The organism is Ancylomarina salipaludis (genome assembly GCF_004122035.1).
In the GTDB taxonomy this organism is placed as follows: Bacteria; Bacteroidota; Bacteroidia; order Bacteroidales; family Marinifilaceae; genus Ancylomarina; species Ancylomarina salipaludis.
On record NZ_SAXA01000005.1, the window covers coordinates 57672 to 248386 of the forward strand.

The following is a 190715-nucleotide window of genomic DNA, read 5'->3' on the forward strand; positions in this document are numbered from 1 at the left end:
TTCGGGTCAGCTGCCAGTTGATGTGGCTACAGGAAAATTTGTTGAAGGTGGTGTGAAAGAGCAAACCGAGCAGGTGATGAAAAACATTGGTTATATTCTTGAAGAAGCGGGTTACAGTTATAAGGATGTGGTAAAATCAACTTGTTTGTTGAGCGATATTGCAGGTTTTGCTGAGATGAATGCGGTTTATGGTGAGTATTACACCGAGGATTGCCCTGCACGTGCTGCCTTTGCCGTAAAGGATTTGCCTCTTGGTGCTTTGGTCGAAATCGAAACCATTGCCGTGAAGTAATTTCATTTTACGATATGATAAAGAAAGGCTGCCAATCCGCGATTGACAGCCTTTTTTATGTGTTTTAAAAGATGACTTGTTTTGAAGTGAAAGTCCTATTTTGAAAACATTTTTACCAACCACAAGATTAGGTATAGCCCTATTCCGGCTCCAAAAAATAGCACGGATACAACAAAGGCTATTCTGATCAGTTTCACATCCCAACCCAATTTTCCACTCAGCCATTCGGCAACTCCTAAAATCATAATTTTATCTTTTTAGATTTATACATTGATTCAAAAATACGAAATATTTCCTTGTTTATAAGCGAAACAAATGCCCTGAGCTCACGATCAGATGGATTAAGATTCCTAAAATTGCTCTGCCTGGATAGTGTCAGAGACTCTTAGCAAAAAATAAGATTCTATTTATTCTTGCTCTATATTACTTGTTAAGTTGTTAATAATCTATGTCTTGAATTTCTTGATTAGCCGTTTTTTTGTAACTTATAGGGAGTCTTCTTTTCCTTATTAAGTGTGATTTTATACACTGTGTTGCAGATTTGTGTTTAAACCTAATAATTTGATGGATATGTCTGATCTAAAAAAAGGAATTCAAAATCATATAATTGAATTGCAGTCAGAAATTGACACCATTTTTGCCAAAGGCCGTGATTCCGTTGTTTCGGAAGTTAACATTGGGCAAATTTATGGTGGAATGCGTGGATTGGTTGCATTGGTTTGTAACACATCCTATGTTGATCCTTATTCGGGGCTTTATATTGGCGAGTATACCACAGAAACTTTTTCGAATAAGTTACCCGAGGAAATATTTTTTCTTCTGTCTACCGGGAAATTTCCGGATACGAAATCCCTTGCTGAGTTTCAGAATGAATTGAATGAACGCGCACCAATTCCTGAATATGTTTGGGATGTTTTGCGTGATCTGCCTCAGGATACGCACCCAATGACCATGTTGAGCCTCGGTATTTTATCCATGGAAAATGAGTCTGTTTTTAAGAAGGCCTATCAAAAGGGGTTGAAAAAATCGGAATACTGGCAATACAGCCTGGAGGATGCAATCAATATACTGGCAAAGCTGCCAGGACTTGCAGGGGGAATTTATCGAATACGATTTGGTGATGGGCATTTAATTCCACACGATTCCGGTTTGGATTGGTCGGGAAATTTGGCACATATGCTGGGTGTGAGCGATGATGCGGGTTTTGCTGATTTAATACGCCTGTATTTGGTTTTGCATTGCGATCATGAAGGCGGGAATGTGAGTGCCTTTACATCGAGAGTGGTGAATTCAGCTCTTTCAGATTTGTATTATGCCGTATCTGCCGGATTGAATGGTTTGGCCGGTCCCTTGCATGGATTAGCCAATCAGGAATGTTTGCGATTTATTCTGGAAATTCACGAAAAATATGGCGCAGATCCCGATGAAGAGGCGTTGAGAACGCATATTTTGGACGTGCTGAATTCGGGCAATGTGATTCCGGGTTACGGGCATGCGGTCTTGCGTGTTACCGACCCTCGATTTATTGCTTTTATGAATTTTGGTGAAACGAATTGCGAAAGCAGTCCTTGTTTTAAGATTGCAAAGAAACTTTTCTCGGTTGTTCCGGATATTTTAATGCATTATAAGGAAGGTAAAGTTGCCAATCCTTGGCCCAATGTCGATGCCATGTCGGGTTCACTTCTGCATCATTACGGGGTGAATGAGTTCGATTTTTATACCGTTTTGTTTGGGGTATCCCGAGTGATGGGATTTTGTGCTCAGAATATCCTTGCACAGGGATTAGGGCAGCCAATTATCAGACCTAAAAGTGTGACCAATAAATGGGTGCTTGAAAGACTTAAAGCGAAAGACTAAGGGTATTTTACCAGATCAGGATTTAAGCATCAGATCTGTTTGATAGAATTTGGATGAAAAAGAGTCAGTATACTCATCGATTCTGATGATACAAATAAAGGCTGCCAAGCGGGGATTGGTAGCCTTTTTTGTTCCTTTAGAGTGACTTGTAGCTTGTGCAACGCTTACTTTTGTTATAGGTTCGGTTTTTCTCCACTTTCCAAAACAATTACTTTGGATTATTCCAACCAGTTAGAAATTCCCCTAAAGCAAAATCAAGAAAGATGACAATCACAAGTATCGATACAATAATTCCAATAATTTTTAATGCTTTTTTATTCATTTTTCGATGTTTATTTAATTGGTAATCTCTCTTTTTAAACTGACCTGTAACGGGAAACTGGATGAGTAGTGGCAGATTATTCGCTATCGCTTATGAACTCACTCCGTTCGGTTGCGTGGTAGTTTCCTGTCAAACCGCTACGCGGTTTGAGCGGGCTGCAAAATCCCAAAACTCATACTGAACCTGCCATTACTTATACAAAGTGATATGCGCTGGTATTCATTTTTTTAATCTATTTTATTATTATCGGAGTCAACCAAATTCTAAAATTCTGTTATTTAATCTAAATATCGTATGAAACCCCAATTGAAAAATTGTGAGGAATATCTTGAAATTGTAAAATATGATTTACTTCAAAATACAAATCGAAATTATTAGTTACATGATATTCATAACCAAGACTAGGACTTAGTCTAGGTACAATATATAAATCATTTTCAGTGTCATTCCATAATTTTGCAATATCAAAAAGTCTAAAACCTATGTAAATATTTGATTTTGGCATTTTATAAAAGTCATATAAATAATTAATATTTACGTTAAAGTATTTCTCCCAAGACTTGTATATTTCGTCTTCAAATTTTCCATATTCAATACCTAACTTGAATGAATGTCTTGAATTCTTTGAAATAAAAAATTCACCTCCTACTTGAATAAACGATATTGCTGAAGTATTGTCAGAGAAATGTGGATCACTTGTATAGTTCGAATATTGGGAGTAAAATTTCCAATCTATTTCTCTTTTTTGAACTTCGGTTTCTTTATTCTTGAAATAAGAAATCTTACCATTATTATAAGCAATAATTATATTAGAGATATCTTTTTCATTATATCTAATATCATCAACTTTATTAAAGAGGTAGTTGTTGTCACTTATCAAATATTTTAAAACGCCCTTATATTTATTGTTTTCTTTATTATAAGTTTTGGAGTCAACTTTAACTATCTCAGATCCAGAATCTAGTGATCTCATTTGATTGTCTTTAAGAACATATAACTGGATATGATCATTAAACATTGTTTTATAAAGACTTATCTTAATTCCTTCGACAACACTTTCAAATAATTTTGCCTCTCCGTTATACTGAATGTTTCTAATAATACTTGTTTGCCCTTCAATAAAATCGATGTCTGAAATCTGATAGGTTTGCTTTGCTCCTATGCTATCTACTACTTTAACAATATCAGGGATTGATGGGTAGAGGTAAAGATCACCATTAACAATGGTGTTATTTTTTAAATGTACTTTTGAATCTTTTATATACTCCTGAGAAAACAAAGAAGAAAAAGAAATTAACAATAAGAGGGTAGTGGTAAAGGTTTTCATTTTCATATTTATTAATAATTGATACACTGCAAAACTATTCTAAGATTTTATGTGAGATAATTCTAAAATCAAAGGCTGTCTTGTTCTTTTAATATTTATTTGGGATTAATATTTATGTTGTATTTTTAATAAGGTATTATCATCATTTTTATTTAATAGACAGAAAGATTTTATAGTTAGGCTATATTATCAATAAGTATTTATGTTTTTCGAAACTAAAATAAGAAATTTTTATTAATATTTTACTTTATATAGGTTAATTATGATTATTTCGATTGTTTATTTTTGAATACCTAAACTTTTGGGAATGTGGCTTATTGAAAGACTTATGTATCTTATTTTGTTGTGTAATTTACCTTTTTATTGTTTCCATGTTATGTGCTAAATAGAATTGTTGCTGATTAAGCTTGTTTAGGCATTTTTATACAATATCAAACGTGAATTTTGGTGAGGTTAATTGCGCAGCTAGTCCTTGTTTTAAGATTGCAAAGAAACTCTTCTCAGTTGTTCCGGATATTTTAATGCATTATAAGGAAGGTAAAGTGGCCAACCCATGGCCCAATGTTGACGCCATGTCGGGTTCACTTCTGCATCATTACGGGGTGAATGAATTCGATTTTTATACCGTTTTGTTTGGGGTGTCCCGAGTGATGGGATTTTGTGCTCAGAATATCCTTGCACAGGGACTAGGGCAGCCAATTATCAGACCTAAAAGTGTAACCAATAAATGGGTGCTTGAAAGACTTAAGGCGAAAGGCTAAGGGTATTTTACCCAATCAGGATTTAAGCATTCAGATGTGTTTTTATAATAATCTGATTTTGATGATATGAATAAAGGCTACCAAGCGGGGATTGGTAGCCTTTTTTGTTCCTCTAGAGCGAGCTTGTAGCTTGTGCAACGATTACTTTTGTTAGCAACTGGGCTTTATTCTAGCAATCCTATTTATATTTCTTATCTATTACTTAATTGTTTCAATTAGATCAATTTTTTCTGTCAAATGCTTTATGCTCAATTCAGATGAATTACTACTGAATTGACTTAAAGATTGAAACATATCAAGAAGTGTTTGGTTATTAATTGAAGTATCGATTTTCGATTTTATAATCAGTTTATTTTCAGCGACTATAGTTTCTTTGTTATTATAATCTCTTGAATTGTTATAGGAGTTAATAAGAATAGCTTCAGTATAGATGAAAGTCCTCAAATCACCATTTTCTAATCCTTTAGGAATTATATTTTCAATTTGATCTATTAATTCTTGAAGTGAATAGAAACCTCCTTTAATATTATCATAGACGGACTGATGAGAGATTTTTAAATAGATAAGAAATATAAAGAGGCTAGGAATAAGATAATCATTGCTATAAAAAGAACGTAAGGCTAAACGAGCGTGTGCAAATATTTTTTCTTGTAACCTTAATGGAAGTCTCTCATAATTAAATAAAGCTGTTGAAAATTCAATAAGTTTATTACTATCACCTTTAAGTTCAGAATACTTTATCCTTTCATCTGAACTTATAAAATCACTAAACTTAAAGTAGTCATATAAATGTTTACAAAAAAGTTTTGTACTGGGTTCAGGTATAGCATATTCAATATCAATAAATCTTCTCAAATATTCGTCTGCATTTATATTATCGCTTCCATATACACCTCGTACTGCATGACCTAATTGAACCTTATCAATTGAAAGAACAAAAATAATACCTGGTACCGAGAAAAGATGCTTGATTTGTTCTAGAACTTCAACAGCATAGTTAGGTCGGCAGCGGTCAAGTTCATCTATAATGAAAATTACTGGTAAATTATCGTCTGTTAATTTCACAAACTTTTCAAGGCTTTTCTTAAATTCATCAATACTATTTTTACGACTCGCGTATGATTGTATTCGTTCTTCCAAACCTTTAGCCAATGCTTCTGAAGTCAGGTTTAATGGACCATTGACGAAATTATCACCAACATATTTTTTTATTTGAGTTTTGAGTAAACCAAGAGCTAAACCTTTTACTAGGGGAGCTGCATTTTGGACTACATTTTTAAAAACCTTTTCAGTTGTTGTCCCTTTTAGTGCTTCTAACTCTGACATTAATGAAACAAGAACATCATCTTCAAAATCGTTCTCCCAAGCATTAAAATAAAGTGTCTTATACTTTTGATTCTTTAAATGCTGTTCCCACATTTTTATAAATGTAGACTTGCCTGTTCCCCATTCATTGTTTATGGCCAATACAAAACCATCTGCATAGCTGTTTACAATTTCTGTAAGCACTAATGCATAAGGTTCTCGTTCTAATTTACAATTGGTAAAAGGATTAATTTTATCAATAACTATTTCTTCATTCTTTAATTTCATTAGACTAGTATTTCATTCTATATGGCTAGTTTATTTGCCTTGTTGCTAACGGTCTTGCTAAGTTTTGTGGGCGATTAAAACAGTTGCCTTATCAAACCGCGCGGAAGCAAGCCGCTTAAATTTGCTTATATTTTCCAGCAATCCAATTTTAATGGCTTGCTGGTGTTTGTTAATTGTACTGAACTTTTAAACTGCTCATCACCGCCACACGAACGCTTAGTTGTTGTTGTTGGCTGTTGTTTATTTTTTCAATGCCCTATCAACCCAATCATTATTTGTGTCATATTCGACTTCAATTAGCTTGTTAGTATCAAATTTAAAATTTAGCCAATAATCTCCTATTTCATTTTCATAAACAACTAATACTTTCACTTTATCAAATGAGTCAGATGGTTTAAATATTTTAGATAAAAGATTAGTTTTAGACATACCTATTTTAACATTTTCACTTAGTTCTATATCTTCGGATAATATTTTCCCATAAATCCTATACTTAGGTGTTTCTTTCAGATAAGAATCTTTGTAAATAAAAACATCAACTTTTTCTATACTATCTTGAAAATTGTATTCTTCAATATGTTTTCTAAAAAGATTATAATCAACAATGTATACATTTGCCAATTTGTGACTGAATACTTCTAATTTACCATTCTCAAACGGAATTAATGAAAATATATCACTATTTAAATCGAACTTTCCATTCATAAGTGTATCTATATTAGCTCGTTTATCCAAATTTTGTTTTTGAATTTTATTCGGTTGATCATCTTTTGCTTTAGAAGATAAAGTTGTGATTTTCTGGCTTTCAACAGTTCCACTTTCAGCAGCATTGTTAGATTTCTTATCACTCGAACAATTTGTAAAAATTAAAAGAATCAATAAATATTTAAATTGTCTCATTCGTTTTTATTATAAATTCTGACTAACGGTAAAAATTAGTCTTTGATTTTCGGTGATTTATACTTTTATCGTTCGCTTCAAAAATCAATGAATTTTTCCTTTATAGAGCGAATTACAGCCAACGTTTTATATTGTGTGTTGGGCATAGTTTTTATCTTCTTCCATAGCTTGAAATAGGTGATAGCATCTTGCGATAAGCTTGACGTACTTCACCTAATTCAATTCCTAAATGCACTACTTGCTCATCAGAATAATTATCTGGATTTACCCAATATTCTGATTTATGGTCACAAATACTTGCAAGTTGATCGTCAAAATGTCGCATAGGAATAGCTGCGGCAGACCAATATTTTGCAAGCTGAGCTTCTCTGTCCATATTTCTTTGAGAACCCTTTCCTAAGTCTCTGTAATAAAGATACGTTTCATCCAATGCAGTGGATATGGCTCTCAATGCACTGTCTTTTAATTCTCTCCTGTCCTTCGATAAGGTAGCAACAGGCCCAAGTAGCTTAACTACTCCTTCAATTACTTGTGATAGCATATTTTCTATTTTTTATCTCTGTCTTCGATTCCTTTGACTTTGTCGGCAGGAAGACCATTATAAATTCCGCTTACTCTTTTTGGTAAAGCAATCATATACTCAACAATAATATTCACTAAATCGAATAATTGCCCTACAGTATTTGGGTCATCGGTGTCGATTTGCCCTGGATGAACAGCATCATTTCCTGTTACTCTAACAATATCCAATGATTGTTGTACTATTTCTGGAAGTCCTTTTTTTACAAGGTTTCCAATATCTTTATTAATATTCTTTCCTTCCTCTCCCAATTCTTTGGCTAATACTTGTATGGAAAGTCTTAGCAGTGCAGCTGCACCCCTTGGTGATTTTGTATGAATTGCCGAAGCCTCCATATAAAGTTTATTAACTGAATCCGGCATTTCTGGATTTGGAAAAGGCGCATTACCATTATCTGGATAATACATTTTATCCATTACCCATAATGTATTTTTATTGCAGTGTTGACATTGCCCAACTCTAAGAGGCATATGGTCAGAATTCGAATGGATGCCGCCACTCCACATTTTGCTCCACCAATCTTGTTTTGCAATAGCTCCACAATGTGGACAGGTAAAAGAGCTACTATAAACTTGAGGTTGTAAATATTTCATTCTTTGTTTTTTTAAATTATGCCCAACGTATGTGTAACATCCATATTGTTGTTATTTCTCTTATATTTTTATAGAGTTGATGTTTTTCACTATAAATTATAGGGCTAACAGCAGCTTTTCTATGAACCAAAACTCACTTACAGTTGTTGATTTATTTTTGTGAAATCTAAAAGTAAGAATAATATCTTGCCATTTGGTTTTATTATGATTCTTTTAATTAAGAACTTATTAACACCTACACTTTAGGGTAGGGGTGCTTTAGTAAAGGAGTTTTTAGTCTTATTTTGTTTTATGCCTTCATTCCAATTTTTTTTCCTTTTTGTCTCTTAATAAATCCTTTGCCTTGTTTGCGATTTACACCTATTGATTTGTCATGTTAGATAAAAGCCTTGTGGGTAGGCGGCACGGCTTTGTTTCATTTGGTCCTTGTTTTGTATTTCGGTTTTAGTGTATTGTTAATCCTTTGTGCAGTTTTATTCCTACTTGCTACCTGTTTGTTTAGGGGCAGCACTGCGTTGTCTTTTTGGGGTGGCGGAACGCTTCAAGGGAGCGGCGGAATTTAACAACGCGATGGCAAAACTCTTTAACCGAGCGGCGGAACATTGCAACGCGAGGGCGGAATACATCAACCAAGTGGCGGAATCTAGTAACGCGATGGCGAAAAATGTCAACAGACTGGTTGAATATTTCAACGCGATGGCGGAAAGCTTCAAGCGAGTTGGGAACTATTGCAAGGGATAGGAGGAGCAGTTAAACGATCTGCCGTGTACTTGTTTTTGCATGGCGGAATGTATCATAATGGTAGTGTTTGCTTGTCGGCTATTATTTTGCTTAATACCTTTTTGCGTATGGGTTTATTCTGTTTAGTTCCTGTCTTGTAGGCTGTTGTGTTTTCACTGGTATTCTGCTGTTTTTGTGTTAGTCCTTTTGTTTTTATTACATAAAAATAAATTTGAAATATTTGGTTGTGATCATAAGTCTTTGTAGTTTCATATGACATTAAGTGAAAATTTAAATTTATTGTATTATGAACCATACTAGATTGTATAGTTGCTCCGATGCAGTTTTTATGAGCTGGGTGAGCCAAAGTGTCAATTTAATTAAAGAGGAACAGTCTCGTTTTACAGACTTTTCAGTGTTTTTCACGCCTGAACGCATACAGGAAATAGAGGTGCTTTATGCCGAGGCCAATACGATTCCTTCGGATAAGGTGTTTATTGATATTCAGGCTCAGGCTACTGAGAATATCAATACCTGTGTGGAGGAATGTGCCCGGTTTTATCAGTCCTGTAAGTTCGATATCGAAATGGTGTTTCCCAACAAGAAACATATTTGGAATCAGTTTGGGTTTAACGACTACGAATCGGCACGAAAATCGGGTCGGGCCATGTTCATGTTCTATTCCGACTTTATACTCATTGCCAATCTTCATAAGCAGGCCATGATCGAATCGGCCTGGACCGAAGAAACCTTCACAAAAATAGCTGAGCTAAAGGATAAGTTAAAAATGAATATGGATCAGCAAACCAAATGTCGTGTTGACAGAGGCCGGGCGACGGATGATCGTGTTGTTTGCTTGAATAAAATTTACGAGAAATTGGCAAAATATATGAAAGCCGCCAAAATTATATACGCCGACAATCAGGAAATGTTGAGATGGTTTAAGTTTCCGGTTACCAGCAAAACATCTAAGGATGAGGCAACCGAGCCGGAAACCCAGGAAGATTTGGTTTAGTCTTAACAACAGGTTTTGGCATAGGTTTAGCCCTCTTATCATTGAACTGCACCCCAAATGTTGTATTCAACTTTTGGGGGTCACTTTACCAATTGTCAGACCTAAAAGTGTGACCAATAAATGGGTGCTTGAAAGACTTAAAGCGAAAGACTAAGGGCATTTTACCAGATCAGGATTTAAGCATCAGATCTGTTTGATTGAATTTGGATGAAAAAGAGTTAGTATACCCATCGATTCTGATGATATAAATAAAGGCTGCCAATCGGGAATTGGCAGCCTTTATTGTTTTTTCAGATACTTATCGGTTCTATTTCCTTAGGTTTAATAGCTGTTTTAGTAAATAATTTCTAAGGCTTGAGAGTTTTGTGTTTTTCTTTTGTGATTTTTTCAAATGCAATTATTACCTGGCCAGGTTTTAAGCGATTCCTAATGGACCTCAATTTCGACTCAGGATTATTTTAAAATATTGATTAACTTTATTATCCTGAGTTATTTATATAAAACTTTATCGTCTTTGAAAATTTTTATTAAAAATATGGTTTGTATCCGTTGTCAGATGGTTGTAAAATCTGAATTAGACAAACTTGGCTTGCAATATACTGATGTGAAAATTGGAGAAGCTAATTTAAGAGGAAATATAACTGCTGAACAAACCGAGCAATTGAATACTGCTTTAAAAAAATCAGGATTGCAACTGATGGATAATAAAAAGAGTATTTTAGTTGAGAAAATAAAAAGCGCGATCATCGAATTGGTACACTATTCTGAAGAACAAATCAAGGTCAATCTTTCAGATTACCTCAGTGAGAAACTTAATTACGACTACACTTATTTAGCTAATCTTTTTTCTGAAGTTAAAGGAGTTACGATTGAAAAATTTTATCTGGCCCATAAAATTGAGAAAGTAAAAGAAATGATCGTGTATGACGAGTTGAGTCTTACCGAAATATCATACAGGATGCAATATAGCAGTGTCGCCCATTTATCAAACCAATTTAAGAAAATTACCGGACTGACCCCTACGCACTTTAAAATGCTAAAAAATAAGAGGTTCAGAACACTTGAAGATGTGTGAATAATGTAAAAAATACCCTAAATTGTGTAACAGCCAAATGAATCTTCGGTCGTACTTTTATAGTAGGACTTAATAAAGGTAAAATCATGCCAACGACTGAAGTTGAAAAATCGAAAACACATATCCTGATCGAAATAATCGAATATCTTCCTAATTCCGTGGTCACCAAAACCATCATCCGAAAAACGACAGGAAATGTAAGTGTCATTGCTATTGATACAGGAGAAACTTTAGCCGAGAAAATCTCACCTTACGATACGTTTGTTCAAATCATTGAAGGTCAGGCAGAGCTTGTGATTGGTGAGGAGATGAATATACTTAAAACAGGTGAAGCGATCATTATTCCTGCCCATACACCTCATGCGGTTAAAGCCAATGAGCGGTTTAAAATGATTGCAACTGTCATAAAAAGCGGCTATGATGAAGCGACATTATCAATATAAGGATATTTTGATCTCACTAAATCATTTTATAAGGGGAGCGGTTCTTTACTAAAATTAGTAAAGAACCGCTCTCGTTTTGATGCCACTGAAGGCATTGTGTTGTTAGATTTTTTTACCCTTGATAAGCCTGAAAAGGATTGCAATAAGCGCAATAACAAGTAGTATATGAATTATACTTCCGGTACTGTACGCAAAAAATCCGATTGCCCATCCTATTAGCAATATTGCAGCTATTATATACAATAAATCTCCCATGATGGTAAATATTAAAAATGAATAAAAACGAATAATGGATTACAATACAAAGTTATTTTTCATCACACTTTAAATCATTCCATTATTCTTTAAATGAGTTACATCAGTCACAGATAGGTAGTCATCAGATTCTGAATTCGTTTCCCAGAATGAATGTTCAGCTGTAACACCTTAAACTTTCCTGTATCCTGCCTTTATATATTTTGTCTGAAAATCAGACAAGCTGATGAAAATATTACTTGACATTATCGACGGTTAGGTCTTTAAATGTTTTACCTAACTCATCCATATCATGCTTGAATTCCCTTTTAAATTTTGACCAGTTATCCTGTCCGTCTTCTTTGTAATCTTCCAACTTCTTTTTCAGTTCCTTGTTTTTTTGTTCGAGGATAGCCAGCTTCTTTTCGTATTCGTCCTTTACGTCCCCTTTTTCATTTGCTATTTTCACCTTGAATTCGGCAATGCTTTTTTCAATAGCGTTTATTTTTTCTTCAGATTCTTTTTTAAATTGTTGAATAGAATCATTTATAACGATGTTTAGATCTTCTTTAGCTCTAACCATTTCATCCTTTGCCTCCTTCACATTCTCTTTGGCCTTTTCAACTTTGCTCTTTGAGTACTGGCAACCGGTAATCATTGTTCCTGCCATAATCGTTGCCATGGCAAGGGTACAAATTGTCTTTTTCATGATGTTTGTTTAAATTTAATTACTTGTAAATAAAGGTACCCATCAACGAATGGTCAGTTAACTGATACCTTTTTAATAAACACTAGACTAGTGTGAATCAATAATCCGGTACGTTTCTTATTTTCTTTCTTTTTGCGTTTACATATTTGTTGCATTCGCAGTATCTAATACTCTTTTAACTTTAATGACAACATCTATACGCCTGTTTTTTAACCTGCCATATTTTGTTTCATTGTTTTCAATAGGTTTACTTTCACCATATCCAACAGATGCAATATTTGACTGGTTATAATTCGGCATATTTGCCATTAAATATGTTTTTACTGCATCGGCTCTTTTTTGAGATAAAGTCAAATTCATACTATCCCCACCCTGAGAATCTGTATGCCCTTGAATGACAATTTGGCTTTCGGAGAATATATTGATGGCTTTTTGAACCTTGGACAATAAAAGGTAGTTTTCAGGTTTCACTTCGGCACTTCCTACATCAAAATTGAAACCGGTCATTCGTAGAATTATGTCATTCCCCTGACGAAATACACTGGCTTCAGTCAGATCAAACATATTAAAAACCTCATCAAATTTCTGACTAACCTTTTCTTCATAAGCTATTTGATCCTTCAACATCTTTTGTTTAGTTGTGGCATCAGCAATTTGTTCTTGTTGCTCACTTCCCATTGCTTCAATTTGTTGAATATTTGCAGCAATTTGCTTTGTTTGATTTGCATTGGTTGTTTCGCAAACATTTAGCATATGGTTAAGCTTGAAAATACTGTCTTTCAGAATATTTACATTTACCGATATTTTCTCAGCTGCGACACGGCTACCTTCATCAAATTTAACCGAAATACCAGTCACATCCCCAATTTGTGTGAGATACGATTCACCCTTTAAGATTAGATCTTCAATTTCCTTATCCTGATCATCAATCTTCTTAATATAGTTTACAAGATAAATAGCATGACTTGCTTCGTATTCTGCATTTTTTGCAAGCATACGTGGCTTATCGGTATCATAACGTTCCGTTTCTAAAGCTGTTTGTCCCTCTTTCAAACTCATTTTGGCTTTCTTCAGGGTTTTGGGGGCATATTTTTCGGCCCTCATATCTTCCGCATTGGCAATTAATTGTCTGGCACCATTAAACAAATTTGATTTAATCGCGGCAAGTTCTGCCTGACGGTATAAATCATATGCTTCCTTCCCTTTTTCTTTGGCCCGACTTGAATTACCTTTTTCGTATTGATGTGTAGCATCTATAAATTTATCTTCAGCTTCATTCCACATTGCCTTTTCGTATGTGTTTGCAGCTGCATCCAAGGCATCATCCCTTGCATTAAGAGTTTCAGAAAAAAGCACTTCCATTACATCAATTTCGCTGGTTGACTTTTGAAAATATTTAACAGCTTCTCTCAAATATTCTTTAATATCAGCCAGGTTATTATTGTTTTCATAAGTTGAATTGGCTTTTACGTAGTACTTTTTCCCTTCATTAAAATTTGAAGGAGATAATATTTCTGCCCGTTTGTCAATTGCGTATTGATATGCTTTCTTTGCATCATTAAATATGATTGTTTTAGCATCCTGAGCAAATAGATTATACGTGTAAAACAGACTTACAAGTACACTTATAATCAATAGTTTGGTTTTTGCAAATTTTTTCATAGTTGTATTTTTTTTATTGAAAAAATGAGTTCTTACAGCATCAGCAACTTTAGTCTAATCGCGCCAATATTAACCCGACCGATAATCTTATTGAGATTTATCGGGTTATGATAAATATTTATGGTGTTTTAAATATTTACTCTACTGAGAATTCGATGTGAAACTATTTCACTGTACAAAGGTGAGACCTTAAGTGCTAAAAAACATTACACAATTAGAGGAATAAGTTGCATAATTCTCACATTTTCAATCGATGTCAATGTCCTGTAGGATCGCTTTTGGGCATAAATCCGGATCAGTATAGAGAAGAAAACGTATTAAAAAAGAAAATAGCTATCTGGAAAACCGAATAGCTATTTAAATGCATATTTTTATTAATCTGTAATGCTTATTTAGGACGACACATTGTCAGATGTTTGATTTGATTCTGCAGCTCATGTTGAAATTTGAAAGAGGAGATTTTGTGTAGCTGGAGATAACTGCAATTATTAAAGAGCATGAGAGCTTCAAGCTCTTTGGTCAGGGCATGAGCAAAGGCTTCGGTTTTTACCAAGTCATCTTCCAGCACGAGATGTTTTTAGTCTGCTTTCGTTTCTTTGCTATATCTCTTTAGCAAAGCATAGGCTGTCAGCTATTTCCGCAAGCTTACCATACTTCTCAATCTGCCTGTAAGCATTCCTTGTATACAGCCTGTTTGCCTCAGGCTGATTCTTACCTGTGAATAATATACATCTGGAACTCCCCAATTCTTTAGCCCACTTCTCTAATTCAGACAGCATATGGGTTCCAATTCGTTTTCCTCTGACTTCAGGCGAAACATACATTCTCTTTATTTCCATGGTGTTCAGGTCGTATGCTGCTATGGCACCACATCCGATTGGCTTATCATTTTCATAAGCCAAAACAACGTATTTTATATTCGCAATTGTATTGAATTGAGATAAAGGATGATTCGCACCATCTCTTTCAGCAAGGTCAGAATTCAGCAATTGAACCAGTTTTATGAACTCTTGATTTTCGGAATTTGTTCTTACAATCGTTATCATATGCTTTTTATATGAGGCGCAAGCTACCCGCTGGATGCCTTATGTCCACTATTGTGGTCAGTTATTATTGATTATCAAAATCCAAGGCATTGAAGCGCATTTTTAAAACCTGCAGGTGTCGTTTGGTGTACTTGAATTGAGCTGCAGCCGTTAAAGTTCATAAAGGCGGCCAGTTCTTTTGCCAGGGCATGGGCAAAGGCCTCAGTTTTTACCAAGCCATCTTCCAGTACCAGATGCTTTATATGCAGCACGGCTGTCTTTCTGTCGGCTTTGCAGTCTATGCGAGCGACCAGTTTCCCATCCCATAAAATCGGTAAGGAGAAATAGCCATATTGGCGTTTGTCTTCGGGAAGATAGCACTCAATTTGATAGTTAAAATTGAAGAGAGCCTGCATGCGTTTTCGCTGAATCAGCAGGTTGTCGAAAGGAGAGAGGATCTTTAGTTTGCTTCGGGAAAGCGGTTTGTTCAGGAGCTCCAATGCATTGGGCAAGGCATAATAGCTGTTGCCGGCAGTCTGTATTTGTGTCAGTTCGCCATTGGCAAGCAACTCCTTAAGAGCGGCAGCAAGTTCTTTTTTAGTATTTTTCAGCAAAAAAGCGATTTCGGGAGCAAGTCCCAGTCCATTAGCTTCCAGATATCGTGTAACCAGAAAACGGGCATATTCCTCAGTTGTGGGGATGCGGGTATCTACCTCTTTGGGCAGAACCCGTTCGGTCAGGTCGTACACCTTATGGAAATTGTTGCGCAAAGGAATCATCAGTTCGCCCTGCATAAACAGGTGTTCCAGTGCACGTTTGGCAGGTTTGCTCATCCAGTCAAGTCGCTTTTTGCCTGTATGCTCAAAGTCTTTGGCCATTAAGGGGCCTTCGCTTTCAATTCGCTTGAGCACCTCACGCATCAATTTTTTATCGGGTTCGTACCAATGATTCTGCTCTCCACTGGCTATGGCCTGTTTGCGAACCAAGCTGTATCGGTAGTCGCTCATGGGCAGGTAGGCAGCTGCATGCGACCAGTATTCAAACACCTGCTTGTTGGCAATCAGCTGATCGAGATGGGCATTTTGGTAACGTGGGTTTCGATTCCATAAGGTATGGTGATGGGCCCGCTGCACCACCGAGATGGTGTCAATCTGAACATAGCCCAGCCGTTCGATAGCCGACAGGGTGGCGTCTAAGGCTGATCCTGTTTGTTTGGCAGGTGGCAACCCTTGCGAGAGCAGGACCAGTTTTCTGGCTTGTTGGGGTGAAAGGCTTTCTTTTTTTGTCATTGCTAAACTAAATGTTGTGTGCTGTATTTTTATGGCTTTAAGAACTGTTCGCTTGTTAAAACCGAGGCATAAAAATAGTTCAAAGCACTTAAAAAGGATTTTTGGACTTCACTTGCCTTGACCGTTTCATTATTTATTTCAAGATCTTTGGTTGCACAAGCATCTCCAATAACAAGGCATTCGAAACCAAAATCTTTTGCTGCTCGGGTTGTTGCATCCACGCACATATGGGTCATCATTCCACAAATAACCAATTTTTCGATACCCATATTTTTTAAATAATCCAGAAGATCAGTCTCTCTGAAACTATTGGGATAGTGCTTAATGATTATCTTCTCGTTATTTAGTGGGCTAACACGCTCATTAATCTCTGCTCCTGGTGTTTGGGGGATAAAAAAAGCAGACTCTGGTCGTGTTGATAGATGTTGAATATGAATGACGGGCATCTTATTTTTTCGAAAGGCATTTAATAGAAGCTTTGCATTGTCTCCGGCTTTTTCCGGATTGTAAAGTTCCATTTTACCGTCTTTAAAATAATCATTTTGAATATCAATTAATACTAAAGCTGTTTTCATATCTTTTACTTGTGCTTTTAATGAACAGATTGAAATGAGAAAGAATGCAATTACGATTGTTTTTTTCATTTTAAATGAGGATTAAATTTTAAAACAAAACTAACCGAACGCGATTAAACTTTCTCTTGATGCAGGTCAAGACTTTTTAATCTTGATAGCGTTTCAGGTCTCATTTTAAGATAAGAAGCTATAATGTATTGGGGAAATAATTGTTCGATTGAATGGCGTTGCTCAATTAAAAGCTCATATCTTTTCTTAGTTGAGAAGTTCATTAATGCCGTTTCTTTCAGGCATTTTCTGACAAAAAGCGTATCACTAAAAGCCTTAAAAAAGGTTAGCCAGTCTATAGACTTTTGTAAGTTTAAATATTTCTCATAGGGAATCACATATATTTCAACATCCATATTAGCCTTAAAGTTTGCCGGCGAAGGTGTTTGTGATAAAAAGCTTCGGTAGGATGAAATTAAAGATGAAGCTTGGTATAATTCGTTCACCTGTATGTCTGTATTATCATCTTCAAAAAAAGAATATAAACTTCCCGATTTAACGATCCCAATGTATGAACACACTTCACCTTCCCTAATGAAGAAATCATTTTTTTTCAGTCTTAATATTTCAGCTTCGTTTTTAAAATCGTTTTCAAACGCAACCGGAAGTTTTAGTTTCTCAAAGACTTGTTTTAATACTTGATTAGGTATCATCATTTTCAAATTAATAGTCAATTGTTTAAATTACCCCTTAAAATTCAAGCTTTTCCTGTCTAAAGCGTTTGAATATTTTTCCATCAAAAATTGTTCTTCTTATCCGGATTAGGTATTTCTCAACAATCAAATCTAAGCAAAATCGAAAACTATCAGCTTTATCAGGCTTGAAATTATGATTCGATATGCTTATTTATTTTGGAAAACAAGGGCAGGGCTATGATGATTTTGAAGCTGCTGTGGCGGAAAATGAATTGGTGCTTTTTACCGGAATGAAAAATCCTCTTATCAATGCGATAAGAGGATTTGGTCTTCTTTTGATTTATAAAATGGCTGTACTCTAGACTTCTTTTTTATTTCGGATTATTTTTTTCACAAAGCGACAGACCAGATTACCGATGCTATTTTGAATCAGGTTTTCGGGGTTCCAATTGTTTTTGGCATTTCGAACAAAGTGGCTCAGTTTGTAGTAAGCCAATTCCCGTTCAAGCTGAAGGCGATATTTCTCTTTTTCGATATCCTTAAGTGATCTGTATCTGTTCATCCGAAACTTTTTTTATCGTTAAGGGGCTTATACGTTTGTTATGTGAATTTAGTTTGTTTAATCCTGCTGCTTTTGACCGTATAGTATTTTATAAAAAAGTCTGATTAAAGGGCGCTCAATTAAGGGGCTTTTTAGCAAGTAAATCAGGCCTATCAATATCAGAAACAGGACGCCTGTTGCCACATAGCCTAATATTTCACTTTTTAAGATATCAGTCAGCCAAACTGCTGTTCCAAATCCGAAGAAGAGTAAGGCGAACATGGCCAGTAAAAAGAAGAGGCTTGTTAAGCATAGAGCTACAGTAAAACGAATAAGTTTTTCAAAAGCGGAAAACTTATAATAGTCTAGGTTGGAGTCGAAATACTCAGTCAGTAACTCTTTTAGTTGAGCGAATTGTTCCGGGATATTTTCCAATGCAACAGTTTTTTTTGTGAACTAATTTTTAGTAGGGAGAACCAATATGCTTATCAGGATCAGGTTTCTTTTTCTTTTTCCTTTCTTTTGAAGGAATCAATTTTTTTCTCCAGATCATCGATTAACTCATCGATTTTGTCCCGTACTTTTTCCATATTTTTCTCAAATGCGGCTTCAAATTCTTCTACTTTTTCTTTTGCCTTTTTCTTCATTTTCTTACGGGTTACTTCCCCTTTGTCCGGAGCATAAAGAATTCCTAAACCAACACCTATTGCGCAGCCTGCTAATAAAGCTGCAAAAAGACCACCTGAATTAGACATAATTTAATGTTTTAAATGAAACAATATAAATAGTAGAATGTTTTGATTCGTAATGTGTTACATAAAATTAGTGAATTGTGGGTTAGGAGTCAATTATTTTTTACCGATGATATCGGGTTTTTGATTTGTTTGTATTTTCTGGTGTATTGCTTAGGCAAGATACAGTTTGTTTGATCGAATCATTTGGTGGTGTGAAAATTAAAAGGTTGTAAATCTATTGTTTGCAGCCTTTTGTTTTTCCAATTCATTCGTCTTACCAGGGTTTTTCAAAGCTCGACTTATTAAAATCCTTTTTGTAATCTTTAAAAATACTAATCCTGGCATTTTTTAAGTTGAGTTGATCTTTTTCGCCGAATATTCTTGATAAAAGGGCTATGGGAGTCAGGAACAGATAGAAGATAAGAGATAAAACAATATTGGGAACGATAAGGCTCATGACCCAGGCCAGTTTCATCCACAAAAAGTCAATCTGTTTCGCCAGAAAAGGAGATACGATACCCAATATACCAATAATGACAGCTGCATTAAATGCCCATCTCCAATGACTGATAGAAAATACAATGAGCATCCCCACCGTAATTACCAAAACGGTTTTGATAGGATCCGATTTTGCTTGCATTTGTTTCATAGCGTTTAAAATATGGTGTAAATAAAAGGCGCAACGGCACTACTGCCTCCAAATACAATTAATAAACCAATCAGTAAAAGGATAATGATAATGGGTGCCAACCAAAATTTTTTTCGCTCTTTCATAAAGAGCCATAAGTCAGTTAAAAAATCCATCTGTCCATTTTTTTAGTTGCAACTATTTTATTGATACGATCAATACTGATGTTTACTTCATGTGTTATAAACACCCTTTTCGATCTTATCGTAATTCTTCATCGCTTTAGTCCATTTTGAATTGAACGGTCCATTTTTCTTTGTTCTCCCAATCAGGCTGATCGGTTTTGCGATACACAAAATTACCGATAACCAGATAATCCATTTCGGTGCTCATAAAGCAACGGTAGGCATCGTATGGGGTGCAAACAATGGGTTCGCCTCTGACATTAAAACTGGTATTGACAACCAATCCATATCCGGTTTGTCTTTCGAATTCGGTGATCAAATCCCAATAGCGGGGATTGGTTTCCTTATGAACGGTTTGCACACGAGCCGAGAAATCCAGATGAGTAATGGATTGAATATCGCTGCGGGTAAAATAGAGCTTATCCCAAAGGGGTAGCTGTGAATAATTCTCCGGCAATTCTTTTCGTCTCTCTTCCTTAACGGGAGCAACCAACAGCATGTAGGGAGAACCCGTATTCAGATCAAAATAATCGCTGCATTTTTCAGCCAGCACAGAGGGGGCAAAGGGTCTGAAGCCCTCGCGATATTTAATCTTAAGATTGAGTTTTTTTTGCATTTCCGGGTTTCGGGCATCTCCTAAAATACTTCTGTTTCCAAGCGCTCTGGGACCAAATTCCATTTTCCCCTGATACCAGCCCACCACATTGCCCTGGGTGAGTTGCGTAGCGGCAAATTCAGTTAAGTCAGCAAAGTTCTCGTAATAGTGGTGCACACTTTTCACCTTTCGGTTCATCATTTGTATTTCCTTTTCAGAAAATTCAGGTCCCAAATAGGCTCCCCGCATTTGATCTCTTTCCGGATCGAACAATCTTTCTTCCCCAAAATACATCGAGCTCACAGCTAAAGCTGCACCAAGGGCGCCGCCAGCATCACCAGCAGCGGGTTGAATGTAAATGTCATCAAATACATTTTCACGAAGCAGTTTGCCGTTTGCCACACAGTTGAGGGCAACGCCACCAGCCATGCAGAGGAAATTAGCGTCAGTTAATCTCTTTGCTTCTTTGGCCATTTTTATAACAATTTCTTCGGTAACTATTTGTATAGCGAGGGCCAGGTTGCAATGTTTTTGTTCGAGTTTTGCTTCGGGTTCGCGATGTTTAAAACCAAACAATTTTTCCCATTTGTCTTCTTTAACCATTCGTAAACCTGTGGCGTAGTTGAAATAGGATTGATCCAGCCAAATGGAGCCATCTTCTTTGATATCGATTAGATTTTTCTTGATCAGTTTCACAAATTTGTGGGTCTCATCAGCTTGCGGGTCACCATAGGGCGCCAGTCCCATAAGTTTGTATTCTCCGGAATTTACCGTAAAGCCAATATAGTAGGTAAACGCACTATAGAGTAGTCCTACTGAGTGAGGAAATTCCATTTCCTTTAAGATCTTAATCTGACCTTTTTCCCCAATTCCTATCGAAGCGGTACACCATTCGCCTACGCCATCAATGGTTAAGATGGCCGATTTTTCATAGGCGGAGGGTAAAAAAGCACTCGCAGCATGAGCCAGGTGATGCTCCGAAAATAAGAGTCTTAGCTTCTTTTTGTTGTAGGGGCCAATTTCTTTTAAACCGTTGTAAATTTGTTTCTTAAGAAACATCTTTTCGTTGATCCAAACAGGAATAGCCTTTAGGAAAGACAGGAGACCTTTGGGTGCAAAAGCATAATAAGTCTGCAAAAGTCTTTCGAATTTGAGCAGGGGTTTATCGTAGAAAACGACAGCATCCAATTCATCAATTTCAAGGCCGGCCTCTTCCAGACAATATTTGATTGCATGAGTCGGGAAATCAGGCGTGTGTTTGATTCGTGTAAATCGTTCTTCCTGAGCGGCCGCAATTATTTGTCCACCTATGGTTATGGCAGCAGCAGAGTCGTGATAAAACGCAGAGATTCCAAGGATTTTTTTCATCAATAACTATGTTTAGCTTGTAAGATAAGTTTATTCTCTAGTGTGTATTCAGCATATAACAGACATACGAACAGGCCTTGTTATTATAGTTTTCAATCTCCATAAAAATGGATTTCAATTATCCACCTCATATTTGATATGATGTTAAGCTTTGATCTGTAGTTAATTTAAGTATATTTTTCAAAAAAGATGTAAGTTATTTGATTAAAAAGATGTTTTTGTCCTTTACTTCTTTTCTCTTGTTGAATTATGACTTGGTCTGATATTGGATTCTGATACCAATTTGATCAGAAGATTTTTGTCTTTATTGAAAATGAATTCTCTTTTTTGAATGCTATTCGTTTTGAGTTAGTGATGGCAATTCATTTTGCGGAAGCTTATTTAAATCTCATCTGAATAACTTATATGTGTTTTAGAATATCCCGAAACCGATCCAATAAAAAACATAAATTCAGAGCTTTGATTAAAATTTAAGTACAAGTAAGATCTGCATAAAATGGATGTTTTTAAGCCCGTTTATACCGAACAAAACGATTGTCAGGATTGTTATAAATGCATACGCGAGTGCCAGTTGAAAGCCATAAAGGTGATTAATAATTCGGCACAAATTTTACATGAAGATTGTATTTATTGTGGCAGTTGCACCCTGGTTTGTCCTGTTAAAGCGAAAAAAGTTCGTAACGATTTAACGCGAGTGAAGTCTTTATTGAAACGTCACGATAAGGTGGTGGTGTCTTTAGCTCCCTCGTATATGTCAGAATTCCCAAATTTAAAGGATGAGCAATTGCTGGCTGCTCTTAAGGAGTTGGGTTTTGCTCATGTTTCAGAAACAGCATTGGGGGCAGAAGTGGTTTCGCAAAGGGTGAATGAATTTTTAGAAGAAAAACAATCCGGAATTTATATCTCTTCGGCTTGTCCTTCGGTGGTTGAAATGATTTGTAAGCATTTCCCTCAGTATAAAAATCATATTACACCTTTTTTATCGCCCTTGTTAACGCATTGTAAGTTGTTAAAACAGGAATATGGAGAGGATTGTAAAATTGTTTTTATTGGTCCCTGCATTGCAAAAAAATCCGAGAGTGATGCTTTTGGTGATTTACTCGAAGCCTCATTATCGTTTAAAGATTTGGCAGAATGGTTTGATGAAGAGGGCTTGGAGCCGGACTTGTTTTATGAGTCGGATACGGAATCAATGTTTGTTCCCCGACGGGCTGGAAGAGGAGCTTTGTATCCTATTGACGGTGGAATGATTGCCGGAATTAAGGCCAATGCTTCAACAACCGATGCGGTGTTTATGACCTTCTCGGGCATTAGCAGCATTTACGATGTGCTGAAGGATTTGAATTACTATCGCAAACCGGGTTTGTTGTTTTTAGAGCTTTTGGCTTGTGAGGGAGGTTGTATTAATGGACCTGGAACCCGAAAATCTTATTCCCGGGCATTGAAACGCCTGGAAATTATTAATCGGACCGAAGCTGAAGTTGGAGAGCAGTCAGCTGATTTTTCAATCGATAGGAATTTTGATAATATCAATGTTGCAAGTAAGCCTGAACATCCTGAAAATAAGATCAAGGAGGCTTTAAATATGATAGGCAAATATTCCGATAAGGACGAGATTAATTGTGGCGGTTGTGGTTACAATTCCTGCAGGGAATTTGCAAAAGCTTATCTTGAAGACAAATCGGAACCCAATATGTGTGCCTCTTATATGCGCAAAATTGCTCACGATAAGTCAACGGCTCTTTTGGGCAAGATACCTTCCGGTGTTTTGATTGTAAACGAAGATCTGAAGGTGGTTGAAGCCAATCAGAGTTTTGCCCGTATAATGGGCGAGGAGATGGAGCAATTATTTGAAACAATTCCGGGTTTGAAAGATGCTGATCTGAAGAAGATCGCACCATTTTACAAGCTTTTTTCATCGGTTTTAGCTACCGGGGAAGATAATCTGGAACGGGATTTCCGATTGGGCAATAAAATGTTGCATTTGAGCCTGTTTACCATACAACGAAATAAAATTGTTGGAGCCATTCTTCGCGATATGTCTCAGCCTTTTATTCAACAAGAAGAGGTAATTAACCGGGCCAAGGCTGTCAACCAAAAGAATCTGGAAACGGTTCAGAAAATTGCTTATCTGTTGGGGGAGAATGCATCTGAAACCGAGGATATGCTCAATTCGATTGTAGAGTTCTATACCCTTTCGGAGGATAAGAGCTAACTATAAAAGTTTGACGATATTGATGATTTTAAATCCCGAATCTTAAAGTAATGAGAATATGCATTCCGATTATTATATAGAAGTTGAGTGTTTGCAAAAGAATCCCGGCAAACAGGTGATTTGCGGCGATGTGTTTATGTCGGAGAAAATTAAAGAGGAGGGGCGCACGCTGCTGGTTCTTTCCGATGGACTGGGAAGTGGTGTTAAAGCCAATGTTTTGGGAACCTTGACGGCTTCAATGGTTTTGAATTACATGCGGGTGAATAAAGATATTCGAAAGGCAGCCGAGGTAATTATGAAAACCCTGCCTATCTGCAGTAAACGAAAAGCCAGCTATTCGACCTTCACTATTGTTGATATTGAATGCGATGGTGAAACACGTATCATTCGATATGATAGTCCTGAATGTTTGGTTCTAAGAGGCTTGGACGTATTTCAGCCTCAGTGTGAAGAATTGAGTCTTGAGGGGGCGAATAACTCTGGTAAGAGTTTGTTCTCCTATCGTTTTAGAGCAGAGAAAGAAGACCGAATTGTTTTTTGTTCTGACGGGGTGACTAATTCGGGAATGGGAACCAAACGTTTTCCCTTTGGATGGGGCCAGGAGAATTTAAATGAATTTGTAAGAGGGATGATCAGGCGCCAACCCTATTTATCTGCAAAGCAGTTGGGGCGCGCTGTGGTTGACAGAGCTGTGGCTAATTATGGTGCTGTACCAAAGGATGATACTTCATGTGCGGTTGTGTATTTGCGTGAACCCCGCGATTTGTTGCTTTGCACAGGACCTCCTTACAGCAAATCAAAAGATACACAGCTAGCCAAACGAGTGAGTGAATTCAAGGGGAAAAAGATCGCCTGTGGGGGGACAACGGCCAGTATTTTATCCAGAGAGTTTGGTGAAGAGCTGAAAATCGATTTGAATATCACAGATTCTGAATTGCCTCCTGTTTCTTACCTGAAAGGCTTGGATTTACTAACCGAAGGCATTCTGACACTGGGAAAAGTTCAGCGATTATTAAAAACGTACAACCAGAACACGGTTCTTCATCAGGGGCCAGCTGATCAGATTGTAAAATTGTTGCTTGAGAGTGATCGAATCGAGATTATTATCGGGACAAAAATTAATGTGGCGCATCAGGATCCCAATTTGCCTGTAGAGTTGGAAATTCGTCGAACAGTTGTGAAAAACATTGCGATGCTTTTGGAGGAAAAGTTTTTGAAAGATGTAGATCTTAGCTATATTTAAATGGTTGGAAGCTTGCGGCGGTGAAATCCGTTAATTTTTCGATAATCAAAATTAAAACAAAACATAATCAAACAATACCATGAGTGATAAAAAGGATGTTACCATTTGTTTGGGGAGTTCCTGTTTCTCAAGAGGTAATGGCAAGACATTACAGTCTGTAAAAGAATTTTTCGACAAGAATAATTTAACCGATTTGGTCTTTTTTCATGGAGAACTTTGTACAGGAAACTGTTCTGTTGGTCCAATTTTAAAGATTGAAGACGAAGTTTATAAAGAAGTTGATGCTGAAGGAGCCATTGATATCCTAAAAAAGGTGTTTGAAGAAGTCTAAAATTTCAATTCTGACTTTTGATTAGCCTTTTCTCACTCTAAAATTCGCAGTCTCATGCAACTGATTAAGACAAATAAGGATAAATGCAACCTGAGTTATACTTGTATTCGGGTTTGTCCTGCCAAGGCGATTAAAATTGAAGATAATCACGCTCATATTATCGCGAATCGGTGTATTGGTTGTGGAAACTGTGTGAGTATTTGCGCTCAGGATGCAATTGAGTATCGGAATGAAGAAGATTATGTGAAGGAGCTTCTCACGCGTGATGAGAAAGTTGTGGCCATCTGTGATCCAAGTATTTCCGGTGAATTTGATGATATTAATGATTACCGCCATTTTGTGGGGATGATTAGGGAGTTGGGGTTCGATTATGTGGTTGAGGCAGCTTTTGGGGCAGATTTGGTAGCCTTTAAGTATAAAGAGCTGTTCAATAATTTTCAAGGTAAATATTATCTATCAACAAAGTGCCCGGTATTAGTGAATCATGTAGAGCGGTATTATCCGGATTTGGTTGAGAATTTGGCGCCCATTGTCAATCCAATTATTGCGATGGCTAAGGTGGTTCGTGAAAAATATGGAGAGGATGTTAAAGTTGTTTCGCTTTCACCCTGTGTAGCGAGTAAGGATGATGTGAAATATTTTAATAAAAGCGACGGTGAGATTCAAGCTGTATTGAGTTTTATTGAATTGAGAAAACTCTTTAAGGAAAGTGGCATTACAGAGAAGAAGGTTGAGTTCTCAGAATTTGATCCGCCATTCGCTCGTATCGGCGGTCTTTTTCCGGTGAGCCATGGTTTGTTTCAGGCAGCTGAAATTGATAACAGCATGCTTCGGGGAAATATTATCAGCACTGAGGGACGTAATAATTTTCTTCGCTCTTTGGAAGAATTTCAAAGCAGTAGCAATCTGAACCAACATCTCGATCTTTTTTATTGTGATGGTTGTATTATGGGACCCGGGACATCAAAAGGAGGACGTAAATTTTCTCGTCGTTCGCAGGTTGTGCAATATGTGCGTAAGCGCTTAAACACCTTTGATGAAAAGCAATGGCAAAAAGAAATCGATACTTACAGTCATATGGATTTATCGCGGACATTTAAGGTGAAGGATATGAGACTCCCTATTCCTACTGAGGAAGAAGTGCAGGCAGTTCTCAATGAAATGGGGAAAAGTAAAATTGAAGACCAGTTAGGTTGTGGTTCTTGTGGTTACGAAACCTGCAGAAAATTTGCAGAAGCTAAGGTGCAGGGGATTGCCAAATTTGAGCAATGCTCATCGGTCACAATTAAAAATATGAATGCCTATATCAAGAAATTAGGCGAAACCAACGAAAAGCTCACTCAAACCAAGATTGCACTTAAAGAATCGGAAAGTAAAGCAAAGGAGGAACACCGACTAGCTGTTGAAGCCAGTGAAACGGTTTCAGCTATGCTTCAGAAATTGCCAACAGGCGTTGTGATTGTTGATGAAAATCTTAAAATTATTGAGTCGAACAATAGCTTTGTAAATCTCCTTGGAGAAGAAACCAAACTGTTGAATGAAATTATTCCGGGCTTGGTTGATGCTGATCTATCCAAGGTAATTCCGTTTCATCGCCTGTTTTCAACCGTATTAATGAATGGCGAAGATATTTTGAAAAAGGATGTGCATTTTGGAAGCCGCCTTTTCAATGTCTCCGTTTTCACTATCAAGAAGAATAAGGTTGTTGGTGGTATCATTCGTGATTTATTTGCGCCGGAGGTTCGAAAAGAGGAAGTGATCGATCGAGCTCGCGATGTGATTAAGGAGAATTTACAAACGGTTCAGCAAATTGCTTTTTTGTTGGGTGAATCGGCATCAAAAACCGAGAAAATTTTGAATTCCATCATTAAATCTCACACAACAGATAAGTAGATTCATTTATAACTGATATTAGCCTAAATAAACACTATAAATCCCTATGGAGGAAAAATTTCACCTGGATATAGATTGCCCGCAGTTGTTTCATTATGGTGACATGATCTGTGGTGATGTCTTTTTATCGCGACGAATTAAGGAAGAAAATCGGACAATCGTTATTCTTAGTGATGGGATGGGAAGTGGTGTGAAAGCTAATGTTTTGGCTACGCTGACTGCTTCAATGGCAATGAATTTTACCATTGAGCATAAGGATTTTAAAACCATTGCAGAGATTATTATGAACACGCTCCCTGTGTGTAGTGTGAGGAAGGTGAGCTATTCCACCTTTACTATTGTTGATATTGAATACGATGGTACGACGCGTATTATGGAGTTCGATAATCCAGATTGTGTCATTATGCGCGGTGATAAATTCTTTGATCCGGGTTGGGAGAATATTGAACTTGAAAGTGAGGAGAACAAAGGGAAAATATTAAGAGCCTGTCAGTTTATTGCCAGAAAAGAGGATCGAATACTCTTTTGGTCAGATGGAATTATGCAGTCAGGTATGGGAAGTCAAGCCTTTCCTTTTGGATGGGGTCTCGATAATGTGGTTGATTTTGTTAAGCAAATTATTAAATCGTCACCCTATATTTCGTCCAATGCACTTGGAAAAAAAATTGTCAAGCGTGCCTCACGTAACGATCAGGATGAACCCAAGGATGATACTAGTGCTGGTGTGATTTATTTTAGAGAGCCTCGTAAATTGTTACTTTGTACAGGGCCTCCGTTTGAAATGGATAAGGACTCGGAATTGGCAATGCGGGTTTATCATTTTAAGGGGAAGAAAATTATCTGTGGCGGGTCAACTGCTGAAATTATTGCCAGGGAATTAGGGCTGAAATTTGCCCCGGGTATGACAATAAGTGATCCGGAATTGCCTCCTATTGCCTATATGGAAAGTATCAATCTGGTAACTGAAGGCATTTTAACCATTGGTAAAGTTGCTCGGATATTAGAGGAATATGATTCCAATTACCAATTGGGAGAAGGACCAGCTGATCAGATCGTGCACTATTTGCTGCAAAGCGATCAGATCTCTATCATTAATGGAACACGAATTAATCTGGCGCATCAGGATCCTAACTTGCCGGTTGAGTTGGAGATACGACGTACGGTTGTGAAACGTGTTGTTCGCCTACTCGAAGAAAAATTTCTAAAGGATGTGAAATTGAATTTTATTTAAACTTCTGTAAACTTGGAAAGACAGTCAGATTAAGTACGCTGTTTGCCTTTAAAGTTCTATTCTTGTTTCCTTAGTTGAGTTCGATTAACGTGATTTCCGGTGGCATACCAATTCGGCCCGGGAAGCCGATATAACCAAAGCCTCGGTTGACATATATAAATTGCTTCCCTTCATTATATAAGCCACCCCAACGTGGGTATTTGTATTGCACAGGACTCCATTTGATTCCGGCACGTTCGATTCCGAATTGCATACCATGGGTATGACCGGCAAAGGTAAGATCGATATCAGTATCTAATACTTTTTCATCCCAGTGTGATGGATCATGGCTCATAAGAAGTTTGAATGGTAAGTCGTTCGTGTTTTTCATTGCAAGATCCAGATTGCCATGTTGAGGGAAAGGGGGCTTGCCCCAATTTTCCACACCAATCAGTGCTATTTCATCATCATTAATTTTTAGTCTTTCGGTTTCGTTCAATAGTAGTTTAAAACCCATTTCCTTGTGAAAATCTTTAATTCGTTTAAGATTTTCAGCTTTCTCTTCAGGTGATGACCAGTGAGAATAATCTCCGTAATCGTGATTTCCCAAAATTGAATATTTACCCATTGGGGCTTCCATTTTGTCTAATATTGGAGCCCAACCATCAGTTTCTTCGGCAAAGTTGTTCACTAAATCACCGGTAAATAGAATAATATCAGGATTTTGTTCGTTAATAAGCTCTACAGCTTTTTCAATTTTTTCGAAGTTCTTGTTAAAACTTCCTAAATGCATATCTGAAATCTGCACAATTCTGAGCCCTTGAAATGCCTTGGGTAAATTCGGGAAGTTCAGGCTTTCACGTATAATACGAAATTCGAATTTCCCTTTTGTAACCCCATAAAGGATCGAGGCAAAGGGGATTGCAGCCATAATTAGGCCCATTTGATATAGGAATTCGGAACGTTCCATTTTTCTTTTCGTTTTTGATTCAAACTTTTTTTCTTTCTTCACGTTTGTAAGGGCCCCAATGAGCCAGCTTACAGCTTTCTGCACATCTTTAAGTAAAACGAAAAGAATCAGAACAAACTTGGGTATATAAAATAGGGCAAATGCACCTATCAAATAGCTAAAATAGACGTATGCCTCTGCTCTTTGAACATATTTTATTCTGAAGAAGAAAAGAACAAATGCAGCAAAGATACCTAGTGAAATAGACCAGTAGAGTTGTTTTAACAGCTTTCTGATGAATTCAGGTTTTATTTTATTGATAAGCGGTTTTAGACCTCGATAGGTGTATAAATCCACGATAAACATGAAGATTAGAAGTGGAATGATTAAAAATACACTTGCTTTCATATTTGGTTTTTATCTTTAAATAACATCGACAAAGATAAGTTTTTTTCTTACTTAGTCGATTGATATCCATTGTGTTCATTTCTATAGCCATTTATTTCTGTTTAAATAACCGACTCAATTCCGGGATTGTTCGATTAAGAACTATTTTTTTTTCTGAAAATAAATTGATTAAAAATGATGAGTGCGACTAATTGCGTGAACCTGAATATGTTAAATCTGAAGTATTCATTAATCTATATAAAGACAGTATTTGATGAGTCAAATTTAATGTTAGTCTAAGTTATTTGTATTTTAGTCAAAATTTGGAAGTGCCTATCTTTATTATTAAATTGTGCATCCATTACAACTAATCTATGATCAAATTATACCCGAATGCTATTAGATAATTCCTTAATTATGAATGTGAAGAATAGAGTTAGCTCTTTGCATTATTGTCTTTTATTTATTGTTTTATTTTTACCTTTTAATCTGTTTTCACAAAAAATTAGAGAAACAAAACGACAACGAATCTGCCTAATTGATTCTTATAATAGTAATTTTCCAACTTATATTCATTCTGCGAAAGCAATTCAAGAATTTATAGACACAACGCATTATCAAATTGATGTGGAGTTTATGAATAGTAAAGAATTTGTTGATGATGTTTATGTTAAGCATTTTCATGATTTTTTGTCATATAAGTTGTCAAAAAGAAAACCCTACGACTTATTTCTGGTAGCTGATGATTATGCATTGGAGTATGTCTTGAAGTATGAGGAGGAATTGTGTCAGAATAAACCTATTGTTTTTTGGGGGATTAATAATCTCGATTTGGCCAGAAAACAAAATACAAACCCTAATTGTACAGGGATTGTTGAAGATATATCTATAAAGGAAACGATAAATCTTGCAAAGACGCTCAATCCCAAGCTTAAAGAAATGTATATCATTAGTGACAATAGCGAATCGGGTAAAACCGATTTGAAAAGGGTTATGAATACAAAAGGTTTGAACACCGAAATTAATGTTCATGAGCTTAATTTAGCGGAACTAAGTTTTTCGGAGTTTGAAAAGAATTTGCAGCAGTTAAAGGGCGAGAAGGCGCTTTTATTACTGTCTCTTTACAGAGATAAGAATTTTAAATATAAGCCCTTTTACGAAGGCTTGGATTTTATAAAGAAGAATAGTGATTTACCAATTTATCATTTATGGAAACATGGTTTGAATGATGGAATTGTAGGGGGTTATCTGATTCATCACTATAGACAGACACAGGAAGCTTTAAAAATTGCAGATCAGGTTCTTAAAGGGAAAGCCATCAAAGATATTCCGGTTTTGGATGAAAGTCCTAACCAGTGTTATTTGGATTATAAAGAATTGAAGAGGTCAAAACTGGTTCCCTCAGTGTTCCCGGATGATTGGATTGTAATCAATAAACCCAATTCGTTTATTCATATGAGCAGGAAGCATGTGTATTTGATTTTATCTGTGGGTTTATTGGTTTTTGGATTATTGTTTTTCTTTATTTATTATGCAAAAAGAGAAAACTTACTAAAAAAAGAGTTAATTCAGGCTCAGTTGGATGCCAGTAAGGTTGATGAGCTTAAGAATGCTTTTTTGAATAATATATCACACGAGATTCGTACTCCCATGAATGGGATTCTAGGTTTTGCCGAGTTTCTGGCTTCTCCAGATATTAGTATGGAAGATAGAGCCAGTTATTTGGATATCATTTCAGAAAATTCCAATCAGTTGTTAAATGTAGTGAATGAGATTGTTGATATTGCTAAAGTGCAATCGGGGCATTCAGATATAAAAATGGAGCCAATAGAAATTGACAGTTTGCTATCAAATATTGAGAGGGAATATAAAATCTTTACAGAACGAAAAAATTTAGAATTAAGAATTGTTTTAAGCAGTTGTGTAAAAAGGGTTTTTGCCGATCGCCTGTATCTTTTGAAAATATTTAGAAATCTTATCGATAATGCGATTAAATTCACTCATAATGGTTGTATTGAAATAGGTTATAACAAGAAGGGCGATTTTATTGAATTCTATGTTAAAGATACCGGGATTGGCATTTCAAAAGATTTGTTTAAAATTATTTTTGAGAATTTCAGACAAGTTCAGGAATCTGATATGCGTCAATACGGTGGATTGGGGCTTGGTTTGTCTATAACAAGGGCTTTTGTGAAATCAATGGGAGGAAAAGTATGGGTGGAATCTGTAGAGAATGAAGGTTCTTGTTTCTACTTCACACTTCCTTACGTAGATTATGATCCGGCATTGTTGATAAAACCGGATGTGTTTTGCGAAGTTAATTAGATATTTTCTATAAGTTGGTTTGTGAAGCCACAACTTTGTTTAAGCAAAGTTGTGGCTTTTATTAATCACAGAGTTCTATCAGGTTTTTTTCAATTACCTCTCTGTTTAATGTTTTTCCAATAAACACAATTTTACTTTCTTTGTCTTCATCTGTAGTCCATGGTCGCCCCACAGTTGCTTGAATTTGGGTATGAACCGATTGCAGAAGAATTCGATTTTCTACTCCTGAGATGTTTAAAATCCCTTTTACACGATAGATAGTATCTGAATTGAATTGCAGAAAAGCATCCAGCCAGCCACCAAATTTTAATTGATTGAATGGACGTTTACTTTTAAAGCAGAAATTCTCAATACTGTGCTCGTGTTTTGTATCAGTTTGACCTTCCAACGAGAATAGAAATTGATAGATGTTCTGAGGATTATAGGCATAAACATCCAGTAATTGTTTGTCTTTAATATCGGATTGACTTGTTTTGTAAATGTTTGCAGTAGGGTTTATCTCTTTAAGGTTTGAATTGAGTTTGTCTATGGCTTCATCCGTGGCTAAATCAATTTTATTGACTATAAGAGTATCTGCAATGGCAATCTGTTTGTTGAGAACTTCTTCATTCTTTAAATCCTGATTCGCATTAGCTGCATCAACCAAACAGATGACTGAGTCGAGTTCAAACTTCGCTTTAATACCCGGGTCAGAAATAAATGATGCTAAAATATTGCCTGGGTCAGCAATCCCGGTTGTTTCAATTAAGAGATGATTGAACTTGTGATTGGTTTTGATCAGGTTTTCGAGTACCAGAAAGAGTTCGGTGTTTAGATTACAGCAGATACAGCCGTTGCTTAGTTCAAATAAGTTTTGATCCTTAATGTTTGTGACAAGTTCAGAATCGATGTTTTCTTCGCCAAATTCATTTTCTATGACAACGAATTTTTTGTTCTTATATTTTTTAATCAGGTTATTTAAAAGGCTGGTTTTTCCTGCACCTAAAAATCCAGTGATAACCGTTACAGGTATCTTACTCATATAGTGTTGCTAAAATCGTCTTGTTAATAGTGAAATGGAGGCTTATAAGTTTTGGGTGATCAATTAAAATTTTTCCCAATGCACAATTTCTTCCAGGCTTTTTCTCTTCTTTACAGGTTGTTTCTCTAAATCAGGATAACCTAATGACAGGATGGCAACAGGCTCAATATGCTCAGGAAGATTAAAGAAATCACGACATTTTTGGACATGAAAATTGCAAATCCAGCAGGTTCCAAGACCGAGTTCTGTTGCTTGCAGAGTCATATGATCGGTTGTGATAGCTGCGTCAATATCGGCATGATCTTTTTCATCTTCAGCGCGTTTCCACGATTTGCTGTGGTCGGAACAAATTACAATGTATACGGGTGCTTCGTTAAACCAGTCACGATGATAAATTTCAGAAAAATTGGCATGATTTTCTTTTTCTCGAATCACAATGAAATGCCAGGGTTGAAAGTTGACGGCAGAAGGGGCATATTGTCCGGCTTCAAGTATCTGCAGTAATTTTTCTTCTTCGACCTCTTTATCTAAGTAGGCACGAACCGAGTAGCGGTTTTTGATAATATCAATCAAACTCATAGTAGTCTTTTTTAATTCTTTGTAAAAATACGAATTTTTCAGGTCCATTAAAGTTTCTATTTATAACTTTGCAGGCCTAATTTATACATGCATTATGCTGAAGGAACTCAAACAAAATAAAATGTATGCCTATTTGATGCTATTGGTGGTTGCTGCAACAGCAGGCCATCAGGCTTGGCGTACACTCTTTAATAATTTGGCCGTTGACGAAGTTGGAATTAATGGCTTTCAACTTGGGGTGATTCAATCTGTTCGTGAAATTCCTGGTTTTTTAGCTCTTCTGGTGATTTACGTTTTGTTTTTTGTGCGCGAACATCGCTTGTCAGCTATTTCGGTATTGTTGGTTGGTATAGGTGTTGCCATGACAGGTTTTTTCCCTTCGTTTTATGGACTGATTTTTACGACCCTAATCATGTCGATTGGCTTTCATTATTTCGAAACGACGAATAAATCTTTAACGCTTCAATATTTTAATTTCGAACAGGCTCCTCATGTGTTTGCAAAACAGAAGAGTTGGGCAGCTGTTGCCAATGTTGCTATGGGGGCTTTTATTTGGTTGTTGGCAGGCCATTTATCGCTGCAAATGAATTTTATTGTTGCGGGTGTCTTAATTACACTGTTGGCAATTTGGGCTTTTTTCTGGAAACCGGAAAACAAGAATATCCCTGCTCAGAATAAAGGGATGGTGCTCCGAAAGCGCTATTGGTTGTTCTATGTTTTGAACTTTTTAAGTGGAGCACGCCGTCAGATTTTTGTAGTTTTTGCCGTGTTTATGTTGGTTCAGAAATATCAATTTAGTGTGCAAAATATTGCTTTGCTTTTTATCATTAATAACATCATCACTTATTTTATATCGCCTTACATTGCCAAGGGTATAAATCGGTTTGGAGAGCGTAAAATGCTCAGTTTGGAATACATTAGTTTGATTTTTGTGTTCCTGGGTTATGCTTTTATTGAGAATGGATTGGTGGTTGCAATTCTTTATATTGTCGATCATATCTTTTTTGGTTTCTCTATGGGAATCAATACCTATTTTCATAAAACTGGAGACAAGAAAGATATTGCGCCTTCGATGGCCGTTGGCTTTACCATAAATCATATATCGGCAGTTGTGATACCGGTTTGTGGTGGTTTACTGTGGATGTGGCATTGGCAAATTCCTTTTATTGCAGGAGCAATTTTATGTGTTGTATCTCTTGTGTTTGTTCAAAAAATTAAAATAGAAAATTAAGTTTCTAATAGAACTATTATTAAAATATGACTTCAGAAAATATTTACAAAAGCCTGGTTGCTTTATACAACAAGGGAATTACAGAAAAAGATCCAAAAATCATTCGAGAGTTTATAAATGACAATACCCATATGGCATTAAAGGGTGAGCCCAGATTCTTTTTGGATATTCTCCAGCATCGTGCTGCAGCTTTTGCACTATTTGGCGAATTGACTGAAGCGGGGCAGGAATATGAAAAGGGCTATTCGTCGTGTTCTACTTCAGGCAGATGGGTTTACGGATTGAATTGGGCTTTGCAATATACAGCTGAGTTTTCAATCAACAGAGGGAAAGCAAAATTGAATGAATCGCTTTCACAAGCCTTGCCTGTATTGGAGCAAGCAGAAAAAGATTTGGTGTTCGATCAGTACAGAGAATTCTATCAGCTTGGTCTTTGCAATGTGAAAGCATTTGTATTGATGAGTCTTGGTGAGAAAGATAAAGCTCTTGATACCTATAAGGATTGTTTGTTCACACCCATACCAATCCCTGCTTACAACGATAAGGAATCATTGCAGTTGTTATTTGCACATTATACTAAAGGATTGGCAGTAGCAATCGAATATAAAGATACTGAGCTTTTAAATAATTTACTTAAAGTCATCTCATTGGACGATGCTTTATTGCAGAATGAGAAGAATCTGTTCAAATTATTCTATGAAACCTTAGTAAGTACCTTTGATATGCGTGCCGAGTTTATCACAGAGTTTAATGCCATGTTCAAGATTAAGGATAGCCTTAAAACTGTAGCACCGGGTTTTGCGAGATTTTTGTCACTTATTGGGGAACAGGATTTCGATAAACTCGATGTTTTCTTCAAGGACTTCAATTAGGCTTTATTAATAATCAGCTAAATATGAAGAATTGTTTTTGTGGGAGATCTCAGTCATATGAGGCTTGTTGCGGGGCATTGCATTCAGGTCAGAGAGTTGCACAATCAGCCGAAGAGTTGATGCGAAGTCGGTATTCCGCTTTCGTAGTAGCCGATGTTGATTATATAATGAAAACATATGCTCCTGAAACGCGTCCCAATAGTGAGCGTGCAGAAATTAAACAGTGGGCTACTTCAGTTATGTGGCTTGGTTTGCAGGTTATTTCAACTCAAAAAGGTAAACCTGGTGATCAGGAGGGACGTGTCAAATTTAAAGCCCTTTATAGCGAAGCGGGAAAGATTCACGAAATGATTGAAGATTCCTTTTTTCGTTTCGAAAAAGGGCAATGGTTTTATGTTGATGGGAAATAAGAAGTTGAAGAGAAATTTATTTCTTGTACTAACTGGAAACACTGACATTTTTAATGAGAAAGGCAATTGTCTGATATTATAAACTCATAAAATAGATTACCTTTGCATCGGCAAACCGTTCTATCGCTGTTTCGCAAGAAAGAGAGGAAAGTCCGGGCAAGGCAGAGTACCATGCTTCTTAACGGGAAGATAGGCGAAAGCTTATAGTAGTGGAACAGAAAATAACCGCCTTATTTTTTCGGAAATAGGGTAAGGGTGAAAAGGTGAGGTAAGAGCTCACCAGTGCCTGTGGTGACATGGGCAGCTGTGTGCCTCATGGCTTGCAAGATCAAGTATACCGACAGCTGTAGACTTTACTCGGTCGATGTCGGGGGGTAGATTGCTCGAGACATAGGGTGACTTATGTTCTAGATAAATGATAGAAGTTCCCTTCGGGGAAAACAGGACCCGGCTTATAGGTTTGCCAACTTTTAAACATCTTGATTCTGAGAAAGAATCAAAATAGAATATTGCTTTTAAAAGCAAATTTAAAACGATCTCAAAAAAATGGGATCGTTTTTTTTGTAAAAAAAGTTAGTTTAGAACATATGTTCATTATATTTGTGTCGTAATATCAATTTAAAATTATGGCACGTCCCAGAAATAATTCTAAAATTCAAATTCCCCCACGGGTAAAAGGTTTTAATCCCCAAGGGTATTATGCCAATCCTTCAGAGGAAGTTAAATTAAATATTGAAGAGTTTGAGGTGATTCGATTACTCGATTATGAGAACTTGTCTCAGCTTGAGGCATCGAAAATCATGGAAATATCGCGTCCCAGCTTAACGCGAATATACGATAGAGCTCGCAAGAAGATTGCTCAAGCTCTTATCGAGGCTAGCCCAATTCGTATTGAAGGTGGAAAAATTGTTTATGACGAAACCTGGTATGAGTGTTTGAATTGCCGATCACATTTTAATAAGACAGGCGATAATGATGTAAAGAGATGTCCGTTGTGTTCAAGTGTTGAAATTTTAAAAGTGGAGGGTGAGTTATGATTGCAGCAATTCCGGTAATGAGTGATACAAATGAGGCACAGTTATCCTCGAAATTTGCAAGGAGCCCCTATTTTGTTTTGGTTGACAAATCGAAAAAGGTTTATCGTTTTGTTAAAAATCCATTTGCCAATGATGAGAAAGGTGTTGGCCCTAAAATTCTGACTTTACTCTGTCAGGACAATGGCGTTGATGCATTTATTGCTTTTGAATTAGGACTTAAATTACAACAGTTGGCAAAAGCTAAGGGCTTGCAATTCATTATCCTTAATGAAAACAAGAAACAATTGAGTGATATTCTGAAATTGATGGGTATCGATTAAAATAAATACAAAGAATAGGGTATTCTTGATATAAAACTAAAAATAACAAAGGGATGAAAATAGCTATTCCAACAAAAGACAATCAGGTTGATTCGCATTTTGGACATTGCGAGTATTTTTCGATTGTTGAATTGACTGCCGATAATAAAATTGGCCGTATCGAATTAATGGAGTCTCCACAGGGCTGTGGTTGTAAATCAAATGTTGCCAATCAGCTTGCCGAAATGGGGGTAAAGGTGATGCTTGCTGGAAATATGGGACAGGGAGCTGTTAACAAAATTTCTCAGGCTGGTATTCAGGTTTATCGCGGTTGTTCGGGTGATGTGCGTGAGTTGGCAGAGGCCTATTTGCAAGAGACAGTTGTGGACTCGGGAACGACTTGTGCCGGACATGGTGACTCAGGTCACGTTTGCCAGCACTAGGTTTGGAGTAAAGAGCAGAAAGGGGGAAATGTCTGATATGAACTTTTCCCCTTTCTTATTGCCTTATACTTTTTTGAAGATAAAAGTCCGTTAGTTTAAAAGAACTTGATCTTTTGAATTAAGACTTCCATCATCAAAAATAAGAAAGCCAGAAGAAGAAATAATTTCCAGTAGGTGTTTCCACTTTCTTGTTCCTCAATCATGCTTCTCATATCCAGACTCTCAATATCGAATAAGCTGTAATTTAGTTTATATTCCTTCAGAAGATCTTGAATTTCACCCGATGAATAAAAAGTCAGATATGACTCCTGACGGGGGTAGTTGAACGAAATTCCCGATAGAATTTGTTGGGACTGACTAATAAAATAGTTGCCTGCTTTTTTAATTTGGCTATGTGTATTTAAGAGCAATCCTTTATCAAAATGAGAAATTTGTTCGGGAATCAGGTCGATGCCGAGCTTTTTATTTTCGATATGGAACATGGCTTTCTCGTGATTTAATTTTAAGCCATTTGCAATAGCGTATTCGCTTTCGTTTAGTTTATAATAGATTGGCAAATGGACTTGATTGTTGAGTGCGATATTGATTAAACTGGGCACAAATACAGGATGTTTAATTGCATTGGTCCATTTAGGGTGGAAGTTAAAACTTGAAATATAGAGTTTGCCTTGCCCCAATTGTATTTGAGAGAACAGATTCTCTCCTGTATTGGTTTTCCAAAGCGGAATACTGATTCCGGTTTTTGCATCGCTCAATGTAAAATGGCGATAGACTTGAGGCAAGCGCGCGTCATCTTTCAGTTGAGTAAATACGTTTTTATAGATTTCTGCATCCAGTTCGATACTCGAAACCGTTTTATTTAAACTATCAAGTTGTGTGAATTGGCCAGCACCCAATTCATTCAATAGCTCGTTATTTGATTCATTATTATCATTTGCCGGAAGGACAAGTACTTGTCCGCCTTTGTGGATATAGTTTGAAATTTTTTGTCTGAAACCACTTTGCATATCGGTGAGTTGATTTAAGATAATCAGCTTGGTTTTACTTAAATCTTCCTGATGAAATTGTGATTTGTTAATGTTTTTAAGGGTAAAATATTGCTTGTCAGAGAAAAGCTGACTGATGTAGCGATTCTCGTTTTCCTGATTAATACTTATGATTTCAGCACTTTTTTGAATTTGATAAGAGAAATAAAATGTATTGTCATAGGTAATTGGGTAGTCGCTGATTTCAATTCGTCCTGAATAAATGCCCGACTGATGATTTTTGTATGGTAGATTTAATTCTTTGTTTTCCTGAGCCTCGATATCAAAATTCGAAATGGTTTTTAAACTATCATTTATGTAGAGTTTGATTGGGATTTTTCGAAAGCTTTCATTCGAAGCGTTGTGGATGTTGATTTTGAGCTCTTCTGTTTGATTGATTTTGTGAGCTGAGTTATCAAACCAGCACGAATCAATAAAGAGATTGTTTCGGCTCTGTGTTGACAAAGCCATTAAGCTAACCTGAAGATTGCTATCGGGTATCATCTTGTCGAAATCTGCCTGATATTTCTGAAAATCAGAAAACAGGTAAATTTTATCGTTCACGTTGGAATTGTTTTGTAAGCATTCTTTTAAAACCTGAGAGAAAAACTTGCTTTCGGCAGATGGATTTAGTTCCTGAATTTTCGATATGGCTCCTTGTTTGCTTAATGCAGGGAGTTGTCCCTTATTCTTATTATCAAGAATTCTGATTTGAGCATCTTCAGCTAAAGAATTAACAAGTTCAATGGCTTTAGATTTCGCTATTTCAATGGCAATCCCTTTTTCAGTTTCGGCATTCATACTAAAGGAATTATCCACATAAATAGAAACTGAACTCTTTTGATTTTTAGTTCTTAATGATGTTTTTTTGTTGGGGACATAGGGTTGAGCAAAGGCTATAACTAAACAGCTTAGAGCCAGCAAACGGCTGGCAAGCAATAGCCATTTTTTAATTTTAGATCGGTTTTTATTTTCGGCAGTAAGGTCTTTTAGGAATTTCAGATTACTGAAATAGATTTTTTTGAAACGCTTAAAATTGAATAGATGAATAATTATTGGAATCATCAAGCTTATGAGTCCCCACAGAATATTAGGATTTTGGAAGTGTAAAGGCATAAAATACAGATGATTTTAAGTTCGTTTAGAATTTAGCACTCAATTTTAGGTTCAGTTTACGAGCTGTTAAATAGTTGGGAATGGCATATTGATTCCCACGAATATCGTTGATCCAAAGGTAAGAAACGGTGTTGTTAATATCGAATAGATTGAATATTTCCAAACCAATCCACATAGATTTAAAATGCTTCAACAATCCTTTATACTTAATTTTCTTTGTATCGAGCAATTCTTTTGAAAATCCCAAATCGGCTCGTTTGTAATCAGGCATGTTAAAACTTTGGCCCTGCTTGCCCAATTTGGGAACCCAAACGGGTAAACCACCGGCATAAATAAGGGTCAGATGCATTTTGTATGTGGGATTACCAGGCATATAATCCTGGAAAAACATTGAGAAGTTGAATCGCTGATCGCTGGGACGAGCAATATACCCTTGATTATCTCCTAAAATATCTTCACGTGTTTTCATTAGGGAAAGACTAATCCATGATTCGGTATCGGGGACATATTCCCAATTCAGGCGAAATTCAAGTCCGGCAGCATAGCCCTTGGCTTTTTGATCACCATAATAACGCAAACGAACGTTTTCAATATCGTAAGGAATGAGCGATTTTAAATCTTTATAATAGAGTTCGGAAGACAGGCGAAAGTCTCGTTCTTTAATCTTAAACAGGTATTCATGAGCCAGAGTATAATGCCAGGCTTCCTGAGTGTTTAATTTCGAACTAATACTGCCATCAATTTTTAAGCATTCTCTGTACGATGGCATTTGTTGATAATTGCCTACTGCCAGTCGAAACTTCATCTTTCTTTCCCAATTGGGAACAAAGTTTAACGAAAAACGGGGCGATAAAAAGGACGTGTTGCTATAGGTCCAGTGATGATAGCGAAGTCCGGCAGTTAATTGAAAATCTCCCGTGTGATTACTGAAATTGTAGTTGGCTTGCGTATAAGTCGAAAGATGTGTTCCCGAAATGCTGTTTAAGGCCTGGCGTGAATAGGCAAGACCTGTGTCAGAACCTGAAGCAGGGATAGAATAGCCTGCCGAGTCACGATATTGCCATTCGTTTATTCGATCATCAACTTTTTCGTGTAAGGCTTTGATGCCCCATTGCAGGTGCAGTTTGTCAAAGCTGTGATCAGCCTTTAGCTTGATGCTGTTAACTTCTCGCTCCAGCTTATTATTGGCATGATCGAGATAGGTGCCGATTCCTAAGTTTTCCAGAGTTTGATCTTTGTCTCCGCCCTGACTCACAAACAAATCCTGTAAATAGTATTGGGCTTGAATATCGAATCGTTCTTTTTCGGTGGTCGAATACCTATTGGTAATGAGTTGAAACAAGTTTGTACTATTGGGTTGATATTTAAGTGTGAGGGCCTCCATATCGCTAATGAATTCGTCCTTTTCCTGACCATCGAAATACATTTTTAATTGTAGGGCATCGCTTATGGTACCAAAGTTTGTTTCTCTATCCTTGGGTTTAAATCCGTATTCATTCTTACTCAGATTTGCCCAAAGGTGAAGGCTCCACTTTTCATTAAAGGAATAATTTACCAATGCCTGAAAGTCTTTGTAGTTGGGATTGTAGTCGCCTTCGGTGTCTAATGACGTTAATAGATAGCGGGTCGTTTTGTATCGAAATCCGGCAAGATAAGAAAGTTTCCCATTTTTGCTTGCATTGGCAATGTGTGCGCTGGTTCCCAAGAGACTCATATCAGCCGAAGCTTCAAAATGACGAGGGGTTTTGTATTTAATATCGAGTACCGAAGAAAGTTTGTCTCCATATTTGGCTTCGAAACCACCTGGCGAGAAAAGCACTGAAGATACCAGATCGGGATTGATAACACTGAGCCCTTCTTGTTGACTTGAACGAACTAAATTCGGACGATAAACCTCAATATCGTTGATATAAACCAGATTTTCATCGAAGTTACCTCCTCGCACTGAATACTGAGAGCTGAGTTCGTTATTTGAACTTACCCCGGGCAAAGTTTTTAATAAGTTCTCAATACTTTCACCACCAGCAGAAGCTATTTTGTCAATTTCTTTAGTTTGTAAATAGATGCCTTTATTATGTAACTTAATTTGGGCTGCTATATTTACCTCATCCAGGTTCTGACGGTTTTCTATTAGGGTAGGATTAAAGACAATGGTCTGACCTGATTTTAGGCTAAATTCTTTTTTGAAAGTCAGGTAAGCAATATGTGAAAATTCGAGGGTTATTTCTTTCCCAGCCTCACTATAAATCTGGAAGGCTCCTTCTTTGTCAGAGGTCGTGGTCTGCGAATTTGCTGTGTTTAAAATGTGAACACCATAAAGAGTTTGACCTTCTTTGTTTTTAATAATTCCCTTAATGTTGGCCATATTTTGAGCCTGTAGTTTAGGGCAAATACCAATGAGGATAAATGTAATATAGAAGAGGATTATTCTGTGCATTATTAATGTGCTAGAGTTAATTATAGGGAAAGCTAAGATACAACAGATCCTTTAGATTATGATGGGAGAATTGGGATTTATTAGTCATAAGCTTTTGTTAATTGATTCGCAATTGATTAAATTATGCAAGTGTTTGATTTAGAATATCTAATTGAGTTTTTTGTTTTTAAATTAGTTATAAAAATTATAGGTTATGGGACAATCATTATCGAAGCTCTATGTTCATCTGACGTTTAGTACCAAAGATCGTAAACCTGATATTAAAGAGATATGGGAATTGAAATTGTATAGCTGCATCAGTTCTGTTTTTAAGAAATATGATAGTCCGGTATTAACAATCAATTCGGTTGCCGACCATGTACATATTCTATTTGCTTTGTCAAAGGATCATGCGCTTGCGACACTTGTTGAAGCTGTAAAAAAAGAATCTGCAGAGTGGATTCGTTCCATCGGTAATATCAATAAGGATTTTGATTGGCAGGATGGTTACGGGGCTTTTTCGGTGAGTCATTTTCAGGTCGATGTGGTTACCAGATCCATCCAAAATCAGAAAAAACATCACCATAATAAGAGTTATAAAGAAGAAGTTGACGAAATAATGGAACAATTTGGGGTGATTGAGTATGATGCTTCATATTTTTGGAATTAGGTTAATATTGTCTGTAGGGCTGATTATAATTGAAGAAATAGAGTTTTGGACTCTATTTTTTTGTTTTTGTCGTTTTTGTTCTTTTCAAAAAAAAAATGCGGAATGGGCATTCAAATAATCTTAACAGTAAATTTCAGCGCTATTTTTTTCTTAAAAATGGGAATGAACTGTATCTGTTGGATGAAGCATAATAATTACATAAATTTACTGTTAAATTTTTTGAGACTTGTTTGAACTAAAGGCTTTGAAGCGATTTTTAAAAGAAGTTAATTAACATGAAAAAATTATGAATATGTGTTTGTTTTATTAAAAAAAATAACAAAATTGTGCTCACTAAAATTCAAAATTAAATAAACCTAAAATTTACAAACCTTATAAAATCGTTTTTTATGACCACTACAACAAAAATGACAGCGGCAGACTACATGGAAAAAGAGTCCAATTTTGGAGCTCACAATTATCATCCACTACCAGTAGTTTTAGAAAGAGGGGAAGGCGTATATGTATGGGATACTGATGGAAAGCAATATTATGATTTTCTTTCAGCGTATTCTGCAGTTAATCAGGGGCACTGTCATCCAAAAATTATTGGAGCTATGATGGAACAAGCACAAAAGTTAACTCTAACTTCTCGTGCATTCTATAGCAACAACTTGGGTAAATATGAAGAATACGTGACGAAGTATTTCGGATATGATAAAGTATTGCCAATGAATACAGGAGCTGAGGCTGATGAAACAGCACTTAAACTTGTTCGTCGTTGGGGATATGATGTAAAAGGTATTCCTGAGAATGAAGCTAAAATTATTGTATGTGATGGCAATTTCCATGGACGTACAATTACAATTATTTCGATGTCAACAGATCCGGATTCTTACAAAGGATTTGGACCTTTCACACCAGGTTTTGTTGTAATTCCTTACAATGATGTTGAGGCATTGGAAAAAGAGTTGAAAGATCCTAATGTATGTGCATTTCTAGTTGAGCCTATTCAAGGTGAAGCGGGAGTATATGTACCAGAGCATGGTTTTTTGAAGAAAGCTTACGATTTGTGTAAGGCAAACAATGTTTTATTTGTTGCTGATGAGGTACAAACAGGTATCGCTCGTACAGGTAAATTATTAGCTGTTGATCACGAGGGAGTTCGTCCGGATGTATTGATTCTTGGTAAAGCTATTTCAGGTGGTGTTGTGCCGGTTTCAGCTGTATTGGCTGATGATGAAATTATGCTTTGCATTAAGCCAGGTGAGCACGGTTCTACGTTTGGTGGTAACCCAATTGCTTGTGAAGTTGCTATTGCTGCACTTGAGGTTGTTAAAGAAGAAAAATTAGCTGAGAATGCTGAAGCAATGGGTAAAATTTTCCGCGAAGAATTGCAAGCAGTAAAATCAGATATGATTGAGCTTGTACGTGGTAAAGGATTGCTTAATGCAGTTGTGATTAAGCCTAAGGGTGGTAAAACTGCATGGGATGTTTGTTTACGCCTTCGCGACAATGGTATGTTAGCTAAGCCTACTCACGGACATATCATTCGTTTTGCGCCTCCATTGACAATTAACGAAACTCAGTTGCGTGAAGCAATCGAGATCATCAAGAAAACAATGGCCGAGTTCGAGTAAACAAAGAATTCTTAATTTATATGAAAGGGACAGTTCGAGAGGGCTGTCCCTTTTATATTGTATCATATTATATTGAAAAATTAAGCTTTTTTATAGTTTTACCTTTGTTTATAATATTGTTTAGTTGTTGTGTTTTTGTAAATTTGACATAAACAAAACTAATGTAATTCACTAATCAAAATTATACTATGAAAAAGTTATTAATACCACTCGCTTTAATTTCATTATTAAGCTCATGTGCAGTGCATCAGGGCATTATCAGCTCATCATCATTAAATCGAAATGTAAAGTATGAAGATATTGCTTATGGTGTTTCACAGACTAAACAGGTTTTGTGCATAGGAGGGCTTTCAAAAGACGCTTTAATTTTAGAAGCTAAGCGAGAATTAATTAATAACAGACCCTTAGGCCCAAATGAAACCTACGCCAATTTTACAGTCGATTTTAAACGCTCATTTTTCCCATTCGTTAATAAAACGAAAGCCACTGTGAGTGCAGATGTGGTAAGTTTTACTGACGATTCGCAAGCCAATCCATATACAGATAAATACAAGGATAAATTGTCAAAGAAGAGTTTAGCGAATGAGCTATTTCAGATTGGTGATTCAGTTTATATTGATCGTAATGAAGATGCAGTTATTCTGTCGGTTGAAGATATCGATAAAGTTAGGATCCTGATTAAAACTAAAAATGGGAATTCTAAAACAAGATTAATATCTACCAATAAAATCTATTCCAAAAGTAAAAGTTATAAAGGCTTCAAGGTGGGAGAGATGTACATTTATTCCAGAAGCTTAAATGATAATATGGTTAAAACCAGTGGACGAATTATTGCTTTGGGCTTGGATGAAATCATTGTAAAATCAAATTCAGGAGAGCTTAAACATTTGGATTACGAGAGTGAATAAGTGCGTGTTTATTTGTAAAGATAAGATTACAAAGACAGTTCTAAAGGACTGTCTTTTTTTATGCCCTTATTATTCGATTTTGCAGAATAAAATGAATTTTGATCTCATAGTAAGATGTGGCATTTAAAAATTAAATATATTTTTTAGAATGCCCATTATAATTACTCTCCGAGTTTTCAGCATCGATTCGTTGTGAGTGAATGAAATAATCAATAGAAATTAAATTGTTATTGTTAATAGATATTGATTAAATTAGTATTTTATGTATTGCATATTAGTTGGTTATATCTTTTGTCTGTTTTAGCAGAACTGCATTTATGGGATTTCTTTTTAAAGTTTGAAACCGAATTATAAAAAATAAAATTAATGATAGTATACACTAAAAAGTAAAACATGGAACTCAATGTGTGTAATAATATGGGACAATATCTGATTGATGAATGTATTGCAATGGTTAAATATCTTTCTGCCGAAGGTTCAGCGATTCCATCAGAAGCAAAAAAAATAATTGATATCAATAAAGGAAAGGTTTCTGAATGGGAGAGTCATGAAATATTAAACTTGCATAAATGTCTTTCACTCAAAGTAGCTCCGGCTCGACCCAAAACCATCTCTCTCTTATACAAGGAAGCGCAGAAGAATAAGTGGTTAGCTTTTTTGGGACCAGTTGGTCTTGTCCGAAGATTGATGGCAACAACCTTACTTTCTTTAGTCAGTTTTATTCTAATTAGTTTATCTCCCCATGTAAATAATGCTTCGGTTTCAAAAGGCATACTTGCTGATCATGGTTTTGAGTTATTGCTGAATCTGATGTTTTTTCTTTCAGCAGCTGCATTAGGTGCCTGTTTTAGCAATCTTTTTCAAGCCAATAAATACATCGTCAACGGAACATATGATCCGAAATACGAGAGTTCCTATTGGATCCGTTTTGTATTAGGACTTATTGCGGGTTTGATGATGGCAGTGCTTATTCCGGCTTCACTTGAGGTTCAGCAGTCACCAGGTATTGGTTTCCTTACAGTTCCTATATTGGCGATGTTGGGTGGTTTTTCGGCTTCTCTTTTTTATCGTATTTTGAATCGTGCCGTCACAACTGTTGATACTTTGTTGACAGGCCTTACTGATAAAAATAGCGATAATAAGACTCAGGAAAGACTTCTCAAACAGAATCAGCAACAAACTTTGGAGAAGCAACAGATTGTTGAAGAATTGTTGAGTTTAAAAGCGGAAGTGAAAGAAGGTGATGTTAATGAGAAACTAAAAAATACCATTAATAAGATATTGATGAATTAGTTGAATACTTGTTTATGATAATGAATAAGGAGCAGTTCGCAAGAGCTGTTCCTTATTTATTTTTATAAACCAAGCTTTGCTGAAGTGTGGTTTTTTACATCGTTCAGGCAGCAAGTTTTTATATCTGATAATGAGTTTTTTCCTCGTTGGTTTAATCTTATTGATCAACTTATTTCATAGATTTGCGGGCATCTAACAGAGGTTGATTGTACCTGTTAGCAATGGGATCAACTTTTACCGTTTATCCAATCACATGCAATAAGATGAATTAAAAAATAAATAGAATAAAATGATCAGTACAGAAATAAAAGGGACACTCATGATATTGCTTTCAGCTGTCTTTTTTGGTCTTATGCCTTTTTTCGCCATAAAGATATATGCCGAGGGATTTGATGTGAATAACTTGCTTTTGTATCGATTTGGTTTTGCTTTTATTTGGATTGCTCTGTTTTGTATGTACAGAAGAATTGATGTCAGAATAAATAAAAAGCAGTTCTTTTTGATTCTATTTATTGCATTTGTGGGAACCATGCTGACGACTTACACGCTTTTTTTATCCTATCAATATATTTCTACGGGACTGGCTAGCACGCTTCATTTTGTATACCCGGTTATTACGATTGCTTTGGCTAGCATGATATATAAAGAAAAATTCACGTTTCGAAAAATGATCGCCTTATTATTATCGATACTAGGTATTGGTCTTTTATCGATGGGAGGTGAAAGTAATCTGAATATGATTGGTATTATTTGGGCATTAGTGTCAGGACTTTTATATGCCATTTATATTATCGGAATGGCTCATAAAGAACTTAAAAAGTTGTCGCCCTTTAGTGTAGCATTTTGGATTTTTGGAATAACCTCTGTTCTTTTTCTGTGTAAGAGTTTTTTTACGAATCAGATTAACACCAACTTCACGCCGAATTCGTTGTTTTATATTATAAATCTAAGTATTTGGTCTACTTTTCTTGCGGTTGTTTTGTTTTACAGAGGTTTGAAATTTATTGGACCAGGTAAGGCATCTCTTTTATCAACATTGGAACCTCTTACGGGTGTTATTGTTGGGATATTAGTGTTCAACGAAAAGATGGATATGAAGAGTTCTTTGGCAATTGTGTTGATTTTAATCTCAGTGCTGACTGTTGTACAAACAAAAGAGAACAAATTCCGCCTCTTGTTTCATAACAAAAGGCAGAATAGATTAAAGAAAGCTTAATCTTATCGATTATGAATATGCTATTTTCAAGACATCATCAAAGTAATCGGCAAAATGGGCATTAATTTCATTTTTTAGGAAGTCAGGTAAATCATCAAAATCTTTTTTATTGTCCTTGGGGAAAATAAGCTCATGAATTCCGACCCGAATTGCAGCTATCGTTTTTTCACGAACACCACCAATGGGGAGAACTTTCCCCGTTAAACTTAATTCTCCTGTCATTGCAATTCCTTTTTTAACGGTTTGGTTTGTAGCTAGCGAATGAAGAGCCAGGGCCATTGTTATACCTGCTGATGGTCCATCCTTTGGGGTTGCTCCAGCTGGTACGTGCAAGTGAATAAGGTGCTTGTCAAAAAAGGAATTAATGGTTTCATTCTTGTCTTTACTTAATATTGAACGAATGTATGAATAGGCTATTTCGGCTGATTCCTGCATCACATTACCCAATTGTCCTGTTTGCTTAAATCCTTCCGAACCATGTTTTATTGCGGAGGCTTCGATATAGAGTGTTGCACCGCCATCGGCAGTCCACGCCAATCCAAGAGTTACTCCGGGAGATGATCTTTTATATAATTCTTCGGTTACATAAACGGGTTGTCCAAGATAATCGATAATGTTTTTATTGCTGACAGTGAGTTTTGTATACTTTTCTTCGGCAAGAATTAGCGTTGCTTTTCTCATTATTTTCTTGATTTGATTTTCAAGACTTCTGACCCCTGCTTCTCTGGCATATGCATCAATTAGTTTGGATAAGGCACTGTCAGTGATAACAATTTCTTTTGATGTTAACCCATGCTCTTTTCTTTGTTTAGGAATTAAATAGCGTTTGGCAATTTCAATTTTCTCTTCTAAAATATATCCCGATAGTTTGATGATTTCCATTCGATCCAACAAAGGCCTTGGAATAGTATCCAGTTGATTGGCCGTTGTAACAAATAAGATATTGGATAAATCGAAGCGCACATCAAGATAATGATCCAGAAAATTTGAATTCTGTTCGGGATCAAGAACTTCGAGCAAGGCCGATGCAGGATCGCCTTGGTAACTAATGCCTATTTTATCAATTTCATCCAACATGATGACGGGATTAGACGTTTCAGTTCTTTTTAAACTTTGCATAATTTTGCCAGGCATAGCCCCAATATAGGTTCTCCGGTGTCCTTTTATTTCAGCTTCGTCGCGCATGCCCCCAAGAGAAAAACGGTAGAATTTACGCCCCAAAGCTTCAGCTATCGATTTACCAATAGATGTTTTGCCCACACCAGGAGGGCCTACGAGGCATATGATTGATCCTGATACTTTGCCTCTTTTGACAATGGTGCTCACAAATTCGAGGATACGTTGTTTTACATCATCCAATCCATAATGTTGTTCATCCAGAATTTTGCGGGCTTTTTTTATATCGTAATTATCCTTGGAAAAAATACCCCAAGGTAAATCAGTAAGCCAATTTAAATATGAACGGGAAACATGAAATTCTGAAGAGGCAGAATCCAAAATTTTTAATTTGTCCATTTCTTCATGAACAACACTTGCGGCTTCTTTTGAAAGTTTGAGAGCTTTTATTTTTTCTTTTATTTTTTCAATTTCAGTTGTTTTGTCATCTTTTTCCAGGCCCAATTCTTTTTTAATAACTTTCAACTGTTCGCGAAGAAAGAATTCACGCTGATCACTGGTTATTTTATCACTAATCTGGGATTGAATATCTTCCTGTAGGCGCGTAATTTCCAATTCTTCCTTGAGAAGGATTAGCAGTTTTTCGCTGCGTTTTAATAGATCAAAGGTTTCAAGAAGATCCTGTAATTTGAGTGGATCGCTTGATATGAATGAGGAGATAATATCCATAAGCAGTCCTGGATTTTGTAAGCCAACATTGGTTAAGGAGAGGCGTATCTGCTCTTGCAACATTGGATTCAATTTGATGAGCTCTTTTATCGAATTTATAATGGATAAAGTATATGCTTTGAGTTCATCGGTTATTTTTACTTTTGCAGGAATGTGATATCTGACAGTCCAGTGTTTTTTATGATTACGTTTGGTTTCTCTCACATATTCAAAACGAGTGATTGCTTGTGCGAAGAAATTTATTTCATCTTCAGTTTGTTCTATAATTTTAATTATTTTAACAAAAGTTCCTGTTTTAAATAAAATGGAGTCCGTGTAATCACTTTCATCAAGTTCTTTAATATAGGATATACCAATAAATCCATTATTACTATCAATAGAATAAGTGATTAAATCGACGAATTTTGCTCCTGTATAAACCAATGGGATTGTAATACCCGGAAAAAGAGGTTTGTCTTCAATTGGCAAGACAATAATATTATCCGGATAAATATCAGAGACAAGTACGAGTTTGTTTTCATTTATTTTATTCATAATAAATTAGATTTAAATGAAAGAATTGGTATAATAAATTTAATCAAAATCTGACTTAGGAAAAAGTGAAATCGATCGATGAATTCGAGTAGAAAACTTTTAAGGGTTTGTTTTGAGAGAAATAAATGGGCTTGCAAACTTATTTTTATAAATTAGATGAACATATATGATAAGAATTGTTGGGGTAGAGAATTGATATTAGAGAAATGACATCAAAATTGATCTTTTACAGTATTATTATATATAAATAAGCTTCTGACTAATATTTTAATGGATCTGTTATGGATATTGAAAGTGCAAGAAAAGAAAAAAATAGAGTTGCATTTTTCTCTGTAGTTGCAGCCATACTTCTCACAAGTTTTAAGCTTGTTGTAGGCTTATTGACTGGCAGTTTAGGTATTTTATCCGAAGCTTTACATTCTGCCTTGGATTTTATAGCAGCTGTGATCACTTGGTTTGCTGTGAGATTGTCGGATAAACCGGCAGATTCCGATCATCATTATGGCCATGGTAAAATTGAAAATTTATCGGCTTTAATAGAAACTTTTTTATTGCTGATCACTTGTGTTTGGATTATTTATGAGGCAGTGAGCCGATTGTATTCCGGAGAAACACATATTGAGGTTAATAAGTGGAGTTATATTGTGGTTATTACCTCAATTGTTATAGATGTAAGCCGTTCGAGAGCCTTAATGAGGGTTGCTAAGAAATATAACAGTCAAGCTTTAGAAGCAGATGCCTTACATTTTTCGACAGATATATGGAGTTCATTAGTAGTGTTGTTTGGCTTAATTTGTGCAAATTTTGGTGTTTTTATTGCGGATAGTATCGCCGCTCTAATAGTTGCCTCAATTGTCATATACATATCCTATAAACTTGGGCAACGTTCAATCAATGTTCTTTTGGATAGAGTTCCGGAAGAGACTTATCAGAAAATTGTTCTCATTCTTGATGATTTAACTGAAATAGAATGTTATCATGATTTAAAGGTCAGAGCAGCTGGTGCTGAATTTTTTGTAGAGCTTAATATTCATGTGAGTCCCAAATTAAGTATCCTTCAATCACATGATATTGCACATTTTATAGAAGATAAAATCAAAGCTGAAATTTTACGCTGTCACGTTCATGTACATATCGAACCCGAAGATCGTTTAGACTTGAGCGAAAAGAATAAGGATATTGAATTGTAAAATGAGTTGGATGATTTGTTGGATGAACAAGGTTTTTGGTTTAGAATAAAATGCATTTAATTTTAGATTGAACTTTCATAATCCGAATTTATACCCTAATCTTGTTTATAATTTTATAATATTTTACCATTTGGAACCAATCCCTAAAAAATGAAGATATTCCCTTTTCTTGCTATCGTGATTTTGTTTTTATCCTGTTCTGAAGGGAAAAGATCGGCAACCAATAAAAAGAATGAATCAATCATCACAATGCTGGTAGTAAAGCCAGAATTTCAGTTAATTATTGATTCCTGTCAGGTTGAAGGATCGGTATTGATTTATGACTTAAATAAGGATGTTTATTATTCCAATAATTTTGAGCGGGCAAAAATGGGGCATTTGCCAGCTTCTACTTTTAAGATAGCAAATTCAATTATTGCACTCGAAGCAGGTGTTGTTAAAAATGACAGCACATTATTGAAATGGGATGGAAAGAAAAGGTGGATGAAAAAATGGGAACAGGATCTCATTCTTCGTGATGCATTCCATTTTTCATGTGTGCCCTGTTACCAGGATATTGCCAGAAGCATTGGTGTGAAAAGGATGAATGCTTATCTGACTAAAATGAAATACGGTAGCATGAAAGTGGATACAAGCAATTTGGATATGTTTTGGTTGGAGGGAGATTCCCGAATTACTCAGTTTCAACAAATAGATTTCTTGAAAAGCTTCTATCGGTCTGAATTACCTATTTCTGAAAGGACAGAAAAAATAATGAAACGAATGTTTCTTGCTGATGATTCCGATCAATATAAATTGAGTGAAAAGACGGGTTTATCAAATACCAATGGTATTTATAATGGCTGGTATGTTGGGTATATTGAATTCAAGTCAGCCACCTATTTTTTTGCCACTAATATAGAAGCCCCAAAAGATTTTGATTTTAATCGATTTGTTGCGTGCAGAAAGGAGATTACAATGAAGGCCATAAAACAAATGGGATTAATAAAATAGAAATGTACCGTTCCCCTTAATTTAGTGTGATCGTTTTTTAACGACAATTTTGTGACAGATGATTTGCCACAGACTAAATGATAACTCAAAAAATATAAAACCGATAGGTATGAATGAAAAGATGCGCCAAAGAATTATTGAGGTTTGCAATGAGAAAATAGAGAAAAAAGGAGTCGATGTTGGGCTGTCATTTTATGCCTTTTTTGCTAATAAGAACACGAATCCGGAAATATTAATGGAGGTTGCGCAGTGGTGGATTATGACACATCAGCTCGATCATTTTGAAAAAGCGATAAAGATTAGGGAAATGATGATTAATAAACTATAGCGATTGTGATGATAGATATTAAACCTCTGATTCAGGATTTGAAAGAAAAGAAACTGGCGGGGCAGCGCACGAAGATGAGTTTACTAAACAATAAAACGGCTGAACTTTGGAAATCCTTTTTGCCAAGGCGAAAGGAGATTACGGGTAAACTGACGTCTGATTTGTTTTCGTTACAGATTTATGATACTTCATATTTTGACAATTTCGATCCGGGCAAAGTCTTTGAAAAGTGGGCTTTAGTTGAAGTTTCTGATTTCAAAAATATTCCAGATAAAATGGAATCATTTCTTCTGTCTGGTGGGAAATATGCGGTTTTTCACTACAAAGGTTTAAGTAATGATAGCAGCATATTTGAATACATATTTTCAACTTGGTTACCTGCTTCGGATTATGAACTTGATATGCGACCTCATTTTGAAATATTGGGGGAAAACTACAGTAATAATAATCCTAATTCTGAGGAAGAAATATGGATCCCAATTAAAAAGAAAAATAGTAGGTTAGAGATCTAGTTCATTATTTTTTATAATTCTCAAGTGATACGATTTACTTATAGGTTCTGGTATAGTAATAGGGAGTATTGAAATCTTTCTTGTTTTTTTGAGGCTTTAAAATTGAATAGTTCTCTTTTCACATTCAATAAGTGGGTTTATTTAAAAATAAATTAAAGAATAAAGCATCTGATTTTCGTGTAAAAATTGTAGATTGGTTCATTCTTAATCAATAGACAAAAGATAAACAGGTTTTGACGCAATTCTATCTCAAAATATTTATACTGTAATCGCCTTTGTTTAATAATGGTTAGCGGATGAATAGTGTGAGTGTGCAGAATTTTTATTCACATTGGAGGTAATGTTTGTAATAAAACATTTATGAAGTTGTCTTATAAAAAATATATAATTTATGAAACTATTAAAACGGATTGCAAAACTTATTGGATTATTAATAATAATTGGAGGCCTCTCAATAGGGGTTATTCTTGTTAAGAAATATTACACATCTTACATGGCCTTTGAGAGTTTAAACAATACTATTTTAGATATTAAAATAACTTCAGATGATCTTCAAGCGGCTCAAAAATTAAAAACTGGAAAAATCCAATCAAAAAGATTAATAAATCTTTCAGAGATACCACCACTTTGGAAAAAACTTTCAAAAAATAATTCTCTAAAAAATGAATACAAGTATTTGAAGGATGTTAACTTCTTCGTTATTACTTATAAAAGCGACTCTCTATTGGTGAATGGGATAGTTGCAGAACCTAAAAGAGATGGTAAATTTCCTGTGATTATTTTTAACCGAGGAGGAAATAAAGAAATTGGAAAAGTAGCTAAAGCTAAAACGCTTTACTCTTTGATATTTGCGACTTCAAAATTAGCGAATGAAGGCTACGTGGTCATTGCTAGTTGTTACAGAGAAAATGATGAGTTTGGCGGAGAGGATATTCAAGATGTCTTAAATTTAACTGAAACGGTTAAAGATATTGGAAAAGCGAACCCAAATCGTATTGGAATGTTAGGTTGGTCAAGGGGCGGAATGATGACATACTTAGCCCTAAAAAAAACAGATGTTATTACGACGGCTGTCATTGGAAATGGTCCAACAGATCTATCACAATTAGTTACTGATAGACCTGAGATGGAAACTGAGGTTTGCGCTAAACTTATACCAAGTTATCATAGAAATAAGGCAGAGGAATTAAAAAAACGTTCTGTTATTTATTGGGCTGATGAATTAAGTAAAAAAAGCAGTCTGTTAATACTTTGTGGGACTAAAGACAAACGTGTAAATCCCAACCAAGCTGATAAAATTGCTGAAAAGCTAGTTGAAATGAATTATGATTTCGAGTTAAGAAAATTTGAAACGAACCATAGTTTTTCTAATAAAAAAAATGAGCTTAATAAATTATTAATTAAATGGTTTAAGGAAAAACTATAGGCACCAATTATATCTGATGGTCTGTGATAAGCAGATTTTAGTTTTTTTAGGTTTGTAGTCAGTAAATAAGGAAAGTGTAATTTATATATAATCAGTCCAATAATTAAATTGTTTTTGCGATTTTCAATAAAAATTGGATTTTAGCCTATTCAGTATTTATGGTTTTAGGTAGAGCATATGATTATAGCAAAATGAAAGGAGTTAAGATTGAATCGGACATGATTATTTGATTTTAAGCATATTGATTCTGTTTTTCATATAAAAGAATTTAGGTCGGCCAGTTATTTTAATAAAATGATAAATAGATCAGGCAGTTTTGATAAATTTGTCATGAAAAGACTGATGTGATGAAATTCATGCCTAAATGTGTAATCGAATTTTTAACCGCTCACATTATTTTTGTGTATTTGTTTCAAAAATAGATGATTATGGAAGAGAAAGAATATTCTAAAATATACCGAATTATTCATTGGGCAATAGCCGTTTCACTCGTGCTATTATTAGCGACAATATTTATGAGATTAACTTGGATGAATAAGACCAATGTCGCGAATATCATACAAGACTACCTAAGTGGGACAGATCAGGTTCTATCTCAAAAACAGCTTATTGTTTTAGCTAAAAAGATAAGACAACCTATGTGGAACTGGCATATTTATATTGGCTATGTCCTGGTTGGTTTATTTAGTATCCGTTTTATACTTCCGATATTTGGTTATATAAAGTATCAAAATCCATTACGTAAAAATTTAACTCCTAAACTTAGGTTTCAAAAGGGCTTGTACATCATCTTCTATATCTGTATCATCATTTCTTTAGCTACGGGATTAATTATTGAATTTGGGCCCAAAACTATCAAAAGTCTGATGGAAGAAATCCATGTTCTCTCAATTTACTATTTAATCCCTTTTATTGTGATTCATTGGGCAGGCGTTTTCATTGCTGAATTTTCTGATCAAAAAGGAATCGTTTCGAGGATGATAAGCGGAACACATAATGAGGATTGAATAGAGGCTGATCGATTGGAGGGGTAAGTCTAGATACAGGGTTTTAAGTTTATTTAGCTTTGCTGGAATAGTTTTTGGTATTGATTAATACTTAAGGCTTGTATTCAGTATCTCCAATTGTTCGTTTTGAATTACAAATAAGACTTTTTTATCTTTTTTTTGTTTTTTTCTTGCGAGATTCAAAAAAAAGCCTTTGCTTTGTCCCCGATGAATAAAATGAATTCAATAGAAAATGTTTTTTCTGCAACACATACGTGTTGTTGCTGCTGCTGTTGCTAAACAGTTTGCTGGTACGTCCTATGTGCCTGTTCGGGAATCAATGTCCCAATGAATCATTCTTTCTTTTTCATTATTACCTATTAATCATGTCAATTTCCACTCAAACCGGAATACCCTATTTTTCAAGATTTGTCTGTTGTTGCTCTTGTTAAGAGAAATTCAATTTGTAGGCTTTAAAGTTTGATCAAATTGGTTAATGAGATTTGATACTGATTGGTATCAGAATAATTATCTTGAAAACGGCATCATGAGATTTCAACAAATTAAACCCTATCATCTTCGTATTTCCACAACGGTCTGTTGTGGCTGATAAAAACACATTGAATTTTTGTCCTGATTGATATTGCAGTTTTGTGAGTATCAGGCATTGGCACAGTAAGCCTTATAACTGTTCTTTTGAGTTCAGAAGGAAAGCTACAGCCTAAAGTGAAAAGTTTTGTTTGAGCTTAAAAGCTTGAACCTGAGTTTTTTATCAGAAAAATTAGAAGGAAAAATGAAATATTATCAAAATATATTAGAGACCATAGGTGATACGCCTTTGGTGAAATTGAATCAAATCAACAGGGATTATGCGCCGCTTTTACTCAGCAAGATGGAAAGTTTTAATCCCGGAGGCAGCAGTAAAGATCGGGTTGCTGTTGCGATGCTGGATGAGGCTGAAAAAAAGGGATTTTTAAAAGCGGGCGGAACTATTATTGAACCGACTTCCGGCAATACAGGCTTGGGCTTGGCTCAGGTCGGTATTCTGAGGGGCTACAAATTGATCTTTACCATGCCCGATAAGATGAGTCAGGAAAAGGAGAATTTGCTCACCGCATATGGTGCGACAGTTATTCGTACCCCAACAGCTGTGGAGCCTGACGATCCTCGTAGCTATTATAAAGTGGCTGAACGATTACTCGAAGAGATCCCAAATTCCTTTTCACCCAATCAGTATTTTAATAAGAATAATCCCAGGGCACACTACGAAAGTACCGGGCCTGAAATCTGGAGAGATACGGCGGGAAAGATCACCCATTTTGTGGCAGGTATTGGTACCGGTGGAACCATTTCGGGGGTTGGTAAATATTTGAAGGAACAAAATCCCAATATCAAGGTGATTGGTGTGGATACGGAAGGCTCAATCTATAAACATGAGTTCTACAAAACTCAGGGGCCTATTCATTCCTATTTGATTGAGGGAATTGGAGAAGACTTTATCCCGGATACGGTTGATTTTTCTGTTATCGATGAGATTATTACAGTTAGCGATAAGGATGCGTTTGCTACAGCCAGAGAATTAGTGCTTAAGGATGCCATTTTTGCTGGTTCGTCAGCAGGAGCAGCTGTAAAGGGAGCTTTACAAGTAGCTGCTCAGCTTCATGAAGATGATGTGGTGGTAGTCCTTTTGCCCGATTCGGGTAAATCCTACTTAAGCAGCCTTTATAATGATCAGTGGATGCGGGAAAAAGGTTTGCTGGAAGAGAAAAAATTAGAAACAATTCAATAAATAAAACAGATTTAAAACAATAAGATATGCAATTTACTACTAAAGGAATTCACATAGGCGAGAAGCCAAATTTTCAAGAAGGAGCTACAGGTGATGTTATTGTTCCCCTGCATTTGTCGACCACATTTGCCCGTCAAGAGGTTGAAGTTCCCACAGCGGGATACGAATACTCCAGATCGTTGAATCCAACCCGAAAGGCTTTGGAGAGCAAGTTGGCGGCTATAGAAAAAGCTCGTTATGGTCTGGCTTTTTCATCAGGTTTGGGAGCAGAGACTACTGTCTTGTTAGCTCTGTTAAAGTCGGGTGATCATGTCATTACTACTGATGATTTGTATGGTGGAACCCAAAGACTTTTTAGAAAAGTTTTCACGGCCAATTACGGTATCGAATTTAGTTTTGTTGACAGTGCAAATCCAGCACGAGTTGAAGATGCGATTCGTAAAGAAACGAAGATGATTTGGATTGAAACACCAACCAATCCGATGTTGAAGTTGACCGATATTGCTCGAATCGCCTTGATTGCTAAAGAGAACAATTTGATTTTGGTGGTGGATAATACCTTTATGAGTCCATATTTTCAGAATCCATTGGAGTTGGGGGCCGATATTGTTTTGCACTCAACCTCAAAATACATCAATGGTCACAGCGATTCAATTGGAGGTGCTGTGATGGTCAGTCGTGACGACTTGTATGAGAAGCTTCAATTTATGCAAAATTCTGCTGGAGCGATGATGTCACCCTTTGATAGCTATTTGGTGCTTCGAGGGATAAAGACCTTGAGTCTTAGAATGCGTCAGCATGAGGAAAATGCCATTGAGATTGCTAAGTTTTTGAGTGACCATCCAAAGGTGAAAAAGGTGATTTATCCGGGACTTGAGTCTCACCCTCAGCATGAACTGGCTAAGGAACAAATGCGAGGATTTGGTGGGATGATGGCTATCGAATTGGAAGGAGAGTTAGAAGATGCCAAGCGCTTTTTATCTAATCTCAAGTATTTTGCCCTGGCAGAAAGCTTAGGTGGGGTTGAGTCTCTTATTGAATTACCGGCCCTAATGACCCATGGTTCAGTACCTGTGGATGATCGCAAGAAGTTGGGGATTACCGATACCCTAATCAGAGTTTCGGTGGGGATAGAAGAAACCGAAGATTTAATTGAAGATTTGGTTCAGGCATTAAATTTTTAAGCATTAAAGAATTGTGAAAATGAAAACTCAAAACTTTTTTTTAGATCGCCCTGAAGTTCGTGATTATCAGTTGCAGGGCAATCAGATCCGTTTAGATTTACATCCCAATGTGTTTCCGCCTTCCGATTTTGTGGTGCCTTTTGCTCAGAATATCCGGATTAAAGCGGGTGATCGGGTGGCTGATATTGGAACGGGAAGTGGCATACTCGCTGTGATGGCAGCACAACTGGGTGCTGAGGTTTGGGCGACGGATACCAGTGAAATATCGGTTAATAATGCGAAAGAAAATGCTCGAAAAAACAAGGTTCAGATTCAGGCTTTTGCGGGTAGTTTTTTTGGTCCTTTGCAAGGTCAATTCGATGTGATTATTGCCAATCTTCCTCAGGAAATTTTGCCTGAGGATTATCGACTCAATTTGGGTGAAGATTTGGCCCAAACGATCAATGGTGGCAAACTAGGTAATGAGATTTTAATCCAATTTTTGAAAATCGCTCCACAGTTTATGCATGCTGATAGTCGTTTGTATATTAATGTGGGAAGCTTGTCTGATTACAAGAGTACCTTTAAGCTGATTGGTCAGAATTATAATGCTCGTATGATTAATACTTATGCTTTACCCAATAAAGCTTTTGTAGAAAAGAATATTGAATTCTATAAGCAGTTGAATGAAGCAGGGAAAATTCACATTTTTCGGGAAGATGGGATTTGGAAGGCTATGGTTTATCCTTTTGAATTGAAGTTGAAAAGTGCTTAGAGTATAGATAAAGTTCGAGCAGAGAGACAAGATTAGAAAATAATAAGTTAATGAAAGAAGTAAGATGAAACAGATAGATAGTTTTAATGTAGATCACGACAGATTGAATCCTGGTATTTATGTGTCGCGGAAAGATCAGATTGGGGAAGAAACTCTAACCAGTTTTGATATTCGTTTGAAATTGGCAAATCGTGAACCTGCTATGGATATTCAGGCCATGCACACCATGGAGCATTTGGGAGCAACTTTTTTACGCAATAGTGAGGTTTGGGGCAGCCGAACAGTCTATTTTGGACCGATGGGCTGTCGTACGGGATTCTATGTTATTCTACATGGGGATTACAAATCAGAAGATATTGTTGATCTGACCAAAGACTTATTTTTGTTTATGGCCAATTTTAAAGGTGAAATACCGGGCTCGAAACGTATTGAGTGTGGCTATAGTTTGAGTCACGATTTACCCATGGCCAATTGGGAGTCGCAACGCTTCTATGATCAGGTGCTTACAAACTTAGGTTATGAGAATTTGAATTATCCGATTTAGTGTTAGATTTTTATGTGTTGATACATCCTCCTTGTTCTTTTAGCAGGGAGGATTTTAATTATAGATTAACTTGATGATGCCTTAAAAATTTATGAAAGCTTTTGTTTGCAAAAGTAGGAATCATTGCAGACCTTTGGGTGTTCTTTTATTAAGGGTTGTGTGGGAATTTTATTGAGAACTATTCCATGAGAATATACAGCTCTAATCCATAGGTTTAAAATTAGATGAGCGAGATTATAATTAAAACTGCAGAGCAAATTGAGGGCATTAGAAAGAGTTCTCAGTTGGCTGGAAATACACTGAAATTTATTAGCGATTATGTGAAAGAGGGCGTTAATACGCTTTATCTTGACAATTTAATCGAAGAATATATGCGCGATAATGGGGCTATTCCGGCAACATTAGGATATAATGGTTACCCAAAATCAAGTTGTATCTCTTTAAATGAGGTGATTTGTCATGGTATTCCAAGTGAGAAAACTATTTTGAGAGAAGGTGATATTTTGAATGTTGATGTCACTACAATTCTTGATGGCTACTATGGTGACACTAGTACCATGTTTACCATTGGCGAAATATCAGATCAGGCAGCAAAATTGGTTGAGGATACAGAGCATGCTTTGTATTTAGGTATTGAGCAGGTGAAGCCTGATAACTATTTTGGGAACATAGGTTTTGCAATTGGTCGTTTTGCCAAGGCAAAAAAATACGGTGTTGTTTATGAGTTTTGTGGGCATGGTATTGGGATGGATTTTCATGAGGAGCCACAGGTTGAGCATATTGCGCAACGCAATTCGGGTGACATTATGAAACCAGGTATGATTTTCACCATCGAACCCATGATTAATATAGGTAAGGCACGTGCTGTTATCGATAAGAAAGATGGCTGGACTGCTCGTACCATAGATAATAAATTATCTGCTCAGTTTGAACATACAATTTTGGTGACAAAAGAGGGGTACGAGATTTTAACCGATGTGGGAGAGTACGATATCTTTAAATAGATTTTTCTAGAGAAAATATTTAAGGGTGCAGACTAAATTAAAATTCAACCTTTCAGACCTTTTGACTTTTCAGACTTTATATTGATATGAAAAATGTAGCTGTTATTCTTGCGGGTGGTACAGGAAAGCGTATGGGGGCTTATTTGCCTAAGCAATTTCTGAAGATTGCCGGTAAATCGATTATTGAGCATAGCATGGCTATTTTTGAGAAGCATGCTGGTATTTCTGAAATTTGTGTGGTGATTCATTCGAATTTTGTTGCCGATGTTGAGAGTATTGTGCGTGAAGCTGGTTTTAAAAAGGTGACTAAAATTCTATGCGGAGGTAAGGAGAGAAGTGATTCCAGTTTGGCAGCTATTGCAGCCTATGAGAATGAGAAAAATGTGAATTTAATTTTTCACGATGCTGTTCGTCCTTTTGTGAGTCAGAGAATTATTGACGATGTATTGACCAGTTTGGCTGAAGGAAAATCAGTGGCTGTGGCTATTCCAAGTACGGATACAATCTTCAAACTGAATAATGTGAAATGTATAGAATCCGTTCCGCCGCGTGATTTTCTTTATAGGGCTCAGACCCCACAGGCATTCTCGTACGAGATTATAAAGAAAGCCTACGATTTGGCATTGAAGGATCCAGATTTTAAAGCCAGCGACGATTGTGGTGTGGTTTTAAATTATTTGCCTAATGAGGCTATTCATATTGTTGAAGGCGATGAGAAGAATATCAAAATTACTTTTGAGCAGGATTTAGCCACAGGAAAAGATTTGTTGATTTAGACAACTCGATATAAAAATGCCCCTCAAGAATGAAGATTTTGAGGGGCATTTTGTATTATGTTTTTTCCTGATTTAGTTTCTGTGTTCAACACGAAGTAAGTCGAAAATTGTTTTTACAGGATTAAATGTAATGCTTGGAACCTCTACAAATATAGTGTTCCAGTCTGCCATTGCACCATTCCAAAGGCCAGGAAGTTCCATGGCTTTTAATGGGGTGCCATTATGCGATTTCTTAGAAATAAATCCCGTTTCAGGATCAACAAATTGGGTTAGGTCAAACTGTTTTCCTTTGTAATCTTTAACACCACATACCAAATCAACGGGGTTGAAATGTGTTGAGGCACCCATAATTTTAGCTTGTTTTTTATCTTCCAGATCAATTTGCGAACTTTCGATAATTTGTAATGATGATGAGTTGTCAGCATTTCTCACCCAGAAAGGTCCGCCACCAGGTTCACCTTCGTTCACAACCATACCACAAACACGAATAGGTCTGTTAAATTTCGCAAGCAGGTAAGCTCTTAGTTTGGTTAAGTTGTCTGTTTTAAGCGATTTTGGTGTTTTTATACATAGCTGGTTGACTGAAAAGTTTAGCATTTCCAAAAGTCTCTCTGAAGTCAGTTCGATTTTTGGATTATCGAGTTCCTTTAAGTACTCAAATATTTGCTTCTGATATTTTAATAAAACACCAGCCAGTGCTTCCTTGTATTGGTAGGTTGTCTCTTTAAGTCTGTCAGGAACAACATTGTCGATATTCTTAATGAAAACCAAATCTGCTTTAAGCTCATTTAGATTTTCGATAAGCGCACCGTGTCCACCTGGTCGGAATAATAAGCTGTCATCAACATCCTTGAAAGGTTTATTTTCCATATCCACAGCTATGGTGTCGGTAGAGGCTTTTTGATATGAAAATGTCACCTTGAGTTTGCCATCGTACTTTTTCTCGAAAGCAGATCTTGATTTCTTTAGCTTTCTGGCAAAGAGTTTTTTGTGCTCCTCAGAAATGGTTAGATGGAGCTGAGCAGTGCCTTTATAATTTTTTGCGTAATGCAAAGCTTCAGCCCAATGCTCTTCGAAAGCTGTTCGGGAATAGTCCTGATATTTATGAAATCTTAATAAGCCTTTGGGTTTGTTGCTATAATTCAAACCATTGGCGTTAAGTAAGGTGTTTAGTATTTCTTTGAAGTTATTTTTTTCAAGTAACTTTTCGATGTCCAGATTTTTCTTCTGCAAGGCTGCTCTTAAATCAACAAAGAAGGCAAAATCCTGGATGTTTTCGAAAAATTTAAACATGCCTTCAGGCGATTTATCTTTCATATAATCCAGATAATCTTCTTCAGTTTCGTGGTAGTTGTTTAAGAAATCATAGAGTTTTTGAAACATTCTACTCGCTGCACCTGATGCAGGGACAAATTTGATGACAGAAAGTTTTTTGGGACGATTGATGTATTGATCTCTTAGAACTTTCAATTCTTCATCATCAATTTTCATTATTCCATCCGAAATGATGGCTGGGCTAACTAGCTTTACTTTAGGAAAACCTGTTTCGAAGTGTTTCAATTGTTCTTCGATTTTGGCTTTGTCCATACCTCGTTTTTTTATGAGGCTTAGGTCTTTTTTTGAGAACATGGTTTTGCTTTTTGTAAATTGTCGAAGGAGCAATATAAAAAAATGTTTTCAATATGAATTCGATTTCCTCTAATATTTTGATAAGTCATTAATAGGTTATTTCTTAAATATCAATAATACAATGATTTAAGTCAGTGAAAAAAGTAAATGATTTATATCTCTAAAAATGAAGGGGCTAATGCCGTTTGAACTGATATAAATGCGACTGAAACGCTTGAGCATTGCAGAATGCTTATAAGTTTGTACTTTTGCGGCAAAGCAAAAATAAATATGCAAACAGAGATATACCCTTGGGGGCACAATAAACGTTACAACGATTTTCCTGGATTTTTTAAAAGAAAGTTTTCTGAACGTATTCAAAAAGTGACTATTGACGCTGGTTTTACTTGTCCAAATAGAGATGGGAGTAAGGGAACCGGAGGGTGTACCTATTGCAACAATAAAAGTTTTAATCCAGCTTATTGTTCCCCAAAAGAATCAGTGACAGAACAGATTGAGAAGGGGATTCAGTTTTTTGCAAGTAAATACAAAACCCAAAAATATTTGGCCTATTTTCAAGCTTTTTCAAACACCTACGGGGAACTCGAACTTTTAAAAAGTTTGTATGAAGAAGCTCTTTCTCACGAAAAAGTAATTGGGTTGGTGATTGGCACTCGCCCGGATTGCATTTCAAAGCCTTTACTGGATTATCTGGAGATTTTGGCTAAGGATTATTATATCGCAGTTGAATATGGGGTGGAGTCTGCCAACAATATGGCTTTGGAAGCGATTAATCGCGGACACACTTATGAGGAAGCTGAGGCAACAATTCTGGCTACGGCTAATCGTGGCATTCATATTGGAGCACATTTAGTAAACGGTTTGCCTCATGATACCCCTGAGATGATGTTGGAACATGCTATTCGCTTATCGAATTTACCGATTGAAACGCTTAAATTGCATCAGTTGCAAATTTTGAATCACACAACGATGGCTAAAGAGTATGAAGCAGATCCCAATAGATTCCATTTGTTTGGCATGGAAGAATATATCGATTTTGTGATTGATGTGATGGAGCGAATGAATCCTGATGTGATGTTGGATCGTTTTGTGAATCAGGCTCCTCCGGGTTGGCTGATTGCACCCAAGTGGGGGATTAAGAATTATCAGTTTGTGGCCAAACTTGAAAAACGACTGGAAGAAAGAGAGTCCTGGCAAGGTCGCTTGTACAAAAAATCCTGATCGTTAAAATCAGATCAGGATTAAACTGTTATATGTGGTTAAATTTACTGGATTGTCTTTAGCATTTGCTCAGCTTTAGGGTGTCCTAGTTTTTTTGCATATTCCAGATTTGCCTTAGCCAGCTTCATATCTTTAATATTGTAGTAGGCCACTCCCCGTGCATAAATAGCTTGTTTAAATTTCGGATCTATTTTGATGGCCTTACTGTAATTATCTATGGCTTCCTTATATCGTTTTAGACAATCCAGAGCAACAGCCTTGTTGTAGTAAATACCCGAAACATCAAGACCTTCTTTGATGGCTTTATCGTATTCGGTAATAGCTGCATTAAAATCCCCGATGTAATACAACGAAATACCTTTATAGTGCAGGGCTTGAAGATGATGTGGATTTACTTCCAGAATTCGATCGTAGTCCTTTATGGCCAATTTGTATTTGCCCATATTTTCATAAACAACCCCCCGATTTAAGATGGCTTCTTCAGAATAGCCCTGAGTCTTAATAAGGTGATTGAGATCTTGAATAGCCTGAGCATTTTTCGAACTAAATGAATAGGAAATTGAACGATTGAAATAGGCTGGCAGGAAATCTTTATCGATACTTAGTATTTCGGAAAAAACTTGATTGGCTGCCTTGTATTTCTTTTGCTCAAATAGGGCCATCCCTTTTTTGTTCAGCTTATCGACTTTCATTTTTGTACACGAAGAAAGGCTCAGAACAAGGATTAGAATAAAGCTTATGGGTTTTAATTTCATAAAGACGATAGACATAAAGGGAAATTATAAATTTTGATCTAATGTAAATAATATCGGCAAAACTTAAAAGGTTTTGCCGATATATATTGTAAATTAAGAAGTTTTTAAGCCTTTGTTCCGAAAAGCTTCTTCAATAAATCTTTTTTACCCATATTAATTAATTCAGTCTTAATGGCATTTCGATACTCCTTTTTATACCAAAATAAGAATTTACGTTGTGATAATTTTTCTTGTTTACTTTTAGCAGTAAACACTTTTTGCATGGTATAAGGGTGATAGCCCGAGTAATAAATAACTGTTGCTACGGTCATTGGCGTTGGTGTAAAATCCTGAACCTGTTCCAGTTTGAAATCTAATTCTTTGGTTTTTACAGCAAGGTCAGCCATATCCACGCCTTGTGAGCCCGGGTGACTTGAAATGAAGTAAGGAATTAACTGTTGATTTAAACCTTCCTTCTGATTGATTTCGTCGAAAAACTCTTTTAGTTTGTAAAACAGTTTGAATGAAGGTTTTCTCATGATATCCAAAACTTCATCAGAAGTGTGCTCAGGGGCAACTTTTAATCGTCCCGAGACGTGATTTTTAATTAGTTCAACAGCATATTCCTTGTTTGCTTTATTCACCTCTTCGTCTTTGGTTTTATGAAGCATTAAGTCGTAACGTACACCACTGCCAATAAAAGATTTCTTCACCCCTGGAATTTTATCAACTTCCTTGTAGATATCCAGCATTGGCTGGTGATTGGTATTCAGATTCGGGCAAACATTGGGGTGAATACACGAAGGGCGTCGACAAGTTTGACAAATACTTTCGAAAATACCTTTCATCTGATACATATTTGCTGAAGGGCCTCCAAGATCAGATAAATAGCCTTTAAAATCAGGCATTTTGGTCACGTACTCAACTTCCTTGAGAATTGATTTTTTTGAACGATTTGCAATAAATTTACCTTGATGAGCAGAAATGGTACAGAATGAACAACCACCAAAACACCCTCTATGCATATTCACAGAGAATTTAATCATCTCGTAAGCAGGAATGGTTTTTCCCTGATAGCGCGGGTGAGGCATTCGTGTGTAAGGCAAATCGAATATGGCATCCAGCTCTTTTTCTTTCATAACAGGATAAGGCGGATTGACTATAACCTCCGAATCCTTATAGGCTTGGACCAATTTTTTTGCCATCATGGAATTCGACTCCATTTCGATATGGCGGAAGTTGCCTGCAAATTTCTTTTTATCCTTTAAGCATTCCTCATGCGAATACAGGACTTGTGTTTCCCACTTTTTCTTGGTTGGGTAAGCTTCACCTTTTTTGGCAATAAAAGAGGTTTGGGGTACGTTTTTTAAGGTCTCAAAGGGAACGCCTTTTTTTAGTAGCCGAACAATTTCCTTTAAGGGTTTTTCACCCATTCCATAAACCAGTAAATCTGCAGAACTGTCGCATAAAATACTTGGTCTTAGTTCATCCAACCAGTAGTCGTAGTGTGTGACACGACGTAAAGATGCCTCAATACCTCCCAATAGAATGGGCGTATCAGGATACAGTTTTTTCAAAATCTGTGAATAGACGATACTTGGCTTGTCTGGGCGGTAACCATGCTTGCCTTCAGGTGTATAGGCGTCATCATGACGCAAACGACGATTAGCCGTGTAATGATTTACCATGGAATCCATATTACCGGCCGTGATACCAAAAAACAGACGAGGTTGCCCCAATTTTTTAAAATCACGTAAATCATCACGCCAGTTAGGCTGAGGAACAATGGCCACTTTTAATCCTTCATTTTCCAGTATTCGACCAATCACGGCAGCACCGAATGAGGGGTGATCAACATAGGCATCACCACTAAATAAAATAACATCCAGCTCTTCCCAGCCTCTTTCTTTCACTTCCTTTGCCGAAGTTGGTAACCATTGATTGTATCTTCCTGATATTTCGTCTTTCATCTTGATTCTTTTCATTGACAAGCTGCATTGCAAAACGCAAATAGCTTGATATACTCTCACACAATCCCGAATTTCATCGGGAAGTATCAAACCTGTTGTTTTTGTACTTTGGCGCAAAGTTACTACTTTATTTATAAAGATTTTAAAGAAGCATTAATTTATACCATAGGTGTGATGATCTATTATCTTTGGTGACCTGGTATCTTTTAACAAAATTAGAACTCTAGTTATGATGTATTTTTCATACCATACTCACACAGACTATTGTGATGGTAAGGCAAAAGCAGAGGCTTTTATTCAGCGTGCGATTGAATTGCAAATGCATGCTGTGGGTTTTTCGTCACATGCTCCATTTCCTGTTGAGGTTTCCTGGAATATGGCGGAAAATCAGTTAAACAATTACGTGAGTGAGATTAAAGCTTTGTCAGAAAAATATCAAAATGAAATTGATGTTTATCTTTCATTGGAATTGGATTATATTCCTGGTTTAACCAAGCCTTTTGCTCAGGTTAAAGAGGCTTTGGGTTTAGACTATACGATTGGTTCGGTGCATTTGATTCAATCACCTGTAGATAATGAATTCTTATTTTTAGATGGCCCGGATACGAATTATTCGCATGGACTGGAATGTTTATATCAAGGGGATATAAAAAAAATGGTTTCGGATTATTTTTCACAGGTTAATGAAATGATACTTGTTCAAAAACCTGATATCATAGGGCATATCGATAAGATAAAGATGAATAATAAGGGACGATATTTTTCTGAAGATGAAAAATGGTATCAGGACTTATTGAAAGAAACAATTGCTGTTATAAAAGAGACTGATTGTATTGTTGAGATCAATACCCGCGGTCTTTACACAAAAAAATCACCTGCCTTTTATCCGGATATTAATTTTGCGAAAGCCTGCTTTAAAAACCAAATTCCAATGACGATAAGCACCGATGCACACCATCCCGATGAATTATTGTTGTATTTTGAAGAGGCCTCTGAAATGTTGAAAGAATCTGGTTATGATAGCATTCGTATTTATGATAAGGGGAAGTGGAAAAATATAGGCATATAAAATGTGAGGAATTTTGATTTATTATGAGAATAAATGCTATTTTTACTCGATTGAAAAACGACTGAGATCTTATTTGTATCAGGCTGAAAATGGTGTTTTTAACATTTTTACTGTTGGTTAGAAATAGATCCTTTCAATTAAGTATTGAAAGTGTTCGGTCTTTTTCTTTTGTGAATTGATATAAGAAATTACACGTGGAATACATATTCTAAGGAATCATGTTTTTGTAGATATTAGACTGGAAATCTAGGTCTATAAGCCATATTAATATTAAATAATTACGCATGAAATTGGTTGATCCCAAGGATTTGTTAAAAGCTAGTGAGAGTTTAAATTGGTTTGGAGGAGAGAGCTTTGCCAAGCTGCTGATGTATATTCTGCGTTTAAATAAATTGAACGATTTATATTCTGCAAATTGTGAGAAATCAGGTGTTGAATTCATTGATGGATTAATTGACGATCTAGGAATTAAATTTGAATTTGACGAGGAAGAGTTAAAGCGTATTCCTTTAAATGGTAGTTTTATCAGTATTTCCAATCATCCTTTTGGAGGGATTGATGGAATCTTATTAATAAAACTTCTAAGCGATATTCGTCCGGACTTTAAGGTGATGGCGAATTTCCTTCTTCAAAAGATAGAGCCACTTAAGGATTGTTTCCTTGGTGTTAATCCATTCGAGGATAGAAAAGGTGTTGCCTCAAGTATGGGGGGGATAAAAGAAGCTTTGCGTCATATGAGCGAAGGGGCTCCTCTTGGAATTTTTCCAGCGGGAGAGGTTTCAGCTTACCAATCTGAATCGAAAAATATTACTGATAAGCAATGGCAACCATCTATTCTGAAATTTATTAAGAAGGCTGAAGTGCCAGTTGTTCCGATCCACTTTCAGGGAAGTAATAGTTTGATTTTTTATCTGATGGGTATGATTCATCCTGTTTTAAGAACAGTGAAATTACCATCTGAATTATTAAATAAAAAGAACAAAACCATTCGTATTCGGATTGGAAATCCAATTTCGGTTAAGGATCAGAAAGGTTTTACAGATATCAATCAGTATGGACGTTTCTTAAGAGCAAAAACCTATATGCTGGGAAGTGCTGTTGAGGTGAAAAAGTTTTATGAAAATAAATCCACGTCAAAAAAGAAAAAAGTTGAAGATGTAATTCCTCCAGTTGATACTCAGTTGATCATTAAGGAAGTCGAAAATCTGTCTGAACACCTCTTGTTTAAATCTAGAAATTTCTCGGTTTACTGCGCTCCTTCTGATGATATTCCAAATGTTTTAAATGAAATTGGTCGTTTAAGAGAAATCACTTTCCGCGAAGTTGGTGAAGGAACCAACCAAAGCATCGATGTGGATGAGTACGATTTGTATTATCATCAACTCTTTATTTGGGATGAAGAGAATCATAAAATTGTAGGCGCATATCGTGTCGGAAAAGGTAAAGAAATTCTGAATAAATACGGATTGAAAGGTTTTTACTTGCAATCTTTATTTAAAATGAAAAAAGCCTTTCAGCCGGTTTTAAGCGAATCGATTGAGCTTGGACGATCTTTCATTGTTAAAGAGTATCAGAGAAAACCTATGCCTCTGTTCCTGTTGTGGAAGGGGATCATGTATTTTCTGCTAAAGAATCCTGAGTGTCGTTATCTGATTGGTCCTGTTAGTATTAGCAATGAATATTCTAATACATCAAAGGATTTGATTATTAAATTTATCATGCGAAACTATTTCGATTATGAAATGGGACAGTTTATTAAGTCGCGTAATAAATTTAAAGTCAAAGTAAAGGGACTTGATATGGATATCTTGCTTGAGGCTGCAAAGAGCGATATCAATAAGCTTGATAAACTAATTGGTGATTTTGAGGTATCCAATGATAAGCTTCCGGTTCTACTTAAGAAGTATATTTCCTTAAATGCAAAAATCATTGGTTTTAATATCGATCCTAATTTTAATGATTGTTTGGATGGTTTAATTGTTGTTGATTTGTTTGATGTTCCTGTAAATATGATAGAATCATTGACGAAGGAAATTAACAACGATGAAGTCTCTACTCGTTTTGCAACTCGTGAAAAGAAAAAGTAAGATATTTTCATTCTTTTTAACACAATATATTTAAGAAGCAGGGGTGTTTTAGTATAAAATTACGACCTTTGTCAACTGAATTTTTTATTTGAAAAAGCCTATCACTTGGATATTCACTATATAATTAAAGGAATTGTTATAGGACTAATGGCATCAATACCATTGGGTCCAATTGGTGTTTTAATCATTCAAAAGACACTACAGAAGGGAAGATTAGCTGGTTTTATTTCTGGGTTTGGAGCGGCGGTTGCCGACACATTGTTTGCTTCAATTGCTATTCTGGGTTTAGGATTTGTTATTAATTTTATTCAGGCTCAGGAATTTTATTTTCGATTGATTGGCTCTGTATTTTTAGTTTTTGTTGGTCTGCGAATTTTCTTTACCAATACCATTAAACAGTTTCGGAAATCTCAAACCCCGGGAAAACGTGGAATGCTAGGTGATTTTTTAGCTATCTTTTTTCTAACACTTTCAAATCCAATAGCAGTAATCTTTTTTGGGGCCATGTTTGCTGGAGCTTCGGTTTTTAGTGACGCGAATTCAACTAAAGTTTCTTTGTTTTTGATGTTAGGTGTCTTGTTAGGAGGGGCAATTTGGTGGTATGCGCTTTCAACATTGGTGAATGTTTTCAGGAAAAAATTCAGATTGAAGCAGATGTTTTGGATCAATAAAATTTCAGGTATTATTATCGCAGTTTTGGGTTTCTTGGTTTTTCTTTCTTGTTTCGAGCCTGTGAAATCATTTTTGCAATAAGTATACTATTGAGGATATAAAAAAAAGGAGAAAGTAATTGAATTACTTTCTCCTTTTTGTTTGTATTAAATTGGGTAATCTATCTGATTGTTACCAATGTCGCACCATAGCCATACTCTTTAAACGAGGCATCTTGTGAACTGTGTTTTCGGTATTTTCTTTTAAGTTCTGATAACACTTTCTGCTTCAGAGTACCATTTCCTATCCCGTGAATAAAGACAATCTTAGCGCCTTTTTTTCCTTCATTTTCACGCATAATCTCGTGGAATTTATCCATTTGGAAATTTAGGATGTCAGCATTTGAGAAACCTGTAACCGAGTCAATCAGTTTGTTGATATGCAAATCGACTTCCAAAATATCGGTTTTAGGATTGATTTTAGGGCTTTCAATTTTCTTTGATTCTCCCTCTTTTTCACGAATCAGTTTATTAAAGTCTTTTTGACTGAGTTCTTCCAATTTATGCTCGATTTCTTCACCGGTAATCTGGTGAAGTATAACCTGTTCGTGGAAATAGTCAGTAAGCTTATATGAATTTGATTTGTAAAATTTCACAGCCTGAATCTTCACTGTTTTATTAATTGGTGCTTTGGGGGTAAAATCACCGGATTGATAATATAGGATTTGAAAGTGAAACGCACTTAAGTTTCCTAAATCCTTTTGATCGAATTCAGTTAATAAGATTTTTGAGTTTGGATCAATATTTCCTGTTGTGATCCCTTCGAATTTCAAACCATTCTGATTAAAGAAACTGTAAAGCAGTATCGAGTTGGTATCATTTATAAGGTAGAGTTCAAGCGGACTTGAGGTAATGTCGTAACCTGCACGGGGAACAAAGGCAAAATAGATGTCTTCTTTTTGAACTTTAAGAGGTTCATTTTTAGCAGTAGTCGCTTTTTGCTTTGTTGAAAGACTGTGTGAAGAAGAGGTGTTGCCTTCAGATTGGGATTCGATAACAACCAAATCTTTTTTCAAAGTTGGAATTTCAAAATCATCTTCTTCATTAAGAACCATTACGGTTTTGGCATCGATAATTCGGGTCACTCTTCCCCCTCCAATTTCGCTAAGAAATCTGACTTTATCTCCAATATTTATTTGCATGTGATATCTGATTTATTGCCAGCAGATGTGTTTCTTTTAAAAAATCACCCATAATGAGCGGAATCTGAGGCATTGTTTTATAATACGAACAAAGTTAACTATTTTTGCACACCAATTCTATTCTCCGACTCAGGAGAATTGTGATGTTGAGAAATATAATAGGAGAGATGGAAGTTAGAACCGAAGATACAGTAATGAATCCACAGCACATTCAAATATCAGATTTTACATACGATTTACCGGATGAGAAGATTGCAAAATATCCTTTAAGTAAGCGTGAAGAGTCAAAGTTGTTGGTTTACAGGGGTAATGAAATAAAGGAGAGAGGATTTCAAAATCTGCCAGAAGAAATAGCTGAAGGAACAACCATGGTTTTTAATAATACCAAGGTGATTCAGGCCCGATTGATTTTTTATAAGGAAACGGGTGCCCGTATTGAGATTTTTTGTTTGGAACCTCTTAATCCTGCCGATTATAATTTAGCTTTTCAAGCAAAAGGGGTTTGTACCTGGAAATGTATCATTGGCAATCTGCGTAAGTGGAAGTCAGGTGTTTTAAAGATGAGCTTTATTTTTGAAGGAAAGGAAGAATATCTTTGTGCTGAGCATATTGAGAATTTGGATGGTGCTCATGAAATAAAATTTACCTGGGATAATCAGGAGTTAAGCTTTAGTGAAGTTCTTGAGCTGACAGGTAAAATTCCGATTCCACCTTATTTAAATAGAGATACTGAAAATACGGACTTGGTACGTTATCAAACGGTTTATTCAAAACACGAGGGATCGGTTGCTGCCCCTACCGCCGGTTTACATTTTACCGATTCTGTATTTAATCGCCTGGATGAAAATGGGGTGAATAGAGCTGAATTAACCCTTCATGTTGGAGCGGGAACATTTAAACCGGTTAAGGCTGAACAGATTGGAGATCATGAAATGCATACCGAGCATATTCAAGTAAACAAGGATAGTTTGCAACAAATAATCGATGCCGAAAATGGTATTGTAGCCGTTGGGACAACATCAGTTCGAACGCTTGAAAGCTTGTATTGGCTTGGGGTTAAGTTGCTGACAGGTAAAGAGAATCCTTATTTGTTGGAACAATGGGATGCTTATAATCTTGATGGGACTTACTCACGTATTGATGCTTATCAGGCGATTATTGATTTTATGAAAAAGGAAAATCTGTCATTATTTAATGCCGCAACGCAAATTATAATTGCTCCTGGCTATGAGTTTAAAATTATCTCGGGCCTGGTGACTAATTTCCATCAGCCTCAGAGTACTTTATTGTTATTAATTTCGGCCTTAGTGGGTGATAGGTGGCGTGATATTTATGATTATGCGTTGAATAATAAATTCCGATTTTTGAGCTATGGAGATAGTTCTTTATTGATGAAGTCCTAAAGTGAAGATATGTGAATAGAATTTATTATATTTATTACCGATAAGAGCTTTTTGCCATTTTTGCAAGGGTGCAAAGTCTGGGAATCATCGTCTTAATTAAAGGAATACATCATTTATGAGAAACCTCTTCTTTATAGTAGCTTGTTTACTTATATCGATTGTCATAGGCTTGTTTTCGCCCCTGATTTCACCAGAATTATTTAATTTTGTTAAACCTCCTGAGGCGAAAGATTCAGAATATACTGAGCTTGTTGAGCTTGCCCCGGAAAGTAATTCTATAGAGTCCCACTCTAATCCAGAGATAAAGAAGGAAAAAGAGGCTCAAATTCCAATTAAAGTAAAGACGTCACCCAGTGATACTATCAGTGATGAAAATTATGTAGAGGAATTACCTCCGGAAACGCTTTTTCGAATTAACCGATATGGAAAATGGGAATTTTGGAATTATTATCGTGATGTAAGTCATATGAGTTTTTCGAAGAAAATGAGAAACTTATATGAAGAAACTTACGGGATTAAAAATATAAAGGATAGTAAATTTAAATATTCCATTCACGTTTTTGCCAGCAAAAATGCAACGCGTATGAGTCTGTTGAGATTGACGGGCTTGTATGAAAATTACGATAACGATGAACACCTTTATCGCTATTTTTATCGCAGCTACGATAACTATTGGGTTTGTAGACGTGAGTTAAGAGATGTACGCTCTAAAGGTTTTCCAGATGCGTATATTGTGAAGCTATAAATTGAGCTAGAAATCAGAATCATAAAATAGAAGAACAAAAAAAAGAGTAGCGATTGGCTACTCTTTTTTTGTGATTAATCCTTAGATCTTGGATGACAATTTTTGATTGTCTCTTTTAAATAATCTCTATCCAAATGGGTATAGATTTCAGTTGTCAAAATTGACTCATGTCCTAACATTTCCTGTACAGCTCTTAAGTCAGCACCACCTTCAACAAGATGAGAAGCAAACGAGTGACGGAAAGTATGAGGTGAAACATTCTTAGTTAGACCAACTTTCTTAGAAAGGTTTTTAATGATAGTGAAAATCATCACACGAGAAAGTTTGCGACCTCTTCGGTTTAAGAATAAAATATCCTCGCTATCCTTATCAATGTTTAATTTACCTCTGTAGTTCTTAAGATAAAGTTTGATCTCTTTTTTAGCTCTCTTTCCAATTGGAATTAAACGCTCTTTGTTTCCTTTACCATGAATCTTAATGAAACCCATTCTGAAATGTAAATTCGAAACTCTAAGGTCAATTAGTTCAGAAACACGAAGACCACAAGAATACAGTGTTTCTAAAATTGCTCTGTTTCTTTGTCCTTCAGCTTTGTTTGTGTCAACTGCCTTTACTAAAACGTCAATTTCTTCAACGGTTAAAGTATGAGGAAGTTTGCGACCAATTTTTGGTGCTTCCAACAAAGCGGTTGGGTTTCTGTCAATAACTTCTTCAAGTAACAAGTATTTGAAGTATGCTTTGATACCTGAAATTACTCGAGCTTGAGTTCGTGGACTTGTTCCTGCATCATTAATCCAGGTAACAAAATCCTTAAGGTCTTGCAAAACAACTTGATCGGGAGCAACAGTTCTGCCTTGCTCTTTGAAAAAAGTTGTTAGTTTAGTGATGTCATTGATGTAAGCATCAATAGAATTCTTAGACAGAGACTTTTCCAATGTGAGATAAGTCTTGAAATTCTCAATTGTTGTTGTCCAATTCATTTCAATTAATTTTAAGTATGTAGTTTAGTTGTAATTGTTAATCAAACTATTTTATTAGTTTTGTTTTAACGATAGCAATATACGTACTTTTATGATAATATGATAATTCAGAGTGAAAAATTATTACGTATGGTTTGTGAAAAATTAATAAAAACTCTATGTTAAACTAAGCTGAAATTTTGACGAAATGACAATTTTAATCATAAACGGACCTAATTTAAATCTGCTAGGTGTAAGAGAAAAAACGATTTATGGGTCGCAAAGTTTCGATCAGTATTACGAGGAATTGAAGCTTTTATATCCCAATTTTGCTTTGGATTATTATCAATCGAATATTGAAGGCGAAATCATCAATAAGATACATGAATGTCGATTAACTCATGATGGTATTGTCTTGAATGCAGCTGCTTACACCCATACGTCAGTAGCTATAAGGGATGCAATTTCTGCCATTGACATTCCTGTGATTGAAGTTCATATTTCAAATGTTCATAAAAGAGAAGCGTTCAGACATGTTAGCTTGATTAGTGCAAGTTGTGTCGGTGTTATTGCTGGTTTTGGTCTTGATTCTTATCGATTGGGGATTGAGGCCCTTACAAAATTAAATAAAGACAAATAAGTTTTTTTGACAAATGGCAGTTTTCTTTTGAAAAGAGATTTGTTCTTTTCTTATTTATCAAAATTGACGAATTAATGTTTTGGATTGATTAAAATTCATTAAAGAAATAAATCGTTAAAATTAAGTTATTTATTTAGAATTATTCCAATTTAATCGTCGCAAACGTTTTATAAAGGTTCTCATCCTTAATATTCTGCTGCATACTGTTTTTAAGTTTATAAAATATATACCTTAGTTTCTGAAAAGGAAATGCAGAGTTATGAATACGTTTTTTCTTGTAAATTCAACTTACGATAATATATAAATAAGTGCTATTTTATGTTTAGGTTTTTGTTGATTGATGTGATAACTATATAGTATGAGAATGTCTTTTTGTTAAAAAAAACACAGTTTGGAATCTGTTTTTATGTGTTTATTTATGCTGACTGACATTGTTGTATTATTTTACTTTGTTAAAAGTCTTACTTATCTTTTAGGCTAAGATTATACTCGTTAATCAATTCTGACAAAGATTATTATCTTTTTCATAAGTTCGAAATATAGGTTGAGTCTGCGTATTCTGTATTAATTAAAACCAATTATGAAGAAAGGTACCAAAATTATAGCCACAATTTCTGATAAGAAATGTGATGTGGAATTTTTAACAGAACTCTTTGAAGAGGGAATGAATGTTGTTCGTTTAAATACGGCCCATCAGTCTCACGCTGATGCTCAAAAGGTGATAGATAATGTGCGTCAGGTATCCGATAAAATAGCTTTGTTGATTGATACAAAAGGGCCTGAGATTCGAACTGTCGGAATTGAAAAAGACATCTATCTTTCCAAAGGCGATCAGGTGAAAATCATCGGTTCTAAATCCGAATCGATTGAAGAAAATAGCTTTGCCGTGAGTTACGAGTTTTTTGTGAACGATATTGAATTGGGAAACCGTATTTTGATTGATGATGGTGATTTGGAGCTATTAGTTATCGAGAAAACGGATGCGTATTTAAAAGTTGAAGCTCAAAACGAAGGCTTTTTGAAGAATCGTAAGAGTGTTAATATTCCAGGAGTTTCAATTAATTTACCTTCTTTAAGTGATAAGGATAGAGATTTCATTCAATTCGCAATAGATCAGGATATCGATTTTATTGCCCATTCATTTGTTCGTAAAAAAGAAGACGTTATTGAGATTCAGAAAATTCTTGATGCAAGAAAATCCAAGATAAAGATTATTGCCAAAATCGAGAATCAGGAAGGTGTTGATAATATCGATGAGATTTTGGAATACGTTTATGGTGTTATGGTTGCTCGTGGTGATTTGGCAATTGAAATACCTGCAGCCAAAATCCCTGTGATTCAGCGACGAATCGTTCGAAAATGTATCGATGCTAAAAAATCGGTTATCATTGCCACACAAATGTTGCACTCCATGATTGAGAATCCTCGTCCAACCCGTGCCGAAGTGAGTGATATTGCGAATGCGATATATAATAGAACAGATGCCATTATGCTGAGTGGCGAAACGGCTTATGGTGATTATCCTATTGAGGCCGTAAGAGTCATGACTGAGGTGGCTATGGAAGTTGAGAAAGAATTAGTTCCTGATAAATTGCAGCGCGAACCGAGACACAAAGAGGTCACATCGGTTTTGGCACGATCTGCTGTTAATGCATCGCAATTTCTTTCAACAAAGGCAATCGTAACTGATACGTTAACAGGTAGAACCGGACGTTATTTATCGGCTTACCGAGGGACTGTTCCTGTTTATGCTTTATGTTATTCGAAACGAGTTATGCGCGAACTGGCTCTTTCTTATGGTGTAGAAGCTGATTATAAAGAGTTGTTGGCCAGCCGTGATGAATATGTGAAAGAAGCGATGTTGACCTTAATGGGAAAAGGCTATTTTACTAATGAAGACTCGGTTATTATCTTAGGAGGTAGTTTCGGCCCTTCAAAAGGGGTTAACTTTATGGAAATATCGAATGTTTACCAACTGACACATAAAGTGTAGTTGTTGACAGATTTATATAGATAAAAAGCCGATGCTCAAATTGAATTTAAGCATCGGCTTTTTTCTTATTTCGGCATTAGAACAACTTTCATTTCACAGCGTTGGCAGTTGAATTCCAGACTGTATTTTCTATTGTTGTCAACTAAATAAAGTGGTCCTGGTTTATCTTCAATAGACTTTATTGTTTTGGGACATTTACCAAATTCATAGCGCAGGCAATGTTTGGTTATCATGATGGTTTTCCCGTCAAAATTCTTCTGTAGTTCAAAAGCTTTTTCGATATTTTCAACACCACATTTTCTATAGAAATCCTCGGCTTTACAGTTACTCACATTCCCCATATAGGTAATTTTATCGGCGTAAAATTTAGGGTGAGAGATGAGCGGTCTGCTTCCTTTATTCTGAGCGAGTTTAATTCGATTTGATGTTAAATCATCCAGTGTTTTACGTCTTAAATTATTCAACACCTTAGTCTGAATGAAAGGCGTGTTCTGTAAGTTCAGACGAATGCTGTTCAAATCATAAATGGAATCTCCCAGTTTTGAGAGTTGTTTTGTGATATTAGCTTGAGCCAATTCTTCATTTTTGGCCAATTCGAAATTTTCTGATAAAAAATTCGAAGCACTGACTCCATTTTCATCCGTTATGTGTAGGGAAATCTGATTTTCCTTTTGCTCCAATAAAATATCAATGGCGATTTTACGTGTGCTTTTATCCTGTTTTAGTTCTTTGGCAAACTCATGATCGTTGTTGCGATAAAGTGTCACTCCATCACAAATCATACTCATGTCGTTGGGATAAATTTTATCGCCTTTGACACCATTTACCTGAATACCTTTTAACAATTTGTTTTTATTGAAAAAACACAAGCCATCTCCATTGTGTAGGGGATATTTGCTTTTAACTAAAAAGTGATCTTTTCGAACGGCTATAATTTTACCCACTTCCTTTCCAAGTGATTTTGGAGAGAAGAAATTTGCAATTTCAGGGATACGCCCCTTAAAAAAATAGGGGGTAAAACCACGATTGAATGTTCTTTCAGGATCGGGCTTAAAATTGACTTCAGTATGTCCGGATGATGCGCGTTCAAGTTCTTTATTCTTATGAATAGCTTCATCTAGTTTTTCACTGTAATGGCTTGTAATATTTTTGATATAGGAGATGTTCTTTAGTCGTCCTTCAATTTTAAGAGAACAAATTCCGGCATTTACAATATCTGTTATTTCGTTTGAAAGGTTTAAATCTTTTAAGGAAAGAAGATGTTGATCTTTGGCTAATATATTGCCATCGGCATCTTCAAGATTGTATTTCATTCGACAAGCCTGACTGCATTCGCCACGATTAGCCGAACGTCCTGATATGGCATGAGAAAAATAGCATTGCCCGCTTAGGCAAACACATAATGCCCCATTTACAAAGTATTCTAAATCAACACTTGTGTTGGCTCGAATTTCTTTTATTTGTTCTAATGAAAGTTCCCGGGCAAGAATAATGCGTTTGAATCCGGCTTTTTCAAGAAACTGAATGCGTTCCAAATCAAAATTGTGCGTCTGTGTGCTGGCATGCAATTCAATGGGGGGGAGATCCATTTCCAATATTCCCATATCCTGTACAATAAGGGCATCGGCTCCCAATTTATAGAGCTGATGAATGAGTGCCTCAGCTTCCTTAAGCTCGTTGTCGTACAAAATTGTATTCATTGTGATGAACACCTTCGCCCAATATTGGTGTGCGTATTTAATTAATTCTCCAATATCTTCCAACGTATTGCCAACAGCGGCACGGGCTCCAAATTTTGGAGCGCCTATATATACAGCATCTGCACCATAGTTAATGGCAGCAATTCCTGTTTCCAGATTCTTAGCAGGTGCTAAAAGTTCAATTTTACGCATATTCCTTATTTTGATTGCGAAGATAAGCTTTTAAGCTGATTTTATCGATGAATATTAGGAATCATAAATCGATCCAAACGAATGGTTTATTTTGCACTCATTCCATCAAATTGCTTCAAGTTCGATTATCTGATCAAGATATAATTTATTTCCTGACATTTTTTTCTAAATTTATGATCTCTTACGCAAAGGATTTCGGAAACTGAAAACACAACTTGCCTGTTTTTCTTTTTTCTTATGCGTTCTGGTTAAGAATCAACAAATTGATTTCAAATAATACATACACAATAAACAATCTTATGAATTTTTCTTATCTGATTTATGAAGAAAGGGAAGAGATCGGTATTCTGACTTTGAACCGTCCGAATGCTTTAAATGCACTCAACAATGATGTTTTTGATGAGTTGCAGGCTTTTCTTGATTCTCTAAAAGAGTCGATTAATATTAGAGCTTTAATTATTACAGGTGCAGGAAAAGCCTTTGTCGCTGGTGCGGATATCAAAGCTTTTCAGAATATGACCCAGCAGGAAGGTTATGATTTTGCAGAAAAGGGAAAATCTGTGTTTCGTCATATTGCAGACTTACCCATTCCGGTAATTGCAGCAATTAATGGTTTTGCTCTTGGTGGTGGTCTTGAATTGGCATTGGCTTGTGATATTCGTATCGCAAATAAAGAAACGCGTCTTGGCTTGCCTGAGGCATCTCTAGGATTAATCCCTGGATTTAACGGAACGGTTGAGGCTCTGAAACAAGTTGGTTTAGGACATGCCATGTATTTGATGATGCTTGCTGGTGGTATTAAGGCAACAGAAGCGTTTGATTTAGGCTTGGTACAGAAATTGGCTGATGCCGACCAGATCATGATAGAAGCAATGGATTTGGCTAAGAAAATAACGAAGAATAGCCCAAACTCGCTTCACTTATTAAAAAGAATCCTTCGTGAAGGAAAAGAAATGACTCGTACTGAAGCTGAAGCACTCGAATCAAAAGAATTTGGAAAATTGTTTCAGGCTGATCAAGCTGAACGTATCGAGGGGGTTAATGCCTTTATAGAGAAAAGAAAACCAAACTGGAAATAATTAGAGTTTAAAATCCAAAATCATAATTTTAAGATGAAATATATTAATAAATACACAAACATAAGTCTTCTTGGTGCTGCTGGTAAAATGGGTAGTGGTATCATGGCTCTTTTGGCATTCGAAGTTGGAAAATTAAAACTTGGTGCTAAACGTGAAGAAAGTTTTGTTATCAATGCTATTGATGTTTCGCCTGAGGCACTTGAGGGATTATTGAAATATCTTAAATCTCAATTGTTGAAATCAGGGGAGAAAAACATTGTTGAACTTAGAGAGTGGTATAAAGATGCAACTGATTTGGTTGAGAACGAGGATGTGATTAATGCCTATGCAAATGATGTGATGGCCATGATCAAAACCAGTACTCGTATTGAAACGGCTTACGATTCTCAGTTGGTGTTTGAGGCTATTAAGGAAGACAAGGGTTTGAAGGTGAAATTGTTTTCACAAATCAAACAAAACAATCCGGATACCTGGTTTTTGAGCAACACATCATCAATTCCATTGGGAGAAATTGATAAGGAGGCAGGTTTGAATGGCGACATTATTGGTTTCCATTTTTATAACCCACCTGTGATCCAAAGATTGCTTGAAATTATTCCAGTGGAAAATATCAATCCGGATTTAATTGAATTTTCTGAAGCCTTGGCTAAGTCGATGAGAAAGATTATCGTTTACTCTCGAGATGTGGCTGGTTTTATTGGTAACGGACACTTCATGCGTGATGCTTTGTTTGCGCTGGATCAGGCTCAAGCTATGGGAACGCCATTGACAGATGCGATCTATCGTGTTGATAGCGTAAGTCGCGATTTGTTGCTTCGTCCGATGGGAATTTTTCAGTTGATGGACTATGTTGGAATTGATGTGATGTGTTTTATTCTTAAGAGCATGCAGACAGCTTTCCCTCAGGAAAAATTATCTCACGAAATATTGAACCAATATATGGAACTTGGCGTCACAGGAGGTCAGTTCTCTGATGGTTCACAGAAGGATGGTTTCTTTCAGTATGAAAAAGGCAGAATCGCAGCTGTTTACGATATCGCAGCAAAAGCTTATAAGCCAATTGCAGATGTGAAGGCAGCTAATGAAGATTACTTTGAGCCTAAACCTTCTCAGGACTTAAACTGGAAAACTGTTATTCGTGAAAAGGAGAAGGAAGATGTTTTAACAACTTTCTTTAACGAGTTGAAGACTTTAACCAGCGCTGCAGCTCAATTAGCTGTTTCATATGGGAAACAATCAAAGGCAATTGGTCATCTTTTGGTTGAAGGTGGTGTGGCAGCAGATACTCATGCTGTGAATAAAGTTATGGAAACAGGCTTCTACCATGCTTATGGTCCTGTTAATACATTTTTTGAATAGATATTTATTCAATCAGGATATGAAAGCTCAACTTCGGTTGAGCTTTTTTTTGTTATAAACCATTTATCTTATGATTATTAGTGATTTGCACATTCTGTTTATTTCATAGGTGTTGTTTGGTTCTTAGTTTCTCTTGTTGTGAGTTAAGGTGTTAAAAACTAATGTGTTTGTGTTTTATCCCTATTCTATTTGCATTTCATCATGCCTGGGTTTAAATCTGTGATTGGTATGTGATAGTCAAATTATAGGGAGATTGAGTATTATGAAAAAATATTTAGTTATCAATTTTCACGCTTTATGCCGATTTCACTGGTCGTATAGATCGGCTTATGTTTATTTGTTATAAATAAGATTCATGATGATTCTGATTTTAAGGGAATTATTGCTAAATTAAGTCACTGAAAAAATATTTTGACTTAGAATTTGGGACATTAAGCCTGGACAATAGACATCCGATTTCATATTTATTTTGAAGTTTCCTTTGATTTAGGCTTACCGTTTCGTTGGATAATAATTTAATAATAAACGCTAATCCTTATGAAATCTCCACGCCGAAAAATCTACATGCTTGCTGGTTACAATACAATATCAATGGGAACGGGTCGATCCGACTTTAATCCTAAAAAAGGGAGTCGTCCTTTAGAATCTTATATCAAAGAAGCGGGGCAGGCTGTTTTGGAAAAAATCGGAGGTGCAGATAAAGTAGATGAAGGGGTAATTGGAAATTTTATGGCTGCCCGTTTTAATAATCAAGCCAATTTACCTGCCTTTTTCCCATTAATTGATTCAGGATTAAAATTTAAACCTGCTATAAGCGTTGAAGGTGCATGCGCTTCCGGAGGCTTAGCCCTAATGGCAGCAATAAAATCAGTTTTGGCTGAAACGGCTGATGTTGTTCTGGCTATAGGTGTCGAGGTGCAGAATACCAAAAAAGCAGTTTATGGTGCTGATATTTTGGCTGCTGCTGGCTGGAATCAATCTCGGAAAAATGGACATGCCTATTTTTTTCCAGGTGTTTTTAGCGATAGAGCTGGTGCATATTATCAAAAATATGGGAAGGAGCGTACACGTATGGCTATGTCGCAATGGTATGTGAATGCCATCGAAAATGCCAGACTTTGTCATACCGCACAGGAGTCTGAGAATAAAAAATCCAATTTATACGATATGGCGCTTAGTATGCCATTGAATCCTAAAAAATTTGTTGACCATTTAACTGTTCTCGATTGCTCAAAGGTTTCAGATGGGGCTTCTGCTATAGCTGTTGTATCTGAAGAAGGATTGAAAAAACTGGGGTATAAGCCTGAAGACGCTGTTGAGGTTGTTGGTTTTGCTCAAATGACCTCTGATATAACGATGAATCCCGAAAATCCAACTTCATTGGAAACCACCAAACAAGCTGTTGCTAAGGCTTTGGATATGGCTGGGGTTAGTCTAAATCAAATTGGAACCATTGAACTTCATGATTGTTTCTCAATTGCAGGGATAATGGCTATTGAAGCTATTGGTCTTGCCGAGCCGGGTAAAGGTGTTGATTTCGTTATCGATGGCAAGTCGAAAAGGGATGGCGAGATGCCTATTAATACCACAGGTGGATTGATTGGCTGGGGACATCCGACGGGTGCAACAGGAGTACACCAAGCGGTCACTATTTGGGAACAATTAACAGGAAAAGCCGGACCGGCACAAATAAACATAGACGAAAGTCGTCCTTATGCATTGAGCATTAATATGGGAGGCGATGATAAAACGCTTGTTTCGATTGTTTATAAAAAAGCGAAGAGCTGATTTGATAATTTATTAAATGCAGGATGATTTTAAATTGAAATAACCACAAATACAACAAACTATTAACCCTTAAATTAACCACACTATGAATTTTGAATTCACCGAAGAACAGTTGATGATTCGTGATGCAGCACGTGATTTTGCACAACGGGAATTATTGCCCGGCGTCATTGAGCGCGATGAAGATGCCATATATCCTAAAGAACAAGTCAAACGATTGGCTGAACTTGGTTTTCTGGGAATGTTGGTTGACACCCGGTATGATGGAGGTGGAATGGATACCATTTCGTATGTCTTGGCTATGGAAGAAATATCTAAAGTTGATTCCTCTGTTTCTGTAATCATGTCAGTGAATAACTCACTAGTTTGCTGGGGCGTTCAAAAATACGGCACAGAGGCACAGAAGGAAGAATTTTTGAAGCCAATGGCACGGGGAGATAAAATTGGAGCTTTCCTATTATCAGAACCTGAGGCAGGATCAGATGCAACCTCTCAGCGAACCACAGCTGTCGATATGGGGGATCATTATTTAGTCAATGGGATTAAAAACTGGATTACTTCAGGAGGAACAGCTTCCACATATCTTTTGATCGCTCATACACATCCTGAAAAGAAACACCATGGTATAAATGCTTTTTTGATTGATTCAAATTTGGAAGGAATTAGTGTTGGGCCTCATGAAAATAAGATGGGGATGCGTGCTTCTGATACACATTCGGTGATGTTTAATAATGTAAAGATTCCTAAGGAAAATCGTTTGGGAGATGATGGACAAGGTTTTAAGATTGCAATGCAATCGCTAGAAGGCGGGCGTATTGGAATTGCTTCCCAAGCTTTGGGAATTGCCTCAGGGGCCTATGAATTGGCATTGCAGTATGCTCAGGAAAGAAAAACATTTGGAAAAGAGATTATTAAACATCAAGCTATTGCTTTTAAGCTTGCAGATATGGCCGTTGAGATTGAGGCAGCCCGCTTTTTTTGTTTAAAAGCAGCATGGCTTAAAGATCAGGGCAAACCCTATGGTCAGGCCAGCGCAATGGCGAAACTTTATGCGGCAGAAACGGCGATGAAGGTGACCACAGAAGCGGTACAGATTCATGGTGGAAATGGTTACGTCAAAGAATATCATGTCGAGCGATTGATGCGCGAAGCCAAGTTGACACAGATTTATGAAGGGACTTCTGAAATACAAAAAATTATCATTTCTCGGGGATTATTAGCTTAGATTGATTATCTTAATTAAGTATTTACGATTCATAGATATTCCATTGTTTTTGCCTTTAAGATAATAAATATCAAAATTATGTCATTTGTAAGAATATGGTTGCATTGTGTATGGGGAACAAAAAGACGATTCCCATATCTTACCGAAGATATCAAATGGACAGTTTTCAACCACATTAAGGAAAATGCAAAACTAAAAGGTATTTATATTGACTTTATCAATGGTTACAGGGATCATATTCATTGTATTCTGTCTTTGAAGGCTGATCAAACTCTTTCAAAATCGATACAGTTGATTAAAGGCGAATCTTCATTTTGGATAAATCAAAGAGCTCTAACAAAAACTAAATTCGAATGGGCTGATGAATATTATGCTGCTTCATTTAGTGAGTCTCATTTGAAAAAAGTGCGTGAGTATATTCAAAATCAAGAAAAACATCACAGAACTAAAACCTGGAAGGAAGAATATGAAGGCTTTATGAATAAATATAATTTCGAGAAAAGTATAGGCTAAAGCCTGAAGCAGTACATGTAAAATTTCCAGCATAAATGCTGGCTTTAAGAATGATTATTTTATGAATATAAGATTAAGTTAATTTCTAACTCCATCCTTTAGGATGGCAAATAGAAAAGAGTCTTTCGGGCTTTAGCCCATAAACTATTAAATCTTAACCATATGAAAATATTAGTTTGTATCAGTAATGTTCCGGATACTACAACCAAAATTAAATTTAAGGAAGGAAATAAACAGATTGATGATGCCGGTATTCAGTGGATTATTAATCCTTGGGACGAGTTGGCTTTGACCCGAGCCATTGAATTGAAAGAGGATGCTTCTAACCCGATTGATGAAGTGTGTGTGATTAATGTTGGCGAGGCCATGTGCGATGCGACTTTGAGAAAAGCACTTGCTATTGGGGCTGACAAGGCTATTAGAATTGATGCAAATCCTCTTGATGCGTATTTTGTTGCAGGGCAAATTGCGGACTATATTAAGAAAACACCCTATGATATTGTTTTAAGTGGGATCGAATCCAGCGATTATAATAGTTCATCGGTAGGAGGTATGCTGGGTGAATTTTTGGATTGGCCTGCTATTTCATCAATGACTCAATTGGGTTTCGATGGTGATGAATTGAACATTCACAGAGCGATTCCCGGAGGTAATCAGATTCTGCAATTAACCCCACCTTTTGTAGGAATTGTTCAGAAAGGAATTGCAAAGGAACCCAGAATTCCTGCTATGCGAGGTATTATGATGGCAAGGAAAAAACCTTTGGAAGTTTTGCCGGCTATTGAGCTAAAGGCTTTGAGTCAAATCGTGGAGTTTGAACAACCTCAGGCTAAAGCATCATGTAAAATGATAGATGCCGAGCAATTGGACGAATTAATCCACTTACTTAAATCAGAAGCTAAAGTTCTGTAAGTTTTTGGATAAGCATTTTTATAAAAGATAATCTCTTAAAATATAAGCTATGTCAGTAATCGCATTTGCAAAAAACTGGGAGGGTAAATTCAAAAAATCAACATACGAACTGGTTTCCTATGCTAAAGATTTGGCCTCTCGTCTAAATACACAAACTCTGGTTCTTTCAATTGGAGAAGTCGACGAATCTGAATTGGAAAAATTGGCTCTTTACGGAGCTGACAGAATTATTTCGGTTAATGATTCCCGTTTAAATGTTCTGAGCAGTCGAATTTATGCTGAAGTTATTTCCCAGTTTGTTCGTAAAGAATTTGCAACACATATTCTTTTGAGTGATAACAATTCGGGGAAAGCCATTTCACCCCGATTATCGGTTAAACTTCAGGCCGGATTGGCGGCGGCAGTACTTGATGTCCCAAAATCATTAGAGCCTTTTGTGGTGAAAAAACAGGTCTTTTCCGGAAAAGCTTTCGCTTATGTCCAAATAGATTCTGAAAAGAAAATTTTGACCCTTTCGAAGAACTCTTTTGGTGTAAAAGAAAATCCGTCTACAGCGGCAATTGAGTATTTTACACCTGAATTAAAGGAGGATTTATTTAAAATAAAGGTGAAATCAGAAGAGAGTTCTGATAATAAAATCATTTTAACGGATGCGGATATAGTTGTTTCTGCGGGGCGTGGCATGAAATCGCCGGATAACTGGAAACCAGTAGAAGATTTTGCTGCGGCGCTGGGTGCAGCAGTTGCTTGTTCTCGACCCGTTTCTGATGATGGTTGGCGAAGTCATGAGGAGCATGTGGGACAGACAGGAAAAGTTATTGCTCCTAATCTGTATTTCGCTGTTGGTATTTCAGGGGCTATTCAGCATGTGGCTGGTGTGAGTCGTTCCAAATGCATTGTCGCAATCAATACCGATCCTGAGGCGCCTATCTTTTCGGTGGCTGATTATGGTGTGGTGGGTGATGCCATGACTGTTCTTCCGAAACTAACTGAAATTGTTCTTAATGGAGAGTAATATGAATTGAGTCAGTTTAAAACTGACTCTTTATTTTCTGCGTAATTATAATAATGACATCATGATAAAGCAAACTTTATTCACAGTTGTTCTTCTTTGTACTTTAGGGGTTTTTACCTGGTCTGTTTTTCGTTTAAGAGCCTTTTTTAAGCTGACGAAACCGGCCTATCCAATTAAAAATATCTCAGCACGGCTGACACGCACTTTTAATGTGGCATTTGGTCAGAGTAAAATCTTTAGAAAACCTGTTATTGGTTTGATGCATGCATTGGTTTTTTGGGGATTCCTTGTGATAACTATTGGTAGTATCGAAATGGTTTTTGATGGATTGACCGGGGCAGAACGATCGTTTGCATCTTTAGGTGGATTCTATGATGTTTTGATGGCATCGGGTGATGTGTTTGCCTTTGTCATTCTTGTTTTTATTGTGTTGTTTATCATCAGAAGGAAGTTCATGAATATAAAGAGATTTAGAGGTGTTGAAATTGGTCCAAAGGCAAATTTGGATGCGCAATTATCGCTCTATTTTATTGGTTTTTTGATGTTATCCCTCTTGGCTTTTAATCTGGGTTACCTGAGTAATCATTCGGATGAAATTTTAGGTGTTTACCCTGTTTCATCTCAGATTATACAATCAACCGGTCTTGATTTTGGAGGCATTCAGGAAACGGGATGGTGGGTCCATATTTTATTGATTTTTATTTTTGCGAACTACTTGCCTTATTCGAAGCATTTTCATGTTTTTTTATCCATACCGAATGTCTTCTTATCCAATCTTGATCCTTTAACCAAATATCCGAACCTCGAGTCGGTTACGAAGGAAGTGCAATTGATGCTTAATCCTGAAGCGAGTTATGATGAAACAGAAGACGTTTCCCGTTTTGGAGTGAAAGATATTGAAGATGTGACCTGGCGTAATTATATGGACTCTTTGGCCTGTACGCAATGTGGTCGTTGTACCGATGTTTGTCCGGCTAATATTACAGGTAAACGCTTATCACCTCGTAAGATATTTGTGGATTTGCGTCACAGAATGAATGAAAAAGGCAGTCTTTTACTCAAAGGTAAAGAGGATGCCAAGAGTCTGATCAGGGATTACATCAGCGAAGAAGAGATTTGGGCCTGTACCACTTGTAATGCATGTGCACAGGAATGCCCGCTTGAAATTAGTCACCCGAATCTGATTATGGATATGCGCAGGTATTTGGTGATGGAGGAAGCTTCAGCACCTTCAGGATTGAATGCCATGTTTGCAAATATCGAAAACAATGGTGCACCCTGGCAATATTCGCCTGAGGATAGGATGAAATGGGCTGATTAAACCAATTTAATAAATGAACAATCTATTTAATACTATATGACAACAGATACTAAAATTGATATTCCTGTAATGGCTGATTTGGCCGCTGAGGGAAAGCAGGTGGATTATTTATATTGGGTTGGTTGTGCAGGAGCTTACGATCTGCGTTATCAGAAGGTCGCCCGCTCGTTTGCTAAAATTTTAAATCACCTAAAGGTAAATTATGCTGTTCTGGGGACTGAGGAAAGCTGCACAGGTGATGCGGCTAAACGCGCGGGAAATGAAATGCTTTTTCAGATGCAAGCCATGCAAAATATCGAAATTTTAAATGCTTATGGCATCAAAAAAATCATTTGTACTTGTCCGCATTGTTATAATACACTAAAGAATGAGTATCCGGATCTGGGAGGGCATTATGAATTAATTAATTACACCGAATTCTTAGATGAGCAAATTAAATTAGGGAATTTAAAACTGGATTCAAATCCTTTCTTAAACGAAAGTATTACCTACCACGATCCGTGTTATCTGGGAAGAGGAAATAAGATATACGATGCGCCCCGTAATATTGTTAAGGCAGTTTATGGTGAGGTTAAAGAAATGAAGCGTTGTAAAAGTTCGGCTTTGTGTTGTGGAGCCGGAGGGGCACAAATGTTTAAGGATGCCGAAAAAGGAGACAAGGAAGTCAATATAGAGCGTATAGAGGATGTTTTGGAGCAAAAAGTTGATAAGTTGGCAACGGCATGTCCCTTTTGCATGACCATGCTGACTGATGGCATTAAATTTAAGAATAAAGAGGACGAAGTTGAGAATCTGGATTTAGCTGAGATCGTTGCTCAGGCTTTAGGTCTCTAGTAATTGTCAGGGACTCATATTAATAATAGAGGCAGTATAATTTTTTGAAACGAGCAAGTAAATGGGATTAAGTGATTTTCTAAATTATAATTTGATTGGAGCCAAGAATTTCAATCTCACAGTATATGGCGTTCTGATTGTTATTGCAGTTGTGCTAGCCACTATAATTGCCTTAAGAATTTTGAAGCGGGTATTTAAACGGTTTATTGCTAAGCGAGAGAGTGATCAAGGTATATACTGGTCGGTCTTTTTGTTTGTAAAATATCTCACTTGGGTAATTGTAGTTATAGTTCTACTTGATACCGTTGGTGTTCAAATTTCCGTTCTTCTTGCCAGTATTGCGGCACTTTTGGTTGGAGTTGGTTTGGGGATTCAACAACTGTTTAATGATATTGCTTCAGGTTTAGTCTTGATTATCGAGCGAAATCTTCAGATTAATGATGTGATTCAATTGGATGACGAAACGGTAGGAAGGGTCATTAAAATTGGTTTGAGAACGTCTAAAATCAAAACTCGGGATGACATTGTGATGATTGTACCCAATTCTAAATTTGTTAACGATAAAATTATCAATTGGACTCATATCGATTTTAAGACCCGTTTTTTTGTTGAAGTTGGTGTGGCTTATGGTTCAGATGTTAAGTTGGTGAGTGAATTATTAAAAAATTGTGCACTGGAAAATAAAAAGATCGCGAATAAGCCAGAGCCCTTTGTTCGTTTCAATAATTTTGGGGAATCATCTCTTGATTTTCAGTTGTATTTCTGGGTGAAGGAAAGTTTTTTGGTTGAAAATATAAAAAGTGAATTGAGATTCGCTATTGATGAGGCTTTCAGGAATAATGAAGTCACAATTCCATTTCCTCAAAGGGATGTACACTTCTTAAAGCAATGATCTTATTCTGGTAATGAGAGTGATAGCGCAACTCGAAATGAGATAGAATTATTGATTGAAATTTTTGGCTGTTTAGGATTCAAAGTATGGTTTTGAAAATAAGCTGTTCTTTGAGTTTGATATTTTTAATTAAGAAAAACAGACCTGTTAGTATTTTGTTTAAATTTGATTTATATTCAAGGGTTAATTCCTGGATATAATGGCCTGATGAATATAATGAACGTCGCGTATGTTCAGATGTCTCACAAAAAATGAAAAACATTGTACCGCTTAAAATCAAAAATAAATACACTATCGGAAGAATTTCTTAATAATAAGAAATCCTATCAAGCTCTTATTGCAGACTACCGTCATAAATTAAAGTCAGTTATCAAGGGCGTTGATTCGAAGTTGAGGGAAAAGCATTTGTCCAGAGGCAAGTTACTTGCTCGTGATCGAATTGAGCTTCTTTTAGACAAAAACACCCCATTTTTAGAGCTGTCACCTCTAGCTGCCTACGATCAATATAACAATCAGTTTCCTTCGGCAGGGATTATAACAGGAATTGGTGTGGTCCAGGGACGGGAATGTGTCATTATTGCCAATGATGCGACGGTTAAGGGGGGAACCTATAACGAAGCCACAATAAAAAAACACATCCGTGCGCAGGAAATTGCCATGGAAAATCATTTGGCTTGTATTTATATGGTTGATTCCGGAGGCGCTTTTTTGCCGGAACAGGCAAATGTCTTTCCCGATAAGCTCGATTTTGGACGCTTCTTTTTTAATCAGGCGCAAATGTCCGCCAAAGGAATTCCCCAGATTGCGATGGTAATGGGCTCGTGTACAGCAGGGGGTGCATATGTACCTGCCATGAGTGATGAAACCATTATTGTTAGAGGTCAGGGAACCATTTTTATCGGAGGACCACCATTGGTGAAGGCTGCTACGGGGGAAGAAGTAACGGCTGAAGAATTAGGTGGTGCAGAGGTGCATACATCGAAATCCGGTGTGGCCGATTACCTTGCCGAAGATGACAGGCATGCCATTCAGATTTGCCGAAATATTTTCGAATCGATCCCAATTCCGAAGAAACAAAGCATTGATCGATCTGAAGTTGTAGAACCCGCTTACGATCCTGAAGAATTATATGGACTGGCTCCTTTGGATTTGAAAAAGCCGATTGATGCCCGTGAGCTTATTATGCGAATTGTGGATGGGAGTTCTTTTAACGAATTTAAAGAGAATTATGCCCCGACCATTGTTACCGGCTTTGCGAAAATCATGGGTTATCCGGTGGGGATTATTGCCAATAATGGAATTATATTCTCAGAAACATCCCTTAAAGCGGCACATTTTATTGAGTTGTGTTGCCAACGTAAAATTCCTTTGGTATTTCTTCAAAACATTACAGGTTTTATGGTTGGGAAAGAATATGAACATCAGGGTATCGCACGAGATGGAGCCAAAATGGTTCATGCTGTTGCCAACGCTCAGGTTCCCAAATTCACGATTATAGTTGGAGGCTCGTTTGGGGCAGGTAATTATGCGATGGCAGGTCGGGCTTATGAGCCTCGTCTGCTGATGATGTGGCCCAATGCCCGAATATCTGTAATGGGGGGCGAACAGGCTGCCGGGGTTTTGGTTCAGGTTAAGGAACAACAATTAAAGTCGAGAGGTCAGAAGTTTGATGAAGCTGAAAAGAATAAACTTCGGGAGACCATTTTAAATAAGTTTGAGGAAGAGGGGTCGCCTTATTACAGCACGTCACGAATGTGGGATGATGGAATTATTGATCCCACTGAAACCAGACAGGTTCTGGCATTGGGAATTGCTGCTTCTCTCAACAAGAAATATGGTGAGCCAAAATTTGGCGTTTTCCGTATGTAAATCTCAGATGTGAAAATATAAAAACGAACATCATGTATAAAACAATAGAATTTAAGATAGAAAATCAGATTGGTTACATTTATTTGAACCGACCTGAAATTCATAATGCCTTTAATGAAGAAATGATTTCTGAATTGATTGATTGCTTTGCGAAGGTTGAAAAAATGGATTACAAAGATATTCGTCTGCTAATTCTCGAAGGAAGAGGCCCTTCATTTTGTGCAGGAGCTGACCTGAAGTGGATGAAATCAGTTGTGAATTACACTCACGAGGAGAATTTTCAAGAGAGTTTTAAGTTGTCTCAATGTTTCAATACCATCTACTCATGTAAGTTTCCAACCATTGCTTTGGTCCATGGTGCAGCTATTGGAGGTGCCAATGGTTTGTTGGCAGCCTGTGATTTTGTTCTAGCCGATAAGAATGCTGTTTTCTCACTGAGCGAAGTGAAAATTGGTATCGTTCCGGCTTGTATATCACCCTATGTGATGAAACGTGTGGGCGAATACAAATCGAAAGAACTGATGCTGACAGGAATCCGTTTTTCAGGAAAGGAAGCAATGAGATATGGTTTGGTGAATTGGGCTTTGGGAGAAAAAAAGAGAAAAGCAAAACTCGACGAATTGATTACCAATCTGGGTTCGAGTGGGCCTATTGCTGTTTCGCAATGCAAAAAGTTGCTCTACGATATGAGTAATCGCCTGAGTCATGAAGAGGCAATGACCTATACGGCTAAGATGATAGCTGATTTAAGAAAATCAGATGAAGGCCAGGAGGGGATGAATTCCTTCCTTGAAAAAAGAAAACCAAACTGGGTGAAATAATTGATCCACATGTATTATAAACGACTACTAATAGCAAACAGAGGTGAAATTGCGGTTCGAATCATTCGAACGGCGAAAAAATTGGGAATCACGACTCTGGTTATTTATTCGGATAAGGATAAAGAAGCTGATCATGTTCAATTTGCTGATGAGGCTTATCCTCTCAAGGGGGATGATCTTTTATCAACCTATTTGGATAAGCAACAGATTATTAAGATTGCTTTAGAAAATAAGGCGGATGCCATTCATCCCGGTTATGGGTTTCTTGCAGAGAATCCTGCTTTTGCCAAGGCTTGCGTTGCTGCGAATATCGACTTTGTCGGACCTGATGCTAGGGCTATTGAACTGATGGGAAATAAGGTGAATGCACGCGAATTTGCTGTATTACAGAATTTACCCGTTTTAGAAGGGATTATTGGCGATAAGGAAAGCTTATTGAAGAATTCAAAAAACTTACCGTTTCCTGTATTAGTGAAAGCTGCTGCTGGTGGCGGAGGCAAAGGAATGCGAATTGTTCGATCCGAATCAGATCTGGAATCTGCAATTACGGCTACCTCACGTGAGGCTGAGAAATACTTTGGAGATGGGGAGGTTTTATTGGAGCGGTATATTGAGAATCCCAGACACATTGAGGTTCAGGTTTTAGCCGATAAGTATGGCAATACCATTCACTTATTTGAGAGAGAGTGTTCCATACAAAGACGTTTTCAGAAGATTATTGAGGAGGCGCCATCACCCAGTGTAGATTCCGATCTTAGAGAGCGAATGGGACAGGCTGCTGTTCGTTTGGCCAAAGCTTTAGGTTATTCCAACGCGGGTACTATTGAATTTTTGGTGGACGAGAATAAAAACTTCTATTTTCTTGAAATGAATACCCGAATTCAAGTTGAACACCCCGTGACAGAGATGATAACAGGTGTCGATTTGGTTGAGCAACAACTGGCAATAGCTTCCGGTAAGAGGCTTCAATTGAAGCAAGAAGATATCGTTTTGAATGGGCATGCGATTGAAGCTAGAATTTATGCCGAAGATCCTGATGAGGACTTTATTCCGGCTCCGGGGGATATTGAATTTTATAAAGAACCAGATCTTAGCAATACAAAATTACGCGTTGATTCCTCACTTTCAAAAGCTGGAACAATTCATCCCGATTTTGACCCCATGATATCAAAATTGATTGTCTGGGATGAAACAAGAAACTTAGCCATTAGGGGCTTGAAAGAAGCATTGTCAGATTATCACATTCATGGTATTAAAAACAATATTCATTTTCTCAAGAGTTTAATTGAGACTGAGGAATATATTCAGAATCAAATTTCAACGCATTTCTGTAAGCAAAACGAGCAGGAACTTAAGCGGAGAATGAATGAAGATCAAAAATCGATTGATCCGGCTTTGTTCTACGCTGCTTTTTCTCACTACGATTTAAGGCTTCAAAAGCCTCAGAATATCTGGGAAGAAATAGGCTATTGGCGAAATGCCCGTAAGACTTTCAAAATTAGTCAGGAAGACAGGTTGATTGATGTCACATTCAAGAATGATCTGACTTACAATATTGATGGCGTGTTATATACGTTTGAAAAGCTGGATTTGAATGGGAATTGTGTAAATCTGATTCATAATGGAAAAATTTTCACGTTTTACATTTCAAAAGACGAATGCAACGGTGCGCATATCTCATGTAAAGGCGTTTTAATAACCCTGAGACGTTGGTCTGATTCCGGTAATGAACTGTTTAATGAAAATTTTGCAAAGGAAGGGAATTCAGGTGACCGTATTCTGGCTCCTTTACCGGGTAAAGTTGTTAAAATTAATGTAAAGGCGGGAGATAAAATTCAGAAGTCTGAGGTGCTGCTTATTTTGGAATCGATGAAAATGGAGAACAGCATATTAGCCCCTTTTAATGGGATGGTTTCAGAAATCGTGATTAAGGAGGGAGAACAAGTTAAAAGTCAAATGGAATTAATTAAGTTGATTGAGGTGTAGGATAAATTATGAACAAATGCGATTGAGGTAAGATATCTTGATTGTTAATAAAATAATAGAGTCATGAAAAACAAAATTCGTATTGCAAATGCCGGTGGCTTTTGGGGAGATGATCTGGGCGTTTTAAGGCGTCAGTTGGAAGGAGGAGAAGTGGACTACATTTCTTCAGACTTTTTAGCTGAAGTTACTATGAGTATTCTTCGAAAACAGCAGTTGAAAAATGAAGACCTGGGCTATGTGGGCGATTTTGTTGATCAGATTGTTGATGTGGCTGAATTGATGAAAGAAAAAAAAGTGAGAATGCTCACCAATGCAGGAGGGATTAACCCTTTGGCTTGTGCCCGCAAAATTCTTTCTGAATTAAATCGTAAAGGAGTCGATTTGAAAATTGCTGTCGTTATTGGTGATAATATTATTGATCGGATTGATGAGTTTTATCCCGAAAAGGCCAGTTTTACCGATATGGAAACGGGCGATGATTTTGCACATATCAAAGAAAATATTCAGTCAGCTAATGTCTATTTGGGTGTTCCACCTTTGTTAAAAGCTCTTGAAAGTGGTGCTGATTTGATTCTTGCTGGCAGAGTCACGGATACATCAATAACGATGGCTCCTATGATTTATGAGCTTGGTTGGGAACTGGACGATTGGGATAGATTGGCGGCTGGTTTGGTCGCGGGTCATATTATTGAATGTGGCGCTCAGGCCAGTGGAGGTAATTTTACCGATTGGCAAAAAGTGAGTCGATGGGATAACATGGGCTATCCTATTGTAGAGATGAACAGTGATGGCAGTTTTGAAGTTTACAAACATCCTGATACGGGCGGTTTGATTAGTCGGGACACCATTCGTGAACAATTGGTTTATGAAATGGGCGATCCCAAGCATTATATCAGTCCGGATGTGGTTGCCGATTTTAGTCAACTGGAACTAAAAGAACTGGCTCCGAATCGGGTTTTGGTTAAAAATGCGAAAGGTCATCCTTCAACTCACTTTTTGAAAGTGTCTATGGCTTACGAGGACGGTTATAAGGCAGTCAGTTCTATTGTAATTTCGGGAGGCCGGGTTTTAAATAAGGCTCGTGAATTTGAAAAGATATTCTGGCAACGTCTGAACACAGATTATAAGAAAACCAATACCGAATATATCGGTTATAATGCCTGTCATCAAAATTTGGTTGAAGATATCGATCCTAATGAGATCCTACTCCGTTTTTCCGTTTACGATGATGATCTTGATAAGATTAAACGATTTTCAACCAGTATTGCACCCCTGATATTAAGCGGCCCTCCGGGGGTTGCAGTAACGGGTGGCCGAGCCAGAAATCAGCAAGTTATTACTTATTGGCCAACCCTGATCCCCAAAACATTGATACAGGCCACAGTGCATATTTTAGATACGCAGGGGGAGATTAAAGAGACTTACGATATTGATTCGGTATTGGGTAATGAGGCAGATTTTATTCCTCAAGACACAACGGTTGATCCTTCTCAGGGTGATCATTATTCAGATATGGAAATGGTTAATGTGCCTTTAAGACAGGTCTGTATGGCCCGTTCCGGCGATAAGGGAGATACCTTTAATATTGGTGTTTTGGCCCGGTCAGAAGAGATTTATCATTATTTGAAATTGAAATTAACGCCCGAGATTATCAAAAGGATGTTTGCAGGTATTTGTAAGGGGAGAGTTAAACGCTATGAGCTGGATAACCTACTGGCATTGAATTTTTTACTCGAAGAATCTTTGGATGGAGGTGGAACAAAATCCTTGATGATAGACGCTCAGGGCAAAACAATGGCCTCAGCATTCTTGAATCAATCTTTTCCTATTCCCAGAACTTATTTGAAAGATATTTAGATTTTTTTTCAAAATAATAATTTAAAATACGAATTGATTGGAGTTAAATAGTCAAATTATTGTTAACTTATAATCAAATGAAAATAGAAGAGTATGGATCCTTTTTTGAAAGAAGAACATCATATTATTAGACAGGCGGTTCGGGATTTCGCAGAAAGAGAAATAAAACCTTTGGCAGCCGAACTGGATGAAAAAGAAGAGTTTTCTCCTGAATTAACAGAGAAAATGGGAGAGATGGGGCTCTTTGGAATGTTTTTGCCGGAAAAATATGGTGGACATGGAAGCGATTACCTATCTTACATTATTGCTGTTGAAGAAGTGGCTCGTGTAGATGGTTCCCATGCGGCAACTCTTGCTGCTCATAATTCATTGGGGATTGGTCCCATTTATAATTTTGGAACGGAAGAGCAAAAATTAAAATACTTACCCGGACTTTGTTCGGGGAAAGAACTCTGGGCTTTTGGTTTAACCGAAGCTGAGGCAGGATCAGACTCAAGAGGAACAAAGACCTTTGTTAAGGATTTGGGGAGATTTTGGGAGATTAATGGGTCCAAAATTTTTATCACAAACGGATCAAATCCACAAACGATGGGAGTTACGGTTCAGGCTGTTTCTGCTATTAATGGGGATGAAAAAGAATTCACTTGTTTGTTGGTAGAGAAGGATACCCCGGGCTGGAAGAGCCAAGCGATGCATGGTAAACTGATGTGGCGTGCCTCCGATACTTCCCAGATGTTTTTTGATGGCTGTTTCGTTCCTAAGAAGAACATTCTTGGTGAACGAGGTATGGGCTCTAAAATCATGTTGCAAACTCTGGATTCAGGACGTCTGTCCATTGCAGCTATGGGTTTGGGATTAGCTCAGGGGGCATTTGAAATGACTTTGGAATATGCAAAAGAACGAAAGCAATTTGGTAAACCGATATCAAAATTTCAAATCAATAGTTTCAAGTTGGCAGATATGGCAACTAAAATTGAGCTTGCCAGAAATTTGCTTTATAAGGCTTGCTGGTTGAAGGATAACAATTATCCTTTCGAGAAGGAAGCTGCCATGTCAAAATTATATTGCTCTGAAATTGCCAAGCAAGTAGCGGATGAAGGGGTTCAAATTCACGGTGGATATGGTTTGATGAAAGAATACCCTATCGAACGTTTTTATCGGGATCAACGCCTTTTGCAAATTGGAGAGGGAACTTCAGAAATTCAACGCTTAGTTATATCACGATATATTGGATGTTAAAATCCAAATGTGAATAAATAGTAAATCTTAAGCAAGTTACGAACACTAAATATGTATCATATGAGAGATCTGGTTTTAGCACTTAATCCACGAATGTATTTTACGAGAGTGGCTGTTTATCAGGGAAATTCAACTTTATTCCTTAAGAAAATTAATCATCACGATTTAGAAAAAGAAACGTATCCTTCATTTGAAAATCAGGTTGATTTTCGCACATCTGTGATTCTTGATGAATTGAAAGAGAATGATATTGAAATAAAAAATATTAAAGTCGTTATTGGACGTGGAGGTTTGATAAAGCCGGTAGAATCGGGTGTTTATCGTGTAAATCCTAAGATGATAAAGGATCTTAGCTCGGCGGAATTTGGTGATGATGTTGTGAATTTGGGTGGTTTGTTAGCTAATGGAATTGCCAAGGCTATCGATGGTGCACATGCCTTTATTGCTGATCCGGTTGTGGTTGATGAACTTCAGGATATTGCTCGTTTTACAGGTCGGCCTGAATTTAAACGCCGTTCAATTTTTCATGCACTCAACCATAAAATTTCAGCTCGAAAATATGCGAAAATTAAGTATTCAGAGTATGAAAAGATGAATTTAATTGTTGTTCATTTGGGGGGTGGAATCAGTATTGGAGCGCATAAAAAAGGCCGTGTGATTGATGCCAATCAGGCTTATGATGGTGATGGTCCTTTTTCTCCGATTCGTTCAGGTTCCTTACCTATGGGCGATGTGATTCGGATGTGTTATTCCGGTAAATTTACCATGGATGAGATGCTGAAAAAACAGACCGGCGATGGAGGGCTGTATTCGTACTTTAATACGCATAGCGCTTTTGATGTTTGTCAATTGCGTGATGCGGGCGATGAGAAAGCCGCTGAGGTATTATCTGCTATGGCATATCAGGTTTCCAAGTATATTTCATCCTTATATGTTTGTTTTGATGGTGAAAAGATTGATGGCATTGTGATAACAGGAGGGCTCGCTAAGGATGATGCGTTTGTAAGAGAAATTCGTAATCGGGTTGAGATTATTGCACCAGTTTACGTTATGCCTGGTGCTGAAGTGCTTGGTGCTTTATCCTATTACGGGCAGATGATTCTTCGTGGGGAGACAGAAATTAAAGATTATGATTAGATATTTTTTCTGATTGCAGGAATCAAAAAAAAATAAGGACAACTAAACGCTTGTCCTTATTTTTTTTATAATTCAGATTCTAAATGATCTCAATATCTTCTTTTTTTAACCAGCCCTGATTTCCATCACTAAGCTTGATGTTTCGCCAGTCGCCAAGTTCATCAATAACCTTTACTTTGGTTCCTTCATGCAAGAGGAAGAGCTGTGTGCCGCTTTCATCAGGAGATCCTTTAACCGTGACACTTGGGCTAAAAATAATTGCGTATTCTCGTGAAGTCAGTTGTTTATTCATCTTTGACGCGAAATTGTAAAAGACCAAACTCGAAAGAAGACATAAAATAGATAGGAAAAAACCAAGCTTTTTCATTCGACTGATCTTGCTATACAAGTAGATACTTAATAGTGCCAGAAATAAGAAAAAGAAACCGATTGACAGATATGACCAGGCATTGGCAGATAAACTGTTCCATAAGCCGGAAACCCATGAACTCACAAAGAATTCAGGAAGAACTTCCAACTTGTCAGTTACATTCTTTTGTGCCAATTCTAAATTGTATTTGATATCTTCATCCTCGGGCGATAGAAGCAGTGCCCTTTCATAGTTTAGAATAGCAGGAGCTATTTTGCCTGTTTTGTAATAGGCATTAGCCAGATTGAAATAGATTTCCGGAGCCTCAATACGAGTTTCCAATACAGATTCGTATGATTTTATGGCATTCTCGTATTCGCCTTTTTGATAAAGCTCATTGGCCTCTTGGATAGGATTTGCCTGAATTTGGGCAAAAACCTGAACAGATAAAGCTAAGGCTATAAGGGTATAAATGAATCTTTGCATAATTACTTGATGTTTTTTTCAAGTTTGGTAATTGTTTCCATTGTTTTCTGATACAGGCTGTCCATCTCTGACGAGCCACTTGTAGGTGCATAACGAGCAAACTCACAGGTATCCAAAATCGTCATGAAGTCATCACTGATTTCCTGGTCTACGCCTTTTTCAGCAAGTATTCCTCTGATATTGTCTTTGCTCAAATCGGATAGTGGTAAGTTAAATTTATCAGAAATATAATCCCAAAGGGCTTTTAGAATTTCATCGTAGAATGCTTCTTTTTCATTTGCATGAAGCCTTTGTGATGCAGCTTTTAAACGTTTCATGGCAACACGATTGGCGCGCTTGTTTTTCATTTTAGCGACATCAGCATTCTCTTTAATTCGTTTACGATTAAAAACAAAAGCAAGAATAAACACGAAAAGGGGTAAGATGTAAGCCAAATAGAAATTGAGGGTGCCAAAAAATATTTCTCCCTTATAGATTGGTTCAAAATTATTGGTTTTAATAAAACGAATATCCTTACCAATGAACTTAACATCTTCCTTAGTGAATGAACTAATGGTTGGGCTTGACACGCCACCTTCACCCTTAGCAACTTGAATTTTAAATTCAGGAGTTAGCTTGGTGATATATCTTTTTGCTTTAGGATCGAAATACGTAAACTCGTTTGCAGGAATAGTAAAATCACCGGCATGACGCGGAATAATCAGATATTCAAAGGTTGTTGAGCCTGTCATTCCTTTGGCTGAGCTTTCTAAGTCCTGATTTGTTTTGGGATCGTAAACTTCAAAATCAGCAGGGAATTCAAATTTTAAAGGATTGATCAATTTCATATTTCCATTACCCGATATTTTCACCTTCATGGTAATGGCATCGTCAACTTTAACAGAATCCTGATTGATGCTGGTGCTTATCTTAAACTGACCAACGGCGCCATCAAAACTTGCGGGTGCATTGTTAGGAACCGGCTTTACCTTTATAGTGACAGGCTTCGATTTCCTTGGCACACGTACATTCTTGTAGTTGTTGAAAAAGTCATCGAAGAAACCTCTCGAACGGGCTTGTGCACTTAACTGTACAATACAATTCATTTCCCAGGGTTCTATCACAATTTCACCCTCGTGCTGCGGGAATAAAAGGTATTCACTGCGGATGAAGGTATACATGATTTCACCGTTGACATTTTCACCGGTAAGCGTACTGGGTGAATCTCGTTCTATTTCCTGAGTTAGGAAGCCCTGAAAAGTTGGTAGTTTAACAGGTTCAATATTGACAAGGTTTTTGTTTTTTGAGTAGATCTTCAGAGTCGCTTTTACGGGTTCTCCCATAAAAACAGATTTTCTGTCAACGTTAACCTTGATGTATAAATTATCTTCAGTGATGCGTTGCGCCTGAGCGGATGTACTACTATGCGTGCCTTGTTGTTTATTTTTTGTGCTCTCACGAACCACCTCAATGGTGTGGCTATTTGATTTTATGACTTTACCATCAACTGTAATTTCTGCAGGATCAAAAGTGAATTTACCTTCGGTTTCAGCGAGTAATACATAAGTATATGTATAGGATGAACTTGAAGTCATTTTGCCATTGATATACTGCGTACTCATACTTGTTGAAGTAGAGGGACCCATTAAAATCTGAAAGCCGTTTATGGCGGGAAGTTTCAGATTCGTTCCTTTCTCGTTCAGGCTGTATGATAGGCGAAATTGTTCCCCTAAAGCAACAACATTTGGAGCTGTAGCAGTAAATTTAGTTTTATCAGCAAAGGCTGAAGTACTAATAAATAGACATGTAAGTAATAAGAAAAATAGTCTCTTCATCAATCTTGTTTTATTTTTCTAAAGGTTCAAATTTTATGCAAAATCAAAATTACTGAATTATTTTGCAAAATAGGACTTAAGCACTTAATAAGTCTGTTCCGAAAAGCGATCGGAAGTTAAAGTTTGACTTATTATTGATGATTTAAGAATGGCTTTAAAATCGCAAATCTTAAATACAAATTCATCAATGTGGTTTACCAATCCTTTTTTATTTTCTGTTTCTTCTTTTGTTGTGCTTTAGCTTTTGCTTTTTGCACTTTCTGTTGTACTTTTTTCTCGTCGTTTTCTAGTGCTTGCAACAAGCGCTGAGCATCTTCTTTGGATATTTTTCCTTCTTTGGGCTCTTGTTTTTTGTTTTTGTCGCCCTCGTCAGGTTTTTGGTTCTCTTTATTTTTTTGATCTTTCTTTTTATCCTGATCTTTTTTCTGATCGTCTTGATTTTTCTTTTGATCGTCTTTGTTCTGTTGATCTTTCTTATCCTGGTCTTCCTTTTTGTCTTTGTTATCCTTATTGTCCTGGTTTTGCTGATCTTTGTTTTGCTTTTTTTGTTGCTCTTGTTTTTGCTTCATCTTGCGAGCGTATTCCAAGTTGTATTTGGTTTCTTTTGAATCCGGATTATGTCGAAGCGATTCCTTATAAGCCTCAATACTTTCGTCTATTTTCTTATTCAGGAGCAAGGTATTTCCAATATTATAATGCAATAAACCCAAACGTTTAGGATCTGTTTCTTTCGAAGCCAGAGTTTGAAACCGTTCCAGAGCTTCGTCGTATTTCTTTTGTTTGTAAAGCGCATCTCCCAGATTAAATGCAGCTTCGAATGATGCATTTTTCTTGTCAAGTGCTTTTCGATATTCGACTTCTGAATTTTCAAAATTTTTATCTTCAAAAAGACCATTCCCTTTTCTGATGAATTTTCTTTCCTTCTGAGCATTTGCTTTGAAACAAGCAAGGCTGAGTAAGGCTAATATGAGTAGGCTAATTCTTGTTTTCATGTCAATATTTTTTTATCAATCCTGATTTTAATACCTATTTACTGAATAAATGAATATCCTTTAAATGTCGATTTTTTCTATCAAGGATGAGGTATTCAATCAGAATAAGAAAAAGGACTATCGCGATGAAATATTGAAATTTCTCGTCGTAAGCCGAATAGATTCGTTGTTCCAATTCGGTTTTGTCCATTTTGTTAATTTCTTTGAATAGTGCATTTAATCCCGTGGTTGTATTATTGGCCTTAATCATGTTTCCACCGCCTGCTTCTGCAATTTCGGCAAGCATTTTCTCATCTAACTTTGATATCACCACATTTCCATTCTCGTCCTGTCTGAATTGGCCGGATTTACCTTTAACAGGAATAGGAGCGCCTTTGGGTAATCCCATGGCAATGGTATGAACCACAATGCCTTGTTCCAGCGCTGCTTTAGCTGCAGCTACAGCATCATCTTCATGGTTTTCACCATCCGTAATAACGATGATTGCTTTGCTTGCTTCGCTTTCAGGTGTAAAACTTTTGCTGGCTAAGTTGATTGCTGCTCCAATCGCTGTCCCCTGAACAGGAACAATGTCTGTATTGATACCTGAAAGGAAAAGTTTAGCCGAAGAATAATCGGTTGTAATTGGCAGTTGCGTATAGGCTTCACCTGCAAATACGATCAATCCAATTTTATCATTATTCAGATTATCCACCATTTTCGAGATGGCGCGTTTGGCGCTCTCCAATCGATTGGGTTGAATATCCTGAGCCAACATGGAGTTTGAAACATCCAAAGCGATTACAATCTCAACACCTTTACGTTTAATTTTTCTCAGTTTTGATCCAAATTGAGGACCTGCAATGGCAATAATCAGAAAGGCAAAAGCCAAAAGCAGGATTGAGAATTTATAAATCGGACGGTTGAATGATGCAAAAGGCATCAGTTGTGAAATGATAGACATTTCCCCATATTCTTGAAGAGCCTTCTTTTTCATTCTGTAGCTGATGTAGTAAAGCACCACAAGAGCAGGAAGAATAAAAAGGAGGTAGAGATATTCGGGATGTTCAAAACGAAACTGGTTCATTTTCAAATATTATTTAGATGAGTACCGATTTTTAGCTTGTGATGATTTGCATCTCAATACTCAATGGTTATTTATTTTAATCTTAAATCAATAATCCTCAATTTTAAATTTATTAAGGGATGTTTCTAAGAATACTGTTGCGAAAAGCAATTTCGAGTAGAAGGAAAAGGGCTGCCCATAATGCGTAGCCTTTATAGGCTTCTTTTTTGGTGCTGAACTGTGTCACTTCTATCTTTCTTTTTTCCATCTGATCGATTTCCTCGTAAATGGCTTTAAGTTTATTGTTATCAGTTGCTCTAAAGTATTTTCCACCTGTAAGATCAGCAATGTTTGTTAGAGTTGCCTCATCGATTTCGACGGGCATATTCTGCATTTGTATGCCAAAAGGGGTTTGAAAAGGATAGGGGGCTGTACCTTGAGTTCCAATACCAACGGTATAAACACGAATACCATACGTTTTTGCAAGTTCTGCTGCTGTAACAGGAGCAATTTCACCTCGGTTATTAACCCCATCAGTCAATAGAATAATGACTCTTGATTTCGCGTCAGAATCCTTCAAACGATTCACGGCATTGGCCAAACCTAAACCGATAGCCGTACCATCTTCAATCATACCTGATTTGATGTCGGAGAACAGGTTGATTAAAACAGCATGATCCGTTGTTAGCGGGCACTGTGTGAAACTCTCTCCACTAAAAATAACCAAACCAATCTTATCTTGCTGACGACCTGTAATAAATTGTGTAGCTACATCCTTTGCTGCCTCCAAACGATTGGGTTCAAAATCCTGTGCCAACATACTGCTTGAGATATCCAATGACATGACAATGTCGATTCCTTCTGAACTTACATTTTTCCAGTCGTTACTCGATTGTGGACGAGCCAGAGCAATTATCAGAAAAGTAATGGACAGTACTCTTAAAACGATGAGAGCGTGTCGGAAATAATACTTGTAGGTTTTAGGTGCCCCTTTCAGGCTCTTTAAAGAAGAGACCTGTATACTGGCATGAGCCTTTTTATCGCGCCAAATGTACCAGCCCACAAGGGGAACAATTAGCAGTAATAAATAAAGGTATTCAGGATTTGCAAAATCTAGATTATTCATATTTTAAGTCCAAGTGTAAAAGTTTAAAAAAACGATAAAGAATAAAAGCTTAGAGTGATATAAATTACATTCAGTAGGCATTTACAGATAAACCACAACAATTACGTGGTTTTATCTATTGCTTCACCCTTTGTCAATTCAATTGGTTCAGCTTCTTTGTCCTTTTCAGTTTCTTCTTTTACAGTTTCTTTTATCAATGTCTTTTCCACAATGCGATACGCATATTTTAGGCTGAGTTGATTTTCATCGGGCAAGGGTTGAAATTTGGCAAATTTTGCCAGGTCAGCTCTTTCCAAAATGACTCTCAAATCTGCAATTAAGTCTTTAGGCATAATCGCTTCGGTAACTGCCTCCATGGTTTCTTCAGTTGTCGATTCTAAAGTTGCCAGGTTAAAACGCTCATCCAGATAGGTACGAACAGCATCCGTTAGGTCAGAATGGTATTGCTTAACATGACCTTTTTGCCAGAGCTTCTGATTATCGATTTCTTCCAGTTTTCTAAGTGCAATAACATGTGCTGGTTCAGCAGGAACCTCTGCTTTAAACAGGGGTTGATTCCGTTTGTATCTGCGATAGAAGTAATAAGCAGCAAAGAGTATGGCAATTAGTAAAAGGCCACCACCAGTCCAGGGCGCAATCTCAGCAAATGATACAGGTGTCTGAATGGGCATGGCAATATCGAAATTGGCTTTGGTCGTATCAATTTCAAAACTTCGAACCCCCAGTTGAAGCGTGTCGGTACGAATAATATTGTTGATGTTTTCACCATTGAGTTTAAATTCGAAAGGAGGAATTTTATGAACGCCACCATCGAAAGATGTAATCAGGTATTTTTTGCTAATTTTCAGACTACCATCTTTTTTCTTCGTGGTATCCAAAGGCCATTGACGAATAATCTCAATATTCTTGGTGATACTATCTGTAAAAACAGGAAAGCCAATATGTATACCTTTGGGTTGATCTACGGAGAGTTTTAAGTGAATCTGATCGCCAATGGCAATTACATTGGTATCCAGAGCAACACTGTAGGTAAAACTGTCGTTATGATCTTGGGCCATTACAGGATAGATTAGCAAGGCAAAAACCCCAAGCAGTAAGCTTTTTCTGAATTGTTTCTTTATTGTTTGTAATCCTATCATTTTAGTTCTTGTAAAGTCTCATCTTATTTAAGATTTCCAATTAGAAATCTATTCAAAAATCCTCAATTGGTCTAAGTTCTTCGTTTGAATAGGGCAATTAGCGATCGGACATAATCCTGATCGGTTCTGATATTTGCCACATCCACACCTGAGCGTTTAAACGTTTCTTCGATTTTAGTTTGATTCTCTCTCCACCATTGAGCGTGAGCATTCCTCACCTTTGAACTTGATGTATCAACCCATTGGTATTGTCGGGTTTCGGCATCAAGCATTCTCACAAGACCGATTGATGGCAATTCCTCTTCACGTTTATCGTAAATTTTAAGGGCAACCACATCGTGTTTGTTATTGGCTATACTCAGGCTCTTTTCAAAATCCTGATCGTCTATAAAATCGGATATCACGAAAGTGGTACAGCGCTTTTTAATAGCCTTAGTAAGGTAGCGAAGGGCGTTGTTAATATCCGTGTTTCGATGTTCGGGTTTGAAATCGATCAATTCCCGGATAATTCGCAGGATATGTGATTTCCCTTTCTTAGGTGGAATAAATTTTTCTATGATATCTGAAAAGAAGAGAACACCAATTTTATCGTTGTTTTGTATGGCAGAGAAAGCCAGAACTGCAGCAATTTCAGTAATTTGATTTTTCTTGAGTTTCGACATGGTTCCAAATTCACGCGAACCACTCACATCAATCATCAACATGACAGTCATTTCACGCTCTTCTTCGAAAAGCTTAACAAAAGGTGTATTGTATCGTGCCGTTACATTCCAGTCGATGCTGCGAATGTCGTCGCCGTATTGGTATTCGCGAACCTCGCTAAAGGTCATACCACGTCCTTTAAATGCAGAATGGTATTCGCCTGCAAATATATTTCGAGATAAACCTCTGGTCTTGATCTCGATTTTTCGAACTTTTTTTAATAATTCACTAGTTTCCATTTCACAATTATGAAAAAAGGTTAAAGTGTTAAGTTTTAAAGGCTAAAGGGAGAGTTGAATATCTTTTCCCTTTATCCTTTTTCCTTGATTTTACTTTATCCTTGAATTATGGGACTTCTACAGTATTCAAAATTTCTGAAATAATGTGCTCGCTGGTGATGTTGTTGGCTTCAGCCTCGTAAGTTAAACCAATACGATGACGAAGCACATCGTGACAAACCGCACGAATATCTTCAGGAATAACGTAACCACGACGCTTGATAAAGGCATATGCCTTAGCAGCCGATGCCAATGAAATACTTGCACGAGGCGATCCACCAAAGGCAATCATCTCTTTGAATTTTTCTAAGCCATAGTCGGCAGGGAAACGAGTGGCAAAAATAATATCAACAATATATTTCTCGATTTTTTCGTCCATATATACATCTTTGACTACGCTTCGTGCCTTAATGATGTCTTCAGGTTTAAGAATTTGAGTGGCAACAGGAAATGCTTTTAACAGATTCTGACGCATGATAATTTGCTCTTCATCTTTTTTAGGGTAGTTGATCACCACCTTAAGCATAAAACGGTCAACCTGAGCTTCAGGTAGCGGATAGGTTCCTTCTTGCTCAATTGGGTTTTGTGTTGCCATTACAAGGAAAGGCTCTTGTAATTTATAGGTATGATCACCAATAGTTACCTGACGTTCTTGCATAGCTTCAAGCAGGGCAGCCTGAACTTTAGCGGGAGCACGGTTAATCTCATCGGCAAGAATGAAGTTGGCAAAGATAGGTCCTTTTTTTACAACAAATTCTTCTTTTTTCTGAGAGTAGATCATAGTTCCCACAAGGTCGGCAGGTAAAAGATCGGGTGTAAATTGTATACGGCTAAAGTCTGCGTCAATTGTCGTAGCAAGGGTGTTGATAGCAAGGGTCTTTGCTAATCCGGGAACCCCTTCAAGAAGGATGTGCCCATTGGAAAGTAAGCCAATCAGTAGGCTTTCAACCAAATGCTTTTGTCCAACAATAACCTTATTCATTTCCATAGAAATCATATCCACGAAGGAACTTTCCTGCTGGATACGCTCGTTTAGCTCTTTGATATCAACTGTCTGCATCATAAAAAATATATTTTGCTTTTGTTATTAAACATTTAATCTGACTGGTAAGGAGAGAACTTGATTTTTGAAGATCGCTAAATCCTGAAGAAAACTTGATAGAACAGTCTCATTTCAGAAATCAAATGACTCCCATTCAAAAAAAGTAAGATTTGGAACGACTTTTTAGGGCAACAAAAAAGTGAATTATTTTTTGTGCCCTACAAAGATAATTTTTTGGACTATTTATAAAAGTTGTTTGCCGTTAATTTTTGTTAAGCTTTGATTGTTGATGTTGGAGGAGTAGATGGTATTTCATGAAGATCATGAAAGATTTAAGATGTTGGGAATTGTATTTTCGGGTGTAGTGATTATTATTTTAAAGCTTTATTTTCTTTTTTGAGCGTGATATAGTCTTTATAGTAGTTTACAATTTGTTCCAAAATATCGTATTGACTGGTTGTTTGAGTTATCTTTAGTTTGGGACCGCAATAGGCCATAAAATCGTCTAATTCTTTACCGCTTAAGCCCGTGTTGGCGGCTACGATTTTGCTGGTGTAATATTGATTTAGTATTTTAACTTGCCATTTATTCCGAATCATTTTAGCCACCTTTCGTTTTCTTTTTTCACTCTTGCTGAATTTTGAGAAAAGGAAGGAGGCGGGAGTGCCAATGGCATTCCAAACACTAAAGTCTTCTATAATTGGGCGATACTGTGGTGGAACGATATTTGGTTTCTTAGTCTGAAATGGAGCCAGTTCTTTTGTTATTTGAGAGTTGAGTACATATTCATCTTTGATTTCCAATTTCCGGAAATCGTTTTTAAACTCATCCCAGGTTCCTAGTGCAAATACATTTACTTCTTTTAGTAGATATACCATTTTTTCTAAGGGTATTTGAAAAAAAGAGGGGAGAGTGGTATCAAAAATGAAAGGTATAGGCCACTCCTGAGTTTTAAAACCAAGGGCAGATATAATAAGGGTGTCAGATTGGTTGATTTGTAAATGGAAAATTCCCAGGCTATCACAAATCTGTCCACTTCGTTTTCCTTTTACAATCAGATGTGCTTGTGGAATAGGATTTAAGCTTGATTTATTGACAACCTGGCCCGATATACGGATGATGGAATCATTTGCTATTGTAGCTGCACTTGATGGATTGCAGAAAAGGAAAAGAATTAAAACAAGCAGTAGAATTCGAATCATAGGTAAAGTTAGAGATTAGCTTTCGTTTTTTAATTCCTATAAAGTTAAAATCTAGTTTGTAGTAAACAATAAGAGAGAGTTTCTTTTAACAGTATTTAAGCTTATTTAAGATGGGTGGGCTCATGTGAAGGGCGATGTGGAAACATCATCCTGCTTTGGGGAATACAGGCTTGTGTTCTAATTTGAATATTCTTTCAATTTTGTTCTTCAAGATTGTAATGATGAATACTTCTGATGAAGATTGACTTAATTTGAGAGTCATTTGAATCACTTTTTACATCACTTCAATTCCAGACTTTTCAATCTTCTTCAAAAAAAAACTTGGGTTTTGCCCAAGCTTTTTTTGTATTTATTTTATGAGGTAATGTCAAGACATGAAATCAAAAACAAACCTTCTTATTTTGCTGGAGCTGTACCTTCAGCGTTTGAAATAATAGCATCAATTTGTACCAAAGCACCTATAGGCATATCTGATACACCAATTACTGTTCTTGCAGGAAGATCGCCTTTGAAGAATGTTGGGTAAATTTCATTAACAGCATCAAGATCAGCCATATTTTTTAGCTGGATATTCATTTTAACCACATCATCCATATTGTGATTGATGCTCTCTACAATTGCTTTAATGTTATTTAAACATTGTGCAGCCTGCTCTTTTGCACCACCAGCTACTAGTTTACCCGTTTTTACATCGATAGGTAATTGAGCTGATACATTGTTGTAGTGAGAAAAAGCAACAGTTTGAGTCGATAGAGAGCTCTTTGGAGCATTATCTGTGTTGTTTGCCTTAATAACGATTCCATGTCTGTCTTCAACAGCTTGTGGAGGTGTACCGTCACCGTGTGATACAGTTGCATCAATTTGTACCAAAGCATGCATAGGTAAGCCTTCAGCTACGATCACTGAGCGTGCAGGAACGTAACCTACGGCTCTGGCGATAGACGAGTCTGGGAAAAATGTTGTGTAAGCTTCGTTTACAGCTTCAATATCTGAAAGGTTTTGAACGTGGATATTTACTTTCACAATATCGTCGAAAGGCACGTCGATAGCTTCCATAATTCCCTTGATATTCTTAAGACACTGTGCTGCCTGCTCTTTTGCACCACCAGCTACGATATTACCTGTTTTAGGATCGACAGGCAATTGAGCTGAAATATGATTGTAGTGAGAAAAAGCAACAGTTTGTGTTGATACAGCACTTTTAGGCGCATTCTCTGTGTTTCGCACCAATTTTACTAAATCGCAAGGGGCTTGTGGATGTGTACCTTCACCATTAGAAATTACCGCATCCATTTGTACTAAAGCACCATCCATTGGTAAAGCAGCAACAGCAAGTACTGTGCGTGTAGGCAGGTAGCTCTGGAAGAAAGTTGTATACACTTGGTTCACGACTTTAATATCCATGATGTTTTTAAGGTAGATATTAATGCGAACAACATCAGTCATTGTATGATCGATGCTTTCTACAATAGCTTTGATGTTTTCAAGGCACTGCTCAGCCTGCTCTTTTACACCACCAGCAACCATTTTACCCAATTTTGGGTCAACTGGCAACTGAGCTGAAATGTTATTGTAATGAGAAAACGCTACAGATTGTGTAGACATAGCACATTGAGGTGCACTCTCTGTGTTTCTTGAATTTTTAATAATTACGCCATTCATATGAATCTATTTTTTTGTGTTTGTTATTGTTGCGTTTAAGCGAGCGCCAAACATAGTGAAAATATCAAGAATGTTGTCATAAAAATAACTAATTTAAATTTGTTTTTTTTGACATCAAATAGCTTAGTTAATTGCCGTAATTTTATTGTCCGTTTTAATCGGTATTCAAATAGGTTTTGCTGTCTGTATTTGTAATATTACATCTCTTTATTGTTGTGTTTGTTTTTATTTTTCGTATTAGATCTGTGTGGTTTAAAGGTGGTTTGGCGTGCTTCGTAAAATAATTCATTAATGTTTTCCAGGCTTAAATTTACCTCAAATCAATTTGTGATTTTTATCTGTTTACTTCAAGTTTACTGTTAATTAGTAAACAATTTTAAAGGTCTTTATGTTTTACAGTAAATCTGTTTTTAAATCTCCGAACATGGTGATAACGAAGACTTATTTTCTTTGCTCAGAAAAACTAATTAATTGACAAATTAAACAGTAATAAGTAAAATAGATGCATCAAGATTATAGCATATTTATGACCATTGGAACCCTATTGGGCATGAATAAAAAAAGCCTTATTCAGAACGAATAGGGCCTTAGTTGATATTTAGAGACGTTTAGTTTTCTATTGCTTCGTACAATTCTTCCATGAATTTGTATATACTCTTGTAAGAAGCTTGTTATGAAATACATGTGTAAGAGAGTATGTAATTCTTCTATGTCATTTTAAGTTCTGAGCAAAAGTCTAGTGAGTTTAGTAGTGAGAGAGGAGTGAGTTTTAAGTAAAATCTGCCCGAGATTTATTATGAATCTCGGGCAGATCTGTTCTGTATCTCGCCTAGATTTGTTTGGAATCTGGGCGAGATATCTTTCTTTATCACCTAAGGAAATAATAAACTTGTGCTTAGTCGGCCTTTTTTAAGTAGGCTGGAGTTTAAAGGCAGGCTTCTTAGTTCGAGAATATACTTACCAGGAGCAATATTCGAAGGCACTTGAAAGGTCTGTTTATTTTTAGTATTGTGGGCATAAATACTAATGCGGTATTCCTTGCCATCTTCAGCCAGTAGGAATATGCCTTGTTCTAAATCATCAGGATTTAGTTTTAGGTTGTTGCCCCTAAGTTCGCCAATGGCATTAGGACTTAAGCTTTCTCCTTTCTCGCTAAGGTTGGTAAACTTGATTACATCAATGTGATAATTTAGGGGATCTCGTTTATAAAGTCGGGTTTCTTCTGCGGCTTGTTTAAGCAAAACCCCAGAAGAGGTTTTGAAATGTAAACTGTGTCGACTTTTATCGAAAGAATCTTCATAATCAGTAAAAAGGCCTTTTATGCTGGGTGTAATGTTTATAATGGGCGTGTTGATACGATAGCCTTTTTTTAGTAAATCAGCTAATACCGTTTCCAAACGTTTAAAGATGCTTTCTACTTCGTAGATCGTAATTCCAGTACCTTCTTTGGCCACTTCCTCAATAAGTTCGGCTTTGTTAATAACACCTATAGCTGCCGTACGTCCAATAAAGTTCTCCTGGCTTTTACTCAAATGATTTTTGTACAAGAAATATTCCATAAGGCTGATTTTTATGTGATACCATTAAAGGTATAATAAAAAATGATAAATAGAGAAGCATTTCAAAGGTGTGGTACATTTCAATATTAGGAAATGATTAGTGCTACGAAAATGAACTTGCGCAGGTATTAAGAGATAGAAGTAATAGCGTAGCTGCATATAAGCCAGAATGGATTAGATGTCTATAGCACCAAGGTATATCAAATGTCCGACTCCATGGATTCCTATTGTTGTGTGTTTTTGATGGAGTGAATTTTAATTGATATTTATTGTGTATTTGCATTGTGGAAAATTTTGGCAACCATAAAACTTCCCATATTTTCCTTTCTTCTTGGTTAGGACATCTCCACATTTTGGACATTCTTTTGATTCCACCATTTTCTTCTGCTTTCGAATATGGCTTTTTACCAGTTTCACATGATTTCTATTTTCATTTCGATCAATGATATTGTTTTGATGTATTTTTTCTGAAATCAATTTTATTTGATCGTATGATAAATGCTCATATTCATTCAGCCTTTTAATCGTTTTCAGGAGTTTGTTTGTGTAAGTAACAGGTAATTCTGAAGTTATGTTTTTTAATGTTCCACTCCCAGCTAATACAACAATTGGAAAATAATTAATGTCATTATATTCTGAAAGCAGTCTTTTTATGGCGTATACATGAACCCAATTTTGTTTTATAGGGTTTCTAAGTTTCTTTTTATGTTTGTAAATAGTTTGTGTCCAGTATTCAGAATTTTGATGCCCATGAATCCAACCTTTATAGTTTTTTGTTTCAATTACAATAATCCCACTTCTGCAAACTACGATGTGATCTATTTGAGTTGTTGAATTTCCGTGTTTTAGTAGAATATTATTCAGGACTATATATCTTGTCTTTTTTAGACGGCTCAATTTGTTTGATACTTGGTATTCTCCAATAGCACCTTTAATTTGGGGAATAATTTTTTTCTTTATATAGTAGTTGATACTATAAAAGACTAAAATAATAAGGATGATAGCTAAGAACTCCACTGTAATAAATTGTTTTATGAGTTTCGTCTTTTGAGTTTATTTATTTCAATATACCTAAGTTATTTTGTAGAGGCATCACTACTCATAAAATTTAGTTTTTATTGGGCATTGGTTTTTCCTTTCCAGTCTGATACGATTTTACTATTTACTCTATAAATAATTTTTGCATTATCATTTACTAGCTCATTCCATTTGTTAATTCGTAATTTCATAAATTCAGTGTGAAATTCTCCATTAACTCCATCTTTACCTGTCTTGACATGTTGTAATCTATTTGTTAAAGATTTGATTTCTTTTAGAGTTTGGTTCTTTGTGACAATTTTCCCATATTCTTTAATATGCGTTGTAACAGTTTCACGCGGTAAAGAATAACTCATAAAACCATGAGCGAAAAAGCGCCTTTCACGGTTTAATTGTCCAATCTCATTTTTTATGATATCCCAAGTTGGTTTAAGTTCTATTAGATGTTCTGTAATAAATTCGCTCAGGTGTTTCATTTTTTTATCAAATGAAAAACCCGTATACTTCATTAAATATTTGCTTTTGAGTCTTAAATCAAATTCTGTAGCCGTGCATAATGATGCGAGTCCAAATTCTAATTCTGAAAATGCTATTATATATGCTCCAATAGCTTCCTTAAATTCTTTATCATTTTTCCAAATGTCTTTCATAAGCTTATGCCTAACAAGTGTGTAAGTGACAATGCATCTTATTCCACTTATCTGTTGTTTATTATAAATTATTCTTATCCGTAATGATTGTGTCGAGAGAGCTTTAAGGTTTTACTACAGATCTTTTGTTCAAAGTATATGTAATAGTCTAAATAACACCTTCGATTATAAATGTAACTATAATCCATCATTTATATGTAAGCTAAAAGCATGAAGTTTTGTAAGTGTTTGTTAAGCATGAAAGGGATGATAATAAAACCTGTTAGAGACTGTCGGAGACAGTTCTGACAGCGTTTATAGAATCGAATTAACGCCACTTCCGAACAATCGGAATCGACTCTGTTAGGTTTAAGAATATAGTAAAAGCCCAATCTCACTAATTTGAGATTGGGCTGAATATTATTTTAAACCTTCGTCCTTTTATTCTTAAGATTTAATCTTCCTGGGGGTTATTTAGTTTTAAAGAGAACAAAAGTAGGATAATGACTAAAACACCACCTGCAATACCCGCAAGTTGGTAGCTGCCTGTTAAGGTAAATATTCTGGAGAAGAACAGAGGCGCTATGGCTGAACCAAATACCATAAGCGACATAGCTAATCCACTAATGGCTCCCAAGTGATCTTGTCCGAAAAAACGAGGCCATGTAATCGAAGCCAGCACAGAGAAAAGACCTCCCATAAGACCATTGCCAAGAATCAGAATGTAGTAACCACTCCAGTGTGAAAGACAAGATAATCCTATGCAAGAAAGCATGCATCCAATAAGGTAAATAATTAGAATACGCTTAAGTGGCATATAGTCGCTAATCACATTTCCTGCCAGTGCAGCGACGATAGAAATTAGCGAAGCTGGAATGAAAATACTTAACGCTTTCTGTTCGCTGTAACCTGATATCTCGAATATGGAAACCACATTGAAAGTAAAGCCTGTAATAAAAAAGGCGCTAAAAGCGATTGCTAGTGCATATACCCAAAAGATTGGTGTCTTCTTTGCTTCTTTTAGCGTGAACTGTTTGTTGCTATCCTTAAAGGCTTTTTTCTTTTTCTCTTCAATTACTTTTCCATCTGGAATAAGCCCACATTCTTCAGGATTATCTCTAAAGAAAATATAAGCAAAAATGATAAAGGCAACAATAATGGCTGCCATAATCAGGTAGGCTGCACTCCAATTGGTGCTATGGATAATGCTTGCGACAAAAAGAGGAGCCACTGCAAATCCGAAAGATTGAATGCCTGAGGAGATGCTATTGGCCAATCCACGCCTTTTGTTGAACCATTTCATCAGCATGTTTCGAGAGGCTAATGTTAATACGCCTTGTCCGGAGAATCGAAGCATGAAAAATAGAGCAGAAACCAAAACAAAACTAATGGTGGAGAATGAGATATTAGTCATCGAAGAGATGCTTCCACTCATTTGATCGCTTATGGAGAATAACAAGAGTGTGAAAGCTAAGGTGCAAGCCGCTAAAATAGCTGTGAATCGAGCCCCAAACTTATCGTATACTTTTCCGGCCTTTGTCAGGAATAACGAACTCATAGCCGTACCAATCAGATAAGCTGAACTCAGAGCATCGCGTGAAAGTTGCAGGGCATCTATTAAATAATCTGTAAAAACAGATACTCCAATGGTTTGACCAGGGATTGAACAAATGATTCCTATTGTGGCAGCAATCATGGCCATCCATCCGTAAAAGATTGGGAATTTGGATGGCGCAAAAGGTAAGTTAGGATGACGTTTTATTGGCATAAATTAAAATTTTCACAAAGGAAGCCAAATTCGCTGAAAGAAGAAATTTATGTCGGGAAAAGGTCGGAAAGCAAAAAGAATTAAGGGTTAGCTGAATTATGTTGAATTGAAGGCTTTCATAAAAATGCCACAATCTCAAATTTGAAATTGTGGCAAATTAGTAGGTTGTTATTGGTTCCTTTAATTCATTAAGCTTCTTGTTTTTTAACATTCATGTAGCGTAGAATGAACCAGAAAATTCCAGCGATTGAGAATAATATGGCACCTGTTATAGGTGGAATCATGCTAATTCTTATGCCGCCAGCTACAAGTGCAGGCGAAATATTAGGCATAGATTGAATGACACTAAGCGCTTGAGAAAGTCCCATGCCTTGACCAAGAAGACCGATAGCAAAACTTAGGCTCCCTAGGAATAGAATGGCATCCAGATGACGTTTGGTTATAAAACCAACTTTAAGAAACCTGATTAAAGTTAATAATGACCATACGATGGCAGTCAGTCCTGCAAGCATTATAAATGTCATGAATTGGACACCTCCCTGAAAGAAAAAATCAAACATGTTTTAAAAGTTTAGGTTAAACAAAAATACGAATCAAACCTATTGCTTGTTGTTTTCTTTTCAAATTTATTGCGTTTATCTGTTTGTAAATGACGATGAATGACAAGCGGAAAGGGTTAAAGTGTTTATTCATAGTTTGGAAAATTCTCATTGATTGATGGTGTTTGTTTGCATGTTGTTGATTTTAAGGGATCAGTATTTTGGTCAAGTGTAGAGAAAAGGACGGGTTTTGAGAATAAATTGTCATTAAACTTGAAATTAAGGTCATTTGTCGTATATCATAAATAAATGGTTTTTGCATCAAATAAAAATATCTATTTTCGTATCTACTATGTTGAAGATATTAAACTTGCTTAATAGGAATCTGGTAAATTGGAGAAGAATAGCTTTGTCTCTGTTGACTTGGTTTATGGCTTTTGTTTTTATCAGTGTATTTTTCGGTCTGTATAATCAGGATTATTACAATGCATTTATTTTTTGTTTGTGTTTTGTGCCACTTGCCTATGTGAGTACGCGTTTTCTTAACGATTTCTTGATTCCTAAATATTTGCTAACCAAACGTTATTTTCGTTTTTGGTTGTATTTATTCTATCTGCTGTGTTTGTCGCTTAGTATCGAAACCTTGATTATTGCTGGTCTTTATGTTTTAGTCTGGAACTATTCTTTGGAAGGAATTGATCCTGCAACCCTGGATGTGCGTTTTTCTCTTGTTGGCTTATATTTTGTGATTTTGGTTGGAGTTGCCTATCGTCAGTTGCAAAGAAGTTTAAAAGAACAACGCTTAAGAGAACAGCAGAATAAGATAAAGGTAGAGACTGACTTGCGTTTAAAAGAGGCTGAGCTGAGTTTGCTTAAGGCTCAGGTTAATCCGCATTTTTTGTTTAATTCTTTAAACAGTATTTATGGTTTGAGTCTTGAAAAGTCAGAAGAGACACCTCAAATGATTATGCATCTTTCTGAGATATTGGATTACACGCTTTATGGGTGTAGTGCTGAATTTGTTCCAATTAATAAAGAAATTGAGTTGATTGAAAATTATTCGGCAATTCAAAAGGGGCGTTTTGGCAAAGGAATTTGTCTGGATATCAATATTGAAGCAGGCAGGCACGCGAGTGATATGATTGCTCCTTTGCTGCTTTTACCTTTGGTTGAGAACGCTTTTAAGCATACCGATAGAAAAGATGATGTTGCAAGTAAAATTACAATGAATCTTCATTTAGAAGATGATTTTTATTTCAATATTAAGAATCCTATTCAGCTTGACAGAATATCAAAAGGCAATGGGGGAATTGGTTTGGAAAATCTTCGTAAACGTCTCGAATTAATCTATCCGGAAAGACATCAATTAACCATTAAACAGGATGACGGGTGTTTTGATGTGGAATTGAGATTGAAGTTAATTTAAATGATTGGTATGCAAAAAATAAGATGTCTGTTGCTCGATGATGAACCTATTGCCATTCGTATCATCGAAAGGCATTTGACAAGTTTTCCCGATATGGAGATTGTGGGGCGGTTTCAATCTGCTTCACCAGCAATGAGTTTTCTGAGGGAACATCAGGTTGATTTAATTTTTTCAGATATTGAAATGCCCCAGATTAATGGCTTGCAATTTTTAAAATCATTAAAAACGCCGCCTGCGCTTATCTTTACAACGGCTTATCGCAATTATGCGGTTGAAGCTTTCGATTTGGATGTGGTCGACTATCTTGTGAAACCCATTTCGTTAGAACGAATGGCTCGTGCCATTAACCGATATTACGACAGGCAAAAGCCAACAGGAGAACAAATCCCTGGTTTGCCTTTGAAAGAAGAGGTTCTCAATTTAAAAGTTGATAAGAAAATTGTACGCTTAGATTTGACTAAGCTTGATTTTTTTCAAAGTTTTGGAGATTATGTCATTTGTCGGTATGAGGGGAAGAAATTAGTCAGTCGGGAAACACTTTCTCATATTATTGAATTGCTGCCATCTGATAGGTTTATTCGTATTCATCGTCAGTTTATCGTGCCTTTAGCCAAAATTGAATCCATTTCTGGCAATACCGTTTATTTAAATGGAAAAGACTTGCCCGTGGGACGATCGTATCGCAATAGCTTGAAAGAGAAAATGAACTTGTAAGTAAAATATCAATCAGATATTTAAACGTCTCCAATTTTTTGATTTGCCACGACCCAGTTCATTACCTCCTGATAGCGATAGCGTTCCAATTGGGCAAAGCCTGACATTTGTTTGGCTTTAATTGTACTAAATTTAGGCGTGTAAATTCCACATAGAAATTTGGTAATAAGTTCAGCACTGACACTTCCTTTTAAGGTATTTCGGAGTTTTTGAGTTAGATCTTCAAATTGGTAGCTTTTTAAATCAGGGAGTTGATCGCTTTGGGCTACTTTTACGCCTCCCGATGAACAAACCGAGCAATGCCCACATTCTTTTATTGCTAATGTTTCACCAAAATAAGCGGCTAATTTTGTACTCAAACAGGTTTCTGATTCAAATAAGGCAATCATGCTTTCGATACGCTTGATTTCAGCATTTTCTTTCAATTTAAATTTTTCAAAGAGTTCTTTGGCTAGTTTCTCTGTATCGAAACTTGAATTTTTAATGGAGAAAACATCGGCCATTTGTGAAGCTTCCAAAATTAACCAGCCCTGTTCGCTGAAATATTCGAGAGCCGCAATAATTCGCTGTCGATCGAGTTTGGGGTTTTGCTTGATGTTATCAAAGTCAACCGTCCACCATTTTCTTGCTTTATTGCACGTATTGAAAATTTCCTGAATGAACTCTTTTCGTTCACCTTTGAATTTGTTGATAATGCTTTGTTCATCAATATTCAAAGCAAAGCGATACGATGCAAAGTAGGCGTTTAGAGGTTTAAGAATACCCATTATTTCAAGATAAACCAGTAAGGTTTTAATAGGTAACATTCGGATGTTGCAAAGAGCAGGAAGATTCATCAACCTGACATCCCAGAGTTCACCTGCATTCTTAATAATTTCAAGTAGTTTTTTGATGCCTTCGTATTCAGGCGTGTCGCCGTAAACAAAATTCTCCAGAATGTTAACATTATCCCGATTGGCTAAAACCAAACAATTGGCTGCCTGATTGTCACGTCCGGCACGTCCGATTTCCTGAGAGTAATTTTCTATGGATTTGGGAAGATCGTAATGAATCACATTACGGATATCACTTTTATCAATTCCCATTCCAAAAGCAATGGTTGCTACAACACAATTGATTTCACCTTTCATAAAACGAGTTTGGATCTCTTCTCTCAATTCGTTTTTTAAACCGGCATGATAGGCTGTGGCTGCTATACCAGTTGAACTCAGAAAATTAGCCACATCTTCTGCTGTTTTTTGCAGCGTCACATAAATAATACTGGCTTCCCCTTTTTTGTTTGAAAGGGTATGAGCTAAAACCCGGTTTTTCTCAGACTGTTTGACGGGAACAACCTGCAGATTCAGGTTAGAACGGTAAAATCCTGTGATGCTGACATTCTCTTTTGATATATCAAATTTGCAACACATATCCTCAATAACTTTGGGTGTAGCGGTTGCGGTTAATAGAAGGCATTGCTCTATATTAAATTCTTTTTGATAGGCAGGAAGTTTCAAATAATCGGGGCGAAAGTTGTGCCCCCATTCCGAAATACAATGGGCTTCGTCCACCACAAGCAGGGAAATCGGAATCTCTTTTAGGAAGCGGCGAAAGCGCTCGTTCTTAAAGCGCTCAACGGATATCATTAAAATTTTATGCTTTTTTTCTTTGATTCCTTTCATTACTTCAACTTCTTCTTCTCTGGAAAGGCTGGAGTCGATACGAACGGCGGAAATGTTTTTCGATTGCAGAAAATCCAACTGATCCTGGATTAAAGCCAAAAGGGGAGAAACAACTAGAGTTAAATTTGGAAGTGTAAGTGCAGGTAGCTGATAACACAATGATTTTCCGGATCCCGTAGGGAAAATGGCTATTGCGGATTCTCTTTGGGTAATTTTAGTAATCACTTCTTCCTGGCCTTTGCCAAATGATTGAAAACCAAATTGCTGTTTAAGAAGTTGATGTATCATAATCTTGAGTTTGTTTTTTTATTCCGGAAGTTCGTTGATTATTGAACAACGAAATTAATAAAATAGAAAGACTAAAATTAAGGATTCGTCCGAAATCTCAAAAAATGATCATCTCATGAAGTCAGCTTGGCTTCCTTGTCGTTTAGTGAGGAAATTCTGATTAAATTAGAAACTTGGAATTTTATATTTTGAATAGGCTTAATTAATAATTTGTTAAAACTTATTTGAATTTTGCCAATCAAATCGCATTAGATACTTTTGTAAGAATATGCGCAAAAGCGTGATTTCATAACTGATCCTGGATTGAAGAGAGGCAAGCTAAGAATGATATATAGATTAATAAAGAATATTCAGAGGCAATTGTCTCTTTCTAAGGTGGGTAAAGATCTGTTGATTTTGGCTCTACCCATAATTGGAGCACATCTTTTACATACGGCCTATAACCTTACCGACATGATTTGGGTTGGAGAATTGGGGAGTGGTGCCGTTGCGGCAGTTGGAACGGCAGGTTTTTTCATTAATTTGGGCTGGGCTTTGGCTTCAGTCATTACCGTGGGTGTTAATGTTAAAATTTCCCATTCTTTGGGAGCTGAAGATCATGATGGCGCAAGTCGTTATACCATAGCAGGACTCTGGGGAGTGAGCTTGCTTTCAGCAATTTTTACATCAGTTTTATTGATGTGGCCTGACGAATTCATAGCCTTTTTTCACATGAAGGATGCCCATGTTAATGAGATGGCTACTTCTTATATGAGTATTGCTGCCTGGGGAGCGGTTCTGAATTTCATGAATCTTTTGTTTATCTCAGTTTTTAATGCTCATGGTAAGACTAAAACCTCGTTAAAGGCAAGTTTTGTTGGAACCTCACTAAATATATTACTAGATCCTATTTTTATTTTTGTGTTGGATTTGGGGGTCGATGGGGCGGCCTATGCTACCATTATTGGGCGTAGTATTTCTCTCTTGTATTTTATTTTTGCACTAAAGCGTTGTTCTTCGATCAGGTTTAAAGGTTATTTGCCACATTTCGATAAAATCAAATCGTTTCTTATCGTTGGATTTCCCGCTGCATTTCAGCGAATTTCATTTACTCTCATTTATATTGTAATGGGCCGTATTATAGCTGAATGGGGACCCACGGCCATAGCTGTTCAGAAAATTGGTGTTCAGATAGAGGCCTTTACTTTTATGATTGTGGGGGGGATTATGCAAGCGGTAACAATTACTGTAGGCAAGCATTATGGTGCAAAAAATATGGGAGAAATACCTAAGGTGTTTAAAGCTGCCTGGCAGATTGCTTTTTCGGTAGGGGTGGTGACAACCCTTATGTTTGTGCTGATTCCGGAAACCTTATTTTCCATATTTGTCCCCGAAAAAGAGAGTATAGCAATGGGGAAAGACTATCTGTTGATCTTATCCCTTTCACAGTTGTTTATGTGTATGGAGATGATTGCTGCAGCTGTTTTTCATGGTGTTGGCAAAACGTATGTTCCAGCCATATTGAGTGTGATTTTGACGAGTTTGCGCGTGCCTGGTGCTTATCTGTTGGGCTTTTTTACGTTTCTCAGTTTAAACGGAGTTTGGTGGAGCATTAGTGGAACAAGTATTTTAAAAGGGGTGATCCTGTTTTTCATTTTAAAAGCTTATTTTAGAAAGAATAATTTACAATTTGAAAAAGTTTTTAAATTCGGTAAAGCGATCACTGACACTTAGCTTTTAACTAAAAGCAAGACAATAGAAATAAACAAAAGTATTCGATCAATTAGGTGTAGTGAATAGACTTTAAACTAGGCCTTAGCTACCACCTCCTTCAACAATAGGAGGCTAAAAAAAAGATATGATAATTCTATGAAAACAATTCATAAAAACCTGTTTGAACTGTTAGAAAACAAAAGTATTCGTAGCAGTATTTGTGATGGCAAGTTTGGCATTGAAAAAGAAAATGTACGTGTGGATAAAAACGGACGTATGGCGACAACCCCACATCCGAATATTTTGGGTGATAAGTTCAAACATCCTTATATCACGACGGATTTTTCTGAATCTCAAGTTGAGATGATTACGCCCCCTTTGGACAGTATTGAAGAGGTACATGGTTTTTTGGAAACTTTACATGATGTTGTTTCTCAGAATATTGGATACGAACTTTTATGGCCACAATCACTACCTCCTTTGTTGCCTGATGAGGAACTTATTCCCATCGCACAATTTGGCGATCAGGGCATTAGCAAGGAAAAATATCGGGAGGTTCTGGCTAAGCGTTATGGTCGTGAAAGACAGATGCTGACAGGTATTCATTATAATTTCTCTTTGTCAGATCGTCTGCTCAGAAAGCTTGTGAAAATTTGCTGTCCTGATGGTGATGCCGAATCGTTCAGAGAGGCTTTGTATTTGAAAATGCTTCGCAATTTTATGCGATATCGTTGGTTTTTGGTTTGGCTTTTAGGCTCAAGCCCGGTGTCTGATCCTTCTTTTAAGATGAAGTCATTAAAGACAGGAGAGAGAAAGCAAGTGACTTGTGGTAACGCTGTATCGATTCGTACCAGCTCGGGAGGTTATAGAAATGAAGAGGAATATTTTGTTGATTTCAATAGTTTGGACGGGCTTAGAAAATCAATTTCGGATTTAGTTGCTGAAGGACGACTGGTTGGGGATGAGGAGCTTTATTTACCCATAAGGCTTAAGTTCGATGCCAATAAAGAAATATCACATGTTGAGGTTCGCTTATTGGATTTAAATCCATACGAGAAAGTGGGAATATCGAAAGATAGCTTGTATTTGGTTCACTTGTTTTTATTGCATTGTTTATTCCGCTGTGAACCCGAAGTATATGATGAAAAACAACAGGTAATTGCAGCCAATAATCAGGATCTTGTCGCCTGCTATGGTTTGAAAACGGATTTGAAATTACACTCTTTTGAAGGCAACGATATTTCTGTTCAGGATTTTGGTCGTGAGATATATAATGAGATGCAGAATTTTATGAAGGCTTCTCAACTATCAAAAACTGAGGCTTACATTTCAGCAATGAGCTATTGTGAGAATTTATTGAATGGTTCTCTTCAAAGAACATCGCTGAAAATTAGAGAGGATATTCAGAGGGAAGGCTTTATCGCATTTCATATGAATATGGCAAGGAAATATCAGGCTGATACAGAACTAAGCAGTTTTCGGTTTCATGGGTTTGAAAATTTAGAGCTATCAACCCAACTTCTTTTAAAAGCAGCATTGCGGCGAGGTGTTGAATTTGAGATTCTGGATCAGAACGAAAATTTTGTACGTCTTAAGCAGGGTGATAAGGTTGAGTATGTGATGCAGGCAACTCGTACATCCCTGGATAATTACAGTTCGGTGCTTATGATGGAAAACAAGTTGGTCACCAAGACCATACTTAAAGAATCGGGAATTAGTGTGCCGGGTGGAATGAATTATTTGTCAAAGGAAAAAGCGCTTTCCGATTTTGAGCTTTTCGAGGATCGGGCTATCGTAATAAAACCAAAGTCCACCAATTTCGGACTTGGCATTAGCATACTGAAGGAAAATAATAAGGAGAGGGTTTATCAGCGAGCTGTTGAAATTGCCTTTGAACATGATAACAGTATTTTGATTGAAGACTTTGTTCCCGGAAGAGAGTTTCGATTTTTTGTAATGGGTGACAAGGTTGTGGGTATTCTGCATCGTGTTCCGGCCAATGTGAAAGGGGATGGACAGAAATCTATACGCGAGTTGGTTGAACTGAAGAATCAGGACCCCCTCAGAGGAAAAGGTTATGTGACACCGCTTGAAAAAATCAGTTTAGGAGAAGCTGAGGCTATGTTTTTAACTGATCAGAATTTAACTTTTGATTCTGTTCCCCAACAGGACGAGATTGTTTATTTACGAGAGAACTCGAACATTAGTACGGGGGGCGATAGTATCGATTTTACAGATGATATTCATCAGTCGTATAAAGATATTGCTGTGAAAGCAACCAAGGCTTTAGATGTTGAAATTACAGGTTTGGATATGATGATTCTGGATGTAAAGGCCGAAGCTACAGAGGAGAATTATGCAATCATCGAAATGAATTTTAATCCTGCCATTCATATCCATTGCTACCCCTATATTGGCAAGAATCGATATTTAAATGAGAAGGTTTTGGATGCTTTGGGGTACTGATAATTGAGCTTTCTTATCTTAACGTTTGGTACAATTGACTTTTATGATTATTTTGTTTAAACGTGTAAAAGTATAAACAAATGCCAAAGGTTAAGTATTCATTTTTGGATGTTTTAAATGGGGATATTCTTCTTCGGGAATTTTCTGAAGATGCGAGTATAGATGATGTCATTGCCTCCTTTGATGAAATTAAGGATAAGAAAATGCTTGCGAATAATACACAGGGGATTATCACAGATTTGCGAAACGTAAAGTTTGAAATTAATCCCTCTGTTTTTAAAAAGGTTTCGAGTTATTTTAAAACAAATCCGGAATTTTACAAATATAAGCTGGCTGCAATTACGATATTACCAATGCAAGTCGTCCTTGTAACTATTGCAAATTCGATTACTCCCAAATTAAGAGCTAAACCCTTTTCAACTCTTAAGGCAGCAATTGCTTGGGTGTGTGGACCCTGATTATCTTTTCTCTCGAAGAAATATGTTATAAAACCAAATGTTGTAGAATACCCATTCTAAAAATCGACTCTATCTAGATTATTCATTAAATTTGTGAGCCTACACATGGAATTACGATTCATTTTGTAGCTATTTAGATAAGACTATTCAAATTTTAAAGCAATAAAAATGTCCGATTTTAACTACCAAAAACCATTTCCTATTACTAAGGATACAACCAATTATCGATTATTGACTAAAGATTATGTGTCAACTATTGATGTTGATGGAAGAAAAATTCTAAAAGTAGATCCTAAGGGACTTGAAATGCTTTCGAAGCAAGCTTTCGCTGATGTTTCTTTTTATTTACGTCCGGCGCATTTGGAGAAATTAAAAACAATTCTTGAAGATCCGGAAGCTTCTGATAATGATAGATTCGTTGCTCACACCATGTTGTTGAATCAAGTTGTTGCTGCTGAAGGTGAATTACCAACTTGTCAGGATACAGGAACAGCTATTGTAGTTGCTAAAAAAGGCGAGGATGTTTATACGGGAGCCGATGATGCCATGCATTTATCAAAAGGGGTATATGAAACCTACCAGGAGCGTAATCTTCGTTATTCTCAGGTTGTGCCATTCAGTATGTTCGAAGAGAAAAATACGGGAAATAACTTGCCAGCACAAATTGATATTTATGCCAACCAAGGCAATGCATATGAGTTTCTATTCCTAACAAAGGGAGGTGGCTCAGGAAATAAAACCTTTTTGTACCAGCAAACAAAAGCTTTGTTGAATGAAGAGAACTTGACAAAGTTCATCACCGAAAAGATTAAGGATTTGGGAACTTCAGCTTGCCCTCCATATCATTTAGCATTAGTTATTGGTGGAACGTCAGCTGAGGCGAATTTAGCAACAGTGAAAAAGGCATCAACCGGCTATTTCGATCACTTGCCAAACGAAGGTAATGAAGGCGGTCAGGCTTTCCGCGATTTGGAATGGGAGAAAAAAGTTGTTGAGATTTGTCGCAAGAGTGAGATTGGGGCTCAATTTGGAGGCAAATATTTCGTTCACGATGTGAAAGTCATTCGTTTACCTCGTCATGCTGCGTCTTGTCCTGTTGGATTGGGAGTGAGCTGTTCAGCTGATAGAAATATCAAAGCAAAAATTAATGAAGATGGTATTTTCCTTGAACAATTGGAAAAAGAACCGATCAAATATTTACCAAAAGAGGCGCCACACTTAAAGGATGCTGTTGAGATTAATTTGGATCAGCCTATGGAAGATATCCGTAAGGAATTATCTAAATACCCAATTAAAACTCGCTTGAGCTTAAATGGAACTTTGATTGTAGCTCGTGATATTGCACATGCACAAATCAAGCAAATGCTTGACGAAGGTAAAGAGATGCCTGAATACTTTAAAAACCACCCTGTGTACTATGCAGGACCAGCAAAAACACCTAAGGGAATGCCTTCAGGTAGTTTCGGACCAACCACTGCAGGCCGTATGGATTCATATGTAGATGTATTCCAAAAAGTAGGCGGTTCTATGGTGATGGTGGCAAAAGGAAACCGTTCGAAAGCAGTAACTGATGCTTGTCATAGCAATGGTGGATTTTATTTGGGATCGATTGGTGGACCAGCAGCAGTATTGGCTAAAAATAGCATTAAATCGATTGAAGTGATTGATTTTCCTGAACTTGGAATGGAAGCAGTTCGTAAAATTCGTGTTGAAAATTTCCCTGCATTTATTATTGTTGATGATAAAGGGAATGACTTTTTTGCAAACCTTTAATCCTTTCTGAGAGATAGGGTATGACTATGGGTTTGTTTGAGTTGATGAATTTGTCAATAAATATTCGAATTTAATTCAATAATGATTATTCCTAAATCATAAATTAGCCTTATTTTTGATTCAGAAAAACAAAACAAAACATTTAAAAATAACAATATGGCTCTTAATAAGAAAGTAGAAGCGATCTTAAATAATCAGATCAATAAGGAATTTTGGTCGGCTTATTTCTATATGTCTATGTCGAATTATCTGAATGCTAATGGTCTGCCAGGTTTTGCTAATTGGATGCATGTACAGTTTCAAGAAGAGATTTCTCATGCACTTAAGATGCAATATTTTGTAAATGAAAGAGGTGGGCGAGTTATTCTTGAGCCTATTGCTGAAGTACCTGCAGAGTGGGATGGTGTTTTAAATATTTATGAAGAAACACTAAAGCATGAAGAAACAGTAACTGGTTTGATTAACGAATGTGTGAATGTTGCTATGGATGCAAGAGATCACGCAACGGTTAATTTCTTACAATGGTTCGTTGATGAGCAGGTTGAGGAAGAAGCAACAGTTTCTGAAATCATTGATCAATTGAAAATGTTTAACTGTCAGGGACAAGGTCTGTATATGATGGATAAAGAATTCAAAACAAGAGTTTTTGTTGATGCAACAAAAGCTTAATCGAATTTTTAATTTTATAGTAAAGCCTGTCAGTTAATTCTGGCAGGCTTCTTTTTTGAATTAAGATTTACAGTTCTGTATTTTTAAGTTTAATACAGGTTGGTTATTTCAATTGTTCCAGCATTTTAGTCCTTCATTTTCAGTAGAAAATTAGGATGTGCTTAATTTGGATAAGTAATAATTTGACGTATATTGAGGCGTAATTGCTAATTATATGATACTTTAATCGCCACTTTAGGTTTCAATATGAAACTAAAATAATGATTGATGATTACAAATCAAATTTACTGCAAACGTTTACTGAAAATATATTTTTTACTGCAAACGTTTGTTGAACTTCTAATCTGTAAATATTAATTTATGAAAAAAAAGGAATGGTTTAAACTGAAATTTTCCCTGATTCTTTGTTTGGGATTTTTATTTTTTATCAGTTGTTCAAAAGAATCTACTGAAGAGTTAGTTCTGTCCCCATCTGGTGAAGTGGATTTATCCAACGACACCAAATCAGTAGCCAATGCGAGTGTAATGATGCAGGCATTTTATTGGGATGTTCCCGCCGGAGGAAATTGGTGGAATACAGTAGATGCCAAAGTTACTGATTGGGCCAATGCAGGCTTTAATGCTATTTGGTTGCCACCTGCAGCTAAAGCTCAGAATGGAGCGTTTTCAATGGGGTACGATCCATTTGATTATTTCGATTTTGGAGAATATGATCAGATGGGATCTGTAGAAACGCGTTTCGGATCAACAACAGAGCTAAAATCACTTATTGGTTCTGCGCACCAAAGTGGTTTGCAAGTTTATGCTGATATTGTTATCAATCACAACAGTGGAGGGGCATCAGAGGCTAATCCTTACACCGGAAATGATACTTGGACTGACTTTCAACCCAAATCAGGTTTGTTCAATCGTTCTTATGATGATTTTCACCCCAATGATATAGAAAACAACGACTTGGGTAAATTTGGTGGCTTCCCCGATTTATGCCACAAGAAAATCAATGTACAGAATTGGTTATGGAAAAATTCAAATTCTGTGGCTAAGTATTATAAAAATGAAATGGGCTTTGATGGTTGGCGTTTCGATTACGTAAAAGGATTTGAGCCTTGGGTTGTTAAGGAATGGAACGCTTCGGTAGGCGGTTTCTCAGTTGGTGAATTGTGGGACGGTAGCGTCGACTATCTAAATTGGTGGGCAAATGAAGCTAATTCATCTGTGTTCGACTTTGCCTGTTATTATGCAATGAATGATGCTTTTGATGGCAATGATCTGACAAAGTTGAATAACGATATGATGTGGAAGCGTAATGCTTTTAGAGCCGTGACTTTTGTTACCAATCACGATACCGATGAAATTTGGAATAAGAAATTGGCCTATGCATATATCTTGACACATGAGGGATATCCTTGTGTTTTCTACCGCGATTACGAAGAGTGGTTGGATAAGGGTATGATGAACAATCTGATTTGGATCCATAATAATTTAGCTTCAGGAAGTACATCGATACTTTATGCCGATAATGATGAATATGTTGCACGTCGCAATGGATACAATGGTGCAGGTCTGATTGTTTATATAAACAATTCGGATAATTGGCAGGAAAGATGGGTTGAAACAAACTGGTCAAATACAACCATTAAGGATTATTCAGGAAATTCCAACTGGGAGCCTGTTACTCAAAGTGGTAAGTGGGTAAAAATTCAGGTGCCACCAAAGGGGTATTCTGTTTGGTCTGTTAAATAATTCGATTACAATGAAATTCTGTCTTATTTGATAAGGCAGAGTTTCTTTTAAGAAAGCTTGGAATATGCTAAAACACATGTCCTTTTTATTACTGAGCTTATTATTTATAAGTTCCTGTAAGAATCAGTCAGATTTAAAATTACCCGAAAAGCTACTCAACCATTATCCTATTGCATTCAATCAGGGAATGCATGAATCGATAAAGGGAATTGTGTTAAAATCAGATTTCAGAGCAAGTGTTACGGGAGATACTTTGCTTTTTTATGCTGAGATTGGTAATCAAACATCAGAGGCTATTCGAATATCATCTTATGGATTTGAGTTGAAAACTAAAGAAGGACACAGAAGTCACTCTGTGAATCAGGATCCGGAGTCTTTTATACCTGCGCATAAATCGAAAATATTTTGTTTGAAATTTACACCAATAAATAGCAGATTCTTGTATTCCCGAACCGGCTATAGGGGGGATTTGGACAGTTCTTATACCTTGACTATTGATTGCTTTAAGGGTAATTCAAAAGCCAAATTTCCAAGCCTGACGATAAATTATAATGGAATTAAAGTAGGTTGTGGAATTGATTTATCAGCTTTCAGAAAAAACGATAAGTTTGCTTTTTTTGAAGTGGACAAATCACATAAATTTTCTGGCTCGGGAATCAATGATAAGTTGAAAGTTAATAGAAAAGGGCAGGGCGTTGTTTCTAACAAGTATGCGGTTCAGTCAGGGACAGTCCATTTGTCTGAAACCGAAATTCTTATCGATGGTACAACCTATAGTACAAAGTTTTATACATTGGAGGAGCATCTTTATTTGATGCTTAAAATAATCAATCATGGAAGAAAAGCCATTTATTTTCACCCGAACTTATTGACTTTAAGGGATAATGATGAAACCTATGTGCCTGAATCTAAGAATAAGGAAAGAGGTGATCAGTTGATTCTGGATGATGGTGAATATGTTTTGAAAAAGGGACAGCGATATGAGACTTTAATGAGTTATGGTTCCTTTAAATCTGAATCTTTTACTTTAAACTTATCGTCGATGTTAGATACATTGAATAATAATATGGATTCTAATATGATGATTGCCTTTAAACGAACAAAGCATCAATAATTTTATTGTGAAGTGAAAAATAATATTCGCGAAATAATATAAACTCAACCGATATATTCTAGGTGTTTCAATAAAATTAATTACTTTTGGTTCCCATGGATATGAACAGGTATCTTATTGTCGTTTTTTCGGTGCTAACAGCGTGTGCATCGGCCGTTCCTAATGTTGATTATGAGGAACTGGTTGATGATGTGCAACGTTTTGCTGCTTGGTATGCTGATCATTCGGAAAATTTGGACGATTGTTATAATCTGCCTCTACTTGTTCCTACCCAAAATTCTTCGGAGATTTCTGATATTTATGTGGCTAAAACACTGAGTTTACCACTAATTAAGAAACTTCCTAAATTTCCACATTTAAATCCGGATAAGGCTCTTTTAACGGAACCTGTTTGTACTGGTGTTTCAAAAGCTATTGCGGCTTATAATTATCAGCACAAATCTATTTTTCTTACCGGATCCAATAGCATACGAGCTCCGGGTTTAGCCTAGGTTTTTCGAAACTGATACAAATTTATTTAATTCAATACTGAATTAAATATGATGTATATGCTATTCATTGTAGTTGTTATTTAATTAGACCAATTGAGTTTGGTGTTAAGTATCAATTGCTTCATTTAGAAATCAATAGACAAATAAACAGATGGGTTTTGTAGATAAAACATTAGGTAAACTGTTTGGTAATAAATCAGATAGAGACCTTAAAGAGTTAGCTCCGTATTTGACGAGCATTAAGAATGAATACGAAAGAATTAAACAATTGGATATTGACGGCTTACGTGCCGAATCTCAATTGTTGAAAGATAAAATTCAAGATTATATCAAGGCTGAGAAGGATGAGATTGCAGCTTTGAAACAAAATATTGAAACAGGGGAACTGTCAGTTAACCAGAAAGAAGAGATTTACGATAAAATAGATGTGATTGAGAAGACCATCGATGATAAAATCGAAGAGGTTCTGAATCAGATCTTACCAGCAGCTTTCTGTATTGTAAAGGAAACAGCTCGTCGATTCACCGAGAATGAAGAGATTGAAGTGACAGCAACACAGTTTGATCGAGATTTGGCTGCACGTGCTGATTATGTACAAATAGACGGTGATAAAGCAATTTACTTCAACTCATGGAATGCCGGAGGAACTGACATTGTGTGGAACATGGTTCATTACGATGTGCAGTTGATTGGTGGTATTGTTCTTCACCAGGGTAAAATTGCTGAGATGGCCACGGGGGAGGGTAAAACTCTTGTAGCAACTCTTCCTGTATTCTTGAATGCGCTAACTGGTCGTGGTGTTCACGTCATTACTGTGAATGACTATTTGGCTAAGCGTGACTCGGAGTGGATGGGACCTATTTACCAGTTTCATGGTTTATCGGTAGACTGTATCGATAAACATACGCCAAATTCAGACGCACGTCGTTCAGCTTATGCCTGCGATATTACTTTCGGTACCAATAACGAATTTGGTTTCGATTACTTGCGTGATAATATGGCAACCAATCCTAAAGATTTGGTTCAGCGTCGTCACAACTATTCAATTGTCGATGAGGTTGACTCGGTTTTGGTCGATGATGCACGTACACCTTTGATTATTTCTGGTCCTATTCCAAGAGGCGATCATCAGTTATATGATGAGTTGAAACCTAAGGTACAGAAGTTAGCTAAGGCGCAAAACGACTTGGTGATGGGTATGTTTACCGACGCAAAGCGTTTATTAAAAAGCGAGGATAAAAAAGAGCAGGAAGAAGGTGCTAAGTTGTTACTTAGAACGTTTAAAGGAATGCCTAAGATGAAACCCCTTATCAAGTTCTTAAGTGAACAAGGGAATAAGGCTTTATTGCTGAAAACGGAGAACTTCTATATGCAGGAGAATAACAAAAATATGCACATCATTACTGATGATTTATATTTTGTTATCGATGAAAAACAAAACTCAATTGAACTGACTGATATAGGTATCGACTTGATCAGTGATGACACTGATGATGCAGGATTTTTCGTGCTTCCTGATATTGGATCTGAAGTTGCAGAGATTGAGAAATCGAATATGTCTGATGAAGAAAAGCTGAAAACCAAGGATGAGATGATCCAAAGTTATGCAGTTAAATCGGAACGTGTGCATACCGTGAATCAATTGCTTAAAGCCTATACGCTTTTCGAGAAGGATGTGGAATACGTCCTTATAGATGGTAAGGTTAAGATTGTTGACGAGCAAACAGGCCGTATTATGGAAGGCCGTCGTTATTCTGATGGTCTGCACCAGGCAATTGAAGCGAAGGAAAGTGTGAAAGTTGAGGCTGCAACACAAACTTTTGCAACTATTACACTTCAAAATTATTTCAGAATGTACCACAAGCTTTCGGGTATGACAGGTACAGCTGAAACCGAAGCGGGTGAGTTATGGGATATCTACAAGTTGGATGTGGTTGTGATTCCAACAAACCGTCCTATTGCCCGTGACGATAGAGAGGATTTAGTTTATAAAACAAAGCGTGAGAAGTATAATGCGGTTATCGACGAAATTGGAAATCTTGTAAAGGCAGGTCGTCCGGTATTGGTAGGTACAACTTCAGTTGAAATCTCGGAGCTATTGAGCCGAATGTTAAAACTGAGGGGCATTAAGCACAATGTACTGAATGCGAAGTTGCACCAGCGTGAAGCAGATATTGTTGCTGAAGCAGGTCACAAAGGTACTGTTACCATTGCAACCAATATGGCGGGTCGTGGTACCGATATCAAATTAACAGATGAGGTAAAAGCTGCTGGAGGTTTGGCTATTATCGGTACTGAACGTCATGATTCACGTCGTGTCGACCGTCAGTTAAGAGGTCGTGCCGGACGTCAGGGAGATGTGGGATCTTCTCAGTTTTTCGTGTCTTTGGAAGACGACTTGATGCGTCTGTTTAGTTCTGACCGTATTGTGAAGTTGATGGATAGAATGGGAATTGAGGATGGTGAAGTGATTTCACACTCGATGATTTCTAAGTCAATTGAGCGTGCACAGAAGAAAGTTGAAGAGAATAACTTTGGTATTCGTAAGCGTTTGCTTGAATACGATGATGTGATGAACTCTCAGCGTGAAGTTATTTACAAGCGTCGTCGTCATGCTCTGTTTGGAGAGCGTATTCAGGTTGATATTGCAAATATGATGTTTGATGTTTGCGAAGCTTTGGTGAATGAATATTATGGTGGTGATTTCGAAGATTTCAAAATGGAATTAATTCGTATCCTTTCAGTTGAATCACCTGTTACAGCAGAGGAATTCATGAAAGAAAAACCTGAAGATATTTGTCAGAAAATTTATGAAGTTGTTCTGGATGTTCATAAGCGCAAGGTTGAAACCATTAGTAAGCAGGCCTATCCTGTTATTAAAGATGTTTATGAAAGCAAGGCTGAGATCTATGAAAATATCGTGGTTCCAATTTCTGACGGAACTAAGAATTTTCAAGTGGTTACTAACTTGAAAAAAGCTTATGAGACGCAGGCTGAAGAACTCGTTCGTTCTTATGAGAAAGTAGCGATTCTGGCGACGATTGATGACTCATGGAAAGAGCACTTGCGTGAGATGGACGACTTGAAGCAATCTGTGCAGAATGCGTCTTACGAGCAAAAAGATCCTCTATTGATTTATAAGTTTGAATCTTTCAATCTATTTAAGAGTATGATTGAGAATACAAATAAATCTGTAGTATCTACGCTTATGAAAGGACATATTCCTTTACAGATGAACGAAGAGGTGAGAGAGGCTAAAGAACGTCGTCGTACAGATATGAGTAACCTTAGAACTTCGAAAGAAGATTTAAGTAGCGATGGAGCTAAGAGAGAACCTAAGAAAGCTGAACCTGTGCGCAATGTTCAGAAGGTTGGTCGTAACGAACCTTGTCCTTGTGGTTCTGGCAAAAAATTCAAGCAATGCCACGGTAAAGGAATTCTTGCTTAAGGAGTTTATGAGAATTGAGACGACCAGTTTCCTCTCAATTCTCAGATTAAATATTTAATATCTAAAAAGTATGCTACTATCAATCCATTGGGATGTAGATCCTGAAATTTTTAAGATAGGACCGATAGCCGTAAGATGGTATGGATTACTATTTGCACTCGGTTTTCTATTGGGTTATCAACTTGTCGAACGGATGTTCAAAAAAGAAGGTATTCCTTTGGAATGGCTTGAGAAATTATTCATGTATACCTTAATTGCAACGGTGATCGGTGCGCGTTTAGGGCATGTTTTTTTCTATGGATGGGAATTTTATTCACAGCATCCTGTCGAAATATTAAAGATTTGGCATGGAGGTTTAGCATCTCATGGAGCGACTATAGGAATTCTGACAGCACTTTACTTTTATTCGAAAAAAGTGAGCAAAAAGTCAATTTTATGGGTGCTTGACAGAGTCGCTATTCCAGTAGCACTAGCTGGCTTTTTTATCCGTACAGGGAATTTGATGAATTCTGAAATTATTGGAACTCAGACTGATTTGCCTTGGGGATTTCAGTTTGTGAGAGCTTCAATTTATGAGCCATTGGCTCCTCGTCATCCGGCTCAATTATACGAAGCACTTTGTTATCTAACAAGTTTTGGCATCCTGATGTATATGTATTGGAAAACAAATGCTAAGGAATATGCCGGTCGTTTGATAGGAACGTTCTTTGTGTTGATTTTCACGGCTCGATTCTTTATTGAATTTATTAAAGAGAATCAGGAAGCTTTTGAAGAGGGAATGACCTTTAATATGGGGCAGTTGTTAAGTATACCCTTTATTTTATTAGGGATTTATTTGGTTTATAATTCTTATCAGAAAAAGAAGTTATAGTTCTGAAATTGAACAAAAGAGAATGGTCGATACAATGAGTATCGGCCATTTTTAGTATCCGGCTATTGGGCATAATATTCACATATTTTATTATATTTAAGTTTCAAATGAAAATTACAACTTATGAATCAATCCAAATATATTTGTGTGAAATGCGGTAATATGACCTATGAAGCCGATGAATTTCGGGCCACAGGAGGGGTTTTTGCTAAAATATTCGATGTGCAAAACAAGAAATTTACGACCGTGACTTGCACGCGTTGTAAATACACCGAAATTTATAAGGGAACAACCAGTCAGTTGGGTAATATTTTTGATTTTTTCACCGGTTGATTTTAGTAGCTTTCTGATAAAGTGTAAATTTGGTCTTTTAATAAGAATGATATTTATGAATCAGAAGTTGAATCCATTGAAAGAAAATAGAATGCCTAAGGCTTTATTATTTGTTTGTTTAGGAAACATTTGTCGTTCTCCAAGTGCCGAAGCGGTTATGAATGCCGTAATTAGAAAGGCTGGAGATGAAAATAAGTTTAGTTGTGATTCTGCTGGTATTATTGGTCATCACGAGGGCGAAAGAGCCGATAGTCGAATGCGTGCTCATGCGGCCCGTCGTTCGTACGATTTAACCAGTATTTCACGACAGTTTAAATATCAAACAGATTTTGATAAGTTCGATCTGATTATTGGGATGGATGATCAGAATATTTCAGATTTACAATCTCAGGCTCGCAGTAAGGCTGATTTGAAGAAGATTGTTAAAATGACAGATTACTGTTCAAAATTTACACATTACAATACCGTTCCCGATCCTTATTACGGGGGAGAAGCAGGTTTCGAGTTAGTTCTGGACTTACTTGAAGATGCATGCGAAGGTTTGTTAAACGATTTGAATGGAAAATTATAGAGCAATTATATCCAAAATCGAAGATTGGGCAGGGCAGAAGGTTGTGTCTGCTCGACCAATTGGTGGTGGCTGCGTTTCAAAAGCCGATTTATTGACTTTTGAAAAAGGTAGCACTTGTTTTATTAAGACGGCTAGTTCTGCGTCCGATATTTTTGAGAAAGAAGCAAAAGGCTTGCAGGAACTTAAAAAAGCGGCTTGTATACGTGTTCCGGAGGTGTTCTTTGTGGATAAGGATTGTTTGCTCTTAGAACAAATTCATATTGGAACGCAAGGATATGATTTTTTTTCAAATTTTGGTCGTCAATTGGCGCGTTTGCATCAGTATGGCGCACTTCGATTTGGTTTTCCCCAGGACAATTACATTGGGGCCACTCCCCAGATAAACATTTGTAATAAAGTCGAGGCCGAAAACTGGTGCGACTTTTATTACAACAAGCGATTACTCTATCAATATAAGTTAGCCGAAGAAAAAGCTTTGGTGGGGCCAGAACTTAAGAATGGTTTCATTCTTTTAGAAAATAGAATTGAAGAGATTCTGGAGGGGAGCGAAGAAAAACCCGCTTTGCTTCATGGCGATTTATGGTCGGGAAATTTTCTTTGCGATTCACAATCGAAGGCTTGTTTGATTGATCCCGCTGTATATTACGGACATCGCGAAGCCGAATTGGCCATGACAAGACTTTTTGGTGGTTTTGATGCCAGCTTTTATACCAGCTATCAAAAGACCTATCCTTTGCCTGAGGGGTATGACTATCGTCAAAATATTTACATGCTGTACCATGTTCTTAATCATCTTAATCTGTTTGGGAATTCCTACTATGGTCAGGCAGTGAAATTGCTTTGGTCATATCTCGATTAAGACTCATCTTTTAACTTCTGCTCTTAATAGTGTATCCTGCATTCATTATAGAATTAAATCAGTGTTAATGCCTTAAAGGATGCTTAAGTACTTATCTGAAATAAAAAACGATTTTCTTGTCTTTATATATAGACAAAAAGGCTTGAAATGACTAGATTTGCAGCATATTCATATAAGTAAGATGGAAGAAATTCAAGATATATTATCAAAAGCTAAGTTACAGTTTGAAGCAGAAGAGTTTCAGTTAGCACTTAGTGATTACCGAAAAATTATTGATTTGGATCCAAATCATGTTGAGGCTAATTTCATGATTGGTGAAATTCATCATCAGCTTGGGGATTTAGCCAAAGCTTTGAGCTCTTATATCAAAGTGATTGATATTCAACCCGAACATCCCAAAGCAAATGTTAAGATTGAGATGATTAACACCATTCTTGACTATTTTAACAAGGATATGCATAATCCTTAATTAATGTTTATCTAAAATAGATAAATATTGTGCCTGATAAATATCGTATATAGATTCGTGAATAGGATGTTATTGTCTGAAATTAAAAGATTTAGGATTTTTTAACTAATTTTGGTTCTTTCTGAATAGTTAAAGGAATTCGGATTTATAGTTATTTTTCGGTAATTAATTATATATTTGGTAGGACTCAAACCGAGATCAGAACCAGTTATTATAGCGAAGAACTCAAAATTAGATTAATTTATGTCATCGCAGATAAGAGAAAATTTACAAAAATTTTTCGTTTTAGGTGTTTCATATCGTAAAACGGCATTGGATGTACGAGGACGATTTTCCTTAACCCAAATGGATCAGGAAGCTTTGCTTCAGGATGCTAAAAAAGCAGGAATTGAGGGACTGATTGTTTTATCCACCTGTAACAGGACAGAAGTTTATGCCCATACCTCGGACATGGATTTGGTTAAAAAGCTTTTTCTAAGTTACTGTAAAGGGAACGAAAAAGATTTTCGATACAATGGTTATACCATACAGGGTAGCGACTGTATTAAGCACCTTTATAAAGTATGTTCCGGAATCGATTCGCAGATTGTTGGTGATTTTCAGATTGTAGGACAGGTGAAAAATGCTTACCAATTATCTGAAGAATATCAGATGATTAATTCCTTTCTTAATCGTTTATTCTCATTTGTATTTAAAGCCAGTAAGAAAATTAAAAATGAAACGGAATTGAGTCGTGGGGCTGCTTCTGTTTCGCATGCTGCTGTTCAATACATTAAGGATAAGGTGTCGGATTTGGAGTCAGCAAATTATTTGCTTTTCGGGACGGGTGAAATTGGAAAAGATACGTGCAGCAATTTGTTGAAACACATGGGTAACCGTTCACTAACACTGGTTAATCGCAATGTGGATAAGGCAGAAGCATTGGCAAACAAATACGATATTAGCTACCGTGCCATGTCCGATTTGGCTGAAGAAGTTGCCAAGTCTGAAGTGATTATTGTGGCTACCGGTGCACCTCATCCAACCTTAAAGCTGGAGCATTTCGAAGGGGTAACGGATTGTAAGCTGGTTCTCGATTTATCAGTTCCTCGTAACGTGGATAGAGCAATTGATGATTTGGAAAACACTTTGGTTATTACTGTTGATGAATTGTCGGAACATATTTCTGAAGCGATACAACAACGTCTCGAATGCATTCCACAAGCCGAAGAAATTATTGATGATTCCATGCGTGAGTTTTATGGCTGGTTGGAGATTACTTTCCTGTCACCGGTTATTGTTGCTCTTAAAGATAATCTGAATAAAATACGGGAAAAGGAATTGGAATATCATCGTCCTAAGATGAATGAAGAAGAATTGAAACGAGTGGAAAAGATCACATCAAATTTGATGAATAAGATTGCCAGAGCCTGTATCAGTCACTTAAAAGATCATCACAAAACACAATCAAGTCCAATGGAAACTTTGAATATGCTTTTCCAGGAACCTGAAACAAAATAAAGCGTTTTTTATTAAAATATTGAGCCGTATAAACATGTTTATATGGCTTTTTTTTTACACCTTAGGTGAACGAAATATCAGCCTGTTTTTTGCAAGTGAAAGTTCAGTCTGTTTTACATTCATCAAGCACCATTAAAGCGAAAACAGTTCGTATAATATGGTGAAAACAATAAAGTTTGTCTATGTCCCCAAAGAAGAAATTAATCGTTGCAACCCGTCCAAGCCTGCTGGCATATACTCAAACCATGCAAACAGTAGAACTCCTGCAAAAAGCTAATCCCGATATCGAATTCGAAGTAAAGAAATTCAGTACACAGGGCGATCGTGTTTTAAATCGTTCATTGACCGAATTTGGAACAACAGGTTTGTTTGTGAAGGAGCTTGAGCATGCACTTTTGGAAGGTGAGGCGGATATTGCAGTGCACAGTTTGAAAGATGTGCCAAGTTTTCATCCTGAGGGTTTAAAATTGGTAGCCTATCCTGAACGGGAAGATTCTCGTGATGCGTTTCTGACTCGTGATGGACAACTGATTGAAGACATGCCTGAAGGTTTTGTCTTGGGAACAGGTAGTCCTCGTCGACGTGTGCAGTTGGCACATATCCGTCCTGATATTGAATTTAAAGAGATTCGTGGCAATATCGATACCCGCAAGCAAAAATTAATGGATGGCGAATACGATGCAATTATACTGGCTGCTGCCGGCATGAACCGCATGGGAAACCCAGCCAGCGAAGATTGTCTTTTGGATGTGGATATGTGTATTCCAGCTATTGGACAAGGGGCTATTGCGATCGAAACACGATCAGACGATGCTGAAACCATTGCCAGAGTTGCCAGGGTAAATCACAAACCCACTGAGCTAGCAGTATTGGCCGAGCGTGCCTTTATGGCTGAAATTGAAGGAGGTTGTAAGTTTCCTTTGGCGGCACATGCTGTAGTTGATGGTAATCTTCTGAATATGATTGCCATTGTTGGCGACCTTAAATCAGGCGATTTTATTGTTGAGAGCATCGAAGTTCCGGTTGAGGATTCTGTTGCTAAGTCAGCAGAATTGGCTAAAAAAATGAAGGCAGCTTGCGCTGAAAAAGGCATCAATTTTTATTTGTAAAAATTAAATTTAAAATAGATTACCTGATTGATCAGGTATCATATACTTATAACCTATAAACACTATTTATAATATGAGTTTACGTCCATTGTTTCCTCAGACACGTTTAAGAAGACTTCGCTACAGCAAAGTTGTACGCAATATGGTTGCTGAAACCTCGCTTTCGGCTGATGATTTAATTATGCCACTTTTTGTGTGTCCGGGTGAGAAGGTTAAAAACCCAATCAAATCAATGCCGGGTAACGATCAGTTATCGGTTGATTTATTGGTAGAAAAATGTAAAGATCTGTACGCTTCGGGTGTTAAGTCTGTTTTGCTTTTTGGTATTCCTGAGTCGAAAGACGAAGATGGAACAGTGGCGACACACGAACATGGTATTGTTCAGAAGGCAACACGTGCGATTAAGGAGGTATTGCCGGAAATGTACATCATTGCTGATATTTGTAATTGCGAATACACTACTCACGGACATTGCGGAACCATTATCGATGGGGATGTGGATAACGACAGTACTTTGGTAACACTTTCGGCACAAGCGGTATCATTGGCTGAAGCCGGTGTTGATATGGTCGCTCCAAGTGATATGATGGATGGTCGAATTGGACATATGCGTGCCGCTTTAGATGAGAACTGTTTCGAAAAAATTCCAATCATGGCTTATTCAGCTAAATATGCATCAGGATTTTACGGTCCTTTTAGAGATGCGGCTGATTCTGCCCCTCAGTTTGGTGACCGCAGCACATATCAGATGGATCCTCGAAACAGCGACGAAGCCATGCGCGAAGTAGAAGCCGATATTGCCGAAGGTGCTGATATTGTAATGGTGAAACCAGCTTTGAGTTACCTGGATGTGATTTACCGTTGCAAGCATGAGTTTAATATGCCTGTTGCTGCCTACAATGTGAGTGGCGAATTTTCTATGGTGAAAGCGGCCGAAGAAAGAGACTGGATTGACGGACAGCGTGTGATGATGGAGATTATGACATCGATTAAACGTGCCGGTGCTGATATCATTATCACTTACCATGCACAGGAAGTTGCTGAGATTTTAAACAAGAGATAAATTTAAGTTTTCTGTTATCGGTTTTCAATTGCCCGCTTTCACAAGCGATAAAATTTTGACAACGGATAACTTTTGATAACCGATGACTAATTATATGACAAATTCTATTTTTCTAGATACAATCAATGGCATTAAGCGCGAGCGTCCACCTGTGTGGTTTATGCGCCAGGCCGGACGTGTTTTACCTTCGTATATGAAACTGCGCGAAAGCTATGGTTTTAAACATATGATGGAGGAGCCCAAGTTAGCAGCAGAAGTAACTTTGCTTCCTGTTCACGATTTGGGTGTTGATGCGGCCATTCTTTTTTCAGATATTCTGGTGATTCCTGAGGCATTGGGTATGGAATTGAGTTTCGAAGGCAAGGGGCCAACATTTAAAACAGCCCTTAAGGATGTGGAAGATCCTTTGCATTTCCTTACGGATATGCCCGAGCGATTGGAACACATTTATCAGGCAATTGATCAGATTTTAGCAACCAAACCTGCTGAGGTACCTTTGATTGGTTTCTGCGGCGGACCATTGACAACCCTTTGTTATATGTTCCAGGGTTTTAGCCAAAATTTGAATTTCCCTGACTTTGTTCCTGCTATTTATCGCGATAAGTCTACCATGAAAAAATTGGTGACCCGTATCACCGAAATGAGTATTCATTATGCGCTAAAGCAAGTGGAACATGGGGTACAGGCTTTCCAGTTGTTCGAAACCCATGCTGGTTTGATTCCTATCGAATTGTACAAAGAGGTGTTCTTACCATCGGTAAAAGCAATTCTGGGTGCGGTGCGTACAAAAGGCGTCAAAACTATTTATCTGCCTAAAGGCTTGGGAACAGGTATCAATATGGTAAACCACGACTTGTGCGACTGTGTGAGTGTCGATTGGCAAACACCATTGCACGAAGTACGTCCTATTGTAGGCGAGGAGATGATTCTTCAGGGGAACTTCGATCCTAGAATCCTGCTTGCCGATAAAAACGCCATTGATCAGGAATTCGAATACTATTTAAATTATGGTCGTAAAGATCACAAGTGGATTTTCAACCTGGGACACGGTTTATTACCTGAGATTCCTGTTGAGAATGTTCAATATCTGATTGATAAAGTGAAAACTTCAGATTGGGGACGATAAGCCTCACTCAAAGTTATATAATACAAAGCCGACTTTTACGAGTCGGCTTTTTGTTTGCTTTTTTTATTGAGGTGTGTCGTCCCGAAATAAGATGTATCTAAGTGATTAAATATATTTTAGGATTATCTTTTAAATATTTCGCTCAAGCCGCTAGGCTTCCACTTTTACTCATATAATAATATCACATTAAGGAATTCATGATTTTCCAATCTCCTTTAATGAGAAAAGTAGATAACCCCGAAGAGCTCATGATTACTAGAAATTACATTTGCAAATAAAGAATGATTGAAATCGTGAGACGATTTTTTGTTTCTGGCCTCGGCAACGCAAGTGGGGGCCCCATAGGTGAAAAAGGCGTTAAAACAGAATGCTGTTTGAGTGAGGTACGAACGAGTTCAGTCTGTTTAGCCTTTGAACCGTGATGGGTCACTGAGTGCCGGAGCCATTGATTTTTGTTACTTTTCATCAAGGAAAAGTAAATAAAGAGAAAGAATGGTTTGTATCACGTATCTAGGGTTTTTCCTGTTTTAAGTTTTTTAGAATTTATTCTTGAGATTAGAAAGCCCCAGCTTTTATCAGTGATTCTGAATTAAGGGACTGAATTTATTGATATTCTTATAGCCATTTTGGTTTAAACAATAGCTCTTTGGAGGATACATAAAAAAACAGTTGCCACATGCTTGTTTGATATGATTTCAAAACAAGGAAAGAATATCTTCTCAGGATTATTGATCGATTGAACACACATACGTCCCCTTAAAAACACTCATTGCTTCGGAAATAGGTTCTGTAATTTGGTAATAATTTTGACTTTTTCTGTATCTTCCATCCCTGTTGTAAATTAAATAAATCAAGAATGAATATGCGAAAATTTAAGATGAATAAATTCATATCTCTCAACCGGTATTTTTTCATACCCATTGCATTAATTCTATTCTTTCTAAGCTTTTATTTGATTTATGGTGATATTAAAAACAACACCATCAATGATTTTAATAAAGAACAATTACTACTAGCCGAAACGGCCTCTCAGGGGATTACATATTTCTTCGATGACTATCAATCCGAACTTGAATTTTTGGCGAAGTTTAAAGAAATTATCGATTTTTCGGATGAGAGTAAAGCCTTGATGGCAAACTATTATGAAACTCATAAAAGTATTGTTACCGCTATTACAAGAATAGATAAATCAGGTGTAATCCAATATACTTATCCCTACAATCAATCAGCAATAGGACGTGATATTTCTTATCAAAATCATATTCAGCAAATTCTTGTTAATCAGAAGCCGGTTTTAAGTGATGTGTTTATGTCGGCGCAAGGATTTTTAGCAATTGCTTTGCATGTTCCGGTGTTTAAAAACAAAAGCTTTGTAGGGAGTCTTGCCGTTTTAATTCCAATTGATGAATTGGGGAAACTGTATCTCGGAAAAATAAAGAACAGAAAAAACGGACATGCCTGGCTCCTTAGCGAAAATGGGGTTGAGATTTATTGTCCTGTAAGCGGGCATACAGGGAAATCTATTCTTGAAATCACAGAACACGAGGCGTCTACCCTTGAGATGCTCGAGAAAATAAAAAATAACAAAACGGGAACCGGAAAAATTACCCACAAGGAAGGATACGAAGAAGTTAAAACAAAGGAGCTGGATTTGTTTTACGCCTTTTACCGCATTCCGCTTGGCAATACCTATTGGACCATTCTTATTTCCTATCAGAAAACAGATATTTATATCGCCCTGTCAAGGCTTCGCAATCGCTTAATATTCGTTTTTTCGCTGCTGTTTATAGCTCTCTCATTTTATTTTTATTCGCTGACTAAAGTTCGTAATCTTTTAAGAGAAGAAACAAAACGAAAAGAGGCCGAAAAAACATTGCTTAAAAGCGAAGAGAAATTCCGTAAAATATTTGACGATCATGCCGCGGTAAAATTGCTTATCGATCCCAACACCTGTAAGATAATTGACGCTAATAAATCTGCGGCCAACTATTATGGATGGAGCTGCGACGATTTAAAAAAGATGCAAGTTGGGCAACTCGATCTTAATTCGTCAGAGGAAATAAAAAGGAGGATTGAGGGAGTCTTGTTTGAAAATAAAGATCAGTTTGAATCCAAACATCAATTAAAAGATGGTTTGGTAAGGGATGTTGAAATACTATGCAGTAAAATCAAAATCGATCATCAGGATGTGTTGCATTTAATTATCCACGACATATCCAAGCGTAAAACGGCTGAGCAATTGCTACAGGAAAAAACGGATAAAATAGAATTACAAAATAAAAAGTACCAGAAGGTTAACGAAGCACTCAATCAAACCAATCGGGAATTGATCAAAGCCAAGGAAAAAGCCGAAGAAAGCGACCGGATTAAAACGGCATTCCTGCACAATATATCGCACGAAATACGAACGCCCATGAATGCCATTGTGGGCTTTTCAGGCTTACTTAATACCCCCGATTTGCAAGCTGAAGATAGTCAACATTACACCGACCTGATTATACAGAGCAGCGATCAATTGCTTTCTATCATCAACGATATTGTGAGTGTTGCCTCCATTGAGGCCGGAGAGGAAAAAGTGCAGGAAAAAGAGGTTAATATCAACTTCATCTGTAAACAAATAAAGGAGCAATTCGGTAGTGCAGACAGCAATCCCGATGTCAGCTTTGGTTTACAAACCGGATTAGCCGACGAGGCATCCTGTGTTGTAAGCGACTCAATTAAATTGACTCAAATACTAACGAACCTTGTGGACAATGCCCTGAAATTTACACCCAAAGGCTTTGTTAATTTCGGATACACACGAAAAGACGAGCTTCTGGAATTCTATGTTGAGGATTCTGGTATTGGCATTCCTGCTGATATGCACAACGAGATATTTAAACGCTTTCGTCAGGTTGAATTGACTTCAGCCCGAAGCTATGGCGGTTCGGGTTTGGGCTTGGCTATTTCAAAGACCTATGTTGAAATGCTTGGCGGCAGTATTGGGCTAAGTTCCGAAGTGGGGAAAGGTTCGGTATTTACCTTTACCCTTCCTTACAAAAGGGTCAATTCAGAAGCGACAGCTAAGCTTCCTTCAATGACTTAAGTATTCAATTATTTGTTTGTAACAAAGCCGACTTTTGCGAGTCGGCTTTTGTATATAATAGAGGGGGGGAGTTTAGCTTCTAACCAAAATACCCAAGACTTCGAGGCGTTGTGGTGTATCGTACAAAGCAAGCTTGGCCAGGGTGTCAAACTCATCCATCCAGTCGCTCAGATTATGGAGGGCCGCATTCTTCGATACGGTTGATGCCTGAGATTCACCCATCTCGCGATCGAACTCGGCACGCAGCTTGAGTAAAGCATCAAGTTCTGCCAGGCAAGCAGTCGCAATTTCAGGAGTCAGTTTAATCATTGCCAGCTTAGTCTGAATAGCTGGGTCTGACCCAATACTTGTATAAAATAACTTAACTTTATCGAAAAATTCGTTGTATTTAGTAGGGAAACGACCCTTTACACCCAATTGTATCAGTGTGTCCGGATCTCTTTTACAAAGAATCTGACTTAGGTCACGATGTCTCTTAAACTTCATTTCCAACTCCCCGTAAGCGCTATGGTAGGCGTTCGATACCAGACGGGTCTCCGACTCTTCTTGCTGATTAAATTCCCAGCTCTTTTTAGCCAGATTATACATTTGCCATCCCTCAGTAAACTTGGTTTCATCAACACCGAATTCGGCTAGGGCCGCTTTAATTTTAGGGTGCGTCTCTGCATTTGTAAGTGCAATACGTACACGTTCTAAAAATTTTGATTCTGTTCGATTTGTTACCATTTCTTTTGATTTTTAAGATGATAAAATTGTTTAAGTTTAATTCAATCGACCTTTAAATTACTTATTTAGAATGATAAAACGAAATTTAAAACGAACATAAGTTTGTTTTTGGGAGTATCTATCTTACTGTTTCCCTTTCTTTTATGCTAAAAATAGGCAAGGAGAGGTAAAAATGGATAATGCATCCGGTAGAATCGATGATGTAGCCGGTAAAATCGGTTCCCTGCAGGTAGAATCGATAGTTTTATTGGTAGAATTGGCATAGTGGGCGGTAAAATCGATGTTTTGTTGCTCATATTGGTTTCCCTGTGAGAAAAGTCGATAGTGGGGCTGGTTACTTCAGATTCTGAAGACTTGCATTCGCATGTTTAGTCGGAATTCGAAATGCCCTTACTTTGTATCACACAGCTATTGCGATAAGGCATTTGTGCCAATTGTTCGGGTGTCGTTATCATCATTCATAATTTGCCTAAAGGAAGAAGGTCTATTTATTGTAAAATTTAAACAGGCTAATATTTGCTGTTTACCGTGATTTTCATAATTTTAAAAGAATTCTTTTATAAAGATATACGAGAACTTACATCAATATTGATGTTAGACATACGTTGCAGCAAGTGGAAAGACGATTAATAATACCAAATAAGAATTGAATGAGTGGACTATTTTTAAATTTCTATCAGGTAGATATTCCTACAAAAACAGCTTCAATTGATTTTGTTGAGTATAACTCCTATGCTTCAAAAGAAGCCTTCATTAGCTTAAAAAATAGTTATCCAAATCTTTCATTTTATCGTGATAATGATAAAATATTGCTTTGGAAAAAAGCAAGTGAATCCGAACTTCCTGAAAATACAACTTCAATAAATATTGATTTTGCCGAAAAAGCAAAGGTACTTTCCAAAGTATTGGAAAGGTCTATTATTGATTTCGTAGAACCTAAAGGATATAGAATTTTCAAGAACAAATATTCCAACGCATGGGAAATAATTTCTTCGAGAGATGTTTTAAATGCAAGCATTGAAGGATTGACTGTAAACAGAATCGTTCATTTTTCACCTTATTTTTTTTTCAAAGAAGAAAAACTGTTGTTGGGTTTTTCGCTATCAACTTCACTTAAAAATTCATTTACATGGAGCAAAGCCGAATTTGAGAAATACGGAATTGACATTAAAGGACTAAAAGGCGATGAAGAAAGGATATTTGCCAATAGACAATCAATAAAACGTTTCTTAGAAACTAAAGGACTAACAACGAGATACGACGAAATTCTTAATGAAGAAAACAAGAAATCAAAGTGTTTTTCTGTAATTGATAGCTTCTATAAATGGCTTGATAAGAACAAAACTGAAATCAAGCTCCCATTTGGGTTGTGTATAAGTTTTATTTCAAAAAAATATTTGCCTTTTGAAGACGAATTGATAAAATCTGAAATAATTGGCAAGCCACAGCGATACTTTTATAGCAATCGTAAGAACACACAAGGTTTGAGGTATTACGATCAAATGGTTAAAACTTATCAGCCTTATTCATTGGAACTATATCAAAACAAACAAATCAATATTGGTTTTATTTGTCCATCAGAATATCAGGGAGAAACCGAAGTTTTTATTAAGAAAACCGAAGCGAAACTAAAAGAAGTTTTCCATTTTAACTCTTTAAACTTTCATTTTAAAACGATTAACAGCAAGGATTTAGATAGTTATAAAGAGGTGCTATATGATGATGTTTTACTTAAATGCGATTTAATTTATGTAATTGTAAATGAAGCACAAGAAAAACTAAATCCAAAAATTTCACCTTACTACGTCTGCAAAGCAAAGTTTATTGGAAATGGAATCCCGACACAAGATATACAGATTGAAACCATAAGGCAGAATTTAAATGCCTATACAATGACAAACATTGCTCTTAACTCCTATGCCAAATTGGGTGGTACGGCTTGGACGATTGAAAAAGAAGACAAACTGAAAGATGAATTAGTCATTGGAATTGGTTCAACGCTTTCGGAAAACGGACAATTTGTTTTAGGAATTGCACAGGTTTTTCATAATGACGGCAGATATATGACAGGCGATTGTTCACCCCTCTCTTCATTTGAAAATTACGCTGAAAATTTAGAAAACCACCTTTACAAAACTTTGAAACCACTGGTTGAAGAGATGAGCAAAACTGGGACTTTCCGTTTAATTTTTCATTTATTCAAATCGGCAAGTGAAGAATATGAAATTAAAGCCATAAATGGTTTAAAAGCGAGGTTGACAAACTATAACTTTGAATTTGCTTTGGTTCATTTAGCCTATGGGCATAATTTCCGTTTGTACTTCAATGACGGAAAAAACGACATCAATCAAGGAACATACATTCAACTAAGCAAACATTCGGCATTGCTTCATTTTGTAGGCAAAAGCGATTTGCCTTTGAAAATTGATATAGACAAACGTTCGACGTTTACAAGTTTGTTTTACATCGCTAAACAAGTTTATTGGTTTTCTCATTTATCGCATAGAAGTTATATGCCTTCAAAAAGAACGGTTACAATTATGTATCCTTCGTTAATGGCTAAAATGACTGAAGAACTTAAAAAAGTTGAAGGTTGGGATTATGAACGATTAAAAGCAGTAAGCGAAAAACTATGGTTTATTTAAGAGAAATATTGAAGCAGAATAGAGAAAAGCTTTTTCAATACAAGAATATTGAATTAGCTGCTTATCACTATATTCATTCTTTTGAAGAATTGTCAAACCACAACTTTGAATTAAGCCCTGATGAAGAAGTTGCCTTATTTGGTTACAAAAAAGAAAGTGTTGAAGTTTCGATAATAACTTCAATAGTTTCTAAAACCCCAATTAAAGGAATTAGCGCTACTTCAAATATCTACAAATTTGCAGGACTTTACCTTTCTGCTAAAAGTGAACTAAACCAGCGCTTTATAGAAAAGTATAAGCAAAGTGATTTTAAGCAAAAATACTTTCTTTCTAAAATTGAGCCGACACTAAAAATACAACTTGAAAAAGAAGTTTTAGCGTTAAATAACGACGATTTAGCGATACTTATCAAAACTGTTTTTGACGTAAATTCTGTAAACGAAATAGAGTTGGACTCAGCACTACAAAAAGTTACAAATGGTGCAGATATTGATGTTCAGTTACAAATCTTGTTAGAGGATGTTGAAAGTGTTTTACTGAAAACAAAGTTTGTAAACAAATCGGCAGAGGAGGTTATTAGAGATGTTTTGAGCAATTTTAGCAATGCTGTTCAAAAAATAATTAAGGGCAGAAGAAAAAACCACCCTGAATTTAAAATTGAAGATGAATACGATGTGCAAGATATTTTATATGTAATTCTAAAATCAATCTTTCCAAACCTTAGAGATGAAGATCCGATAGCGAAAGTTGGAGCAAAATCAACCAAAATAGATTTAATTATTAGAGAAGAAAAAATATTGGTTGAGGTAAAAATGATTAAAGCAAAAGATACGAATGAAACACATTTTATTGAACAACTTAAAGTCGATTTTGAATCTTATCACGAATGTAAATGGTTAGACAAACTTTTTTGTTTTGTGTATGACCCTTACAAAAAGACAAAAGATGTTTCAAATTTTAACGATTTAAACGGACAAAGAACAAAAGGAGAACATAGTTTTGATGTAGAAGTGATTGTAGCAAATTAGCCACCCGTTAGCGCGAGCTTGTAGCTCGTGTTTTGCGAATGCAAATTCCTCCGTTACCGCACGAAACGAAGTTCGACGAAGTCAATTTATCGTGTGGGTGGTAATAAAAATAATCAGTTTCAGTTATACGCTCGCTTCTGAGTCGTTTGATAAGAAAGCTTTTCGAAATTGCTCGTGAAACATTGCAAGGCCGTTGGCAAGAAACTTAAGGAATAATCTCAATAGACTATGGTAAAAGACATACAACAGATCATCCAGAATTTATTAAACTTTTATGACTTTCAGAATAAAACCGTTGTTTCAGTTGGAGCAGGTGGAGGTCAATTTATTGCATACGCACAGGTCGCGAGGCATGTCATCGCAATCGACAATGACAAGAATGCACTAAACAAACTTGAAGAAAATCTGTCGATGAATGGCTTGTCTGAAAAGTTTACCTTAATTCATTCAGATTTTGGAAATACAAAAGTAAAAGGAGACCTTGTCCTTTTTGAATTTTGTTTACACGAAATGAATGAACCTCAAAAAATGTTGGAACATGCTCAAAAAATCGCAAAAGATATTGTAATCGCCGATCATGGGCTTAATTCTGACTGGGCTTATATTGCAGATGAAAAAGAAAAAGCTGAAAACACTTGGGCACATGTTTTAAAAAATCCGACACAAAAATTGATGACTCATAAAGCAGAACAGTATTATGAGGATTATGAAGAATTGTATGAAAAGGTGAAGATTCAAGGCGAAAATTCGATAGAAAGAATAAAAAAGTTCAAAAAATGTAAACAATTTGTTATTCCTATGGAATATACATTTGCATTACTATAAGAAAAATAATAGCTAAACACCGCTACCGCACAATTTTATCGTGTGTTAGTATAAATTAATAAAGCATATAAAATGAAGTATTTCCTGTTGGTAGTTGTAAGCATTCTGTTTACTCATCAAGCTTATAGTCAGAATTTAAAAACTAAAAAGAAAAAAAATCAATTTACTCAAGAAATTTATCAAATAGACAAGAAGAGCAAAGCAAAAAACGGGTTTTATTATAAAATATCCACAATTTCAAAGGATACCCTGGTTATTGGAAATTATTTGAATGACAGAAAGATCGGTTTGTGGACTTATAATAAAATGAATGGAGAAAAATACATTGAGTTTAATTACGAGACTAAAACCATAGCTTCTTTTTATGGTAGTGAGCTAAAATCTGATTCGACTTATATATTACACGGTAATAAATTTGTGCTTGATAAAGTTGATCATCCGCAAATTTATCTTGGATACGAAAACGAAGCTCTTACGTATATTGTAAGAAACATCAAATTACCTCTGGAAATTGTTAAAAATGGAGTAACTGGCAGAAGTGTCGCCTCATTTGTTGTTGATGAGAATGGCAAAATTAGAGATCAGAAAATTGAGTTTTCTTTAAATAAGGAATTTGATAAGAAGATACTTGATGTGATTAGTAAATTGGCAGGAGATTGGATTCCAGCAACAAAAGATGATAAAGCTTTTTCATCAAAAATAATTCTCTCTTTAGATGTACAAAGTATTTCTCATAGTTCTGGAAGAATACCTATGAATAAAGAAGAGGATCGTCCTTATTTATGGCATACTGTACTTTCATATTCTATAGTACCCTCGAATGTTTAGACCAGAAATCCCCCGCTACCGCACGAAACAAAGTTCGACGAAGTCAATTTATCGTGTGGGAGGTAATAAAACAAATCAGTTTTAGTTTTACCTGTGCAGGTTAGTGATTACATCCCGTTCCTTACTTTATTCAATTAATTTTCTGATATAGGCTTCCATTCGTTTAAAATGGGAGCCTTCCCAATACACTTTATCGCAAAGCGGGCAATAATAAAAGAGCTCAAAATGGGAGAGGATTTCTTGGTCTACCTTGTTTTGTATATCTTCCCGTTTGATGTTCTCAAGCCTGGTATTGCAGGTCATGCAGCGGGTAAAGGATTTAAACTGGCTTTTCAGGTCGAACTTGTTGACGATTTCTTTCAGTTGTTCATGTTTTTCTATTGATCTTACAAAATAGCCATGACTGATTTCTTTCGATCTCAACATAGGTTTATCCCGTGTGAGGATAATGCGTTTATCCGCTTTGGCAAGAGCAATAATTTCATTGTCCTGCATATCTGCCCGGTAAAGAGTGTCGAATCCAAGCATTCTCAGGTACTTGGCCAGTTTACCCAAATGGGCATCCACAACAAAGCGGGTGGTGCGCAAAGCGGATTTTCGCAGCTTTGTAATGGCTGAAATATCCATGCTCTCAAATACCGGAAAAACAGAGATGTAATCCCCTTCTTTCACTTTGTAATCGAAACCAACCGACCGATCATTAACGCGTATCAGGTCGACCTCAGACAAAGGAATGCCAAGCGACTCGATGGTCTCGCGCACGGAAACAGGCGTTTTAAAAGCCTGAACAAAGGCTTTTTGTTTCCGGTGGGGAGGCAGAAAATCGTTTAGCTCAGCATAAAAACGGAATGTCATTTCCTTTTTTATGCTTTTATCGTTTTCTTTCTTTTCCGGCCTTTGTTGTTTCATTTCTTTTATCCTTCTGACGCATAAAAGCTCTGGCTTCTTCGGGCTGACAGGCAAGCCGTGGCTTTATATAAAGATACGACTATTCGTTTTGACTTAATTGATCCCAAATGGCAGATGAAGGAATGCTGATCTGCCGCTATTTTGCACCACGCTTGTGATCCGTTGAATTTATCTGGTGAATTCAACTAAAAATGGACTTCGGATAAATGCTTTCTCAATAATTTTGGTTATTATTAAGAACGATACCAAATAACGAAATTGAGATATGGCAAGAGCACATTCCGCAGACACATCTTCAGTTCCCAAAGGGAAACTAAATAAATCAGGCATCAAATCAGCCTTAAGGTTATACAAGTACATCAAACCCTACCGGGGGCAATACTTTTTAGGTATTTTCTTCCTCTTGGGATCGAGTTTGGCCAGTCTGGCTTTTCCCAAGCTTCTGGGCGATTTGGTTAATACTGGCAACAGCACAACTCTGGGACAAAGTTTGAATCAAACGGCTATCCTGATTGCGCTGGTTTTAATCCTTCAGGCCACTTTTGCCTATTTTCGGATCGTTCTGTTTGTAAATGTGACCGAGAAATCTTTAGCCGCCCTGCGACAAGCCACTTACCGTCATTTAATCAAATTGCCCTTGCAGTTTTTCGAACGCAGGCGGGTGGGCGAGCTCAACAGTCGGATATCAGCCGATGTGATTCTACTGCAGGACACCATGACAACAACTCTGGCCGATTTTATTCGTCAGATTATTGTGATTACAGGCGGGATTATTCTTCTGGGTATTATATCGATAAAATTAACGGCTTTTATGCTGATCACACTGCCACCCACCATGATTGCAGCACGATTCTTTGGCAAGTTTATTCGGAAATTCTCTAAGGATGTTCAAACCAAACTGGCCGATTCAAACACCATTATCGAGGAAACCTTGCAGGGTATTCAATCGGTAAAAGCCTTTACCAACGAATATGTCGAAATTGCCCGTTACAAAAAGAAAACCCGCGAAATTGCCGATCTGGGCATGACCCGAGGTAAGTACCGCGGTGCCTTCACCTCTTTTATTATTCTGGGTTTGTTTGGTGCCATTGCTGCCATGGTGTGGCAGGGCTCTCGTTTGCTGCAAGCAGGTGAGATGCAGGCTGGGGATCTGTTCTCTTTTGTGATTTACTCTGTTTTTGTGGGGGGAACCATCAGCGGATTGGCGACTGTGTATGCCAACATTCAAAAATTTATTGGTGCTACCGAAGATTTGTTTAAAATATATGATGAACAACCCGAAGACATACAGGATATCCGTGAGATTGAACCCAGATACAGAATGCAGGGAAACATTAGTTTGAGGGATTTGAATTTTGCTTACCCTTCGCGAAAGGAACAGGGCGTTCTGAATCATATTAATTTGGAAATCAAAAGCAATAAAATGATTGCCCTGGTTGGGCATAGTGGTGCCGGAAAAAGTACGATGGCCTCACTGTTGTTGATGTTGCATCGCCCACCCAAAAACAGTTTATTCTTCGATCAGCTCGATAGTTACGATTACCCGCTATCCGCTTTAAGAAGTCAGATTTCTCTGGTGCCTCAGGACATTTTTCTGTTTGGAGGGAGTATCAGTGAGAATATTGCTTATGGCAAACCGGGCGCCAGTGAGGAGGACATCTATCAGGCTGCAAAAAAGGCCAATGCTATGGAATTTATCGATCGTTTCCCCGAGGGGTTCGACACCATTGTGGGGGAGCGCGGAACTCAGCTTTCGGGAGGGCAACGCCAGCGAATTGCAATCGCACGTGCCATTTTAAAAGATCCTAAAATTCTGATTCTGGATGAGGCCACATCGTCACTCGATTCTGAATCGGAGCAACTGGTGCAGGAAGCACTGGAGGAACTGATGAAAGGGAGAACCTCTATTGTGATTGCACACCGCCTGTCAACTGTTAGAACGGCGGATGAAATTATCGTTATGGAACAGGGTAACATTGTAGAGCAGGGCACTCACGATGCGCTGATGATGATTCCGGATGGTAAATACAGCAAGTTGATTCAACTGCAATATGCAACCTAAGCATCTAAAAATGAGATGAGGAAAAAAATCTGTCCTTTGTGATTAGGATCATATTTGCCACTAAGACATTTAGTTTAGATTTGACACGTGTTATTAATCAAGATCAAATAAAATTTTAAAGATGAATTATCAAAACGAAGTACTCCCAAAATCAGCTGTTAAGGTTGGCAGTACACCATCTATGACAGAAGTAACGGTTAAAGAAGCCATCTTGAAATCGCATTTGGCACCCAAAGGGAAGATAGGCCTGTTAGTCGTTGAGGAAGGACATTGTCAATATGTGTGGGAAGATGAAGATGGACCGGCGCTCGATGCAGATCCGGGGCATCCAATTGTTATACATCCCGAACGCTATCATCATGTTGTCATAACAGGTACTGTTACTTTCAGAGTCGAATTTTACACACTCATAGGTGGTGTGATTGATGTGAAGCATCCTGAGGAAAATAAAAGACCGGGAGAGCAGTTCCTTAAGAAATAAAACAATGAATTAGTCTTTTCAGGAATAAGCCGATTGAAAGATCCTTTTCCCGAAACAGTTCATCTGTCAATAAATACAAAAGCCGACTTTTACGAGTCGGCTTTTTGTTTGTTCTATTTTTTGTAATTCTTATTCAAACTTGTGTTTAATAAAATGCACAAAATCATTTCAAATAATCTATAATATTGTAAATTTAAAAGAAAACACATGATCTTACTTCTGTTCTACCTGTTTCTTGCCCTTGTTGTTTCCTTTCTTTGCTCTATAGCCGAGGCTGTTCTACTTTCCACACCGCAATCTTTTTTAATTGTTAGGAGGGAAGAAGGCCATGGCTGGGCCAAGACATTTGTTGAATTAAAAAGCAACATTAACAAACCTTTATCTGCTATCTTATCGCTAAATACAGTGGCTCATACCATTGGAGCAGCTGGTGTTGGTGTACAGGCCGTTAAAGTTTTTGGCGCAGCTTCATTTGGAATTGTTTCTGCTGTTTTAACAATTTTAATTTTGGTTATTACCGAAATTATACCCAAAACAATTGGTGCCAGATATTGGAGAAATTTAGCAATGATGTCTTCCCTTCTTATCAGTGGAATGATTTTTATTACCTATCCTTTAGTTCTAATGTCAGCTGGTTTAACAAAGCTTATTTCGAGTGATAAGCAAGAGCAGACAACAAGTAGAGAGGAAATAGCGGTACTGGCAAGTATAGGTACAGAAGAAGGTATTTTTTCAATAAAAGAAGATAAAATTATTCAAAATTTATTGAAGCTCAAAAATGTGAAAATAACAGAAATAATGACCCCAAGAGTTGTTGTTGCTCTTGCTGATGAAAACTTATTTCTTAAGGATTTTTTGGAAAATAAGAATTATTTGAGGTTTTCGCGTATACCCGTCTATTTGGATAATGATGAAAATGTAACGGGTTACGTCTTTAGACAAACCGTTTTTGAAAAGCTTGCAGAGGATCAATTTGAGTTAAAACTCAAAGATATTAAACGGGATATCGCTGTTTTTCCCAATTCAATCGTTCTATTGACTTTGTGGGAGAAACTTCTGGAGAAAAAGGAACATATTGCCCTGATCGTTGATGAATATGGTGGTATGGATGGCATTGTAACGTTGGAAGATATAATTGAAACCTTATTAGGTCTTGAAATTATTGACGAAATGGATACCATAATTGATATGCAGAAATACGCCAGAGATAGGTGGGCTGAGAGGCAAGCGAAGTATAATATTCTCGAGAACCTGAAAAGAAAAGGGGAAGACAGGAATCCTTCTGGCGATGTTTAAAATAGTGGCAATGGCAAAGCTCTCTGGATGTACAGAGAGCTTTGCTGTTTTATAGGGGGCATTTTACTTTTTGATTTTTTCGAAAAGAACGTCATGCTCAAGCTCCCTGTAATGGTTCAGTTTTTCATTGAAAGTTCTTAACAGATCGTAAACCAGCTTGTAAGTTCTGCAAGCCCCTTCAGGTGCTGTAAATTGATTGGTTAATTCCGATATATTTTCAAAAACGCTTTCAAAAGCAAGATGATTTCCAGCTAATGATGAAAGCTCAAAATTTAGAATATTGTCATCGACCTTAATATCATCAATCAAATTAAATATCGTTTCTTCTTTTTTGATGTGCTCATTAAGCTCAGCAACCAATTGTAAAAAAAGGTTGCGAACCGCTGGTAAGTGAGGGTGAGATTCTCCATGAACCCGAACCACCTTGTCAATAGGAGGTATTAGCTCGTTGATATCAGTTTTTATCTTCTGATGGTATTGCTTTTCGATATAAGCCATCAATTTATCCAAATCCCAACTTTTATACGTTTCTATTGTCTCTACTTTTTTCTCAGGTGCTTGGTATGAAAATTCCATTTTTGTTCGATTTTGATTCTTAATATTTAGAGTAGGAGAGTTGTGTGTCTTTTATTACAGTTTGCTTAGCAAAGCTAAAATTATTATTCAATAATTCATGTCAATAAGTCTTAAAGTCAATTGAAGGATAAAATATTTGTGGGGTGTAGAACGTCATGTTAATAGCGATTATGTGGTTTTGAGAATCAAATCTTGATTCTATTATTGAGGGCATGTTAAAAAATGCAAAACATTTATAACAAAGGGGTTGTTCTTTTGTTAAGTCAGATCAAATGAGTTTTCTTTGCATCCTTTTTCAAAATATAATTGTGTGAATTGCTAAATAGGCTATTCATTATTCAGCATTCATCGCAGAAAATTGGAGAAGTTGTACGTGTGAGTGCAGTTTAATTTGTCCTGTAAGATATAGCAAATAAAATAGAAGAATTATGCGAGTGAAATTAGTGTTTGTATGGCTACTGGTAATGGCCTTGGGTTTAGTTTTGAGTTGTAGCAAGGATGGCACAAGTCCTGAGCCGGAGATTAAACTGAAGCCATCCAGCTTTAATATTTCGGTAAAAGAGGTGAGTTACGATTTTGCAGAAGTTCAATGGACGGCTTCGCTTATTTCTGATAAATCGAAGATTGTATACGATGTTTACCTGAATGATGAGTTGAAGGGAAAGGATTTGGAAAGTTTAAGCTATCGATTTGAAGCCTTGGAAGCTGTGACCACATACAATTTGGAGGTGATTGCGAAAAGTACTTATGAAACTCAAGTTGTTGTTTCGTATGCGATAACGACAAAGGATACACCCAGCCCGGGAGCAATAACTCTGAAAATGGATGAATTGTCCACTGATCAAATAAAAGTGTCATGGGAGAACTCTGATCCAATCCAGACTTTGTCTTATGCGATCTATTTGGATGATGTATTAAAAGCCGAAAATTTATCTGCGTTGACTTATACTTTTTCTGAATTGGAAGGCAATAAGTTGTATCATATTAAGCTGATTGGAAAAAATGAGTTTGATAAAACAGTGGAGACTAAACTTGATCTTACAACAAATGATTATGCAGATCCCAGTGATTTTACCCTTTCAGTTGAAAGTGTAACCCGTGATGGTGCAAAAATCGTTTGGGGGTCATCAGAATCTGAAAAGTTGACTTACCGAGTTCTCTTGAATACGGTTGAACAAGCTAAAGATCTTGAGGTTTTGGAGTATGAATTCAAATCTTTGACTTATAATACGCGATATATTGCAACTGTTGAGGCTACCAATGAGCATGGTAAAACCAAGAGTAAACAAGTTGAATTTACAACTTTGGAAGCTGGAGGTCCTGCTGATTTTAAGATTTTTGTTGAAAATATTAGTCGGGAATCGGCTCTTATTCGTTGGGAAACAACGGGTGATAAAGCTGAGGTAATCGGTTATAAGGTATTTGTCAATGGTTCTTTTAGGGGCGAAGCTTTTAGCGATAATCAGATTTTGTTAGATCGATTGGAAGCCGGGAAAGTTTATCAGTTGAAGATAGTGGCCCAAAATGCTTACAATAAAACATTGGAAAAGACCACTGAATTCTCGACACTTGAGCCGGTAAGCTTATCCGATTTTACAGTCAGTTCTCAGGATATAGAACAAACTTCGGCTCTTTTAACATGGACGGAATGTGTGGCCAGTGATGGCAGTAAGGTGACCTATGATGTCTATTATGGAAGCGGATCGATTGCCCAAAGAGGATTGGAGGGAAGACAATATCAGGCCAGTGGGCTTCGGGCTGACCAGGAGTATACCTATAAGATTAAAGCCAAATGCGAGAGTGTATTAGTCTCACGCACGCAAACGGTATCATTTACGACCAAGGCATATGAAGTGCCTGGTGAATTTGAATTAAATGTTCAGGATATTACAGCGTCGCAGGCAAAAGTGAGCTGGACCAATTCAGAATTGCCATCCGGAGGTGAAATTACCTACGAGGCTTATTTGGATGGCATGGCTTATACCTACAACGCAAGCGGGAATGCTTTTGTTTTTAAGAATTTGAAAGCCGAGACCAATTACACAGCCAAAATTGTAGCTAAATCTCAAAACAATACGACCCACGAACAGACGATTGGTTTTACAACAAAAGCGGAGGCAGTTCCAGAAGTACAACTTAGTGTTGCAAATGTTGGGATTAGATCCTTTGAATTAAACTGGAAGCTTACGGAAAGTCCGTCTTACGACAGTTACGAACTTTTTCTGGATGGCAAGTCGATAAAGGCGGGGTATTTTCTAACTTATACGTTTAGCAAACTGCAATCGAATACCAGTTATATGGTAAAAGTTCTTGGTAAACGTGGCGGCAAAACCTATCAGAAAGAAATCGAAGTAAAAACTTTGGCTTATCCTGAAGCTCTTGATTTCGATATGGTAATCAATCCAAAGTCATACAGTCAGCTAGAGGTCGATTTAAATGATTTTCATGAGAAGAATAGAGATCGATTTGATGATTTCAGTGATATGAGCTTCGAAGCCTATTTGAATGGTGTAAAAGAAGTTTTGGGAAAAAATGTGACATCTAAAATTGTAACGAATTTGAAGGAACAAACCCATTACGATTTTCAGCTGATTATAAAATATGCTGATGGAAGCATTGCTTTGGAAAAAAAAGCAGATTTTACAACACCAGCCAATCAGGCTCCGGTTTGGACTAGTGATCTGACAATAAAACAAACAGGTTTTAGCTTCCTGGAGTTGGAGAATAATTTTGCCACTGATACAGATGATTCTAATTTGGTTTATACCTACTATGTGAATGGCACTGCTCTCGAAACGAATATTAACTATGGTGGAAATACAAGAGGTGCTGGACAAATTGAAAGTGGGGTGAATCAGAGTGATGCTTCAATTTTATTGACACACCTGGAGTCGGATACAGACTATAGCTTTTATATCGAAGCCAAGGATCCTCTAGGCAAAGTAGGACGAAGTAATACCATACAGTTTAGAACAGCTGTTGATGCTAAGGAGACTTTTAATATTATGGCAGCTATCGAAACAAATGTGAAACGGGTTGGTCCGCGTTGGACAAAAATGGGAAAAGTTTCTTCGATGAAGGAAATACGTATCATTTGGACTGTTGATGGTGTTAAGTTGGAGCGAGGTCAGTATATTTCTCCTTCTAAAATTGTTGAAATCGGGAATGACCACTCGTTAGTTTTGGATTACAGTCCTTTCCTAAAGGAAAATCCGGAAGTGAGTCTTAGTTTTACTGTTTTGATTAAATGGATTGACAACGAAGCTTTAGCACAATCGGAATCAATCCGGATTGTGATACAAGAATAAAACGGGTTGGTTTTGAGTATAATAAGCGATCCCGGTCTTTAATTAGATCGGGATTTATTTTTAGCTAAAACATAAAAAAAATCAAGGCTAGTTTAATTCTGTTTATTTAATTGCTTGATAATTAAGCGAATAATTCGGCTTTTAATTGTTTTGTAAATATTTATGTTATAACTTACATATTCTTGCGTTTAATTTAAAAGTTTTTAATTCCTTTCACCGAGGTGATTGTTTAGTAGGTTATTGATTTAATATTGTAGTGATTAAACGAATGGATCGATCATTTTCTCTCATTTAAATTTTATAAACACGTTTGTTTAGAGAGTTTTTTTAATTTCAAATAATAGGATATGGAATATTGTTTGAATTCTGATTATTTGCAGGAAATAGCAGATAATTATTTGGATAAATTACATCACCTAAAGAGTGATTGTAAAGAAAATAATAGAATAACTGATGATCTAAAGATTAAAATCAGTAGTTTCAAAAACTATGGTACAAATTCTCTTTTTTCAGCTTTAGGTTCTGGTTCTATTGTTGAACTCCGGGGTAAGTTTTTAAAGTTTGATAGTACTGATAAGTATCAGGGAATATTTCTTCTCAAAGAAGATGGTTCTGAATACCGGGTTTCATTATATTTAACGAATAGGCCTAACAGACTGATTTTCCAAATTCCTCTAGATTTAAATCCAGGTTGGTACAAGTTGGAATTACGAACATTACATAGTGGGAATAAAGCCTTACTTCGGGCTAAGTTAAATGAAGTGCTAAAGATTGGTTGATTTTTTTGGATGTCTACTCATGTTCATTTAAAAAGAGGTTTATCTGTAAGGACAAACCTCTTTTTTAATCTCTAATAAAAACAACTCCTAATTTTTCTTTATTGACCAGCCGCTTTTTATTCCGATAATAAAATAGACTAAAGCGAGAGCTCCCACACCGAATATGACATCACCAAAAACCCTTAGCCATCTGAAAACGTCTAGGTATTCCTGTTGATTAAATTCTGCTGACCGGGCAAACCACATACCGTGCTTGATGCTTGCAAATGTTTGTGCTATCCCTATAGGTAAAACGCTAAGAGCCATCATTAAGACCAAGCCAATATTGAATGACCAAAAGGCAATTTTTAACCATTTATCTTCCCAAACAGTTTCGCCAGACAGACCTCTTAAGACAAAAAGCATAAGACCAATACCCAACATGCCATATACACCAAACAGAGCTGTATGTCCGTGAAGAGGGGTGGTGTTTAGCCCTTGCATGTAGTAAAGCGCTATAGGTGGATTGATAAGGAAACCCAGGATGCCTGCTCCAACTAAATTCCAAAACGCAACAGCTATAAAGCTGTAGATTGCCCATTTGTATTTCAGCATCCAATCAGTCGCTTTACTTAATTTCACATTTTCATATATTTCGAATCCCATAAAGACTAAAGGGACAATTTCGAGTGCACTAAATGAAGACCCCAATGCCAATACAGCTGTAGGTGTTCCTGAGAAATAAAGGTGGTGGAATGTCCCGATAATTCCTCCTGAAAGGAAGATGACTGCCGAGAATAAAACATTGGTTGTGGCTGTTGACAGGCGCAACATGCCCATACGAACAAATAAGATGGCTATTACAGAGGTTGCAAACACCTCGAAGAAACCTTCAACCCATAAATGAACAACCCACCAGCGCCAGTACTCAGCTAATGCTAAATTGGTATGTTGTCCCCACATCAACGCGGCTCCATACAATAAGGCTATTGCAAAACATGAAAGATAGAATACGGAAAGAATTTTACGGTTTTCTGATGGTTTACGCAGGATAGGAAGGATAGAGCGCGACATTAGGAAGAACCAGATAAACAAACCGGCAAACAGAAGAATCTGCCAAAAGCGACCTAAATCGACATATTCGTAGCCCATGTGACCAAACCAGAAGTTTTCTAATAAACCAAGTTTTTGCATCACACCAAGCCATTGACCAGCCATTGACCCAAGCACAACAACCAATAAAGCTCCGAATAGGACATTTACACCAAGTCGTTGAAATTTAGGTTCAAAACCTGATATGGCAGGTCCCATATATAAACCTGTTGCTAACCACGAGGTTGCAATCCAAAAAATACCCAATTGGACATGCCAAGTACGAGATACGCTATAGGGCAACAGATTGTCCATTGAAAGGCCAAAGAAACCATCTCCTTCGACACCAAAATGGGCTGTAACGGCTCCAAACAGAACCTGCAAAACAATTAAACCACTAACCACCCAGAAATATTTCAGAGTTGCTTTCATCGATGGGGTTGCATTAATTCCTGTCAATGGGTCCTTTTGAGGTAAGGTATCTTTGAGTTCTTCATGTTTGTTCTGATTTGCATGGTAGAAACCCAGTAAGGCGATACCAATCAGAAGCATAATAATTGAGAATCCGCTCCAAAGCATTAAGGAACCAGTAGGTTCATTGTCAACCAAAGGTTCGTTTGGCCAGTTGTTGGTGTAAGAAATATCGTTATCAGGACGATTGGTTACACAGGCCCATGATGCCCAAAAGAAAAAAGCATTCATCTTACGAGCTTTTTCTAGATCGTATAAGGAGTTCTTACGAACAGCATAAGCCTCACGCAATTCATCCATGGCTGGATCATTAGTAAACAGGGCTGTGTAATGTTTGCTGTTATTCTTTATAGCTTCCCATCTGTTATTGCTGATGATGGTAACTTTACTTGTTTCATTGTATGTATTGGAGCGAAGTTCTTTTTTTAGTCGAGCTTTTAAAGCGGCTTGTTCTTCTTCATTTAAACTTTCGAAAGACTTGCTTTTTTCGGTTTGTGACCATCGATTCAGTATATATATGGCTTCTTTATGCAACCAATCGGCTGTCCAGTCTGGAGCTAAATAGGCACCGTGTCCCCAGATACTACCCACTTCTTGTCCGCCTATAGACTGCCAGATGTTCTGACCATCCAGAATATCGGCTTTAGTAAAAATAATTTCTCCTGAGTCAGTCATTATTTTTTCGGGGATAGGAGGTGCCGTTCTATAAATTTCGTACCCATAGTAGCCTACAACTGAAAAGGAGAGTAAAATGACAGCAATTAAGCCTATCCACAGTTTTCTTGCATTCATAACTTAGATCTTTATACTTTTGTGATTATTACTTCTGATTTATGATTTTTTTAAAAACGATATTGTTCTCCAGATGCACATGAATGTGAAGGGCATCCTGGAACAATTCCAATAATTGATAAACCAAACGGTAAGTCCTGCATGCGCCTTCGGGAGGTGTGAAGTTGTCTGTCAGGTTGGATATCTGCTTTAAGATATCGCCTACAGTTTCGTGCTCTGAATGCAGTGCAGAAATTTCAATATCCAGTTTCTCTGCCATTTCAGGGCTGACCAACCCTTTGCTTTCACGAATCATTGGAAATAAAATTTTCTCTTCCTTTATCATGTGATCACTCAGATCTGAAACGAGCTCAAGAAATAAGCTGCGTATAGCAGGAAGATGAGGATGTTTTTCGCCATGAACACGAACGACCTTATCGAGGTGGGGCATTAAATCGTTAATGTCCGCTTCGGCTTTTCTATGATAATGATTTTCGATATGATCCACTAATGTATCAAGTGGCCATGTGTTATAATCTTCCTTTAATGGAATGGCCTGTTTAATCACATCCTGTAATTTACCTTCAAGTTCGCTTAAGTCAACTTGTTTTTTTGTACAGATATCTTCAAGAGTAATATCGCCCCCACAGCAAAAGTCCATTTTATAGGTTTTAAAAATTTTAGCAGTATGGGGATGCTGAGCAACGATATTTCCTACTAATACTTTGTTTAAATTTTCCATTTTACTTCGATATTGATATTCAATTATTATTTTTCTAAAATTTCTATGATATTTGCATTATCAGAGTAGAAGACTTCAGAGTCTTTTATTCATCTGTGGCAGCAAAACTAGAATTAATATTCACTATCTTAATATGATCCAAATCATAATAGCCTTGAAATCATGATAAATCACGAACTTTTATTGGAGTATGGAGGAGAAGTGAAAACTTATGAGAGTGGTGAACGCATTCTTAATGAGGGAGAAAGAGCTGAATATTTTTATCAGGTAGTGACTGGCCAGGTGAAAATGAATAATTTCAATGAGGATGGGAAGGAGTACATTCAAGGATTATTTTCAGCAGGTAAGAGTTTTGGAGAGCCTCCGCTTTTTGGTAATTTTAAATGTCCGGCTAATGCTGAAGCCATAAGTAAAGTTGAAATTATTCGTTTGAAGCGTGACGATTTTTTTCAATTGCTTAAGGAAAACCCTGATGTGCATTTGGAAGTAACAACCATACTTGCTGAGCGTTTGCACTATAAAGCGATTATGGTTTCGGAGATATCGAGTAATGAACCTGAACATCGTATTTTACGTTTGCTCGACTATCTTAAAGAGCAATTTGCCCCGTATAAACAAGCATTCTCGTATGAGGTGAAACTAACTCGTCAGCAGATTGGTGATTTGACAGGCTTGAGGGTTGAAACAGTCATACGAACCATTAAAACCCTGGAAATAAAAGGTGAAGTGGAAATTCGTAAGCGTAAGGTTTATCGTTAAAAAAGATTGAAATTTATTGTGATCTTCAATAAAAAAATGTTTTCCTTTTCAGTTATTCCAAGCAGATAAATATTTTTAGGCTATTGGTTGGATATCCCGTCTATCCAGAAAAATCTTCAAGTTTTAAATCAATACACCCCGTTTTTTCAAATTTCGTTTTTAGTATATCCGCTTTGTTTTTTATAGGCAGGACTGGTTTCAACTATTTAGAGGTTTTCTGTATAATTTTCATATATACTTTACTTAAAAAAATAATTTTTGTTTATTATATTTTTATGTAAATTTGATAATGCTCATAAAATTGAATCATAATATATGAAAGAGAATCGTCCAAGGGTGGGTATTGGTGTGGCAGTGATAAAAGATGGGAAAATACTTCTTGGTAAGAGGAAAAATGCCCATGGCGAAGGTACCTGGGCCTTCCCCGGAGGTCATTTGGAATATCAGGAATCCTGGGAAGAATGTGCCGCTCGTGAGGTATTTGAAGAAACAGGGATTCGAATTAAGAATATTTGTTTTGGAACACTGACCAATGATCTGTTTGATGCAGAGCAGAAACATTATGTCACAATTGTTATGTTGGCAGATTATGATTCAGGAGATATAAAGCTGATGGAACCTGATAAATGTGAACGCTGGGAATGGTTTGAATGGAACAAGCTTCCCCAGACTATTTTTGTGACTATTCAGAACCTAAAAGAAAACAATTACAACCCAATAATCTCATCTAAAATTAAAGACTAATGAGAGTGAAAAATATTGTCAGTATTGTATTTATTATCCTGTTAGCAGGATGTGCCTCTGTACCCAAAGAAACTGTTCTTTTATCGCAAACAATTGGAAATGATTTGCAGGTTTTGCAACAATCCCATCGGAATCTTGCCGAATTATACTTCAACAAAATAAAAACCGATATCAACACTTTTGTGGATGATGTATATGCACCTTTTGTGATTCACTATGTTTTGAATAAGGAATTACAATCTTTCAAAAAGGGTGAGCCATCCTTATATGGAACTTTAGAACTGGCAGGTCAGAAGGAGGGCAAGCAGGAGTCAGAGAATGCCGTAAATGAAATGGCAAATTTTCAAAATTCAGCTCGCAAACAAATTGAGAAGAAGAGGGCTGAATTGCTTAATCCTATATTAATACAGGAAACAGAGCTATTGAAGGCTATCAATAAATCGTATTTACAGGTGAACAATGCAAATACAAGTGTTACAATTTACCTGCAATCGCTTCGAAAACTAAAAGAGGAACAGGGGCAGGCACTTTCGATTGTTGGACTTGCAGGTGCAGATACTTTAGTTGGCAATTCATTGGCAAACTTTTCCGAACAGGTTGAAGAGGTGCTTAAAAGGGGGAAAGAGATTGATGTAAAATCGGATGATGCATATCAGAAATTGCAGGAACTTACAAATAAAATAAAGAGCTTAACATCTAAAAAATAAGATTATGACTTCAAACAAATATGATGATTTATTTAGTGAAGCTGATGCCGCTTTTGATGCCACCTACCAAAATGAATTAGCTGAGCTTAAAGGAATGTCTAAGGAAGAAATTACGGCAGTTTGTCCGGATACAACAGCTGAAAAAACTTATATGGCATTGATCGCATTAGTTGAAAAAGCATCGAAGCAGAATCTGTCACAAGCTCAATTGATTGAACGGATTAAAGCTTTAGGTGAAATTGGTATCAAATTAGCCATGAAGGTTCCGAGTTTTGCTAAACTTTTGTAATTCTTTTCGATATAAAGAATTTCAATCGTGTATATTGATATTTTACCTTGTAAAAGTATTTTGTTCGGCCTAAAGAATGAAAAAAATAATTATCTTATATGTCAGATTCACCAATAGCTTAAACAGCCTATGGATATTTATCTCGACATCATTCTCTTTTTAGCTGGCTTTTTAATTGTGACAGTAGCGGCCAGTCGGCTGTCGTTATATTTTTTGAAAGTTAAGTTACCAATTATTACAGGTCTCTTAGTTATTGGAATTATTGTCGGACCTTTTGTGTTGAAACTCATTCCCAGCGAATCTTTATCCCGGCTCAATTTTATAAATGATATTTCTCTATCGTTTATTGCTTTTGCTGCAGGTGCTGAGCTATATTTGGCCGAATTGAAGGGGCGAATGAAAAGCATCAGGTGGATAACTTTTGGGCAATTGTTTTTCACATTTATTTTGAGTTCTAGCGCGATATATTTTGTTAGCGATTACATTCCTTTTATGTCTGATTTAGCGACTCATGTTAAATTGGTAATTTCTCTTTTAATCGGAACTATTTTTGTTGCACGTTCTCCTGTTTCTGCAATCGCTATTATAAACGAGATGAGAGCTAAGGGGCCTTTTACTAAAACGGTTATTGGCGTTGTCGTTGTTAAAGAATTTCTAGTCATTATTTTATTTACCATTTGTTCATCTATTGGTAATGTGCTGATTAATAATGTTGAGTTTGATGCGAAACTCGTGTTTATTTTGATTGGAGAGTTGAGTTTATCCTTCTTTTTGGGTTATATATTAGGGAAAGGAATTAATCTTTTACTAAGTTTCAGAATGTCAACTACAGTTAAATCAATTTTATTAATTGTTTTGGGCTACTTAGTCTTTGTATTGGCACATCAAGTACATTTTTTTAGTCAAAAGTATTTAAGTTTTGATATTTATATTGAACCTTTATTAATCTGTATTTTGGGTGGTTTTTATATAGTGAATTATAGTGAATTTAGAAGGGAGTTTTCTAAGATAGTTGAAAAAGTAACCCCAATGATTTACATTATGTTCTTCACCCTAACAGGAGCTTCTCTTTCATTGGATACGTTTGCACAGACCTTTGTGATTGCATTATTTTTCTTTTTTTTAAGATTAATTGTAATTGGGATTGGAACTTTTTTGGGAGGAATTCTAGCCAATGATCCTTCACATACAAGAAGATCGTCTTGGATGCCCTATGTCACACAGGCTGGTATATCACTAGGATTGGTTTCGATAGTGAGTCAGAAATACCCAGAATGGGGCGTTGAATTTGGTACGATTTTAATAACAGTAATTGTATTGAACCTTTTCGTTGGTCCACCTCTCTTTAAATGGGCGATTTTAAAGGTTGGAGAATCTCATCGTAAGCATGATGTTATGCATGAGAAACGTGATAAAAAGGTCTTTATTTTTGGTTTAGAAGGGCAATCTCTCGCTCTTGCCAGACAGTTGATGAATAGTGATATATGGGTTAAGATGGCAACCCGGGATAAGGAAAAAGCATCACATGAATATCAGGGGATTCCGGTCGTTCACATTAAGGATTTTGGATTGGAGGAGATGAAACGAATAGGGGCTGATTCTGCTGATAGTTTTGTTCTTTTTTATCAAGATGAAGAGAGCTTAGAGATATGCGAATTGGCTTATGAACAATTTGGTACGAGACATTTGGTCGTGCGTTTACACGATAGAAAATATATGAAACGTTTTCAGGAATTGGGTGCACTCATTGTGGAACCGGCGTCCATGTTGATTAGTTTGATGGATCATTTGGTTCGATCACCTATTGCTACTTCCATCATATTGGGAATGGATGAAAGTCAGGATACCGTTGACATTGAGATGCAAAATGCAGATCTTCATGGCTTGAGTTTGCGCGACCTTAAATTACCGACTGATGTTATTATTCTGGCAACCAAACGCAATGAGAATCCAATTATTTCGACAGGATATACCCGACTAAGAAAGGGAGATGTTTTAACTTTGGTTGGGTCAAAAGAGAGTTTGGAGAAGGTCAAGCTCAAATTTGGGCAGCAGTCCGAGGCTGATTTCAGGCAGTTGAGAGGTCTTAAGATGAAACTTTTAACTAAGATTAAATCTCCCAAGGGAGGTGATTATATTTAAATTGGATGTTCAAATATTAAAGGCTGCTTATATAAGCAGCCTTTAATATTTTAGATAAGTATCTATTCCTTCTTTTTGCAGGTATTAATACCCATCAGTGAGTAGGGAGGGCAATTGCCTATAATACTTGAAAGAAGCATAATCGAAGCAAATACAACAAGTACAATACCAATTGTACCGGTGATAACATCGAAGATATACAATGCAATTAATGTTATCGCAACTATTGAACGAAGAATACGATCAACAGGACCCATGTTTTTTTTCATTGTTATAATTTTTTAGTGATAAATATGTTTTAATCGTTATTTTTCGATATAAGTTTTGAACTTGGCAAGGCCTTTTTCAAAATCAGGACCAATCTGTTTATCGATATTCATAAACAACATGATAATTGTCGTTGGGAATTTATTCTCGCCATAAAATCCCCATGTGACTTCAGTCTGATTGTCAACTTCTTTAAGTTTAAGGAAACCGACACTAGTAGATTCAAAAGGTTTAAGAAAGCGCAATTCCGTTTCAATATATGTGTTGCCTTCAATTTTAGTTACTTCTTGTTCTCCTTCTCCAACATCATCGTTACCTACCCAGTGTGAAACAGATCCTATTTGACCATCGACACCACGATATTCAACTTTCATATTGGGATCCATCTCAGCCCAGGGTGACCACATTTGTTGTTCTTTTAATGAACAGAGACTTTTGAAAACAGTATCAATCTGTGTTGATACAACAATTTTACGCTCTACCTGATAATGTTTGGGAGCGACCAAATGAAGTATAAATACCAAAATAATTAAGATACTTACAATTAAAAGAGCTTTTTTCATAAACAAGATTTTGGTTCGTTATAAGTAGGCCGGCATGAGTCTTATATATAAAGACAAGAGCCTCCTAAATTTAAGAAAAATTTTCCACTCTGGAATTCTCTTGTCTTAATATTGTCTTTAACGATCTGAAAATCTTTTGATAATAATACTCTGTTAGAGGATGAAGATCCCGGATTCCTGACATTTTTGTCTCATTTTATCAGGCCAGATACTTGACTGGACCTCACCAATATGAGCTTTCTGGAGCAGAAACATGCACAGACGCGATTGCCCAATTCCACCACCAATAGAATAAGGCAATTCTCCCGCCAGCAGTTTTTTATGAAACATGAGTGTCTTTCTATCTTCAGCCCCTCTAATGATTAATTGTTTTTCAAGAGCTTCCTCATCTACACGAATACCCATTGATGAAATTTCAAAAGCAATTTCAAGTACAGGGTTCCATAGAATAATATCCCCGTTCAAGCCTTTATAACCGTTTACTGTAGGTGTACTCCAATCGTCATAGTCTGGGGCACGACCATCATGCGGCTCGCCGTTGGCCATTTCACTACCGATGCCGATAATAAATACGGCTCCAAATTCTTTAGCAACTTTGCTCTCACGCTCTTTGGGGCTTAATTCCGGATATTTTAATAAGAGTTCTTCTGCATGAATGAAGTAGATCTTTTCGGGTAACTGAGGTTCAATACTTGGGTAGAATTCTTGAAGAATATACGCGGTACGTTTTAGGGCGGCATAAATTTGTTGAACTGTCACTTTTAGGGTATCCAAGCTTCTTTCGTCTTTAGTGATGCTTTTTTCCCAATCCCATTGATCTACATATAAGGAATGAATATTGGTGAAATCTTCGTCAGGACGAAGGGCGTTCATGTCGGTATAAAGTCCTTGTCCGGCAGGAATACGGAGTTCTCCCAGCATGTAGCGTTTCCATTTGGCAAGTGAATGGACCACCTCAGCTTTGTCATCACCTAAAGCCTTAATTGGGAATGCAACCGGACGTTCCACACCGTTTAAATCGTCATTGAGCCCCGTATGTTTCATCACGATTAATGGCGCAGTTACCCTTTTTAATCGTAATTCTGAAGACAGTTGCAATTGGAATTGGTCTTTAATGAGTTTAATCGCTTTTTCAGTTTGATCCAGGTCGAGTAAACTTTTGTAATCCTTGGGAATAATTAAATCTTTCATTTTTCTTGGTTTTGGTTAAATTATTATTGGAAATAAAAAAAGCCTTTCCGTGGTGAGGAAAGGCTAAATCTGTGCATGACGATATCCTTTCTCACCCTCAGGGAAAATTATTATTGATATTATTATTTGAATTGAAAAAAGACATGGTCATGTAATATGAGTTTATAAAAAAAGCCTTCCGGTAGGGGAAGGCTTTAGCTAGTGTAGGTATATTTTAACAATCAACTATAAGCTTTCCATTTTCGACGAACGATTAGTCATCAAATTATTAAAAGCATTATTGTTGTTGAATGATCTCATTAGTTTTTTTATTTGTGGATGCTAAACTAGACAAGTTTTTTGGAATAAAAAAATGGATTGGTTTAAATTCTACTAAAGTAAGTAGGAATGATGTCGCTTATTGATCATCAGTATCCTTCGTTTTTAATTCCACAATTTGCCCAGAGTAAGAGATATGAGCTTTGCTGTCACATCGAATAATTGTTGAGACTGATTCTTTGGAAAAAGCTTCAATAATTACAGTGAAAAGCTCTTTATCCTTGACTTCGAAGGCATAGGTTACTTTCATTTTTTTATCATCAGGTGTGAGTTTTGGATTAAGAATTTCGCCTTCAAAATCCATCCCACCATCTTCACCGTAATCCACATGATAAGCTTGTCCAAAAAAAGGCAAATCGCATAGACAGTTATTTTCAGAAATTTCGATAAAACCATAATTTGTTGTCAGATCGATGTAAGATCCACCTTGAGGATAGGCTTTGTCGGCTTCGAATTTGAATTCTCCACTTTTAATTAGTTGTAGACATTCCTGATAGGCCTTCATCTTTTGGGCCTTTCTCTCATCTTTTTTTTGTGCCGAAAGGCTTGTTACCAGTGCAATCAATAGGAGTGAACCGATTAGTTTTTTGAATATTGCTTTCATGGCTCTGTTTGTTAATTTACAACTTATAAGATACTCAAAAAACAGATCATAAAAAAAGCCCATTCAAAGTTTATCTGAACGGGCAATTTTTTTTTGTTTTTAACTATTTAGGCTCTCTCCATAAATTTAATAGGATCGATAATATAGCGCTTGTGGAGTGATGAACCAATTGGGCCATCTTCGTCAGTTGCTTCAATTTGGAAAGTCAATTTTTTACCGTCAACTTTCGTTAGCGTGGCTGTACAAGTTACCTTTTTACCAACTTTAGTGGCTTTTATATGTTTGGTGTCGATTTGAATTCCAACCGTATCTAAGCCTTTATCCAAGCCATTTTCTATGCATTTAACAGCTGTGTTTTCCATAAAGGCTACCATTGCAGGTGTTGCAAATACAGGCAATTTACCAGACCCGTGTGCGATAGCTGTGTTGGTATCTTCAACTATTAATTCCTGAGTGAAATTTAATCCTTCTTCTAAAGACATAATGATTAATTTAATCTTGATTTTTAAAATTCAGAGGTAAAATGGAACTCCAAATTTTTATAATTGTTTTGAGCCATTTGCAACATATAACCAGAGTCAGCAAGGAAAACATCACGTCCATGTTTATCTTTTGCGATATATTGGTATTTGGCTTTCTTGAATTCCTTTAACTCTTCATCGTCGTTGGATTTAATCCAGCATGCTTTATGAAGGTTGATGTGTTCCCAACGACAGGAAGCGCTGTATTCGTGTAATAATCGATATTCTATTACCTCGAATTGTAATGCTCCAACGGTTCCAATGACTTTACGACCATTGAATTGAGATGTGAATAGCTGGGCTACACCTTCGTCCATCAACTGGTCGATTCCTTTTGCTAATTGTTTTGATTTCATTGGATCAGCATTCTCGATGTATTTAAAAAGCTCAGGAGAGAATGATGGAATTCCTTTGAAGTTGATTTTTTCACCTTCAGTTAGTGTATCACCAATTTTAAAGTTTCCGGTATCGTGCAGACCGATGATATCCCCTGGGTAGGCTTCATCTACAATCGATTTTTTTTCTGCCATAAAGGCTGTAGGACTCGAGAATTTGATCTTCTTACCATTGCGTACGTGAAGATATGGGGTATTTCTTCTGAATGTACCCGATACAATTTTCACAAAGGCAATTCTGTCACGGTGATTCGGGTCCATATTGGCATGAATCTTAAAAACAAAACCAGAAAACTTTTCTTCTTCAGGCTGAATCATACGTTCAACAGTTTGACATGGCAGTGGAGAAGGAGCGATCTTAACAAAAACATCAAGTAGCTCTTGTACACCAAAGTTATTCAGTGCTGAGCCAAAGAAAACAGGTGCAATTTCAGCATTCAGATAATCTTCAACATTAAATTCAGGATAAACGCCTGAGACCAAATCCAATTCTTCGCGAAGTACTTCAGCATCGTCTCCAATGTACTCTTCCAACTGTGGATTTGAGAGATCGTTGAATTCAATAGTGTCCTGAACCGTTTGAGTTCCAGGTGTGAATAGACTTAAATTCTTATGGTATATATTATAAACCCCTTTAAAATCAGGTCCCATATTAATGGGCCAGCTCAAAGGATTTACATTCAACTGTAATTCTTCTTCAATTTCGTCAAGCAAGTCGAAAGCATCTTTACCCGAACGGTCCATTTTATTAATGAAAACGATCACAGGTGTTTTTCTCATACGACAAACCTTCATTAATTTGCGGGTTTGTTCCTCAACCCCCTTTGCTACGTCAATCACAATGATAACCGAATCACAAGCTGTTAAGGTACGGAAGGTATCCTCAGCAAAATCCTGGTGACCAGGAGTGTCCAGAATATTGACTTTATGTCCTTTGTATTCGAAACCCATTACCGAAGTTGCAACTGAGATACCTCTTTGTCGCTCAATTTCCATAAAGTCGGAAGTTGCAGTCTTTTTAATTTTATTCGATTTTACAGCACCTGCTACGTGAATAGCACCACCAAATAACAAAAGTTTTTCAGTTAGGGTTGTTTTACCGGCATCGGGGTGAGAGATAATACCAAAGGTACGTCGTCTGTTTATTTCGTCTATAAAAGCCATAGCTAATTGTGTTTACTTTCTACTTAACTTTCCCAGGTTCGTGTTGATACTATCAGAAGTTTGTCAACACAAATTGTCTGGATGCAATTTTATCCTGTATAAAAAAGCATGCAAAACTAAGCATTTTTACTGGAATTTAAGTTTGACTTAGGCTTAATTTCGTCAATTCCTTGATGTTCGCTGCCTGAACGAAGAGCTCTTGAATTTAATATTGGTTTTTCGGTGTATGAGTAAGCATAATTTCAACTAATTTTAGATCCTTATAAACTAAACGAAATTTCAATGAAGCGAATAGTCTTACTTTCGGACACACATGCTCACCTCGATGATAATATTTTTAAATATTTTGAAGGATGTGATGAAATTTGGCATGCCGGAGATATAGGTAATATTGAAACAGCAAATCGTCTGGCTGAATGTGCACCCCTAAGGGCTGTATATGGCAATGCCGATGGGCAGGATGTTCGTTTAGTGCATCCCTTACACCAACGTTTCAAATGCGAAGACGTTGATGTTTGGATCACTCACATTGGAGGTTACCCCAAACGATACGACCAAAATATACGTGAAGAAATCAAGCAAAACCCACCACAATTGTTTATTTCAGGCCATTCTCATATATTAAAGGTGATGTTCGATAAGGAGCTCAACTTATTACACATTAATCCGGGAGCAGCAGGTTTGCAAGGTTTTCATCAGGTTCAAACTCTCATACGTTTTAATATAGATGGTATGCAGATTAAAGATTTGGAAGTGGTTGAGTTTGGTAGAAAAGGAAAATAACTGATTTAAAATTTCAAAAGTTTCTTATTGTGTTTCCATTCGAGTTTTAAATAACAGACTTATTAATTTTTCCCTTCCTCCTATAAGAATAGTGTTTCCAATTTTAACCGATATTCCTCGTTTCACCCCAATTAGAGAATAATTTCACTATCTTTTTTTCAAATATTTCACTTTTTAAAAAACTGCTTATAAGCTTTTTTTGAACTTCTCAATTCAAAGATTTCTAAGCAATTCTACACTTGCTAAGCATAAATCATAATAGCTGTTTTATGTAGACTAGTTATGTCATAGTTAATTAGTTCTTAATATTATCCGATAGAATTGAATTATTTACCTGCTTTTAGTATATTTAGATATGTGAATGCTTTGGATGGAAAATTTGGGTTGAAAGGCAAGGGGAAAAGCTGCATATAAGAACTTAATAAAAGAAGATCTTTATGTCTTATTTATGGGTTTTTTTATTAATTTAGGGATTCGAAAAAAATAGCCACTTAAAAGAGAATTTCTCTTTTAAATATTAAATATCAAACCAAAATTTTAAAACATGCTTTTTGACCTCGAACTGATTAAATCTGTCTACAAAGATATGCCGGCCCGAATTGAGGCTGCCCGAAAAAACTTAGGTCGCCCATTGACCCTGAGTGAAAAGATTTTATACTCCCATTTATACGATGATGAGTCTTTACACGCGTTTAAAAGAGGAGAGGATTACGTTAATTTTTCTCCGGATCGTGTTGCGATGCAGGATGCAACTGCACAAATGGCTCTTCTTCAATTTATGAATGCAGGTAAGTCGAAAGTTGCTGTTCCATCAACAGTGCATTGTGATCACCTTATTCAGGCCTCAGTAGGTGCCGATGAAGACCTACAGGAAGCTCTTTTGCAAAACAATGAGGTTTATAATTTCTTACAAACAGTATCTGATAAATATGGTATTGGATTCTGGAAACCAGGTGCTGGTATTATCCATCAAGTGGTTCTTGAAAACTATGCTTTCCCTGGGGGTATGATGATTGGAACCGATTCACATACGGTTAATGCCGGTGGTTTGGGAATGGTTGCTATCGGCGTTGGCGGTGCAGATGCTGTTGATGTTATGGCGGGTATGGCATGGGAGCTTAAAATGCCTAAACTGATTGGTGTTAAATTGACGGGTAAATTAAGTGGCTGGGCTTCGTCCAAGGATGTTATTTTGAAAGTTGCAGGTATTCTGACTGTAAAGGGAGGAACCGGAGCAATTGTTGAGTATTTTGGTGAAGGTGCTGATGCACTTTCTTGTACCGGGAAAGGAACCATTTGTAATATGGGTGCTGAAATTGGAGCAACGACTTCAATTTTTTCTTACGATAAGAATATGAGCACTTACTTGCGTCATACTGGTCGTGAGGAAATTGCTGATTTGGCTGATGCCATTATGCCACATTTGCGTTCAGATGAAGAAGTCGCCTTAAATCCGGAAAAGTTCTATGATGAGTTAATCGAAATCAATCTTTCAGAATTGGAGCCCTATATTAATGGTCCGTTTACTCCGGATTTAGCGCATCCGCTTTCCGAATTTGCTGAGGCGGTTAAAAGAAACAATTATCCGCAAAAATTAGAAGTGGGCTTAATCGGTTCCTGTACCAACTCATCCTACGAAGATTTGTCTCGTGCAGCTTCATTAGCGAAGCAAGCAAAAGATAAAAATCTGAAGGTAAAATCAGAATTTATAGTCACTCCCGGTTCTGAAATGGTTCGCTATACAACTGCTCGAGATGGTATCTTAAGTGAATTTGAAGATATCGGAGGTGTGATCATGTCAAATGCCTGCGGACCTTGTATTGGTCAGTGGAAACGCCATACTGACGATCCAACCCGTAAGAATTCCATTATTACGTCTTTCAATCGAAATTTTGCCAAACGAAATGATGGTAACCCCAATACCCATGGTTTTGTGGCTTCACCTGAGTTGGTAACTGCCATGGCGATAGCTGGTGATCTTACTTTTAATCCGATGACTGATACCTTGATTAATGAAGATGGTGTTGAAGTCAGATTGGATGAGCCAACAGGTTATGAGTTGCCTCCACAAGGTTTTGATGTGAAAGATGCAGGTTATTTAGCGCCTCAGGAAGATGGAAGTGCTGTAAAAGTAGTGGTTAATTCTGATTCGGAACGCTTGCAGTTGTTAGCCCCTTTTAACGAATGGGATGGTGAAGATTACACAGGACTTAAGCTTTTGATTAAGGCTAAGGGTAAGTGTACAACTGATCACATTTCGATGGCAGGTCCTTGGTTACGTTTTCGTGGTCATTTGGATAATATTTCGAATAATATGTTGATTGGTGCAATTAACTATTTCAATGATGAAAGCAATTCAATCTTCAATCCGCTTTCAGGTAAATATGAAGAAGTTCCTGTTGTAGCCCGTGCGATTAAAGCTGAAGGATTGGCCTCTATAGTAGTTGGTGACGAGAATTATGGGGAAGGGTCTTCAAGAGAACATGCGGCAATGGAACCCCGTCATTTGGGTATTAAGGCTGTGCTTGTTCGTTCATTTGCACGAATTCACGAGACTAATCTTAAAAAACAGGGCGTTTTAGCACTAACTTTTGCTGATAAGGCTGATTACGATAAAATTCAGGAGAAGGATGTGATTGATATTCTGGGTCTGAAAGATTTTCAAGCAGGTAAGAATTTAACACTTATTCTAAAGCATGAAGATGGAAGTCAGGATAAAATTCAGGCTTGTCACACATATAACGATGTTCAAATAGACTGGTTTAAAGCAGGAAGCGCATTGAATTTAATTCGAAAACAAAATTGTTGATCAAAGAAAAGAAATTTGAATGAACTCTATCTATAAAGATATAATAGATCAAAATCAAACAAAACATACTAAACTAATACACTAACCATATGAGAGGAACTCTAAAATACAAGTTATCTAAAAAGATTAAAGAACACCGTCCGAGAACCAAACGCCTGTTAAAAGAATTTGGCGATGTTCAGGTTGACAGTGTCACAGTATCACAGGTACTTGGTGGTATGAGGGGCATTAAGTCTCTTGTTACCGATATTTCATATCTTGATCCCGAAGAAGGGATTCGTTATCGTGGTTTTACTTTACAAGAAGTTATTGATCACTTACCCAAGCCTAAAGGTGCCGAAATGCCTTTTGTTGAAGGTTTGTTTTACTTGCTTTTGACCGGAGATTTTCCGAATGAAGAAGAGGTAATGCAGGTGGTCGAACAATTTAACAAGCGTCGTATCGTCCCACGTTACGTTTACGATGTGATCGATTCTTTTCCTACATCAAGTCATCCAATGGCAATTTTTTCGACAGCCATTTTGACTCTAAATCGTGAATCTGAATTTAATCGTGAATATCAGGCTGGACTCAAAAAGAAAGATTATTGGGAACCAACTTATGAAGATGCCCTAAATTTATTGGCAAAACTACCTGAAATTGCGGCTTATATTTATAATAAGTTGTATAGAAAAGGTGAAAAAATTCAATCAAATCCTAATTTGGATATGGGAGCTGATTTTGCAAATATGATGGGTATTGATAAGCCTTACGATGATGTATCACGTTTGCATTTTATTATTCATTCTGATCATGAAAGTGGTAATGTGAGTGCCCATACCGGTCATTTGGTTGCCAGTTCCTTGTCAGATATTTACCTTTCTATTTCTGCAATGATTAATGGTTTGGCAGGTCCTCTTCATGGTTTGGCTAATCAGGAAGTCCTACGCTGGTTACAGGCAGTGATGGAGAAGATGGATAATAAGCTTCCAACTGAAGAAGAGATGCAGAAGTTTGTGTGGGATACTTTGAATTCCGGGCAAGTAATTCCAGGTTTTGGTCACGCTGTATTGAGAAAAACCGACCCTCGTTATATGCTGCAAAGAGAGTTCAGTAAGAAACATCTTCCTGATGATCCGATTTTTAAGTATGCCGATTTATTATATAAGGTTGTTCCTCCAATTTTGCAGGAACATGGTAAAGCTAAGAATCCCTGGCCTAATGTGGATGCGCAATCGGGAGTTATTCAGTGGCACTATGGTGTGACGGAGTATGATTTCTATACGGTATTGTTTGGTATTGGAAGAGCCATAGGTATTTGTGCTAATATTATTTGGGACAGAGCTTTAGGTTATCCTTTGGAACGCCCTAAATCGGTTACAACAGATATGTTGGAAAAGATGGTTGGGATTAAAGACTAAGTCTGAAACATGGATATAAAAAATCCCCATTTAACTAAAGTTAGATGGGGATTCTTATATCTAAATATTACCTTTTTAAGAAGGGAACTTGATTTGTTTAAGTTCGGTTTCTAATTTGGTGATATCATCTTGAATGAGAACTTTAAATTGAGCAAATTGATCCTTTATTTTTTCTGATAAAGAATTGTAATACTCAATACCAGCCAAAAGATTGCTTTTGAATTTTTCAAGGTTTCTGAGACTTTTTTTATCAGGATCTTTTAATTCAGCTATCTGTTCTTTAAGGTAGTTAATATAGATGCTTAATTCTTTGGCAAACATATTCGGTCGATCAGAACGTTTAATCAGATTCAATCGACCATAAATGTGATCAACCATTTGTTTAAAGCTCGCTTTCTCGGAGAAATAGGCCATGTTTGGACCAGGACAAATTGAAACACCATCTCCATCTGCAGTGGTATCTAGTTTATTCACGATATACGAAGATGCAGACAGACCTTTACAAAGACATGATTTTTGACTCATCTTTATGATTTCAGAATCATACTGCTCTTTGCTCAGGTTTTGGGATTTTAAATCTTTAATCTTAAGATTTTGATATTGTCTTGAGGCTGTACAAATCGGTTCATCGGTATACTCTGTATTAGCAACTAACAAGCGTTTGGTACAAATACTTCCGGGTTTACCAGCCTTAATCATTTCAATCTTGCCCTCATCACGCGTATTGCCTTTGAGGTTGTTAAAACGAACTCCCAGTGGCGAAGAATGACTTAAGTATAAATCATCTTCTCTAGCTTCTGCAAGAGTTTTAAATGTTTTTTCATCCACATCACAGACCTCAGGAACTAAAAGGAAAGGTGAACCCCAACCGACTGAATCAATTCCATAATAATCCAATAGGAATTCATGTTCGTCGGCAGTTCCGACCCCGCCTTGTGCTGTGATTTTAAGCTCCAGATCCCCTTGGGGAATCGGACGCTTTTTAGATTGAAGTGCAGAAAACAAGAGCTCACTTGTATCTGCAATTAAGTCTGAACGATTTGCTTTAAATTCTTCAAGGATAGGTCCCATCAGAAATCCTTCTGTAGCAAAAGCATGTCCACCACAGTTGAGGCCTGATTCTATTCTGTATTCGGAAACCCAAATTCCTTTTTTAGCGAGGAATTTACCCTGAATAAGTGCTGAACGGTAATCACTAACCTTTAGAACGATTTTCTTCTTAATGTAGCCCTCTTCAGTAGGAAAAAAATCATCGAACTGCTCCAGATAGCCATATAAACGAGGGTTCATACCGGCTGAAAGAACTAATGAAGACTCAAGTGTACTGTTGGCAAAGCCTCTCAGTGCTGCATGAGCATCGTTGTATTCGCTTGGTAATTTCTCACCTTCAAATGAGTTTGCCTTATCTACCTTGGTCATAATATTAACATCAATGGTTCCCATAGGTAGATTGTCGTTCAACCAGTTTTTGATATCCTTGACAATAGGGTTATTATTTAGTTTGTTCTGAATTTCTTTTTTTAGGGATGAAACATCAGGAAGTAAATCCATGTATTTTTCAAATTCTTTTCCCTTTTCAAGAAATGATTCTTTGACTTCTTCAAATTTGTTCTTAACCATCTTGTCCATCAGGTTAAGATATGCCGTGATTCTTTGAGCTCTACAATCAAAAGTCTTTTCTGAAATAGGTAGAAATGGCAAGCTATATTGTTTGCTATAAAATTCACGTAAATTTTCAAGAAGCATATCATCCACAATGGAAATAACTGACGAAATACCATACTGAGCTACATGTAATGGTGTGTTCACAGTATATCCAGTTCCCATAACCGGGATGTGGAATGTATGTGCAATTTTATTGGTCATTTAGTTTTGTTTTTTTGATTGCTGTATAATTTACAACAACCGATATTGTTTTTTGATTTAAACAGCCCGCAAGGTATTGTTTTTAGTGAGTTTATCAAATAAAATAATGAAAATACGAAGTCTTATTAATGTATTTGATATAAAGAGTGAATAAGAGAGGTTTAAATGTTAACTAAAAAAGAGTATATTGAGTTGGGTTGGGTTCTATATCAATACCTTCAATATTTAAAAGTTTTTGTTTTAGATTTAAGCCCCCAGCATAACCTGTTAGTTTGCCACTTTTTCCTATTACTCTGTGACAGGGAATTATAATTGGAATAGGATTTTGTGCATTGGCTCTTCCAACAGCCCGACAGGCCGAAGCATGATTGATGTTATTGGCAACATCCTGATAGGAACAGACCTTTCCGTATGGAATAGCCATGACCTCTTTCCATATTTTTTTTTGAAATGGAGTCCCGCTGGGATTTACTTGCACGGTAAATCCTTTTAAATGTCCAGAAAAGTAAGCTCTAAGTTCGTTTTTTGTTTGCTCGATCAACTCAGAACCATGAATCCAATCCGAATTAATTTGGTGAGTCTGATTCTTGGGCTGAAAGACAATCTTTTTTAAAGCGAATTCCTGAGCTAAAATAAGCAAGTCTCCTATAGGTGAAGGGAGGATATCGAAATAGTATTGCATTCTTTTTTCGGTTAGTTGTATATTGATTTACCGAAAGATAAGAAAAAGGTGACTTAAGTATATTTCGAAAGCCAAATTTTTAAGATATTTTAATTGATAATCTTGCGTTTAGGAATTTTGTGAAATTAAAAAAGCCCTATCTTAAAGAAAGGGCTCCTGAACTCAAATTATTATTCTTTTTTTGCTGCTAAATCCCGTAAGACAACTGAAGCAATAAAACAACCAAAGATTGGAGGCATGTACGAAATTGTGCCTACATTGGATCTTTTATTTTGGCTTTCGACTAATACCACAGCACTTTTATCGACTTCTTCAGGTGAAAAAACAACTTTTACGCCTTTGTGCACACCTTTTTGATGTAATTTTTTTCGAAGCATACGGGCCAGTTTGCAGTTGTACGATTTAGAAATATCTGTTACTTGAATTTGGCTGGGATCCATTTTACCACCAGCACCCATGGAGCTTACTACCTTATATTTCATGCTAAGACTATGATAAATCAGGAAAATCTTTGGTGCCAGAGTATCAATAGCATCAACCACGTAGTCGTATTCTGCCTCAGCAAGGACTTCAATCATGCGTTGATCTCGTAGAAATTCGTTGATCACACGAAGCTTTATATCCGGATTGATGGATTTAAGTCGCTCAGCCATGACTTCAGCCTTATCTTCGCCGAGAGTTTTGTTTGTCGCAGGTAGTTGCCTGTTGATATTCGATGCTTCGATGTTATCTCCGTCAACAATGGTCATTTGACCAACTCCGGCTCTGCAAAGCAATTCAGCCGCATAGGCTCCAACGCCGCCAAGTCCAACAACCAATACGTGAGCGTTTTTTACCTGCTCTAATCTTTCTTCTCCAAGCAGAAGTTCTGTTCTGCTTAACCATTCAGTATTCATCTTAATCCAAAATATTATAGGTTTAAAGTTCTTGTTGTCGAATTATTAAAACAAGATTGCTTTAAATGTGTTTTTTAAATACAGTATTGTAATTTTTTAAAAGCTCAATTTTAAAAATGGCTAGTTGCATTTTCTTTAAGCTGGCAGCTTTCTCATATATTTCGACAATAGAATGTTTGCTTTCATCCGTTTCCAGAAATAAACGGTTTATCGGCATTTCTATAAATATATTTTGAACTTTCTGATCGAATAATAAGGCTTCACCAAATGAGATAAAGCAATTGTGTTTTAGCAGTTCCTGAGCGATTTGCATATTGTTTCTAAAACCATGAATCAACCATGGGGTAGATGCTTGTACTCTTTTTTTTATTGATATAAGTTCCGGGAAATATCTAACAGCATGAACGATAATTGGCTTTTTATAGGTTTCAGCTATTTCAATTTGTTTTGTGAAAAATGTTTCCTGCAGATTCAATGGTGTTTTAATAGCTCTATCCAAACCGATTTCTCCAATTGCCATAACATTTGGCTTTGAAGCAAATTCTTTAACCAACTCCAGATTTACATCTGCATTTTTCTTTTCTAGATGCCAGGGATGTACGCCTACAGTAATTAATTTATCTGTATGTGCAATCGTCATATACTTTTCCGGGAAAACATTTAATACAGATATGACACCATCGGTATGATCCATTTGGTGCGTATGTATGTTTATATAGGGCGTGTCTGGCATAATTTGTTATTGGCTCGGCAAAAATATAAAAATATCGGAAAATGTATCTTTTATTGCTGAATTGTTTGGGAGGGTGGATCCAGGTTTATCTCTATGATCCTTATTTAATTACTAGGCATTTAATAAAGGTAAGGTTTTAAGTTGACTCATAAAAGCTTTATTCCAAACTAAAGGAATTTCTTCTGTATCCCTTGTAAACACAGAAAAAATTACTTACTTTGCATGCAAGATAGAACGTTCTTTACATATAAGATAAAAGCATAATCGCACTAGTTATCGATTGTTAAACTCAACACTTACAAGTTACCGAGAAAGCTACACGTTTGCAAAAGCAGGCCCCAACCTTCGGGTTGTTTTCGGACACAGGGGAAACTTGACCAGATGGGCACTCAAATCCTGTTTTATAGGAGTTTAAAATCCATTAGCTAGTGCGCTTTTTTTTGTCTTGTTTTAAGCTATTTCTATATATTAGCACCCTCCATATATTTAATATTGATTTAGAGATTCTCCTTGGAATTGCTATTTTTGTGCAGTTATTACGGGCTAACTATAAACACACATCAGTTTTGACTCAAAGATATTTTATACAACTTAGTTATAAAGGAACCAACTATCATGGCTGGCAAGTACAGCCTAATGCTATTACGGTACAGGAAGTTTTGAATAAAGCTCTAAGTACAATTTTGAATCAGGAGGTGAATGTTGTTGGTTGTGGCAGAACGGATACTGGTGTTCATGCCAGTGATTTTATGGCCCATTTCGATTTGAATGATATTCGGGATGTTGAAGCTGAGAAGCTGGTTTTTCGTTTGAATCGTTTTTTACCCTATGATATTGCCGTAAAATCGATGTTCCCGGTACATTCTGAAGCTCACACGCGCTTTGATGCTTTAGCAAGAACCTATCAATATTTTATTACGAAGGATAAAAATCCTTTTCGTTCTGAGTCGCATTGGACCATGACACATCAGCTTGATGTGGATAAAATGAACGAGGCCGCAAAACTTCTGTTTGATTACGAGGATTTCACGAGTTTTAGCAAGTTGCATACCGATTCGAAAACCAACATTTGTAAGATTTATAAGGCCGAATGGGAAGATCGTGGCGATGAGTTGGTCTTTACGGTGAGTGCAGACCGTTTCTTACGGAATATGGTGCGTGCTATTGTGGGAACATTAGTTGAAGTAGGGCGGGGAAAACTTGATATGGCTGGTTTCCGTCAGGTAATCGAAAGTCAGAATAGAAGCAATGCCGGAACATCTGTTCCCGGACATGGCTTATTCCTTTGCAAAATTGAATACCCTGAAGATTTGAATAAGGAGATTTAAAATCGCCTTATTCGTTCCATATTTTCCACGATTCTTCAGCTTGTAAATGGAGCATTTTAAGTCCATTATGAACTTTAGCTCCACGCTCCAAACCTTTTGCCATAAAAAGTGTGGTGTTGGGGTTGTATACCAAATCGTATAAGTAATACGTCTTGTCTAAGAGTGCGTATGGAATATCAGGACAGGTATGTGTTTTGGGAAATGTGCCCAAAGGTGTACAGTTGATAATGAGTTTGTGATCAGAGATGATTTCTTCAGTAATCTCTTCGTAGGAGATTGATTTTTCAGTTCTCTTTCGCGAAACAGAAATAAAGTCGATCTTCATATTTCGAAGGGCTGTTTCGATAGCTTTTGAAGCACCACCAGTACCTAATATTAACGCTTTAAAATCATTCCCCTCTATAAAACTTTTTAAAGACTCACCAAAGCCAAAAATATCTGTGTTATAGCCTTTCAAATACACCTTATCGCCTTTGTGTTTAATCTGAATTGAATTAACGGCACCAATCTCTTTAGCTAAAGGATCAATTTCATCCAGATAAGCGATCACTTTCTCTTTGTAAGGAATTGTGACACATAAACCTTTTAGTTGTGGGTTACTGTCAACAACATCAAGAATTTTCTCAATAGATGGAATTTCAAAATTCAAAAACTGAGCCTCAATTTTTTCATTTTCAAACTTATCTGTAAAGTATTGTTTTGAGAACGAATGTCCCAGAGGATTACCGATAATGCCGTATGTTTTCATGATGACAGGGCTGAGTGTGAAGGTTAAAGATAAAAAATAGAACAGTTTAGAAAGTAATTCCTTTTCTCTGAATATGAACTCATTGTATTATCAGGTGGGTAAATTACTCTTTTGATTCAGGTGAGAATTTTTCCATCACAATAATTAGTGCAAAACCTAAAATTGCAAGTTCAATTGCTGCCAGTAAATTTGCCTGTTGACCTGTTAGGTTTTCAAATGTTTGAGGTAAAATGTTGCCTTGAAGCAGTGGTTTTTCAACTCCATGTCGATCTGTGAACGTCGAAAGGGTTTCTTTCCATGGCCAAACTTTATTTAATGATCCAATCATAAAACCAGACAGGAGGGCGATGGTCATGTTGTGATATTTATGCAATAACCAGCTTAGTAAATTCGAAAAGCTTAACAGACCGGTAACGGCACCTAAGCCAACCACAGCAATCACATCTAATTTAAATTGACTTAAGGCAGATAATACAAATTCATATTTACCTAGTAAGAGTAAAATAAAGGCTCCTGATATTCCTGGAAGAATCATGGCGCAAATAGCCAAGGCGCCCGAAAGAAAAAGAAACCAGTAGGCATTTGGGGTTTCAGCTGGCGTAACCACGGTAACCATATAGGCAATTCCTATGCCGATAAGCATTGCGACGATGCTTCTAAGTTTCCATTCGGTGATTTTTTTTGCTACAACAAGAGCTGATGCAATGATTAAGCCGAAAAAGAATGACCAGATTAGAATAGGGTGTTGCTCAAGAAGGTATTTGATCAGTTTCGCTAATGAAATGAAACTAATTGCAATTCCAAGGATAATTGAAATCAGAAAATTTGCATTGATAGCTTTCCAAAAATCTTTAATCTTAAATTTTAACAGAAGTTTGATGGCATTTAGATTGATAGACTTAATACTTTCAATCAATTCTTCGTAAATACCGGTTATAAATGCGATGGTTCCTCCTGAAACTCCCGGAACTACGTCTGCAGCTCCCATTCCCATGCCTTTCATGGCAATAATAATGTAGTCTTTAATTGTTCTAGTCATTTTGTTTGTGCGTATAAGTGGCCTGAAATGAATTTTCGAATTGAAAATGCAAGGCCTAAAAAAAGCTAATTCTATTGATTAGCTTTAATAATTTGTTTGAATTTGTTGTTGTTTTCCAGTTCAGGAAATTGAATGAAGATGTCTTCGATTTTATTCTCTGGATCTGCCATGGCTTTACGCAGATAATGTTCGGCTGCATTTGCATCAGAAGCTAGCATGTAATAGGCAGCCAAATTGTTCTGCAATTGAACATCGTCAGGGCAACAACCCAGGCTTTCGAGTAAAACGTCAATAGCGGCTTCCTCCTTATTGTTCTGATGATAAAACTCAGCCAGCGTAATGGCATAAGTTGGGTCGTAAGGATCCAGATTTATTGCCTCCCGAAAGCACTGAACAGCCTTTTGAGCTTCAGGTAATCGCGAATAGGCCGAACCTAAGGCAAACCAATAATCAGGATTTGTATCATCAAGCTTTTTAGCTTCATTTAAGTATACCAAACTTTCGTCAATTTTATCCTGATAAAGCAGGATTAGTCCCATTCCAAACCAAGGATCAGCAAAGGTTTCATCTTCCTGAATGGCATTCTCGTAGTAGATCATTGCCTGATCGTACTCTTCAAGTTTTTCGAAACATTCGCCAATGTATGAATAGGTAGAGGCATGATCATCTTCGAATTCGAGATATTCGATATAGCTTTTGATTGCTTCTTCGAATTTATCACAAAGTGCTAATGCATTAGCCTTGTTGAAGTAGGCTTTGCTATGCTTTTCGTTGATGGCGATACAGAAATCGTAGGCTTCAACAGATTTTAAGCTTTGATCGGTTCGGTTGTACAGGATACCCAGGTTATACCAGGCATTATCTGAAAAAGGATCCAGTTCCAGATAAGCTTTATAAGCCTCAATACTTTCTCTATCTTGTTGTAATTTTTCGTAACAATAAGCGATTTCAAAAAGGACTTCCGGATCTTCACTATTTAATTGATGAACTTCCTTAAAGTAGGGCAAAGCCAAATCGTATAAACCTAGTTGTTCGAATGAGACAGCAATTCGAAATAACAAATCTTCCTTATCGTCATAGCATAACCCCAAAGCAATATCGAATTGAATTTTAGCATTTTGAGGTTTTTTAAGAATATTGTAGATATTCCCAATGAGGATGTAGATGTTTTTATTGGTGCTTTCTATCGATTTCAGTTTCTTGAGGATATTTAGCGCCTTTATTTCTTCTCCTCGACTTATAAGCACTTGTGCTTGTTTAAGCTGTAGTGAGATAGAAGAGGGGTGTAGCTGTATGGCTAAGTCTGAAGCTTTGGAAGCTTTTGCCAGTTTATGTGTTTCAAGGTAATGGTCGACGAGGTTTTCAAACTCATGAACATCGAAGTAGCATGGTTTGTTATTCTTGAGCATCGTTTCGAATCTAACTACAGATTCAAGAGCGTCATCGTCAAAATAATTATCAGTATTATCTATCATTTATTTTCTTGAAGTGATAATTCTTGAAACAAAAATAGTTTTTATTTGGGAATTTTCAATATTTAGTTATTAACAATTGATTATTTTGTATTAAAGCTACCTGAAAATAGTAGACCTCCAATGATTCCCATAAGAATATAGGTGATTTGTGAACCAAGATTACTTGCATTTTCAATGGGGGTGCTCAGAAAAAAAGTACTGATTCCGATAAAGGCTTTGCTTCCGGGAACAAGCATGATAATGCCCTGAGTAATAAAAACATGTCGGGGCGATTGTGTGATGCGAGCAAAAAGATTGCTGACAAGAACAACGGTGATGCTTCCAATAAAAGTACTGATTAAGATCCCGGTTGACGCTAGTAAAACGGTTACTGAATAGCTGATTATACTGGTCAGAACCCCATAAATCATATCTTTTCGACGCACTTGAAAGATGGGAAGCAGGCAGATTGCCAATAGGGGGATACCTGAATGACTGATCCATTTAGGGAGGTTAGAAACAACTGGTTCGATATTAATATCGATAAATAAGGGAAGTACAGATAATCCAAGTATGGTTCCAAAGAACTGTTTGAAGAGAGAGATTGAGGCGTCAAAAAGTTTGGCTGAACCCGAAACCAGACTCTTATATGTGATCTCTTCCAACGCAGTTGTAATTGCTAATCCCGGAATAAAGATGATAATGGCTGATAAAATTGTGAGGGGAATGTTTAGGGTTGGCAACCATAATGATAATAAACCAATGATAATTGTAACAACGAAAGCGGCAAGGACTTCAAGAGTATTATTAATAAACTTGGATTTGTTTGACAGGTAAGTCAGACCGTAAACCAGCATGCCCATGAAAAAAGCAACCAGACAAGAAATCCAATTGGTTCCCATTAACAGATTAAAGGAAGCAGCACCTAAGGCAAAAGCGAGTGATAGGATGAGGTGATTGACCTTTTGAGTTTGTTTGTACACCAATCGAAGCATAAGACTCGCTTCGTCAAAATCGATTTTGTCAGCAAGCACCTGATCGGTAATTTCAACAGCCCTTGATAGGGCTCCTAAATTTAGGCCTCCTGGCGATACACATTCTATGTGATTATAGGATTCATCCTCGTTTTCGCTATAAAAAACATAATTTATCCAAGTCGGCGTATCCATGAAACTGCCACGTATTCCTTTGGTTTGAGCCACTTCAGATAAATAAATCTGGATTTTGTAAGAGGGGACACCATAGATGTGCAAAGCTCTTCCCAGCTGAATGATAAATTGATATTGTTTAGGTGTTTTCAATCTGTCTGATCTCGTTTATTTTTAAGCGGAACAAATATAGATAAGAGTTTTGGAGTTGGAGTGGTTTTGGAGAAATTAATTAAGCTGAGCATGTGGTGCTGTAAAGACTTGGTTTAATGTTATTTAATGGATTGCAGGTTCGATTGCAAATATATCATGAACTGAAAGGAGCTCCAAGTTTTGTTACTAATCTTCTTTTACGAATGATCCGGATCATAGATATTGCTATTCGGGAAAAACAAAAGCATTCGGGTTTATTTCTCACTTCGTTCGTCATTAAACATGTTTATTCGCATGTATCTCGCTCATTAATATATTACGAACCCCATTCCGATGGGTGGAGCATCTCTGGAATATGGGAATGAAAAAAGGATCAATACTTTCGTATTGATCCTTTTTGTGCGGATGAAGGGACTCGAACCCCCACGCCTCTCGGCACTAGATCCTAAGTCTAGCGCGGCTACCAATTACGCCACATCCGCGTTTCTCTTGATTGCGATGCAAAGATGCTGTGTTTTTCTTTAAGCTCCAAATATTTTTGAAAAATAAATTAAACTATTTTCAATGTTTATAGGGCTTGCAGAGGGAAAGGTTTGAGATTCAATTGTTAAGCTTTTATTGTTTTTTTAGAGACAAGGGGGCAGGGTTTATTGCTTTTTATTGATAGGCTATAATTACTCCCTGTATCTAAACAAAGAAAGATTAAATTAAGGTGTGTCCCTCACTACGATTGTCAATGACATGAGATGGATCACTGGTAAAAGTTGGGTCTGCTTTAAATTGATCATATCTTTGGGAGCTTCAATTTAAAACCATTAACCTCTTATGCAAAAATCCTTATTATCACTCTTTTTCCCAGAGGGTCTTTTAAATTA

General features: G+C 36.7%; 165 protein-coding genes, 1 tRNA gene and 1 other RNA gene (1 of these 167 only partly in view). 100 read left to right on the forward strand and 67 right to left on the reverse strand.

Annotated elements, in window-relative coordinates; all coding sequences use genetic code 11:
- Positions 1-292 carry the 3' portion of a RidA family protein gene (locus tag EO244_RS06885; protein WP_129253924.1) on the forward strand. The gene continues 86 nt to the left of window position 1, outside the view, so the window shows 292 of its 378 coding nt (coding positions 87-378); its start codon lies beyond the left edge, outside the window; the stop codon is at positions 290-292.
- A gap of 95 nt (positions 293-387) precedes the next feature.
- Here the strand turns inward: EO244_RS06885 and EO244_RS06890 are convergent, their stop codons facing one another.
- Positions 388-537, reverse strand: a complete 150-nt coding sequence (locus EO244_RS06890) for a PspC domain-containing protein (protein ID WP_129253925.1) — start codon at positions 535-537, stop codon at positions 388-390.
- A gap of 325 nt (positions 538-862) precedes the next feature.
- Between EO244_RS06890 and EO244_RS06895 the strand changes: the two genes are divergently transcribed.
- The gene (locus EO244_RS06895) at positions 863-2149 is read left to right on the forward strand and encodes a citrate (Si)-synthase (RefSeq protein ID WP_164977434.1); all 1287 of its coding nucleotides are present in this window, start codon (positions 863-865) and stop codon (positions 2147-2149) included.
- Positions 2150-2754: 605 nt separating this feature from the next.
- Here EO244_RS06895 and EO244_RS06900 read toward each other — a convergent pair.
- Positions 2755-3798, reverse strand: coding sequence for a hypothetical protein (locus tag EO244_RS06900; RefSeq protein ID WP_129253927.1), 1044 nt, complete (start codon positions 3796-3798; stop codon positions 2755-2757).
- Between the two features lie 437 nt (positions 3799-4235).
- On the opposite strand from EO244_RS06900, the gene EO244_RS06905 reads away from it, so the two are divergent.
- Positions 4236-4559 carry a citrate/2-methylcitrate synthase gene (locus EO244_RS06905; RefSeq protein ID WP_206734509.1) on the forward strand — a complete coding sequence of 108 codons (324 nt, stop codon included), beginning with the start codon at positions 4236-4238 and terminating at the stop codon, positions 4557-4559.
- A 198-nt stretch (positions 4560-4757) separates the two neighbouring features.
- Here the strand turns inward: EO244_RS06905 and EO244_RS06910 are convergent, their stop codons facing one another.
- The 4 genes from EO244_RS06910 to EO244_RS06925 all read right to left on the reverse strand — a co-directional run bounded on the left by EO244_RS06910 (position 4758) and on the right by EO244_RS06925 (position 8225).
- Complete coding sequence (locus tag EO244_RS06910) at positions 4758-6152, reverse strand: KAP family P-loop NTPase fold protein (protein ID WP_129253929.1); 1395 nt, start codon at positions 6150-6152, stop codon at positions 4758-4760.
- A gap of 240 nt (positions 6153-6392) precedes the next feature.
- The gene (locus EO244_RS06915; protein WP_129253930.1) at positions 6393-7052 is read right to left on the reverse strand and encodes a hypothetical protein; all 660 of its coding nucleotides are present in this window, start codon (positions 7050-7052) and stop codon (positions 6393-6395) included.
- Between the two features lie 151 nt (positions 7053-7203).
- Positions 7204-7593 carry a hypothetical protein gene (locus EO244_RS06920; RefSeq protein ID WP_129253931.1) on the reverse strand — a complete coding sequence of 130 codons (390 nt, stop codon included), beginning with the start codon at positions 7591-7593 and terminating at the stop codon, positions 7204-7206.
- A gap of 5 nt (positions 7594-7598) precedes the next feature.
- Positions 7599-8225: a DUF4145 domain-containing protein gene (locus EO244_RS06925; RefSeq protein WP_129253932.1), complete on the reverse strand. Its 627-nt coding sequence runs from the start codon at positions 8223-8225 to the stop codon at positions 7599-7601.
- Positions 8226-9252: 1027 nt separating this feature from the next.
- Here EO244_RS06925 and EO244_RS06930 point away from each other — a divergent pair.
- The 3 genes from EO244_RS06930 (at position 9253) to EO244_RS06940 (ending at position 11478) form a co-directional block, all read left to right on the forward strand.
- A complete protein-coding gene (locus EO244_RS06930) occupies positions 9253-9960 on the forward strand; it encodes a hypothetical protein (protein WP_129253933.1) in 708 nt (235 codons plus the stop codon).
- A gap of 514 nt (positions 9961-10474) precedes the next feature.
- The gene (locus EO244_RS06935) at positions 10475-11035 is read left to right on the forward strand and encodes a helix-turn-helix domain-containing protein (RefSeq protein WP_129253934.1); all 561 of its coding nucleotides are present in this window, start codon (positions 10475-10477) and stop codon (positions 11033-11035) included.
- Between the two features lie 86 nt (positions 11036-11121).
- Positions 11122-11478, forward strand: coding sequence for a cupin domain-containing protein (locus EO244_RS06940; protein ID WP_129253935.1), 357 nt, complete (start codon positions 11122-11124; stop codon positions 11476-11478).
- Positions 11479-11580: 102 nt separating this feature from the next.
- Here the strand turns inward: EO244_RS06940 and EO244_RS06945 are convergent, their stop codons facing one another.
- The 7 genes from EO244_RS06945 to EO244_RS06975 form a co-directional block, all read right to left on the reverse strand.
- Positions 11581-11733, reverse strand: a complete 153-nt coding sequence (locus tag EO244_RS06945; protein ID WP_129253936.1) for a lmo0937 family membrane protein — start codon at positions 11731-11733, stop codon at positions 11581-11583.
- Positions 11734-11968: 235 nt separating this feature from the next.
- Positions 11969-12421, reverse strand: coding sequence for a sll1863 family stress response protein (locus EO244_RS06950; RefSeq protein WP_129253937.1), 453 nt, complete (start codon positions 12419-12421; stop codon positions 11969-11971).
- A 138-nt stretch (positions 12422-12559) separates the two neighbouring features.
- On the reverse strand, positions 12560-14083 hold the full coding sequence (locus tag EO244_RS06955; RefSeq protein WP_129253938.1) for an OmpA family protein: 1524 nt from the start codon (positions 14081-14083) through the stop codon (positions 12560-12562).
- A 599-nt stretch (positions 14084-14682) separates the two neighbouring features.
- Positions 14683-15129, reverse strand: coding sequence for a GNAT family N-acetyltransferase (locus EO244_RS06960; RefSeq protein WP_129253939.1), 447 nt, complete (start codon positions 15127-15129; stop codon positions 14683-14685).
- 74 nt (positions 15130-15203) lie between these two features.
- Positions 15204-16397 carry a winged helix-turn-helix domain-containing protein gene (locus EO244_RS06965; RefSeq protein ID WP_129253940.1) on the reverse strand — a complete coding sequence of 398 codons (1194 nt, stop codon included), beginning with the start codon at positions 16395-16397 and terminating at the stop codon, positions 15204-15206.
- Between the two features lie 29 nt (positions 16398-16426).
- Entirely contained in the window at positions 16427-17041 is a 615-nt protein-coding gene (locus EO244_RS06970) for a cysteine hydrolase family protein (protein WP_206734510.1), read from the reverse strand.
- Between the two features lie 44 nt (positions 17042-17085).
- Complete coding sequence (locus EO244_RS06975; RefSeq protein WP_164977435.1) at positions 17086-17673, reverse strand: Crp/Fnr family transcriptional regulator; 588 nt, start codon at positions 17671-17673, stop codon at positions 17086-17088.
- A 185-nt stretch (positions 17674-17858) separates the two neighbouring features.
- On the opposite strand from EO244_RS06975, the gene EO244_RS16910 reads away from it, so the two are divergent.
- Positions 17859-18017, forward strand: a complete 159-nt coding sequence (locus tag EO244_RS16910) for a hypothetical protein (protein ID WP_164977436.1) — start codon at positions 17859-17861, stop codon at positions 18015-18017.
- On the opposite strand, the gene EO244_RS06980 is transcribed toward EO244_RS16910, so the two are convergent.
- From EO244_RS06980 to EO244_RS07000, 6 genes are all read right to left on the reverse strand, one after another.
- Positions 18014-18217 (reverse strand): hypothetical protein, encoded by a 204-nt coding sequence (locus EO244_RS06980; protein ID WP_129253942.1) that lies wholly within the window; start codon positions 18215-18217, stop codon positions 18014-18016. The genes EO244_RS16910 and EO244_RS06980 overlap by 4 nt on opposite strands.
- 57 nt (positions 18218-18274) lie before the next feature.
- Positions 18275-18631 (reverse strand): hypothetical protein, encoded by a 357-nt coding sequence (locus EO244_RS06985; RefSeq protein ID WP_129253943.1) that lies wholly within the window; start codon positions 18629-18631, stop codon positions 18275-18277.
- Between the two features lie 59 nt (positions 18632-18690).
- Positions 18691-18951 (reverse strand): YtxH domain-containing protein, encoded by a 261-nt coding sequence (locus EO244_RS06990; protein ID WP_129253944.1) that lies wholly within the window; start codon positions 18949-18951, stop codon positions 18691-18693.
- A gap of 253 nt (positions 18952-19204) precedes the next feature.
- A complete protein-coding gene (locus EO244_RS06995; protein ID WP_129253945.1) occupies positions 19205-19579 on the reverse strand; it encodes a hypothetical protein in 375 nt (124 codons plus the stop codon).
- 5 nt (positions 19580-19584) lie between these two features.
- Positions 19585-19734: a DUF5989 family protein gene (locus tag EO244_RS16915; RefSeq protein ID WP_164977437.1), complete on the reverse strand. Its 150-nt coding sequence runs from the start codon at positions 19732-19734 to the stop codon at positions 19585-19587.
- A 106-nt stretch (positions 19735-19840) separates the two neighbouring features.
- Positions 19841-21706: a carbamoyltransferase family protein gene (locus tag EO244_RS07000; RefSeq protein ID WP_129253946.1), complete on the reverse strand. Its 1866-nt coding sequence runs from the start codon at positions 21704-21706 to the stop codon at positions 19841-19843.
- Between the two features lie 496 nt (positions 21707-22202).
- Here EO244_RS07000 and EO244_RS07005 point away from each other — a divergent pair, with 496 nt between their 5' ends.
- From EO244_RS07005 to EO244_RS07025, 5 genes are all read left to right on the forward strand, one after another.
- On the forward strand, positions 22203-23921 hold the full coding sequence (locus EO244_RS07005) for a [Fe-Fe] hydrogenase large subunit C-terminal domain-containing protein (protein ID WP_129253947.1): 1719 nt from the start codon (positions 22203-22205) through the stop codon (positions 23919-23921).
- Between the two features lie 58 nt (positions 23922-23979).
- The gene (locus EO244_RS07010; protein WP_129253948.1) at positions 23980-25164 is read left to right on the forward strand and encodes a SpoIIE family protein phosphatase; all 1185 of its coding nucleotides are present in this window, start codon (positions 23980-23982) and stop codon (positions 25162-25164) included.
- 79 nt (positions 25165-25243) lie between these two features.
- On the forward strand, positions 25244-25495 hold the full coding sequence (locus EO244_RS07015; protein ID WP_129253949.1) for a (2Fe-2S) ferredoxin domain-containing protein: 252 nt from the start codon (positions 25244-25246) through the stop codon (positions 25493-25495).
- A 54-nt stretch (positions 25496-25549) separates the two neighbouring features.
- Complete coding sequence (locus tag EO244_RS07020) at positions 25550-27388, forward strand: [Fe-Fe] hydrogenase large subunit C-terminal domain-containing protein (RefSeq protein WP_129253950.1); 1839 nt, start codon at positions 25550-25552, stop codon at positions 27386-27388.
- Between the two features lie 46 nt (positions 27389-27434).
- Complete coding sequence (locus tag EO244_RS07025; protein WP_129253951.1) at positions 27435-28619, forward strand: SpoIIE family protein phosphatase; 1185 nt, start codon at positions 27435-27437, stop codon at positions 28617-28619.
- Positions 28620-28689: 70 nt separating this feature from the next.
- Here EO244_RS07025 and EO244_RS07030 read toward each other — a convergent pair whose 3' ends face one another.
- A complete protein-coding gene (locus tag EO244_RS07030) occupies positions 28690-29955 on the reverse strand; it encodes a metallophosphoesterase (protein ID WP_129253952.1) in 1266 nt (421 codons plus the stop codon).
- A gap of 615 nt (positions 29956-30570) precedes the next feature.
- Here EO244_RS07030 and EO244_RS07035 point away from each other — a divergent pair.
- On the forward strand, positions 30571-32259 hold the full coding sequence (locus EO244_RS07035; protein ID WP_164977438.1) for a sensor histidine kinase: 1689 nt from the start codon (positions 30571-30573) through the stop codon (positions 32257-32259).
- Between the two features lie 61 nt (positions 32260-32320).
- On the opposite strand, the gene EO244_RS07040 is transcribed toward EO244_RS07035, so the two are convergent.
- Positions 32321-33280 carry a CobW family GTP-binding protein gene (locus tag EO244_RS07040; protein ID WP_129253954.1) on the reverse strand — a complete coding sequence of 320 codons (960 nt, stop codon included), beginning with the start codon at positions 33278-33280 and terminating at the stop codon, positions 32321-32323.
- A 63-nt stretch (positions 33281-33343) separates the two neighbouring features.
- Positions 33344-33859 (reverse strand): nitroreductase family protein, encoded by a 516-nt coding sequence (locus tag EO244_RS07045; RefSeq protein WP_129253955.1) that lies wholly within the window; start codon positions 33857-33859, stop codon positions 33344-33346.
- 94 nt (positions 33860-33953) lie between these two features.
- Between EO244_RS07045 and EO244_RS07050 the strand changes: the two genes are divergently transcribed.
- The 7 genes from EO244_RS07050 to EO244_RS07080 all read left to right on the forward strand — a co-directional run bounded on the left by EO244_RS07050 (position 33954) and on the right by EO244_RS07080 (position 38151).
- Positions 33954-35090: an MFS transporter gene (locus tag EO244_RS07050; RefSeq protein ID WP_206734511.1), complete on the forward strand. Its 1137-nt coding sequence runs from the start codon at positions 33954-33956 to the stop codon at positions 35088-35090.
- A gap of 26 nt (positions 35091-35116) precedes the next feature.
- The gene (locus EO244_RS07055; protein ID WP_129253956.1) at positions 35117-35962 is read left to right on the forward strand and encodes a hypothetical protein; all 846 of its coding nucleotides are present in this window, start codon (positions 35117-35119) and stop codon (positions 35960-35962) included.
- 23 nt (positions 35963-35985) lie between these two features.
- Positions 35986-36372 carry a YchJ family protein gene (locus EO244_RS07060; protein ID WP_129253957.1) on the forward strand — a complete coding sequence of 129 codons (387 nt, stop codon included), beginning with the start codon at positions 35986-35988 and terminating at the stop codon, positions 36370-36372.
- 107 nt (positions 36373-36479) lie between these two features.
- Positions 36480-36843, forward strand: an RNA gene (gene rnpB, locus EO244_RS07065) — RNase P RNA component class A.
- A 155-nt stretch (positions 36844-36998) separates the two neighbouring features.
- Complete coding sequence (locus EO244_RS07070) at positions 36999-37409, forward strand: DUF134 domain-containing protein (protein WP_129253958.1); 411 nt, start codon at positions 36999-37001, stop codon at positions 37407-37409.
- Complete coding sequence (locus EO244_RS07075) at positions 37406-37729, forward strand: NifB/NifX family molybdenum-iron cluster-binding protein (RefSeq protein WP_129253959.1); 324 nt, start codon at positions 37406-37408, stop codon at positions 37727-37729. Before EO244_RS07070 ends, EO244_RS07075 begins: the two co-directional genes overlap by 4 nt.
- 53 nt (positions 37730-37782) lie before the next feature.
- Positions 37783-38151: a NifB/NifX family molybdenum-iron cluster-binding protein gene (locus EO244_RS07080; protein WP_129253960.1), complete on the forward strand. Its 369-nt coding sequence runs from the start codon at positions 37783-37785 to the stop codon at positions 38149-38151.
- A 95-nt stretch (positions 38152-38246) separates the two neighbouring features.
- Here the strand turns inward: EO244_RS07080 and EO244_RS07085 are convergent, their stop codons facing one another.
- Together EO244_RS07085 and EO244_RS07090 are read right to left on the reverse strand one after the other, a co-directional pair.
- The gene (locus EO244_RS07085; RefSeq protein ID WP_129253961.1) at positions 38247-40292 is read right to left on the reverse strand and encodes a BatA domain-containing protein; all 2046 of its coding nucleotides are present in this window, start codon (positions 40290-40292) and stop codon (positions 38247-38249) included.
- A 25-nt stretch (positions 40293-40317) separates the two neighbouring features.
- Positions 40318-42729, reverse strand: a complete 2412-nt coding sequence (locus tag EO244_RS07090; protein ID WP_129253962.1) for a TonB-dependent receptor — start codon at positions 42727-42729, stop codon at positions 40318-40320.
- A 193-nt stretch (positions 42730-42922) separates the two neighbouring features.
- Between EO244_RS07090 and EO244_RS07095 the strand changes: the two genes are divergently transcribed.
- The 5 genes from EO244_RS07095 to EO244_RS07115 all read left to right on the forward strand — a co-directional run bounded on the left by EO244_RS07095 (position 42923) and on the right by EO244_RS07115 (position 48414).
- Positions 42923-43378 (forward strand): transposase, encoded by a 456-nt coding sequence (locus tag EO244_RS07095; protein WP_129253963.1) that lies wholly within the window; start codon positions 42923-42925, stop codon positions 43376-43378.
- A 389-nt stretch (positions 43379-43767) separates the two neighbouring features.
- Positions 43768-44997: an ornithine--oxo-acid transaminase gene (gene rocD, locus EO244_RS07100; protein ID WP_206734512.1), complete on the forward strand. Its 1230-nt coding sequence runs from the start codon at positions 43768-43770 to the stop codon at positions 44995-44997.
- Positions 44998-45185: 188 nt separating this feature from the next.
- Entirely contained in the window at positions 45186-45905 is a 720-nt protein-coding gene (locus tag EO244_RS07105; RefSeq protein WP_129253964.1) for a DUF6567 family protein, read from the forward strand.
- 393 nt (positions 45906-46298) lie between these two features.
- Complete coding sequence (locus EO244_RS07110; protein ID WP_129253965.1) at positions 46299-47198, forward strand: hypothetical protein; 900 nt, start codon at positions 46299-46301, stop codon at positions 47196-47198.
- Positions 47199-47487: 289 nt separating this feature from the next.
- Positions 47488-48414, forward strand: coding sequence for a DMT family transporter (locus EO244_RS07115; protein ID WP_129253966.1), 927 nt, complete (start codon positions 47488-47490; stop codon positions 48412-48414).
- A 9-nt stretch (positions 48415-48423) separates the two neighbouring features.
- Here EO244_RS07115 and lon read toward each other — a convergent pair whose 3' ends face one another.
- A complete protein-coding gene (lon, locus tag EO244_RS07120) occupies positions 48424-50793 on the reverse strand; it encodes an endopeptidase La (RefSeq protein WP_129253967.1) in 2370 nt (789 codons plus the stop codon).
- A gap of 281 nt (positions 50794-51074) precedes the next feature.
- Between lon and EO244_RS07125 the strand changes: the two genes are divergently transcribed.
- The 12 genes from EO244_RS07125 to EO244_RS07180 all read left to right on the forward strand — a co-directional run bounded on the left by EO244_RS07125 (position 51075) and on the right by EO244_RS07180 (position 62279).
- Complete coding sequence (locus EO244_RS07125; RefSeq protein ID WP_129253968.1) at positions 51075-51983, forward strand: cation diffusion facilitator family transporter; 909 nt, start codon at positions 51075-51077, stop codon at positions 51981-51983.
- A 150-nt stretch (positions 51984-52133) separates the two neighbouring features.
- Positions 52134-52976 carry a class D beta-lactamase gene (gene blaOXA / locus EO244_RS07130; protein WP_129253969.1) on the forward strand — a complete coding sequence of 281 codons (843 nt, stop codon included), beginning with the start codon at positions 52134-52136 and terminating at the stop codon, positions 52974-52976.
- 109 nt (positions 52977-53085) lie between these two features.
- Positions 53086-53304: a DUF6500 family protein gene (locus tag EO244_RS07135; protein ID WP_129253970.1), complete on the forward strand. Its 219-nt coding sequence runs from the start codon at positions 53086-53088 to the stop codon at positions 53302-53304.
- Between the two features lie 8 nt (positions 53305-53312).
- A complete protein-coding gene (locus EO244_RS07140) occupies positions 53313-53816 on the forward strand; it encodes a GyrI-like domain-containing protein (RefSeq protein ID WP_206734513.1) in 504 nt (167 codons plus the stop codon).
- 391 nt (positions 53817-54207) lie between these two features.
- Positions 54208-55242, forward strand: coding sequence for an alpha/beta hydrolase family protein (locus EO244_RS07145; protein WP_129253971.1), 1035 nt, complete (start codon positions 54208-54210; stop codon positions 55240-55242).
- A gap of 428 nt (positions 55243-55670) precedes the next feature.
- A complete protein-coding gene (locus tag EO244_RS07150; protein WP_129253972.1) occupies positions 55671-56249 on the forward strand; it encodes a cytochrome b/b6 domain-containing protein in 579 nt (192 codons plus the stop codon).
- Positions 56250-57021: 772 nt separating this feature from the next.
- Positions 57022-58017 (forward strand): PLP-dependent cysteine synthase family protein, encoded by a 996-nt coding sequence (locus tag EO244_RS07155; RefSeq protein WP_129253973.1) that lies wholly within the window; start codon positions 57022-57024, stop codon positions 58015-58017.
- A gap of 26 nt (positions 58018-58043) precedes the next feature.
- The gene (locus tag EO244_RS07160) at positions 58044-59201 is read left to right on the forward strand and encodes a trans-sulfuration enzyme family protein (RefSeq protein WP_129253974.1); all 1158 of its coding nucleotides are present in this window, start codon (positions 58044-58046) and stop codon (positions 59199-59201) included.
- Positions 59202-59220: 19 nt separating this feature from the next.
- On the forward strand, positions 59221-59955 hold the full coding sequence (locus EO244_RS07165; RefSeq protein WP_129253975.1) for a 50S ribosomal protein L11 methyltransferase: 735 nt from the start codon (positions 59221-59223) through the stop codon (positions 59953-59955).
- A 64-nt stretch (positions 59956-60019) separates the two neighbouring features.
- Complete coding sequence (locus EO244_RS07170; protein ID WP_129253976.1) at positions 60020-60499, forward strand: S-ribosylhomocysteine lyase; 480 nt, start codon at positions 60020-60022, stop codon at positions 60497-60499.
- A gap of 224 nt (positions 60500-60723) precedes the next feature.
- Positions 60724-61503, forward strand: coding sequence for a type I methionyl aminopeptidase (map, locus tag EO244_RS07175; RefSeq protein ID WP_129253977.1), 780 nt, complete (start codon positions 60724-60726; stop codon positions 61501-61503).
- An 86-nt stretch (positions 61504-61589) separates the two neighbouring features.
- Positions 61590-62279, forward strand: a complete 690-nt coding sequence (locus EO244_RS07180; protein WP_129253978.1) for an IspD/TarI family cytidylyltransferase — start codon at positions 61590-61592, stop codon at positions 62277-62279.
- Between the two features lie 72 nt (positions 62280-62351).
- Here EO244_RS07180 and EO244_RS07185 read toward each other — a convergent pair whose 3' ends face one another.
- Positions 62352-63908 carry a DUF4301 family protein gene (locus EO244_RS07185; protein ID WP_129253979.1) on the reverse strand — a complete coding sequence of 519 codons (1557 nt, stop codon included), beginning with the start codon at positions 63906-63908 and terminating at the stop codon, positions 62352-62354.
- 270 nt (positions 63909-64178) lie between these two features.
- Between EO244_RS07185 and EO244_RS07190 the strand changes: the two genes are divergently transcribed.
- On the forward strand, positions 64179-65129 hold the full coding sequence (locus EO244_RS07190) for a TIGR01212 family radical SAM protein (protein ID WP_129253980.1): 951 nt from the start codon (positions 64179-64181) through the stop codon (positions 65127-65129).
- Between the two features lie 44 nt (positions 65130-65173).
- Here the strand turns inward: EO244_RS07190 and EO244_RS07195 are convergent, their stop codons facing one another.
- Complete coding sequence (locus EO244_RS07195; protein WP_129253981.1) at positions 65174-65899, reverse strand: tetratricopeptide repeat protein; 726 nt, start codon at positions 65897-65899, stop codon at positions 65174-65176.
- Positions 65900-65988: 89 nt separating this feature from the next.
- On the reverse strand, positions 65989-67833 hold the full coding sequence (locus EO244_RS07200) for a YgiQ family radical SAM protein (protein WP_129253982.1): 1845 nt from the start codon (positions 67831-67833) through the stop codon (positions 65989-65991).
- Between the two features lie 229 nt (positions 67834-68062).
- Here EO244_RS07200 and EO244_RS07205 point away from each other — a divergent pair, with 229 nt between their 5' ends.
- The 3 genes from EO244_RS07205 (at position 68063) to EO244_RS07215 (ending at position 71742) form a co-directional block, all read left to right on the forward strand.
- Positions 68063-68902, forward strand: coding sequence for a histidinol-phosphatase (locus EO244_RS07205; RefSeq protein ID WP_129253983.1), 840 nt, complete (start codon positions 68063-68065; stop codon positions 68900-68902).
- A gap of 284 nt (positions 68903-69186) precedes the next feature.
- Complete coding sequence (locus EO244_RS07210) at positions 69187-70989, forward strand: lysophospholipid acyltransferase family protein (protein WP_129253984.1); 1803 nt, start codon at positions 69187-69189, stop codon at positions 70987-70989.
- A 105-nt stretch (positions 70990-71094) separates the two neighbouring features.
- The gene (locus tag EO244_RS07215; RefSeq protein WP_206734514.1) at positions 71095-71742 is read left to right on the forward strand and encodes a LysE family translocator; all 648 of its coding nucleotides are present in this window, start codon (positions 71095-71097) and stop codon (positions 71740-71742) included.
- A gap of 79 nt (positions 71743-71821) precedes the next feature.
- Here the strand turns inward: EO244_RS07215 and EO244_RS07220 are convergent, their stop codons facing one another.
- A complete protein-coding gene (locus tag EO244_RS07220) occupies positions 71822-72841 on the reverse strand; it encodes a Smr/MutS family protein (protein ID WP_129253985.1) in 1020 nt (339 codons plus the stop codon).
- Positions 72842-72984: 143 nt separating this feature from the next.
- Between EO244_RS07220 and EO244_RS07225 the strand changes: the two genes are divergently transcribed.
- Together EO244_RS07225 and EO244_RS07230 are read left to right on the forward strand one after the other, a co-directional pair.
- The gene (locus tag EO244_RS07225; RefSeq protein ID WP_241687955.1) at positions 72985-74244 is read left to right on the forward strand and encodes an S-adenosylmethionine:tRNA ribosyltransferase-isomerase; all 1260 of its coding nucleotides are present in this window, start codon (positions 72985-72987) and stop codon (positions 74242-74244) included.
- Between the two features lie 115 nt (positions 74245-74359).
- Entirely contained in the window at positions 74360-74989 is a 630-nt protein-coding gene (locus EO244_RS07230) for a hypothetical protein (RefSeq protein ID WP_129253986.1), read from the forward strand.
- Between the two features lie 74 nt (positions 74990-75063).
- Here the strand turns inward: EO244_RS07230 and xerD are convergent, their stop codons facing one another.
- Positions 75064-75969, reverse strand: coding sequence for a site-specific tyrosine recombinase XerD (gene xerD / locus EO244_RS07235; protein WP_129253987.1), 906 nt, complete (start codon positions 75967-75969; stop codon positions 75064-75066).
- A 187-nt stretch (positions 75970-76156) separates the two neighbouring features.
- Between xerD and aroQ the strand changes: the two genes are divergently transcribed.
- Both aroQ and pyk read left to right on the forward strand, forming a co-directional pair.
- On the forward strand, positions 76157-76588 hold the full coding sequence (aroQ, locus tag EO244_RS07240) for a type II 3-dehydroquinate dehydratase (protein ID WP_129253988.1): 432 nt from the start codon (positions 76157-76159) through the stop codon (positions 76586-76588).
- 580 nt (positions 76589-77168) lie between these two features.
- On the forward strand, positions 77169-78581 hold the full coding sequence (pyk, locus tag EO244_RS07245) for a pyruvate kinase (RefSeq protein ID WP_129253989.1): 1413 nt from the start codon (positions 77169-77171) through the stop codon (positions 78579-78581).
- A 65-nt stretch (positions 78582-78646) separates the two neighbouring features.
- On the opposite strand, the gene EO244_RS07250 is transcribed toward pyk, so the two are convergent.
- Entirely contained in the window at positions 78647-80473 is a 1827-nt protein-coding gene (locus tag EO244_RS07250) for a peptidase U32 family protein (RefSeq protein WP_129253990.1), read from the reverse strand.
- A 299-nt stretch (positions 80474-80772) separates the two neighbouring features.
- Here EO244_RS07250 and EO244_RS07255 point away from each other — a divergent pair, with 299 nt between their 5' ends.
- The 16 genes from EO244_RS07255 (at position 80773) to buk (ending at position 100320) form a co-directional block, all read left to right on the forward strand.
- Entirely contained in the window at positions 80773-81552 is a 780-nt protein-coding gene (locus tag EO244_RS07255; protein WP_129253991.1) for an enoyl-CoA hydratase/isomerase family protein, read from the forward strand.
- Positions 81553-81585: 33 nt separating this feature from the next.
- Positions 81586-82911: a 3-hydroxyacyl-CoA dehydrogenase family protein gene (locus tag EO244_RS07260; RefSeq protein ID WP_129253992.1), complete on the forward strand. Its 1326-nt coding sequence runs from the start codon at positions 81586-81588 to the stop codon at positions 82909-82911.
- 537 nt (positions 82912-83448) lie between these two features.
- Entirely contained in the window at positions 83449-84699 is a 1251-nt protein-coding gene (locus EO244_RS07265) for a thiolase C-terminal domain-containing protein (RefSeq protein ID WP_129253993.1), read from the forward strand.
- An 85-nt stretch (positions 84700-84784) separates the two neighbouring features.
- Positions 84785-85924, forward strand: a complete 1140-nt coding sequence (locus EO244_RS07270) for an acyl-CoA dehydrogenase family protein (RefSeq protein WP_129253994.1) — start codon at positions 84785-84787, stop codon at positions 85922-85924.
- Between the two features lie 78 nt (positions 85925-86002).
- Positions 86003-86437, forward strand: a complete 435-nt coding sequence (gene tnpA / locus EO244_RS07275; protein WP_129253995.1) for an IS200/IS605 family transposase — start codon at positions 86003-86005, stop codon at positions 86435-86437.
- Positions 86438-86599: 162 nt separating this feature from the next.
- On the forward strand, positions 86600-87349 hold the full coding sequence (locus EO244_RS07280) for an electron transfer flavoprotein subunit beta/FixA family protein (protein WP_129253996.1): 750 nt from the start codon (positions 86600-86602) through the stop codon (positions 87347-87349).
- Positions 87350-87398: 49 nt separating this feature from the next.
- The gene (locus EO244_RS07285) at positions 87399-88364 is read left to right on the forward strand and encodes an electron transfer flavoprotein subunit alpha/FixB family protein (RefSeq protein ID WP_129253997.1); all 966 of its coding nucleotides are present in this window, start codon (positions 87399-87401) and stop codon (positions 88362-88364) included.
- 61 nt (positions 88365-88425) lie between these two features.
- A complete protein-coding gene (locus EO244_RS07290; RefSeq protein ID WP_129253998.1) occupies positions 88426-89685 on the forward strand; it encodes a (Fe-S)-binding protein in 1260 nt (419 codons plus the stop codon).
- A 36-nt stretch (positions 89686-89721) separates the two neighbouring features.
- Positions 89722-90519: a (Fe-S)-binding protein gene (locus EO244_RS07295; RefSeq protein ID WP_129253999.1), complete on the forward strand. Its 798-nt coding sequence runs from the start codon at positions 89722-89724 to the stop codon at positions 90517-90519.
- Positions 90520-90580: 61 nt separating this feature from the next.
- Positions 90581-91411 carry a mechanosensitive ion channel family protein gene (locus tag EO244_RS07300; protein WP_129254000.1) on the forward strand — a complete coding sequence of 277 codons (831 nt, stop codon included), beginning with the start codon at positions 90581-90583 and terminating at the stop codon, positions 91409-91411.
- A gap of 261 nt (positions 91412-91672) precedes the next feature.
- Entirely contained in the window at positions 91673-93280 is a 1608-nt protein-coding gene (locus tag EO244_RS07305) for a carboxyl transferase domain-containing protein (RefSeq protein WP_129254001.1), read from the forward strand.
- 32 nt (positions 93281-93312) lie between these two features.
- Positions 93313-94101 (forward strand): enoyl-CoA hydratase-related protein, encoded by a 789-nt coding sequence (locus tag EO244_RS07310; RefSeq protein ID WP_129254002.1) that lies wholly within the window; start codon positions 93313-93315, stop codon positions 94099-94101.
- Between the two features lie 9 nt (positions 94102-94110).
- Positions 94111-96087 carry an acetyl/propionyl/methylcrotonyl-CoA carboxylase subunit alpha gene (locus EO244_RS07315; RefSeq protein WP_129254003.1) on the forward strand — a complete coding sequence of 659 codons (1977 nt, stop codon included), beginning with the start codon at positions 94111-94113 and terminating at the stop codon, positions 96085-96087.
- A 63-nt stretch (positions 96088-96150) separates the two neighbouring features.
- Positions 96151-97944 carry an acyclic terpene utilization AtuA family protein gene (locus EO244_RS07320; protein WP_129254004.1) on the forward strand — a complete coding sequence of 598 codons (1794 nt, stop codon included), beginning with the start codon at positions 96151-96153 and terminating at the stop codon, positions 97942-97944.
- Between the two features lie 93 nt (positions 97945-98037).
- Positions 98038-99183, forward strand: a complete 1146-nt coding sequence (locus tag EO244_RS07325; RefSeq protein ID WP_129254005.1) for an acyl-CoA dehydrogenase family protein — start codon at positions 98038-98040, stop codon at positions 99181-99183.
- A gap of 60 nt (positions 99184-99243) precedes the next feature.
- Positions 99244-100320, forward strand: a complete 1077-nt coding sequence (gene buk, locus EO244_RS07330) for a butyrate kinase (RefSeq protein WP_164977439.1) — start codon at positions 99244-99246, stop codon at positions 100318-100320.
- Positions 100321-100399: 79 nt separating this feature from the next.
- Here the strand turns inward: buk and EO244_RS07335 are convergent, their stop codons facing one another.
- From EO244_RS07335 to EO244_RS07405, 15 genes are all read right to left on the reverse strand, one after another.
- On the reverse strand, positions 100400-101155 hold the full coding sequence (locus tag EO244_RS07335; RefSeq protein WP_129254007.1) for a tetratricopeptide repeat protein: 756 nt from the start codon (positions 101153-101155) through the stop codon (positions 100400-100402).
- A 2-nt stretch (positions 101156-101157) separates the two neighbouring features.
- Positions 101158-102969 carry a BatD family protein gene (locus tag EO244_RS07340; protein ID WP_129254008.1) on the reverse strand — a complete coding sequence of 604 codons (1812 nt, stop codon included), beginning with the start codon at positions 102967-102969 and terminating at the stop codon, positions 101158-101160.
- 194 nt (positions 102970-103163) lie between these two features.
- Positions 103164-103961 carry a tetratricopeptide repeat protein gene (locus EO244_RS07345; protein ID WP_129254009.1) on the reverse strand — a complete coding sequence of 266 codons (798 nt, stop codon included), beginning with the start codon at positions 103959-103961 and terminating at the stop codon, positions 103164-103166.
- A 34-nt stretch (positions 103962-103995) separates the two neighbouring features.
- Positions 103996-105027 carry a vWA domain-containing protein gene (locus EO244_RS07350; RefSeq protein ID WP_129254010.1) on the reverse strand — a complete coding sequence of 344 codons (1032 nt, stop codon included), beginning with the start codon at positions 105025-105027 and terminating at the stop codon, positions 103996-103998.
- Between the two features lie 112 nt (positions 105028-105139).
- Complete coding sequence (locus EO244_RS07355; protein WP_129254011.1) at positions 105140-106132, reverse strand: vWA domain-containing protein; 993 nt, start codon at positions 106130-106132, stop codon at positions 105140-105142.
- Positions 106133-106233: 101 nt separating this feature from the next.
- Positions 106234-107271: a BatD family protein gene (locus tag EO244_RS07360; RefSeq protein WP_129254012.1), complete on the reverse strand. Its 1038-nt coding sequence runs from the start codon at positions 107269-107271 to the stop codon at positions 106234-106236.
- A gap of 71 nt (positions 107272-107342) precedes the next feature.
- Complete coding sequence (locus EO244_RS07365) at positions 107343-108212, reverse strand: DUF58 domain-containing protein (RefSeq protein ID WP_129254013.1); 870 nt, start codon at positions 108210-108212, stop codon at positions 107343-107345.
- 106 nt (positions 108213-108318) lie between these two features.
- The gene (locus EO244_RS07370) at positions 108319-109314 is read right to left on the reverse strand and encodes an AAA family ATPase (RefSeq protein WP_129254014.1); all 996 of its coding nucleotides are present in this window, start codon (positions 109312-109314) and stop codon (positions 108319-108321) included.
- 350 nt (positions 109315-109664) lie between these two features.
- Complete coding sequence (locus EO244_RS07375) at positions 109665-110495, reverse strand: carboxypeptidase-like regulatory domain-containing protein (protein WP_129254015.1); 831 nt, start codon at positions 110493-110495, stop codon at positions 109665-109667.
- A 396-nt stretch (positions 110496-110891) separates the two neighbouring features.
- The gene (locus EO244_RS07380) at positions 110892-112157 is read right to left on the reverse strand and encodes a RidA family protein (RefSeq protein ID WP_129254016.1); all 1266 of its coding nucleotides are present in this window, start codon (positions 112155-112157) and stop codon (positions 110892-110894) included.
- An 872-nt stretch (positions 112158-113029) separates the two neighbouring features.
- Positions 113030-113716, reverse strand: a complete 687-nt coding sequence (locus tag EO244_RS07385) for a DNA-binding domain-containing protein (RefSeq protein ID WP_129254017.1) — start codon at positions 113714-113716, stop codon at positions 113030-113032.
- A gap of 255 nt (positions 113717-113971) precedes the next feature.
- The gene (locus EO244_RS07390) at positions 113972-114733 is read right to left on the reverse strand and encodes an NERD domain-containing protein (protein WP_129254018.1); all 762 of its coding nucleotides are present in this window, start codon (positions 114731-114733) and stop codon (positions 113972-113974) included.
- A 98-nt stretch (positions 114734-114831) separates the two neighbouring features.
- Positions 114832-115404, reverse strand: a complete 573-nt coding sequence (locus EO244_RS07395) for a hypothetical protein (RefSeq protein ID WP_129254019.1) — start codon at positions 115402-115404, stop codon at positions 114832-114834.
- A 433-nt stretch (positions 115405-115837) separates the two neighbouring features.
- The gene (locus tag EO244_RS07400) at positions 115838-117151 is read right to left on the reverse strand and encodes an MFS transporter (protein WP_129254020.1); all 1314 of its coding nucleotides are present in this window, start codon (positions 117149-117151) and stop codon (positions 115838-115840) included.
- Between the two features lie 188 nt (positions 117152-117339).
- Entirely contained in the window at positions 117340-117711 is a 372-nt protein-coding gene (locus tag EO244_RS07405) for a hypothetical protein (RefSeq protein ID WP_129254021.1), read from the reverse strand.
- A 331-nt stretch (positions 117712-118042) separates the two neighbouring features.
- On the opposite strand from EO244_RS07405, the gene EO244_RS07410 reads away from it, so the two are divergent.
- Entirely contained in the window at positions 118043-119116 is a 1074-nt protein-coding gene (locus EO244_RS07410; protein ID WP_129254022.1) for a sensor histidine kinase, read from the forward strand.
- Between the two features lie 9 nt (positions 119117-119125).
- Positions 119126-119830: a LytR/AlgR family response regulator transcription factor gene (locus tag EO244_RS07415; RefSeq protein WP_164977440.1), complete on the forward strand. Its 705-nt coding sequence runs from the start codon at positions 119126-119128 to the stop codon at positions 119828-119830.
- Positions 119831-119850: 20 nt separating this feature from the next.
- Here EO244_RS07415 and EO244_RS07420 read toward each other — a convergent pair whose 3' ends face one another.
- Complete coding sequence (locus tag EO244_RS07420; protein WP_129254024.1) at positions 119851-121779, reverse strand: RecQ family ATP-dependent DNA helicase; 1929 nt, start codon at positions 121777-121779, stop codon at positions 119851-119853.
- A gap of 324 nt (positions 121780-122103) precedes the next feature.
- Here EO244_RS07420 and EO244_RS07425 point away from each other — a divergent pair, with 324 nt between their 5' ends.
- From EO244_RS07425 to EO244_RS07515, 19 genes are all read left to right on the forward strand, one after another.
- A complete protein-coding gene (locus tag EO244_RS07425) occupies positions 122104-123492 on the forward strand; it encodes an MATE family efflux transporter (RefSeq protein ID WP_129254025.1) in 1389 nt (462 codons plus the stop codon).
- 135 nt (positions 123493-123627) lie between these two features.
- A complete protein-coding gene (gshAB, locus tag EO244_RS07430) occupies positions 123628-125937 on the forward strand; it encodes a bifunctional glutamate--cysteine ligase GshA/glutathione synthetase GshB (protein WP_129254026.1) in 2310 nt (769 codons plus the stop codon).
- Between the two features lie 80 nt (positions 125938-126017).
- Positions 126018-126395: a S41 family peptidase gene (locus tag EO244_RS07435; RefSeq protein WP_129254027.1), complete on the forward strand. Its 378-nt coding sequence runs from the start codon at positions 126018-126020 to the stop codon at positions 126393-126395.
- A 168-nt stretch (positions 126396-126563) separates the two neighbouring features.
- Positions 126564-128168 carry a fumarate hydratase gene (locus tag EO244_RS07440; RefSeq protein ID WP_129254028.1) on the forward strand — a complete coding sequence of 535 codons (1605 nt, stop codon included), beginning with the start codon at positions 126564-126566 and terminating at the stop codon, positions 128166-128168.
- A gap of 156 nt (positions 128169-128324) precedes the next feature.
- On the forward strand, positions 128325-128837 hold the full coding sequence (locus EO244_RS07445) for a ferritin (protein WP_129254029.1): 513 nt from the start codon (positions 128325-128327) through the stop codon (positions 128835-128837).
- Between the two features lie 360 nt (positions 128838-129197).
- Positions 129198-130580, forward strand: a complete 1383-nt coding sequence (locus EO244_RS07450; protein ID WP_129254030.1) for an alpha-amylase — start codon at positions 129198-129200, stop codon at positions 130578-130580.
- A gap of 76 nt (positions 130581-130656) precedes the next feature.
- The gene (locus EO244_RS07455) at positions 130657-131694 is read left to right on the forward strand and encodes a hypothetical protein (protein ID WP_129254031.1); all 1038 of its coding nucleotides are present in this window, start codon (positions 130657-130659) and stop codon (positions 131692-131694) included.
- Positions 131695-131795: 101 nt separating this feature from the next.
- Positions 131796-132185 (forward strand): hypothetical protein, encoded by a 390-nt coding sequence (locus EO244_RS07460; protein WP_129254032.1) that lies wholly within the window; start codon positions 131796-131798, stop codon positions 132183-132185.
- A 151-nt stretch (positions 132186-132336) separates the two neighbouring features.
- Positions 132337-135633, forward strand: a complete 3297-nt coding sequence (gene secA, locus EO244_RS07465) for a preprotein translocase subunit SecA (RefSeq protein ID WP_129254033.1) — start codon at positions 132337-132339, stop codon at positions 135631-135633.
- Between the two features lie 70 nt (positions 135634-135703).
- Positions 135704-136504: a prolipoprotein diacylglyceryl transferase gene (lgt, locus tag EO244_RS07470; RefSeq protein WP_129254034.1), complete on the forward strand. Its 801-nt coding sequence runs from the start codon at positions 135704-135706 to the stop codon at positions 136502-136504.
- Positions 136505-136627: 123 nt separating this feature from the next.
- The gene (locus tag EO244_RS07475; protein WP_129254035.1) at positions 136628-136837 is read left to right on the forward strand and encodes a zinc ribbon domain-containing protein; all 210 of its coding nucleotides are present in this window, start codon (positions 136628-136630) and stop codon (positions 136835-136837) included.
- Between the two features lie 55 nt (positions 136838-136892).
- Positions 136893-137408, forward strand: a complete 516-nt coding sequence (locus tag EO244_RS07480; RefSeq protein ID WP_241687956.1) for a low molecular weight protein-tyrosine-phosphatase — start codon at positions 136893-136895, stop codon at positions 137406-137408.
- The gene (locus tag EO244_RS07485) at positions 137395-138267 is read left to right on the forward strand and encodes a fructosamine kinase family protein (protein WP_129254036.1); all 873 of its coding nucleotides are present in this window, start codon (positions 137395-137397) and stop codon (positions 138265-138267) included. The genes EO244_RS07480 and EO244_RS07485 overlap by 14 nt, the downstream gene beginning before the upstream one ends.
- A 181-nt stretch (positions 138268-138448) precedes the next feature.
- A complete protein-coding gene (locus EO244_RS07490; RefSeq protein ID WP_129254037.1) occupies positions 138449-138736 on the forward strand; it encodes a tetratricopeptide repeat protein in 288 nt (95 codons plus the stop codon).
- 243 nt (positions 138737-138979) lie between these two features.
- Positions 138980-140236 carry a glutamyl-tRNA reductase gene (gene hemA / locus EO244_RS07495; RefSeq protein WP_129254038.1) on the forward strand — a complete coding sequence of 419 codons (1257 nt, stop codon included), beginning with the start codon at positions 138980-138982 and terminating at the stop codon, positions 140234-140236.
- A gap of 182 nt (positions 140237-140418) precedes the next feature.
- Complete coding sequence (gene hemC, locus EO244_RS07500; RefSeq protein WP_129254039.1) at positions 140419-141345, forward strand: hydroxymethylbilane synthase; 927 nt, start codon at positions 140419-140421, stop codon at positions 141343-141345.
- Positions 141346-141418: 73 nt separating this feature from the next.
- Entirely contained in the window at positions 141419-142408 is a 990-nt protein-coding gene (gene hemB, locus EO244_RS07505; protein ID WP_129254040.1) for a porphobilinogen synthase, read from the forward strand.
- Positions 142409-142502: 94 nt separating this feature from the next.
- Complete coding sequence (gene hemE / locus EO244_RS07510) at positions 142503-143534, forward strand: uroporphyrinogen decarboxylase (protein ID WP_129254041.1); 1032 nt, start codon at positions 142503-142505, stop codon at positions 143532-143534.
- Between the two features lie 862 nt (positions 143535-144396).
- Entirely contained in the window at positions 144397-146619 is a 2223-nt protein-coding gene (locus EO244_RS07515; protein WP_164977441.1) for an ATP-binding protein, read from the forward strand.
- Between the two features lie 72 nt (positions 146620-146691).
- On the opposite strand, the gene EO244_RS07520 is transcribed toward EO244_RS07515, so the two are convergent.
- Positions 146692-147345, reverse strand: a complete 654-nt coding sequence (locus EO244_RS07520) for a hypothetical protein (RefSeq protein ID WP_129254043.1) — start codon at positions 147343-147345, stop codon at positions 146692-146694.
- A 650-nt stretch (positions 147346-147995) separates the two neighbouring features.
- On the opposite strand from EO244_RS07520, the gene EO244_RS07525 reads away from it, so the two are divergent.
- The 4 genes from EO244_RS07525 to EO244_RS07540 all read left to right on the forward strand — a co-directional run bounded on the left by EO244_RS07525 (position 147996) and on the right by EO244_RS07540 (position 152671).
- Positions 147996-149990 (forward strand): Piwi domain-containing protein, encoded by a 1995-nt coding sequence (locus EO244_RS07525; RefSeq protein ID WP_129254044.1) that lies wholly within the window; start codon positions 147996-147998, stop codon positions 149988-149990.
- Entirely contained in the window at positions 149978-151018 is a 1041-nt protein-coding gene (locus EO244_RS07530) for a PD-(D/E)XK nuclease domain-containing protein (protein WP_129254045.1), read from the forward strand. Before EO244_RS07525 ends, EO244_RS07530 begins: the two co-directional genes overlap by 13 nt.
- 228 nt (positions 151019-151246) lie before the next feature.
- On the forward strand, positions 151247-151843 hold the full coding sequence (locus EO244_RS07535; RefSeq protein ID WP_129254046.1) for a class I SAM-dependent methyltransferase: 597 nt from the start codon (positions 151247-151249) through the stop codon (positions 151841-151843).
- Between the two features lie 72 nt (positions 151844-151915).
- Complete coding sequence (locus EO244_RS07540) at positions 151916-152671, forward strand: energy transducer TonB (protein WP_129254047.1); 756 nt, start codon at positions 151916-151918, stop codon at positions 152669-152671.
- Between the two features lie 126 nt (positions 152672-152797).
- Here EO244_RS07540 and EO244_RS07545 read toward each other — a convergent pair whose 3' ends face one another.
- Positions 152798-153580, reverse strand: coding sequence for a Mut7-C RNAse domain-containing protein (locus tag EO244_RS07545; protein WP_129254048.1), 783 nt, complete (start codon positions 153578-153580; stop codon positions 152798-152800).
- Between the two features lie 265 nt (positions 153581-153845).
- Here EO244_RS07545 and EO244_RS07550 point away from each other — a divergent pair, with 265 nt between their 5' ends.
- The 3 genes from EO244_RS07550 to EO244_RS07560 all read left to right on the forward strand — a co-directional run bounded on the left by EO244_RS07550 (position 153846) and on the right by EO244_RS07560 (position 157419).
- Complete coding sequence (locus EO244_RS07550; protein ID WP_129254049.1) at positions 153846-155642, forward strand: ABC transporter ATP-binding protein; 1797 nt, start codon at positions 153846-153848, stop codon at positions 155640-155642.
- Positions 155643-155763: 121 nt separating this feature from the next.
- Complete coding sequence (locus EO244_RS07555) at positions 155764-156123, forward strand: DUF1971 domain-containing protein (protein ID WP_129254050.1); 360 nt, start codon at positions 155764-155766, stop codon at positions 156121-156123.
- A 207-nt stretch (positions 156124-156330) separates the two neighbouring features.
- Positions 156331-157419, forward strand: coding sequence for a CNNM domain-containing protein (locus tag EO244_RS07560; protein WP_129254051.1), 1089 nt, complete (start codon positions 156331-156333; stop codon positions 157417-157419).
- A 63-nt stretch (positions 157420-157482) separates the two neighbouring features.
- Here the strand turns inward: EO244_RS07560 and EO244_RS07565 are convergent, their stop codons facing one another.
- Positions 157483-157995 carry a hemerythrin domain-containing protein gene (locus EO244_RS07565; protein WP_129254052.1) on the reverse strand — a complete coding sequence of 171 codons (513 nt, stop codon included), beginning with the start codon at positions 157993-157995 and terminating at the stop codon, positions 157483-157485.
- 428 nt (positions 157996-158423) lie between these two features.
- Between EO244_RS07565 and EO244_RS07570 the strand changes: the two genes are divergently transcribed.
- Together EO244_RS07570 and EO244_RS07575 are read left to right on the forward strand one after the other, a co-directional pair.
- On the forward strand, positions 158424-161303 hold the full coding sequence (locus EO244_RS07570) for a fibronectin type III domain-containing protein (protein WP_129254053.1): 2880 nt from the start codon (positions 158424-158426) through the stop codon (positions 161301-161303).
- A 347-nt stretch (positions 161304-161650) separates the two neighbouring features.
- Positions 161651-162082 carry a DUF4469 domain-containing protein gene (locus tag EO244_RS07575; RefSeq protein WP_129254054.1) on the forward strand — a complete coding sequence of 144 codons (432 nt, stop codon included), beginning with the start codon at positions 161651-161653 and terminating at the stop codon, positions 162080-162082.
- Positions 162083-162169: 87 nt separating this feature from the next.
- Here the strand turns inward: EO244_RS07575 and EO244_RS07580 are convergent, their stop codons facing one another.
- On the reverse strand, positions 162170-164416 hold the full coding sequence (locus EO244_RS07580) for a nitric-oxide reductase large subunit (protein WP_129254055.1): 2247 nt from the start codon (positions 164414-164416) through the stop codon (positions 162170-162172).
- 28 nt (positions 164417-164444) lie between these two features.
- Positions 164445-165137, reverse strand: a complete 693-nt coding sequence (gene ric, locus EO244_RS07585) for an iron-sulfur cluster repair di-iron protein (RefSeq protein ID WP_129254056.1) — start codon at positions 165135-165137, stop codon at positions 164445-164447.
- Between the two features lie 162 nt (positions 165138-165299).
- On the opposite strand from ric, the gene EO244_RS07590 reads away from it, so the two are divergent.
- The 5 genes from EO244_RS07590 (at position 165300) to EO244_RS07610 (ending at position 169778) form a co-directional block, all read left to right on the forward strand.
- On the forward strand, positions 165300-165896 hold the full coding sequence (locus tag EO244_RS07590) for a Crp/Fnr family transcriptional regulator (protein ID WP_129254057.1): 597 nt from the start codon (positions 165300-165302) through the stop codon (positions 165894-165896).
- Between the two features lie 315 nt (positions 165897-166211).
- Entirely contained in the window at positions 166212-166640 is a 429-nt protein-coding gene (locus EO244_RS07595) for a nucleotide triphosphate diphosphatase NUDT15 (RefSeq protein ID WP_129254058.1), read from the forward strand.
- Positions 166640-167347, forward strand: a complete 708-nt coding sequence (locus EO244_RS07600) for a hypothetical protein (RefSeq protein WP_129254059.1) — start codon at positions 166640-166642, stop codon at positions 167345-167347. The genes EO244_RS07595 and EO244_RS07600 overlap by 1 nt, the downstream gene beginning before the upstream one ends.
- A gap of 4 nt (positions 167348-167351) precedes the next feature.
- A complete protein-coding gene (locus EO244_RS07605; protein WP_129254060.1) occupies positions 167352-167636 on the forward strand; it encodes a hypothetical protein in 285 nt (94 codons plus the stop codon).
- A gap of 129 nt (positions 167637-167765) precedes the next feature.
- Positions 167766-169778 carry a monovalent cation:proton antiporter family protein gene (locus tag EO244_RS07610; protein ID WP_129254061.1) on the forward strand — a complete coding sequence of 671 codons (2013 nt, stop codon included), beginning with the start codon at positions 167766-167768 and terminating at the stop codon, positions 169776-169778.
- A gap of 62 nt (positions 169779-169840) precedes the next feature.
- Here the strand turns inward: EO244_RS07610 and EO244_RS07615 are convergent, their stop codons facing one another.
- From EO244_RS07615 to EO244_RS07640, 6 genes are all read right to left on the reverse strand, one after another.
- Positions 169841-170047, reverse strand: a complete 207-nt coding sequence (locus EO244_RS07615; protein WP_129254062.1) for a YgaP family membrane protein — start codon at positions 170045-170047, stop codon at positions 169841-169843.
- A gap of 36 nt (positions 170048-170083) precedes the next feature.
- Positions 170084-170608, reverse strand: coding sequence for an SRPBCC family protein (locus EO244_RS07620; protein WP_129254063.1), 525 nt, complete (start codon positions 170606-170608; stop codon positions 170084-170086).
- Positions 170609-170761: 153 nt separating this feature from the next.
- The gene (gene asnA, locus EO244_RS07625) at positions 170762-171799 is read right to left on the reverse strand and encodes an aspartate--ammonia ligase (protein WP_129254064.1); all 1038 of its coding nucleotides are present in this window, start codon (positions 171797-171799) and stop codon (positions 170762-170764) included.
- A 397-nt stretch (positions 171800-172196) separates the two neighbouring features.
- Positions 172197-172721 carry a DUF4251 domain-containing protein gene (locus EO244_RS07630; RefSeq protein WP_164977442.1) on the reverse strand — a complete coding sequence of 175 codons (525 nt, stop codon included), beginning with the start codon at positions 172719-172721 and terminating at the stop codon, positions 172197-172199.
- A 107-nt stretch (positions 172722-172828) separates the two neighbouring features.
- The gene (locus EO244_RS07635) at positions 172829-173203 is read right to left on the reverse strand and encodes a thioesterase family protein (protein WP_129254066.1); all 375 of its coding nucleotides are present in this window, start codon (positions 173201-173203) and stop codon (positions 172829-172831) included.
- A gap of 23 nt (positions 173204-173226) precedes the next feature.
- Positions 173227-174801 (reverse strand): peptide chain release factor 3, encoded by a 1575-nt coding sequence (locus tag EO244_RS07640; protein ID WP_129254067.1) that lies wholly within the window; start codon positions 174799-174801, stop codon positions 173227-173229.
- A gap of 282 nt (positions 174802-175083) precedes the next feature.
- Between EO244_RS07640 and EO244_RS07645 the strand changes: the two genes are divergently transcribed.
- From EO244_RS07645 to EO244_RS07655, 3 genes are all read left to right on the forward strand, one after another.
- Positions 175084-175584 carry a metallophosphoesterase family protein gene (locus EO244_RS07645; RefSeq protein WP_129254068.1) on the forward strand — a complete coding sequence of 167 codons (501 nt, stop codon included), beginning with the start codon at positions 175084-175086 and terminating at the stop codon, positions 175582-175584.
- Positions 175585-176128: 544 nt separating this feature from the next.
- Entirely contained in the window at positions 176129-178393 is a 2265-nt protein-coding gene (locus tag EO244_RS07650; protein WP_129254069.1) for an aconitate hydratase, read from the forward strand.
- A gap of 89 nt (positions 178394-178482) precedes the next feature.
- On the forward strand, positions 178483-179793 hold the full coding sequence (locus tag EO244_RS07655) for a citrate (Si)-synthase (protein WP_129254070.1): 1311 nt from the start codon (positions 178483-178485) through the stop codon (positions 179791-179793).
- A 75-nt stretch (positions 179794-179868) separates the two neighbouring features.
- On the opposite strand, the gene EO244_RS07660 is transcribed toward EO244_RS07655, so the two are convergent.
- The 4 genes from EO244_RS07660 to EO244_RS07675 form a co-directional block, all read right to left on the reverse strand.
- Complete coding sequence (locus EO244_RS07660; protein ID WP_129254071.1) at positions 179869-181659, reverse strand: hypothetical protein; 1791 nt, start codon at positions 181657-181659, stop codon at positions 179869-179871.
- Between the two features lie 172 nt (positions 181660-181831).
- On the reverse strand, positions 181832-182341 hold the full coding sequence (locus EO244_RS07665) for a methylated-DNA--[protein]-cysteine S-methyltransferase (RefSeq protein ID WP_129254072.1): 510 nt from the start codon (positions 182339-182341) through the stop codon (positions 181832-181834).
- A gap of 170 nt (positions 182342-182511) precedes the next feature.
- Positions 182512-183237 carry a tRNA threonylcarbamoyladenosine dehydratase gene (locus EO244_RS07670; protein WP_129254073.1) on the reverse strand — a complete coding sequence of 242 codons (726 nt, stop codon included), beginning with the start codon at positions 183235-183237 and terminating at the stop codon, positions 182512-182514.
- A 61-nt stretch (positions 183238-183298) separates the two neighbouring features.
- Positions 183299-183970 carry a TatD family hydrolase gene (locus EO244_RS07675; protein WP_129254074.1) on the reverse strand — a complete coding sequence of 224 codons (672 nt, stop codon included), beginning with the start codon at positions 183968-183970 and terminating at the stop codon, positions 183299-183301.
- Between the two features lie 566 nt (positions 183971-184536).
- Here EO244_RS07675 and truA point away from each other — a divergent pair.
- On the forward strand, positions 184537-185298 hold the full coding sequence (truA, locus tag EO244_RS07680) for a tRNA pseudouridine(38-40) synthase TruA (protein WP_241687957.1): 762 nt from the start codon (positions 184537-184539) through the stop codon (positions 185296-185298).
- A gap of 7 nt (positions 185299-185305) precedes the next feature.
- On the opposite strand, the gene EO244_RS07685 is transcribed toward truA, so the two are convergent.
- From EO244_RS07685 to EO244_RS07705, 5 genes are all read right to left on the reverse strand, one after another.
- Positions 185306-186046, reverse strand: a complete 741-nt coding sequence (locus EO244_RS07685) for a shikimate dehydrogenase family protein (RefSeq protein ID WP_129254075.1) — start codon at positions 186044-186046, stop codon at positions 185306-185308.
- A gap of 103 nt (positions 186047-186149) precedes the next feature.
- Complete coding sequence (locus tag EO244_RS07690) at positions 186150-187085, reverse strand: DUF368 domain-containing protein (protein ID WP_129254076.1); 936 nt, start codon at positions 187083-187085, stop codon at positions 186150-186152.
- A gap of 71 nt (positions 187086-187156) precedes the next feature.
- Entirely contained in the window at positions 187157-188560 is a 1404-nt protein-coding gene (locus tag EO244_RS07695) for a tetratricopeptide repeat protein (protein ID WP_129254077.1), read from the reverse strand.
- Positions 188561-188640: 80 nt separating this feature from the next.
- Positions 188641-189840: a threonine/serine exporter family protein gene (locus EO244_RS07700; RefSeq protein ID WP_129254078.1), complete on the reverse strand. Its 1200-nt coding sequence runs from the start codon at positions 189838-189840 to the stop codon at positions 188641-188643.
- 400 nt (positions 189841-190240) lie between these two features.
- Positions 190241-190322, reverse strand: a tRNA-Leu gene (locus EO244_RS07705).
- Positions 190323-190715 lie beyond the last annotated feature (393 nt).

What these genes read in the sequence shown, in the direction of transcription:
- EO244_RS06890 (WP_129253925.1), bottom strand. Translation starts at nt 537, where the DNA reads ATGATTTTAGGAGTTGCCGAATGGCTGAGTGGAAAATTGGGTTGGGAT.
- EO244_RS06895 (WP_164977434.1), top strand. Translation starts at nt 863, where the DNA reads ATGTCTGATCTAAAAAAAGGAATTCAAAATCATATAATTGAATTGCAG.
- EO244_RS06900 (WP_129253927.1), bottom strand. Translation starts at nt 3,798, where the DNA reads ATGAAAACCTTTACCACTACCCTCTTATTGTTAATTTCTTTTTCTTCT.
- EO244_RS06910 (WP_129253929.1), bottom strand. Translation starts at nt 6,152, where the DNA reads ATGAAATTAAAGAATGAAGAAATAGTTATTGATAAAATTAATCCTTTT.
- EO244_RS06915 (WP_129253930.1), bottom strand. Translation starts at nt 7,052, where the DNA reads ATGAGACAATTTAAATATTTATTGATTCTTTTAATTTTTACAAATTGT.
- EO244_RS06920 (WP_129253931.1), bottom strand. Translation starts at nt 7,593, where the DNA reads ATGCTATCACAAGTAATTGAAGGAGTAGTTAAGCTACTTGGGCCTGTT.
- EO244_RS06925 (WP_129253932.1), bottom strand. Translation starts at nt 8,225, where the DNA reads ATGAAATATTTACAACCTCAAGTTTATAGTAGCTCTTTTACCTGTCCA.
- EO244_RS06930 (WP_129253933.1), top strand. Translation starts at nt 9,253, where the DNA reads ATGAACCATACTAGATTGTATAGTTGCTCCGATGCAGTTTTTATGAGC.
- EO244_RS06940 (WP_129253935.1), top strand. Translation starts at nt 11,122, where the DNA reads ATGCCAACGACTGAAGTTGAAAAATCGAAAACACATATCCTGATCGAA.
- EO244_RS06945 (WP_129253936.1), bottom strand. Translation starts at nt 11,733, where the DNA reads ATGGGAGATTTATTGTATATAATAGCTGCAATATTGCTAATAGGATGG.
- EO244_RS06950 (WP_129253937.1), bottom strand. Translation starts at nt 12,421, where the DNA reads ATGAAAAAGACAATTTGTACCCTTGCCATGGCAACGATTATGGCAGGA.
- EO244_RS06955 (WP_129253938.1), bottom strand. Translation starts at nt 14,083, where the DNA reads ATGAAAAAATTTGCAAAAACCAAACTATTGATTATAAGTGTACTTGTA.
- EO244_RS06960 (WP_129253939.1), bottom strand. Translation starts at nt 15,129, where the DNA reads ATGATAACGATTGTAAGAACAAATTCCGAAAATCAAGAGTTCATAAAA.
- EO244_RS06965 (WP_129253940.1), bottom strand. Translation starts at nt 16,397, where the DNA reads ATGACAAAAAAAGAAAGCCTTTCACCCCAACAAGCCAGAAAACTGGTC.
- EO244_RS06970 (WP_206734510.1), bottom strand. Translation starts at nt 17,041, where the DNA reads ATGAAAAAAACAATCGTAATTGCATTCTTTCTCATTTCAATCTGTTCA.
- EO244_RS06975 (WP_164977435.1), bottom strand. Translation starts at nt 17,673, where the DNA reads ATGATACCTAATCAAGTATTAAAACAAGTCTTTGAGAAACTAAAACTT.
- EO244_RS16910 (WP_164977436.1), top strand. Translation starts at nt 17,859, where the DNA reads ATGCTTATTTATTTTGGAAAACAAGGGCAGGGCTATGATGATTTTGAA.
- EO244_RS06980 (WP_129253942.1), bottom strand. Translation starts at nt 18,217, where the DNA reads ATGAACAGATACAGATCACTTAAGGATATCGAAAAAGAGAAATATCGC.
- EO244_RS06990 (WP_129253944.1), bottom strand. Translation starts at nt 18,951, where the DNA reads ATGTCTAATTCAGGTGGTCTTTTTGCAGCTTTATTAGCAGGCTGCGCA.
- EO244_RS06995 (WP_129253945.1), bottom strand. Translation starts at nt 19,579, where the DNA reads ATGAAACAAATGCAAGCAAAATCGGATCCTATCAAAACCGTTTTGGTA.
- EO244_RS16915 (WP_164977437.1), bottom strand. Translation starts at nt 19,734, where the DNA reads ATGGATTTTTTAACTGACTTATGGCTCTTTATGAAAGAGCGAAAAAAA.
- EO244_RS07000 (WP_129253946.1), bottom strand. Translation starts at nt 21,706, where the DNA reads ATGAAAAAAATCCTTGGAATCTCTGCGTTTTATCACGACTCTGCTGCT.
- EO244_RS07005 (WP_129253947.1), top strand. Translation starts at nt 22,203, where the DNA reads ATGGATGTTTTTAAGCCCGTTTATACCGAACAAAACGATTGTCAGGAT.
- EO244_RS07010 (WP_129253948.1), top strand. Translation starts at nt 23,980, where the DNA reads ATGCATTCCGATTATTATATAGAAGTTGAGTGTTTGCAAAAGAATCCC.
- EO244_RS07015 (WP_129253949.1), top strand. Translation starts at nt 25,244, where the DNA reads ATGAGTGATAAAAAGGATGTTACCATTTGTTTGGGGAGTTCCTGTTTC.
- EO244_RS07020 (WP_129253950.1), top strand. Translation starts at nt 25,550, where the DNA reads ATGCAACTGATTAAGACAAATAAGGATAAATGCAACCTGAGTTATACT.
- EO244_RS07025 (WP_129253951.1), top strand. Translation starts at nt 27,435, where the DNA reads ATGGAGGAAAAATTTCACCTGGATATAGATTGCCCGCAGTTGTTTCAT.
- EO244_RS07030 (WP_129253952.1), bottom strand. Translation starts at nt 29,955, where the DNA reads ATGAAAGCAAGTGTATTTTTAATCATTCCACTTCTAATCTTCATGTTT.
- EO244_RS07035 (WP_164977438.1), top strand. Translation starts at nt 30,571, where the DNA reads ATGAATAGTAAAGAATTTGTTGATGATGTTTATGTTAAGCATTTTCAT.
- EO244_RS07040 (WP_129253954.1), bottom strand. Translation starts at nt 33,280, where the DNA reads ATGAGTAAGATACCTGTAACGGTTATCACTGGATTTTTAGGTGCAGGA.
- EO244_RS07045 (WP_129253955.1), bottom strand. Translation starts at nt 33,859, where the DNA reads ATGAGTTTGATTGATATTATCAAAAACCGCTACTCGGTTCGTGCCTAC.
- EO244_RS07050 (WP_206734511.1), top strand. Translation starts at nt 33,954, where the DNA reads ATGCTGAAGGAACTCAAACAAAATAAAATGTATGCCTATTTGATGCTA.
- EO244_RS07055 (WP_129253956.1), top strand. Translation starts at nt 35,117, where the DNA reads ATGACTTCAGAAAATATTTACAAAAGCCTGGTTGCTTTATACAACAAG.
- EO244_RS07060 (WP_129253957.1), top strand. Translation starts at nt 35,986, where the DNA reads ATGAAGAATTGTTTTTGTGGGAGATCTCAGTCATATGAGGCTTGTTGC.
- EO244_RS07070 (WP_129253958.1), top strand. Translation starts at nt 36,999, where the DNA reads ATGGCACGTCCCAGAAATAATTCTAAAATTCAAATTCCCCCACGGGTA.
- EO244_RS07075 (WP_129253959.1), top strand. Translation starts at nt 37,406, where the DNA reads ATGATTGCAGCAATTCCGGTAATGAGTGATACAAATGAGGCACAGTTA.
- EO244_RS07080 (WP_129253960.1), top strand. Translation starts at nt 37,783, where the DNA reads ATGAAAATAGCTATTCCAACAAAAGACAATCAGGTTGATTCGCATTTT.
- EO244_RS07085 (WP_129253961.1), bottom strand. Translation starts at nt 40,292, where the DNA reads ATGCCTTTACACTTCCAAAATCCTAATATTCTGTGGGGACTCATAAGC.
- EO244_RS07090 (WP_129253962.1), bottom strand. Translation starts at nt 42,729, where the DNA reads ATGCACAGAATAATCCTCTTCTATATTACATTTATCCTCATTGGTATT.
- EO244_RS07095 (WP_129253963.1), top strand. Translation starts at nt 42,923, where the DNA reads ATGGGACAATCATTATCGAAGCTCTATGTTCATCTGACGTTTAGTACC.
- rocD (WP_206734512.1), top strand. Translation starts at nt 43,768, where the DNA reads ATGACCACTACAACAAAAATGACAGCGGCAGACTACATGGAAAAAGAG.
- EO244_RS07105 (WP_129253964.1), top strand. Translation starts at nt 45,186, where the DNA reads ATGAAAAAGTTATTAATACCACTCGCTTTAATTTCATTATTAAGCTCA.
- EO244_RS07110 (WP_129253965.1), top strand. Translation starts at nt 46,299, where the DNA reads ATGGAACTCAATGTGTGTAATAATATGGGACAATATCTGATTGATGAA.
- EO244_RS07115 (WP_129253966.1), top strand. Translation starts at nt 47,488, where the DNA reads ATGATCAGTACAGAAATAAAAGGGACACTCATGATATTGCTTTCAGCT.
- lon (WP_129253967.1), bottom strand. Translation starts at nt 50,793, where the DNA reads ATGAATAAAATAAATGAAAACAAACTCGTACTTGTCTCTGATATTTAT.
- EO244_RS07125 (WP_129253968.1), top strand. Translation starts at nt 51,075, where the DNA reads ATGGATATTGAAAGTGCAAGAAAAGAAAAAAATAGAGTTGCATTTTTC.
- blaOXA (WP_129253969.1), top strand. Translation starts at nt 52,134, where the DNA reads ATGAAGATATTCCCTTTTCTTGCTATCGTGATTTTGTTTTTATCCTGT.
- EO244_RS07135 (WP_129253970.1), top strand. Translation starts at nt 53,086, where the DNA reads ATGAATGAAAAGATGCGCCAAAGAATTATTGAGGTTTGCAATGAGAAA.
- EO244_RS07140 (WP_206734513.1), top strand. Translation starts at nt 53,313, where the DNA reads ATGATAGATATTAAACCTCTGATTCAGGATTTGAAAGAAAAGAAACTG.
- EO244_RS07145 (WP_129253971.1), top strand. Translation starts at nt 54,208, where the DNA reads ATGAAACTATTAAAACGGATTGCAAAACTTATTGGATTATTAATAATA.
- EO244_RS07150 (WP_129253972.1), top strand. Translation starts at nt 55,671, where the DNA reads ATGGAAGAGAAAGAATATTCTAAAATATACCGAATTATTCATTGGGCA.
- EO244_RS07155 (WP_129253973.1), top strand. Translation starts at nt 57,022, where the DNA reads ATGAAATATTATCAAAATATATTAGAGACCATAGGTGATACGCCTTTG.
- EO244_RS07160 (WP_129253974.1), top strand. Translation starts at nt 58,044, where the DNA reads ATGCAATTTACTACTAAAGGAATTCACATAGGCGAGAAGCCAAATTTT.
- EO244_RS07165 (WP_129253975.1), top strand. Translation starts at nt 59,221, where the DNA reads ATGAAAACTCAAAACTTTTTTTTAGATCGCCCTGAAGTTCGTGATTAT.
- EO244_RS07170 (WP_129253976.1), top strand. Translation starts at nt 60,020, where the DNA reads ATGAAACAGATAGATAGTTTTAATGTAGATCACGACAGATTGAATCCT.
- map (WP_129253977.1), top strand. Translation starts at nt 60,724, where the DNA reads ATGAGCGAGATTATAATTAAAACTGCAGAGCAAATTGAGGGCATTAGA.
- EO244_RS07180 (WP_129253978.1), top strand. Translation starts at nt 61,590, where the DNA reads ATGAAAAATGTAGCTGTTATTCTTGCGGGTGGTACAGGAAAGCGTATG.
- EO244_RS07185 (WP_129253979.1), bottom strand. Translation starts at nt 63,908, where the DNA reads ATGTTCTCAAAAAAAGACCTAAGCCTCATAAAAAAACGAGGTATGGAC.
- EO244_RS07190 (WP_129253980.1), top strand. Translation starts at nt 64,179, where the DNA reads ATGCAAACAGAGATATACCCTTGGGGGCACAATAAACGTTACAACGAT.
- EO244_RS07195 (WP_129253981.1), bottom strand. Translation starts at nt 65,899, where the DNA reads ATGTCTATCGTCTTTATGAAATTAAAACCCATAAGCTTTATTCTAATC.
- EO244_RS07200 (WP_129253982.1), bottom strand. Translation starts at nt 67,833, where the DNA reads ATGAAAGACGAAATATCAGGAAGATACAATCAATGGTTACCAACTTCG.
- EO244_RS07205 (WP_129253983.1), top strand. Translation starts at nt 68,063, where the DNA reads ATGATGTATTTTTCATACCATACTCACACAGACTATTGTGATGGTAAG.
- EO244_RS07210 (WP_129253984.1), top strand. Translation starts at nt 69,187, where the DNA reads ATGAAATTGGTTGATCCCAAGGATTTGTTAAAAGCTAGTGAGAGTTTA.
- EO244_RS07220 (WP_129253985.1), bottom strand. Translation starts at nt 72,841, where the DNA reads ATGCAAATAAATATTGGAGATAAAGTCAGATTTCTTAGCGAAATTGGA.
- EO244_RS07225 (WP_241687955.1), top strand. Translation starts at nt 72,985, where the DNA reads ATGTTGAGAAATATAATAGGAGAGATGGAAGTTAGAACCGAAGATACA.
- EO244_RS07230 (WP_129253986.1), top strand. Translation starts at nt 74,360, where the DNA reads ATGAGAAACCTCTTCTTTATAGTAGCTTGTTTACTTATATCGATTGTC.
- xerD (WP_129253987.1), bottom strand. Translation starts at nt 75,969, where the DNA reads ATGAATTGGACAACAACAATTGAGAATTTCAAGACTTATCTCACATTG.
- aroQ (WP_129253988.1), top strand. Translation starts at nt 76,157, where the DNA reads ATGACAATTTTAATCATAAACGGACCTAATTTAAATCTGCTAGGTGTA.
- pyk (WP_129253989.1), top strand. Translation starts at nt 77,169, where the DNA reads ATGAAGAAAGGTACCAAAATTATAGCCACAATTTCTGATAAGAAATGT.
- EO244_RS07250 (WP_129253990.1), bottom strand. Translation starts at nt 80,473, where the DNA reads ATGCGTAAAATTGAACTTTTAGCACCTGCTAAGAATCTGGAAACAGGA.
- EO244_RS07255 (WP_129253991.1), top strand. Translation starts at nt 80,773, where the DNA reads ATGAATTTTTCTTATCTGATTTATGAAGAAAGGGAAGAGATCGGTATT.
- EO244_RS07260 (WP_129253992.1), top strand. Translation starts at nt 81,586, where the DNA reads ATGAAATATATTAATAAATACACAAACATAAGTCTTCTTGGTGCTGCT.
- EO244_RS07265 (WP_129253993.1), top strand. Translation starts at nt 83,449, where the DNA reads ATGAAATCTCCACGCCGAAAAATCTACATGCTTGCTGGTTACAATACA.
- EO244_RS07270 (WP_129253994.1), top strand. Translation starts at nt 84,785, where the DNA reads ATGAATTTTGAATTCACCGAAGAACAGTTGATGATTCGTGATGCAGCA.
- tnpA (WP_129253995.1), top strand. Translation starts at nt 86,003, where the DNA reads ATGTCATTTGTAAGAATATGGTTGCATTGTGTATGGGGAACAAAAAGA.
- EO244_RS07280 (WP_129253996.1), top strand. Translation starts at nt 86,600, where the DNA reads ATGAAAATATTAGTTTGTATCAGTAATGTTCCGGATACTACAACCAAA.
- EO244_RS07285 (WP_129253997.1), top strand. Translation starts at nt 87,399, where the DNA reads ATGTCAGTAATCGCATTTGCAAAAAACTGGGAGGGTAAATTCAAAAAA.
- EO244_RS07290 (WP_129253998.1), top strand. Translation starts at nt 88,426, where the DNA reads ATGATAAAGCAAACTTTATTCACAGTTGTTCTTCTTTGTACTTTAGGG.
- EO244_RS07295 (WP_129253999.1), top strand. Translation starts at nt 89,722, where the DNA reads ATGACAACAGATACTAAAATTGATATTCCTGTAATGGCTGATTTGGCC.
- EO244_RS07300 (WP_129254000.1), top strand. Translation starts at nt 90,581, where the DNA reads ATGGGATTAAGTGATTTTCTAAATTATAATTTGATTGGAGCCAAGAAT.
- EO244_RS07310 (WP_129254002.1), top strand. Translation starts at nt 93,313, where the DNA reads ATGTATAAAACAATAGAATTTAAGATAGAAAATCAGATTGGTTACATT.
- EO244_RS07315 (WP_129254003.1), top strand. Translation starts at nt 94,111, where the DNA reads ATGTATTATAAACGACTACTAATAGCAAACAGAGGTGAAATTGCGGTT.
- EO244_RS07320 (WP_129254004.1), top strand. Translation starts at nt 96,151, where the DNA reads ATGAAAAACAAAATTCGTATTGCAAATGCCGGTGGCTTTTGGGGAGAT.
- EO244_RS07325 (WP_129254005.1), top strand. Translation starts at nt 98,038, where the DNA reads ATGGATCCTTTTTTGAAAGAAGAACATCATATTATTAGACAGGCGGTT.
- buk (WP_164977439.1), top strand. Translation starts at nt 99,244, where the DNA reads ATGAGAGATCTGGTTTTAGCACTTAATCCACGAATGTATTTTACGAGA.
- EO244_RS07335 (WP_129254007.1), bottom strand. Translation starts at nt 101,155, where the DNA reads ATGCAAAGATTCATTTATACCCTTATAGCCTTAGCTTTATCTGTTCAG.
- EO244_RS07340 (WP_129254008.1), bottom strand. Translation starts at nt 102,969, where the DNA reads ATGAAGAGACTATTTTTCTTATTACTTACATGTCTATTTATTAGTACT.
- EO244_RS07345 (WP_129254009.1), bottom strand. Translation starts at nt 103,961, where the DNA reads ATGAAAACAAGAATTAGCCTACTCATATTAGCCTTACTCAGCCTTGCT.
- EO244_RS07350 (WP_129254010.1), bottom strand. Translation starts at nt 105,027, where the DNA reads ATGAACCAGTTTCGTTTTGAACATCCCGAATATCTCTACCTCCTTTTT.
- EO244_RS07355 (WP_129254011.1), bottom strand. Translation starts at nt 106,132, where the DNA reads ATGAATAATCTAGATTTTGCAAATCCTGAATACCTTTATTTATTACTG.
- EO244_RS07360 (WP_129254012.1), bottom strand. Translation starts at nt 107,271, where the DNA reads ATGATAGGATTACAAACAATAAAGAAACAATTCAGAAAAAGCTTACTG.
- EO244_RS07365 (WP_129254013.1), bottom strand. Translation starts at nt 108,212, where the DNA reads ATGGAAACTAGTGAATTATTAAAAAAAGTTCGAAAAATCGAGATCAAG.
- EO244_RS07370 (WP_129254014.1), bottom strand. Translation starts at nt 109,314, where the DNA reads ATGATGCAGACAGTTGATATCAAAGAGCTAAACGAGCGTATCCAGCAG.
- EO244_RS07375 (WP_129254015.1), bottom strand. Translation starts at nt 110,495, where the DNA reads ATGATTCGAATTCTACTGCTTGTTTTAATTCTTTTCCTTTTCTGCAAT.
- EO244_RS07380 (WP_129254016.1), bottom strand. Translation starts at nt 112,157, where the DNA reads ATGAATGGCGTAATTATTAAAAATTCAAGAAACACAGAGAGTGCACCT.
- EO244_RS07385 (WP_129254017.1), bottom strand. Translation starts at nt 113,716, where the DNA reads ATGGAATATTTCTTGTACAAAAATCATTTGAGTAAAAGCCAGGAGAAC.
- EO244_RS07395 (WP_129254019.1), bottom strand. Translation starts at nt 115,404, where the DNA reads ATGAAAGACATTTGGAAAAATGATAAAGAATTTAAGGAAGCTATTGGA.
- EO244_RS07400 (WP_129254020.1), bottom strand. Translation starts at nt 117,151, where the DNA reads ATGCCAATAAAACGTCATCCTAACTTACCTTTTGCGCCATCCAAATTC.
- EO244_RS07405 (WP_129254021.1), bottom strand. Translation starts at nt 117,711, where the DNA reads ATGTTTGATTTTTTCTTTCAGGGAGGTGTCCAATTCATGACATTTATA.
- EO244_RS07410 (WP_129254022.1), top strand. Translation starts at nt 118,043, where the DNA reads ATGTTGAAGATATTAAACTTGCTTAATAGGAATCTGGTAAATTGGAGA.
- EO244_RS07415 (WP_164977440.1), top strand. Translation starts at nt 119,126, where the DNA reads ATGCAAAAAATAAGATGTCTGTTGCTCGATGATGAACCTATTGCCATT.
- EO244_RS07420 (WP_129254024.1), bottom strand. Translation starts at nt 121,779, where the DNA reads ATGATACATCAACTTCTTAAACAGCAATTTGGTTTTCAATCATTTGGC.
- EO244_RS07425 (WP_129254025.1), top strand. Translation starts at nt 122,104, where the DNA reads ATGATATATAGATTAATAAAGAATATTCAGAGGCAATTGTCTCTTTCT.
- gshAB (WP_129254026.1), top strand. Translation starts at nt 123,628, where the DNA reads ATGAAAACAATTCATAAAAACCTGTTTGAACTGTTAGAAAACAAAAGT.
- EO244_RS07435 (WP_129254027.1), top strand. Translation starts at nt 126,018, where the DNA reads ATGCCAAAGGTTAAGTATTCATTTTTGGATGTTTTAAATGGGGATATT.
- EO244_RS07440 (WP_129254028.1), top strand. Translation starts at nt 126,564, where the DNA reads ATGTCCGATTTTAACTACCAAAAACCATTTCCTATTACTAAGGATACA.
- EO244_RS07445 (WP_129254029.1), top strand. Translation starts at nt 128,325, where the DNA reads ATGGCTCTTAATAAGAAAGTAGAAGCGATCTTAAATAATCAGATCAAT.
- EO244_RS07450 (WP_129254030.1), top strand. Translation starts at nt 129,198, where the DNA reads ATGAAAAAAAAGGAATGGTTTAAACTGAAATTTTCCCTGATTCTTTGT.
- EO244_RS07455 (WP_129254031.1), top strand. Translation starts at nt 130,657, where the DNA reads ATGTCCTTTTTATTACTGAGCTTATTATTTATAAGTTCCTGTAAGAAT.
- EO244_RS07460 (WP_129254032.1), top strand. Translation starts at nt 131,796, where the DNA reads ATGAACAGGTATCTTATTGTCGTTTTTTCGGTGCTAACAGCGTGTGCA.
- secA (WP_129254033.1), top strand. Translation starts at nt 132,337, where the DNA reads ATGGGTTTTGTAGATAAAACATTAGGTAAACTGTTTGGTAATAAATCA.
- lgt (WP_129254034.1), top strand. Translation starts at nt 135,704, where the DNA reads ATGCTACTATCAATCCATTGGGATGTAGATCCTGAAATTTTTAAGATA.
- EO244_RS07475 (WP_129254035.1), top strand. Translation starts at nt 136,628, where the DNA reads ATGAATCAATCCAAATATATTTGTGTGAAATGCGGTAATATGACCTAT.
- EO244_RS07480 (WP_241687956.1), top strand. Translation starts at nt 136,893, where the DNA reads ATGAATCAGAAGTTGAATCCATTGAAAGAAAATAGAATGCCTAAGGCT.
- EO244_RS07485 (WP_129254036.1), top strand. Translation starts at nt 137,395, where the DNA reads ATGGAAAATTATAGAGCAATTATATCCAAAATCGAAGATTGGGCAGGG.
- EO244_RS07490 (WP_129254037.1), top strand. Translation starts at nt 138,449, where the DNA reads ATGGAAGAAATTCAAGATATATTATCAAAAGCTAAGTTACAGTTTGAA.
- hemA (WP_129254038.1), top strand. Translation starts at nt 138,980, where the DNA reads ATGTCATCGCAGATAAGAGAAAATTTACAAAAATTTTTCGTTTTAGGT.
- hemC (WP_129254039.1), top strand. Translation starts at nt 140,419, where the DNA reads ATGTCCCCAAAGAAGAAATTAATCGTTGCAACCCGTCCAAGCCTGCTG.
- hemB (WP_129254040.1), top strand. Translation starts at nt 141,419, where the DNA reads ATGAGTTTACGTCCATTGTTTCCTCAGACACGTTTAAGAAGACTTCGC.
- hemE (WP_129254041.1), top strand. Translation starts at nt 142,503, where the DNA reads ATGACAAATTCTATTTTTCTAGATACAATCAATGGCATTAAGCGCGAG.
- EO244_RS07515 (WP_164977441.1), top strand. Translation starts at nt 144,397, where the DNA reads ATGCGAAAATTTAAGATGAATAAATTCATATCTCTCAACCGGTATTTT.
- EO244_RS07520 (WP_129254043.1), bottom strand. Translation starts at nt 147,345, where the DNA reads ATGGTAACAAATCGAACAGAATCAAAATTTTTAGAACGTGTACGTATT.
- EO244_RS07525 (WP_129254044.1), top strand. Translation starts at nt 147,996, where the DNA reads ATGAGTGGACTATTTTTAAATTTCTATCAGGTAGATATTCCTACAAAA.
- EO244_RS07530 (WP_129254045.1), top strand. Translation starts at nt 149,978, where the DNA reads ATGGTTTATTTAAGAGAAATATTGAAGCAGAATAGAGAAAAGCTTTTT.
- EO244_RS07535 (WP_129254046.1), top strand. Translation starts at nt 151,247, where the DNA reads ATGGTAAAAGACATACAACAGATCATCCAGAATTTATTAAACTTTTAT.
- EO244_RS07540 (WP_129254047.1), top strand. Translation starts at nt 151,916, where the DNA reads ATGAAGTATTTCCTGTTGGTAGTTGTAAGCATTCTGTTTACTCATCAA.
- EO244_RS07545 (WP_129254048.1), bottom strand. Translation starts at nt 153,580, where the DNA reads ATGAAACAACAAAGGCCGGAAAAGAAAGAAAACGATAAAAGCATAAAA.
- EO244_RS07550 (WP_129254049.1), top strand. Translation starts at nt 153,846, where the DNA reads ATGGCAAGAGCACATTCCGCAGACACATCTTCAGTTCCCAAAGGGAAA.
- EO244_RS07555 (WP_129254050.1), top strand. Translation starts at nt 155,764, where the DNA reads ATGAATTATCAAAACGAAGTACTCCCAAAATCAGCTGTTAAGGTTGGC.
- EO244_RS07560 (WP_129254051.1), top strand. Translation starts at nt 156,331, where the DNA reads ATGATCTTACTTCTGTTCTACCTGTTTCTTGCCCTTGTTGTTTCCTTT.
- EO244_RS07565 (WP_129254052.1), bottom strand. Translation starts at nt 157,995, where the DNA reads ATGGAATTTTCATACCAAGCACCTGAGAAAAAAGTAGAGACAATAGAA.
- EO244_RS07570 (WP_129254053.1), top strand. Translation starts at nt 158,424, where the DNA reads ATGCGAGTGAAATTAGTGTTTGTATGGCTACTGGTAATGGCCTTGGGT.
- EO244_RS07575 (WP_129254054.1), top strand. Translation starts at nt 161,651, where the DNA reads ATGGAATATTGTTTGAATTCTGATTATTTGCAGGAAATAGCAGATAAT.
- EO244_RS07580 (WP_129254055.1), bottom strand. Translation starts at nt 164,416, where the DNA reads ATGAATGCAAGAAAACTGTGGATAGGCTTAATTGCTGTCATTTTACTC.
- ric (WP_129254056.1), bottom strand. Translation starts at nt 165,137, where the DNA reads ATGGAAAATTTAAACAAAGTATTAGTAGGAAATATCGTTGCTCAGCAT.
- EO244_RS07590 (WP_129254057.1), top strand. Translation starts at nt 165,300, where the DNA reads ATGATAAATCACGAACTTTTATTGGAGTATGGAGGAGAAGTGAAAACT.
- EO244_RS07595 (WP_129254058.1), top strand. Translation starts at nt 166,212, where the DNA reads ATGAAAGAGAATCGTCCAAGGGTGGGTATTGGTGTGGCAGTGATAAAA.
- EO244_RS07600 (WP_129254059.1), top strand. Translation starts at nt 166,640, where the DNA reads ATGAGAGTGAAAAATATTGTCAGTATTGTATTTATTATCCTGTTAGCA.
- EO244_RS07605 (WP_129254060.1), top strand. Translation starts at nt 167,352, where the DNA reads ATGACTTCAAACAAATATGATGATTTATTTAGTGAAGCTGATGCCGCT.
- EO244_RS07610 (WP_129254061.1), top strand. Translation starts at nt 167,766, where the DNA reads ATGGATATTTATCTCGACATCATTCTCTTTTTAGCTGGCTTTTTAATT.
- EO244_RS07615 (WP_129254062.1), bottom strand. Translation starts at nt 170,047, where the DNA reads ATGAAAAAAAACATGGGTCCTGTTGATCGTATTCTTCGTTCAATAGTT.
- EO244_RS07620 (WP_129254063.1), bottom strand. Translation starts at nt 170,608, where the DNA reads ATGAAAAAAGCTCTTTTAATTGTAAGTATCTTAATTATTTTGGTATTT.
- asnA (WP_129254064.1), bottom strand. Translation starts at nt 171,799, where the DNA reads ATGAAAGATTTAATTATTCCCAAGGATTACAAAAGTTTACTCGACCTG.
- EO244_RS07630 (WP_164977442.1), bottom strand. Translation starts at nt 172,721, where the DNA reads ATGAAAGCAATATTCAAAAAACTAATCGGTTCACTCCTATTGATTGCA.
- EO244_RS07635 (WP_129254066.1), bottom strand. Translation starts at nt 173,203, where the DNA reads ATGTCTTTAGAAGAAGGATTAAATTTCACTCAGGAATTAATAGTTGAA.
- EO244_RS07640 (WP_129254067.1), bottom strand. Translation starts at nt 174,801, where the DNA reads ATGGCTTTTATAGACGAAATAAACAGACGACGTACCTTTGGTATTATC.
- EO244_RS07645 (WP_129254068.1), top strand. Translation starts at nt 175,084, where the DNA reads ATGAAGCGAATAGTCTTACTTTCGGACACACATGCTCACCTCGATGAT.
- EO244_RS07650 (WP_129254069.1), top strand. Translation starts at nt 176,129, where the DNA reads ATGCTTTTTGACCTCGAACTGATTAAATCTGTCTACAAAGATATGCCG.
- EO244_RS07655 (WP_129254070.1), top strand. Translation starts at nt 178,483, where the DNA reads ATGAGAGGAACTCTAAAATACAAGTTATCTAAAAAGATTAAAGAACAC.
- EO244_RS07660 (WP_129254071.1), bottom strand. Translation starts at nt 181,659, where the DNA reads ATGACCAATAAAATTGCACATACATTCCACATCCCGGTTATGGGAACT.
- EO244_RS07665 (WP_129254072.1), bottom strand. Translation starts at nt 182,341, where the DNA reads ATGCAATACTATTTCGATATCCTCCCTTCACCTATAGGAGACTTGCTT.
- EO244_RS07670 (WP_129254073.1), bottom strand. Translation starts at nt 183,237, where the DNA reads ATGAATACTGAATGGTTAAGCAGAACAGAACTTCTGCTTGGAGAAGAA.
- EO244_RS07675 (WP_129254074.1), bottom strand. Translation starts at nt 183,970, where the DNA reads ATGCCAGACACGCCCTATATAAACATACATACGCACCAAATGGATCAT.
- EO244_RS07685 (WP_129254075.1), bottom strand. Translation starts at nt 186,046, where the DNA reads ATGAAAACATACGGCATTATCGGTAATCCTCTGGGACATTCGTTCTCA.
- EO244_RS07690 (WP_129254076.1), bottom strand. Translation starts at nt 187,085, where the DNA reads ATGACTAGAACAATTAAAGACTACATTATTATTGCCATGAAAGGCATG.
- EO244_RS07695 (WP_129254077.1), bottom strand. Translation starts at nt 188,560, where the DNA reads ATGATAGATAATACTGATAATTATTTTGACGATGACGCTCTTGAATCT.